This is a genomic window from Paenibacillus sp. JZ16 (genome assembly GCF_015326965.1).
Taxonomy (GTDB): Bacteria; Bacillota; Bacilli; order Paenibacillales; family Paenibacillaceae; genus Paenibacillus_AQ.
In genome coordinates this window covers 4,703,015-4,933,700 of record NZ_CP017659.1, presented here as the reverse complement: position 1 = coordinate 4,933,700, position 230,686 = coordinate 4,703,015, and the positions used below count along the sequence as shown (strand labels likewise).

175 protein-coding genes, 1 pseudogene and 1 riboswitch (1 of these 177 only partly in view) are annotated in these 230,686 nt (G+C 47.5%); of the genes and pseudogenes, 49 read left to right on the top strand and 127 right to left on the bottom strand.

Annotated elements, in window-relative coordinates; genetic code table 11:
- The 4 genes from kdpB to BJP58_RS22225 form a co-directional block, all read right to left on the bottom strand.
- Nucleotides 1–1,382: the 5' portion of a potassium-transporting ATPase subunit KdpB gene (gene kdpB / locus BJP58_RS22240; RefSeq protein ID WP_194540600.1), read on the bottom strand. Its footprint begins 652 nt before the window's first position; the window shows 1,382 of its 2,034 coding nt (coding positions 1–1,382); it begins with the start codon at nucleotides 1,380–1,382; the stop codon falls past the left edge of the window.
- A 21-nt stretch (nucleotides 1,383–1,403) separates the two neighbouring features.
- The gene (gene kdpA, locus BJP58_RS22235; RefSeq protein WP_194540599.1) at nucleotides 1,404–3,083 is read right to left on the bottom strand and encodes a potassium-transporting ATPase subunit KdpA; all 1,680 of its coding nucleotides are present in this window, start codon (nucleotides 3,081–3,083) and stop codon (nucleotides 1,404–1,406) included.
- Nucleotides 3,084–3,113: 30 nt separating this feature from the next.
- Entirely contained in the window at nucleotides 3,114–3,188 is a 75-nt protein-coding gene (locus BJP58_RS34275) for a potassium-transporting ATPase subunit F (protein ID WP_074961812.1), read from the bottom strand.
- 154 nt (nucleotides 3,189–3,342) lie between these two features.
- The gene (locus tag BJP58_RS22225; protein WP_194540597.1) at nucleotides 3,343–3,753 is read right to left on the bottom strand and encodes a hypothetical protein; all 411 of its coding nucleotides are present in this window, start codon (nucleotides 3,751–3,753) and stop codon (nucleotides 3,343–3,345) included.
- Between the two features lie 134 nt (nucleotides 3,754–3,887).
- Nucleotides 3,888–4,056: riboswitch (cyclic di-AMP (ydaO/yuaA leader) on the bottom strand.
- 745 nt (nucleotides 4,057–4,801) lie between these two features.
- On the opposite strand from BJP58_RS22225, the gene BJP58_RS22220 reads away from it, so the two are divergent.
- Entirely contained in the window at nucleotides 4,802–5,203 is a 402-nt protein-coding gene (locus BJP58_RS22220; protein ID WP_233354724.1) for a hypothetical protein, read from the top strand.
- Between the two features lie 60 nt (nucleotides 5,204–5,263).
- Here the strand turns inward: BJP58_RS22220 and BJP58_RS22215 are convergent, their stop codons facing one another.
- On the bottom strand, nucleotides 5,264–6,184 hold the full coding sequence (locus tag BJP58_RS22215; protein ID WP_194540596.1) for a proline dehydrogenase family protein: 921 nt from the start codon (nucleotides 6,182–6,184) through the stop codon (nucleotides 5,264–5,266).
- A 201-nt stretch (nucleotides 6,185–6,385) separates the two neighbouring features.
- Between BJP58_RS22215 and pruA the strand changes: the two genes are divergently transcribed.
- Entirely contained in the window at nucleotides 6,386–7,933 is a 1,548-nt protein-coding gene (pruA, locus tag BJP58_RS22210) for an L-glutamate gamma-semialdehyde dehydrogenase (RefSeq protein ID WP_194540595.1), read from the top strand.
- 72 nt (nucleotides 7,934–8,005) lie between these two features.
- Here pruA and BJP58_RS22205 read toward each other — a convergent pair whose 3' ends face one another.
- The 11 genes from BJP58_RS22205 to BJP58_RS22155 all read right to left on the bottom strand — a co-directional run bounded on the left by BJP58_RS22205 (nucleotide 8,006) and on the right by BJP58_RS22155 (nucleotide 18,697).
- Entirely contained in the window at nucleotides 8,006–9,433 is a 1,428-nt protein-coding gene (locus BJP58_RS22205; RefSeq protein WP_233354723.1) for a serine hydrolase domain-containing protein, read from the bottom strand.
- 59 nt (nucleotides 9,434–9,492) lie between these two features.
- Complete coding sequence (locus BJP58_RS22200) at nucleotides 9,493–10,254, bottom strand: polysaccharide deacetylase family protein (RefSeq protein ID WP_194540593.1); 762 nt, start codon at nucleotides 10,252–10,254, stop codon at nucleotides 9,493–9,495.
- The gene (locus BJP58_RS22195) at nucleotides 10,251–11,087 is read right to left on the bottom strand and encodes a carbohydrate ABC transporter permease (protein ID WP_194540592.1); all 837 of its coding nucleotides are present in this window, start codon (nucleotides 11,085–11,087) and stop codon (nucleotides 10,251–10,253) included. The genes BJP58_RS22200 and BJP58_RS22195 overlap by 4 nt, the downstream gene beginning before the upstream one ends.
- Complete coding sequence (locus BJP58_RS22190; protein WP_194540591.1) at nucleotides 11,087–11,962, bottom strand: carbohydrate ABC transporter permease; 876 nt, start codon at nucleotides 11,960–11,962, stop codon at nucleotides 11,087–11,089. Before BJP58_RS22190 ends, BJP58_RS22195 begins: the two co-directional genes overlap by 1 nt.
- Before the next feature lie 163 nt (nucleotides 11,963–12,125).
- On the bottom strand, nucleotides 12,126–13,388 hold the full coding sequence (locus tag BJP58_RS22185) for an ABC transporter substrate-binding protein (RefSeq protein WP_194540590.1): 1,263 nt from the start codon (nucleotides 13,386–13,388) through the stop codon (nucleotides 12,126–12,128).
- 164 nt (nucleotides 13,389–13,552) lie between these two features.
- Nucleotides 13,553–14,512 (bottom strand): LacI family DNA-binding transcriptional regulator, encoded by a 960-nt coding sequence (locus BJP58_RS22180; RefSeq protein WP_071219137.1) that lies wholly within the window; start codon nucleotides 14,510–14,512, stop codon nucleotides 13,553–13,555.
- A gap of 202 nt (nucleotides 14,513–14,714) precedes the next feature.
- Complete coding sequence (locus BJP58_RS22175) at nucleotides 14,715–14,915, bottom strand: hypothetical protein (RefSeq protein WP_194540589.1); 201 nt, start codon at nucleotides 14,913–14,915, stop codon at nucleotides 14,715–14,717.
- A gap of 97 nt (nucleotides 14,916–15,012) precedes the next feature.
- Complete coding sequence (locus BJP58_RS22170) at nucleotides 15,013–15,837, bottom strand: alpha/beta fold hydrolase (RefSeq protein WP_194540588.1); 825 nt, start codon at nucleotides 15,835–15,837, stop codon at nucleotides 15,013–15,015.
- Between the two features lie 14 nt (nucleotides 15,838–15,851).
- Nucleotides 15,852–16,361: an SRPBCC family protein gene (locus BJP58_RS22165; RefSeq protein WP_194540587.1), complete on the bottom strand. Its 510-nt coding sequence runs from the start codon at nucleotides 16,359–16,361 to the stop codon at nucleotides 15,852–15,854.
- 74 nt (nucleotides 16,362–16,435) lie between these two features.
- A complete protein-coding gene (locus BJP58_RS22160; protein WP_233354722.1) occupies nucleotides 16,436–16,768 on the bottom strand; it encodes an ArsR/SmtB family transcription factor in 333 nt (110 codons plus the stop codon).
- A 279-nt stretch (nucleotides 16,769–17,047) separates the two neighbouring features.
- The gene (locus BJP58_RS22155; RefSeq protein WP_194540586.1) at nucleotides 17,048–18,697 is read right to left on the bottom strand and encodes a glutathione ABC transporter substrate-binding protein; all 1,650 of its coding nucleotides are present in this window, start codon (nucleotides 18,695–18,697) and stop codon (nucleotides 17,048–17,050) included.
- Nucleotides 18,698–18,857: 160 nt separating this feature from the next.
- Here BJP58_RS22155 and nikC point away from each other — a divergent pair, with 160 nt between their 5' ends.
- The 4 genes from nikC to BJP58_RS22135 all read left to right on the top strand — a co-directional run bounded on the left by nikC (nucleotide 18,858) and on the right by BJP58_RS22135 (nucleotide 23,342).
- Nucleotides 18,858–19,754, top strand: a complete 897-nt coding sequence (gene nikC / locus BJP58_RS22150) for a nickel transporter permease (RefSeq protein ID WP_194540585.1) — start codon at nucleotides 18,858–18,860, stop codon at nucleotides 19,752–19,754.
- Between the two features lie 19 nt (nucleotides 19,755–19,773).
- Nucleotides 19,774–20,697, top strand: coding sequence for an ABC transporter permease (locus BJP58_RS22145; RefSeq protein WP_194540584.1), 924 nt, complete (start codon nucleotides 19,774–19,776; stop codon nucleotides 20,695–20,697).
- Nucleotides 20,698–21,327: 630 nt separating this feature from the next.
- Nucleotides 21,328–22,341 carry an ABC transporter ATP-binding protein gene (locus BJP58_RS22140; protein ID WP_194540583.1) on the top strand — a complete coding sequence of 338 codons (1,014 nt, stop codon included), beginning with the start codon at nucleotides 21,328–21,330 and terminating at the stop codon, nucleotides 22,339–22,341.
- A complete protein-coding gene (locus BJP58_RS22135; RefSeq protein ID WP_194540582.1) occupies nucleotides 22,338–23,342 on the top strand; it encodes an ABC transporter ATP-binding protein in 1,005 nt (334 codons plus the stop codon). Before BJP58_RS22140 ends, BJP58_RS22135 begins: the two co-directional genes overlap by 4 nt.
- A 429-nt stretch (nucleotides 23,343–23,771) precedes the next feature.
- Here the strand turns inward: BJP58_RS22135 and BJP58_RS22130 are convergent, their stop codons facing one another.
- Nucleotides 23,772–24,308 carry an NAD(P)H-dependent oxidoreductase gene (locus tag BJP58_RS22130; RefSeq protein ID WP_194540581.1) on the bottom strand — a complete coding sequence of 179 codons (537 nt, stop codon included), beginning with the start codon at nucleotides 24,306–24,308 and terminating at the stop codon, nucleotides 23,772–23,774.
- Nucleotides 24,309–24,471: 163 nt separating this feature from the next.
- On the opposite strand from BJP58_RS22130, the gene BJP58_RS22125 reads away from it, so the two are divergent.
- From BJP58_RS22125 to BJP58_RS22080, 10 genes are all read left to right on the top strand, one after another.
- Nucleotides 24,472–25,173 (top strand): dihydroorotate dehydrogenase electron transfer subunit, encoded by a 702-nt coding sequence (locus BJP58_RS22125; protein ID WP_194540580.1) that lies wholly within the window; start codon nucleotides 24,472–24,474, stop codon nucleotides 25,171–25,173.
- Nucleotides 25,154–26,086 carry a dihydroorotate dehydrogenase gene (locus tag BJP58_RS22120; protein ID WP_194540579.1) on the top strand — a complete coding sequence of 311 codons (933 nt, stop codon included), beginning with the start codon at nucleotides 25,154–25,156 and terminating at the stop codon, nucleotides 26,084–26,086. The genes BJP58_RS22125 and BJP58_RS22120 overlap by 20 nt, the downstream gene beginning before the upstream one ends.
- 159 nt (nucleotides 26,087–26,245) lie before the next feature.
- A complete protein-coding gene (locus BJP58_RS22115) occupies nucleotides 26,246–27,154 on the top strand; it encodes an FMN-binding protein (RefSeq protein ID WP_194540578.1) in 909 nt (302 codons plus the stop codon).
- A gap of 49 nt (nucleotides 27,155–27,203) precedes the next feature.
- Nucleotides 27,204–29,078 (top strand): FAD-dependent oxidoreductase, encoded by a 1,875-nt coding sequence (locus BJP58_RS22110; protein WP_194540577.1) that lies wholly within the window; start codon nucleotides 27,204–27,206, stop codon nucleotides 29,076–29,078.
- A 125-nt stretch (nucleotides 29,079–29,203) separates the two neighbouring features.
- Complete coding sequence (locus tag BJP58_RS22105; protein ID WP_194540576.1) at nucleotides 29,204–29,641, top strand: hypothetical protein; 438 nt, start codon at nucleotides 29,204–29,206, stop codon at nucleotides 29,639–29,641.
- Between the two features lie 32 nt (nucleotides 29,642–29,673).
- On the top strand, nucleotides 29,674–30,678 hold the full coding sequence (locus BJP58_RS22100) for a polyprenyl synthetase family protein (protein WP_194540575.1): 1,005 nt from the start codon (nucleotides 29,674–29,676) through the stop codon (nucleotides 30,676–30,678).
- A 91-nt stretch (nucleotides 30,679–30,769) separates the two neighbouring features.
- Nucleotides 30,770–31,951: a PCYCGC motif-containing (lipo)protein gene (locus BJP58_RS22095; RefSeq protein WP_194540574.1), complete on the top strand. Its 1,182-nt coding sequence runs from the start codon at nucleotides 30,770–30,772 to the stop codon at nucleotides 31,949–31,951.
- A gap of 234 nt (nucleotides 31,952–32,185) precedes the next feature.
- Complete coding sequence (locus BJP58_RS22090) at nucleotides 32,186–33,121, top strand: MORN repeat-containing protein (protein ID WP_194540573.1); 936 nt, start codon at nucleotides 32,186–32,188, stop codon at nucleotides 33,119–33,121.
- 311 nt (nucleotides 33,122–33,432) lie between these two features.
- Nucleotides 33,433–34,608, top strand: a complete 1,176-nt coding sequence (locus BJP58_RS22085) for an epoxide hydrolase family protein (protein WP_194540572.1) — start codon at nucleotides 33,433–33,435, stop codon at nucleotides 34,606–34,608.
- A gap of 26 nt (nucleotides 34,609–34,634) precedes the next feature.
- On the top strand, nucleotides 34,635–35,759 hold the full coding sequence (locus tag BJP58_RS22080) for a winged helix DNA-binding domain-containing protein (RefSeq protein WP_194540571.1): 1,125 nt from the start codon (nucleotides 34,635–34,637) through the stop codon (nucleotides 35,757–35,759).
- A gap of 111 nt (nucleotides 35,760–35,870) precedes the next feature.
- Here the strand turns inward: BJP58_RS22080 and BJP58_RS22075 are convergent, their stop codons facing one another.
- The 5 genes from BJP58_RS22075 to BJP58_RS22055 are packed head-to-tail and all read right to left on the bottom strand — an operon-like array spanning nucleotide 35,871 to nucleotide 39,303.
- Entirely contained in the window at nucleotides 35,871–36,662 is a 792-nt protein-coding gene (locus BJP58_RS22075) for an energy-coupling factor transporter transmembrane component T family protein (RefSeq protein WP_194540570.1), read from the bottom strand.
- Nucleotides 36,663–36,698: 36 nt separating this feature from the next.
- The gene (locus tag BJP58_RS22070) at nucleotides 36,699–37,556 is read right to left on the bottom strand and encodes an ATP-binding cassette domain-containing protein (RefSeq protein WP_194540569.1); all 858 of its coding nucleotides are present in this window, start codon (nucleotides 37,554–37,556) and stop codon (nucleotides 36,699–36,701) included.
- The gene (locus tag BJP58_RS22065) at nucleotides 37,505–38,377 is read right to left on the bottom strand and encodes an energy-coupling factor transporter ATPase (RefSeq protein WP_194540568.1); all 873 of its coding nucleotides are present in this window, start codon (nucleotides 38,375–38,377) and stop codon (nucleotides 37,505–37,507) included. The genes BJP58_RS22070 and BJP58_RS22065 overlap by 52 nt, the downstream gene beginning before the upstream one ends.
- 16 nt (nucleotides 38,378–38,393) lie before the next feature.
- Nucleotides 38,394–38,939, bottom strand: coding sequence for a Gx transporter family protein (locus BJP58_RS22060; RefSeq protein ID WP_100539806.1), 546 nt, complete (start codon nucleotides 38,937–38,939; stop codon nucleotides 38,394–38,396).
- On the bottom strand, nucleotides 38,923–39,303 hold the full coding sequence (locus tag BJP58_RS22055) for a NusG domain II-containing protein (RefSeq protein ID WP_194540567.1): 381 nt from the start codon (nucleotides 39,301–39,303) through the stop codon (nucleotides 38,923–38,925). Before BJP58_RS22055 ends, BJP58_RS22060 begins: the two co-directional genes overlap by 17 nt.
- A 159-nt stretch (nucleotides 39,304–39,462) precedes the next feature.
- Here BJP58_RS22055 and BJP58_RS22050 point away from each other — a divergent pair, with 159 nt between their 5' ends.
- Nucleotides 39,463–40,527 carry an FAD:protein FMN transferase gene (locus BJP58_RS22050; RefSeq protein ID WP_194540566.1) on the top strand — a complete coding sequence of 355 codons (1,065 nt, stop codon included), beginning with the start codon at nucleotides 39,463–39,465 and terminating at the stop codon, nucleotides 40,525–40,527.
- 22 nt (nucleotides 40,528–40,549) lie between these two features.
- On the top strand, nucleotides 40,550–41,299 hold the full coding sequence (locus BJP58_RS22045; protein WP_194540565.1) for a Crp/Fnr family transcriptional regulator: 750 nt from the start codon (nucleotides 40,550–40,552) through the stop codon (nucleotides 41,297–41,299).
- Nucleotides 41,300–41,413: 114 nt separating this feature from the next.
- Here BJP58_RS22045 and BJP58_RS22040 read toward each other — a convergent pair whose 3' ends face one another.
- Entirely contained in the window at nucleotides 41,414–41,887 is a 474-nt protein-coding gene (locus tag BJP58_RS22040) for a hypothetical protein (protein ID WP_194540564.1), read from the bottom strand.
- On the opposite strand from BJP58_RS22040, the gene BJP58_RS22035 reads away from it, so the two are divergent.
- From BJP58_RS22035 to BJP58_RS22020, 4 genes are all read left to right on the top strand, one after another.
- Nucleotides 41,886–44,690 (top strand): glycoside hydrolase family 3 protein, encoded by a 2,805-nt coding sequence (locus BJP58_RS22035; protein ID WP_194540563.1) that lies wholly within the window; start codon nucleotides 41,886–41,888, stop codon nucleotides 44,688–44,690. The genes BJP58_RS22040 and BJP58_RS22035 overlap by 2 nt on opposite strands.
- Nucleotides 44,691–44,979: 289 nt before the next feature.
- Nucleotides 44,980–45,513 carry an RNA polymerase sigma factor gene (locus BJP58_RS22030; RefSeq protein WP_194540562.1) on the top strand — a complete coding sequence of 178 codons (534 nt, stop codon included), beginning with the start codon at nucleotides 44,980–44,982 and terminating at the stop codon, nucleotides 45,511–45,513.
- A complete protein-coding gene (locus BJP58_RS22025) occupies nucleotides 45,500–47,149 on the top strand; it encodes a DUF4179 domain-containing protein (protein ID WP_194540561.1) in 1,650 nt (549 codons plus the stop codon). Before BJP58_RS22030 ends, BJP58_RS22025 begins: the two co-directional genes overlap by 14 nt.
- Nucleotides 47,150–47,363: 214 nt before the next feature.
- Nucleotides 47,364–47,810, top strand: a complete 447-nt coding sequence (locus BJP58_RS22020; protein WP_194540560.1) for a carboxymuconolactone decarboxylase family protein — start codon at nucleotides 47,364–47,366, stop codon at nucleotides 47,808–47,810.
- Here BJP58_RS22020 and BJP58_RS22015 read toward each other — a convergent pair.
- Nucleotides 47,779–48,678: a sigma-70 family RNA polymerase sigma factor gene (locus BJP58_RS22015; protein ID WP_194540559.1), complete on the bottom strand. Its 900-nt coding sequence runs from the start codon at nucleotides 48,676–48,678 to the stop codon at nucleotides 47,779–47,781. The genes BJP58_RS22020 and BJP58_RS22015 overlap by 32 nt on opposite strands.
- Nucleotides 48,679–48,981: 303 nt before the next feature.
- On the opposite strand from BJP58_RS22015, the gene BJP58_RS22010 reads away from it, so the two are divergent.
- The 3 genes from BJP58_RS22010 to BJP58_RS22000 are packed head-to-tail and all read left to right on the top strand — an operon-like array spanning nucleotide 48,982 to nucleotide 51,333.
- Nucleotides 48,982–49,857 carry a GGDEF domain-containing protein gene (locus BJP58_RS22010; protein ID WP_194540558.1) on the top strand — a complete coding sequence of 292 codons (876 nt, stop codon included), beginning with the start codon at nucleotides 48,982–48,984 and terminating at the stop codon, nucleotides 49,855–49,857.
- Nucleotides 49,858–49,901: 44 nt separating this feature from the next.
- On the top strand, nucleotides 49,902–50,045 hold the full coding sequence (locus tag BJP58_RS22005; protein ID WP_194540557.1) for a hypothetical protein: 144 nt from the start codon (nucleotides 49,902–49,904) through the stop codon (nucleotides 50,043–50,045).
- Nucleotides 50,038–51,333: a glycosyltransferase family 2 protein gene (locus BJP58_RS22000; RefSeq protein WP_194540556.1), complete on the top strand. Its 1,296-nt coding sequence runs from the start codon at nucleotides 50,038–50,040 to the stop codon at nucleotides 51,331–51,333. Before BJP58_RS22005 ends, BJP58_RS22000 begins: the two co-directional genes overlap by 8 nt.
- A gap of 122 nt (nucleotides 51,334–51,455) precedes the next feature.
- Here the strand turns inward: BJP58_RS22000 and BJP58_RS21995 are convergent, their stop codons facing one another.
- Complete coding sequence (locus tag BJP58_RS21995; RefSeq protein ID WP_194545029.1) at nucleotides 51,456–52,007, bottom strand: sigma-70 family RNA polymerase sigma factor; 552 nt, start codon at nucleotides 52,005–52,007, stop codon at nucleotides 51,456–51,458.
- Nucleotides 52,008–52,287: 280 nt separating this feature from the next.
- Nucleotides 52,288–52,515, bottom strand: a complete 228-nt coding sequence (locus tag BJP58_RS21990; protein WP_194540555.1) for a DUF896 domain-containing protein — start codon at nucleotides 52,513–52,515, stop codon at nucleotides 52,288–52,290.
- 330 nt (nucleotides 52,516–52,845) lie between these two features.
- On the opposite strand from BJP58_RS21990, the gene BJP58_RS21985 reads away from it, so the two are divergent.
- Nucleotides 52,846–54,201, top strand: a complete 1,356-nt coding sequence (locus BJP58_RS21985) for a sodium-dependent transporter (RefSeq protein ID WP_194540554.1) — start codon at nucleotides 52,846–52,848, stop codon at nucleotides 54,199–54,201.
- Between the two features lie 151 nt (nucleotides 54,202–54,352).
- Complete coding sequence (locus BJP58_RS21980) at nucleotides 54,353–55,600, top strand: glycosyltransferase family 2 protein (protein WP_194540553.1); 1,248 nt, start codon at nucleotides 54,353–54,355, stop codon at nucleotides 55,598–55,600.
- Nucleotides 55,601–55,805: 205 nt separating this feature from the next.
- Here the strand turns inward: BJP58_RS21980 and BJP58_RS21975 are convergent, their stop codons facing one another.
- The 6 genes from BJP58_RS21975 to BJP58_RS21950 form a co-directional block, all read right to left on the bottom strand.
- Nucleotides 55,806–56,969 carry a GntR family transcriptional regulator gene (locus BJP58_RS21975; RefSeq protein ID WP_194540552.1) on the bottom strand — a complete coding sequence of 388 codons (1,164 nt, stop codon included), beginning with the start codon at nucleotides 56,967–56,969 and terminating at the stop codon, nucleotides 55,806–55,808.
- Between the two features lie 220 nt (nucleotides 56,970–57,189).
- Nucleotides 57,190–58,077 (bottom strand): carbohydrate ABC transporter permease, encoded by an 888-nt coding sequence (locus BJP58_RS21970; RefSeq protein ID WP_098741533.1) that lies wholly within the window; start codon nucleotides 58,075–58,077, stop codon nucleotides 57,190–57,192.
- A 10-nt stretch (nucleotides 58,078–58,087) separates the two neighbouring features.
- Nucleotides 58,088–59,038 carry an ABC transporter permease gene (locus BJP58_RS21965; protein WP_442953935.1) on the bottom strand — a complete coding sequence of 317 codons (951 nt, stop codon included), beginning with the start codon at nucleotides 59,036–59,038 and terminating at the stop codon, nucleotides 58,088–58,090.
- Between the two features lie 105 nt (nucleotides 59,039–59,143).
- Nucleotides 59,144–60,781 carry an extracellular solute-binding protein gene (locus BJP58_RS21960; RefSeq protein WP_194540551.1) on the bottom strand — a complete coding sequence of 546 codons (1,638 nt, stop codon included), beginning with the start codon at nucleotides 60,779–60,781 and terminating at the stop codon, nucleotides 59,144–59,146.
- A 205-nt stretch (nucleotides 60,782–60,986) separates the two neighbouring features.
- Complete coding sequence (locus BJP58_RS21955; RefSeq protein WP_194540550.1) at nucleotides 60,987–62,636, bottom strand: sensor histidine kinase; 1,650 nt, start codon at nucleotides 62,634–62,636, stop codon at nucleotides 60,987–60,989.
- The gene (locus BJP58_RS21950) at nucleotides 62,605–63,357 is read right to left on the bottom strand and encodes a response regulator transcription factor (RefSeq protein ID WP_194540549.1); all 753 of its coding nucleotides are present in this window, start codon (nucleotides 63,355–63,357) and stop codon (nucleotides 62,605–62,607) included. The genes BJP58_RS21955 and BJP58_RS21950 overlap by 32 nt, the downstream gene beginning before the upstream one ends.
- 118 nt (nucleotides 63,358–63,475) lie before the next feature.
- Here BJP58_RS21950 and BJP58_RS21945 point away from each other — a divergent pair, with 118 nt between their 5' ends.
- Complete coding sequence (locus tag BJP58_RS21945; RefSeq protein ID WP_442953934.1) at nucleotides 63,476–63,814, top strand: spore photoproduct lyase family protein; 339 nt, start codon at nucleotides 63,476–63,478, stop codon at nucleotides 63,812–63,814.
- A 102-nt stretch (nucleotides 63,815–63,916) separates the two neighbouring features.
- Here BJP58_RS21945 and BJP58_RS21940 read toward each other — a convergent pair whose 3' ends face one another.
- Nucleotides 63,917–65,935 carry a bifunctional diguanylate cyclase/phosphodiesterase gene (locus BJP58_RS21940; protein ID WP_194540548.1) on the bottom strand — a complete coding sequence of 673 codons (2,019 nt, stop codon included), beginning with the start codon at nucleotides 65,933–65,935 and terminating at the stop codon, nucleotides 63,917–63,919.
- A 374-nt stretch (nucleotides 65,936–66,309) separates the two neighbouring features.
- A complete protein-coding gene (locus BJP58_RS21935) occupies nucleotides 66,310–66,648 on the bottom strand; it encodes a winged helix-turn-helix transcriptional regulator (protein ID WP_194540547.1) in 339 nt (112 codons plus the stop codon).
- Between the two features lie 179 nt (nucleotides 66,649–66,827).
- On the opposite strand from BJP58_RS21935, the gene BJP58_RS21930 reads away from it, so the two are divergent.
- Nucleotides 66,828–67,832, top strand: a complete 1,005-nt coding sequence (locus tag BJP58_RS21930) for a Rossmann-fold NAD(P)-binding domain-containing protein (protein ID WP_194540546.1) — start codon at nucleotides 66,828–66,830, stop codon at nucleotides 67,830–67,832.
- Entirely contained in the window at nucleotides 67,829–68,410 is a 582-nt protein-coding gene (locus BJP58_RS21925) for an NAD(P)H oxidoreductase (RefSeq protein WP_194540545.1), read from the top strand. Before BJP58_RS21930 ends, BJP58_RS21925 begins: the two co-directional genes overlap by 4 nt.
- Before the next feature lie 104 nt (nucleotides 68,411–68,514).
- On the opposite strand, the gene BJP58_RS21920 is transcribed toward BJP58_RS21925, so the two are convergent.
- The 7 genes from BJP58_RS21920 to BJP58_RS21890 form a co-directional block, all read right to left on the bottom strand.
- Nucleotides 68,515–68,934 (bottom strand): OsmC family protein, encoded by a 420-nt coding sequence (locus tag BJP58_RS21920; RefSeq protein WP_156088564.1) that lies wholly within the window; start codon nucleotides 68,932–68,934, stop codon nucleotides 68,515–68,517.
- A 30-nt stretch (nucleotides 68,935–68,964) separates the two neighbouring features.
- Nucleotides 68,965–69,966 carry an ABC transporter ATP-binding protein gene (locus BJP58_RS21915; protein WP_194540544.1) on the bottom strand — a complete coding sequence of 334 codons (1,002 nt, stop codon included), beginning with the start codon at nucleotides 69,964–69,966 and terminating at the stop codon, nucleotides 68,965–68,967.
- Complete coding sequence (locus BJP58_RS21910) at nucleotides 69,950–70,972, bottom strand: ABC transporter ATP-binding protein (protein ID WP_194540543.1); 1,023 nt, start codon at nucleotides 70,970–70,972, stop codon at nucleotides 69,950–69,952. The genes BJP58_RS21915 and BJP58_RS21910 overlap by 17 nt, the downstream gene beginning before the upstream one ends.
- Nucleotides 70,973–70,993: 21 nt before the next feature.
- On the bottom strand, nucleotides 70,994–71,899 hold the full coding sequence (locus BJP58_RS21905; RefSeq protein ID WP_194540542.1) for an ABC transporter permease: 906 nt from the start codon (nucleotides 71,897–71,899) through the stop codon (nucleotides 70,994–70,996).
- Between the two features lie 15 nt (nucleotides 71,900–71,914).
- Complete coding sequence (locus BJP58_RS21900; RefSeq protein ID WP_194540541.1) at nucleotides 71,915–72,865, bottom strand: ABC transporter permease; 951 nt, start codon at nucleotides 72,863–72,865, stop codon at nucleotides 71,915–71,917.
- Between the two features lie 99 nt (nucleotides 72,866–72,964).
- Nucleotides 72,965–74,563, bottom strand: coding sequence for an ABC transporter substrate-binding protein (locus BJP58_RS21895; protein WP_194540540.1), 1,599 nt, complete (start codon nucleotides 74,561–74,563; stop codon nucleotides 72,965–72,967).
- A 313-nt stretch (nucleotides 74,564–74,876) separates the two neighbouring features.
- Nucleotides 74,877–75,830 carry a phosphotransferase enzyme family protein gene (locus tag BJP58_RS21890; RefSeq protein WP_233354721.1) on the bottom strand — a complete coding sequence of 318 codons (954 nt, stop codon included), beginning with the start codon at nucleotides 75,828–75,830 and terminating at the stop codon, nucleotides 74,877–74,879.
- Nucleotides 75,831–76,001: 171 nt separating this feature from the next.
- Between BJP58_RS21890 and BJP58_RS21885 the strand changes: the two genes are divergently transcribed.
- From BJP58_RS21885 to BJP58_RS21875, 3 genes are all read left to right on the top strand, one after another.
- Nucleotides 76,002–76,265 carry an AbrB/MazE/SpoVT family DNA-binding domain-containing protein gene (locus tag BJP58_RS21885; protein ID WP_194540539.1) on the top strand — a complete coding sequence of 88 codons (264 nt, stop codon included), beginning with the start codon at nucleotides 76,002–76,004 and terminating at the stop codon, nucleotides 76,263–76,265.
- On the top strand, nucleotides 76,262–76,663 hold the full coding sequence (locus BJP58_RS21880; protein WP_194540538.1) for a type II toxin-antitoxin system death-on-curing family toxin: 402 nt from the start codon (nucleotides 76,262–76,264) through the stop codon (nucleotides 76,661–76,663). Before BJP58_RS21885 ends, BJP58_RS21880 begins: the two co-directional genes overlap by 4 nt.
- Before the next feature lie 124 nt (nucleotides 76,664–76,787).
- A complete protein-coding gene (locus tag BJP58_RS21875) occupies nucleotides 76,788–77,411 on the top strand; it encodes a TetR/AcrR family transcriptional regulator (protein WP_194540537.1) in 624 nt (207 codons plus the stop codon).
- 73 nt (nucleotides 77,412–77,484) lie between these two features.
- On the opposite strand, the gene BJP58_RS21870 is transcribed toward BJP58_RS21875, so the two are convergent.
- From BJP58_RS21870 to BJP58_RS21855, 4 genes are all read right to left on the bottom strand, one after another.
- Nucleotides 77,485–78,624 carry a toxic anion resistance protein gene (locus BJP58_RS21870; protein WP_194540536.1) on the bottom strand — a complete coding sequence of 380 codons (1,140 nt, stop codon included), beginning with the start codon at nucleotides 78,622–78,624 and terminating at the stop codon, nucleotides 77,485–77,487.
- A gap of 52 nt (nucleotides 78,625–78,676) precedes the next feature.
- Complete coding sequence (locus tag BJP58_RS21865; RefSeq protein WP_194540535.1) at nucleotides 78,677–80,365, bottom strand: vWA domain-containing protein; 1,689 nt, start codon at nucleotides 80,363–80,365, stop codon at nucleotides 78,677–78,679.
- A gap of 15 nt (nucleotides 80,366–80,380) precedes the next feature.
- The gene (locus tag BJP58_RS21860) at nucleotides 80,381–81,124 is read right to left on the bottom strand and encodes a hypothetical protein (RefSeq protein ID WP_194540534.1); all 744 of its coding nucleotides are present in this window, start codon (nucleotides 81,122–81,124) and stop codon (nucleotides 80,381–80,383) included.
- A 423-nt stretch (nucleotides 81,125–81,547) separates the two neighbouring features.
- On the bottom strand, nucleotides 81,548–82,390 hold the full coding sequence (locus BJP58_RS21855; protein WP_194540533.1) for a MurR/RpiR family transcriptional regulator: 843 nt from the start codon (nucleotides 82,388–82,390) through the stop codon (nucleotides 81,548–81,550).
- A gap of 196 nt (nucleotides 82,391–82,586) precedes the next feature.
- Here BJP58_RS21855 and BJP58_RS21850 point away from each other — a divergent pair, with 196 nt between their 5' ends.
- From BJP58_RS21850 to BJP58_RS21835, 4 genes are read left to right on the top strand one after another with little or no spacing between them, the layout of a single operon-like run.
- The gene (locus tag BJP58_RS21850; protein ID WP_194540532.1) at nucleotides 82,587–83,477 is read left to right on the top strand and encodes a DUF8171 family membrane protein; all 891 of its coding nucleotides are present in this window, start codon (nucleotides 82,587–82,589) and stop codon (nucleotides 83,475–83,477) included.
- Entirely contained in the window at nucleotides 83,470–85,428 is a 1,959-nt protein-coding gene (locus tag BJP58_RS21845) for an ABC transporter ATP-binding protein (protein ID WP_194540531.1), read from the top strand. The genes BJP58_RS21850 and BJP58_RS21845 overlap by 8 nt, the downstream gene beginning before the upstream one ends.
- The gene (locus BJP58_RS21840; RefSeq protein ID WP_194540530.1) at nucleotides 85,403–86,212 is read left to right on the top strand and encodes an energy-coupling factor transporter transmembrane component T family protein; all 810 of its coding nucleotides are present in this window, start codon (nucleotides 85,403–85,405) and stop codon (nucleotides 86,210–86,212) included. Before BJP58_RS21845 ends, BJP58_RS21840 begins: the two co-directional genes overlap by 26 nt.
- A gap of 34 nt (nucleotides 86,213–86,246) precedes the next feature.
- Nucleotides 86,247–87,023 (top strand): PHP domain-containing protein, encoded by a 777-nt coding sequence (locus tag BJP58_RS21835; protein ID WP_194540529.1) that lies wholly within the window; start codon nucleotides 86,247–86,249, stop codon nucleotides 87,021–87,023.
- Between the two features lie 195 nt (nucleotides 87,024–87,218).
- Here BJP58_RS21835 and BJP58_RS21830 read toward each other — a convergent pair whose 3' ends face one another.
- Nucleotides 87,219–92,171, bottom strand: a complete 4,953-nt coding sequence (locus BJP58_RS21830) for a pullulanase (RefSeq protein ID WP_194540528.1) — start codon at nucleotides 92,169–92,171, stop codon at nucleotides 87,219–87,221.
- Nucleotides 92,172–92,559: 388 nt separating this feature from the next.
- Here BJP58_RS21830 and BJP58_RS21825 point away from each other — a divergent pair, with 388 nt between their 5' ends.
- Nucleotides 92,560–94,476: a beta-N-acetylhexosaminidase gene (locus BJP58_RS21825; protein ID WP_194540527.1), complete on the top strand. Its 1,917-nt coding sequence runs from the start codon at nucleotides 92,560–92,562 to the stop codon at nucleotides 94,474–94,476.
- A gap of 113 nt (nucleotides 94,477–94,589) precedes the next feature.
- On the opposite strand, the gene BJP58_RS21820 is transcribed toward BJP58_RS21825, so the two are convergent.
- Nucleotides 94,590–95,909 carry a sulfatase-like hydrolase/transferase gene (locus tag BJP58_RS21820; protein WP_194540526.1) on the bottom strand — a complete coding sequence of 440 codons (1,320 nt, stop codon included), beginning with the start codon at nucleotides 95,907–95,909 and terminating at the stop codon, nucleotides 94,590–94,592.
- Nucleotides 95,910–96,062: 153 nt separating this feature from the next.
- Here BJP58_RS21820 and BJP58_RS21815 point away from each other — a divergent pair, with 153 nt between their 5' ends.
- Nucleotides 96,063–96,929 carry a helix-turn-helix domain-containing protein gene (locus tag BJP58_RS21815; protein ID WP_194540525.1) on the top strand — a complete coding sequence of 289 codons (867 nt, stop codon included), beginning with the start codon at nucleotides 96,063–96,065 and terminating at the stop codon, nucleotides 96,927–96,929.
- 138 nt (nucleotides 96,930–97,067) lie between these two features.
- Here BJP58_RS21815 and BJP58_RS21810 read toward each other — a convergent pair whose 3' ends face one another.
- The 45 genes and pseudogenes from BJP58_RS21810 to BJP58_RS21595 form a co-directional block, all read right to left on the bottom strand.
- On the bottom strand, nucleotides 97,068–97,985 hold the full coding sequence (locus BJP58_RS21810) for a hypothetical protein (protein ID WP_233354720.1): 918 nt from the start codon (nucleotides 97,983–97,985) through the stop codon (nucleotides 97,068–97,070).
- Between the two features lie 68 nt (nucleotides 97,986–98,053).
- On the bottom strand, nucleotides 98,054–98,542 hold the full coding sequence (locus tag BJP58_RS21805; protein WP_156088559.1) for an RNA polymerase sigma factor: 489 nt from the start codon (nucleotides 98,540–98,542) through the stop codon (nucleotides 98,054–98,056).
- 432 nt (nucleotides 98,543–98,974) lie between these two features.
- A complete protein-coding gene (locus BJP58_RS21800; protein ID WP_194540523.1) occupies nucleotides 98,975–105,244 on the bottom strand; it encodes a 5'-nucleotidase C-terminal domain-containing protein in 6,270 nt (2,089 codons plus the stop codon).
- Nucleotides 105,245–105,426: 182 nt separating this feature from the next.
- On the bottom strand, nucleotides 105,427–106,380 hold the full coding sequence (locus tag BJP58_RS21795) for an ABC transporter permease (RefSeq protein WP_192570011.1): 954 nt from the start codon (nucleotides 106,378–106,380) through the stop codon (nucleotides 105,427–105,429).
- A gap of 6 nt (nucleotides 106,381–106,386) precedes the next feature.
- A complete protein-coding gene (locus tag BJP58_RS21790; protein ID WP_194540522.1) occupies nucleotides 106,387–107,442 on the bottom strand; it encodes an ABC transporter permease in 1,056 nt (351 codons plus the stop codon).
- Nucleotides 107,435–108,967 (bottom strand): ABC transporter ATP-binding protein, encoded by a 1,533-nt coding sequence (locus BJP58_RS21785; RefSeq protein ID WP_096774865.1) that lies wholly within the window; start codon nucleotides 108,965–108,967, stop codon nucleotides 107,435–107,437. The genes BJP58_RS21790 and BJP58_RS21785 overlap by 8 nt, the downstream gene beginning before the upstream one ends.
- A gap of 399 nt (nucleotides 108,968–109,366) precedes the next feature.
- Nucleotides 109,367–110,476, bottom strand: a complete 1,110-nt coding sequence (locus BJP58_RS21780; protein ID WP_194540521.1) for a BMP family lipoprotein — start codon at nucleotides 110,474–110,476, stop codon at nucleotides 109,367–109,369.
- A 367-nt stretch (nucleotides 110,477–110,843) separates the two neighbouring features.
- Complete coding sequence (locus BJP58_RS21775; RefSeq protein ID WP_012818556.1) at nucleotides 110,844–111,032, bottom strand: hypothetical protein; 189 nt, start codon at nucleotides 111,030–111,032, stop codon at nucleotides 110,844–110,846.
- Nucleotides 111,033–111,622: 590 nt separating this feature from the next.
- Entirely contained in the window at nucleotides 111,623–112,333 is a 711-nt protein-coding gene (locus BJP58_RS21770; protein WP_194540520.1) for a hypothetical protein, read from the bottom strand.
- Nucleotides 112,334–112,705: 372 nt separating this feature from the next.
- Nucleotides 112,706–113,131, bottom strand: a pseudogene (locus BJP58_RS21765) (SPFH domain-containing protein); the annotation flags it as partial.
- A 525-nt stretch (nucleotides 113,132–113,656) separates the two neighbouring features.
- Nucleotides 113,657–116,557, bottom strand: coding sequence for a DUF4855 domain-containing protein (locus BJP58_RS21760; protein WP_194540519.1), 2,901 nt, complete (start codon nucleotides 116,555–116,557; stop codon nucleotides 113,657–113,659).
- 86 nt (nucleotides 116,558–116,643) lie between these two features.
- A complete protein-coding gene (locus BJP58_RS21755) occupies nucleotides 116,644–116,823 on the bottom strand; it encodes a hypothetical protein (protein WP_194540518.1) in 180 nt (59 codons plus the stop codon).
- Between the two features lie 42 nt (nucleotides 116,824–116,865).
- Nucleotides 116,866–118,410 (bottom strand): extracellular solute-binding protein, encoded by a 1,545-nt coding sequence (locus BJP58_RS21750; RefSeq protein WP_194540517.1) that lies wholly within the window; start codon nucleotides 118,408–118,410, stop codon nucleotides 116,866–116,868.
- Nucleotides 118,411–118,517: 107 nt separating this feature from the next.
- Entirely contained in the window at nucleotides 118,518–119,384 is an 867-nt protein-coding gene (locus BJP58_RS21745) for a carbohydrate ABC transporter permease (RefSeq protein ID WP_194540516.1), read from the bottom strand.
- 184 nt (nucleotides 119,385–119,568) lie between these two features.
- Nucleotides 119,569–120,504, bottom strand: a complete 936-nt coding sequence (locus BJP58_RS21740) for an ABC transporter permease (RefSeq protein ID WP_071219226.1) — start codon at nucleotides 120,502–120,504, stop codon at nucleotides 119,569–119,571.
- Nucleotides 120,505–120,678: 174 nt separating this feature from the next.
- Nucleotides 120,679–122,904 (bottom strand): AraC family transcriptional regulator, encoded by a 2,226-nt coding sequence (locus tag BJP58_RS21735; protein WP_194540515.1) that lies wholly within the window; start codon nucleotides 122,902–122,904, stop codon nucleotides 120,679–120,681.
- A gap of 398 nt (nucleotides 122,905–123,302) precedes the next feature.
- Nucleotides 123,303–124,337, bottom strand: a complete 1,035-nt coding sequence (locus BJP58_RS21730) for an SPFH domain-containing protein (RefSeq protein WP_194540514.1) — start codon at nucleotides 124,335–124,337, stop codon at nucleotides 123,303–123,305.
- A gap of 21 nt (nucleotides 124,338–124,358) precedes the next feature.
- Nucleotides 124,359–125,159 (bottom strand): TPM domain-containing protein, encoded by an 801-nt coding sequence (locus BJP58_RS21725; protein WP_194540513.1) that lies wholly within the window; start codon nucleotides 125,157–125,159, stop codon nucleotides 124,359–124,361.
- Nucleotides 125,156–126,187 carry a TFIIB-type zinc ribbon-containing protein gene (locus BJP58_RS21720; RefSeq protein ID WP_194540512.1) on the bottom strand — a complete coding sequence of 344 codons (1,032 nt, stop codon included), beginning with the start codon at nucleotides 126,185–126,187 and terminating at the stop codon, nucleotides 125,156–125,158. Before BJP58_RS21720 ends, BJP58_RS21725 begins: the two co-directional genes overlap by 4 nt.
- Before the next feature lie 27 nt (nucleotides 126,188–126,214).
- Complete coding sequence (locus tag BJP58_RS21715) at nucleotides 126,215–126,919, bottom strand: PspA/IM30 family protein (protein ID WP_194545026.1); 705 nt, start codon at nucleotides 126,917–126,919, stop codon at nucleotides 126,215–126,217.
- Between the two features lie 157 nt (nucleotides 126,920–127,076).
- Nucleotides 127,077–127,535, bottom strand: coding sequence for an Hsp20/alpha crystallin family protein (locus BJP58_RS21710; protein ID WP_194545025.1), 459 nt, complete (start codon nucleotides 127,533–127,535; stop codon nucleotides 127,077–127,079).
- 346 nt (nucleotides 127,536–127,881) lie between these two features.
- Complete coding sequence (locus BJP58_RS21705) at nucleotides 127,882–128,109, bottom strand: helix-turn-helix domain-containing protein (RefSeq protein WP_113059088.1); 228 nt, start codon at nucleotides 128,107–128,109, stop codon at nucleotides 127,882–127,884.
- A gap of 67 nt (nucleotides 128,110–128,176) precedes the next feature.
- Nucleotides 128,177–128,419 (bottom strand): cold-shock protein, encoded by a 243-nt coding sequence (locus BJP58_RS21700; RefSeq protein ID WP_071219234.1) that lies wholly within the window; start codon nucleotides 128,417–128,419, stop codon nucleotides 128,177–128,179.
- A gap of 100 nt (nucleotides 128,420–128,519) precedes the next feature.
- Nucleotides 128,520–128,720: a cold-shock protein gene (locus BJP58_RS21695; RefSeq protein ID WP_006207692.1), complete on the bottom strand. Its 201-nt coding sequence runs from the start codon at nucleotides 128,718–128,720 to the stop codon at nucleotides 128,520–128,522.
- A 397-nt stretch (nucleotides 128,721–129,117) separates the two neighbouring features.
- Nucleotides 129,118–130,923 carry an ABC transporter ATP-binding protein gene (locus BJP58_RS21690; RefSeq protein WP_194540511.1) on the bottom strand — a complete coding sequence of 602 codons (1,806 nt, stop codon included), beginning with the start codon at nucleotides 130,921–130,923 and terminating at the stop codon, nucleotides 129,118–129,120.
- On the bottom strand, nucleotides 130,920–131,423 hold the full coding sequence (locus BJP58_RS21685; RefSeq protein ID WP_194540510.1) for a lasso peptide biosynthesis B2 protein: 504 nt from the start codon (nucleotides 131,421–131,423) through the stop codon (nucleotides 130,920–130,922). The genes BJP58_RS21690 and BJP58_RS21685 overlap by 4 nt, the downstream gene beginning before the upstream one ends.
- Nucleotides 131,424–131,425: 2 nt before the next feature.
- Complete coding sequence (locus BJP58_RS21680) at nucleotides 131,426–131,716, bottom strand: lasso peptide biosynthesis PqqD family chaperone (protein ID WP_071219237.1); 291 nt, start codon at nucleotides 131,714–131,716, stop codon at nucleotides 131,426–131,428.
- A 107-nt stretch (nucleotides 131,717–131,823) separates the two neighbouring features.
- Nucleotides 131,824–132,996, bottom strand: a complete 1,173-nt coding sequence (locus BJP58_RS21675) for a nucleotidyltransferase domain-containing protein (protein WP_194540509.1) — start codon at nucleotides 132,994–132,996, stop codon at nucleotides 131,824–131,826.
- Nucleotides 132,997–133,045: 49 nt separating this feature from the next.
- Nucleotides 133,046–134,032 carry a GDP-mannose 4,6-dehydratase gene (locus BJP58_RS21670; RefSeq protein WP_194540508.1) on the bottom strand — a complete coding sequence of 329 codons (987 nt, stop codon included), beginning with the start codon at nucleotides 134,030–134,032 and terminating at the stop codon, nucleotides 133,046–133,048.
- Nucleotides 134,029–135,015 carry a GDP-mannose 4,6-dehydratase gene (gene gmd, locus BJP58_RS21665; protein WP_194540507.1) on the bottom strand — a complete coding sequence of 329 codons (987 nt, stop codon included), beginning with the start codon at nucleotides 135,013–135,015 and terminating at the stop codon, nucleotides 134,029–134,031. The genes BJP58_RS21670 and gmd overlap by 4 nt, the downstream gene beginning before the upstream one ends.
- Nucleotides 135,016–135,087: 72 nt before the next feature.
- Nucleotides 135,088–136,425 carry a UDP-glucose dehydrogenase family protein gene (locus BJP58_RS21660; protein WP_194540506.1) on the bottom strand — a complete coding sequence of 446 codons (1,338 nt, stop codon included), beginning with the start codon at nucleotides 136,423–136,425 and terminating at the stop codon, nucleotides 135,088–135,090.
- 34 nt (nucleotides 136,426–136,459) lie between these two features.
- A complete protein-coding gene (locus BJP58_RS21655) occupies nucleotides 136,460–137,836 on the bottom strand; it encodes a sugar phosphate nucleotidyltransferase (protein WP_194540505.1) in 1,377 nt (458 codons plus the stop codon).
- 3 nt (nucleotides 137,837–137,839) lie between these two features.
- Nucleotides 137,840–138,979: a glycosyltransferase gene (locus tag BJP58_RS21650; RefSeq protein WP_194540504.1), complete on the bottom strand. Its 1,140-nt coding sequence runs from the start codon at nucleotides 138,977–138,979 to the stop codon at nucleotides 137,840–137,842.
- On the bottom strand, nucleotides 138,979–140,178 hold the full coding sequence (locus BJP58_RS21645; protein WP_194540503.1) for a glycosyltransferase family 4 protein: 1,200 nt from the start codon (nucleotides 140,176–140,178) through the stop codon (nucleotides 138,979–138,981). The genes BJP58_RS21650 and BJP58_RS21645 overlap by 1 nt, the downstream gene beginning before the upstream one ends.
- Before the next feature lie 157 nt (nucleotides 140,179–140,335).
- Nucleotides 140,336–141,382, bottom strand: coding sequence for a glycosyltransferase family 4 protein (locus tag BJP58_RS21640; protein ID WP_233354719.1), 1,047 nt, complete (start codon nucleotides 141,380–141,382; stop codon nucleotides 140,336–140,338).
- A 45-nt stretch (nucleotides 141,383–141,427) separates the two neighbouring features.
- Nucleotides 141,428–142,699, bottom strand: coding sequence for an oligosaccharide flippase family protein (locus BJP58_RS21635; protein WP_194540502.1), 1,272 nt, complete (start codon nucleotides 142,697–142,699; stop codon nucleotides 141,428–141,430).
- A 28-nt stretch (nucleotides 142,700–142,727) separates the two neighbouring features.
- Entirely contained in the window at nucleotides 142,728–143,948 is a 1,221-nt protein-coding gene (locus BJP58_RS21630; protein WP_194540501.1) for a glycosyltransferase family 4 protein, read from the bottom strand.
- Entirely contained in the window at nucleotides 143,924–144,706 is a 783-nt protein-coding gene (locus tag BJP58_RS21625; protein WP_194540500.1) for an SGNH/GDSL hydrolase family protein, read from the bottom strand. The genes BJP58_RS21630 and BJP58_RS21625 overlap by 25 nt, the downstream gene beginning before the upstream one ends.
- Nucleotide 144,707: 1 nt before the next feature.
- Complete coding sequence (locus BJP58_RS21620) at nucleotides 144,708–146,132, bottom strand: O-antigen ligase family protein (RefSeq protein ID WP_194540499.1); 1,425 nt, start codon at nucleotides 146,130–146,132, stop codon at nucleotides 144,708–144,710.
- A 49-nt stretch (nucleotides 146,133–146,181) separates the two neighbouring features.
- Entirely contained in the window at nucleotides 146,182–146,880 is a 699-nt protein-coding gene (locus tag BJP58_RS21615) for a sugar transferase (RefSeq protein ID WP_113059074.1), read from the bottom strand.
- Nucleotides 146,881–146,902: 22 nt separating this feature from the next.
- Nucleotides 146,903–147,793 carry a UTP--glucose-1-phosphate uridylyltransferase GalU gene (gene galU / locus BJP58_RS21610; RefSeq protein WP_194545024.1) on the bottom strand — a complete coding sequence of 297 codons (891 nt, stop codon included), beginning with the start codon at nucleotides 147,791–147,793 and terminating at the stop codon, nucleotides 146,903–146,905.
- Between the two features lie 307 nt (nucleotides 147,794–148,100).
- The gene (locus BJP58_RS21605; RefSeq protein ID WP_194540498.1) at nucleotides 148,101–148,733 is read right to left on the bottom strand and encodes a CpsD/CapB family tyrosine-protein kinase; all 633 of its coding nucleotides are present in this window, start codon (nucleotides 148,731–148,733) and stop codon (nucleotides 148,101–148,103) included.
- Nucleotides 148,714–149,217: a YveK family protein gene (locus BJP58_RS21600; protein WP_233354718.1), complete on the bottom strand. Its 504-nt coding sequence runs from the start codon at nucleotides 149,215–149,217 to the stop codon at nucleotides 148,714–148,716. The genes BJP58_RS21605 and BJP58_RS21600 overlap by 20 nt, the downstream gene beginning before the upstream one ends.
- A gap of 38 nt (nucleotides 149,218–149,255) precedes the next feature.
- Entirely contained in the window at nucleotides 149,256–149,465 is a 210-nt protein-coding gene (locus BJP58_RS33710) for a Wzz/FepE/Etk N-terminal domain-containing protein (protein ID WP_233354717.1), read from the bottom strand.
- Nucleotides 149,466–149,738: 273 nt separating this feature from the next.
- On the bottom strand, nucleotides 149,739–151,706 hold the full coding sequence (locus tag BJP58_RS21595; protein ID WP_194540497.1) for a glycosyl hydrolase family 28-related protein: 1,968 nt from the start codon (nucleotides 151,704–151,706) through the stop codon (nucleotides 149,739–149,741).
- A gap of 237 nt (nucleotides 151,707–151,943) precedes the next feature.
- On the opposite strand from BJP58_RS21595, the gene BJP58_RS21590 reads away from it, so the two are divergent.
- The 4 genes from BJP58_RS21590 to BJP58_RS21575 all read left to right on the top strand — a co-directional run bounded on the left by BJP58_RS21590 (nucleotide 151,944) and on the right by BJP58_RS21575 (nucleotide 155,628).
- Nucleotides 151,944–152,357 (top strand): VanZ family protein, encoded by a 414-nt coding sequence (locus BJP58_RS21590; RefSeq protein WP_194540496.1) that lies wholly within the window; start codon nucleotides 151,944–151,946, stop codon nucleotides 152,355–152,357.
- Nucleotides 152,358–152,509: 152 nt separating this feature from the next.
- Entirely contained in the window at nucleotides 152,510–154,459 is a 1,950-nt protein-coding gene (locus BJP58_RS21585) for an asparagine synthase-related protein (RefSeq protein WP_194545023.1), read from the top strand.
- Between the two features lie 16 nt (nucleotides 154,460–154,475).
- The gene (locus tag BJP58_RS21580) at nucleotides 154,476–154,601 is read left to right on the top strand and encodes a paeninodin family lasso peptide (protein WP_106426994.1); all 126 of its coding nucleotides are present in this window, start codon (nucleotides 154,476–154,478) and stop codon (nucleotides 154,599–154,601) included.
- A gap of 103 nt (nucleotides 154,602–154,704) precedes the next feature.
- The gene (locus BJP58_RS21575; protein WP_194540495.1) at nucleotides 154,705–155,628 is read left to right on the top strand and encodes a phosphoenolpyruvate carboxykinase (ATP); all 924 of its coding nucleotides are present in this window, start codon (nucleotides 154,705–154,707) and stop codon (nucleotides 155,626–155,628) included.
- Between the two features lie 230 nt (nucleotides 155,629–155,858).
- Here BJP58_RS21575 and BJP58_RS21570 read toward each other — a convergent pair whose 3' ends face one another.
- From BJP58_RS21570 to BJP58_RS21540, 7 genes are all read right to left on the bottom strand, one after another.
- A complete protein-coding gene (locus BJP58_RS21570) occupies nucleotides 155,859–157,412 on the bottom strand; it encodes an AAA family ATPase (protein WP_194540494.1) in 1,554 nt (517 codons plus the stop codon).
- Complete coding sequence (locus tag BJP58_RS21565) at nucleotides 157,413–157,955, bottom strand: hypothetical protein (protein WP_194540493.1); 543 nt, start codon at nucleotides 157,953–157,955, stop codon at nucleotides 157,413–157,415.
- Nucleotides 157,952–158,146, bottom strand: coding sequence for a hypothetical protein (locus BJP58_RS21560; RefSeq protein ID WP_194540492.1), 195 nt, complete (start codon nucleotides 158,144–158,146; stop codon nucleotides 157,952–157,954). The genes BJP58_RS21565 and BJP58_RS21560 overlap by 4 nt, the downstream gene beginning before the upstream one ends.
- Nucleotides 158,147–158,163: 17 nt before the next feature.
- On the bottom strand, nucleotides 158,164–159,870 hold the full coding sequence (locus BJP58_RS21555) for a hypothetical protein (RefSeq protein ID WP_194540491.1): 1,707 nt from the start codon (nucleotides 159,868–159,870) through the stop codon (nucleotides 158,164–158,166).
- 7 nt (nucleotides 159,871–159,877) lie between these two features.
- Nucleotides 159,878–160,210 (bottom strand): hypothetical protein, encoded by a 333-nt coding sequence (locus BJP58_RS21550; RefSeq protein WP_233354716.1) that lies wholly within the window; start codon nucleotides 160,208–160,210, stop codon nucleotides 159,878–159,880.
- A 463-nt stretch (nucleotides 160,211–160,673) separates the two neighbouring features.
- Nucleotides 160,674–160,895 carry a hypothetical protein gene (locus BJP58_RS21545; protein ID WP_194540489.1) on the bottom strand — a complete coding sequence of 74 codons (222 nt, stop codon included), beginning with the start codon at nucleotides 160,893–160,895 and terminating at the stop codon, nucleotides 160,674–160,676.
- Between the two features lie 194 nt (nucleotides 160,896–161,089).
- Nucleotides 161,090–163,876 carry a glycoside hydrolase family 3 C-terminal domain-containing protein gene (locus BJP58_RS21540; RefSeq protein ID WP_194540488.1) on the bottom strand — a complete coding sequence of 929 codons (2,787 nt, stop codon included), beginning with the start codon at nucleotides 163,874–163,876 and terminating at the stop codon, nucleotides 161,090–161,092.
- Between the two features lie 248 nt (nucleotides 163,877–164,124).
- Between BJP58_RS21540 and BJP58_RS21535 the strand changes: the two genes are divergently transcribed.
- The 3 genes from BJP58_RS21535 to BJP58_RS21525 all read left to right on the top strand — a co-directional run bounded on the left by BJP58_RS21535 (nucleotide 164,125) and on the right by BJP58_RS21525 (nucleotide 165,483).
- Entirely contained in the window at nucleotides 164,125–164,301 is a 177-nt protein-coding gene (locus BJP58_RS21535; RefSeq protein ID WP_181469815.1) for a hypothetical protein, read from the top strand.
- A 36-nt stretch (nucleotides 164,302–164,337) separates the two neighbouring features.
- Nucleotides 164,338–164,826: a winged helix-turn-helix transcriptional regulator gene (locus BJP58_RS21530; RefSeq protein WP_233354715.1), complete on the top strand. Its 489-nt coding sequence runs from the start codon at nucleotides 164,338–164,340 to the stop codon at nucleotides 164,824–164,826.
- Nucleotides 164,827–164,934: 108 nt separating this feature from the next.
- Nucleotides 164,935–165,483 (top strand): cysteine hydrolase family protein, encoded by a 549-nt coding sequence (locus BJP58_RS21525; RefSeq protein ID WP_194540487.1) that lies wholly within the window; start codon nucleotides 164,935–164,937, stop codon nucleotides 165,481–165,483.
- Between the two features lie 129 nt (nucleotides 165,484–165,612).
- Here the strand turns inward: BJP58_RS21525 and BJP58_RS21520 are convergent, their stop codons facing one another.
- The 11 genes from BJP58_RS21520 to BJP58_RS21470 form a co-directional block, all read right to left on the bottom strand.
- A complete protein-coding gene (locus tag BJP58_RS21520) occupies nucleotides 165,613–166,866 on the bottom strand; it encodes a mechanosensitive ion channel family protein (protein WP_194540486.1) in 1,254 nt (417 codons plus the stop codon).
- Nucleotides 166,867–167,039: 173 nt separating this feature from the next.
- A complete protein-coding gene (locus BJP58_RS21515; RefSeq protein ID WP_194540485.1) occupies nucleotides 167,040–167,513 on the bottom strand; it encodes a DUF5381 family protein in 474 nt (157 codons plus the stop codon).
- Between the two features lie 335 nt (nucleotides 167,514–167,848).
- Nucleotides 167,849–169,105, bottom strand: a complete 1,257-nt coding sequence (locus tag BJP58_RS21510; protein WP_194540484.1) for a DUF438 domain-containing protein — start codon at nucleotides 169,103–169,105, stop codon at nucleotides 167,849–167,851.
- Between the two features lie 540 nt (nucleotides 169,106–169,645).
- On the bottom strand, nucleotides 169,646–171,001 hold the full coding sequence (locus BJP58_RS21505) for an FAD-dependent oxidoreductase (protein WP_194540483.1): 1,356 nt from the start codon (nucleotides 170,999–171,001) through the stop codon (nucleotides 169,646–169,648).
- Between the two features lie 34 nt (nucleotides 171,002–171,035).
- On the bottom strand, nucleotides 171,036–171,893 hold the full coding sequence (locus BJP58_RS21500; RefSeq protein WP_071219263.1) for a carbohydrate ABC transporter permease: 858 nt from the start codon (nucleotides 171,891–171,893) through the stop codon (nucleotides 171,036–171,038).
- Nucleotides 171,883–172,830: a carbohydrate ABC transporter permease gene (locus BJP58_RS21495; RefSeq protein WP_194540482.1), complete on the bottom strand. Its 948-nt coding sequence runs from the start codon at nucleotides 172,828–172,830 to the stop codon at nucleotides 171,883–171,885. Before BJP58_RS21495 ends, BJP58_RS21500 begins: the two co-directional genes overlap by 11 nt.
- Nucleotides 172,831–172,856: 26 nt before the next feature.
- On the bottom strand, nucleotides 172,857–173,549 hold the full coding sequence (locus tag BJP58_RS21490; RefSeq protein ID WP_194540481.1) for a hypothetical protein: 693 nt from the start codon (nucleotides 173,547–173,549) through the stop codon (nucleotides 172,857–172,859).
- Nucleotides 173,550–173,575: 26 nt separating this feature from the next.
- Nucleotides 173,576–174,868: an ABC transporter substrate-binding protein gene (locus BJP58_RS21485; RefSeq protein WP_194540480.1), complete on the bottom strand. Its 1,293-nt coding sequence runs from the start codon at nucleotides 174,866–174,868 to the stop codon at nucleotides 173,576–173,578.
- A gap of 171 nt (nucleotides 174,869–175,039) precedes the next feature.
- Nucleotides 175,040–175,804, bottom strand: coding sequence for a response regulator transcription factor (locus tag BJP58_RS21480; RefSeq protein ID WP_194540479.1), 765 nt, complete (start codon nucleotides 175,802–175,804; stop codon nucleotides 175,040–175,042).
- Between the two features lie 10 nt (nucleotides 175,805–175,814).
- The gene (locus tag BJP58_RS21475) at nucleotides 175,815–177,647 is read right to left on the bottom strand and encodes a cache domain-containing sensor histidine kinase (protein ID WP_194540478.1); all 1,833 of its coding nucleotides are present in this window, start codon (nucleotides 177,645–177,647) and stop codon (nucleotides 175,815–175,817) included.
- 197 nt (nucleotides 177,648–177,844) lie between these two features.
- Nucleotides 177,845–179,908 (bottom strand): pectate lyase family protein, encoded by a 2,064-nt coding sequence (locus tag BJP58_RS21470; protein WP_194540477.1) that lies wholly within the window; start codon nucleotides 179,906–179,908, stop codon nucleotides 177,845–177,847.
- 917 nt (nucleotides 179,909–180,825) lie between these two features.
- On the opposite strand from BJP58_RS21470, the gene BJP58_RS21465 reads away from it, so the two are divergent.
- Entirely contained in the window at nucleotides 180,826–180,996 is a 171-nt protein-coding gene (locus BJP58_RS21465) for a helix-turn-helix domain-containing protein (RefSeq protein ID WP_233354714.1), read from the top strand.
- Between the two features lie 341 nt (nucleotides 180,997–181,337).
- On the opposite strand, the gene BJP58_RS21460 is transcribed toward BJP58_RS21465, so the two are convergent.
- Complete coding sequence (locus tag BJP58_RS21460) at nucleotides 181,338–182,132, bottom strand: sensor domain-containing protein (RefSeq protein WP_194540476.1); 795 nt, start codon at nucleotides 182,130–182,132, stop codon at nucleotides 181,338–181,340.
- A 269-nt stretch (nucleotides 182,133–182,401) separates the two neighbouring features.
- Between BJP58_RS21460 and BJP58_RS21455 the strand changes: the two genes are divergently transcribed.
- Entirely contained in the window at nucleotides 182,402–182,752 is a 351-nt protein-coding gene (locus BJP58_RS21455; RefSeq protein ID WP_194540475.1) for a hypothetical protein, read from the top strand.
- A 492-nt stretch (nucleotides 182,753–183,244) separates the two neighbouring features.
- Here BJP58_RS21455 and BJP58_RS21450 read toward each other — a convergent pair whose 3' ends face one another.
- The 14 genes from BJP58_RS21450 to BJP58_RS21380 all read right to left on the bottom strand — a co-directional run bounded on the left by BJP58_RS21450 (nucleotide 183,245) and on the right by BJP58_RS21380 (nucleotide 225,348).
- On the bottom strand, nucleotides 183,245–184,255 hold the full coding sequence (locus tag BJP58_RS21450; protein WP_194540474.1) for an AI-2E family transporter: 1,011 nt from the start codon (nucleotides 184,253–184,255) through the stop codon (nucleotides 183,245–183,247).
- A 420-nt stretch (nucleotides 184,256–184,675) separates the two neighbouring features.
- Nucleotides 184,676–185,425 carry a thioesterase II family protein gene (locus BJP58_RS21445; protein WP_233354713.1) on the bottom strand — a complete coding sequence of 250 codons (750 nt, stop codon included), beginning with the start codon at nucleotides 185,423–185,425 and terminating at the stop codon, nucleotides 184,676–184,678.
- Nucleotides 185,426–185,448: 23 nt separating this feature from the next.
- Complete coding sequence (locus BJP58_RS21440; RefSeq protein ID WP_233354712.1) at nucleotides 185,449–186,522, bottom strand: DUF3810 domain-containing protein; 1,074 nt, start codon at nucleotides 186,520–186,522, stop codon at nucleotides 185,449–185,451.
- Nucleotides 186,523–186,601: 79 nt separating this feature from the next.
- On the bottom strand, nucleotides 186,602–187,666 hold the full coding sequence (locus BJP58_RS21435; protein ID WP_194540473.1) for a saccharopine dehydrogenase NADP-binding domain-containing protein: 1,065 nt from the start codon (nucleotides 187,664–187,666) through the stop codon (nucleotides 186,602–186,604).
- Nucleotides 187,667–187,737: 71 nt separating this feature from the next.
- On the bottom strand, nucleotides 187,738–189,480 hold the full coding sequence (locus BJP58_RS21430) for an ABC transporter ATP-binding protein (RefSeq protein WP_194540472.1): 1,743 nt from the start codon (nucleotides 189,478–189,480) through the stop codon (nucleotides 187,738–187,740).
- A 198-nt stretch (nucleotides 189,481–189,678) separates the two neighbouring features.
- On the bottom strand, nucleotides 189,679–200,985 hold the full coding sequence (locus BJP58_RS33960; RefSeq protein ID WP_194540471.1) for a non-ribosomal peptide synthetase: 11,307 nt from the start codon (nucleotides 200,983–200,985) through the stop codon (nucleotides 189,679–189,681).
- An 11-nt stretch (nucleotides 200,986–200,996) separates the two neighbouring features.
- Nucleotides 200,997–218,102, bottom strand: coding sequence for a non-ribosomal peptide synthetase (locus BJP58_RS21420; RefSeq protein ID WP_194540470.1), 17,106 nt, complete (start codon nucleotides 218,100–218,102; stop codon nucleotides 200,997–200,999).
- A 1,213-nt stretch (nucleotides 218,103–219,315) separates the two neighbouring features.
- Nucleotides 219,316–219,921, bottom strand: coding sequence for a response regulator transcription factor (locus tag BJP58_RS21415; RefSeq protein WP_194540469.1), 606 nt, complete (start codon nucleotides 219,919–219,921; stop codon nucleotides 219,316–219,318).
- Nucleotides 219,922–221,094, bottom strand: a complete 1,173-nt coding sequence (locus BJP58_RS21410) for a sensor histidine kinase (RefSeq protein ID WP_194540468.1) — start codon at nucleotides 221,092–221,094, stop codon at nucleotides 219,922–219,924. It lies immediately after the preceding gene.
- A complete protein-coding gene (locus tag BJP58_RS21405) occupies nucleotides 221,095–221,838 on the bottom strand; it encodes an ABC transporter permease (RefSeq protein ID WP_194540467.1) in 744 nt (247 codons plus the stop codon).
- A 26-nt stretch (nucleotides 221,839–221,864) separates the two neighbouring features.
- Entirely contained in the window at nucleotides 221,865–222,770 is a 906-nt protein-coding gene (locus BJP58_RS21400; RefSeq protein WP_194540466.1) for an ABC transporter ATP-binding protein, read from the bottom strand.
- 940 nt (nucleotides 222,771–223,710) lie between these two features.
- Nucleotides 223,711–224,172 carry an HNH endonuclease gene (locus BJP58_RS21390; protein ID WP_194540465.1) on the bottom strand — a complete coding sequence of 154 codons (462 nt, stop codon included), beginning with the start codon at nucleotides 224,170–224,172 and terminating at the stop codon, nucleotides 223,711–223,713.
- Nucleotides 224,173–224,284: 112 nt separating this feature from the next.
- Nucleotides 224,285–224,848, bottom strand: coding sequence for a hypothetical protein (locus tag BJP58_RS21385; RefSeq protein WP_194540464.1), 564 nt, complete (start codon nucleotides 224,846–224,848; stop codon nucleotides 224,285–224,287).
- A gap of 233 nt (nucleotides 224,849–225,081) precedes the next feature.
- Entirely contained in the window at nucleotides 225,082–225,348 is a 267-nt protein-coding gene (locus BJP58_RS21380) for a DUF6809 family protein (RefSeq protein ID WP_194540463.1), read from the bottom strand.
- Nucleotides 225,349–225,500: 152 nt separating this feature from the next.
- Here BJP58_RS21380 and BJP58_RS21375 point away from each other — a divergent pair, with 152 nt between their 5' ends.
- Nucleotides 225,501–225,734, top strand: a complete 234-nt coding sequence (locus tag BJP58_RS21375; protein ID WP_194540462.1) for a helix-turn-helix domain-containing protein — start codon at nucleotides 225,501–225,503, stop codon at nucleotides 225,732–225,734.
- 409 nt (nucleotides 225,735–226,143) lie between these two features.
- On the opposite strand, the gene BJP58_RS21370 is transcribed toward BJP58_RS21375, so the two are convergent.
- Complete coding sequence (locus tag BJP58_RS21370; protein ID WP_194540461.1) at nucleotides 226,144–228,723, bottom strand: AAA family ATPase; 2,580 nt, start codon at nucleotides 228,721–228,723, stop codon at nucleotides 226,144–226,146.
- 543 nt (nucleotides 228,724–229,266) lie between these two features.
- Nucleotides 229,267–230,670, bottom strand: a complete 1,404-nt coding sequence (locus tag BJP58_RS21365; RefSeq protein ID WP_194540460.1) for a restriction endonuclease — start codon at nucleotides 230,668–230,670, stop codon at nucleotides 229,267–229,269.
- Nucleotides 230,671–230,686: the final 16 nt, after the last annotated feature.

Sequence of the window (230,686 nt, the reverse complement as noted above, 5' to 3'; positions counted from 1 at the left end):
CCCATCCGGCGCAGCTGATCAAACCTTTCCTTCATGCCCGGCTTCACGGTATCCTTCAAGTAGATTAGACCATAGATGCGGTTATCCACGGCAACAGCGAGCGGGGTTCCGCCCTCTGTCGCGATGGCATCAGCGCTTGGCGTCAAATCCGAAGGGATGGAGCCTCCTTGCGACAGCACCCAAGCTTTGACGGCATCTACCGCACCTTTGCGGACTTTTCGCCCATCCTTGAGGTCCATCCCACTCATCCGGGTCTCTGCCTTAAATTCGATGAAATCCGCCTCAGCCGTCATGCTTTCATCTGCTTCGAGACTTTCCTGCTTCAGCAGCTCCAGCACGGAACGTCCTTCCGGCGTTTCATCCAGCAGTGAGCTCACGCCCGCCCATTGCGAAAGCGATGCATGCGATTCGCCGCCGACGGGAATCAACCGGCTGGCCATCCGGTTCCCGAACGTAATGGTACCCGTCTTATCCAGAATCATCGTATTGATGTCACCGGCAGCCTCCACCGCCTTGCCCGACATCGCCAGCACATTGAACTGCGTCACCCGGTCCATGCCGGCAATCCCGATCGCCGACAGCAACCCCCCGATCGTGGTCGGAATGAGACATACCAGCAGCGAGATCAGCACCGGAACGGACAGCTCGATGCCAAGATACTTCGCAATCGGAGCGAGCGTAACGACAACGATCAGGAATATCAGCGTTAAGACGATCAACAGCGTATTCAGCGCAATTTCATTCGGCGTCTTCTGGCGAGAGGCTCCTTCCACAAGCGAGATCATCCGGTCGATAAACGATTCCCCGGGATCGCTCGTAATCCGGACGCGGATCGTATCGCTGACAACCCGCGTCCCCCCGGTGACCGAGCTGAAATCGCCGCCGGCTTCTTTAATGACGGGAGCGGACTCGCCGGTAATCGCCGATTCGTCAACGGACGCAAGGCCCGCAATGACTTCCCCGTCCCCGGGAATCATCTCGCCCTGCGTGACGATCACGATATCTCCTTTGCGAAGATCCGTGGACGGCACGGATTGTACCCCTCCGTTCTCCATCACTTTATGTGCCGTCATTTCCTGCTTCGACTGCTTAAGGGAATCGGCCTGCGCCTTTCCGCGTCCTTCGGCAAGCGCCTCTGCGAAGTTTGCAAACAGCAGCGTCAACAGCAGAATGACAAATACCGCCACATTAAATCCGATACTGCCCTCTGTTCCGAAATAGGATGGAAATAACGTCATCAACAGAACAACCAGCGTCCCGGCCTCCACAACAAACATGACCGGATTTCTCATCATCAGGACGGGATTCAGCTTCGTGAAGCTGTCCTTCAGCGCCTGACGGACCATCTCTTGGGACATCGCTTTTTTTCTCGTATTATTCATGGAAATAGGCCACCTTTTCTATTAACGGATCGTCAGATGCTCAGCAATCGGACCGAGCACAAGTACTGGCAGGAAGGTCAATGCACCGATAATCAGAACCGTCGCGATCAGAATGCCGGCAAACAGCTTATTATCTGTCCGGAACGTTCCGAGCGTCTCGGGAACCCATTGCTTCCGCATCAACGAGCCGCCCACTGCCAGCAAGGCGATCATCGAAATGTAACGTCCGAATAGCATGACCAGTCCGGTTGTCACGTTCCAGAACGGCGTGTTATCCGACAGTCCCTCAAATCCGGAACCGTTATTGGCTGCGGAAGACGTGTATTCGTACAATACCTGCGAGATGCCATGAAAGCCCGCATGGGCAATGCCCGCCTGCCCCGCATCCGTCATCAGCGCAAGTGCGGTCGGAGCCAGAATGATCAATGGATGCACCAGGATAACAACCGCAATTAGCTTCATCTCCCGCGCCTCTATTTTTCTCCCTAGAAATTCGGGTGTTCGGCCAACCATAAGACCAGCCAGGAATACTGCCAATATCGCATACATGAGCATGTTCATCAGCCCGACGCCTTTTCCGCCAAAAACGGAGTTCAGCATCATCAGGGATAGCGGCGTAATCCCGCCAAGCGGCGTGAGCGTATCATGCATGTTGTTGACCGACCCGGTCGTGGCCGCAGTCGTCACCGTGGTGAACAGGGAGGACTGGGCGATCCCGAACCGGACCTCCTTGCCCTCCATGCTGCCTTGGGAGGTATCCATACCCAGCCGGTTCAGCGCCGGATTGCCGTTCGTTTCAGCCGCATAGTTCAAGGACAGGAATCCGATAAACAAGGTCATCATTACCGAGAAAATAATCCAGCCCTGCTTACGGCTCTTCGCGAACAAACCAAATGTGTAAGGAAGCGCCGCCCCGAGGCTCCACATGCACAGGATCTCGATCACATTGGTCAGCGGGGACGGGTTCTCGAACGGATGCGCCGAGTTGACCCCCATAAACCCGCCCCCATTGGTGCCCAGATGCTTGATCGATTCCAGCGCAGCCACCGGTCCCACCGCTATTTGCTGCTCGCTTCCTTGAAGCGTCGTGACGCTGAGCGTAGGCTGCAAAGTCTGCGGCACCTGCAGCGCAACCAGTACCATCGCAATGATAAATGCGGCCGGGATAAACACCCGGGTGTGGGCTTTGACGAAATCTTCAAAAAAGTTGCCGACGGTTGTACCCTTGCTGGTCACCGCCCGGATAAACGCAATCGCCACGCATAGCCCGGTCGCCGCGGACGCGAACATCATCATCGTAATGACGGCCATCTGGGCCATATAGGATAATCCCGACTCCCCGCTGTAATGCTGGAGATTCGTATTCGTCATAAAGCTGATGATCGTATTGAACGACAAGGTCGATTCCATATTGTCGATACCGTTCGGGTTGAAGGGCAATACTCTCTGTATCCGCAGAATCAAATACCCCGCCGACACGAGCACGATATTCGTTATCACAAAGCTGACGGCATACCCTTTCCATGTCATTCCCTTGCGTTCTTTCAACCCAATCAGTGCGAAGATCGGTTTCTCCAACCAGGAGAACCATTTATCCGTTCCATTCCCCTCATTGCGAAACACCTGATATAGATAAGTTCCGAGCGGCTTTACCAGCAGCACCAGAACGAGTATAACGATGGCAATTTGTAAAATGCCCATGACGAATGTCTTCCTCCTTCAGCTGTTTCCCTAGAATTTTTCAGGATGAATCAGCGCGTAAATCAAATATAGAAAAATAAAGAGCGTGCATATTAAAATGATCATCACAACTAATCCACCTCCGGTTCCGAAACCACGCGTCCGCACCAGGACATAAACAGCATGAGCAGTCCGTAGGTTCCTCCCAAGATAAGCACCATATATAAATCCTGCATGAATATAACCTCCTAAAACCTCATGGTCACATCAGCCAAGACGCTTAGCTGACAATGGATGAAATCAGGAAGGATACCTGATGATGGTTCGTATGAAGCACCACATCGGCCCCCAGTCCCTTATATATCAATCGCGGATTGCTGGAATGGGTAATCACATAAATCGACTCCGTCGTCCATGTCCGGCAGATCCGTAAATAGCGGCAGCACAGGTTCAAGCTGCTCTCGAACAAATACACCTTGCTGACGGGAAACTCGGGAATGATCCAGGTTTGTTCATCCCTTGTATCGATAACAATCATGTTGGTGCAGCCTAGTTCCCGCAGCCTCTCCTGCTCAACCCGGTTGTTGGCTATGGCCGCAAACGAAATGTCCATATAGATCAACTGGCGGATAAATTCTTCCCCGGCCTTGTTCGGCGCGGATACCAGGATAAACTCCTGCGGTTTCTCCATCTTTATTTCTCCTCCTAAAAAGTTCAGAAAGAGAAGACAACAACAAAGAAGCCTGGGGAAAGAGAAGAACTCTTCCCGCAGGCTTCTTCATCAGAACACGGTGAAATACACCGTGGCCCAAGTCCACGACAATCGTTGCCTCTCTCGATACGCTTACGAGGTTAGCTGACGGATTCGGGCGTGAGAGTCGCCCTACCCATAGACCGTTATCTTGTCCATGGGATTCACCCCTGAGAGATCAAGTTCATCTCCCGACTGGTTCCCCCGTTCCTTTTCCATTCAAGGACTCAGCGAAAATTAAAAACGAGTAGCATGTTATTCTATTAGCGATTGACTAACATTCAGGCCCGGCAAAACCGCACAGCATCAGGTTCGAGCGGTGAGAGTCGCATCATCCTGCATTTCCAGCGAAGGCCCATGGTGCCCTCGCCCGAGATTCGATCCATAAAGAGCCCGGCAGCTCTCACACAGCCTTTAGGTCTTCATGGAACGGCTGCCCGTATGCCTGCTGCCGATGTCCGTCAATTCATAGTTCGTATCATACGTCCGGCCTTACAGGAAGTAAATGTGAGCAGAAACACGTGGGGCGTTATGTCGAACAGGATCTATCCGGTTTCGCTCCGTTATCTCTCGAATCCTGATCTATACTATGTATTTCTCTTGTTTTCTTGTATTTATCGCAATCTATCGAGATACCGAGATTTTGCCATGATAATAGATGACACAACCGAATGTACGCGTTTTCTTTTACGGTTTTCATCGATTTTCGGAATGTATCCGTCCAATATGGCCATTTACTTTTAGATTCCTCCGGCGTATGATTCATCCATCATTCGAAACACTCGTTTACGCTGAGCTCCCGAGCCTTAAGCGAAGCGGCCACTGTAGCAGGGCCACTAACGATAAATAGGCCTGGAGAGCGGGGGTTACTCTGCTCACCAGGCCTTTTTGCCGTGCATATAACATTCCTAAAAAGGAGCGCAGATCATGACGAAACTCATCGAGGCCGCACTGGCCCCCGTCATCAAAACCGCATCGCCTGCATTAAATGCAGAGCTCATCCGCTGCATGGAGATATTTCGTTTCGACCGGGGCTCGGCTGAACGCTTTATCCCCTGGAGCGACCGAGATTGGAACTGCGGGTTGTTCAAAATCAGCTGCAAAGGCGGCCGGGTATGCCGAATATGCCCTGCCAAGCACAAGAGAATTCGCGGATCTGATCCGCTGGGCATCCGTCTTTACGAGGCTGAGAGGTATGCCCGTGACCGAGGCCATTCGCTATGCCCAGAAGCAGCAGCAGTGGGGATCCGCACGAATGCAGCTCGCCGTATCGGCCCTCGCCGATCTGGAGGCCAATCTGCAACAGCACATCACCCGTATGCGGTTAGGCAGCCTGCCGCTGGAGCGTTCCTTCCTGATGGACTGCTCGGAGGCATATTATTCCTTCTAGGACAGCTGCTAGAAAGAGCTACCGTTCTCTCTCCATTGCAATTGGTTGTTTTCCCCCCGCTCACTTGAACATATTCTTGAGCACCATCATCAGGTTGGCCGGCTTCTCTGCCAGCCGCCGGGTGAAATACGGGTACCACATCGTTCCGTAGGGCATATAACACCTGATACGGTAGCCGTCCTGTGCCAGGGCAGCCTGATCGTTCATCCTCAGTCCGTACAGCATCTGAAATTCATAGTCCTGTTTGTCTATGCGGCTCTGCTCGGCAAACACCTTCACCCAGTCGATGATGTTGTCGTCGTGCGAAGCAATCGCGACGTAGGCTCCCTGATCAAAATGCATTTTGATCAACTTCTTATAGTTGTCAATGACCTCCCGCTTCTGCTGAAAGGCGATGGTTCCCGGCTCTTTGTACGCCCCCTTGACCAACCGCAGATTTACGCCGGCATGCATCAAATTCTTGACGTCCTCCTCCGTACGGAACAAGTAGGCTTGCATTACGGTCCCCACGTTGGTCAGCCCCTCCTTATGGAGCCGCAGCGTCATATCAATCGTCGCCTGGGTGTACGGCGAATCCTCCATATCCAGACGAACGAAATTGCGGTGCTCTTTCGCCTTTTTCACCACCATTTTGATGTTCTCGTACGCCTTCTCCAGATCCAGCGCCATGCCCATCTGCGTCGGTTTCAGCGATACGTTCGACTGCACTCCACGCCTCGCGATCCCTTCCACCAGCTTCAAATATTCCTCCCGATACCCGGCTGCTTCGTCCAGCGTCCGGATGCCCTCCCCCAGATGGTCCAGCGTGACAAGAATGCCCTTCGCGTTCAGCCTCTCGATTTCATCCAGCGCCTCATCCAAGGTATCGCCGGCAATGAATCGGCCCGCCAATTTCCGGCCGTACTTGATCGACAACCATTTCACGAGTTTATTGCTGGACACCGTCAGGATCACTTTGCGGTAAAGCTCGGTTCCGTCCATGCGCGCGCCCCCTCTGCAAGGTAAACCAAAAATGCACTCTATCTAACTCATATGCAAAAATCATGACGGCATGCAGGAAGACATACATATCTTACATAGAGGTTTTCACCAGGAGTTCCTAACCATGCCACCATGACGCATTCGCAGCTGGACCATTGGCCAGAAGCTTCGATTCATATCATGTTAAGGAGGGGCCTCCCCATGCGAGCATCTTTTCGGAACGAACCATTTATGGACTTCAACAACGAATGGAACAACAAGTTATACGACGCGGCGTTATCCGGGGTCGAAGCCGAGCTTGGCCAATCGTACCCGCTGGTCATCGGCGGTGCCAAAATCCATACGGAGCGCACCGCAAATTCGGTCAATCCGGCGCGCAAACGCCAAGTCATCGGCGTCGTGTCCCAGGCGGATACCGAGCTTGCCGAACAAGCCATTCAGACGGCAGCGCGTACCTTTGAGACGTGGAAGCACACCAAGCCGAGCGAACGGGCACGCTATCTGTTCAAAGCTGCGGCGATCATGCGGCGGCGCAAGCTCGAGTTCTCTGCGCTCATGACTCTCGAAGCCGGCAAGACGCGCGCCGAAGCCGACGCGGATACGGCCGAGGCGATCGATTTCATGGAATTCTATGCACGCGAAATGCAGCGCCTGAGCGCGCCCCAGCCGCTGACGGTCCACGAAGAGGAAGAGAATCATCTTTATTACATCCCACTTGGCGTCGGCATCGTCATTCCGCCGTGGAACTTCCCGCTCGCGATTATGGCTGGCATGACAACGGCTGCCATCGTCTCCGGCAACACCGTTGTGCTGAAGCCTGCCAGCACCACCCCGGTCATAGCCGCTAAATTCGTAGAGCTACTGGAAGAGGTCAGCCTGCCTCCGGGCGTCGTTAATTTCCTGCCTGGCCCGGGTCAGGAAGTGGGTGACTATTTGGTGGATCACCCACTGACCAGGTTCATCAGCTTTACGGGGTCACGCGACGTCGGACTGCGGATTCAGGAGCGTGCGGCCAAGACGCAGCCGGGGCAACGCTGGATCAAGCGCGTCATCGCCGAAATGGGCGGGAAAGACGCAATCATCGTGGACAACGAAGCCGATTTGGAGCTCGCGGCGGACGCGATTGCCGCTTCCGCATTCGGCTTCTCCGGGCAGAAATGCTCCGCCTGCTCCAGAGCCATCGTGCACGAGGACGTCTATGATATCGTGCTGCAGAAGGTGATCGACCGCTCCAAGAAGCTGGTGATCGGAAGCCCCTCCAATGCCGAGGCTCAGGTAGGACCCGTCATCGACGATAAGGCGTACCGTAAAATTCTCGACTATATCGAAATCGGGAAAAGCGAAGGTAGGCTGGTGCTTGGCGGTTTTCCCGGCGATCCGGAGGGGTATTTCATACAGCCGACGATCTTCGCGGACGTCGCCAGCACCGCCCGTATTTCCCAGGAGGAAATCTTTGGTCCGGTCGTGTCCTTCACGAAGGCAGCCTCCTTCGACGAAGCGATCCGATTCGCCAACAATACCGATTATGGGCTGACCGGCGCGGTGATCTCGAACAACCGCGCGCACCTGGAGCAAGCCCGGCGCGACTTCCATGTCGGCAACCTGTATTTGAACCGGAAATGCACCGGCGCCTTGGTGGGCATCCACCCGTTCGGCGGCTTCAATATGTCCGGGACCGACTCCAAAGCCGGCGGGCGTGACTACCTGCTCCTGTTTACACAGGCGAAGGCGGTGTCGGAGCGATTCTGATTACGACATGTAAAGAAACCTCTCCATGACAATGGAGAGGTTTCTTTATGTACAGCGATTCTTTTACCGGCTTTACGCCTTAACCTTGCCCTTAATCTCCCGAACCACCTTGCCCTCGAACGATTGATTCATCCAGTACGCAAGATGAATGCCTTCCTCACCAAAGGTGCATTCCGTGGTTAAGTAGAATGGCGTCTCTGTCAGTCGGATGGTCAGCTTCAACGTCCGCTCATCCTTCCAGGTCATGGAGGCAGCATATTCATTATCCCCCATCATCATCAGCTTCGTGGTTCCCGTCTTCCACGCTTTGCGACCACAGACAACCGAATTGACGCCGTGTTCCCCCTCAAGCTCCATTACCGCGCCGTCTTCTTCAAACCGGAAGGAGAACGAACGCAGCTTCGCCTCATTCTCTTCGAGATCATAGATGATCCCGGTGACGTCCTTCTCGACCGGGGATGCCGCTTCTTCGCTTGGCGGATCCAGCTTCAGCTCTTGCAGCGTTTCGGTAAGAGAAGCCTCCGCTCCGGTGTCGATCGGCAGCGCATCAGGCCTCATCGAAGGTTGCAGATGCTCCCATGCTTCATCTAGCACAGCCTGCATGTCCCCAAGGCCGGAGGTAATCGCTATGACCGCATCCTGCTCCGGCAGCACGACGCAGAATTGTCCGAATGCGCCGTCGCCGCGGTAAGCCCCGTGTCGGCACATCCAGAATTGATAGCCGTACCCTTCGGTCCAATCCGAAGAGGAATCCGCAGGTCCGTTGGATATCTGTTTGGAGGTCGACTCCTCGATCCACGCCTCCGGGATCAGCCGCTGGCCTTCCCATACGCCCTTCTGAAGATAAAGCTGGCCGAACTTGGCAATGTCCTCGGTCTTCAGCTTAAGTCCCCATCCGCCGGTGTTGATTCCCTGCGGACAGCTTTCCCATGTGGCTCCATGAATGCCAAGCGGGTCGAACAGGCGAGGCTGCAAATAATCCAGCAGCGTGATGCCGGTAACCTTCTGCAGAATGGCCGAAAGCATGTACGTCGCTGCGCTGTTATATACAAAGTGGGTACCGGGCTCATGCTCTACCGCTTGTTTAAGAAAGTCGGCCGCCCAAATATCGGATGGCATGGCAGGCTCCTGCGCGTGTCCAGTCCCCATGATAAGCAAGTCGCGTATCGTCATCGCGGACAGATTCGGGGAGGGATCTTCAGGAGCGTATTCCGGAAAGAAGCCGATCACCCGGTCCTCCAGCGCAATCTGTCCCTCTTGGGCGAGCAGTCCGATCGCCGTAGAAGTAAAGCTCTTGCTTAACGAGAACAGCATATGCGGTTTGTCCGCCTGATACGGCTTCCACCAGCCTTCCGCCACGACATGTCCATGCCGTACCAGCATGAAGCTGTGGAGTTCAAGCTCCTTTTCCTGAATCGATCGGATAAAGCGTTCGATTGACTGAGATGAGATTCCTTGATTTTCGGGGGTGCTTCTTGGCAATAATTGAACCGTTTTCATGTTCATCTTCCTTTCGCCTCTCCCTGTATCAATAAAATAATTTCATTATGACCCTTCCATTATACACCAGGTAATGGCACCGCTTCATCATAACGTATGGCACGAAAACCAAGCCGCTCACTAATCTCATTCAAGTCCTCCCGTGCAAGAAAAGAAGCCTCCTGATCGCGTCCGCGCGCCAGCTCCTCCCCATCCACTCGAGCATTGCCGCACTGCACCATTTCCTCCGAATACAATGCCGGATGGGACAGGAAGAAATACTGATCATCCGTTAAGCTGCCAAGCACCCTTTCAAACGACTCAACCCCGTCCGGCACGCCGCCCGGGAAAAAATTGTAGTAATGGCGATGGTTGATTAGCCCCTTCGCTTCAATCCAGCGGTCCAGCTCTTCCTGCAGCCCGGGTATGAAGCGCTCCGGCAGCATATGAGAATCGGCATAAGAAATGCTGAAGCCTGCTGCGGTCAGTTTATCAAGCTGGGCTTCGCATTTCAGGAGGATCTCCTGCAGCAAAGGCGGATGATCCTGAAACAGGAACGGATCCTGATAGAAATAACCGGACTCATCGACAAGCGAAGGAACCTGTTCCTTCGCGGTAACAGGTCCCCAGCGTACGTTATCCCACTCCGCGTTCAGCGTCATATGGAAACCGAAGCAGATGTCCTTGCGATGCGCCAACAGCTGCGCGGCCTCACCAAGATAAGGACCGGGCGCCATGATGGACACGTTTTTAATGAATCCGGCCTCAACGGCCTTGGCAATCGCAGCATTGGCGGAACGGCTGGAAGCATAATCGTCGGCCCTCGTAATGATCCGCCTCATTTTACCGCACCTGCCGCAATCCCTTTGATGATGTATTTCTGGGCGAAAATATAGAAAATGACAACCGGGATGATCGTCAGCGTCAAACCGGCCATCGCCTGGTTCCACACAATCGTGAACTCCCCGAAGAAATAGAAGGTCGACAGCGGGATTGTGCGCAGCCCTTTATCCGACAGCGTCAGCGATGGAAGCAGGTAGTCGTTCCACAGCGCAATGACGTTCAGGATCGCGATGGTCACGCTGATGTTCTTCAGCAGCGGGAACACGATTCGCCAGAACACGCCCAGCTTGGAGCAGCCGTCCAGCGTAGCTGCCTCCTCCAGCGCAATCGGTACCGATTTGATGAACCCGTGGTACAGGAAGACCGCCATACTGGACGTAAAGCCGACGTTCATATAGATCAAGCCCTCATGAGTGTTGAGCATCGGAATGTGCAGATTGGTGCGAATCCAGTCCATCACCTGCATCAGCGGCATCATCAGCGTCTGGAAGGGAATCAGCATGGTCGCCACGAAGGTGAAGAAAATAATTTTGCTCAGCTTATTATCCGTCCGCACCAGCATCCATGCCGTCATGGAGGCAAGCACGATGACGATAATCACCGAGATGACGGTGACATACAGCGAGTTGCCCAGAGCGGTGAAGAAATTCATCTTCTCCATCGCGGATTTATAGTACTCAAAGCTGAAGGAGGAAGGCAGCGCGAGCGCATTCTCATACAGCTCCGCACGATCCTTAAAAGAGTTAATCAGCATGATGAAGACCGGAGACAAGAAGACCAGCGAGGCGAGGAACAGCAGGATGTCGAGCAGCCATTTCCCTGATTTCTTCATTACATCTGCACCTCTCTTCTCTTCGTGATGATAACTTGCGTCAGCGTAAGTCCGGCCACAATCAAGAAGAAGATGATCGCTTTTGCCTGACCTAAACCATAATTACCGTAAGCAAAAATCTCGTTGAAAATATTCATCGCAAACATCTCCGTCGCATTGCTCGGTCCGCCCTTGGTCAACGACAGGTTCACGTCATAGATTTTGAACGCCCCGGACAGCGTCAGGAACAGACAGATCGTGAACGAAGGCATTAACAGCGGGAACACAATGCTCTTGAGTCGCTGCCACAGGTTGGCGCCGTCGACCTTCGCTGCCTCCATCAATTCATCCGGAATCCCCTGGATGCCCGCGATGTAGATGATCATCGTATAACCCGCCAGCTGCCAGGTGAATACGGCGACGATGGCGTACAGCGCAAACTGCGGATGCAGCAGCCAGTTAAAGAACACGCTGTCAAATCCGGTCTTCTCGCCCAGGAAGCTGAAGGCATCCGTAAAAATAAACTGCCAGATGTATCCCAAAATCAGGCCGCCGATGAGGTTCGGCATAAAGAACATCGTTCGCGCCGCATTTCTCGAGCGGAGCTTCGTCGTTACCAGCAGGGCAAAGGCCAGACCCAGAATGTTGACGCATACCAGCGCGAGCAGCGTGAATTGAACCGTATGCCAAGCCGATGACAGGAATCGTTCGTCCTGGAACAGCTGAACGTAATTATCAAATCCTACGAATACTTTGGGATTTGCCGGAATGCCATCCCAATTTACGAAAGAGTACACAATCCCGATAATAAACGGGATGAGAACCACGGTCGTGAAAATAAACAGAAGCGGCACCGTAAACAGGGCAAACCAGGCTTTATCCTTACTTTTGCTCATAATCCATACCTTCTTTCCGTTCCGGATGATTCCCGCAAGGCGGCATCAAACCTTGAATTCGTGTTAGAAAAAACAAAAGCCTAACGCTCATCATCGGAACGTCTGAGGCTAGGCTTTCATTTTCATGGAATTGTTATTTCAGGTGATTATCGTTTTGCCTCGATTATTTCGATGCTTTCGCCCACACTTCATCCAGCTTCTGCAGGAACTGCTCTCCTGTCATGCCCGGATTCATGAAGTACTCCTGCGTAGCCGGAGCCAGGTCATTGGTGATGATTCCCGATGGGAAGTAGTTCAACGCCCAAGTGATCGTCTCACCCTTCGTGGTTGCTTCGTGCACCGCTTGAGACAATGGATCCAGATCGCCTGCTTCAATATTCGTTAGAGCCGGGATGAATTTGAAATCGTCCACGATGGCTTTCTTGCCGCTGTCGCTAGTAAAGAGCCAGTTCAGGAATGCGTTCGCGGCTTTAACTTCCTCAGCGTCCGCCTGATTGTTCACGACCCAGTAGCTGGCCACGCCGACGGCGATTTTATCGTTGCCGGCAAGCGGGAACGGCATCATGCCCACCTTGGAGCCGAAATCGCCGAAGTCCGCAAGCATGGAATAACTCCAGTTGCCTTGGTGCACCATAGCCGTTTTTTCCGTAGCGAAGTCGCCCATTTGGCTATCGTATTTCACTTCCAGCGGATTCTTGGTGTTGGCCTTGATCACGTCCATGAATTTCGCCCACTCTTGGAACTCCTTCGTATCGGCCATCTTCACTTCGCCTTTGTTCAGCTGGTCGATAAAGGCCAGCGGATCGGATTGAAGCGCAAACGGCGTGTTGATGATATGTCCGATCAGGAAGTATGCCTCTTGGGACAGGCTCAAACCGTTCTTCCCGTCAGCCTTCAGCTGCTCCAGCGTCTTGGTGAAGGAATCCAGGTCCTTCATGTTAGCCGGATCCACCAGATCCTTGTTATACACGAGGCCGAAGCCCTCTACGCCGTATGGAACGCCGACCGTTTTATCATCGACCTTCAATTCCATGTCAGGCGCGATGTTCTTCACATACTCTTCGCCGCTCAAATCGGAGAAATAAGATTTCAGCTTCTCGGACTCGGGCCCTGGAGCCACGCTGAATATCGTCGGTCCCTGGTTGCTGCTGAGCTTCGCTACCAGCTGCTGCGAATAAGCGTCTCCTGCGGCACCCCATACTTCAACCTCATTGCCGGTTTCTTCTTTATAGGTTTTAACCAAAGCTTCAAGAGGTTCTGTAATTTCAACTTTCGATTGGAAGAGCGTAATTTTCTTCAGCTTATCTCCCCCATCACCACCGGATGCTGCTCCAGAATCTTTGTCAGATGTACCACCGCAGGCTGCAAGTGTTGCAACCAAAGCCGTTGCTGTAAGTATGCTAAATACCCTTTTTACTTTTTTCAAGTGACACGCCTCCCCCTTAAGGACTCTATAAAGTAAAACGTTTACAAACCCATCATAGGGCGGTTTACCTAGATTGTCAATAAAAATTGTACGCGTTTTCATAAAAATACTAAGTAAAAAAACTAGTAAAATTATTGATATTTTACTAGTTGCAATCATAAAGTTTATCTCACCGTTTTTCTCCACTGGATGGTGGCATTCAGCTTAAAGGGCTCCCTGCCCGTTGTGCCCTTGATCATCTCGAGCAGCTCCTTCGCCGCCAAATAACCGCTTTCATAACGCGGGATCGCAATCGTGGTCAAACCGGCCATCGCCGCCGCATCCGAGTTATCGAATCCGGTGATCGAGATATCCTCCGGGACCCGTATTCCGTTCTCTTCCAAAGCTTTAATCGCGCCGAGAGCCATATTATCATTCGCACAGACCAGCACTTCAGGCAAGGCATTACTCAGGATCAGAATTTTGGCGGCCTGATATCCGCTTTCCTCGCTGTAATCGCCATGGAAGTAATTGCGGCGGTCAAACACGATGCCATTCTTCGCAAGCGTATCCATAAATCCGGCGAACCGCTCCTTGTGATCCAGGGTAAACTCCAAACCGCCAATGTATCCGAAATTCGTAAACTGTTTATCCACCAAGGCCTGGACCATTTCACACATGACGGGGTAATTGTCCACGATCACGCTTTTGGTGTTGGCGTACTCATTATCAATAATCCGATCCATGAGAACGACAGGGAATTGCGGCGTGGCTACCGAGACTAAATATTCGTCCGTCATATTCCGATCCAAACTTATGGTACCGCTTGCAAATTTGCTGCGCATAAAATTGGTGCTGGATTTATTCGTACAGATGATAAGGTCGTATCCATTCTCCGTCAGGCAATGGCTGATCCCCTTAATGATCTTTAAATAATAATCGCGATCAAAGTCGCTGAAGACGAATATAATCGTGTTGCTTTTATCGGATTTGGTTGACTTATGCGGAAAATAGCCGTGCTCCGAGCATAATCTCAGCACTCGCTCCCTCGTCTCCCGCCCCACGTTCTTGCGCCCGTTCAGCACGTTGGACACTGTAGACACTGAGACATCCGCGAGCTTTGCAATTTCCTTCAAACCACTCATGAATCCTATCCCCTCTCCAAAGGCGTTAGTAAATTTAATATAACATGGATTTATTTTTAATAAAATTTACTTATTTTGCTTGGATGAGATTTTCCTTGCATTATCATCCTTATCATTGTTTTTCATGATACGCTGCTCAGGCCAGAAGCCCTTTGTTCGTCACAGCAAAAAGCAGGCCACGGGAATCCATCGCCGTGACCTGCTAAATCAGGTAGATGCCACTAATCACCATCATGGGCGGTGTTGCCGCCGGGCTGGGTATCTCGCTGCTAACGCGTTCTTCCGTTAAGGACTGGGTCGATGCCGGGAAATTGCAGGCCTTCCAAATCCCAAGCGGTATCGCAGCTCCAAGGTCCATTTTGTATTCCGGCGCAGCCTGTTTCGCACCAGCGCCTTTAATCATTTTATTGAGCAATTTGAGAAGACCGAATAAATACTTCGACCGGAACGGGAAAAACCGTGACCCTAAGGGTCACGGTTTCTTGACGAGCCAATCACACTTATCTCGGTATTTGATCTGCCGAAGGCTGCAGAAAACCCGACACCTCGGGAGCCAGCACTTCCGGCGCCATCACGACGGCAGAATGGTCCTGACCAGACAGCATCCGATGCTCGCACTGAGGGAGCAAGTCAACCAATGCGCTCGCGGCCCCATGGAACATAGGTCCGCTGTTCTCGCCCGTCATCACCATGACCGGAACGTCGACATCCCAGCGAGCCGTTGGCAGCGGTTGACCGGATTGCGTGCTCCCCATGATCATGCCGTCATAGGCCAATGTATGCGCCATGCCCTCCATGACCTGCCAAGAAGGATCTGCCTTCATGAATTCTATATATTCCGCGGGGATTCCCAGCGCTGCCGTCATGAAATATTCTACGGCATCGCTGCGTCGATGTTCGGCCATCAGCGCATTCAAATGCTGCACGTATTCCGCCGGTACAGGTTCACGGCTATCGTCAATGATAAACGGCGGCTCATATAAAAACAGTTTTCTAACTTTACTGCCTCCGAGTCTGCTCGCCGCATCCAGCGCCAGAACAGCGCCCGAAGAACTTCCGAATACATACGCGCTGCCGCCCGCCTCCCGAATAAGGGAATCGATATCTTCGATCTCACGTTCAACGGCATACGGAGCCGTATCCGTACTGCTGCCTCGTCCCCGTCGATCATAATTGTAGACGGTAAAATGTTCAGATAGAAGCTCACCAAGGCGCTTTGTATCGTTGTGATCCGAAGCTGCAGCAGCTACAAGGATAACAGCCGGACCAGCCCCTTTCTTTTCATAAAAAATTCGGGTACCGTCATTCGATATCACGTAGTTCATGATCATCTCCCCTTTTATTGTCCTTTTATGTACAAACTTATTTCGTCCTCAAACCGTTCCAGCGTATCCGTGTATCCTTCCACCATTCCCATGACTTCCGCAGCTTCCAGTTCCTTCGCACTTGCAAAATGGGTTATGATGCTTAGCCTCGTTCCGTCTCCGTCCTCTTCAAACGCAACCGAGGTCAACATATCGCTGCCTGCTACGGAATTCCAGTTCTGATCCGTGAATGTGTCTGTAAATACGAGCCTCGATAACTCCACCACTTCGGAGTAGGTCGCCTTGCAAAAGGCTTCTTCCCCTTCTCCCACCGCATCGGGAGCCAGTTTGTAGCGCCATACGCCGCCCGGTCTGACATCCATCTCGTATACCGTGGCACTCCAATTCTTTGGCCCCCACCAGCGTTCGATGTGTTCCGGCTTAGTCCATCCCAGCCAGGACATCTTCAGCGGTATCGATACGACACGCTCCACGATCAGCTTCCGCTGCTCCCGGTCTTTCGTGACAATGGTCTTTCTACCCATATGAATTCCTCCTCTCTGTGAAATCGGCTCTGCGCGCAGAGCCGTAATTTCCTGTGGATCTACTAAAAAATTGATTAACTCTCCTTTCCGTTGAAGTCGCTCATATAGTCCTCGAACTTGTCGAGTCTTTCTTCCCATAGTCGACTGAACGAATCGAACCAGACGTCCAGCTCCTGAAACGGCTGGGCTTCAAGACTATAGATGCGCTGCTGTGCCTTCTTACGGACTTTTACCAGCCCGGCCTCGCTCAGTATCCGCAGATGGCGGGATACTTGGGGCTGGCCGATGCCCAGAATCTCTACGATGTCGCTGACCGATCTCGAGCCTTGCTTTAAGAGCTCAACGATGTTGAAGCGGTTCGGCTCTGAGATCGTAAACAGGGTTAATTGCATAGCTGATGTATTCATGATTTAAATATACACTTAAGCGTATATACATGTCAATGAATGTATAGAATTTTTTCACATCATTTTTTGACATCAAAAAACATGGCAACCGTTCACTCTGCATGCTGCAGGGTTTATCCAGATACCCAGATGAGCACGCTAATGATCCAGTGGCTAGGCCCTGCTCACCTGTCCAGGGGCTCTAAAAACATTAAAAAAGAGGCCCACTATAGCGGCCTCTTTGCTATAAACTACTCTATAAATTACGATCATTCAAAGCTATAAAGCTTTCAGACATCCTTATGGCTGAATGGACACCTGATGCAGCTGCATGATGCCGTTCGGATGCCGCCAGAAGCCCTCCACCTTGCTGCTGACTCCGTTTAAATACTCCTGATGATGGATATACAGCATCGGCGCTAACTCAACCAGCTTCTCCTGCGCCTGTTTATAGATGAGCTTGCGCTTCTCCGGATCATTCTCTTTGCGCCCGTCATCCAGCAGTTTATCCAGTTCCGGATCCTTCGTAAAGGTACGGTTGCCCGGCTCCCCTACATTTTTGGAATGGAACAATTCATACATGCCATAGTCGGCATCAGCCGTTACCGTGGACCATCCGAGAACAAACATATCATGCTTGCCTTCCGCGGTTTGGGCCAGATATGCTCCCCACTCCACCACTTCGATTTTGACTTCGACGTTCAATTCCTTCAGCTTGGATTGTACGTACTCGGCGATCTTAATCCGTTCCGGATTGTCATTGGTCCAGATGGTCGTCGAGAAGCCACCCTCGTAGCCGGCCTCTTTCATTAGCTCTTTCGCTTTGTCGATGTTATGTTCAATCGGCTTGACGGTAGCATCATACCCGTTCACGTCCGGTGCCAGCGGACCGACGGCAGGGATGCCCGTGCCTTCGTAGATGCCCGAGATGATCTCATCCTTATTGATGGCCATCGATAGGGCTTGCCGCACCCGCACATCGTTGAACGGCTCTTTGTTATTGTTAAACCCAATATAAGACAGACTCAGCGATGCCTGACGGTTCAGGGACATGCCGTCCGTGCTCTCAATGCGGCTGATGCTGCTCGGCGACACCGGATCGATAATATGCGCATAGCCGGTTTCCAGCTCCGCGATCCGCGTTCCCTCTTCGCTTACGACCTTGAACGTGACCCGTTCAACCTTCGCTTTATCTCCCCAATAATCGGCATTCGCAACCAGCTTCACTTCCTGTCCCGGGTTCCAGCTCTCTAATTTGAATACGCCCGTGCCTACAGGGTTCTGTGCCAGATACGCGCCTGCTTTCTCTCCTGCCTTCAGCTTCTCGTAATCCAGCTTGATGGCTTCCGCACTAATCATGCTCACCGCAGAATGGGCCAGATGGGCAAGCAGCGGCGAGAAGGCATACTCGGTCACGAGCTGCACCGTGTATTCGTCAACAACTTTAACCTCTTTAATCATGCCGACAAGCGATGCGCGGGGAGAAGCAACCTCCGGATCCTGCATACGATCAATGTTGGCTTTGACTACCTCTGCATTGAATGGAGAGCCGTCGGTAAACTTCACGCCTTCTCTCAGCTTGAACTCCCAGGTCAATTCATCGATTGCTTTCCAGCTCTCGGCAAGCCCCGGTTGAATATTCAGATCCTTATCATGAATCACCAGCGTGTTATAGATATGCGTTGTCATTACGCTCGTTTGCTGGTCCGTCGACATATGAGGGTCCATGGATGGCGGATCAGAAAGCCAGGCAATCACAAGCTCATTCGCACCGGTATTGGCCGTTCCTTCGGGAGGATCTTTGGCCCCCGGCTCAGGAGCTGGCGTATTGGTGCCGCTTGGCGGCGTTTCGGGGTTACTGCTCTTGCTTGGACTGCCGCACGCCGACATCATTACGGTAAGTATGAACAGGATGCAGACAAGCCATTTGAATCTTCTATTACCTGTCATGTGAAACAAACTCCCCCTTCTCAATCAAAATAGGAAAATATTTCATACACAATTAACATATATTTTACTATTTGATATTTATACCAGTAGAAGCCAGATTTACCTCACGTTTCTACGACACCAATTCTGACATCCATACTTGGAGAAAGGATGATTTCACGTGCCTAACATGACCGCTGATGCCAGAGCACAAGAATCGCTCCCTAGTGGAACCCGCCTTGCACAATGGAAATCTTTCTACCACCGTCTGAAGAAGAACAAAGCAGCCTTATTCGGGGGCTATTTTCTCCTGCTGATGATTCTTATCGCGATTTTCGGCCCCCTGCTCACCCAGTATGATCCGACCAAAGTGGATTATTCTACGAAACTGCTAAAGCCGTCCTCTGCCCACTGGTTTGGTACGGACCACAACGGAAGAGATATTTTTACAAGGATTATCCATGGCATGCGTCTCACGCTCTCGGTCGGTTTTATCTCGGTCATCATCGGAGCAGCCTTTGGTGTCTTGCTCGGAATCATCTCCGGCTATTACGGAGGTAAATGGGATGCACTCATTATGAGAATTACCGATGTTATGCTGGCGTTCCCCGGCATTCTGCTGGCTTTGGCGGTTGTCAGCGTCCTTGGAAAAAATCTGTTCAACGTGATCATCGCCGTCAGCATCTTCTCGATCCCCACCTTTGCCAGAGTCGTGCGCGGCTCGACGCTGGCCGTCCGCAAGCTCGAATATATTGATGCCATGCGTTCGCTGGGCGCGAGCGATGGACGAATCATCTTCGGGCATATATTGCCGAATATCACATCCCCTATCATCGTGCAGGCTACGCTGCGGATTGCCGTCGCTATCCTGACCGCCAGCGGCCTGTCCTTCCTCGGTCTTGGCGCACAGCCGCCGACGCCGGAGTGGGGAGCGATGCTGAATGATGGGCGCAACTATATTATGGATCACCCCCATGTTGCCCTGTTCCCCGGTTTATCGATCGTGTTCGTTGTCATCGCGTTTAATCTGCTGGGCGACGGCTTGCGAGATGTTCTTGACCCGAAAATGAAAAAATAATGAAAGGAGCTGCCGGGCCATGCTCATCTATTCCATTCGAAGGCTGATTCAGACGATACCCGTTGTCATTGGCGTAACCATCGTTGTCTTCCTGCTGATGCATCTCATTCCGGGAGACGCGGCGCAGGTCATTATCGGGGAAGGGGCACCCAAGGAGCAGGTCGAGAAGATCCGCGAGAACCTGGGATTGAACGATCCGCTGCCGCTTCAGTATTGGAACTATGTCAGCGGCTTGCTGCAGGGGGATTTGGGAGATTCGATCCGCAGCAGCCGCCCCATCGCCGATGAAATATTCAAAAGCCGGTTCTGGATCACCGTCGAGCTTGCCGTGTACTCTACGATCCTGGCCGCATTCCTCGGCATTCTGGCCGGCATCATCTCCGCCGTCAAAAAAAGCTCGCCTGCCGATATTGGCGTCATGTTCATCGCCCTGTTCGGACTGTCGATGCCAAATTTCTGGCTGGGGCTGATGTTAATCCAATATTTTGCCGTCGATTTGGGCTGGTTCCGTCCCTCCGGCTGGGGCACGTGGTCGCAAACCGTCCTTCCCGTGATCACGCTCGGGACCGGCGGCGCCGCCATTATTGCCCGAATGACCCGGTCCAGCATGCTGGAGGTCATCGGCCAGGATTATATCCGAACCGCCCAAGCCAAGGGCGTCCGGGAGCGCGTCATCATCTACCGGCATGCCTTGAAAAACGCCATGATTCCCGTCATTACCGTCATCGGCCTGGAATTTGGCGGCCTGCTGGGCGGGGCGGTGCTGACCGAGTCCGTATTCGCCGTGAACGGCATGGGGCGCTACGTCATCGACTCGATCCGGGCAAGGGATTTTCCGGTCGTACAGGCAACCGTGCTGGTGCTCTCGATCATGTTCGTGCTCGTAAACCTGCTCGTGGACATCTCCTACCGCTACTTCAACAAACGCATAGATTTCGATTGATTGGCGATTTTCCGTCTATCGCGGTTTGAGTGTAGATGGACACGGCGGGATTCACTATCTGGCGAAAACCGAGCTATTTTGCGGACTTATAACCCACTGATTACTGTAGTCAAGCCGTTTGGGGGCCCATACGGACACACGATCCGCTATTTACCGAAAACCATCCATTTGCGAGTCCATTCGGACACACGATCCGCTAATCGAACATTTGGGGCCTATCAGGACACACGACCTGGGAGTCCATTCGGACACACGATCCGCTATTTGCCCATAATTGGGCCATTTTCGAATCCACGCGGACACACGATTCGTTAATGCATCCAAAATCACGGATTACTCCTGGAATTTCTCACAATAACGGATCTGGTGTCCTCAACCTGCTGCTAAAAGGCGAAGAATTAAGAAATAGCGGAACTACAGTCCTCTAATAGCATCAAATATCGCTAAACCAGACCAATCGAGCTGTTGGTGAGTATCATACGGATGCATGATCGGCTATTTACCGAAAACCGATCCATTTGCGAGTCCACGGACACACGATCCGCTATTTTCCGAAAACCGATCCATTTGTGAGTCCACACGGACACACGATTTCCAAAGCCAATTGAAAGCGAAGGGAGCTTAGACAAGATGGAACAGCACGCATCAAGCTTGCTTACGATCAAGAACCTGCGAACCTCTTTTTTCACCGAGCTGGGCGAAGTAAAAGCTGTGGATGATATCAGCCTAACCGTACGCAAGGGGAGGACGCTCGGGATCGTGGGCGAATCCGGTTCAGGCAAAAGCATATTGTCCCTGTCCATCCTGCGGCTAATCTTTCATCCGGGACGAATCGTAGGAGGCCAAATTCTATATAACGGTGTGAATCTGCTCGAACAATCGGACCGGCAGATGCGCAAAATAAGGGGCAATCAGATCTCGATGATCTTCCAGGAGCCGATGACATCGCTCAACCCGGTCTTCACCGTCGGCGATCAGATCGCGGAGGCCTACCAAATCCATGAGAATCTGAGCAAAAAACAAGCGATGGACAAAGCCGTTGAGATGTTGAAACTGGTCGGCATTCCCTCTCCGGAAAAAAGAGTCCGGCAATACCCCTTCCAGTTATCCGGCGGTATGCGCCAACGTGTCATGATTGCCATGGCGCTGGCATGCAATCCAGATCTGCTTATTGCAGACGAGCCGACCACGGCGCTGGACGTGACCATTCAGGCTCAAATTCTGGAGCTGATGAAAGAACTGCAGCGGAAGCTGCAGATGTCGATTATTTTTATCACGCATGATCTGGGCATCGTCGCGGAAACCTGCGATGAAGTAGCCGTCATGTACTGCGGAAAAGTCGTGGAATATACCGATGTACGGACCCTATTCAAACATCCGAAGCACCCCTACACCATTGGCCTGATGAACTCACTGCCACGGCATGATATCGATAAGGAAACGCTGGAGCCGATTAAAGGCTCGGTTCCAAGTCCCTATGACCCACAGGAAGGCTGCCGCTTCGCCCCCCGCTGTCCCCATGCAATCAAGCTGTGCTATGACAAACTGCCGGAGCTTCAGGCGCTGGAGGATAACCAGCAAGTCAGGTGTTGGAAATATACCGATCAATGGGAGCCGGAAAGCGAGGTGAACGTTCTGCCATGAGCAAAGAGCTGTTAACGGTAAAAAATCTCAAGCAGTATTTTCCGATCAAGGGCGGCGTCCTGGGCCGTACCGTCAACTTCGTAAAAGCCGTGGATGATATTTCGTTCTCCGTACGTGAGGGGGAAACTGTCAGTATCGTGGGCGAATCCGGCTGCGGCAAATCAACCACGGGCCGGGCCATCCTGAGGCTGGACGAACCGACCTCCGGCGAGGTGCTGTTCGAAGGAACCGATCTGCTCTCCCTGAATAAAGCCCAGATGAACCGAAGGCGTAAAGACCTGCAAATGATTTTTCAGGACCCCTACGCTTCGCTGAATCCCAGGAAAACAGCGCTGCAAGTCCTGGAAGAAGCGATGGACATTCAGAATGTTGTTCCAAAGAAGGACCGGCGGGGACGGGCCATCGAGCTTCTGGAAACGGTCGGCCTGGCCGCCTATCAAGCCAATCGGTACCCGCATGAATTCAGCGGCGGACAACGGCAGCGAATAGGGATCGCCCGCGCCTTGTCCGTGAATCCCAAGCTGATCATCAGCGATGAAGCGGTCTCTGCGCTTGACGTGTCCATCCAGGCACAGGTGCTCAATCTGATGAAGTCGCTGCAAACCGAATTCAAGCTGACCTATCTGTTTATCTCTCATGATCTCGGAGTTGTCCGGCATATTTCGGACCGGATTATTGTGATGTATCTGGGGAAAATCGTGGAAATCGCAGATAAACACTCCCTCTTCCGGCGCCCGCAGCATCCTTACACCCGCGCTCTGCTGTCGGCCATCCCGACACTGGATCCCGAGCGCAAGAAGGAACGCATCATTCTCAAGGGGGATGTCCCGTCCCCGATCAACCCGCCTTCCGGCTGCCGGTTTCATACCCGCTGCATGTATGCCACGGATCGCTGCCGATCCGAAGCTCCGTTGCTTCGAGAAGTCGATGAGCGCGGAGGCCATCAGGCGGCCTGCCACTATATCCAAGAGATCGCAGCCGGTGCGCTGGAGAAGGTGTAGCTTATACGCCGAACGGATAACGGCACCTCTCTATAAAAGAGAAAAAAGCGAGAGCCCAAGGTCTCGCTTTTTCTTTTGCAAAAGTTTAGCCTGCTAACGGAAATCGAAGGATGATCTCCTACGAGAAAAGCAACCGAGCCTATAAACAGAATCGCGCAGCTCCAGAAGACTTTTATTGCAACCAAAAGTGACAGCCTCCCCTGATCGCTCGGGATATGCCGGAATGTACATAAATTTGCCAATAACACCGAAAAGCCCGGCAGCTTCGGCGCCAGGCTAACTTATCAGCAATTCAGTTCTTCACTTTTCAACGGGCTACCGCCTCCACATTCACCATTTGGAGTTTGGAGCTTACATTCTGTCGTTTTGTCCACCCTCAACCATAAATCGAACCACACTGATAGGGAGCTTGCGCTTTAATAGCAACCTTTACCTGAATCTCACCGCGCCTGTAACATACAACGCAAAATCCTTCGCATGACGCCGCAGCTCTTCATCCGTCAGCTGCATGGCATTATGAACGGTAAATACCGGCAAGTACAGCGCGCCCACCAGGCTCGCCGTCACTTCATAGGGCCGGGTTAGCTCTTCCACCGTGTAGCGGTTGTATCCTTCGCTGCCATAGGCTTCCGCGGCTCCGCCGGTCGTAACGGCTAGGCCCCACTCTTTTCCCTGGAGCTTGCCCCCGCCGGGACCATACGCCCATCCAAAGGTCAGCACCTCGTCGAACCAATGCTTCAGAAGGGGCGGAGAACTGTACCACCAAAAAGGGAATTGAAACACGAGGCGGTCATGCTGGAGCAGCAATTGATGTTCGGCCTCGATATCGATGTGTCCATCCGGATACCGCTGATAGAGGTCATGCACCGTCACCTCATGATGATGTATAACCGTTTCGATTAGTTCGCGATTGATCCTTGATCCCTCATGCAGACCCGGATGTGCAACGATTACCAGTGTTCTCATGTATGGTCCCACCTTTTTTTGTCTCGTATATGTATACAAAAGGTATCAAGCCCGGATAACACCCGAATATGAGAAAAGTCACAGGTAGCGTTATTTGGTCTGTGATACTGTAGCAAGGAACATAGCGGGCGGAAAAAGTACGCCAAGGGAGGAGAATGAGGACGTGGCCCTTGTTATTCAAAATGTCAGACTGGCCCATCGCATCTATCGACTTACCGTTCAAGGCAGCTATTCGGCACGAATGGGACAGTTCTTCATGCTTCGCTGCTGGGATGCCTATCCCGTGCTATCACGACCGATCAGCATCCATAATCTGACGGAGGACTCCGTTTCCTTCTTATATCGCGTGCACGGAACTGGCACATGGCTGCTGTCAGCGCTTCAAGCGGGTGACAAGATTCAGCTGGAGGGGCCCTTCGGGCAAGGATTCCCTAAGCCGCAAGGCCGGACGGCACTGGTAGGAGGCGGCATTGGAGCAGCCCCGCTGCTGCTGGCTGCGAAGGAAATTCCTGAATCCAGCGTCTATCTGGGATATACCGGGGTGCCCTTCGCGGTCAACGGATTTCACGAAATCAGCCGCAATGTCACCGTCAAATCCGGCGGCACCATTGTAGATGCCGTGGACCCGAGCCGCTATGACACGATATTCGCATGCGGACCGGTTGCCATGATGCGCAGTCTGGCCCAAAAAGCGGAAGGTACCAATGCCAAGCTCCACGTCTCCATCGAGAAGCGAATGGGCTGCGGCATCGGGGCATGCAACAGCTGCACGTTAACCTCCGCTGGCTCAAGCCGCAAGGTATGCACCGATGGCCCCGTATTTCCGGCGAAGGAGGTGAACTGGAATGATCTCCATCGATTGTGAACTGGCGGGCGTACCGCTGGTGAACCCGATTTTGGCGGCATCGGGCACGTTTGGATTCGGCAAACCGTATGCGGATCTGTATCCGCTTCGCAAGCTTGGAGGTATAATCTCCAAGGGATTGACCCTGACGCCACGATTCGGCAATTCAGGAACACGGCTTTATGAAACGCCATCCGGCATCATGAACAGCATTGGCCTTGAGAATCCGGGCATCCATGCTTTTCTGGAGCATGAATTATCCGAGATGACCTCGCACGGGACGGCAGTCATCGTCAATCTTGGCGGCGGCACCATACGGGAATACACGGAGGGCGCCGAGCTGCTTACCGAAGCCAGCCTCAAGTTACGGTCATCCGGCAAACGAGCCGTCGACATGATTGAGCTCAACATCTCCTGCCCCAACATCAAGGAAGGCGGGCTGGCCTTCGGCGTTGAGAATGAGCAGGCTCAAGAGGTGGTTCGCGCAGTCCGGAAAGCGACCACGCTGCCGCTGCTCGTCAAGCTCTCTCCCGGTGCGAGGGATTTGAAGGAAATGGCTCGCATGTGTGAAGCCGAAGGCGCTGATGGTCTTTCGCTCATCAATACGATCCAAGCGATGGCGATTGATATTCGGGAACGTCGCAGCGTTTTTGACAGAGCCTACGCCGGATTGTCGGGACCGGCAATTAAGCCGATAGCGCTCCGCATGGTCCATCAGGTAGCACGGTCAGTATCCATCCCGGTTGTTGGAATCGGCGGAATCAGCAGCGCCGAGGACATCCTCGAATTCATCATGGCAGGTGCGGCAGCCGTACAGATCGGAACCTACAACTTCATCAACCTGCGCGCAGGCGATACCCTGGCCGAAGAATTGATGGAATTGATGGAAAGCGAAGGCATCCAATCGCTGGATGACATTCGAGGCATTATCTGACCCATGGTGCTTCATGAGCAATCGACGGGAATCAACTCGAACATGAAGCACCGACACTGTTTGTGATTTTTTTCACCGATAACTATTCCTTTTAAGAATAAAATGAACTCAAGAACAATATTTGTGAAGTAATTCACAAAATTATAGGAGGAAACCAGAATGAAAAGGACACTCTCTCTATCCCTCTCTGTCATGTTGATGTTTGCGCTGCTCGTAGGCTGCGGAGGCAACGGAGACAAAGAGCCTGTCACTACGGACAAACCGGCGGAAAGCCAAAACACGGATACCACAACTAATGCGGAACAGCCTGCACAAGATGGAACCCTGCAGGACGGCTTATATTACGCTGAAGGCGAGTTTGCCGAAGACTCCGGCTGGAAGGAACTTGTTGCCATTAAGGTCGAAGGCGGCAAGATCGTCAGCGCCAACTGGAACGGACTTCATAAGGACGGCGGCTTGGACAAAAAGACATTTTCCGAAAAAGGCTTCTACGGCATGAAGGAAAAAGGCGGCGCTCAAGCGGAATGGCATGAACAGGCAGCCAAAATGGAGGAATACCTGGTGGCTCAGCAGTCGGTTGAAGGCTTGACCTTAAACGACGAAGGCCGCACGGATGCCGTATCCGGGGTATCGATCCATGTCAACGGATTTACCGAACTGGCAGCAAAAGCGCTGGCGGCGGGACCTGTTGAAGCAGGACCGTACAAAGACGGCAGCTATCACGCAGAAGGGGCTGATTTTGACGCTAAGTCCGGCTGGAAGGAAACCGTCGACGTTACCGTTATTAACGGCAAGATCGCCGCTGTCAGCTGGAACGGCATTCATAAAGACGGCGGTACCGATAAAGTTACCCGTTCCAAATCCGGTGAATACGGCATGAAGAACGGCGGAGCTCAATCCGAATGGCATGAACAGGCTTACCAAGCCGAGCAGTATTTGATTGAAAAACAAGATCCGCAAGCCATCGTAACGGCGGAAGACGGTAAAACCGATGCCATCTCCGGTGTGTCGATCCACGTCAACGGATTTGTAGAGCTGGCAACAAAAGCACTCGAAGGCGCCAAATAAGCACAAGAGCGATAGATAGAAGACAACTATTCCTTGAGGGGAGATTCGCATGAAACAGATTATCGTGCTGGGCGGCGGATATGGCGGTATACTTACCGCCAAGAAGCTGGCTAAACGACTGCGCAAACAGAAGGATTTGCGGATAACACTCATCGACCGCAAGCCGTATCATACACTGCTAACCGAGCTGCATGAAGTAGCCGCGAACCGGGTCGAGGAGGATTCCATCAAAATCGACCTAAAGAAAGTGTTTTCCGGGTTTCGCAATGTAGACGTAGTGCTGGATGAAATCGGCGGCATCGACTTTGACGGCCAAACACTCCGTGGAGAGAAACAAACCTATTCCTACGATTATCTGGTCATCGGAACAGGCAGCAAGCCAACCTTCTTCGGCATACCGGGCGCAGATCAACACGCCTTTACCTTATGGTCGTATGACGATGCGGTCCGTTTGAAAGAACACACCCTGAATATGTTCCGAAAAGCCGTGCTGGAGCGCGACCCGCAAGTCCGCAAAGAAATGCTGACCTTCGTCGTGGTCGGCGGCGGATTCACCGGGGTTGAAATGATCGGCGAGTTGGCCGAGTTCACGCAACAATTATGTAAGGAATTCTACGTGGATCCAAGCGAGGTTACGCTGCACGTTGCCGACATGGTCGACAAGATCCTGCCGATCCTGCCCGAGCCATTGATCCGCAAAGCCGAGAAACGGCTGCGCAAAATGAACGTCAACATCATCACAGGCTCCAAGATTACGGAAGTGAAACCGGACGGTGTTACCGTCGGCGGCAGCGACATCAAATCCCGTACCGTGATCTGGACCGCAGGGGTGGAAGGCTCCGATGTGGTCGGCAATATGGATGTCGAGCAAAAAGGCCGCAAGCGTATTTTGACCAACGACAAACTTCAAGTTCCTGCCCATCCGAACGTTTATGTCGTCGGGGACAATATTTTCTACATTCCTGAGGGCGCGGCTGCACCCGTGCCTCAAATGGTAGAAAATGCGGAACTAGCAGCCCCGGTCATTGCACATAACATCGTGGCTGAATTATTAAACAAACCGATGAAATCCTACAAACCGACGTTCCACGGCACGATGGTCTGTATCGGCAGCCGCTACGGAGTAGCTAACGTGGGGGTTCCGGGCCATATGTTCAGGCTCAGCGGCTTCCCGGCCATGCTGGTCAAACATCTGATCAACATGCTCTATCTGTTCCAGGTTTGCGGCTTCAACAAGGTGTATCACTACCTACTGCATGAATTCTTCCATGTCCGGAACAACCGCAGCTTCGTGGGCGGGCATTTTGCCAAGCGCTCGCCGAATTTCTGGCTCGTTCCGCTGCGGATTTTTGCCGGATGGATGTGGCTCTCACAGGGATGGGATAAAATCCACAAGATTATCGATGATCCGGATAAAGTGTTCCTCATTCCTGCCAAAGCAGCCGACGGCGTAAGCGCAGCATCCGCTGCAGGTGCCGATGCTGCCGGGGCTGGAGCCGCAGACGCAGTGTCTGCCGCCTCTGCTTATACTGCCGAAGCGGTATCCGCCCTCCCGGTTCCGGATTTTATGAAATCCATTGTCGATTGGTCGATGGACCTGATGTTCTATACCGGCGACGGCGGCTATACTTCGCTTGCCTATGTATTTCAGACCTCGATGGTATTGGCTGAGCTGATCGTCGGCATCCTGCTGATCGTCGGATTGTTCACGGCACCTGCAGCCGTAGCCAGCGTCGCCATGGGCGCGATGGTATGGGTATCGGGGATGGCACCTAACGAAATGCTGTGGTATCTGGCAGCCGGGATCGCCTTAATCGGCGGATCAGGCAGCACGTTCGGACTGGACTACTATGTATATCCTTGGCTGAAAAAGGTATGGAAACGAATACCGATCGTAAGGCGCTGGTACGTGTATACGGACTAATTCTTCTCTACTCAATAGAACGGGCTGATCGTATCGCGCATTGCCGTATCAAGCTCAAGCCCTAACCGTTCTACTGGCATTCACACTCTTAATCAACACGAGCCTTCCGGAAGGAGTCAATAACGATGGATATGAAGCTATTACAGGATACGATCGACCTGCTTCGGTCGCATATCGATTCCGGAACGGATATCGATTGGATGGAGATGGATAACAGACCGGTGAGGGACATCGCCGATATGCTCAACGCTTATGAGCTTGCCTATTCACGCAAAATGACGGTGCTGGCTTGCTGCATCCTGATTCATACTGCACTAAACAAGCATGGCAAGCTGCAAGCGAAGGATAACGAGAGACTGACGCGTATGCTGCTGGACGGCGATTATTTGACTGGACTCATGTACCGGATTGCCGTCAAACGGAAGGAATGGAAGCTGCTGTCCCGGCTTCTCCCCCTCCATAAGCGCATGCAGCTGAAACTAATGAAGAACGTCACACCCGAACTCCTGCTTAAAGAGCTGAAGCGTGAAATCCGCAGCTATCTGGAGCAGCGGAGTGCGTAAGGAGCTATCTAGGGAAAGGAGCGCTGATACAGATGAACATTCATAACCAGATTGGAGTCGATCTCGCTTCCTTCGACCGCCTGCTCCGGGAGGTAGTCACCTCAGACCGTGACCTCACTCCCCCCTCCGTTGTTCTGAGCAGCGTCATGGATCTCATTAACGCCGGCGGCAAGCGGCTGCGCCCGCTTATGGTCGTGCTCGGCAGCCGTTTCGGAAAAAGCGGTCATGAGCGGGCCGTCATGAAAACCGCTGTACTGCTTGAATACTTACACATGGCCTCGCTGGTGCACGATGACATTATCGATCAATCCGATATGCGGCGCGGCATGCCGACCCTGCATGAAACGACGGATGTCCAGACGGCCGTGCACATCGGCAACTACATGATTGCCCGCGCCATCGAATGGGCCGCGGGTCATCCGAATGACGAGTCCGACAAGAGCAGTGAAGACATCTCCGAAGACGAGGCCTACCGATTAGCCGAGCTTGCGGCGTTGGTGACCGAGCTTTGCATGGGAGAATACGATCAGCTGCATCACCGCTTCGACTTCGGACTGACGATGGAGCAGTATTTAGAGAAAACACGCTGCAAAACCGCCCTGCTGATGGCTCACTGCCTGAAAGCGGGCGCGGAAGCAGCTCATGCGGATGCCGGAACTGCTGAGCGGCTCTTTCAATTCGGGGAGTCGCTCGGCATGGCATTTCAAATCCGGGATGACCTGCTCGATTTCACGAAGCCCAAGGAGGCCATCGGCAAGCCGGCTGGCGCAGACCTGCGAAACGGCAACATTACGCTTCCGGTGCTATACGCCCTCAACGATCCAGCCCTTGCACCTGGAATCAGGCAGCTTGGCCCCCACTCTGCGGAGGCTGACATGGACGAGGTCATCCAGCGTATCGCCGCAAGCGGCGCCATTAAGCAAACCGAGGAGCTTGCCCGATCGTATGCGGAACAGGCTCAGCGGATGATCGGCGACTTCGCGGATCACCCCGCTCAGCGTGATTTGCAGGCATTGCTCCATTATTTCCTGCCCTAAAGACAGACATGAAGCCATATACTCCAAACGAACAGGGATACGTCCATCATGGACGCATCCCTGTTCGATTATGAAAGGATGTTTTATAGACATGAATCGCACACGAATCTGGCGGTGGAGAATTGCGCTGGCGACCTTCCTGATCCTGCTTGGTGCGGGGGGCTTCATGCTGTTCAAGACATCTCCAGTCGAAGAACAGAGGACTGGTGACACGCAAGTGAGCTCCATCGCCATCTTTGCGCTCAAGGGCTGCGGCGGCTGCTCCAAAGCGCTGGGTGTCATGGAACAGATGGAAGCAACCTCGCCAGCCTACCGTTACCAGTATTTCAGCATTTCGGAGGATACGGAAGCCGTTAACCGGTACGGCATTACGGAGCACCCGACCATCCTGTTCCTGAACGCTCAGGATGAAGAACTCGGGAGACTGACCGAGGACATATCAAGCGACAGGATCCTGCGCGAACTGGAAGATATCGCTGCGAACGGTGCACGTCCGCCCAAGGGGACGATTCTTTCCGCCATCCCCAGCACGATGCCCAGCGTAACCCTCCATGCCTATGACCCGTTTTCCGGTTTATTCACGCCCGTATCCCAGTACGTGCAGACAGATACCTCCGTCCGCTATCCCAAGGTCAGTGCCATGACGATGCTGACCCAACTGGGAGATCTGTTGCCACCTGAACTTGAAAGCGCCATCCCTGATGGCGTAACCTTCGTGGAAATCCGAACCGAGCACGGGGTGACCGTGGTAGAGCTCTCCCCATCGTTTCGTGCCTTTACCGGCTCTAAGCAGGGAGAACGGGCGGAAGAAGCCATCGCGCTTACGCTGCAAACCTTTGAAGGCGTGAACGGCGTTCAAGTAGTAAGCGGGGCGTATCGCAGCGACATCCTCTATGCGGAAGCTCTTGCTGGCCGTTCCGACGGAAAAACCGACTACCTGCTGCATCCCGATACGCCTCTTCCGCATATCTCCAGCGTGCAGGAATACAATGCAGCCATCCTCCATGCCAGCCACTTGGCCTACATGCCCTGCTTCTGCGGATGCGGCGATGCTGGCCATAGCAGCAACCTCAATTGCTACTATGCTCAAGAGGAAGACGGCAGACTCACGCCAACCACGCACGCGAAATTCTGCCAAACCTGCCTGGACATCACGAACATGTACCTGGACGGCAGGCAGCAGGGGCTCAGCCTGAAGGAAATCCGGCAGTCCGTGGACCGGGCCTACGAGGGGATCGAGCCGACGGATACGCCGATGCCAATGAATGAATAGGTATGACAAAACACCGTTCCGTCAAGGATCGGTGTTTTTTATATTCGTTCTCTACAAGCTGTGTTTTAAAAAATCACAAAAAAGAAGAGGCGATTACCCAGTTTACTGATGTATTTCCCATATTATACCTTTACGGCGTGTATGAGTGTAATCTATGATTTGACTGGTATATCATCCATCGACGGTATACATCAGAAATTAAAAATCGGCAGATTAGAGGAGACGTATTACAACGTGATCAGAAAATACCTAAGCTTTCTTACACTAGCATTGCTGTTTCTTATGTTCACCCATAAGGAGACCGAAGCTTCGAACCAGAAAGTCAGCTTGACCCTCCCTAACGGGGCCACCTACTACGGAGAAGTGAAGAACAATAAACCCCACGGAAAAGGCACCATGAATTGGGGACCTTCCAAAGTATACAGCGGCGATTGGCACAATGGACAAAGATCCGGCACAGGCAAATACATATCGGACAGGCTTCCAGAGGATATGAAAATCGTGTATGAGGGTGAATGGCGAAACGATCGTCCTAACGGAACGGGAATTCGGAGCGAAAGCAACCCTGATTTTGAATTTTATGTAATCTCGAAGGGCATTTTCAAGGATCATGACTTGCTGTCAGGTTATACCGTGATGCAATCCATAGACTCCCTTTGGTTTGAATATCGGAATGGGAATACTCTCTTGGAGTTTTCTGTATCGGATCGGGAGCAGGCAAATGAACTGATGCAATCCAAATTGGCTCGCGGTCATATTCAACTGCTGAATTATTACAAACGGGATAAGTCCACGCCTGACTACAAAGGGTTCGAATATGCAAGCGAGATGGAGGATTTCGGGAGTTCTATCAGCGAAGGCGTATATCGAACAGGTGACTATGGGGTGATGGAGCTCTATACCGGGGTGAACCAACGTTTCGAGGATGAAGAATCCTATAGAGTAGAGAATTACAAGAACGGGAGACTCGTTTCTGCAAAAGAAGTACCGGAGAACGGACGGTTTGCCGGGATCGTTCAAGGGAAAATCAATAACAAGAAGCATGTCCTTCAGCCTTATCTAGGTGAGTTCTCAAAGCTATTAAAAGACTTTGAAAACGACCCAGAGCCGATAAGCTGCAGCAATTCATCCACGAGTGTTTGTGAAGCCTTCCCTATAAACTTCGAGTAAAAATAACCTGCCGCGCCTGAGCCTTTCACAGCATGTCGTCTATCTTCGATATAAACGGGCGATGGATACGGCCCGTAAAACTATAAACGATCCTAAAAAATGATTAATGCCTAAACTTGTTTATTGAGACAAAAAAAAGCCCCAAAGGGTGGTCTCAAAAATAATGTCGAAACGGTATCTGTAAGTATGACACGCTGCTGTCATACTTTTTTTAATATCCTGATATCAGAAAGGTAAATGCTGCGCGTTATCAGTAGGAACATAGCATTCGCTAGCCATACATTCTAGTAAACGATCAGGAGGAAATTACAATGAATAACTACAACACACGAGTAAAAGAAAGAAATCATACGGAGAACTTGGGGGAGGCGATTCGCCCATTCCGGATCGAGATCCCGCAAGCGGAATTGGACGATTTGGAGCGCCGCCTTGTCCACACACGTTGGCCGGATGAGCTCCCTGGGGTCGAGTGGTCATACGGAACGCCGCTTCAAGTGGTAAAGGAAATGGCCGACTATTGGCTAAACGACTTCGACTGGCGTAAATATGAAGAAAAGTTCAATCAATATCCGCAGTATATGACGGAGATTGATGGAGCGAATATCCACTTCATTCATGTCCGTTCAGAAGAACCGAACGCAATGCCACTAATTCTGACACACGGATGGCCGGGTTCGTTCGCCGAGTTTATCGATATGATCGATCTCTTAACAGATCCTCGCAAGCATGGCGGCGATGCAGCAGATGCCTTCCATGTCGTTATTCCTTCTGTACCCGGGTATACCTTCTCAGGCCCGACCCGCGATAAAGGGTGGAGCTCTCACCGCATTGCCCGCGCATGGGCAACACTCATGAACCGCTTGGGATACGAGCAATATGCCGCTCATGGCGGCGACGGGGGGGCATTGATTACCCGCGCATTGGGAATGGTGGATCCGGAGCATGTTGTCGGTGTGCATATGCTGCAGTTGTTTTCGTTTCCATCGGGGGATCCAGCAGAAATGGCAGATTTAAGCGAGGAGGAGATGCGGCGTCTTCAAGTCCTGTCGAACTTCAGCGAGAAGGCAGGATTTTCAGCCATCCAATCCACCAGGCCCCAGACCTTGGCGTATGCCTTGACGGATTCGCCAGTCGGCCAGCTTGCTTGGAATGAGCTGCTTATGGGAATGGGAGAAAGCAATTTGCTTACGCAAGATCAAGTCTTGACACAAGTGATGATGTATTGGCTGACAGGTACGGCAGGATCCTCCGCGCGGCAGTATTATGAAGACGCCCATTCCGGGGTGCAGCATGAAGTAAGCCACGCACCGACAGGGATCGCGGTATTCGCGAACGATTTTCAATCGATCCGGCGTTTTGCCGAACGGGATAACACCAACATCGTTCACTGGTGCGAATATGAACGCGGCGGGCATTTTGCAGCCATGGAAGTACCGGATATCCTTACGGAAGATTTGCGGAAGTTCTTCCGTCAGTTCCGAGGATGATGCCGTTACCGGGGCGCTCACGCAATATGGGCTTATTGAGCAGGCGTGCCTTGAACCGAAGTTTACTCGATCGGCAGCTGCTGCTTCGCCGATCGAGCCTCACGGTTACTCAGACGCTGGAGCACTTGGTCGGGATGCAGGCGCAAGTCCCGGAAGCTGCATATATTGGTCTTTGGACGAGGCTTGAGAACTTTATGCATGACGATTTGGCACAAATGCTCCTGGATCGACGGGCAGTTCGCATGGCTTTAATGCGGTCAACCATCCATCTGACCACGGAACAAGATGCTTTGAGATTGCGTCCTCTGGTTCAGCCTGTACTTGATCGTGACTTGTATAAGAACAGTACGCATGCCAAAGGGATCACAGGATTAGATATGGGAGATGTTGTTGCCTATGGACGGGCGCTTCTGGAGGAAGCCCCCCGTACCATCAAAGAGATAGGAGAGCTTATGAATCATCGGTGGCCGGAGCATCCCCCTTCATCGCTGGCCTATTCACTGCGAAACCTATTGCCGCTCGTTCAAGTTCCGCCTCGGGGAATTTGGGGAGTGGGCGGACAAACCAGATGCACAACGGCAACACATTGGATAGGACGTTCGCTGAACGACAATACAACGCTCGGGGAAATGATCGTGCGGTATCTGGAGGCGTTCGGTCCTGCCACTACCCAAGACATGCAGACTTGGTCTGGACTTACCAAGCTTAAGGAAGTCGTCGAGGGTCTTCGGCCGAACCTGTTAGTCTATCGGGATGAAGATGGCCAAGAGTTATTCGACGTCCCGGAAGCCCCTCAACCAGATTCTGATACACCTGCCCCGCCGCGCTTTCTGCCGAAGTACGACAACGTGCTTGCTTCGCATGCTAATCGTACTCGCATTATTGCGGATCAGCATCGTAAGCTAGTTATGATGAAGAACGGTATGAAAGCTACCTTCCTCCTGGATGGTTTCGTTTGCGGCACGTGGAAAATTGTCCCCGAACGCAGCTCAGCCACATTGGTTGTTGAACCTTTTGGAAAGCTAAACTTGGAGGAAAAAAACGCACTGACGGAGGAGGGAATGAAGCTTCTTCAGTTTGCAGCTGTGGAAGCAGCGGTGCACGACATACAATTCGCCAGTGAAACCGAGGGACGGCAAACCATAGCTTAGTTGGGAAGAGACGCAGCTGATCACGATGATCGGCTGCTTTTTTGTAACGTGCAAAGGTTGTTACACCGCAGTCCTGAAAGACTGCGGTTTTCATTTCCTTCAAGCCACAAACTACAGCAGCGCGGCCGCGGCCACGGGCAGCAGGAACAAAGCAACAAACAGCGTGTCCGCCCGCTTCCATACAAAGGCCCTGAACCTGCTTCGCCGAGCACCCAGCCGGTAGCCTCTGGCTTCCATGGAATCGGCAAGCCCGATGGCGCGCCGGAACGCGCCTGTGGTTACTGGCACCAGCAGGGCAATGATCAGCCGTGCCTTCTCCTTCAGCGGCCGCGATGACAAGTCAAGTCCCCTGGACTGCTGTGCCTTCCACAGCCGCTCCGCTTCCTCGAAGATGGTCGGAATGAACCGGAGGGCAATGCCGAGCATCAGCACCAGCCGATCGGTCGGCACGCCGATATAGGTCAGAGGCCGCAGGAGGCTACCAAGACCCTGGGCCAACTGCTCCGGCTGGGTCGTGAAGGTCAGCACCGCCGCCAACATGATGAAGAGCGCCATCCGGGAGGCGGACACGATACCTTTTTCCAATCCGCCTGCATACACCTTGAACGCGCCCATATCCAGAAGTTTCCCGCCTCCCGCATCATATACAATGTGAAATACCAGGATAAACAATAGCAGGAACATCAGCGGCTTCATGGCTCTGATGAAATAGCGGTACGGGATACCCGTAGCCCGGATCACCGCCGCAGTGAACAGCAGCAGCGCGAGCACCCCCATATATCCGTCTACCAGGAACACAGACACCATAAAGAGCGGCATGGCAGCCGTTTTGGCACGCGGATCCAGGCGGTGAACCCATGAATCGCCTTCCATATACCGGCCCAGGATGATTTTTCGTTTCATCCATGCTTCCTCCTTTCGCCTCTGCTTCGCTCTGCCCTACATTTCAAGCTGCCCTGCGTACCAGTCCGCCAGCGCAGCCGCATCCGGTGGCATCTCCGGAGGCTGTACTCCAAGCTGCGATGCCAGCTTGCCCGCCATCCGCACAGACGACGGAGCCATCAATCCTGCCTGCTCCAGCACCTCCTGCCGGTGTACCAGTTCCTTGGCCGTTCCTTGAAATACGACTCGGCCATCTTTAATGACAACGAATTCGTCCGCATAGGCCGCGACTTCCTCTAACCGGTGGGAGACGAGGAGAACCGTCTTGCCCTGGGTCCTCGTTAATCCATGCAGCCGTTCCAGCAAATCCTCGCGGCTGGCAGGATCAAGGGAGGCGGTAGGCTCATCCAAAGCCAAAATGTCGGGGTCAGCCGCCAGTACGGCAGCTACGGCCGCTTTTCGCATCTGACCCGAGCTTAACTTGAAGGGACTCTGTGCCAGCAGCTCCTCGTCCAATCCGACGAAGGATGCCGCTCTGCGGACCGCCTCGGCGGCTTCGGCTGGGCTCATCCCGAAATTAAGCGGCCCGAACAGCAAATCCTTCTCCACCGTTTCTTCAAACAGCTGCTGTTCCGGGTATTGAAAAACAAGGCCGACGCGCTGCCGCAGACCGGCAGGGACCTTCTTGCTGTCACCCGGTTCAAGGCGGAAATCCATTATGCGAATCAAGCCCTCATCAGCCCGTATCAATCCGTTCATATGCTGGAGAAGCGTTGATTTTCCCGAACCCGGCGCACCGAGAACGGCAATCATTCTGCCTTTCTCCAGCTCCAGATGAAGGCCGTCGAGTCCAAGAATCGGGCTCATCCCCCGGTCCCGGTAGCGGTAAGAAACCTCTTCGAATGATATGACCATAACGCCTCCAGCACCTCCTTCTCCCTAACCAGCTCGCCGATATCAATTCCCCGCGCTTTGAGCTCCCTGCACAGCTGGAGGGCAAAAGGCACCTTTAGCCTGCAACGCTGGAGCAGCTCTTCCTGCAGCAGCAGCTCCCTTGGACTTCCGTCCGCCGTCACCATTCCGCCATCCAGCACGATCATTCGGTCTGCTTCGGCCATCTCCTCTACATCATGGGTGATGGAGATGATGGTGTATCGGCCTTCGGCATGCATCGTTCGCATGAAATCCAGCAGCTCATGCTTAGCCTTCTCATCCAGCATGGAAGCTGCCTCGTCCAAGACAATGATAGAAGGCTCCATGGCCAGCACGGCAGCAATAGCAGCGCGCTGCTTCTGTCCGCCGGACAGGGTTGCCGGATGTCGGTCTAACAGATGGACAATGTCCAGCCGCTCCGCGTATACCCGAATCCGCCGCAGCATCTCTTCCCGGCTCAAGCACAGATTCTCCAAACCGAACGCAATGTCATCCTCTACGGTCAAGCCGACAAACTGATCATCGGGATTGGCAAACACCATGCCTATATGCCGGCGAATCTCCCCCAGCGTACAGCCGTTCTGTTCTATGCCATCGATAAGGATGCGCCCCCGGCTCATGAGGAGCAAACCGTTTAACAGCCGAATCAGCGTAGACTTGCCTGCCCCGTTCTTTCCGGCGATGCATACCCACTGCCCATGGGGAATCGTTAGCGAGATGTCCTTGAGCACGTTCGTGCAGCCCTGGCCGTAATATACATGCTTGAGCTTTACTGCATGCTCTGACTTATCCATTGTGCCCATGCCTAACGCCTCCTCCCTAAGTTTCCGTATGAAACATGCCAAACGGATCGATACGTCGCAGGGATTCGATCAGATGTTTTGCAGCCCATCCCACAAAGATCCCTGTCACGACACCCGCCCCGAGCAGAAATGGCAGGTAATAATAAATTTTGGTTGTTCCCAATACCAGCGAGGCTGCCGTTAATTGACCAATATTATGAGCGATGCCGCCCGCAATGCTCACACCCGTTAAGCTGAAATTATGGCCCCCGAGCCTAAGCATGACATACATCACCAGATAACTTGCCAGCGCCCCGAACATACTGAACAGGAAGGTCGAGAAGCTTCCGAGTATAAAGGCTGTCAGCAGTGTCTTTAAAACAATAAGCCATAGGGCATCCCTGCCCCCCAGGCAAACTAAACAGGTCAGCACCAAAATATTGCCAAGTCCCAGCTTGGCACCGGGTATCGTGACCGCGAATGGAATCAGGGCCTCCACAATGCCAAGCACCACCGATAAGGAGGCGCAGATGGCAATCACGACCAGCTTGCGGAGAGCATAGGGATCAGGAGACAACGGCATCCGGCTCACTTCCTTCATCTTGATCTCCGGTCACTTCGACGAACACGCGATTAGGCAAACATACGATGGTGTCATGAATGTCGTGAACGTGGCCGAACCCCACGCAGAGCTGATCCGGACAATCCGACTCCACCATCTCGATACCCTCGCGGGAGACCCGCAAGAGGTTATATCCCCGCTCCGTCCGGATTTCTATATCTCGGGGCTCTTCCGTAAGCGCCACCGTATCATAATGCTTTCCATTCACCTCGATCATGGCATAGGTTCCCTCCGTCGCTCCGTCTTCTCCCATAAACTTGGATATTCCAAACCAGGCGACAACCGCAATCAGCACGAGCGCTATTCCAATATCTCCGCGTTTCATCAGCATCTCTCCACTTCGCTTTGCTTATCTTCATTATCAGGGCTGCACCAAGTGCCAGAAATGATTTTTCTCACATTCAGCAAGGTACGGGTCTGATACGCTGGGATCATCGGAAGTCGATTTAGAACAGCACCAGAACTGAAAAGAGGAGGCACTGTCATGTATAGGAAGCTTCTTTCCTACAGCAGCCTGTTGATCATGCTCACCCTGTTGATGACGGGATCGATTGGCTGCACAACCACAGCAGATCAGAAGGTAGCCGCCAGTAACGAGCCGGCAACCGAACGTTACTTTATATTCGATACCATTGTAAGTCTCCGCGTTTACGATGAACGGATGACGTCCCAGCATTTCGATGAGATAGGCGCACTGCTAGAGCGTATCGACCAACGCATGAACCGGAAGCTGGCGGGCAGCGAGATCGATCGGGTCAATCAAGCGGCGGGCCAATCCGAAGTGAGCGTATCCGAGGAAACCTTCAAGGTTGTCCAAACCGCCATCGATTACGCAGCGGCTTCAGGTGGACATTTCGAACCGACCATAGGTCCGCTTGTAGACCTCTGGGGCATTGGCGGTGAACACCCCATTGTGCCGGAAGAGGATGAACTGGATGCTGCCATGAAGCGAATGAACTATAAGGATGTCATTTTAAATCCGGCATCCCATGCCATCCTGCTGAAGAAAGGAGGAATGTCGCTGGATCTGGGGGCCATCGCCAAAGGGTATGCGGCGGACGTCATCGCAGATTATTTGCAGCAGCAGGAGTTTCATTCGGCCATCATCGACCTTGGGGGTAACATCCTTGCCATGGGATCAAAACCGAACGGTTCGCCGTGGAATATCGGCATCCAGGATCCTGGTAAAGATCGCGGGCAATCCCTAGGTACGCTTGAAGTCATCAATAAGACCATCGTGACCTCCGGCGTGTACGAGCGTTTCTTTGAAGCAGAGGGAAAAGTGTATCATCATATCCTGAGCCCTTTCACCGGTTATCCGGTCGACAATGACCTACTCAGCGTTACCATAGTGACCGACACGTCCATGGATGCTGACGCCATGTCGACCTCCGTCTTCTCGCTTGGACTAACGGAAGGGCGGAAACTGGTAGAGAGCCGCGGCGATGCCGAGGCTATTTTCGTCACCACCGATCATCAAATCTATCTCACCTCAGGTCTGACCCAAACATTTAAACTGACCAATGGCGATTACCAGCTTGCCAAATAAACTTATGGAAGGAGAAGATGGTATGAAACAGAATCGTGCTGTAAGATCCGATGCATGGGATGGAGGGCTGTTTCCAGCAGGCACTTCCTCCGTCTATTCACAACCGCATCTCGCTCTGATCCGGGAATTGGCCGAGCCTGTCCGTTTGTTTGCAGGTGATTATCTATACCAGGAGAATGATCCTGCAGACCGGCTGTACTTTGTAAATCGTGGAAGCCTGAAGGTATCCAAGCTGCTGGAAGACGGATCGTCGGCCACCTTATCGCTTCACATTCCCGGCGATCTGTTTGGTGAACCCGATCCGTTCGGACGAGCCGTTCATCAATTCGAATCCAAAGCCTTGGAGGATAGTGAAGTCGGAATTGTGCCGCAGGCCGAACTGGATAAAGTCATCCGAACCAACGGTGACTTTGCCGTGGAGTATATGGGCTGGATGGCACTCATGCAGCGCACCGCGCAAAGCAAATTACGCGATCTGCTGCTGCATGGTAAATCCGGCGCCCTGTGCTCTCTGCTGCTGCGGCTGTACAATATGTACGGGACGAGCGGGACAAACAAGGAAACACGAGCCATCATCGGCAAGCGGATTACGAATCTGGAAATGGCGGAGATGATTGGTTCTACCCGTGAAAGCGTTAACCGGATATTGAACGAGCTTAAGGATCTTGGCGTCATTTCTACCGAACGGGGACGCATCGTTCTCAATGATCCCGACTATTTAAGGAATATTTGCCACTGTGAGGACTGTCCCCGAGAGATTTGCCGAATGTAACGGACAAATGAGAAGAAACCTCTCACGAAGAAACGAAAGGCGCATAAGCATCCCTTTTCATCGGAGAGGTTTCATATTTCATGCGTTCATTCCGCGGTTCATTTTTTTCAGCTTCTAGGTTACAGGCATTCTAACCGCTTTTTCAAAAAGCCATGTAGATAGCTGATCAAAAACCTCCTTTTCCCTATCGACCATCTTATACATTTTCTTTCCTCCCCTTAAAACATAGCCCCCTTGATTCATATCCAAAAAATAATCATTCATTTCTCCGTCACGATCACGGTAAAAAATAATGAATGCAAACGTAGGACCTCCATCATTTCTTATGTTTCTGTTGAAAAACGATCGCGGCGATCTCGTATACGAAACGGAATCTAAAATGCTCATTAATTGGTCGAGCTCTTCATTTTTGTCTTCGAATTCGAAATTTCCACATGAAAACTGCGCTAATTCTCGGTGTATTACAACTCCGCTGTGCGCGCTATGATGATATTGGACTAACCGAAATAAGAGAAGCAAGAATTTATCGCATGTATAACTGAGAGCGTTTCCATTCCAACTATGCATAGAAATGAGGTTTTGCTCCATGAAATATCCATTCCAGAATCCGGATCTTCCGCTGGAAGAACGGGTTAACGATCTTGTATCCCGATTTACCTTGGACGAGAAAATCGAATTAATGTGCCAATACCAGGCGGAAATCCCCCGTCTCGGCGTGCAAAAATATAAACATGGCACCGAAGGCGCTCACGGCGTGGCATGGCTTGGCGAAGCAACCGTGTTCCCGCAAAATACCGGGCTTGCGTGCACCTGGAATCCCGAGCTAATGCGGGAGATCGGATCCGTCATCGCGGAGGAAGCCCGCGTCTATTACCAGCGCGACCGGGCCATCAACGGATTGACCATCTGGGCGCCCACGGTGGATCTGGAACGCGACCCTCGCTGGGGACGCACGGAAGAAGCCTACGGGGAAGACCCGCATCTGACCGGGAAACTCGCCACCGAGCTTGTGAAGGGCATGCAGGGAGACCATCCCTTCTACTATAAAACCGTAGCTACGCTGAAACACTTCTACGGCAATAACAACGAAGTTGACCGCGGCAGCGCCTCGGTAAGCATCGATCCGAGAAACAAGCGCGAGTATTATCTGAAGGCTTTCGAGGCACCGTTCCGGGAAGGGAAAGCCGGTTCCATGATGACCGCGTATAACGGCATCAACGGCACGCCGTGCAACCTGAACCATGAAGTAAACGACATCGTCAAACAGGAATGGGGCATGGACGGATTCGTGGTTGGAGACGCGGGTGACGTTCTGGGCACCGTTATGGACCATCATTATGTCTCTTCCTATGCAGAGGCCGTTGCCGGCTCCGTTAAAGCCGGAATCGACAGCATCACCGACGACCAGGACATCTCCTTCCGCGCGCTCCGTGACGCATTGGAGCAAGGGTTATTGGAAGAGCAGGATCTCGATCATGCCATCCGCAATTCCTTCCGTGTCCGGTTCCGCCTCGGCGAGTTCGATCCGGAAGAACGGAATCCTTACAGCCATGTTCCGGAGTCAAAGCTCTGCACGTCCGAGCATGCCGAACTATCTCTGCGGGCCGCCCGGGAATCGATCGTGCTGCTGAAAAACGACGGATTGCTGCCCCTTCAGCGCGATCAGTTGAAATCCGCTGCTGTCATCGGGCCCCTGGCTAACGAAGCATTTACGGATTGGTACAGCGGCACGCCTCCATACCGGATTAAGCCGCTTCAGGGCGTGCAGGAGAAAATGCAGGACCGCAGCGTCCATTTTCATACGGGATTAGATCAGGTACGTCTTCGTTCTGCTGTTAGCGGCCAATATGTAGCCCTATCTTCGGAAGAGAATGGCCGGCTGCTTGCAAACACGGCTGAATCTACCAATGCAGCGGTGTTCGAGCGGAACGACTGGGGCTGGGGTTCCGTCACGCTCCGGCTCGCCAGCAGCGGCAAATTCGTAACCGAAACCGAAACGGGACTGCACGCAACGGCCGACGAAGCTCGTGGCTGGTTCGTAAAAGAGGCTTTCAGCTTTGAGGCGTTACTGGATGGAAGCTTTATGATGAAGAATTGGGAAGGCAAACCGATCCTGCTGGATGAGCATGGACGGCTTGTCGTTGGCGGTACCGAGGATACGGGAACGCCATTTGTCATCGAGACGGTTCAGGACGGCATCGCTGAAGCCGTCGCAGCGGCAGCATCGGCTGAAACCGCCCTGGTATTCGTGGGGAACAGTCCGTTCATTAACGGCAAGGAAACGATCGACCGTCCCGACATTACGCTCCCGCCCGCCCAGCAAGCCTTAATTCAGGCGGTGTACGAAGCTAATCCCAATACGGTGGTTGTCATCGTAGGCGGGTATCCGTTCTCCGTGAACTGGGAACAGGAGCATGTGCCATCCATCCTCTTCACATCTCACGCCGGGCAGGAGCTGGGCCATGCAGTTGCCGACGTTCTGTACGGAGATTACAATCCGGGCGGCCGCTTAAACATGACGTGGTACAAGTCGACCGAACAGCTTCCGGATCTGATGGATTACGACATCATCAAAGGGAAGCGGACCTATCAATATTTCGACGGGGATGTGCTGTACCCGTTCGGTCATGGTCTCAGCTATTCCCGCTTCCATTACAGCGGTCTGTCGCTAAGCCAGCCGAAAATCACGGCTGAAGGCAGCGTAACCGTCACCGTTGCCGTCAAGAATGAGGGCCAGTTGGCTGGGGATGAGGTGGTTCAGCTGTATGTGAAGGCTGGTTCCTCCCGCGTCATCCGTCCTCTCAAATCGTTGAAAGGCTTCCGTCGCATCCATCTGGCCCCGGGCGCTTCGGAAACGGTAAGCTTTGAGCTCAAAGCGGAGGATCTGGCCTTCTGGGATGTCACCCGGGATCGCTATTGCGTTGAAAAGGGAACCTATACGCTCATGGCTGGACCGTCCTCCAGCCAATTGCCGGTCACCGCAGCCCTTCAAGTCGAAGGGGAGACGATCCCACCACGCACGCTGCGCGAGCCTGCTCGAGCGGTGAATTATGACGACTACCAGGGTGTCTTCCTGGATGAATGCCGTGAAGGCGGCGAAAGCATCCGTTTAACCGGTGAAACGGGCTGGATCGCTTTCCATGACGTGGATCTCGGCGACGCTTCGGTAACGTTCCAAGCTAGGGTGAGCGGACATATCAAGGGCGGCGAAATCGTCATTACGACCGGCAGCCCGGATGGTCCTGCAGCTGGAAGCTGCAAGGTTCTGCCGACTGGGGGTCGCCAAGCCTGGACGACAGTCCAGTCCGAATTGACGGGATTAACAGGACGGTCTGACGTCTTCCTCATCATGCAAGGCGAAGTGCAAATCAGCTGGTTCCGCATAGCTTAGCGATAACTCATATCTTAGCGATGACTCATATATAAGTTTGCTTAGTCGCCAGATTCCATTGCGCCTTTCTGTCAGCGTCTTCTAAACTTACCGATGTTCCATAGAACATCTGCCCTTCTTTTTATACTGAGGGCAGATGTTCTTTTTTTGTTAGAATGAAATCAATTAAATCATGAACCGTTACAGAGAAGGACTCAGGCCTTCGTTGCTTAAGAGAGCAAAAAAAGATGAACCCTTTCCTAGAGTCATTTGTTTATTAGACATAACGCGAAGAAAGGAGTGCCTCGGATTGACGGAACGCGAGTTATTCGATTCTTATAACAAGGATGTGTACCGCACCTGCTACTATATGCTGCGGAACGCCCAAGATGCGGAAGACCTCTGCCACGATGTATTCGTCACTGTATTTCGCCAGGATTGGAGAAACGTTGAACATACGCGCGCCTGGATCATGCGCATCGCGATGAATCATTGCTTGAACCTGCTTAGAAGGAATCAGACCCAGCGAGACAAGCAAAGCCAGGTCGAGTGGCTCCACGAGCAGACCACGGCATCGGTTAAATCCGTAGATACCATCGTATTGGAAAAGGCAGCAGCGGCGGAATGGGAGAAACTGCTGCGGCAGCTTCCGGACAAGCTGATGGCGGTTGTCACGCTCCGCTATATCGGTGAACTGTCGTTGGCGGAAATCGCCGAAACGCTGAAGATTCCCGTCGGGACGGTTAAATCAAGGCTTCACAAAGCATTGAAAATCATGCGCAAAAAACTTGAACACCATAACGGCTTCTGGCTGAAGGGAGAGAACCAATTTGGAACGTTTTGAGGGCAATTTGAAAAACCAGATGAAAACGGCGAATAACGTGTCTTATCCTGATTTTGACCGGATGTGGAGCAGTATCCAGCACAATGAACTGAAGGTGGCCGGAGGTGAATCGATTCCGCTTCGTCCGCGAAAACGAAAGCGGATTGCAATCATTACCGGGATATCCGTCGCCTTGATGGCAACGCCGGTCTATGCAGCCCTGAACTATGATTGGTCCAATCTCCTGTCTTACAGGGCCGGTATCCAGACTGCATTGGAGCAGGGGCTTGGCCAGACGATTGAGCAATCCGTTACAAAGGATGGCATAACCTTAACAGTGCACACGGCGTTTATCGATGAGAACCGAACGTTCCTGCTCTACAGTCTGGATCCAGGTTCATCACGAGCTGGCGAGCAAGTAGCCTTTGATCATATTGGACTTAAAGATAAGGAAGGGAACTCTATCGAGGGCCATTATTCCCATCAGTGGAACGCGGATGCAGGCGTATTCCAGGGGTATTTTGAGACCGATTGGGTGGCTGACGGCCAATCGGCGGATATTGAGTTTGCCATGGAGAATATCCACTTTACCGGCGATGGAATACAGTCCATCAACTACGACCCTAACGATCAAAATACACAGGTATTCCCTATTCAGAAGGATGGCATCGACAGCGTAACCCTGCAATCTTTCGAACAAGCCGAAGGAAATGTCCTGCTCCAATCGGCCATTACATTTATGGATCCCGAAATGAATAGCAGAAGCTGGGTACGAATTCAGGCGATCGATGACAAGAAAGAGATGATTAAGGAGGTTAAACCCCCTACTTTTGGAACCCCGGCAGCCTCCGGAGAATACCTGAGCCAGCAAGTATTCAAGTCTGACTCCCTACGTTCTGAGGGAACGAGGTTCCAGCTTGCTTACGATCGCACGCTTGAAACCGCAGAGGGTACTTGGAGCTTAAATATGGCCTTGTCCAAGAAGCAAATGGACAACGGCACATTTAAAGAAGCGCTGAATATCCCTGTTGATCAAGTTCCTGGAGGAACAAAAGTCCATGAAATGATTGTTACGCCGACCCAAGTAAGGCTGATCCTGACCCATGAAGAAAAGTATACCCGTGTTCCTTACATGAATTATCAACTGGATGTAGGCGGGACGCTGTTGGACGGAGGTATGTGGTTTGTTCAGGGGCAACCCAGAACAACGGAGCTGCGCTTTGAAATGGCCGGACTGAATGCGGCCTCCCTGGCGAACCAGCCGGTGTCCCTGATCGCCAAGCACCGCGTTGATGAACATGCCGGAGACAAGAATCCAATCCGCTTGACCGGCATCTCAGCTGAGCATCAAAGCTTAACGTCCAACATTGCAGGTTATCCGATCACATGGACCTATTACATGAAGGACAATAATCTCTATGTGGAATCCTTCAGCTCCGACCCGACGTTCGGCGGCGTCAACCAAACCTATTATCTTGACGGTGAAGACCGAAATTATGGCATGCCGGCCATGATCGGCCTGCTCGGCGATGACAACAATAAACATATGGACGTGTATGAGAATTTCGACAAGACCGAGCTCAACATTTACGCTTGGAACTATACCACCCATAAACGGGACGATGTCCTGCGCGTTCCGCTTAAGGCCGGAAAATAACATATACGGAATAAACGATAAAAGAAACCCTCTGGATGGACATAAACAGTACCCGGAATGGCGCTTCTGCCAAGAAGCGCCATTCCTTTTTCTGTCTTCCGTTCTCCACCTTTTGAGGGTTTCTTTCTTTTTTCCGTTTGAACATGTCACAATTCTGCACGGCTAACTGTCATATGGGTGAACATCCAAAATAATACGTAAAGGGGAACTGAACATGGAACTGCGAATGAATTACCGATCAGCCAATCCCGAAGCCTTCAAAACCCTGCTTGCCCTGGAGCAAGCGGCCCAAAAAAGCGGACTCGATCACAAGCTGTACGAGATCATTAAGCTCAGGGCATCCCAGATCAACGGCTGCTCCTTCTGCGTGGATATGCATTCCAAGGATCTGCTCTCCATGGGCGAAAGCGTGGACCGCCTCCTCCTTCTGCCCATGTGGCGCGAAGTCCCGATATATTCAGACGAAGAACGGGCTGTCATCGAACTGACGGAGTGCGTGACCAAGCTGTCCGAGGCTGGCGTTCCTGTAGAGGTATACGAACGCGTCCGCAAGCATTTTGACGAGAAACAATTCGTCGATTTGGTCATGGCGATCACAACGATCAATGCCTGGAACCGGATCGGTGTCGCTACAGGGCTGTTCCCGGGCTGTTTTGATTAAATAGCTGCAATTTATCCGGATTCACCACAAGGAAAATCTGGCTGATGCGGGATAAGTCGGGTTCCCACTCTACCGTTAGCACCATGGAGACCCTGCCGTCCCGCTTCAGCAATAAGCCGGGCTCTCCGTTTACGGAAACAGGCTCAAAGCCTTCTCGGAACGAGCCTTTGGCAGACAACCCCTCGAAAAACGCACGTACCCGTTCCACGCCCAGTATCGGATTAATGGCAGCCTTCGCTTTGCCGCCGCCATCCGATAGCAGCGTAACCTCTTCCTTCAAAAAAGACAGCAGCGGCTTAAAATTGCCCATATCGGACGCCCGCAGGAATGCTTCAACGAAGCGTTCCTGCGTTTCCGTCCGGGCGGTTTCTCCATTAGCCCTTTCCGTGGCCTGGCCCATTTTCTGCTTGGCACGGCTGAAGGTTTTGCGGCAGCTGATCTCCGTCTTTCCAAGCATCTCCGCTATGATCGGGTATTCAAGACCCAGCGTATCCTTGGCGATATAAATGGCACGCTCCAGCGGCGTTAACCGCTGAAGCAGCACGAGGTAGGCGTAACCAATCGTTTCGCGGCGTTCCGCAGGATCGGACCGCGTCAGCATGTCATAATCCGGCATCGGCTCCGGGAGCCAGGGACCGGTATACGTCTCGCGCTGGCGTCTGGACGATTTCAACAGGTTGATGCAGCGGTTCGTTGTCATTTTGGCCAAATACGCTTTCTCGTTCAGCACTTCTCCCCGATCCATCTGCACGAATTGGGAAAAAACATCCTGTACGATGTCCTCCGCATCCGCTGCACTCCCCAGCATCCGGTAAGCCAGGCCGAACATCATCGGCTTGTATTCGGTATAGATTTGATCCAATAACATCAGACACACCTTCTTACTCTGTATATTTTCGGCATGAAAGCTACACCACTTATAAGACAAATGAGCCATACTGCCTGTGACATCTGAAGATGTTATTCTCTACTCTACCCCATATCCCCGGATTCCCGGAAGGGTCAGTTTATCAGAGAGTTTGAAGGTCAACCAACACAGCGTTCGTCATCCAATATGCAGATTATGACAACATTCGATAAATCTATCGACATTTGGGTAATTTTTAAATAACATATGGAATGGCTTAACTACAGCGATAAAAGGTTGAAGAGTTTAGAAAGTAGGTAAAACATGAAAAAATCCACCCCTTTACGTCGCGTCGAATTCGGTTATTTTCTGCTGATTGCCCTCGCCATCGTCCAGCAGTTGTTCATATTTTGGAACATCTATGTAAACCAAAGTTTTACTTTCACGGAATTCCTGTTCAGCGTTGGCACACTAGCCGCCTTATTGATCGGTTTCTTTCTTCCGGTAGGCGTGTCGACGGTGGCGGTTTTTGTGTATCTGGTCACTTATTTCGTATGGTTGTCCACGCTGGCCCCGGTCAATGCACTCACGCTGGCCTGGATTCTGCTGCTGCCCGCCAATACCGCCATTGCCATCTTCATCAAGCTGGCTCTGGTGAGAAGCCGGAGGTTCATCCGGCGTCTCGAGCAATTGAGGAAAACCAACCCGGATATCGACATCGACACCTCGCTTGGCAGCAAGGATGCTTTTGAAAGCACGCTGGTGAAACAAGCCAATCTGGCCAATCGGTATGCGGATCAGTACAGCTTCTGCATCATGATGTTTAAGCTCGATTTTCTCCCCCTGACCAGGGAGTCTGTCGGATCCCACCGTTTTGCCAAGCTGATTATGGAACTGTCGAGCACAATTCAGAAGCAGATTCGTTACGAGGACTATAAATTCTCTATTGGCGAAGGACGCTTTATCATTCTGTGCCCGCTCACCAAGCCGGAGTACCTCAAAAGCCTCATGGACCGCATCAAAGTCGCCATGATGAACGTACCCTTCCGTGACAAGAAAGGCATGTCCCTCAAGCTTGTGGTCCGTGCCGGCGGCCTTGTGTTCCAGAAGGAGCAATTCAGCCGATACGAAAATATCGATGACGTCATCTCTGCATTAGAACGGAATACCGAAACCGATCTCATCGGGGAATACATTTAATCAAGTTAAGTTGCCACCATCAATCAAAAGGAGGCTTGCAGCCGATGTCGTATACCAACTGGTTTATCCCTCTGTGCATCGGGGTCAGCATCATGTTCTCCATAGCCATCGTAATTCTGACGATGGCCACCTTAAGCTTCCGTTCAAAAGTCAAACGAAAATACGATCGGGGGAAGTTCAGTGACTGACTTTTTCCTGGTCGTCTCCATTATCAGTATATGGATTGCCGTGCTGGAATCGATCATTATTATGGCCGGGGCCATCGTGTTCATTCATAAACAAAACCGGCAGAAGCTGGTGAATCCGGGCAATCTGGAGGATTTCCCCACCGTGACGGTCATGGTGCCCGCGCATAACGAGGAATTGGTCATCCAGGCAACGGTAGAACACATTCTGCAGATGAATTACCCGCATCACAAAATGCAGGTGATTGTCATCGCCGACAATTGCAAGGATCATACGGCCGAGCGCTTAAGAGCGCTGCAAGCCAATGAACGCTACCGAGACCGCGACTTTCTTATTCTGGAGAGAACCGGAACCGGCGGCAAATCGGGCGCCCTGAATGATGCGCTCAAACTGGCAACAGGCGAATGGATCTGTGTCTACGACGCGGATGCCGCACCCGAGAAAAATGCGCTGCTATTCCTGACGCAGAAAGCGATGGAGCAGCCCGAACGCTATGGGGCCGTCTTCGGCCGCAACAAGGCCCGGAACCGCGGACAGAATTTTCTGTCCCGCTGTATCAATCTGGAGTTGGTGACCATTCAGCGCGTGCATCATACCGGGTTATGGCAGCTGTTTAAGCTGGGTACCATCCCCGGCACGAACTTTATCGTGAAAACCGCGCTCATTCAGGACATCGGCGGATGGGATGAGCATGCGATCACCGAAGATACCGCAATTTCGTTCGAGATCCTGACAAGAGGCCAGCTGATTGCACTGGCACCCCAAGCTGAAGCTTATCAGCAAGAGCCCGAGGACCTGAAGGTGTACATGAAGCAGCGCGAACGCTGGGCCAAAGGCAACTACAGCGTCGTCACGGATAACATTCATCATCTGTTCGATCGGACAAGCTGGCGGATTAAGCTGCATGTGCTGTATTACGCGGCCAGTTACTTCTGGTTTATGATTGCCATCATCATCTCGGATATTATATTTGTGACCAATATTGTATATCAGATCATCGCGCTGTTTAATCCGGCCGTCGTCTCTCCCTTCAGGTTCGAGGGCGATGTCTATATGTATCTCATTATTGCCTGGGCCTTAATGTATTACATCTACGTCCTGCAGATTAACCTGGCGCTCGCAACGGACATCGGCCAGAGCAACACACGCAATTTCATTCTATCCTGCGTGTCGTACTTCACCTACGCCCAGCTGTTCCTCATCATATCTGTCAAAGCCTTCTACTCCATGATTGTTGATAAGATCACGGGCAGGGAGTCCAAGTGGTACAAGACGGAGCGGTTTGGATAGGAGAGTTGTGCATTTAATTTATGATAATGGAGAAAGAGCGAGATAGGACTGGATGGCCATGCTGCCAACGTCCTCAACTCGCTCTTTTTTCATGCACGTTTGCCTATGACGTGCTTATTTTTCTACAGGCAAATGGAATTCAAGTTCCGGTATATATATTTTATGCTCTGCACTATACACAAAGGGTCTAATCGTGATGGATTTCGGTTTAGTTGGGAACGGCTCATACATGTACGTGTATTTAAGAGTGCTGCCGGAGCCGCTGGCAGGTCACGAAAATAGTGCAGGATAATGATGGTACGGGATACTTCCTCCAACCGGTAAACCGCCTCTCGCAAATCGATATTGACATCAAGGCTTGGTGTAATATGTTCGGCTTGATCCAGGTTGAGCAAAGGGATCACATGGCTTTTTTTACGCAGGATCATGTTGCATTCATTGATCAGGATGCGAAGCAACCAAGTTTTAAATAGGGGCGCTTGTCTTAGACTCGGGAGTGACTTGTATGCTTTTAATATGGCTTCCTGCATGGCATCTGCACAATCCTCGTCGTGTCGGAGTATGGCTTTCGCTATGTTGTACATTTGCAGTTCTAATGGCTTTATAAGCTTGATAAACGCTTCATGGTTTCCCTTCTTGGCGAGTTTGACCTCTAATTCTTGCTCATGCTGCACTTCCAAGGAATAACCTACCTCCCTTCAAGGCATCATCTTAACGCATTTTATGATTGTTGGATTCAATAATTAGATAGTCAGGACTTCCAAAAGGTTACAAATGATGTATGTATTATAACGAAGTAATAAAAAACTCCCGCAAGTTCAGTGAACTCACGGGAGACAATTGGTTAGTTATATTTGATACGTGAAATTCTCGTGGCATGCTGGAGTGCGCACCCCATAGTTAATCCTAAAATCAATCTCTGTGTCTACATTCTTCAAAACTTCGATGTCTTACTTAGTTTTCTCTCAGCTTCTTCTGCTCATTACGAAGTTTCTCAGGTGTCACGTCATTTCCGGCGGGATCCACGATGCTTAATCCCGAGAAGGTGCTTAGCACCTGTCCGCGAATTTCATGCAGATAGTCCGTGCGCAAAACTTGCTGTTCGGCTTTTTCCGCAGCAGTGAGTGTGCCCTCCCGCTGTTTTTTAGCCAATTCATTAATCCGGGTTAAGCTTTGAATCATGATATCCCTCTTTTCCATATGATTTTGATTTATCAATTATCTTAATATAAAGATATAATAAACAAAGATATTTGTCAACCCCTGCCAGCTTTCATGATCAACAGGCGCATTTGTGATTTTTTCCCTACCCAAAGTCTCTTCACTTCCTTAAACTTGGTGTTTAAGGTTTATTTATTTACAAATCGTGGTTAATGTTAGTATTGAAAACTTTGCGTTCGCAGCATAATAAAAATACGGGTTCTGATTCCTTAGGAAAAATTACTTATCCCTTTCTGACAGAACATGAAATATAATAGAGGAACTTAACTTTAATCAACTGGGGGAACATCTATGAAATCTCAGCTCAACAACCCAGCTTCAACAGGAAAAAATGATCGGTTTTCCTCTGCTGGATTTATTCTGGCCGCGATCGGGAGCTCTGTCGGCCTCGGAAACATGTGGAAGTTCCCTTACATTACGGGAGAACATGGCGGTGCAGCATTCTTCCTGCTCTTTATCGTCTGCCTCATCGTGATCGGTTTGCCTGTCCTGCTGGCAGAACTCGCCATTGGACGAGCTGGCCGCGGGAGTGCCGCAACTTCCTTTGTCAAAGCGGGCGGACCGAAAGCCTTCGGGCACCTGGGATTGCTCCAGGTTATTGCACCATTTCTCATTCTGACCTTCTATGTCATTGTGGCAGGCTGGACGCTTCATTATGCGGTCATGTCATTTAGCGGCAATCTGTACAACAACACCGATTTCGGTGGCCAATTTACTGCGTTTACGGAAGGTTACATGCCGATTATATGGCAAATCGTCGCTATTGCGATCTCAGGATGGGTGGTAGCTAAAGGCATCTCCGGAGGAATCGAAAAATTCAACAAGGTTCTGATCCCGGGCCTGATCATTCTGTTGATCGTATTAATGATCCGCGCGGTAACCTTGCCTGGAGCCGGCGAAGGCATATCCTTCTTCTTAAATCCTGATTTCTCGAAGCTGAGCCCGGAAGCGGCGCTGGTCGCGTTGGGACATGCCTTCTTCTCCCTCTCGCTGGGGATGGGGATTCTGTTGACCTACGGCGCTTATGTGGATAAGCGGCAATCGCTAGGTCCGGCAACCCTCGCCATCGGCGCGGGCGACCTGATTTATGCGTTTATTGCCGGGCTTATTATATTCCCGACAACCGCTTCCTTCGGGATCGAGCCCAATGCCGGCCCTTCTCTTGTCTTCATTGCCTTGCCGGCTGCCTTCTCGGCCATGCCGCTGGGTTCTTTTTTCGGGGGATTGTTCTTCATACTTCTAGCCATCGCCGCCTTAACCTCTTCCGTCTCATTGATGGAGGTCCCAACCTCTTATGTCATGGACCGCTGGAATTGGGGACGTACCAAAGCTGTATTGGTCATCTGCGCGCTGGTTATGCTGGTCGGTCTACCCTCCGCGTTGTCATTCGGCATCGTACCCGGGCTTACTGATATCGGCGGCAAAAACTTCTTTGACTGGCTGGATTTCGTCACATCGAACATTCTGCTTCCGCTCGGGGGGCTGATCACCACTATCTTTGCAGGGTACTTCTGGAAGAGAGCGGCAGATGCCGCCGGCCTTAAAGCCGGCTGGTTCCGGGTATGGCTGTTCATGCTCCGTTACATCGCGCCGGTTCTCGTATTACTGGTGCTGCTCCATACCACGGGCGTGATCAAGTTCGATTAATTGGCAGCCAAGGCAATCTCATCGCCACTGGGGGCGAATGGGGTTGCCTTTTTCTATATCCTTGCCCATTCATATTCATCTTCTGTACTACATTCGATTATTCTATCGATATCAATCCAGCAAGGAAATTGTAAAAAGGGTGGGGCTAGTAATGAATTTTGAGTATGCATTTGGTGTTGGATTGACCTTTATTCAATACCTCCTACTGTTCTTCTGGGCATATTGGATGCTGATCAGTCTCTTTGGCTTTGGAAAACCCAAGAAACTGAAAGAACATAAGCCTTTGAAAAGATTTCTTCTGATGATTCCTGCACACAACGAGGAAGCGGTTATCGGACACCTTGTAGAGAATCTTCATAACATGGACTACCCGAAAGAGCTCTATGAAGTGTGCGTTATTGCTGATGGATGTAAGGATAAAACAAGTGAAATCGCTGGAAAACTTGGTGCTACCGTTATTGAACATACATACCTGCCAGGAGAGCAAAAGGGGAAACCATATGGAATCAAATACGCAATTGAGCAGTATGGCGACAGGTTAATCGATGATTTTGACGGTATCGCCTTCTTCGATGCCGACAACCTCGTCTCGTTGAACTATTTAAGGGAAATGAATAACCACTTGTTGAACGGGGATCAATTAATACAATGTTACCTGGATTCCAAGAATCCAGATGACAACTGGGTGACCATAGGTTACTCCGTAAGCTACATTTTCATGAACCGCTCTTGGCAGCTTGCCAAGTCCAGATTGGGGTTAGGAAACGCGATCGGTGGAACCGGGTTCTGCGTAGACACGACTCTATTCAAAACGATCGGTTGGACCGCTCGATCCTTAACGGAAGACCTTGAGTTTACTATGCAGTGTTTGCTTGAAGGGGTACCAGCTAAATGGTGTCACTTTGCGCGCGTGTACGATGAAAAGCCGGAAAGCTTCAAATCTTCCTGCATTCAACGTCTCCGATGGGCAAGAGGGCATTGGGATGTCTGCTTCAAATACGCTCACAAATTAATTTGGAGATTCATTAGCAAGCTGGACTTCAAAGCTTTTGATGGTTTTATGTACCTTATTAATCCTGGCAAAATTGTTTTGAGTGCAACCACTGGTCTCCTTGTTCTCATGTCTATGGCTACCGACTTATTAGATGCTCATCATTTGATTCCTTGGCAAGTTTGGGTGATGTGCTTGTTATTCCAATTCATTTATGTAGGATACGCACAGTTTCTTGACTCGAAAAATAAAGTAAGCCTCTTTCGGAGCTATGCATACCTGTACTTCTTCAATCTAACTTACGTCCCGCTGTTCCTTTGGTCACTCATTACGATGAAGAACGTGAATTGGAATCCTACAAAGCATACAAGAGCTATTCATTTGAGCGATATTGAAGTAGAAAAATAAATGTGAAGCGAATGGCAAAGAAACACCACTTTGAGTAAATATATAAAACAACGAAATGTTATATCATATTAACTGCGATCTCTACTTGAATATCGAAGCAGTTATCCATTCAAAAGAAAAACAACAAACCATGCGCTAGCATTTACGCGCGCGCATGGTTTGTTCTTGTACATCTATAGCGGACAATAATACAAATATATCGCCTTCACCGACTCTTTACAGGACCGGTAGATGCTCCAACCACCAATTCCGCAGGCAATCGCTTCTCAACTGCTACATCATCGTGATTCATGATGCCGAGTACCGTCTCAATCGCCAGCCTCCCCATTTCTTCCTCGTTCTGCCGCATATGGGTAAACAAATAGCCCTCACCGATATTCAGCTGCGGACTGTCAAAGCATACGATGGATAAATCCTCCGGTACCCGCAAACCGAGGCGCTCTGCCGCGACCTTGGCCAGCAAAGCAATGTTATATTCGATCGCAAAAAAGGCAGTAATTGCCGGGTGATCCTGCAAGTGCTGAACGATCCGCTGGATTTCCCGTTCAATATTGCTCTCGTAGAAGGCATTAGGCAAAGTAGCCGTCACGTCACTAATCCAGATCTCCTTATCAAACGCGATGCCCCGAGCGGCATGAGCCTGCACGAACCCTTCAATCCGCTCTTCCACCGCTGTCGTGTCCCTAGGTGGAGGAGACAGCAGGGATATATAACGATGTCCCAAATCAAATAAATGCTCCACTACCTGAACGGCTGCTCCCAGATTATCTGTACTGATGGAAGCGGCTGCGACTCCCTTCAGCTTGCGATCAATCAGGACAAGCGGAAAACGGGCAATGACCAGCTTTAATATTTCGGCATTGAAATATTCCCCCTGAGCGGGAAAAACGATGAGACCGTTCACGCCGAGATTGCGCAGCTTCTGAATGGATAATTCCTCATTATCCTGGTCTCCAAACGTTCTGCGCAGTACCAGAAAACAGTCATTCTCTCTCGAATACTGCTCCATGCTGTAAACAAGGCGTGTTCCGTAGCTTGACGAAAAGTCTGTAATGACAAGACCGATCATCTTCTCTTGGCTAGCTGCTCTGACAACTCCGCCCTCCGAGGAAAATGTTTCCCTCTGTGCCACGGGCTCATCCGGGTCAGCTACGAAGGATCCCTTGCCCGGCTTACGCACAATCACGCCTTCAGCCGCCAGCATATCTAATGCCTTCTTGCTTGTGATTCGACTAACTCCGTATTCGTCCGCGAGTTCCTTCTCCGAAGGGACTTTATCGCCAATGCGGAAAATATGTGTGGAGATCTTTCGCTTCATCTCGTTAAAAATCTGTTCATACATCGGCTTTGCGGAAGCTGCGTCTTTCAAATTGATATCCCTCCAACGGTACTCCAAAACATGCTAATTCATATAACAATATAACATGATATATTTAATTTGTCCATGTTGCGCGGATAACCGGTTTAGAAAAATATCATCCTTCCCTAAACAGTCCCATTCATGACAAAACAGCGCCGCATGATCTTTCGCTCCGAAAGATTCATGCAATAGCGCTGTTCCCTGTCGACTACCTACTCCGTGTATTGAACTATTCCTTCACGGCCCCCAGGACGATTCCGTGGATTAAATAACGCTGCAAAAATGGATAGATGAGCAGAATTGGAATCATGGAGACCAGAATTTTGGCAGAATTTAGGGTCGTGTTGGAGATTTTATTGAACTGCTGAAGCTGTTCGACCGAGAGATTCTGCATCTGGTCGCGCGTCAGGCTGAGCTGCTGCAGATAGGTCTGAAGCGGTATTTTCTCGCTGTCATTGATCAGGATGATCCCGTCAAAGAAATTGTTCCAGTGACCGACGATGACAAATAGCGTAATGGTCGCCAGACTGGGCATGGAGATCGGGATGAAGATCTTGAGCAGGATTTTCAGCGGACCGGCACCGTCAATGAATGCGGCCTCCTCCAGCTCCTTCGGAATTCCCTTGAAGAAGTTCATAAGGAGAATCACGTTGAAGACTGGAACCGCACCTGGAAGAACCAACGCCCAGATGCTGTTGATCAACCCCAGCTTGCTGATCACCATATACCAGGGGACGATCCCTCCACTGAAGAGCATCGTAAACACGATAATCCACATGTATTTGTTTCTCGATCGGAACTGCGTGACGCTCCGTGACAATGGGTAAGCCATAAGGATGGTTAAGATCATGTTGATCGCTCCCCCAAGCAGCACCCGTTCCACGGATATGAGGAACGCTTTCCAAAACTTCGTGTCATTCAGTATCTGTCCGTAGGATGAGAAGTTCAGCTCCACCGGAAAAAAGTAGACCCGGCCGGCATTCACAGCCGTGCTGCTGCTGACGGACACCATAATCGTATTGACGATGGGAGCCAGCGACACAAATGTAATTAGAACGAGCGCGAGCATAATCATCAGGCGGGACAGCCTTGAGCCCAGCGTTTTGGATTGAATCATGCTAACCCTCCTAGAAAATCTTGTACCCCGCATACCTTGAGGCCAGCCTGTAGGATATAACGATCAGAACAAAGCTGATGACCGACTTCATCAGTCCAATGGCCGTTGCGAACGAATACTGCATATTGATCAGACCCATGCGGTACACAAACGTATCGATAATATCACCCGTCTCGTAGACCAGCGGATTATACAGGTTGAACACCTGGTCAAATCCCGCATTGAGCACATTGCCGAGACTCAGCGTGCCCAGCAGGATGATCGTCGGAAACATGCCCGGCAGCGTGATATTCAGGGTCTGCTTCCAGCGGCTTGCGCCGTCCATTGCGGCGGATTCATACAAAGCCGGATTAATCGCCGTCAATGCAGCCAAGTACACAATCGTCCCGTAACCGAATTCCTTCCAGGTATCCGTCACGATGAGCAGCGGCCTGAACCAGTCGTTGCTTGCCAGAAACATGATCCGCTCCAGCCCCAGAAACTCAAGGAAATTGTTAATCATGCCATCAAAGGAAAAGATCATGGTCAGCATCGTGCCCAGGACCACCCATGACATAAAATGCGGCAAATACACAATGGTTTGAATCGTGCTTTTGGAGAGCTTCAGACGCACCTCATTCAGCAGCAGGGCGAATACGATCGGCACAATCAATCCGAGAACAATTTTCCCGACCGCGATGACCAGCGTATTGACGAAGATCTGCTTGGCATCCGGCAATTGAAACATATACGTGAAATTGTCGAGACCTGCCCATGCGGAACCGAGTATTCCTTTCGCGGGGATGAACTTCTGAAAAGCCATGACCACCCCGAACATCGGCACAATCGAGAAAATGAACAGCATGGCCATGCCAGGCAGCAGCATCGCATGATAGGTCATTTCGTCAAAGGTTTTACGTTTCTTTTTCCTCCGGTATCGTACTTCCGGCTCTTGATTGACGGTTGTTTCCACTTGCGCCATCGTCCGCTTCACCTCCATCATGTCCCTGTCAGGACAAGCCTTATGGAATAAAAAAGCCCGCGCGGCTGACCACCATAGCCCTCCGCGCCAAGGCCCATGCTATCTTTATCTGCTGCTCATCTCGTTGACCTCTTCCGTAATCTCATCGCCTCCGGTACGCTTCCATGTGTCCACGAACTTATCGAATTCATCGACGGGAGCTTGTCCCATAATAATTTTCAATATGGTCTCCTCTTCGAGCTTTTGGAGGTTGGCCCACTTCAGCTTCATCGTCTCGGTGGTTCCATAGAAGCCGGCAGGAATCACTTCCAGATTCGGATTGTTCGCTTCGCGCTGGCCTTCAATGCGGGAGAGGTATTCGCCGTATGTGTTCACGTCGATGGCATTTCCTTTTTCCTTGAATTCCTGATACGCCTTGAAGGACACCACCCGATCTTCCTGCACGGAGGAAGCATCACCGGATTCATCCGCCTTCATAAGATCCTCGTAATAACGTTTCAACACATCGTCATAATCCACTTGCATTGGAATTTGTGTCGGATCATTATTCCAGCGGCTTGCGTCTGTCAGCATCTCATCGGGGTGCTCTTTCTTATAATTGACCGCATCATCGGTTAAGGAGTACAGGAAATCCGTTGTTAGATTGACCGATTTCATGATCGCTTCGGGATGGGCGAAATCCTTCTTGACTACGACGATACCGCCGCCCACAGGATCCTGACGGATGGTCTTGAACTTGCCGTTCTCATCCACGGGTGCCGATACAGCAACCCAGACAGCATCGGGATCCTGCTTGATGGAATCCTTGTAGTTGGTGTAGCCGATCCACCATGGGTTAAACAGTATCCCTACCTGCCCGTTGATCACAAGCGCTTCCTTCTCTTCATTCGTTCGGACGGCGAACTGTTTATCAATCAGACCTTCTTTGTACATGGCGCTCAGCTCCGCCAACGCTTGCTTCATCTCGGGCTGAACCGATCCATACACAACCTGGCCATCCTTCTCGATCCAGTTCATTGGAAAAGCACCGCGTGCAGCAAAAACGGGTGTAAAGTTCATGGCATTGGAATCCATCACCATCCCAACCGTTTTGCCTGTTCCCGAGGCGTTTTTCTCTACGAACGTTCTGGCGAGATTCCATACATCCTCAACGGATTCCGGCATCTGTGCGCCGACTTTATCCACCCAGTCCTTCCGTACCCACAGCAGCTGGTGCTGGTTTCCGATATTCGTCATCGGAAGGCCCATGATCTTACCGTCCACCTTGACTTGGTCCAGCAGCAAGTCGCCATAAGAAGCGTAGATATTCTTGACGCCGTCGGATGCGGTCTTCTCGTACACCTCCGTCATATCGGCAATCAGGTCGTTATCCACCAGCTGGTTGAAAATATCGCGGCTGACCAGCATAACATCCGGCAGATCGCCCGTTGTCATCGATAGCGACAGCTTCTGATCCATATCGTCCGTCTCCCAAGCCACCTTAGCTTTTACGTTCACCCGGTCTTCCACATAGCGGGTAGCCAAATTGTCCTCAATCGTATCGCCGGGAGGCAGGTTGTTCACATGATTGGTATTCCGGCCGATCGTAAATTCCACCGGCGTTTCGTATTTCCCGTAAGGTTCATAGTCCTGTTCTGAAATTTGCGGCTGTGCGCTGTCCCTAGCGCTCCCGCCGCAGCCGCTGAATACAGTCAGCATCATGCACCCGAGCAGCAGCGAAGCCATCTTTTTACGCTTGTTCATCCTGTCATCCCCTTTTTCTCGTTTTGGTTGATAACCAAATTGTATGCGGTTTCATAATTGGCGTATATGCAACATTTTTTGGATATGTATCACTTTTTTCATGACCTTCTTCGTTCTCAACTTCAAACCCCAAAAAAGCGGCTGCTTCAGCACACCGCTTTCATTAACAACACGATGGATAATGGATGGGAATAACGCTCGCTGTTCAGGAGGCTGGAATAACCATGGATACTTCCGTTCCGCTGCCTGGTTCGCTATGAATATCGAGTCCGTAATCCAGTCCATAATACAGCTTGATCCGGTCGTTCACGTTCCGAACGCCGCAGCCGCCGCTCTCTCCGGCCAGCAGCCTCGCCGCCTGCGCGGGAGTCATGCCCACCCCGTTATCGCTGACGATAAGTTTCATGCCCCCTTCGACCCGGCTAACCCCAATATGAATGTGGTAATCTGCCCCTCCAGCCTCCACAAAACCGTGCTTGATGGCATTCTCCACGATCGGCTGCAGAATAAAATGAATGATCTCGGTATCTAATACTTCCTCATCGATCTGGTAATCCACGTCAAATCGGCCATCGTTCATGATAAGCTGCAAATCCAGATAAGCCTTGATGTGCTGCACCTCATCCTTGATCGTAGCCATATGCCTCCCCTGATTCAGCGTCGTTCTATAGAACCGGGCCAATGCCGATACCATATAACTCGTTTCGATATCCGCTTTCTTCTCGGCCCTCCACCGTATAAAGGAGAGGGTGTTGTATAGGAAGTGCGGATTAATCTGATTAATCAGCTTGTTATATTCGCTTTCCCTCTTGGCGATTTCCGCTTGATACACCTGGGAGATTAGACTGTTAATCCGTTTCAGCATTTTGCCGATGCCATTGGTCAACTCGCCGAATTCGTCCCGAGATGAGCTCTGGATGATCACCTCGAGGTTGTTCTGCTCCACCTTGTCTACCTTGTTCTTGATATGGATAATTCGGCGTGTAAAGTTGTTGGAGATCACATAAATGAGCAGAAATGTAATGATCAAGCTGAGGATCATGACAAACAACGTAATTTGAAAAATACCCAGCGCATTTGCGTATGCATTCGTATTCAGCAGATTATAGTGAATCGTCCATCCATTATTGGCGAGCGACCGGCTTAGGTTCAGACCGCCCGTCTCCCCACTCTCCAAATCGGCTGAAGCATCGGACTCCTTCCTTTCCTTGAAAATCACACGCTGCTCAGCATCCTCGATATGAACCGCTACATGCTCCGACAGTTTGTCCATATCAGCAAAGATGCTGTCATGCTGAATGGAAATCACCATGAAATTGCTGTCCTTGGGATTGCTGATCAATTCCTGGACGAGATACAGCTTCTCCCCGTCCACAATCCAGCGCCTTCCGCGAAATCCATCGTACCAAGACTTGCTCTTGAGTTCCCCGATGGGCAAAATATTATCGCGAATCCCGAGCAGTTCTCCGGATGTATAAAAGGTAATGGCTTCAATATCATCATCCATTAGCCGAATGTTCGAGATCAACGGCTCCAGAATGTCCCGGAAATCCAGGTACATGTTAAAATAGTTCTCTTCATAGTCCTTAATGAAAATTTGCGATAACTCCCGGTTCAGTACCATGAACTCGCTCAGCGTATTGTACCGGTTGATCTTATAATCCATTATGTTGGCCACCTGTTCCAGGCTGGCTTCCGCTTCGCTCCGTAATTCCTTCATCTGAATGCGGTAGGACTGGATAAAGGAGAGCAGTCCTAGCAATAGAATCGGAATGAGTGCAATGATGAGATGGGACAACAGCAGCTTGTTGCGGAACCGGATATCATTGAACTTGCTCTTTATCCATCCGATCATGGAGCACCCCGCACTCTCTGTATTGTAAGGGACTTACGCCGAACTTGCTCTTGAACAGCTTGGCAAAATAAGAGTGGTTGTCGATACCCACCGCTCCTGCAATATCATTGACTTTCATATTTGAGTGTTTCAGTAGATAGCTTGCCCTCCGCAGGCGGTAGTCGGTCAAATACTTCGAGAAGTTCTCCCCGGTTTCTTTTTTAAATAAAATGCTCAAATACCCCGGAGACAGGTACACATCCTCGGCGGCATCCGACAACGAAATATCCCGCTGGTGATGATCCTTCACATAGTCTTTAACCTGACGGATGACCTTCGATTCGATCGTAACCTGTTCAAGCTCCCCGCCATAAGGACTGATCTGTGTAATATCCTCCATCACCTGCAGAAACTCTTCCCTGACAAGCGGTTTGAGCAAGTAATTTACCACGCCCAATCGGATAGCGCTGCGGGCATACTCAAATTCGTCATACCCGCTGCAGATGACAATTTTTAAATCCTGCTGGGTCTTTCGGGCTTGCTTGCTCAGTTCCAGTCCGTCCATAAGAGGCATTCTGACGTCGGTGATCAGGATGTCAATCGCGTTTTGCAGCAGAATTCGCTTTGCACTCATTCCGTTCTCGGCTTCCAATACCTGAAAGGGGAAGCGGTACTGAAAGATCAAATCCTTAATGCCTTCTCTTTGAATGGACTCATCGTCAACAATAAGAACATTAAACATCAGACAATCTCCTTTGCTGGTGAAAGTATGGGGCTGATATAGGGAAATATAGGTTGTTATAATGGTATACCTGTTTTGTCGTAGTATATCACAGTTTTAAGAAAGGGCTTTCAAATTCATGTTTAAGACTGCGCAGCCGTCAAGCCTTTTGCTTACTTCGACAATGCATGATTGCCGATTAGAGAAGCTTCATGCGCGATTGAGCCATGTGGAGGTCAAGGATCTGACGTTCGAGCTCATTCAGCACCGCTTTACCAAAACGGCCAAAAACATGATTTTAAAACGTTACTCCAAAACCAAACTGAATATGGACGAGGAAGATCGGCAGTTAAAATGGGGGAGCTACGGGAAGTTCAAATATGTCTATAAGGCCGAAACCGTCGAGGAGTTTCAGCAGTTGTTCGAGAAGGGGATCAGGGAATATTTTCCTTTTGCGAAAATTGCCTATTTTGTTTAATGGCAGAAACTTGAGGGACCCGAAGCAGGGTTTATAATGTTCCTTCAACAACATAACGGACACCTCACGGTGCCCGTTATTCGTATGATCTGTATCTATTTTTCATCGCAGGGTCACAATCTCTTCGTTCTTGTGATCTTGCTCGTACATCCAAACCTTAATCTCATTGATATCCATCGGCTTTCCGTAATAATAACCTTGCATGACATGGCAGCCAAGTCCGGTCAAAAAGTCGATATGCTCCTTGTTCTCTACACCTTCCGCAATGACATCCAGATTCAAATTCTCCGCCATAAGAACGATGGCGTTAACGATGGCACGCTTGCTGGGCGTGTCCAAATCATTGGTAAACTGTCTGTCCAGCTTTAAAGCATCAATTGGAATCCGGTCCAGGAGCCCAATCGAGGAATAGCCGGTTCCGAAATCATCCATGGAGACCTTAACCCCCAAGGACCTGATATTCCCAAGCTGGCGGATAATATCATTGACATCGTGCAGCACCATGGACTCCGCTATCTCAAGCTCTAATAAGCGAGGTTCCAGATTCGCCTTATCCAGCACGTTTTGAATAAGCTCCAGCAGATTGTCGCCATGGAATAAACGAACCGATAAATTCACCGAGACCGGCTGGACAATCCCTCTCTCCTGCCAAATTCTGCACTGTTTGCAAGCTTCCTCAAGCGTCCATCGGGTCATCGGTATAATGAGCCCCGTCTCTTCGGCAATCGGAATGAATTCAAGCGGGGATATCACGCCCAAGCGGGGGTGTTTCCAGCGGAGCAGCGCTTCGAATCCGACCAAGCGATCACTTTGCACATTCCATTTGGGCTGATACACAATGAAGAACTCCTTCAGTTCAAGCGCTCGTTGCAGGTCCTTCTCCAATTCCATTTTGCGAACCTCTTGAAGACCCATCTCCTCGTCATAGAGGCACTGCTGATTCTTGCCGAGTCCCTTCGCTTTATACATGGCGGTATCCGCATTCTTGAGCAGCGTCGTACGGTCAGAGCTATGGACGGAACCGATGCTGATTCCGATACTTGCCGTCACATACAACTCGTTACCGTCAATATAGTACACGTTTTTTATTCGTTGGAGTATATCATCAGCTAAATGCTGGGCGTATACCGGGTCGCTTTGCTTCAGAATAATCAGAAATTCGTCCCCGCCGATCCGGAATACCTGCTGGCCGTTTCCAATGAATTGACGCAGTCGCTTACCTACTTCCTGGACCAGCAAATCCCCAACATTGTGACCCAGCGTATCGTTGATCGCCTTAAATTGGTCCAAATCCAGAAACAGGATCGTAATCTGCTCTGTCTCGGAATTCGTCTCGAAGAATCGGTTCATTTCATTGCGATTAGGCAATCCCGTGATCGTATCCTGATAGGCCAGCTTTTCCAGCACATGCCGATCAAAGAACATCGCCCCCCAGGAGATCAGCAGGATGGCAAAAATCGCGACCGTTACACCATACAGAAGCAGAAAATCGACAGACTGCGGCTGCTGCGTAAGCATAGCGGCATGAGCCTCAAACCGTGCAGCTTTCATTCCTGTATAATGCATTCCGCATACGGCGAAGCCCATGACAACCGCCGAACCCCACTTGAGAAAGCTGGATTTGGGATGATTCCGAAAACGGAGAAACAATAGCAAAGCCGCATAGGAGGCTACCAATGCAATGATGGCGGACAGTACCCAAATGCCGGGATCATAACTAATTTCGGCATGTATGACCATGGCCTCCATTCCCGTGTAATGCATGATAACGATGCCGCTTCCCATAATGAAGCCGCCAATGGCGATTTTGAACCAGTTAATATTTCTGGGCATCGTAATATAAAACGCGATGAAGGAGGAAACCACGCTGACGAGCATCGACATGATGGTCAGAAAGACATCGTATCTCACATTCATATTCATGTGCATCGCCAGCATGCCGACAAAATGCATGGACCAAATGCCGCTTCCCATGACCATGGCCCCGCCGAAAAGCCAAAAAAACTTGGATTTACCGTTCGCATCTGAAATTTTCGACGTAATATTTAAAGCCGAGTATGAAGCAAGTATAGCAATCGCAATTGAGAGCCCAACAATATAATAGTTATAATTGCCGTCCATCTGAGCTGCACACACCCCTTTTGTGAGTAATTCTTAAGCCCTATGAAGATCATACGTTTCCTAGCGGATAACGTTTCTATTAATTCACGGTGACTCGCCCCGGTGCATATCAGAAAAAAGCAATGTTTATTTCCGCGGCTTCACAGCCCTGCACCATATCCATATTATATCTTTAGTAACTATTCAATTTCTCGACAAACAGAGAAATGTTCGAACGCTCCCGAATCGAGATGAGTCTAAAGAACTAAATTATTCTGCAAGTATCTCGACTTATCCTCTGCCCTATGAGAAATGATGAGCGACAACACTCTATTTGGAAAATAAAAAAAGCTGCGGGTCCTTTATTAGGTCAGCAGCTTATATTTTGTCTGTCCTCAAGGTGTGACTACCTTCGCTTTCCCATTCAAGTACATCTCGCCCCATTCACAGATTTGATCAAGGATCGGTTGCAGCGAAACGCCCATTTCACTCAGCTCGTACACGACCTTAGGCGGCACTTGATTAAAGACCGTTCGCGTGATAATCCCGTCCTCCTCCAGCTCACGCAGCGTCTGGGTTAACATTTTCTGCGTAATATCCGGCATCTGCTTCTTAATTTCACTCGTTCGCTTGGGGCCATAACTTAAGTGACACAGCACAATGACCTTCCACTTGCCGCCGATGACGTCCATGGTCGCCTCAGACGGAATATTGTATTCTCGCTCCCCATTCATAAGAACTTCTCTCCTTTTTGAACGTAAGTGGCATATCTCTAACAACAGGCACTTTGGGGTACTAATGATACTTTTAGGTGCTTATAGAACAATTAAGTGCGTACTTCCTTTCCGTCATTATATGTTACATAATCCCCTTATACCAGTACTGCATCATAAAAACATGGGGGTGAAATAACATGCAGCGTATTTACATTGCCGGAGGTTATGGCGTAATCGGGAGTGCCGTTGCCCGGCATATCCGAACGATCAATCAAGAAACCGAGATTATTCTCGCCGGAAGGAATCCCGAGAAGGGGAGCTTATTGGTACAGGAGCTAGGAAACGCCCGCACCGCTTTTTTAGATATCCGCCAGGGTCTGGCTCCAGGGGAGCTGGATCAAGCCGACCTCATCGTTTCTACGATTCAGGATCCGGCCGACTTCCTCATTCAAGAAGCCCTCGCAAAAGGAATTGCACATATCGGAATCACGAAGCTTGCCGACGAGCTGACACCTATGCTATTCGCCATGCAAAGTCATCCCCCTCAAGCACCCATTGTCCCTCTGGGACATTCGCAAGCAGGGATTCTGACCTTGGTCGCATATCAGGAGGCGAACTCTTTCCAAAGCGTCCAATCGATCGACTTGGCGGGTCACTACGATGAACGCGATCCGATGGGCCCTATGACGCTGGAAGATACCGAAGGGTTTATCAACCGTGCCCTTATCCGGGAAAACGGGAGATGGAAATGGGTTGAGGCTGCGAAGTATCCGAGGAGCATAAGTCTTTCTAATGGTCTCCGGGTAGAAGGCCATCCCATGAGTTTATTGGATGTTCCAAGCCTCGCGTCTGTTACGGGAGCGCCTAATATTCGATTCGACTTCGCCATCCATGACTCCATAGGAACACGGGCTGGAGGCAGAGCCTCCCAAGACCTCTACATTGACCTTGAAGGCGTACTTCTTGACGGCCGTTACGCGAAACGGAGAGTCACGTTGACCGATCCGAAGGGACAGGCGCATTTTACGGCCCTCGGTATTCTCCTGTCCATTGAGCGCATTCTGGGCTGGGACGGCTCATCTCCTGCTCCCGGAGGCTTCTATCTACCGGAAACGCTGGTTCCTCTTGAAACCGCAATGGCACGTATTGAACAATTTGGCATTCAAATTCGAAGAGAAGAAAGAGTAGGTGAACCCTCATGAAGGTATTAACAGTTGTTACACATCCACGTGAAAATTCCTTTACATTTGCAGTAACCGAGAAGTTTGTACAAGGGCTTAGGGACGCCGGGCATGAAGCGGAAATTCTGGACCTCCACCGCATCGGTTTCGATCCGGTCCTGTGGGAGGCAGACGAACCCGATTGGTCTGACCCTTCCAAGATCTATTCTCCTGAGGTTGAGGCTGAAATCGCACGGATGAAGGAGCACGACGCGCTGGCCTATATCTTCCCGGTATGGTGGTACGGAGTCCCTGCCATGCTGAAAGGGTATATCGATCGTGTCTGGAATCATGGCTTCGCTTACGGCGGCGGCTCAAAGCTTCATCACCAACAGGTGTTATGGCTTGCGTTAGCAGGGGCTTCGGAGGATCATTTCGCCAAGCGGGGCTATGATCAGATGTTATCCCTTTCCCTCAATGTTGGAATGGCCGACTACTCCGGAATCAAGAATTCCCGTGTGGAATTCTTCTATGATACGCTAGAGGCCAGACCGGAGCATATGGAGAGTTTGCTCGAACGAGCTTATCAGCTGGGATTGCATTATGCCGATTCAAAATAGTGCATTGCACGGTTCCTAAGAACACAACAGCCTTAGTCCACGATGAATCCTGGACAAAGGCTGTTGTCGGATTAGCATAAAAGATGAACACAGAAGCTTACGAGTTACGCATTGCTGCTCGTTTCGATGGATTCATTCACCTCGATCAGTTCAACAACGGCCTCGCTCTTCAGCGTATTGCCGATCGTGCAGGCTCGTTCTACAACAGATTTCAGCTTCTCCTTGTAGGCGGGATCCAGCGTTTGCGGCAGCGTGACATGGACGTTAAAATGCGAGAACTTATTGCTTTTATCTTCTGCCTTTACCGACGACACTTCGATATGAATGGAGGATTTATCATAATCCACGCCGTCGTAAGCCATTATTTTTTGGAGTGATATGGACACGCATAGCGCCAGGGACGCTTCCAGCAGCTCTCTCGGAGACAAGCCGCCCTCCAGATTCGGACCGTGGTTTCCGACGAGCTGAACCCCCGCCTCATTGAATATTCGATCCTGACCCTCTACGATTTTTAACGTTGTCATGTTCTTAGCCTCTTTTCTTTTTGTCTTCGTTCAGGATGAACGGCTCTCATCAACAAGATGGCAAGCTACCTTCTGGTTGGGCCGAACTTCTCTTAAAGCCGGAACTTCTGCCTTGCAGATATCCGTTGCAAAGGGACAGCGCGTATGAAAAACACAGCCGCTCGGCGGAGATAAAGGGGACGGGATTTCCCCCCGCAATATCACCCGGTCCTGTAATCGGCTGCGGGTAAAGTCGGGTACCGCTGAGAACAGCGCCTTCGTATAGGGATGCAACGGCTCATGGAATAGATCATCCGTTAAAGCTTCTTCCACGATTTTCCCGAGATACATAATGCCGATCCGATCGGAAATATACCGAACCACGCTGATATCATGCGTAATAAATAATAGCGTTAATTTCAATTCCCGCTGCAGGCGCTTGAGCATATTCAAAATTTGCGACTGAATGGAGACGTCCAGTGCCGAGACCGGCTCGTCGCATACGATAATCTTCGGATTCATGATAAGCGCGCGCGCCAAGCCCAAACGCTGGCGCTGACCGCCCGAGAATTCATGAGGAAAACGGAAATAATGCTCCGGCTGCAGGCCCACGGTTTTCAGGATGTGAAATACTTTTTCCCGACGCTCTGCCTTGTCTCCCATTTTATGAATAATCAGGGGCTCCTCCAGAATTCGGCCGATTCTTTTCCTCGGGTTAAGCGAAGAGAACGGATCTTGAAAAACAAGCTGTACGTCCTTGCGGAATTTCCGGATTTCCTTCCTCGACATCGCAGCCAAATCCCGGTCCCGGTATAGAACCTGACCTTGGCTTGCCGGGGTTAATCCTAGGATCGTACGCCCCGTGGTAGTTTTACCGGAACCGGATTCTCCGACAAGTCCGTACGTCTCTCCCTCTCTTAATTGAAAAGAAACATCCGTTACGGCTCTTACATATCCCTTGGCGCCCCATAACTTACCGAAGGATCCGTACACCGGGAACTGCTTGTGAAGGGAGCTTACCTTTAAAATCGAATGATCAGCTGTTTGTTCCAACGGTTGTCTCCCTCCCTTTCGACTCGTTTATGGCCTCGTAATGCCAGCACTTCACTCGATGGTCCATATGTGCCGTTTGCATTGGCGGCTCTGAGGCACGGCATAATTCATCGGCATAAGGACATCGCGTAGAAAAGCCGCAGCCCTGCGGAATATCCGTCAGAGAGGGCACCGTTCCCTCAATGACATGAAGCTCATCGTTTCTGTCCCCCTCCAGCTTGGGGATCGATTGGATCAGTCCCTGCGTATAAGGATGGAGCGGTTTATGAAACAGCTGTTCCGTGGGGGCTTCTTCCACGATTTTCCCCAAGTACATCACCTTCACGCCCGTACAAATTTCCGATACGACACCCAGATCATGCGTGATAAACAGCACGCCCATGCCCATTTTGCGGTTCAAATCGGCGATCAGCTCCAGAATCTGCGCCTGAATCGTTACGTCGAGCGCGGTTGTCGGTTCATCCGCAATCAACAGGTTCGGCTCACAGGAGAGTGCCATGGCAATCATCGCCCGCTGCTGCATTCCTCCCGACAGCTGATGGGGATATTCATCCACCCTCACCTCCGGAGATGGAATACCCGTCATCCGCAGAATCTCAATGGCTTGTTGACGAGCTTCCTTCTTGGACTTCCTCTGATGGAGACGAATGGCTTCCCCGATTTGATTACCTATCGTATACACGGGACTTAGGGACGTAAGCGGGTCCTGAAAAACCATGGAGATTTTGTCGCCGCGGACCGCCCGTAATTTAGAAGGCGAAAGAGACAGCAGGTCCTGCTTCTCAAACAGGATCTCCCCCTCGTACTCGATCGCATCCGTATGGTCCAGCAGCCTCATGATCGATTGGGACATGACGCTCTTTCCGCTGCCGGATTCTCCGACAATGCCGATGATGTCGCCTTTATTCATGGAAAAACTGACTCCGTTCACAGCCGTCACTTTCCCCCGCTCGGTATGAAAATGCGTTTTTAGATTTCTCACTTCCAATAGAGGCTCGTTATTCATGAAAATACCTCCAGCTTATATTCATGACTTTCTCAACTTTTGCTTCACGCGGGGATCCAGCAAGTCGCGCAGCCCGTCGCCCAGCAAATTCAGACTGAGTACAGACAAAACGAGCGTGGCCCCGGGGAATACGACCATCCACCATGCCTTATAAATAACTAGTTTGCTTGCTTGCAGAATGTTCCCCCAGCTGGCTTCAGGGGCAGGAATGCCCGCTCCGAGAAAACTTAGCGCGGCCTCGGATATAATGGCTTCAGCAAATACGAATGTCGCCTGTACCAATAGAGGCGACATTACATTCGGCACGATGTGCTGCCATATGATGCGCGTTGCGCTTGCTCCCTGGACATGCATCGCCTCGATGTAGGTTTGCTCGCGTACCACCAGCGCGGCCGAGCGGACGACCCGGGCAATATTCGGCGTGAACACGATGGTTAGCGCCGTGATGACATTGATGGCGGATGCGCCGAGTGCGGCCATTAAGGCAATGGCGAGCAGGATTCCCGGAATCGCGATCAACCCGTCACAGATGCGCATAAGAATATGATCCAGCGTTTTATAATACGTCGCATAGACGCCGATCACGAGCCCCAATGCCGAGGACAGCAGCGCAACCGCCAGTCCTACGCTGATCGATACCCTGGCACCGTAGAGAAGCCTGGTTAACAAATCCCGGCCAAATTCGTCGGTACCCAGCCAATGCTCGGCCCCTGGCGGCGTTAAACGGTCTACAACTTTCATCTCGTACGGGCCGTAGGTAGTCAAGAGCGGTCCGATCAGCGCCAGAATTACCAATAAAACAAAGATGGTCGCTCCGATCAACAGCCCGTAGTTCGACCTCAATCGGCGATATCCTAGTGCACGCTGCTCTTTTTTCAGCTTTTTACTGACTTGAGCGACGTATTCTTTTTCCTGAACAGTTGCCATCCAATCACACCTCTTTTATTTGCGTTCCAAACGAACACGCGGATCAACCGCGCCATACAGCAAGTCGATAATCAAGTTGATGGTGACGTACATGAGTGTGACGACAAGCACCACGCCTTGGATCACTGCAAAATCTCTTCTGGCAATGGAATTTAAGATCAATTGACCCAATCCGGGAATATTGAATATCGCCTCCACGACCACGGCCCCTGTCACCAAAGTGCCGAATGTTTGTCCAATAACGGTCAGAATGGGCAGAAACGCGCTCCGGAACGCATGTTTGAACAGCACCTTCATTTCATGCAGGCCTTTGGATCTGGCTGTCTTGATGAAATTCAAATTCAGCACTTCCAGCATGGACGAACGGGTCATTCGCGTGATCAGGACCGCCTGTATGGTCCCAAGCGAAATACCGGGAAGAATCAGATACTTTATATGTTCCCAGAGCCCGCTGCTCAGCGGTTCATATCCAGCGACCGGCAGCCACTGCAGCTTGACGCCAACAAACAGCATGAGGAACAATCCCAGCAAAAAACTGGGTAAGGCCATGCCCAGCAAGGACATCCCCATCAGCGTATAATCTGCGATGGACCCTCGCTTGTAAGCAGCGATAATCCCGAAGGGAATCGCCAGTATAATTGCGATAACCTGCGCCAGAATGGCTAATGATAGCGTTGGGGTGATATGCTCCGCGATGGCTTCGCTAACCGGCTGATTCATGAAGATCGAATCCCCCAGATCTCCCTTAAATACGTTGGCTACCCAGCTTGTATACTGTTCGAGAATCGGGCGATCTAAGCCCAGATCTTGATTCAGCTTCTGTATTTCCTCCTGCGACGCCTCCATGCCCAATATCGCCGCTGCCGGATCTCCTGGCGTAATGTGGATGATCAGAAAAATAGCGATGGTGACAACGGCCAGCACGGGAATCAGCGACAAAAGTCTTTTCGTAATATAAGCCAGCACTACAAATCCCTCATTTGTACATGGTCTATGAATCCAATTTCAAAAAAGGAAGGTGTTATCGAAGTTACTTCGGTAACTTGTAACACCCTCCATATATGCTTACTTCGCTACTTTGGCATTCCAGACCACCGGCGCTTCAAACAGCTCGAAGCCTTCAAGCTTCTTCGTTGTGGCGACGACGCCATTATAATGTCCGATCACGGTGGAGGAGGCAAATTCGTACAGGAAGCCCTGCAGTTTCTCCCATTCCTGCTTGGCGGCTTCCGGCGTGGCTGCCCCGCGAATATCGATCAGTGCCTGCTTGACCGTTTCATTGTCGAGTCCGGCCCAATCCGGATTGACGGCCAACAGCTGCGGCGGCGTAATTTGATAGCCCGTGCTCGCAACGAAAATGTCCCACTTGGAGCGGTCGTTCTTCGTTTCCAGGAACGTCGGGAAATCGAAGTTCTCCACTTTTACGTTCATGCCGATCTGACGAAGCTGCTCCTGAATGACCAATGTGGCCGTGTACATCTCGTTATAGTCTTTGGTCGTCAGCAGCGTGATTTCTTCGCCGTTATAACCGGCCTCTTGCAGCAGCTGCTTGGCCTTCTCCGGGTTCGACTGGTTGTAATACTCCGCTCCGGCTTCGGTCGACCATTGGACTTGGTTCGTATTCAGGTAACCCGGTGCCAAGGAGTATAAATCCGGCTTGGCAAAGCTCGCCAACATGATCTCCTCATTATTAAACGCGGCGAGAATGGCCTGGCGAATCTTCACGTCCTGTAACAATCCCTCGCTGGTATTGAAAAATGCCGTCAGTGCACCACCAGGGAACGAAAGCAAATTGATATTGTTGTCGGCAGCAAGCTCATCGTAGCTTTCGATCGGAATGCTATCCGCCACATCGTACTGTCCGGTCTTCACGCCTGCAATCCGCGTGGAGTGGTCCGTGACGAAATGGAAGTACAGATTCTGGGTAGGAGCTTCTTTTCGCCCGTCAAATCCGCTCGGCTCCGTATCCGCCACCTGATAATAATCGTCGTTTCGCACCAAATGTATGTACTGATCCTGCTTCCATTCCTGGAATTTATAAGGACCCGTACCGATGTACTCCTTGATCCCGTCAGCCGGCGCTGATTCTACAATCTCTTTCGGCATGATGGAAGGGAACTGCGCTTGCGATGCAATAAGAATCAACACGTCCGACGTAGGCGCCTCTACGGTCAGCTTCACGGTATACGTATCGACGGCTTCGAATTTAGCATTCATCAGCAGCACCTTCGCACGGGACGAAGTCACCAGCCAGCGGTTCATCGATGCTACAACATCCTCGGACGTCATCTCTTTCCCGTTGTGGAACTTCACGCCTTGGCGAAGGGCGAACGTATACGTTAATCCATCCTCGCTTCGTTCGACGGACTCTGCCAGAGCAGGTACAGGCTCATAGTTTGCGTTCAGCGTGTACAACTGCTCGAAGATGTTGCCTGCCGTATCCAGCGCAACCGCCGATACCGTCAAGGCCGTATCCAACGTAGGCGGCTGAGCCGTAAGCGCGATGTTCAGCTCGTCTTTGTACTCTTTCTGCTCGGTTTGCTTTTCACTTCCATTGTCTTCAGCTGCTCCCTCTGCAGCCTGATCGGAACCGCTGCCGCATGCCGCGATCAACAGCATCAGCACGATCGACGATAAGAGTAAACCTAACTTTCTGGCTTTCATTGTAATCCCCCCATGTAGTAGACATTTGCATATGAAATGTATGCATCATGCTCTGTCAAAACTCGTGAAACGAACGCACCCCTAAATTATAAGTTATCTGGTAGGTTTAATAAGTTATGCACATACTAATGGATTCGGAATTTGCTGTCAATGCAATAATTGATCGTGCTAGAATTAATTTCCTGTTCACGAAAATTAATAGATTCAACATGCAAGGATTTCGTTCCTCTCCATGGCATCAACCTTCGCAGCCAGCCCTCCCGCTAAATATAAAAAATCCCTGGTTCCGTCTTTCTAACCAAGGCTGCGTTTATTAAAGTGGCAGATCGCCTTGCAGAATCTTTTCCCTACGCCCTTTCATATACCACTGCCCCCACGGATGGAGTTTGTCGAATGCTCCGCCGCAGGCATGGAATAGCTTGATATACCGACCCATCTCTCTCAGCTTCATGAAATACGGGATTTCTCGAAGCCATTTCTCCTCCAGATGATGCTCCAGACGGTATCCTTCCAGGAACGGGATCAGAAACCTGTCAGGGTCCGAATCGGCTCCTTCGGTTAAACCTGAGAAAAACGCAGCCACCGCAATGTCATCCACGAACCATGAATATCGGCTCGCATCAAAATCAATCAGACACAATGAATCCTCATGCACGAAAAAATTGCCGTAATGGAAATCCGCATGGATCAGTCCATAAGCGTCCTCAGCAACCGGAAGGTCCGATATATAATGGAACAATGCCTGATAACCAAGGGTGATCTCCTTCTCGGATGGCGGTAAATCAATACGCCGGACTTTTTCCGCCTCATCCGACCAATCAGGCCGTCTTGTGACGGGATCCAGATGGATGTACCCCTTGGCGATGCCGTGCATGCGACCCATGAATTGGCCCATTCGCCTGTGTAAGCTCTCATCGGCATCGTTCTCCCCGACCGGACGCCCCTTGGCTTCCTCATAACAGACCGCCGTATAGTCATGATCCTCCGTCCGAATCCGCTCCGCAAGATTTCCTGCCGCCGAGTAGTGCGGCCTCGCAACGCAAACGCCGTTACTCCCGAGAAACTCCACCCACTGCACCTCGCCTGCAATCTTTGCATACGGTTTATGGGACTCGTCGGTCAAGCGTACATACACGGTCTCCGCACCCCTTCGATAAGAACAGACAAGGCTGTGTTCGGAAAAATGCGTCTGAAGTCGATCCCGCTCCAAGAGTCTGAACCTGCTTACAGCGGCGTCCATAAGTTCCCTTCTTCGTTCCAATTGCATCGCCTCCCTTCACCATTCGGGTGATCAAACATTCATTGACCATTGATTTCTGCATATGGATAGCCGGCTCCTTCATTTAACCGCTACTACAAGAATCGAGATTTATCTTATTTCTCAGTCAATGTATAATTGTTATAACAGTTGAATAATATGATAAGGAGGAAACTTTATATGAGCAGGGTGAACGAAATGGAACGGAAAGTAACTAAATTCGGTAACAGTTTGGGAATTACGATGACGGATGCTCTCAAACAGATCGGCTTAGATTTAGGTGATACGGTGCAAATTGATGTTAATCAAACAAATGGAGAGATCATCATTAAAAAAGCTAATAAGGTCTCCCTTCCTGACGGCGTCAGCCCTGATTTCCTAGATACTTTGTCTGAGATCATGAGCGAATACGACCAGACCTTAAAAGGGTTAAAAGATCGATGACCCCTATACGTTATCTAACCTCCCAAGAGGTTATCGCCATTAACGTCGCTATGATACAGAAATATAGTGTCGGCGAGCATATCGGTGTAAAGAATCCGCATTTGCTTGAGTCGGCCCTCCATCGGCCTCAATCGTCAGCTTTTGGAGAGGACGCCTATTTATCTATCTGGGAAAAGTCAGCTGCATTATTTGAATCACTGGGACAAAATCACCCATTTCAAAACGCCAATAAAAGAACCGCCTTCACGGCTCTTCTCCTGTTTTTACGCTATAACGGATATCGATTTATCATGGGTCAAAAACAAGCAGAGAATCTCACGGTCGATATGGTTAATCACAAATTCACCTTTCAAGAACTTACGTCCCTTATTAAAGAATATTCCATTGAAATAACGTAATAAAAAGCGACCATTTACGGGTCGCTTTTTCTGCTAATGTATAAGTTGTTGTGGACCAATTGGCAGGAGGATTATAATACGGTGGAGATAGACTACATTCTCATGTTTGAAAGAAGGCCCGATTATGAATCCCGAAACCCGAAAAGCCCGGACCCAACGCATCGTCGAAGCAGCAGAGTGCGTATTTACCCGTAAAGGCATTGAAACAGCCACGATGCAGGATGTCGCCACCGAGGCCAAAATGGGCATAGCCACCATATTTCGATTTTTTCCGCGGAAGGAGAAACTCGTCGTTGCCGTCGCTACGAAAAACCTGGAAACCGTTCTCGAAACCTTCCGTTCCATCGCGGAACGGCCGATTTCCTGCATGGAGAAGCTGGAGCTGCTGTTCGACCACTTCATTTCCCTCCTGGAGCAGCCGGCCAGCTCAAACGTCAAGCTGCTTGAGAACTTCGAGAGCTATGCTGCCCAGTTCACGGAGCCTCTTGAGGACATCGAGCTATTTAACGCCGTCTATCGGAACATATCCGAGGTGTTCTCGACCATTGTGGAGCAAGGCGTTGAAGACGGATCGGTTCAAGCCGATCTTCCGATTTCCGAGACGCTGTCCACCATCGTGAATACATTCGGCATTTTCGCCAGAAAGCTGTCCCTCCAGAAAAACATCCTGGTGGTCGAGCCGGACCTCGCCCCGGAGAAACAGCTTGCGATTCTCAAGCGGATCCTGCTTAATTATTTGCGAGCCTAAGGCTTTGTCCATATAAAAAGAGTGTGCAGTCTCGTAACCGCACACTCTTTATTTGATGATGTCCCCGCCTACGCTACAGTCCCAGCTTCTGCCCCCGCTCCAAGCGCTGGATCTGCTGCTCGCCCGTTACCGCCAGCTCACTGAACTGGTGGATCGTCTCACGCATCCGCGGGAGAGCCTCCTGCTTATATGTGCTGATGGAATCAAGCGCTGACAGCACATCCGTGAACGCTTGCTTCAAGGTATCGACGGAAATGCTCGTTTCCAGCGATTGCTTGTGAATCGCCGCGCCCTGATCCTTCAGCATTTTGGAAGTGGCGCTGATCAGGTTGTTCGTGGTTTCGTTCAGCAGCTCGATTTTCTTCAGGACAATCTTCTGGTTGTACAGGGCACTAGCCACCGTGACCGAGATTTTCAGCGCCGTTACCGTTACGTTTCTCGCCCGATCCACGCCGCGAATCAATTCTTTGTTGTTCCGGATGACCACTTCAATAGCCATGATCCCCTGCTGGTTCACGACCAGCATCTGCTGCAGGTCCATCACGCGCTGGCGCAGCGGAAACAGCACCTCTTCAGTAATAAACCGGATTTTATCCTCCGACTCCTGCCGTATTTTAGCCGCCTCGACCTGGGATTCGATCTCTGCGTCCATGAGCATGCCCAGCTGAATTTCCTTTTGCAGCTTTTTGGTGAGCTCGCGGAGGGTTTGCTGTTCAATCTCCAGCGTGGTGTTGTCATTCTTTAGTACGGTTTTTCCTTTATCAAGAGAAATGATGATGTCCGAAATGACGGCATCCGCCTTTTGAAATTTGGCAAAATATCGGCGCAGCGGGTTAAATACCATGCCCAGGAGACCGCTTTTCGCAAAATCCACAACGCTCGGATCCAGATCCTTCAGCTGCAGCTGCAGCTCCGTTAACCCTTTAGCCACTTGACCGCCTTCATCCCCGGTTTTCGATAATCTCCCCACCTGAACCTGCAGGAGCGCATTCTTCTCCGAGGAGGATCTCATCGTGCTGATGCCAAAGCTTTCAATGGATTGCAGCACCTGTCTTCGCTTCTCGAGCGATTCAATATCCAGTTCCATGATGGCCTGCACATTGTTAGCCGCCAGCTCCTTCAGCTGCGTGACTTCTTCCGGCTCAGGCTTCACCTGCTCCTCAATCGCCGTCTTGATCTCCTCGGGACTTATGACTTCCATCGTAAATGACAATATAACCCCTCCTCCAAGTTTCTTGTTAACTCTTATATCGCTTGTATTGATGCTACATCTGCACATTCAGCAGCTGGCTGATTTTGTATACGACATCATCGGTATCGGCGTTGATGCTGGCGGCTTCATTGATGCTGGAGATACTTTGAAGCGCCTGGATGTTCGCATTATAGCCAATCGTGTACACCGGGATTTTGTAGGCTTGGATCAGTTCCCGAATATCGTCAAGGGAGTGGCCAACGTTCGTCTCTCCGTCACTCAGCACAAAAATCAGAGGTTTCACGTCCGGATTCGCCGCCATCTCGTCCTGAAGCATCTTCATCGCCACCGCAATGCCGTCAAAGGTGGCGGTATTCCCGCTGGCTTCAAGACTGTTGATCGCCCCGACAAACATCGATTGCTGATTCAAGTCATATTTGCCGATCGGCAGATTAATCGTGACATCCGTGGAGTACGATACAAAGCCGATGCTGTTGTCCCGGCCCAAATATTTCTGTCCCGTCAACAGCGATTGCTTGAGGCGGTTTAACGGCTCACCGTCCATGCTCCCCGACACATCCGCCACAAACACGGCCGCAACCGGCTTGTTGCCGTCCTTCTTCTCCTTCCACAGCTTCTGGGCGGACGGCAGCAGGCTGCTGTCAACAACTTCAAGCTCGGATTGGTAATCATTCAGACCATTGAACCCTTTTTTGTCGGCCATCTTCTGGTATTTGTCCTGCTCGACAAACGCCGCGAATTTCTTAATGATCTCCAGCTTCTCCTGCGGCAATTTCCCGAGCGCATACAAAGGACTGTCATGCCTTACGCCAAACGGGGTAAAGACATAACCGCTCTTCATATCCGCCGCGTTGACATAGGTCTGATACTCCAGAACAAAGGCATCCAGCATACCGGACTTCGCCGCATCGCGCATCTGGATCGTGGTCGAAGCCGTGAAAGGGACGTTCGCCTGGAATTTTTCGAAACCCTGTACCGCTTTTTCACTAAGCAGATCCGAGCTGTCAAACGTTTCAAGGGCCGTGATCAGAAAGTTAAGACCCGTCGAGCTGGCAAAAGGATCCGTATACCCCATCGCCAACTCATTATTCGATATCGCATCCGTCAGCGTCTTGACGTTCAAGGAGCCGTACTTCTCCACCAGCTCGTCGTATTTGGCCTTTCGGGTGACAACGCCGGTCACGTTCCCCGTGAGACGCTTGGATACTAGCTCGGCTTTGACGCCATATTCCTTAACCATCTCCCCCCACAGCTCATTGGAAGGGGTAAAAGCGTCCGGCACGTACTTCCCGGATGTTATGTAATCGGTTGCGGTTCCCGAAGCAATATTGCGGATCTTCACGGATACCGGCTGTCCGTTCACCACCGGCTTGGAGTTGTTGAACTCCGTTGCCACTTCATTCAGCCATCCGTCAATGCCCGGCCCTGCTTTCTCGGGAGAAGAGAATATTTCGACGTATAAGTCCGTTGTATTCTCAACCGAGATCGGGAATTTGGATATATCGGGCAGGGAGTCTGCTACGGCCACCGGGTCCAGATCGACTTGACCTTTTATCGGGTCCGCCGTCGTAACCATAATGTCCTTGTAGATTTTGTTGATTTTCTTAGCCGCGCCTTCCGAATCGACCTCGGCTTCGCTCTTGCCCAGGTTCGAGGTTAACGCGATCCCCGCGTACACCAGAACAAACACGACCACTGCAATGGCCACTAATACAACAAAGGCACTACCCTTGCTTCGCATAATCATCTCCCTCTCTTATTGCTTATATAGTTTGGTTTGTTTGATTAACATATCGATTTCCTTCATGCAGGGCATCTCCTCCACATCCCGGTAATCGGTGCTGCCAAGCAAGGAAATCTCCAGCAGCAGTTTATCGAGTTTGAGCATGATCTCCTCATTCGCCTCCAAATAACCGGTTACGTAAGCCAGATACTCTTGGTACAGAGCTGTTTTTTTCTGCGCCACCTTGCCGGATAGCTGGGAGGCTTTGGGCTGATCGGCCATGCGGGTGAAATCAGATGCGGCGAAGACGCCCAGCTTGTTCAGAATCCCCCGGATATTGAGATAGAATAGCTTCTCCACCTCATCGATGACCGCCATGAATTTCTTGTAACTGAGCTCCGTTTGTTCAAAACGCTGACCCAGGACATTCAGCAGCGCATTTCTCTTTTTCTCGATTCGTTCCAATTGGTCCAGGGCAAGAGCGATATCATTCTTCAGCACTTTCACGTTACGATAATGGTGAAGCGCGTCTATGTAATCCTCACGGGTCTGAATCGTTTGGATCGCCTTCGCAGCCGGAGGCTTGAATAACAAGACATAACTGCCATAAAAGAGTGCAAGAACACTGACAACCCATACGGTGATGACCAATGCCGACTGGAAGGCGCTGTCGCCGCCGATTTGGAATCCAAGCAGCCCGGGCGAGACCAGGACAATATTCACGATCGCGATAACCGCCATAAGCAGGAGCAGCTTCACGGATTTCGAGCCATTCAAGAATTAACACCTCCCCTACTCCTATAGAGCGATGACTGATTCGACCTATAACCGCCTTTTGAAACATCCGTAAAACATAGATACATAAGGATATAACACATACTACGTCTCAAATCGAAGTTAGATGCATTTTCCTCGCGCGATAGACCTGCCGATTTTACAATCCACTCCAACTTTTGTATCCAGAACCTCACCTGGTCAAGATGACGTTCACACTTTCGTCGTGTGCCTTGAACGCCAGGTGCAGACGCAGAGAGTTGCTGGAAGAACAGGAGGCCGAGCTGAGGCAAGCTAGATCAGGGTAACTATAACAAAATCACATAAATAATCCAATGGTTCTGCGACAAAAGACGCAAAAAAAGTCCTTCAGGGATTGCCTGAAAGACTTCTGCTATTAATAGATGGGCAACTATCGAGCAGGCTTTAAGCTTTGCCTCGCGGCAGCTTATCCGCATACCGAGTCCGCAGTTCACCTAAATAATCCAGCTTGCGCAGCACCTTCTCCTTATTCAGCATGCCGATGCTCAGAATGAGCTGCTCGATCAGCAATAGCGGCGTCACCATGGAATGAAACTCGCCCATATCCCCCCGACTGACATAAAACGAGATTCGCGCCGGTGTTCCATAACGAAAGTCCTCCCGGTCAGTGATCATGATCGCCGCATTCTGCACGCGGCTTACGCAGTCCAGAATGACCTCCGTTTCCGGGAGCATCCGGGTGAAGCTGAAGATCAGCACGACATCCTCGCTTTCCAGGTGTGCCAGCGATTCCAGCAGTTCATGGCCGCTCCCAGCCATGATCCGCACCGACATGCCGAACCGGGATAAGCGGTACGATAACAGCTCGCCCAGCGACAGGGATGGACCTGGTGCATAGATATAGACGCGTCTTGCCGAAGCCATCAGCCCGGCTGCTTCCTCCAGCTCATCGGGATGGATCCTCTTTATCGTATCTTGCAGATGATGCTTCGCCTGCTCCAGCATTTTCACCGGCAAGCTGGACGCGTCCAGCCGGGATATCGTCTTTTCCAGTTTCACCGCAGGCGTCGAATCCGAGGACTCCCGCAGCTTGAGCTTAAACGCCTTGGCATTGTCGTAACCGACGGCACGCCAAAACCGGGATACGGTCGCGATGCTGGTGCCAAGCCGATCGGCGATTTCCTGCTCGGTCATGAACAGCATCTCCTCGGGATAACGTTCGATAAAATCGGCAATTTTGAGCTGACTCGGCGAAAATCCGGATTTATCGGGAAACCAATTTTTCAATGCTGCTGCACTCCTTATACGATCAGTCTTCTTCGTTCGGTATGAGTACATCATACGCCGTGATTGTTATGTAAATTTTATTCCATGGTAACATCTATGTAAAAAATATTACAATGCGTTGACATAGTACTCCGTTCATTTTAATAATCGCCTCCTATACTGATAACAAATCCATTTCCAAGGAGGCTTCTTTTTAATGGCAAGCAATTCACGGGTCTATACCCTAACGTCTTCGCAGAAAATGATGATTTTTGTGTTGTCCATGTCGCTGTACGGCCTATCCAACATGTTCACTGAGCTCATCCCCGCGTTCCGCCTGGGTCCGATCGAGCTTTCCGTCGAATACTTCGCGTTCATCCCCTTGACGCTCTGCATGCTGTTCCATCCTTTTTACGCGGCTGTGGGGGCTGCGCTCGGCGAGGTCATCTTCGGCGAACTCATGCTCGGACAATTCGGCGGTCTCGGTGAGCTGGAGAAGTTTCTTACCTTCTCCTTCGCCATGTACGTCGCCGGCCGTATGGTCAAAAATCCCCTCAATCGCGCCCAGGTAGGCATCGCCGCCATGTCGGGCGTCATCATCCATCAGCTGTGCAGCTCTCTGGTAGACATCGGCAAGGTCTGGATCGGCGTCGAGGAATTCGAAGCCGTGCCCGGGCTTGCACAAAGCGTGGTGCTTGTCGAAGGCATCGGTTTCCTGAACGATGTGCTGTTCTCCGGCATTCTCTTCGCTCTTCTGCCTACATTATATCTGGTTCCAAGGTTGTATGGAAAAATCGAGCCACTGCTCGGCATTAAACCCCGCCAGAAGCTTACGAAATACGAAGCCGCCGGCATCATCTCGCCCAAGCTGATCCTGGCTGGAATCGCTTTGGCGCTGGTTGCCTTCGGAGCGGAGTCCCTTTCGGAAACGGACTGGAACTTCGGCGAGTGGGACAGCGGATTTGCAGACCGGTTCGGCATCGGCGCAATCTGGATCAGCATCGGTGCAGCCGCCATCGTTGCCATTGCGGTTCTGACGTTCATGCGGGCCAGAAGAAACCGCGGACTTCAAGAAAAGAAAATGTCGGAGAACCCGCCTTATGTCTAAACCGTTCGTTCATGACAACCCGGCAATCCGAATCGCAGGCGTCACCTTCGTCTATCCCGGTTCGGAGCAGCCCGTACTGAATGAGGCGTCCCTGCATATTCGCCGCGGCAGCTTTACGGCGATCATCGGAGGAAACGGCTGCGGCAAATCCACGCTCTGCAAGCTGTTCAACGGATTGATTCCCCACTATTATTCAGGCGACTTCACAGGAACCGTTGAAATCTGCGGGGTTTCCGCCGAGAACCGGACAGTCTCCGAGCTGTCGCGGATGGTGGGGTATGTCTATCAGGATTTTGATAACCAGCTTGTCCGTCCGACGGTCATGGATGAAGCCAACTTCGCTCCGCTCAATTACGGACTCCCGGACTACCGGGCCTTGGGCGCGAGGGCACTCGATATGTGCGGATTAACCCATCTGAAGGAACGCTATATCTGGGAGCTGAGCGGCGGGCAGAAGCATTTGCTCGCCTTGGCGGGAGCCCTCTCGCTGGAACCGGATATTCTCGTGGTGGATGAGCCGGTATCCCAGCTCGATCCCCAGCACGCCAGGCAGGTGTATGATGTGCTGCGCCAATTGAATCAGGTTCATGGAAAAACCATTATCGTGATTGAGCATCATACGGAGTTTATTGCCGACTACTGCGAGGAAGTGTGCCTGATGGAGCAGGGGAAAGTACTGTGGCAGCGCCCGGTCATCGAAGCGCTGAACAGCCTTCAAGATCTGGAGCGGCTGGGCATCCAGCCTCCCCAGGTGACCAAAGCAGCGGTACAGCTGTCTGCGATTCTGCTGAATGGAGGCATGGCCCCCGACAGTCCGCAGGATGGACACTCGATAACGGTCGGCTCCGGCTCTCAGTCTATGGGATTGTCCGGATATCGGCTGATGCAGCCTTACCCTATTACGGCTGAGGAAGCAGAAGTCTATTTTGGAGAGCTTCTGCACAGGCACACGGATACCCCGTTGCTGCTTGATCATACACCAACCGGCGCGAGAGCTGACGATGCTTCACCGGCTGACACAACCGTGAAGAACCCGGATTCCGACCAGCACAGTCCTCGACAGGAGCATGAAACAGAACGCCAAATGGAGCATAGCACGCTCGTACATTTTAACCGATCCGTACTCCGCTACCGAACGATTCATAAGGCGGAGCATGAGGTGCTCCAGGGCATTAATCTTCGCCTGTATGAAGGGGAGCGCATCGCGCTTGTAGGCAACAACGGCGCGGGCAAATCATCTCTCCTGAAGCTGATTGCCGGCATCGCCAAGCCTTCCGGCGGCTCCGTCTCGATTATGGGTAGGAATACCAAGGATTTATCGATGGAGCAAATATCCGCTAACGTGGCTTACGTCTTCCAGAATCCCGAGGATATGTTCATTGAAGATAATGTGTATAAAGAAGTGGCCTATGGCTTAAAGAGCCGCCGCCACCCGGAGGCTGAGGACAGGGTTCATCGCATGCTGACCCATTTCCGGCTTGAGCCTCTCAAGGAACGGGACGCCCGTCTCCTCAGCGGAGGCCAGCAGCGCCGCGTTTCCCTAGCCATAGGAGCCGCCATGATGCCCCGGCTGATTCTGCTCGATGAGCCAACGGCCAATCTGGACATGTCCACTCGCGAGGAGCTGCTGAATACGCTGCAAGAGCTGGAGGGCCATGTCCGCACCGTTATCATCGCTACCCATGATATGCAGCTGGTTCACGAATGGGCGACAAGAGTCATCGTCTTAAATCAAGGCGTCGTGGCCGGCGACGGCACCGTCTCCGAGATCTTCGCCGATTCGGAGCTTATTTCCCGGGCCGGGCTTGCACCGACCCAAATGATGGATTTATCGACAAGGCTGGGCGTCATGCCCCCAACCAGCTCGCCGGCCGAGTTTGCGCAGTATATGTACCGCATTCTGAGTGGAAAGGAGCTTCACCACCATGCAGTTAGTCCGCAACTGGTTTAACAAGATTACGATTGAACGGATTCAACTCGAGTTGATGAATACCGCCTACGGAAGCGGCCATGCATCCCTTTCCCGGTTGGACCCTCGATGCATGCTGATCTGGTACCTGTTCTTCGCTATCGCACCCTGGTTCATCTCCAGCATCAACGTGCTGGCTGGATTGTTTCTGATGATGGTGGTTACCACCGTTCTGTCGCGGGTAACGCCGTTTATTATCGTTGTGCTATGCCTGGGCTTGATCGGCCAGGTCGGCTGGCTGTTTATTGTGTCCCTCTTTTTCGGTGGGGACATCAGTTCCGCGCTGCCACTGCTGAAGCTGACCTTAAAGCTGTCGGTTGTATCGCTTGCGAGCATTACGGTCTTCTCCGGCATGGATCCCGAGAAAATCAGCGACGGCCTGCTTGCGCTCGGCATGCCTGCCGCCTTCTCGTTCAGCTTGTCATACGGTTATCGGATACTCCCCGTATTATTCGAAGAATTCCGCAATGTAATGCTCTCTTACCGATTGCGGGGAAAAGCGCCGGAACGCACCGGTTTTCTCTACTGGCGGCTCGCAGCCTATTATATAAAGCTGCTGGTGCTATCCTTCTTCCCCTTGATGCTGGCAACTGCTAAACGTTCCCGCACGACGGTAGAAGCGCTGGAGACCCGCGGGTTCTCCTACGGCATGAAGAATCCGACCGCCAAGAAGCTGAAGCTGTCCCACCTGACCCTGTCCGCGAGGGATGTGCTGTTCCTGTCCGGTACGGCAGCATATACCGCATTATTGTTCTGGATCGGCTGACCTTACCACTGACTTATACAAGGAGTGTTTGAATATGAAAATTGATCTTCATACCCATGCCAAATTGTCCAAAGCATCCGATTTCTCTATAAATTATTATGAGGAGATGATCCGGGAGGCGCTGGACAACGGCCTTGATGCGCTCGCTCTGACCGAGCATTTCAATACGCGCCATTTTGAAGAAGTGTACCAGCAGCTTGACCGGATGTTTCCTTACAATGGCGAATACTACGATGCAGACGGATTGAAAATCTTTCCGGGCATGGAAGTGGACATTCGGGAGACCGGTCACATTCTGCTGATTGGCCGGAAGGAGTATATTCTGGAGACCCGCCGCCAGCTGGATGGATATACAGAGAAGGGCTCCTTCATTCCCTTTGATGACCTGATGGACTTAGCCGAAGCCTTCCCGCTGCTCAAGATCGGTGCCCATCCGTTCCGGGAGAGCACACCGCTCCACCATCTCACCCGCAGCCAGTTGAGCCGCCTGGACGCCTTTGATCTCAATGCCAAGGATATGTACCAATACGGCTGCGAAGCCAATCAAGATCAGGTTCAACGGTTCGCTGCCGATCTCGGCAAACCTGTTACGGCGGGAAGCGATACGCATCAATGCCTTCAATTCGGAAGCGTCTATAACGAGCTGCACGTGCCTTGCGTGTCCGCCGACGAGCTTAAAAGTGCCATTATGCAAGGCGCTTACCAGCTTCATGTCTCGGACAGCCTGCCCATTAAGGTCAAAGCCTCCGTCATGCTGAAAAAACTCATGAAGGAGATCATCCGCCTCCAATCCCCCTCTGCCGTCATCTAGGAAAAGATTGAAACTGCTCCAAAGTTAATGTTGGAAACCCGACCATATCGACGAAAAAGAAGCCTGGCCATTATCCATGTCCAGGCTCCTTGCGTTTCCGAGAGATTGCTATATTGCGACTCGATCCCATGTCATTCCCGCCGCAACCGGCTCTATCCCATTCCAGCGTTGCGCGAATCGGCGGGATGGGCGGAATTACTGCAGCCGGTCCAACAGATTCAGCATGGCTTGCGCGCTTTCCGCACGGGTGGTCTTGGCTTGAGGCGTAAACGTGCCATTGGCATGCCCCTTCATTAAGCCAAGGGCCAAAGCTTCATTCACCTCTTGAAGTGCCCATGAAGAAATTTGCTTCCTATCCTTCAGATCCGGTGCTTCCGGTGAAGGAGAGGCGCTCCCCTTGGTTCCATATGCACGGTAGAGCATGACAGCCAGCTCCTCGCGGGTGATCGCCTCGTTCGGTGCGAACGTGCCCTTGCCTCTGCCGTTCACCAGCCCGTGCTGGTAAGCCGCCGCAACCGCCGAAGCATACCATGCATCGCCGTCCACATCCGTGAAGGCCGTGTCTTGCGTGCTTTCAAGGCCCAGGGCACGAACGAGCATTGCGGCAAATTGTGCACGAGTCAGCTGCTGACTCGGACTGAATATTGTATCGCTGGTGCCATTCACAATATGCTTGGCTGCCAGCTCATTTATCGCTTGCTCCGCCCAATGGCCAGCAAGGTCGGCAAACGATTTGTCATATTCCAACACGGCATAATAGCTCAATTGACTGACTTCAGCCGTTAATAACTCGTTTACCAGCTTGCCGCCAGCATATTTCAATTGCCCCTGATCCGAGATGTGGTAGATGCCGGCCAGCTTGCCGTGAATGACGCTGTCGACAGGAAAAGCAATCGTTACAGGTGCTATGAAATACTCCAGCTTATATGCCTTGCCGTCTTTTGTGCGGACGTTAAGATCTAATGCGTACATCTTGCTGCCCTGCTTCAGTTTAGCCTTCTCGACAGCATCTGCTTTGGCTACGAGAGAGGCAGCTGTCTGCGATCCAACCTCCTCGAGCTTAAACGAAATGACTGCATCCTTAGCCTGCTCGGCCGGTACGAGCTGGCGCAGCGCTTTGAGCAGAGCGGACGGAAGCTGTACCATCACGCCGTCCTGCTTCAGTTCCAGCGGCTTCGTCCCCAGGATGTCCCCTGCCGTCAGCGGCAGGAGAACTTCGATATCCTCGGCACCGAGCTGAATTGTCACCTTCTCTTGCCCGCCACGCAGCGACTCTTCGTTAACGATCCGCTGACCCTGATTTGGCTTCGTTCCCGGATCGATTGGCGGATTGCCGCCTGCTCCCCCGCCTCCGTTTCCACTGCCGGGGTTGCTGCCGCTGCCGCCGTCATCGATCTTCGCATTCATTTTAATCACAATGGCCGTCAGAGGCTCAAGCGTCATCGAGCCGGAGGTTAACGTGAAGCCGGACTTCGCTTTGACGCCGGTCGTGCCTGCTTCATCGTTATCGACCACCACCGTGCCGGAAGTCAGATCTTCATTAAGTGTCAACGTTCTCGACTGGTTGTCGGCATTAACGAACACATAATAATCGCCGGTTCCGTCCGTCGCTTTATTCTTATAGGCGATGACCAGATCCTGCGCTTTTACTTCGGGAATCTGCAGCAGCGTCACGTTCGAATTCACCATCGACTGATCGCCAAGGCGGAATGCATCGGACGACTTTCTCAACTGTATCAGTCCGGTCGTATATTCCCGCGTTTTGTTGTTCTCCGGATATTTGGCTTCATCCGTCGCCTTCTCCCAATCGAACATGTTGATGGCATCGGAGGAGTCGTAGGAGTCATGGATGAAATAACCGAAACGGTTTCCTGCCTCATCCTCTAATTCGTGGTATTTCTGCTCGGGTACCCCCGAGCCCAGCCATTGCTTGGTCCGCCCGTACTCCTGTCCTGCATGGAGGAACGCCGTTCCTTGCGAGGTCAAGGTGAGCAGGTTGCCCAGGCGAATGCGCTTATGGATCTCGAGGTCATTCGCTGCAATCGACGGATCCTTTTTGATGGACTGCGCAATGATGTCGTACAGCGGCAGATTATCATGGGCTTCAATGTATTGAACGATGTCACCCGGATCGTCTTCCTTCGTGTTGCTCGGCTGCGCCTTGATATTGTTGAAAATGGTTTGGATGTCGCGCGCGCCGCTCGTAATGAATCGTGGCTCGCCTTCATTGCCGAAGCCGGATTTCAGCTCGTTTCGGAACTCATCGGAGAAAACGCCGACGTTATCCGTTTTATCCATCCAATTCTGGTCTGCGCCCTTGCCTGCCAAGGAAGGATCCGACAGATGACCGCCGAACGTGACCCAGCCCTCGCCGATAAACAAGGCGTTCGGGTTGATGGCGGCAGCCGCATCATAAGCGTTCTGCACGGCTTCGTAGGTGGCGTCGCCCATCATGTCCCAGCGCATGCCGTCGATTTTGTATTCGTCGAACCAGTATTTCACGGAGTCCACCATCAGCTTCTCGGCCATCTTGTGGTTGGTCGCCAGATTGTTGCCGAAGCCGCCGATGAAATTGCCGTTGGCGTCCTGGAACGCATAATAGTTCGGCACGATATCATTCAAGAAATCGGCCTTGGCCATATGGGTGTAGACCACGTCCAATACGACGCCCATGTCCGCCTCGTGAATGGCGTTAATCATCGCCTTCAGTTCTTTGATGCGAAGCTCGGGATCCGTTGGATCTTCGGAGTAAGCACCGTCAGGGGAGAAATAGCTGTGCGGGTCATACCCCCAGTTGTACTCATTGTCTTTGGCCGAATAATCCAGCTCCCTGTTCTTCATGGCCGCTTCGTCACCGTAATACCAAGCCATCACGGGCAGCAGCTGAACATGGGTGACGCCCAGGGACTTGATGTATTCGAGCTTCTCTTTGAATGCATCGTAGGATCCCCAAGTCGCGTTATGCAGGTCGTTCTCAATCGTCGGATCGGATGTGAAATCCCGGACGTGAATCTCCCAGATGATGGCGTCTTCCCGCTGCTCGTAGTCCGGAATGTCCGCAAAATCATATCCGACGGGATCCGTTTGACTCAAATCGACAATCGCGGCTTTGCCGACGGCATCGCCGTCCGGTTCAACTTCGCCCTTGGTGTTCACTCTGAATTGCGCCATGGATTTGGCATATGGATCCAGCACGGTTTTCGTCACGCCGTTGTTGGTCACTTCGTATTGATAAAAATATCCTCTAAAATCTTGGATACCGAGGTCTCCTGGATTCAACTGAACCGACCATACCCCTTTGTCTCCCTTTTGGAGGGCGACGTTGCCGATAAACTGCGTGGCATCATCCTTGCCGTACACATTTGCGGTGACGTCGGTCGCCGTCGGTGCCCACAGCTTAAGCTCGGTTCCTCCAGCCTGATAAGTCGCCCCGAGGTCATCGCCGTCGTAAGCGTACATCTCATCCAGCATTCTCCAGCCGGTGGAGGCGGATACGGTTTTTCCGGCGTAAGTTACGCTTAGCGGTATCTGATCCAGCTGAAATGATGCCGACACTTCGATGGTCGTGTTTCCGGTAATCTTCACGTTTTGAATGGCAACCGTATGGCCGTCCTTATCCTTAATCTGCAGCTCATTCTTCAGCGTATCCGCTTCCAAACCATCGGTCATTGTAAATCCGAGCTGGAGCTTTCCGGGAGCCCATACCTCGGCAGAGACCAACCCGGTAGGCACTTCCCCATACGGAGATGTGTAGACGGTGTTGTCGCCTTCTTGAATGAACAGATGCTGGTATCGGTCTACCAGGGTGAAGCCTTTGTCGCCTCCGTCTTTGCCGACGTCTCCTTTGGCCGGATCCAGCACGAGGAAGTTAATCTTCTGGGCCCCCGGCTTCATCGGAACGTCCACGTATGCGCCATATCGGTCGGTTTGGCCTGATGGGAACATGGTAGCCCCCGTCGGCCAATCCTTCGAAGGCGCAGCGACATCGTCGCCCCATATCCACAAACCGTACGGATCGTAGTTCTGATCCTGCCGTTGATAGTGGATGCGCACGGTATCCGCCGGCAGGTCAACAGGCTCAAAGCTGTATACCGTATCGGAGCCTTCCTTGAGCCATACTTCGTTCATGTCCGGCGAGGCTAGGGTGAATTTCTTGTCGCCGCCGTCTTTATTGCCGTTGAAACGATCGACAACGACGATGCCGACTTTTTGGGCGCCGTCCTTGAGCGGAATGTCGACGAAGGCCCCGTAGCCGTCCTGCTGCCCGCCAGGGAATGGCGTTGCGCCAGTCGGCCAATTGGCGGACGGGGATGCGACGTCATCGAATATCCACAGTCCGATGCTGCCATAATTCGCGTCAGCCCGGTTGTAATGGACGCGCAGATGGTTAGCCGGCACCGGCGTTTCCGGATCAGCGGGTACCGTGAAATGAGTGGCAACGCCGTGATTGGCCGCATCGTAGCTGAACGTAACCTTAACATCCTGTGGCAGCTGAAGCTTTTCCCGATTAGCGGGGTGAACCGGGCTTGCCGCTTCGCTGCCCAAAACGATTTGGTACTCATGATCCCCTTCGTAGACGTCGGCCGTCACCGTGTATACATGGTCATAATCAGAATCCTGCATGATTAATCTCGCATCCGCAGGCGACCAGTTAGCCGCTTCGCCGATGCCCGATTGGAAGCTGCCAATCACTCGGGGTAGCTTATCCGCCTCGATCGGAGCATAGTATGTAGAATCCGCGATCCGGTGCGTCCCATGATTGTAATAAAAGGTAACCTGGGAATCTTGAGCGAGCGTTATGAGGATGTTGCCATCCTTGTTTGCTCCGCTGGGATTGGAATAATGGGCGGAGCCGTAATTCTCGTCCCACTTTCCGTCGATCGCGATCTTGTATTCGTACGATCCCGCGGGCAAGCTGCCGGTGAACCTGTATTCTCCGTTCCCCATATCGTGCATGGTTGTCGCGGCAGCAGCCGGATCCCAATCCCCGCTATGGCCTAATTCGGATTGCAGAGTCCCCACCAGCGTAACCTGGCTTGGCGCGCTATTGGCATTGGCCGTTGATGGCGGAATGCTGAGCATGGAGAAAATCAGCGAAACAATCATGAAGATGGACCACGTTCGTTTGCTTGAAACCGTCATTCTCATGAAACAAATAGCCTCCTTCTGTTCTTGGATTAGGTACAGCTGATACGATGTTGATGCCACTCATTGCGCAAACGCTTGCATAAACAGGTTTGAGCTTCCATCAAGTAAAGTACGACAATTACTGACAATGGTTAGAGAATATGTTCGAAATATAGAATGAAACAAATATAAACGAAAGCGATTACAATGGAAACGTTTGCATCAATTATTGTAGTATCACGACTCCTTCTCGTCAACTACATTTTGACCTGTTTTCATCATGAATTTTTCGGCTCAAGCGGGGATCGCAAACTTAGGATTGATTTCCCGCGAGGATTCCCATAACATTAAACATTATAATGATATAATGTTTAATGTTCGTAAAATCATGAATGCAGGGGGATTTCATATGGAATTTCGTTTTGAGGGCGCTGTTACGGATGTCATGCCAGGCATTGAGCTGCTGCTGGATGAGCTTGGCGTCGAACTTGGGGAAAACGGCTTCCCCGTTGAGGTAGCCTTGTCCGATGGCGATCTGGAGGTCGGCAAGGACCGAGACCACGCCTATATTCGTTATGGACGAAAACATCAATTTTTCAGGGGACTCGGCTTGCTGGTTCAACATAGCCGCCAAAACGATACGTTCCACCTTCACGAACGCCAGCAATTTGACCAAATTGGCCCGATGTTCGACTTGTCCCGCAACGCCGTGCTGACCTTGGACAGCTTCAAGCTCATGCTGAACAAGATGGCCCTGATGGGGATGAACAGCGTGATGTTATACATGGAGGACACCTACCAGATCGAAGGCGAACCGTATTTCGGTTATATGCGCGGTCGCTACACGCAGGCGGAGCTGAAAGAGATAGACGATTATGCCGATCAATTCGGCATCGAGGCTTTTCCGAGCATCCAAACCTTGGCGCACCTGGAGGAGTTTCTGAAGTGGGAGCCCATCAAGCATTACCGCGATACGAAGGGTGCCCTGCTCGTCGGCAGCGAGCAGACCGATTCCCTGATTGAACGGATGATCGAGGCTGCCAGCGCTCCGTTCCGCAGCAACAAGATTCATATCGGGATGGACGAAGCGGAGGAGCTCGGACGTGGTAAATATTTGGATCACAACGGTTATGTGAGCCGTTTCGACATTATGATCGCCCATCTGGACAAAGTCCTGGCTGCCGCCCGCAAGCGCGGCCTGAAGCCGATGATGTGGAGCGACATGTTCCTGAAGCTCGCTGCCGGCGGAGGCGGCGATGCGGCGTATTACGACAAGGACACCTCGATTCCGGAGGATATGGCCCGCCGCATCCCGAAGGATGTGGACATGGTGTACTGGGATTACACCCACATGGAGCCGGAGGACTATGAGAAGCTCATCGCCAATCACCGCCCGCTGGGCTGCAACCTCGTGTTTGCCGGAGCCGTCTGGATCTTTAACACATTCGGCGTCAACTACGGGTTGTCCCTGAACGCTTCGAATGTTGCGCTTCAAGTGTGCAAGCGGGAAGGAATCCGCGAGGTATACGCCACGATGTGGGGCGACGACGGCAACGAAGGAAATCCGTTCGCGGCGCTGCTCGGTCTGCAGCTTTATGCCGAGCATGCCTACTCGGAACAGGAGCCTTCCCCGGCGCAGTTGGCGGAACGGGTGAAATTCTGTACGGGCATCGACATGGAGGCGTTCCTCCTGCTGAAGGATCTGGACGAGATTCCCGGCCAGGAGCCAAACAACGCCAAGCAGAGCAACCCGTCCAAATTTTTGTTGTATCAGGATGTGCTCCTCGGGATGTTCGACAAACAGATCGAAGGCCTGGACCTATCGAACCACTATGCCGAGCTGGAGCAAAACCTGCGCGCGAAGCGCGATAGCACGGCCGAGCTGGACTATCTGTTCGAGATGCCGGAGAAGCTGAGCGCCGTCCTCAAACGCAAGAGCGAAATCGGCATTCTGCTGAAGCAAGCCTATGATGCCAAGGACGCCGATACCTTAAGGCATATGGCCAAGAACGTGCTCCCTGCCATCTCCAAAGCCGTTCAAGAGCTGCGCATTGCCCACCGCACGCAGTGGCACCGGATGTTCAAGCCCTTTGGCTGGGAGGTCATCGACATCCGTTATGGCGGCGTCATCACCCGCCTGGACACAGCATCGTTCCGCATTCTGGAATACGTGGAAGGACGGACGGCACGGATCGAGGAGCTTGAGCAGGAACGGCTGGTGTTCAGCACGACCAACCGCGACAATCACAAGGGAGTCGGCTGGTGCAGCCATTATTACCGCATGGCTTCGCCAAACGTGTTCTACCATGTGCTGAATCCTTTTTAAGGATCAAAGCTGCTTTTCAGCTCATACCATTCATCCCAAACAAAAAGAGCCCCGGTTGCCGGGACTCTTTTTACATTTATCGCTGAGGCATAGATGATATGCTCTATTCACGCTCAGGATTCATGACGCTGCACTTCCTCATACCAGTCTCGCACATCCCGGCTAAGCCGTTCCACGATCTCGGGGTAACGGTCCGCCAGGTTGGTGCGCTCCCCGGGATCCCTGGACAGATCGGACAGGTGAACCTGATCGGGAATCACGTGGTCGAAATCGAGCTTCCCGTTCAGCACCAGCTTCCAATCCCCTTCCCGAACAGCCAGTTGGCCTTGATACTCCCAGAACAATTGCTTATGCGGCGACGGCTCGTGCATTTGCAGCATCTCCTTCAGGCTGCTTCCGTCCAGTGCAACGCCTTGAAGCGGTCCTGCCGCCGGATCGACGCCGGCCAGATCCAAAAAGGTCGGTGCGATGTCCATCATGGCCGCCACCTCATCGCGCACTTGTCCGCCTTTCCAACCGTTCGGCCAGCTCAATATGGCAGGTTCGCGGATGCCGCCTTCGAACAGGCTTGCTTTATGCCCCCGGAAGATCCCCGCGCTTCCCCCGTAATACACGTCTTCCGTTCCGTCCAGCCAGTTCCGGCTCTCGGAGGACGGTCCGTTATCGCTGGAGAAAAAAATGACCGTATCCTCGTAACAGCCGGCTTCCTTCAAGGCCTTCACGATCTCCCCGACGCCGTCGTCCACCGCGGCAATCATGGCGGCCATGACCTGCCGATCCCAAGGCCAATGCGCAAACCGGTCCATATATTCCTGCGGCGCATGCATCGGGTAGTGCGGCGCATTGTACGACGCAAACAAAAAGAACGGAGCTTCCTGCTCCCGCGACCGCTGAATGAAATCAACCGATCGTTCCGTGATCAGCTCGGTCATGTACCGGCCGTTCGCCCAAACCTCCGTTTCGTTCTCCCACAGATCATGCAGGGGGTTGACGCCATGGGCTTGGCCCCAATAAAAAATGTGCGAGTAAAAATCGACGCAGCCTGCCTTGAATCCGAAAAACTCATCAAATCCATGCGCATTCGGGCTGGTTTCCTCGGACAAGCCCAGATGCCATTTTCCATACAGCCCCGTCCTGTACCCGGCAGGCTTGAGCGCCTTGGCCAACGTCACCTCGTCGGCAGGCAGTCCATGCGAACCGCGCTTCGCCCCCAGAATCTCGCCGACTCCCGCTCGGGCCGGGTACTTGCCCGTCAATAAAGAGGCTCGTGACGGAGAGCAGACCGGAGAATTCGAATACCAATTCGTAAAACGAATGCCTTCATCAGCCAACCCGTCCAGATGTGGGGTTCTCACCGTGTCCGAACCGTAACATCCAAGATCTCCATACCCTAAGTCATCGCAATAAATCACGATAAAATTCGGTTGTTTCATATCTCCATTCACCTCTACTATGCTCAACTTGTTCCTCATCATCGTACCTTTTGGCGGACGAATACGGAATGTTCCAGCCTTGCAATCGTTATACAATATGTTGCATCATAGCAGTAACAAAAGAAATGATCGGTATAGGTGGAAGGAGGACACATGAGTTTAACAGTGAATCAGCGGCCATCCCGGGAAGAATACTTTAATAACCCGGCTCACTTTGAGACACAACTGGGATTATGGATATTCAAATCCGGATCCCACCCCTTTTTCACCGATAAAGTCGGTCCCCGGTCCGTCGAATTTTATAGTATACATTTCGTTGCCAGCGGCAAAGTGCGGTTCGGCTGGGACGGCAGCAGTGTCTCCCTCTCGGAAGGCGACCTCTTCTGCCTCTTCCCCGGCTCGGTCTATACATATGTCAAGGACTGCGACGAGCCGTCTACCATGATCACCTGGACGGCCTTTATGGGCGAGTTGATGCCGTCCATATTGAAGCATGTCGATTTAGGTCCGGAGCGGCCCTATCGACGAAATGCCTTCAGGGACGATGCCTTGGCTGTCATCAAGGACATCCAGCGTTTGCTCCAGCAGCCCCAGCAGGACCATAGCCTTCAGCTGATGTCGCTGGGATTCCAGTTGATCCACAGCATCGATCCCAACCGGGACCAGCACCTCCCGGCTGCTTCGGACTGGCTCGAATCCGCCCCCGGGTATATGGGGCTTCATTGCACGGAGAATCTGTCCGTGGAGGACCTTGCCGCCTGGGCCGGCGTGCATCGCAGTCACTTCACCCGCGCCTTTACCCGCCGATACGGCATCTCTCCGTCCCGCTACATGCAGCAGTTGATCATGGAGAAAGCGACCCGCCTGTTAACCGCCGAGGGAACCAGCATCACGCAGACCGCTTTATCCCTGGGGTATTCGGATTTGTTCACCTTCTCCCGCGCCTTTACCCGGTATTACGGAATGACGCCGAGCACATTCGTGAAAGCGAACCGCCCGTCATCGAGAACAAGCGAATAACACGGATCCGCCAATACGATAAACAATAAAGGAATCGCCCTTATCGATCCTACAGCAACGAAAAGAGGCCATCCGATTAGGGATAGCCTCTAGCTTTTTACATTATCTTTTTTACGCTGCTACAAACGGCAGGACAACCTATTCCTCCATCAGCCCCCACAGCGTGGTAAATGCCTCGCCTTCCAATTGAAAGAACACAGGCGCATTGGCATATCGCACATATTGGCCGCCTTTAAACAGCCTTAACTGGACTTCCGTCCCGTCCTGCAGCTCAATATACAGAAATTTCTGCTCGCTAGGCCCGGTCTCGTAGATCCCTTGCTCAAACAGAGGCTCTGCCGCTACCGGCTTTGCCTCATATAAAGCCTCAACAAAGGCTTGCACCGCCGTATCGTCGGCAAGCTCGCGCAGCTTATTCTCGCCCATGTTCCAGCTGTCGAAATCCTGCCATTGAACCGAAGTCATGTTCCCCACCAGATTCAGCTTGCCGATGATATCCTCGCCCTTGGCCACCGTAATCCCGTTGAGGTGCTCATACAATTCGGCGTAGACTTCCCCGTCATGCTCCATGTAGGACATGATTCTAAAATCGGCATCATATCCCTTCACCGTGAAAATATCCATTTCGCCAATCGTCGAAGCAAGCTCCGTGTAATCGTCGGCGGAGCTCCATTCCGTAATTCCCGATTTCGACCGTCCAAGCTTATCCCCACGCAGCTGCTTGGCGATGTCCGACGTGATTTGCGTACCGGTTTGGGTGTAGATATTGCCCTGGTATACAACCAAACCGATCATGTCGGCTTTGATGTTGCTGTCCTTCGGAAGCTCGATTTTCGGAATGGTTACCGGATCGTGACCAACCTTCGCGGTCGGCGGGGTATTCTCCCCCGTCCCCTGTTGAACGACCGGGATATCGCTGTTCGCTGGCTCGTTCTCAAGATTCAATACCAGCGAAGCTACTACCACCAGCCCCAACATAACGGCCGCGGTGACGCCGGCGACCCCCATTCGGCTCATTCTGGTCGTTTGACGCTGATTTTGTTTCATTCCTTTCATAATCCGCTCCTCCAGTCCTTTGTCAGGTTCTATTCGATCTATCAATGATTTGTAGTCATTCCGATTCATCAATCGTCCTCTCCTTCCAAGTCCATGCGCAGCAGCTTCCTGCCGCGCTGAAGACGCATCTTGACCGCAGACTCGTTAATCTGCAAAATCCCGGCGATTTCCTTAACGGAATAATCCTCGTAATAAAACAGATGGATGACCGACTTATACTTGAACGGCAAACTCATGACGTTATCCATCAATGTCCGTTCCGACGGTTCGACAAAATAATTGTTCATATGCTCCATTTTGGTTACCCGCTTGCGCCACAGACTCCCTTGCATGTTCTTGCAATGGTTCGTAATCACCCGAATGAGCCAGGCTTTCTTATGCTCCTGGTCGCTGAAGTCAGGCGCTTTATATATCAATTTAATAAACGTCTCCTGAATGGCTTCTTCGACATCCTGTTTGTTCCCAAGGTACACCATCGCTATTTTAAAAAGCATATCGCCATATAATTCATAGGTTTCCGTAATATCTCCGCCCGGCCGGAGCGAATCGATCTGCATCGCCTAGACCTCCTTTTACCATTAACACAGTTATGGACGTATATCGGTCACATTTTGTTTTTAAGTTTTTCGGATTAAAAAAGAAGGTGTCCCCAAGATCTTAGATCTGGCGGGCCCCCTCTTTCTGTTTGGAGACGCTCCGTGTACGCATCGTTCCTTCCATCGCTGTTGTCTCCAAATTTCTTGGAATGAATTAAGCAAGGGAAAACCACATCTTCACAAAATGGATGTGCGACCCATTTACGAAAGAAGCGGTGCAACGAAACAAAAAAGCAAAAAATGGCGGTGCAAGGATCGCATCCTTAGCACCGCCATTTCTATATTTTCAGCTTTTTGATCGATTGGAGTGTTCTTCAGCAGATTTGCTGTTGGCCCCCATCGTATATCACAAAATGCAAATCCATTAAACCTTCCAGCCGCTGTACAGCATGTTTATTTTACGTACGTCAAATCCTGCATCAAACGACGGAGCACTGCGGCGCTTTCGCCTCGGGTGGCATTCGATTTAGGATTGAAGCGCTGCTTCGGATCTCCGTTCAGAATATCAAGACCCGCCAATTCATATACCGCTGCCTGAGACCAAGCGCCGATCGAGGACGCATCGGCAAAATGGGCTTTTGCCGCGTCGACTGAGTTGTATCCGGCATACTCCAGCGCGTTGTAGGCCATCACGGCCATCTCTTCGCGCGTGATCGTCCGGTTCGGCTTAAAAGTGCCGTCCGTGTAGCCGTCAATGATATCGGCATCGACTGCTGCCTGGATCGCTCCCGCGTACCAGTCGGATGAAACCACGTCCTGGAAGCTGCCTGACGCAGCGTCTGCAGAAAGTCCCAGTGCCCGGACGACAAGCGCTGCGAACTCGGCCCGAGTGACTGGAGCGTTCGGAACAAAGGTCTGCTCCGTGCGCCCGGTCACGATCATTTTGGCCGCAAGCGATTCAACGCTGTCCTTCGACCAATGCGACGCGATGTCCTGGAACGTTACCGGGTTCTGCAACACCAGGTATGTGCTGTTCGTGCGGCTGTAGATATCGATTCGTTGACCATTCACCTTAAATGGAATCGGCGTGTATATCCCGTTTCCGTCCACCCGAACGACCGCGATATCAGTCAACGCATGCGACTTGTCGACATTCAGAGACCGCTTTACATACGATTGGAATGCTTCCAACGTGGCAGTCTTGCCATTACCGGACTTCACCGTCACGGTATAGCTCACAGCTTGTATTGCATTATATCCTCTGGACGCCGCTGATTTAAGGGCATCCGCATCTACAGCAAGTTGAATGACCAATTGAAGTCCGCTAATGTCCGAGCCAGTTTGTGCAGCTAGAGCTTTGAGATTGATCTCCGTTTTCGGAAGCTCATAGCTTCCGTAAGGAGTCACTACAACCAGTACTTGTGCGTTTGTTTGATCAAGCCATGCCCGGAGCGCTTCATTCTCGATGGTAACGGAAGCAGACACGATTGGCTGTGTGCTTGCTACCTCTGCGGTGACTTTTCCGCCCGAAGACTGTTTCAAGGCTTCCTTCATAACCGCTCCAGTCACGCTGCCTGCAGCTGCGCCGTTCTCCACTTTAACCGGAACCTTGATCTTGCCTGGTTCGGCTGGTGGTGTCGTTCCAGGGTTCGATGGATTTACGGGAGGTGTTGTCGGTCCTGGAGTTCCAGGTGTACCCGGGTTCCCAGGGTTCCCCGGTCCAGGCTCTCCCGACCCTCCTGGATTAGGCCCTCCCGGAAGCGGCGCTCCCTTCAAGTCCGTAATCCGTCCTTCGACGGCGGAGGTCTTGGCCGTAATGGTACCTACTTTTTTCACATAGTTCGAGAATACTTCATAGTCAGGCTTGTAAAGCAGATTCACGCGACCTTCCAGATAAGCCTTCTCGAGCGATGCATAAAAGTCGCCGCCCTTAGCGGTAAATGCGTTTGTCGCCACCTCATACGATTTATTCATGTCGATCGGCTCATATCCGTTCTTGCCTTTGACCTCGATGCGAAGGACACGTGATCCAACCGGTTTGGTCGAATCATAATAGAACTTCATACCCGCGATATGCGGGAAGCGGCCATCCGCAGCAGGCATCTTGGAAACCCCGTTCTCCATGGCTTCTTTAATCTCGGCGCCCGTCAGCGTGATCGTAACGAGATCATTGTTAAACGGAAGGACCGTCATGACGTCACCCATCGTGATTTTGCCCGCTTCAATAGATTCGCGAATGCCGCCGCCGTTCTGCAGGGCGATGACCGCATTCGTTCCGGCTGCTTGCGCCGCGTCCAGCATGCCATCGGCAATCAGATTGCCGAGATTCGTTTCCTTCGTGCGGACATCGGCGCGAACGCCGTTCAGCTTCACTTCCGTCGTACCAACCTCCGTTTGTTTTAACTGCTCCACACCCGGCTTATATTTGGTATTCAGGATTTGCAGCGCCTCTTGATCCGGCTTTACCACGTATTGACCAGCGCTATCTTTCTCGTCAACCGAAATGAGGTTACTGTTCCACTCCTGCAGGACACCCTCGTCGTCAAATACGACCTCAAGCTGACCTAAGAATTGGCCTTTTTCACCCGTCTGCACGATCAGCTTCGGTTCGCTGTCCGAACGGTCCACAACCGCCTCATCCAGCTTGGTATGACTGTGACCGCCCACGATGATGTCGATGCCTTCGACTTCCTTGGCAAGGTTGACGTCCACATCATAACCGAGGTGCGACAGTACAACGATTTTGTTGATGCCTTCCTTCTGCAGCATCGCTACGGTGTCTTTTGCCTTTTGCACCGCATTCTCAAAAGTTACGTCACCAGGCGAAGCGATGTTGGCCGTGTCTTCGGTTGTAAGTCCAATGAGGCCAACCTGCTCCCCGTCTACCTCCATGATGATGGCCGGATAGATGGTTGCATCCCTGGCATCCCGGGTCGCTTCATTCTTGAATTTCTGGGTCAATAAAGCATCGGCCGAAAAATTCACGTTCGAGGAAACAAACGGGAATTCCGCATGCTCGATGAAATCGTTCAGCACCTCGGATCCTTTATCGAACTCATGGTTACCGAAGGTCATGGCATCATATTGAACCAAATTCATGAACTCCAGATCGGCGAGTCCCAAATATTGATTAAAATACAGCGTGCCGGAGAATACGTCCCCTGCATCCACGAGCAGAGGGTTGACCGCATTCGCTTTGGCTTCCTTGATTGCCGTAACCCGTCGTGCAATGTTATCCGGCGAGCTTACGGTATCCAGATTGGCATGCGTGTCATTGGTATGCAAAATGGTCAGCGGGAAGCCGTCCACGGCTTCTTCCTTCAGATCGATCTGCGCGACGATCGGATCATGATCCGATACGCGGCCCTTGGAGGCCGGGAAATCGGCGTTCAGATGCACGATGTCGACTTGCGTAGAACGGGTCAGGTTCTTGCTGACGAGAATATGGTCCAGCACCTGCGAGTTTCCGTCATACGTGTATGTGTACTGCTCCTTGAGCGGAAGCGTATCGATCAGATTGTCCAATTCGTTGCCTTTCAAAATGTTCGCCGTCTCGGTAAATTGGAAATCATTCAAATCTCCCAGAACAACGACGTTAGCGTCAGGGTTAGCAGACACAACGCTTTTCACGAATCTGTTCACAACCGCTGCAATCTGATGGCGCTGCGTTTCGCTGGAGAGAACCGGCGGCTGGGTATTGCCGAAAGGTCCTTGGTCTCCGGATTTCGAGTTAAAATGATTCGCAATGACAATCACTTTTTCCCCTTGGAATTCGAACTGCGCGGCCAGAGGTTTACGCGATGCGTTGAATGCAGGGTTCAGCGGTTCGATTCGGCCCGGATTCATAGTCAGCTGATCCTTTGCCGCGTCATACGCCACCGATTCAATCGGTGATCCCTTCTTGCCGTTTACACTGTCCGATAACTGGACACGATCGGTGTTATAGAGGAATCCGACCCGAATGTTCGCTCCCGGCGCTCCCCCGTCATTATTATTCACCGGATCGATATCGGTAAAGCTGTAGGTTGGTCCGCCGGCTGCCTTGATGGCGTTAATCAAGGTCTGGTAGCTTTGATCTGCCGCGGTAGTTCCGTTGTTCTGCTCCCCGTTGTTATCCTGTACTTCGACAAGACCAATAATATCCGGAGACTTGATGTTGTTTACGATTGACTCCGCCAGCTTGTTGATTTTGGCGGAACTTACGCCCGGATTGAAATTTTCGATATTATACGTCGCTACTCTGAGCTGTTCGTCTTTCACGTCGATCGTGGATACCTCTTGTTTAAAAGAGCTGCTGTGGATTGCAGGCAATTCGCCTTTAGCCGGAATCACCTTGAAATTGCCACTGTTATAACCGATTACGCCGATCACATCATCGGCAAATGTATCGCCGGTGCCCACTTCTTGTCCCGGATTGCTGTAAGCAATCAGGAGACGCTGCGGATTGAAATTGCCGTTCTCTTTCAGAACCAGCCCGCCGGCTGGCGTAATGACATCCGCGATATCGTTCTCGACACGAGTCGCAATGTTGTAGGTACCACCGCTTGTCCAATACGGACTAATGATCGTTGGCTGCGGAAGTCTGACCAGCATGCCCTCCAGGGACTCATAGAAGTCGATGGCATCTTCGTCCGGATCGAACGTGGTCATGCCGTCGTTATCGATAATGGCAGCCGGAATCGGTCGTCCGCCTTTACCTAAGGTAACAGGGTCCGGCAGTTGTTGACCCTGACCCAGATTCTTGATGGATTGCAGCTCGATTTGAGTGGAGGTCAGGTTACTGGAGCTTCCCTCATTAAACTCGGCCACTTTTCCGGTTACACTCACCAGATCTCCGATTTGAGGCCGGTTTGGATCCGTGGAATACACAAAAATCGCATCCGAGGTATCTGGGTTGGAATCCGGCTTCGGATCCTGGATATAGAATCCCTTGATATTGCCGTTAGAGAACGTGTAACCGTATTGGGTTACAACGCCTTCAATATCGGTTACCGTCTGTCCGGTATACGGCGAAGTATGGTCCTCGCCTTGGATATCCGCGATACGCGGCTGCTGTGTCGCCTTGTAAGCAAATTCGTATACCTTGCTCTCATCCGCCCCCGAGACAACGATCGCCTTGATGGTCGTATCACGGTCAATCTGTATCGGTGCGCTGTACAACGTGCTTGCTGTCGTAGGAACCGATCCATCAAGCGTATAATAAATGCTTGCCCCTTGCGTAGGGCTGGACAGCGTCACCGTCCCTCCAATGATTATCGGTCCTGCACCCGGACTTGCAATCACGGAGAACATCTCTTCGATTAAGGCATTCTCGCCTAAAGGAATCAGCTCATAGATGTTGCCGAACTGCTTCACCACACCCGTGACGCGGCTGAAGGTTTTCACCGTCTTCAGCTTGGACAATCCGGAATAGATAATGAATTCATGACCGCCTTGCTCGGCCGTATATTCCCCAGGTCTGTTTTCGGACTTGATGGTGACATCGTCCAGGTAGACAAGTCGCGCTTCATAAGTCTCTCCCGAAGCTGCAGATAGATCAGCTCCGGTGATTTGAAGAGCGTTCGGCACTCCGACTTGGTTCCCTGTCACATCATGCGGCAGCAGGGCGTGCGGTTTGATCTCCTGAAGATTGTTGTAAATCTCCATCACGCCGGCCACGCTCACCCGGTCGCCAACGCTGGCATTAAGCGGGTAGTCATAGAGCACGATACCAGCCGTGTCATCTTGAATGTAGGTTTCTCTGCCTTCGATATGCGTGATGATGCCTTCCGTCCAGACATGCTCGCCTTTTGCCTTGCTGCGGGCATCAGCGACGGACGTTTGCGTTAAAATATCGTATTGAAAAGAGGAGACCGGCCCATCCGGCTGGCCATCCTGGGCTGCATAGGCATCCACCCGCGTAGGCTCGTTAAGGATGATCGGGCCGGTGACGAGCTGGAAGCCGGACCCGTTGCCACCGGACCGATATACATCCGCATAAACGGAAGCGCCCACCGTAGGCGGATTCAGCGTGATCTCCGTTCCGGCTGGCCAGGCATTAGGCTCCGGATTGGCCGTTACCGCTCCCAGGCCCGAGCCAGGCGTGACCGGCGTAACGGGACTCGCGCTGTTCCGGGTATCCGGGGTCATAACGATAAAATCGGCCGCATTGTTATCCGTGTCGCGGCCGCGATCATTTTGACCAACGGTCAATTCCTTGCGGATCGCAGCCGTACTGTTGGAGAGAGCTGCGGTCGGATTCGTCTCCGATAGCGTTGCATTTCCATAGCCAATAAGATCGATGCGGTCGCCAGCGGCGTTCACCAGATCTACTTTTCCGTTAGAGCCGCTTAAGTTCAGTGTTCCTGCATCATCAGCTGTCGGCAAAGAAGCGCCTGCCGAGCCGTTACTCTGCTGTTGGATTAAATAATAAGCAAAAGGTTCTATTTTACCAGATAAAGGGGTTTCATTGTTAAAATTTCCTGTTGCGCTTGCATAACGTACCTTCCAGCCTGTCAGGTCGACCGGACTGCTGGTCGGATTGAACAATTCGATAAAATCATGTGTAAAAGATGCCCCGCTATTCCCGCCCCCACCGTACACCTGGCTGATCACAACCTGGTCATGTCGGGGAGAAGCCTCCGCCACCTTCACGGGACTGAAAGGAACGATGATACTCAGAAGCATCACGATAACCAAAAGCACACTTAACGGCCTTTGGCACCTATGTAATCGAATGCGCATTCAGGTGTTCACTCCTCTATTCTATTAAATTTTCTTACCTTATTTACTATATATACCAGATATGTTTTGGGAGTTCTAACCTAAAGTATGCTGGATGTAAAAAAACCTCCGATAGACCTAAACCCAAAGCTGGATAGGCATATCAGAGGTTCTATTTGTCTTACATCGACTTGCGCAATGCGTTACCGTTTACCTGAATCGAACGGCTCCCCTACGGCTTTCGGCGCATTCGAGGATTTGGAGAAAATTACGAGCGCGATCAGCGTGACGATATAAGGGAAAATCTTGAGAATGACCGGCGGGATCACCGCCAAGGACGGAATGACCTGCGATACGTTGGCTACCGTCGTGGCAAATCCGAAGAACAAGGTCGCCAGCAGGATGCCGAGCGGCTTCCATTGTCCGAAGATGAGGGATGCCAGAGCCAGGAACCCGAGTCCCGCAACGTTCCCCGTAAATTCGCCGGAATACGTCAACAGAATGACAGCCCCACCGAGTCCGGAAAAAGCACCCGAGATCATGACGCCCACATACCGCATGGACTGCACCTTAATACCGGCTGCTTCGGCCGCGTGCGGATGCTCGCCGCAGGAGCGGAGCCGCAGACCGAAAGGTGTTCTGTACAATATGAGCGCGCTTAGCACTAATACTAATAGAACAAGCCAGGTTGTTGCATAGGTTTTGGTGAAGAATAAATCCCCGATAACCGGTATCTTAGACAGCAAGGGCACATCAAACGGTGCGAAACCATTCGTGATCGTAATCTTGCCGCTGCCCGTAATGTTACGGGCAAGGAAAATCGTCAAGGCACCCGCAATCATGTTGATCGCCGTACCGCTTATGATCTGATTGGCACTAAGGTTAATGCTGGCAAAGGCATGCAGCAGCGAGAATAGCGCGCTCGCTGCCGCCGCCGCCAACAGGCCTACCCATAATACCCATGATTGGCCAGGCCATTGGGCCTGCATTTTGAAAATGACAAAGGCACCGATGAAAGAACCGACAATCATTAACCCGTCAAGGCCGATATTCACGACCCCGCTTCGTTCACTGAACAGTGCGCCTAACGCGGTAATCAAAAGCGGGATCGTGTAAGCGATGGCATACGGAAAAATCTGTTCAATCGTTGTCCACATATGTCCTTACTCCCCCTGCTTTTTATTTGCCGCGCGTCGCAGCTTCAATTTACGGTATAATCGTTCGATCAAGATGCTGGTTGCCGCAAAATAGATAATGATGGCGATAATCGAATCGGCGATTTCCGGCGGGATCTCCGTCATGGCATTCATAAACCCTCTGCCCGAGTAGAGAATTCCGAAGAACAGGGCCGATACCAAAACACCGATAGGTGCGTTGATTCCGAGCAGAGCGACGGCAATGCCGTCAAAGCCTTGGCTCGGCAGCACGCCGATCTGCATGCTGGAGGCATTCCCCGCATACTGTGCAACACCCGCGAGGCCCGCGAGGCCGCCGGAGATGAACATAGACAGCACGATGCTGCGTTTAACAGCGATCCCCGCATATTCGGAAGCGTGCCGGTTGAATCCAACCGCTTTCAATTCGTATCCGAGCGTTGTTTTGTTAATAAGGAAAGCGACGACCAGAACAGCAATGACCGCGATAAAAAAGCCCAGATTGACATAGGAGCCTTGAAACATATCGCTAAGCCACTGCTGATGCAGCATGGCTTCCGGCGGAAGCTGGCGCGATTCCGTCTCCAGGCTCGCCCCTTTGAAGTAACCCGGAATGACATAATAAACGGTCCAGTAGGCCGTCCAGTTCATCATGATCGTGGACACGACCTCATGCACGTTATATTTAGCCTTCAGGAAACCTGGGACAACCGCCCATAGCGCGCCGCCGATGAACCCGACCAGCACCATGACCAACAGGAGCAGAGCCCGCGGCAGATCAAGTGAAAGGCCAACAGCCGTTGCGCAGAACCCGCCGATTAGCATTTGGCCCGCAGCACCGATATTGAACAGCCCGGTACGGAAGGCAAAAGCCACGGACAAACCGGTCAAAATAAGCGGAGTCGCCGTCGCCAGCGTATTACCGATCCGCTCCGGATTTTTGAGCCCGCCTTGGAGGAGATACTTATATCCTTCCACCGGATTATGCCCGGTCAGCGCCATAAGCAATGCCCCCGCGATGAGTCCGAACAGGACGGCAAGCAACGATTTTACGCTGTTATTCATGTGGTGCCTCCTCTTTTTGATACCCGGCCATCATCAGTCCGAGCTCTCTTTCGTTCGTTTCGGAGGTTTTTACGATACCTACCAGTTCACCGTTATTAATAACGGCAATGCGGTCCGACAGATTCAGCACTTCATCAAGCTCCAGGGAAACCAGCAGAACGGCCTTCCCCTTGTCCCGCTGTTCGATCAGACGACGGTGAATATATTCAATCGAGCCTACGTCAAGGCCCCGGGTCGGCTGAACGGCAATAAGCAGATCCGGATCGCGTTCTACCTCGCGGCCGATGATTGCTTTTTGCTGGTTACCGCCGGACATCGAACGCACGATCGACCGGCCGCCCGTTCCGGAACGCACATCAAAGCTCTGAATGATATGCTCCGCATGCTTGCGGATCGCTGCCGGCTGCAGCAGCCCGTTCTTGGAATACGGTGGGCGGTTATATACCTCAAGGATCAAATTCTCTTCAATCGTATAATCCAGCACGAGGCCCCTCTTCTGGCGGTCCTCCGGAATGTGGCCGATTCCGCTCTCGTTCCGCTGACGGACGGAAAGTCCGTTAAGCGTCTTACCATTCAGGCTCACCGTCCCGCTCTCCGCTTGACGCAAGCCGGTAATGGCTTCCACCAGTTCCGTTTGACCGTTGCCGTCCACGCCGGCAATGCCCACGATCTCGCCGGCATGCAGATCCAAGCTAAATCCTTTGAGTGCTTCGACTTTTTTACTGTTTTTCACCGTAAGTGACTGGATCTGAAGAACGGCTTTACCAGGGTTACTCTCCTGCTTGTCCACCTTAAAGGAAACGCTGCGGCCTACCATCATTTCGGCCATCGCTTCGCGGCTCGTGTCGGCTACGTCAACGGTGCCGATTGTTTTACCCCGGCGGATGACGGTACAGCGGTCCGCAACCGCTTTAATTTCTTTCAATTTATGCGTGATCAGAATGATGGATTTGCCTTCGTTGACCAAGTTCTTCATAATGCCCTGCAAATCTTCGATTTCCTGAGGGGTCAGCACCGCCGTGGGCTCGTCAAATATGAGCACTTCCGCATCGCGGTACAGCATTTTTAGAATTTCCACGCGCTGCTGCATCCCTACCGAGATATCCTCGATTTTGGCATAGGGGTCTACGTTGAGCCCGTATCGTTTGGACAGCTCCTCGACCCGCTTGGCTGCGGATCTCACGTCTAAACCAAAGTAATACTTGCGCGTCTCGCTGCCGAGAATAATATTCTCGGTCACGGTAAACGGCTCCACCAATTTGAAATGCTGATGCACCATCCCGATTCCGAGTTTGTTCGCGACGTTCGGATTCGAAATCCGCACGTCCTTGCCGTTGACTTTGATCACGCCACGGTCAGGCTGGTACATGCCAAACAGGATGCTCATCAGGGTCGACTTGCCGGCACCGTTCTCGCCGAGCAGCGCGTGAATCTCGCCTTTCTTCAGTTGAATCGTGATATCGTCATTGGCCACGATCCCCGGAAATTCCTTGCGGATGCCCACCATCTCGACAACATAGTCCATGGTTTTGGGTCCTCTCCTTCTTTTTTGTTGGATATCTTCCTGTTCATTATTAACCGCTAAAAGACGCAGAGCGACTCACTTCCAAACAGCAGAACGCAGTTCCATAGAGGATCATTCTCCATTCAATATCAGGATGCAATCGCTTGCGCCGGTGATACGGTCTGATACCTAAAATAGCCCCACAAAGTGGAGCCTATGCTTCGATGCTTGTTGCAAATACTTTGCAGGGGCCCCAAAACATATACATGCGATTACAGAATTTGCTTACGCTTCGCTGAAATAACTTATAAATTCTAATACCTTAAAAAAAGACGGAAGGGAATCCGTCTTTTTTTCATGCGGTATCGCTGCTTTTAAAAGTAAGCCTATCCACTCCGTAGATAACCTTGGTGTCTTGAATTACTTAATCAAATCGCCTTGCTCTGCGGCTACTTTAATTTCGCCGGCTTTGATCTTGGCAAACACTTCGTCTACTTGCTTCAGAACGTCCTCGCTCAGGTTCGGGTTATTCTCAGGAAGTCCGACGCCATCATTGGTCGCATCCAGTGTAAGCGTCTGTCCGCCCGGGAATTTGCCTTCCAATTCAGCTTTGATCATATCGTAAGCCGCATGGTCGATTTTCTTGACAGCCGAAGTCAGTACAACCGACTTGTCGCCTTCGTATACGCCGTCTTGGTATTGGTCAACGTCGACGCCGACGATCCAAACTTCGGATCCCTGCTGCACGCGAGTCTTCGCTTCGTTAATCGCACCGACGCCAACGCCGCCTGCTGCTGCAAAAATAACATTTACGCCGCGGTCATACATCTGTGCCGCCAATTGGCTGCCTGCTGCAGTATCGTCAAAGGTTCCTTGGTATACCACGTTTTCTTTGTTAATTACTAGTTTCGTGCCAAGATTCTCGTTAGCATAAGCTACACCCTGCTGAAAGCCCCAGTTGAACTTCTGTACAGGTGGAATTTCCATGCCGCCGATAAAGCCTGCTTGTCCATCCTTCACATGAAGCGCAGTAGCTACACCAGCGAGGAAGCCGGACTCCTGCTCTGCGAAGAAGATGGATACGGTATTTTCCTTAACAACTGGATCGGCGTCAGCTGTAGGGCGTGGTGATCCATCGATAATAACGAATTTAGCGTCTGTGTACTTTTCCTGTGCTTTAAACACAGCTGTCTCGAATTTGAAGCCTGGCGTTACGATGAATTTAAATCCGGCATCGTAAAGGTTTACAATTTCCTTCGAATAGTCAGCCTCTGTCTGTCCAGCTGGCTTCAGGTATTTATGCTCCATTTTGAAGTCCTCATTGGCCTTCACGATTCCTTCGTATGTGCCTTGGTTAAACGACTTGTCATCGATGGTTCCCGCATCCGTAACCATCCCTACCTTGAAGTTTGCCTTAGGTGCGTCGCCGCCTGCGCCGCCGCTTGGCTCTGACGCCGGTTTATCGCCGCAGCCCGCCAGCATTGTGACAGATAACGCCAAACTGATTAATGATATGACCCCTTTTTTCATTAAGGATAACCCTCCTAGGTATATATGCCCGAATACTAGATTCGCGCTATTTACAATATATTAATAAAATAGACCCTTTTCAACATAAATTTGGGGGAATCTGTCAAACTGCATCTGTGCCGCGGTGAAACGTTTAAGACATGTTTTATTCCAATTCTAGTAGAGATAGGGAGGCGTAATTTTCGTATCGTTGATTTAACGGTTTTTATAGATAACACGGGGGTTACAGTCGGTGTGATACGCAGCGTGCGCAAGGTTTTGGACCCTTTGATTTGGTAAAAAATAAATGCGCTTTACGAAAAGAAAGCACCTCGGCAAGGTGCTTATAAACATGCGGTTCATTCGATGAATGGCTTTGAATGATTATTCACTTGCGACGGATTTTCATCATGCGGTTGTATGTAATGAATGCGGCAATAATCATCGCGATAAAACCCAGATTGCTCGCCGACTCCGGCGACATGCCAAACACGCCCGCCAAACTCGTAACCAAGTTATTCGTAAGCAGCGCCACCGCAATCAGCATGACCGGACGCCACACGCTGTACCTTTTCATCCTCGCAACACCCCCAGGCCAGATTTGCAGCATTATAAGAACCCCAAACCACTAAATCGCTTAATCTATTAGATGCATTATACCATGAATAAGTATGCGTTTACATTAATGAATAGATTTTCAGAAATATAAACAATCACGTGATTCATGAGAAAACAAACCTAACAGAAAAATTTGATTATTTACTGCATGCTTACCGAAGATCTTGGATTTTGGAAGAGGGATCCACATAGAATGTTTGAACAACTTCCAAACTCTGGCAGTCGCTCCTAAATCCAGGTATAATGAAAAGTGAATCCATTTAAAATACTGATCGAAAAAAGCCAGCTTGTTCATCCTTCTATATGAAGTACAAGCACTACACCAGCCAAGAATCCAGACTTCTTGTTGAACGTAGCCAACTATTAGGTATTTTCTTCAAATTCACTGTTGCACGCTCTCCCCGTAACGAGGCATTGCAATAATAGCCATTTAGCATCTGTATACTTTTTCTTTGTGTAGGTTAACAAACCAAAAGAGTAAATTAAAAAAATGTAGAACTACCCTTTTAAAAGGAAGTTCTACATTTTAAAAGTTTTTATATACTTATACTAATAACTATATGGGGTAGAATATGTACCTTTACCTACCACAAGTTTTAAATAGCAATTTGTACCTCCGGCCCAAGCATTTGCAACAAAGCTTAATTTTGCTTCTGCATCATAATTAAGATTTTCCCTATCCCTTACAAGTTGTAAGCTCACATCACCTATAGAACCACCCAATGTTAATGCATGTACTTTTTCATCATAAACTCTAGATATATAACTCATTCCACCATTTACCTGTGTAAAATCAGCATAAAATTGAGCGCCTATAAATGCTGTGTTTTTATATACTTTTGCGCCTCTATAGCTCGTATATCCAGAACCCGAACTTATACTACCTGGATCTAAATCATAGGGTGTGACTATGATATCAGTTGAAACTTCTGCAGTAGATAAATCTACTCCTGATATAGCTATTGAACCATCTGGAAATGTTTCAACTATTTCCTCAGTGCCATTATTTTTAACAATTGTATGGGTAGACACAGGTTCAATCCCTTTTTCTGAATCCCACTTTTCACCATTTTCAAGCTTATTCATCAGATATGTTTGAGTTTCAATACTGACGTCGTATTCTGATAGTAACGATTTAATACGAGTAATTTCATTGCTTGAAAGAGTAATTTCATCACCATAACTTTCCGATGCAAACATATAGCTATTACCAACAATAAAAAGTGTCAAAATCGTAATAATTGATAATACTTTTTTCATTGAAATCTCTCCTTATTTAAAATTTTATATTCATTAAAGAAGGAACACCCTACCTCCTTTCGTCAATATTTAGGAGTTACAACCTTATTATACCATAATTGATATTTAAATGTAATATATTTCAAAAACTTATGATATTTTAATGGTAAATATATTTATATTTCAACTTTTGAAACGAATAAATAATTTCTTTCTTCACTAAGATAATAAAACTACCGATCATGAAACATAACAGCACCCTTCGCTTTATGAGCGAGGGGTGCTGTTATGAGGGTAAACTCATTTCCACTAGAAGAAAACCGCCATTTGTTTCGTTCCAATCATTGAACACGCTGCCCATGTTCCTCAACGATTCATGGTACTAGCATCAGTTCAACTCAGCTTCTGCCCACAATTCGGGCAGAAGTTCGCCCCTTCATTCTTCGCGCCGCAGTTCGGTTGGCTTTGATTCGGGTTGTTCCGGTTCTGATTGTTCTGGTTTGGATTATTCTGATTCTGGTTCTGATTCATATTTTTCATCATTTCATTGGCCATGTTCATCCCCATCATCATGCCGGCCATATCCGAAGCTGCACCGCCGCCTTTCACCTTGCCGGACGCGATCCCGTCCGTCATGCTGACCTGCTGGTACTTTTGCAGATTGCCGATCATTTCATGGGAAGCCGTCTTCGTGATCATGTCCTGAATTTCCTTCGGATAATTGAAACTCATCACCTGAAAACCGGTAATTGTCATTCCGTTATCCATCACTTCCATGTTCAGGTCTTCCCGAATCCCTCTGGCGATATCGGAGGCGTTTGGTTAGATCAACTTTCTGGCCTTTTACTAGAGTAATTGCCACGATTATCACCTCCTCTCGAAATAGTCCTTTGTAACTAGATTTTAGAGTTTAATCCAACTTAAAACCCAATTTAAAGACATCTATTTATATTATCGGTATTAATACGTAAAAGATTTCTAAAAGATTAAGATATTAGGAAAAAAATATTAATTTTCTCTAGAAATCGGCAATATTTTCTAAAAATCATTCCTTAATTTGGATATTTAGTCATCTTAAGTGTTTACTATCCACTGCGTTTTGTCAATCTTTTAGTGTTTATGCGTATAAACAAAAAAATCCCCATGACTTCAATCATGGGGATTAAGACTCAATCAATAAATTAATATGGTGTTGGTATTTTTCTTCCCTACTTTCGTAGCAATCTCAGGATTGCAATCAGTCTGTGCCGCGACAGAATTTTGTCATGGAATGCCCTCATCCTAAATCAACATCATGGAAATCAGCCCATATGCGGAATCTGAACTCGTGCTGGACATAACTCATCAGTCCTTTTTATTGTACTCGAATGAAATCTTAACGGGATCCGACATTCCTTCCATAGACAGATAGGCGTCGCAGGTTCCCTTTAAATTGCCGGTAAGCTTGATCGTGAATTCGAAACTTCCCGTTTCCGTACTGGTCGTCTGACCTTCGTACCGGACTTTCCCTTTTGAATCGAGTATTTTTAAATTCACTTGGGACTGGCTGCCGTTCACGACCAGACCGTCGATCGTCAATTTCTTCGCAGCGGCATCCACCACGGCTCTTGCGCCGTCGATTGAAGTGCCGCCCCCCGCCGGGCCGTCAATGCCGAGAACTTCGATTTCATCCAGGAAGACCCAGACGTTGACCGGGAATTCGACTTTAACATAGCGGGCAGACACTTTATCGGCTCCCGCGTTCCCCGGCACGCCGTCTGTTATTCCGTACCAACCCACGAACTCGGCCGAGGCAGCCTCCTGTGCCGGTGGCGGAGTAACGGTTGCCAGTGTGCTCCAGGACTCGCCGTCAGATGAAACGGAAAAAGTGACGTTCTGAGGGAAATAGATGCCGGGTCCTTTATCCTGAAGAAAATGGGCTCTAATTTCCCCGATCGATTTGTTGCCGCCCAAATCAAACGTGATGGTGCGGCTTCGTTCGTCAGGGTAGTCGCTTCCCGCATGGGCCTGCCACTGCTCGGTGCGGTAATCCGTCCCGCCGAATCGGCCGTCCGTAAGTGCGTTCCCGGAATCGGGATAGTTGCTGTTAGGCTGCTGTGAAATTGTATAGCTTTGGCCAAGAACCAGATTGCTGGGTCCCCCTCCGTCAGACCAGGTTTGAATGAGAACTTGGGCGTAGGAATCAAGCACCGTTGCGGCCGGGACCGAAATCAAACCTTGCGCTTGGACGGCCGGGTCGTGAATGTGCGCGAGAAGATCCTGCATATACGTCACGGCTTCCTTCGGCTTGTTATCGTCCAGAAGAAGTTTGATGGTCTGCAATCGATACGTCAAATCATTACCAAAAGCCGGCTTGATTTCGTTCGATGCGACATAACGCTGTACAACCTCCGCCATCGTCTCCGGCGCCGGGCTGCTATCGATGGCGTACGTTCCGTTCAAATACTGGTACAGCCAGTCATACATTAAACGCAAACTTGGATCCTTGCTTACCCCTAAGTTGTATACTGCATTATTGCCTTGATAGTGAGCTCTGAAGCCATTTTGCATCAGACCGGATCTGACGCCGCTGTCCAAGTATTCGACAAAACGCTGACGAAGTACGGGATCTGTCAGCATTCCGTCATCAAATTCAACTTCGTTCCCCATTCCGTAACGCTTTGCAGTATCCGTAGCATCGTCCAGACGGTCGGAATCCATTCCGCCAAAGAAATAGTTAGGCTGAAGCGCCGCGGCATCGAACCCTACGTCTTTCCACATAAACATTTTGTAAGCATAGGAGTGTGGAATCCAGAAAACCTTCATGTTCATGGCGTGCACTTTATCCGACACCATGCGAGCGATGTCCGGTCCCGATTCGGATATGTCGATTTGTTCCGGCATCCAGTACATGCCGACAAGCTCAAGATTCGAGTAGTTGGCAGCCTGCCATCTTTGCCGGGCCTGGTCTAGCCACCACTGCACCGCTTTTCCTCTGTTTTCAGCCGCTTTTTCTTTGCCTACGACGGAGTCGTTGAAATTCAAGGAACCGCTACCGTCAATGTCGCCAAAATCAGTTAAGGATTCCCCTGGATTCGGAATCATTAACACAACCTTGACTTGATGATCGGGCTGTTTCAGCTTGGCCCCAACTTCCTTGGCAGCCTCATTCAACTGCTGCATATCGCCCGTGGCTGCAAATGTTTTATCCAAATACCATTTCCAATCGTCCAGGTTCGTTTGTCCCTGACCGAAATCGCGACCGGCAGGCGAAGCAATCCCGAGATATAGAACGCCGTCATAAAGCCAATCGACCGGCTCGCCGTCTTTATTCACATAACTGATATTAGGGATAATCCGTTCCTTATTCCAATCGCCCAAACCATTCGCATATTGTCCGTTATAAAACAGATTCAGATTCCGGATCCCGGCCGTAGCTTCCCCCGGCTCCAAAAAACGAGGCTGCTCGGCAGGAACCTTTACCGCCCCTTCAATCTTGCCGTCCATACCCATAATTTCGATTTCGTCAATATATTCCCACTGTGTAGGATGCATATAAAAGGTCACCTTCACATAACGGGCATAAGCCAGCTTGCCTTCCGTATTCCCGCCTTTGATTCCATCCCGGTTGCCATCCCATTCAAAGGTCTCCTGTCTGGGCGGTCCTTCTCCCCACAGAAGCTGCGTAGCGTTATGGGAAAGCAGCCCCCAATTTTCCTTATCGTCGGAGACATACATCGATACCGACAGCGGCACGAGAATCGAATTCGTAGGAAAATCTTGAAAGAAATTAGCCGTGATCTTTCCAATTGACTTTTCCTCACCGAGATCGAACACGACTTCGCGAGCCTTTCCTCGCAGATGTCCTACCCATGCCGGGTCGTTCATATCCAATGCGCCGTATTTTCCGTCCGTAAGCTTGTATCCCTCATCGGGATGCGAAGCTTCCGGAGCTTCAGACCATTCATACGGAAGGCCTGCCGCGAGATTGCGAAATTGCGTCTCCTGCACTGCCGAAGATGCTGCCGCTTGATTTTCGTCTATTGCTTGTGGTGCCTGTTCCGCTGCCGGTTCACCAGCATCCGTCAGTTGATCTAGTTCGACCTGTGGATGACCTGTATCCTTTCCTGCTTCCATCTGGTCTGCACCTGCCGCCTGCAGGACGGTCACATCCGGAACAAGCGATTTCGCCTGAACCGCAGAGAGCGGAGTCAGTAGTAATACGGCTGCCATTAATCCGGATAGCCATTTTTTATTCAAATTCATCAAGGCCAGCTCCTTTTCTTTATTCTCGAGTACAGAAATATCAAAAACTTTAAACCCTTATTTCTGTTCCGGGTGAACGCTAAATTTTAATCCCCCCTTTCGCGAATTCCGCCATAAGCAAGCAGCAAAGCGTATAAGATCGGCTTCCTCCGGAAGAGGAAGCCGTCACCGCCGCATCCAGTGCCGCCAGCGATGCGGAGGTTCCATTGGCAACAGCAGTAGTACAGCGCAGCCAACACTCCGCACTTCGGGCGGTTCTTAGGCATGGATAAGCAAACTTGGTTTATCCGTGTTCAAGTGATTCTGTTCTATTTCGCCTTCGCCGCCAGGAACTCATCAATCTGCTTTTGCAGCTCCTGCTGAATTTTTTTGAGGGCAGGGCCGGCTTCCGCTTCAAATTTCTTCAATGTCTCGTCCGGATCGATAACCCCGTTGAACAGCGCCGTGTAGTATTGCCCATCGACTGTATTGTACTGGCTGACCTCGTTTTGCACCGGGGTACTGTCAAATTCGAAGCCGGCCAAAATATCGGTCGTGAACATGTCGGCATCCTTAAGCACAGCGTTCAACTCCTCATTTTCGCCCTTCACATCACTCCGCTCATCGACGGGATTCCACAGCCAAACATAGCCGAAAGCAGAGTAGCCGGACGTATCCAGGGTTTTCATTTTGTCGTCGCCTACCGCTTCCCAATGCTTCCCTTCGATTCCGTAAGAAAGCAGGTCGTAGTTTTCCTTCTCATTCGCCCAGTTCAGGAACATAATCGCCCGCTCCTTATTCTTGCTTACCTTCGGAACGGCCAGAAAGTTCCACTGTTTGAAGTCGGTGATGTTCGCGCCCTTCTCCGGATTAAAGAAGGTGACCGTCTCCAGCTCGCTGTCCGGCACATTGTTCTTTAACGTGTTCTTGAGGGAATCGCCGATGCCGAACGCGCCGTTCGTGACGATTGCCACTTTGCCTGCCGAGATCGGCTGATGAAAATCTTTTGTCGTCAAAATGTCCTTGAAAATCAGACCGTCAGTAAACCATTTGCGCGTGTTCGTCAGCCACGTTCCGATCGGCTCCCGATCCTCCAGCAAATTGTAAACTTTGCCGTCATTGTTCTTGTAATAGAGCATCAGGCTGTTGCCCAGGGCGTGGGTTGGTCTGACATGGGTTTCGTAATCGTTCAGCGCATGGTGAGCGACAAATGAATAAGTGCCGGAGCCTGCGGTCATCGGGATGATGCCTTTCTCCTGCTCTTTCACCTTGTAGGCGAAAGCGATCAAATCTTCATAGGTTTTAATCGGCGGTACGCCGAGCTTCTCGCGAATATCTTTGCGCACCATGTAGGAATTGCCGGACATGTAGCTGACGCCGAGCGGAACGGCCATAATTTTGCCGCCGTATTTGTTGTAGTCCCACATTTGCTGCGGCCGTTTCTCCAGCACCGTTTGGCCGTACTGGGCCAACAGGTCATCCAGCGGTTCATAGAATCCGTTAGCGATCATTTGGTTGATATGCAGCCATGGCGCATCGAAGATGAGATCGATGTTTTCGCCGGAAGCAAGCGTCACCTGTGTCTTTTGCGCCAGATCGGACCAGGGTACGAAGACGACGTCGAGTTTGACGTTGATCGTATCCTTCATCCGTTTTTCTGCTTCGGCGATGACCAAATCCATATCCGACGGCCGATCGCCGGGAATCATGATTTTCAGGGTCACCTCTTCAAGTTTGGCGTCACCGCCGGCGCTGTCTCCGGTTTGACCCGACGGCCCAGGCGCCTTCCCTTCCCCTTCGTTCTTCCCCGAACAACCGGCAATCGCGACGAGCGCGATCAATAACACAAGCGCGATGGACAATAATCTTTTCATGGCTCCTTCCCCCTGAATCAATAATAGAGAAAACAGGCGGATGAGCCGGTTCATAAACAGCAGCGATTGAAAGCTCGAACCGGCCAAACGCCTTCACGTTTGCCGCTCTACCCTTTTACCGAACCAAGCGTCAAGCCTTTAATAAAGAAGCGCTGGATGAAGGGATAGACGAACACGATCGGGCCGATGGTAACGCAGACGATCGCCAGCTGCATGCCATAGGTCGGCACGACGACGTTGTACTGCGTCTGGCTCCCGCTCACATAAGCCATAACATTCAAATTGGACATAAGCTGGCGGATCATCATCTGCAGCGGCAGCATTTTGTGATTGTCGATAAACAGCAATGACAAGTACCAATCGTTCCAATATTGCAGCGCGTAAAACAGACTCACCGTGGCGATAACAGGCAGCGAAATCGGCCAGATGATGCGAAAGAAAATAAAGAGATCATTGGCGCCGTCCACAGTCGCAGCTTCATTCAATTCATACGGCAGCGTCCGATAGTAAGAGACAAGAATGAAGGCATAGAACGGATTAAGCAGATAGGGCAAAATGAGCGCCCACACCGAGTCTTTCAGCTGCAGCCAGTTGGCGATCAGCATGTAAAAGCCGACCAGTCCTGCGCCGAACAGCATCGTCAGGAAGGTTAGAAACGATAAAATATGGCGGTACTTCACTTTCCGGTGGCTTAGCGTGTACGCATAGGCAGCTGTCAAGAGGACGCCCAGCACCGTGCCGGCGATCGTCACGATAATCGTAATGCCGTAGCTTAGAAACACCTGCTTGCCGGAAAACAGAAATTTGTACGCATGGAGGCTGAATTTGCTCGGCAGCAACTGGTACCCCGCCGTCTGCAGTAGCGATTCATCGGCGAACGAGTTGATGAACACAATCCAGAACGGAATGAAGCAAAACAGCGCAAAAGCGCCCAGCACTGCGTACATCAAAACAAGAAACAACCGTTCTCTCACTTCGATCACACCTTAACTGGTTGGGACTGAAGCAAAGGGCCGGTTCGGAGCTGGAGAAACGCAAGTGGTCGCCTTGTTCCCGAATCGTATCCGCTTAACGAGCTTATACGATCATAACGATTCGGGAACAACAGCGATCGAAAAGCCCGAATCCGGCCTCATGCCAACTCGCCCAACCTTCCTTTTAGAATAGTCTTGAATCCGCGTCCACCTTGCGCGCGATCGCATTGAAGATCAGAATCGTGACAAGCCCCATGCAGGACTGGTACACGACAACGGCAGCGGACATGCTGAAATTCCCCAGCTGCCTCAGCGCACGAAACGCATACGTGTCGATGACATCTGTCGTTGGAAAGAGTATGCCGTTATCTCCGATGATCGCGTAAATCATGCCGAAATCACCGTAGAAAATACGGCCAATGCCAAGCAGCGCCAATATCATCACGGTCGGCCGCATCAACGGCAGCGTTATGTAGAGCATCTGCTGCATCCGGCTGGCGCCTTCTATTCGGGCGCTCTCGTAATATTCCGAGGAGATGCCCGTAATGACGGCCAAAAAAATAATGGAATTATAGCCAGCAATCTTCCAGGCGCTAATGACGGTTAAGATATACGGCCATACGCCAGGCGTCAAATACCAGTCCACTCCTTCGTAGCCAAGGGCGGCAAGCGCGCGGTTAATGAGCCCCTCGGATGTACTGAATAGTGTCAACGTCATCATGCTGACGACAAGCCAAGAAATGAAATACGGTAAAAAAATAAACGATTGCGTGATTCGCTTGAACAGCCTGTTACGGATTTCATTCAGAAAGATAGCCAGCACGACCGCGCTGCCGAGACCGGTTACGAGAAACAGTGCATTCAGGAAAACGGTATTCAGCGTCACCCGCAGCCAGTCTTTCCCATTGAAGAAAAACTCAAAGTTCTTAAATCCGACCCATTCGCTCCCCCATATTCCATCGGATAGCCGGTAATCCTGGAAGGCGAGCAGATGCCCAGCCATGGGCATATACGCAAATACGACCAGAAACGCAATGCCGGGCAGTGCCAGCAAGTACAAATACCGGTTCCGCGACAGCTCGTGCACAAACGACCCGCCGAACCTTCTACGTCGCTCCAAAGAACGTCCCTCCTTTCTTGTGCGGCTTGCAGGATTCGAACGGAGCCATCGTAGCATTCACGGCTGCTGCCTGCCTAGTTCTCATTGGCCGGATCTGGTTCTCACGCGGCAGATTCGCAAGCGTTCGACCGGTTGTTATTGGTCTGGCCGGTTCTCAATCGCCCGTTGACCTTTCTAATTCGCAGAGTTCCCGGCTATCTGCCGCGTCCGCTCCATCCGCTCGCTCGCCTTGCTATCGCGGTATTGGCTTGGCGTCATACCGGTCGCTTTTTTAAATGCAGTGAAAAAGTGGCTTTTCGTCTGAAAACCGGACTGCTCTGCAATTTCGGTGACCTGCATGCTGGTCTGCTCCAGCAGCTCCTTAACCTTCCCGAGCCGCTCGTTCAAGATGAAATTCGATAGAGGCATGCCATGATGTTCGTGAAACAGCTGCCGGACGTATTTGGCCGACAAAGCGATATGGTCAGCGATATCGTCTACCGACAGCATTGGGTCATGGGTATGGTAGCGGACGTACTCGATGATTTCCCTCACCAGCTTTTCCTTGCGATTAAATCCCTTTTGATCGCTAAGCTGCCGGATAATCCGCCCGATTTCTTCCTTCAACCATCCATGAACATCAGTAAGCGTGGCGAACTGCCTCAAGTGGCGCTCAATCCCTTCAACACTCTGGATAGACATCACTTTGCTGAACGATTTGACGATCGCAAACAGAAGCAGCTTCAGTTGGAATTGACACTCGGTATATTTCATCGTCTTAAGACGCGTGAACACCACGTCCAGCATGGCCAGCACCTTCTCCTCTTTGCCGCTTCGAATCGTCTGGATCAAGCTTTCATGCACGGCGGAGTCGATCGGCGACTGTAAATCGGCATACCGTTCAAAGTCTTGTTCGACGTAGATTTTGTCATCACCGCTGACAAACTTGAATAATGTCAGTTCGTTCATATCGTCGTATACTTTGCGTAAATCGTCATGTACGCGCCGCGCTTCGCTTTCGGCGATCGTCACGTCCAGCTTGACGTAACGGCTGACTTGACGGCTAAGCTCCTTGAGCTCTTGGGTCAACTCGGGATCAGGGAGGGAACTGGCCGTACCAACCAGAACGACCAGATGGTCGGTCCCAAAATCGACCACCTCGATCGGCCGTTCAGCTGTGCCGAGCAGCTCCTCTGCGATATTACCGATTGCATACTTGAGCAGCTTGCGAGATACAAAATCGTACTGCTCGGATATTTCGTAATAGGAATCAATCTTGATCACAGCCAACCGAAGCCACTCATAGTCAAGCAGGCACGATTCGCGCGCAACCGCCGCTCTGGCGCCGTCGGTCAGCCTGCCCTGCAGCAGCCATTGCCGCAAATATTCGGTCTTGATCAGCGGATAATGATCGCGAAGCATAACGACGCCCTGCTCAATGACACCGTAATCGTTCTCCCCCTTCACGCCAAGCTTCCGCTGCAGTTGATCCGCCAACCGGCGAAATGGCCCGACGAAACGGCGCGAATTCCAATAGGCGGCCAGAAGCAGCGCCGCGAGCAGTAAGAGCGAGCAAGCGATGATGACTGTTTTGAACGCCCCGGCCTTTTCGCGGAATTGCTTCATTTCAGTGACAGATATAATGGTCCACTCCGGCGATTCCATCCGCGCATAATTGACGAATGCTTTCCCTCCCGTACGGCTCAGCTCAAATGAACCCCCCTTCCGTCCCGGCTGGATGCTATCCATGGTCTCCTCGAGATGCTCATCCCGTTCCCCCAGAATCAACCTTCCTCGATCATCCACGATCGAAAGCAGCGTATCCGCCCTTCCGTCGCCTGAAATCAAATGCTTCTGCAGCTCTTTCTTGTCAAACAGGACGACAAGATACCCGTCGCGGTTTTTCTGCACAGGAGCCGAAGGAAGCTGAAGCGCCAAATACGTGTCGTTTCCTATCTGATGATCAAAATAACGAAGGAAGGTCCCTGGCGTACGCTCAATCCGCTGCAGCATCGGCTGATCGGCAAATTCCTCGAACGAAAGCAATCCGACTTTGGAGTCGATCACCTCATGTTTACGGAAGCTAAATAAGTAAGCGGTTTCAATATAAGGTTCATTAGATAGATATTTCGTCAACACCCTCATTGTGCTGGCATTTTGCAGCAGATTGTCGGCGGAAGCATACATCCAATTCTGCACGGTTCGGTCTTCGTACATGGTCAGGCTGTACCATTTCAGCTTGGCCAGGATGTACTCGACCCGCTCCGCCATTTCGTCGATGCGGTCCTGATTAAACGTCCCCATCTGCGAGTATGCGAAATGAGAAAACCGGTTGGCCAGAAACAACGAGAACGGTATGATGGTCATTGCAAAAAAGATGCCGCTTATCACAAATATGCGCCAGGATGTCGATCTGAACATAGTATCCCCCTGTCCCCCTTCGTCTTTAGGAGTTCTCTTACGACCAATATGTCCTATCATAATGCACCCCTTTTCCGTTTGCCTAGTTCTCATTTGTCCGTCAAGTTCTATTTCTCCGGATTCGCGCTGCAGCACCTACGTTCCTGCCCAAGGAATAAGTGATCTGATGTCCGCCAACCCGCATAACGGCACTCACGAACTGGGCTTTGAATTGTGGTCCACTCATATGCACACATAGCAGAACAGCACCCTCCGCTTTATGAGCGAGGGGTGCTGTCTTGATGGTCATTCACATTCAATAGAAGAAACCGACCATTTGCATCATTTTAACCGTGACCGTGACATCAATTTGATGTCAAATCCCAAAGTTGCGCATCTATCTATTCATGCTGCTGGATTCAACTCAGCTTCTGCCCACAATTCGGACAGAAGTTCGCCCCCTCATTCTTTGCGCCGCAGTTCGGGCAGAAGTTGGGCTTTTTGTTTCCTTCAGAAGAGGATGCGGTCGCGGGAACGGCTGGCTCCTTCTCGGCCGGAGGTTGTTGGCTTTGATTCGGATTGTTCCGGTTCTGATTGTTCTGATTCTGGTTCTGATTCATGTTTTTCATCATTTCATTAGCCATGTTCATCCCCATCATCATGCCGGCCATATCCGAAGCCGCACCGCCGCCTTGCACCTTACCGGATGCGATTCCATCCGTCATGCTCACCTGCTGGTATTTTTGCAGATTGCCGATCATTTCATGGGAAGCCGTCTTGGTGATCATATCCTGAATTTCCTTCGGATAATTGAAGCTCATCACCTGGAAGCCGGTGATCGTGATCCCGTTGTCCATCACTTCCATGTCAAGGTCTTCTTGAATCCCTCTCGCGATATCGGAGGCGTTCGCCTGCAGATTGAACATGTCCTTGCCTTCGCGGCTGATCCATTTCATCAACAATTGATCGAGCACCGAGGTGATCCGGATCTTAACGTCCTCAACTAAGTAGCTTTCTTTCATCCCGGCTATTTTGTCGATGAGCGTCACATAATCATTCACTTTAAAATTGAACGTGCCGTTGGCACGGATCGGCATTCCGCCCGGAAGCTGAGGCGTCGGAATGAGGATCGGATTCTGCGTCCCCCATCTGACGGTGAATTCCTTCGTGTTAACGAACAGAACTTCCACGCGCATTCCGCTGTTAAATCCGAATTTAAACCCCTTTAAAGTAGAAAGGAACGGAATGATATCCGAGTCGATGTTATATACGCCTTCATCCTCAAAAATCCCCTCGATCTTGCCGTTATTGACAAAAATCGCGTCCTGGCCGGAGCGGATAACCAGCTTACTCCCTTTTTTAATCTCCCGGTTGCTCCATTTCCAGAAAATCATATCGTCCCTAAACTCTTCCCATTCCACGACGTTAGAAAATTGGTTCTTGAAAAATCCCATCGATGTTATCCATCCCTTCCCTTAAAATTTCCCGCTGCTGCTGCTATGCGAATGGCCGCCGCTGCTGACGCCGCCTCCGCCTCCGCCGCCCGAGCCGCTGCTCGTGTTGCGCTCGATCTTCTGCTTCGTTACCGTTGTTCTAATATAACGGTCCTCTTGGTTCAAGATCCCCGATGTGCTGGCATCCTCATAGGTTCGGCTGTTGACCGTCACCCGGCCACCGGAGCGGTAAGCCATGATGCCCACGGCGATCGCGCCGATGGCAGCGGCAGCTCCCAGCTGAAACCAGAGATTAAATATAATATTATCCGGGTTCACGTCCGGCTCAAAGCCCATGTACCGATGAGCGGTTTTGATGTATTTTTCAAAAGCCTGCTTATAATTGCCGCTCGACAAATCTGGTGTGATCTTGCTGCGTATTTTGGTCAGTCTCCCGGGATCGAGATACTTCTCAGCCTTATAATAACCTTCCAAATGCACGTTACGAGAACCGTCACGCGCACTCATTACTATGGTCAAAATGGCGGTATTGCCGTGCCGCTTGTCATACCCGGGTGCGTACTCATCGTAAAAGTTTTCCGTCCATGTCTCATAATCGTCATTCGGAACGCTGTTAACCGTAAGTATCATAAAGTCTGTCTCACGTTCAGCACCGTACTCATTCGCCATCGCATTCAGCTCATTCCGTTCTTCCGGGCTGAGCAGATTGGCTTCATCAAAGATTAATGGCTTATCATCCGCAGCGTTGACCATCAAGGCCGGAACCATCAGGTAGGCAATCAGGAAGAACAGAACAGCCCCTACCACATATCGTCTTCTCACAGGAAACCTCCTCCCATCGCCCAGGAGATCAGCTTCAATGACAGTAACGAAACTCCCGAAATGCCTGCAAACCACGCAGCCACTTTTGCTTTGCTAATCGGCGGTTTGCCGACCACTTTTCCCGTCTGGCCATTCATCGCAAAGGTATGCTCCGATTTATTGTAATCATAGTGCACCATCCATACCGGAAGGAGGACATAATCGGCCTGTTTCAAGGTGGTATCGATTCGCTTGTTGGTATAATTCACGGTTGTATATCCTGACACCGCGGACGAAATATACGAATCAATGTAGGAGCTGATCTTATCCTTGGCACGCGGAAGAAGCTGCTCTTCATCATGGCTGTATTTTTCGGCAATATACCCGGCGAGATAAGGCGTCTTGAATTCCTTCAGCTGCTGATAGGGGAAAGGCTCCAGCTTATCCATCAGTTCATCATTCATTTTCTCCGAAGCATCGATCGGCACCTTCACATAGTTCAAGCGAATCTTCCGGTAGATATCGAAATGCTGGGTCTCCGTGTACTGGTAATCTCCTTGTGTGTAGGTTCTCACCTTGGTGCCGTGGCCATGAACTTCAACCCGATTATGTAACTCATATAGCCAAAAGGGCACATAGATCCCGGTAATTTCCTTGATCCGATTCGCTGTCATAAATCCGTTTGGCGTCAGAAGACCGTTCCTGCACCATTTCTTGAAAGCCTTCATCGCTTCTTCCTTGGTAATCGAGAACGGGATGACCATGACCGGAGCCAACTCACCGCTCAGCCGGTCGCTGAGTACAACGGCGGATCCACAGAAGCTGCAAGTCGTAGCGCTGGTTTCGGGCTCTGTCACGATGACGGCCCCGCAGCTGTTGCAGTGATACTCCTTCACTTCGTTCTCGACGAAAACCTGCTTTTTCAGCGGGTCGGGAATTTCCTCGATATTATCTTTTCTTCCGCAGCTCGAGCAAGACAACATTCCTGTATCGCCGTCAAAAACCATGCTGCTGCCGCAGTTCGGGCATTTGTATTCGATAACCGGCATTTCTTCACCTCGATAACAATGAAATGATTATTCCTTCTTTTTCAGCTTGTCTTTGATTGCTTCCAGTTCATCCTGGGCAGAGGGAGTCTCCATTGGAGCAGCTCCGTCCTTCTTCATATTCTTCTCCAATTCAGCGATCAGATCGTCCAGATCGTCTTCCTTCGCTCCGGCGCGAAGCTCGGCCAGGGCCAGCGCTTCATCCAAGGCACGGTTTGCCTTCTCTTCCATCGTGTTGAATGCCGCATTCGCACCGCCCGAGGATGCATGGCCGGCGTTTATATTCTGCTGGACTTTGGCAGTCGCCATCTTCCCTTTCAACTCCGCATAACGAGCTTCCAGCTGACTCATGTCCGACACCAGTTTATCCTGCATTTGTTTCATCCTGACGGCGTTTGCGGAAGCCGATTCGTAGGCTGCCTGCAGTTCGCTCAGCTTCTCAGCCTGAGCCGCTTTTCGTTCCAGGAACTTCAGGGCATCGCCTTCTTTTCCCGCTTCCACGGCCTTCTCCGCATATCGCTGCAGCTTCTTGATCTCGCTACTACATTCATCAAGCGCCCGCTTCGCTCTTCGCTCATCCGAGAGCACGGAAGCCGTCTCCGCTTTCACCTTACCCAAGTCCGTATTCAAGCTGCGCATATAAGTATCAACTGTTTTCTCCGGATCTTCCGTCCGATCCAACAGCGCGTTCACATTCACCTTCATAACATCCTTAAACCTCGATAAGATTCCCACCATGAGTGTCCCCCTCGAAAAGTTTACATTTAAACTATAATACCCTATATACCGACAAAAGGTTTCAATTGCCGAAATTCGATGGAATATATGTAAATTTATTGCTATGGAAAAACAAAAAAATACCCTCCGACCTAATGATCGGAGGGTGTATATATTAGATATCATCCCGAATCTGGATACGCTTCTTACCGGGATTCGGCTGCTTCGGTATTTCAAGCTTAAGGACTCCATCCTTCAGGGAAGCGACAATTTGATCCTCGGCGATGTTCTGCACGTAAAATCTGCGCACATACTCGCCATAACGGCGTTCCTTCCGGACGATCTGCTGCTTCGTATCCTCTACGCTGTGGTCCTCCTTGCGAACGGCTTTGATCGTTAAGTAAGGGTCAGCGTAGCTGATTTCGATGTCGTCCTTTTGAAAGCCTGGAAGTTCCGCCTCAACCAGATAAGCGTGCTCCGTCTCTTTAACGTCTGTTTTGAAAGACATCATCGAACCTTTGAACGGTGCAAACGCCTCATCTTGAAACGCATCGTTAAAGACATCGTGAAATGACTTCACCAGCTGTCCGAAGGCATCCTCTCTGCGCTTTCCAAATGGCATCAAATCAAACATCATAGATTTCCCCTTTCTTATTTGACCTTGTTTGACCTTACGCCTTTATTATATGCCTTGCACGCATTAATGCCAAAACCGATGATGAAGAAATCAGAGCTAAAATAGCGTATTTTCAGCCGATTTTTTGAATGAAGGGTATCGATCTTTCGATTTGACCTTTTTTGACCTTTAGACTATATTGTATCTACCGTCATCAAGCAGCCCGGATCGTGACGAATCTTGGGACATAAAAAAGGCACCCTAAGGGTGCCTTTCACATTAAATATGGGAGCCTGAGGATAGTCGATACATCATGAAAGATTGCCTCGACACCGTCTTTTGCGAGAGCAGCAAACAGCTGAGGTTATCGTTTATTCACAATACGATCGATTTCACTTTTCAACAAAAGGTATCGATGCACGCTTCTCATGATCGGAACTTTGGTCAGCTTATTCTGATCGACATAGCTTTTCATTTGATCTTTGGACAAACCTAACAATTGACCTGCCTCAGAAACGGTTAATACTTCTTCATTACTGGTTGCATTAAACGTTTTTTTCACCTTTAAATTCCAATCTTCGAACACCTGCATGAGATCTCAACCTTTCTTTAACGCAACGAATGAAACAAAATGGTTAAGGAGCCGAAAAGGCTTCTCCCTACGATTTGGTATCCTTGCGCTGATTCTTACGGTAAAGCTTGATCTGCTGATCCGACGAAACAAGGATCGGTAGAATTTTATTGCTGCTAACCATGGACGACGCGCACTGTGAACAAATGGGAACTTCCTTGAACGAGAAGCTATCTCGAATCCAACCGTTACACCCTTCCTTCGTACAAGACCAGATCGCGGTCATCTCTTCCGGCAGATTTTCCAGTGGTTTATTCCAAGAATAAGACAATGAACTTCCCCCTTTAGCTACATTTTTAACGCCTTCATGCTGCTTGAGCTCTATTATAAAAAAAACCCCAAACGGTACGTTTGGGGATCTTTTCACGAATCTACAGTTTTACAACGTTCTCAGCTTGCTGTCCGCGGTTGCCTTGAACTACGTTAAATTCAACACGTTGTCCTTCATCAAGCGACTTGAAGCCGTCACCAGTGATTGCACTAAAGTGTACGAATACGTCTTCGCCACCTTCAACCTCGATGAAACCAAAGCCTTTTTCTGCGTTAAACCATTTTACTGTTCCTGTTTGCATAGAAACACCTCCTAAATTTATATGATTTTCTCATTTTTGGTTAAAAAACAAAAAATTCACATATTGCACAAGGTTCCTAATCAAAATAATAACCCTCTGCAATATGTGAATCTCAGGTCAAAATCCCAATAAACTTATTATACCCCAACCGATCTAAAATAGCAAACGTCTTATTTCTAAGGGCGCAATCCAAAAAAAGACATGGATAAAATAAACTTAAACGCTACCAAGCTAATGGGGAGATTGATGAGAAGGCCGGTAGTCAGTTTAATCTGCTAGCTAGAGACATGTTTACGCAAAAAAAAGACCATTCCCCGGCAGAATACCGGGAAATGGCCCAAGGCTACAGCATTAAATGTCTCGCGAATACAGCCGTGTTATGTGCTCCCATCAGGGGTTACATCTGAGCACCTGTCTGATAACTGAGCAGCTGCCGGAAAGTGCCTTTATGATCCTGGGACAGCTGCTGATAACCTCCCTGCTGGATAACCCGCCCCTGCTCCATCACGATGACCTGGTCCGCATGGCGAATGGTGGACAGCCGGTGAGCAATCACGATAATCGTCATGCTCCCTTTCAGCTGTTCCAACGCTTCCTGAATCCGCTGCTCATTCTCACTGTCGAGCGCGCTTGTCGCTTCGTCCAATACCAGAATCGAAGGCTTTTTCAAGATAGCTCTGGCCAGCACAATCCGCTGACGTTCTCCCCCGGACAGGCGGATACCCCGGTCACCGATGACGGTATCGAGGCCTAGCGGAAGCCCGTGCACGAATTCGTCGGAGGCTGAAAACCTCAGCGCTTCCCACAGCTCGTTATCCGAGGCATCGGGAGCCACCAGCTTCAGGTTATCCCGTATGCTCTCATTGAACAGAAAAGGATCCTGCGCCACATATCCGATCCCCCCTCGGAGTGACATCAGCTGACGTTCGTCCTCCATGGACACGCCGTCCACAAGAACTTGCCCGCTCTCCGGTTGGATCAGTCCCATTAGAAGATCAATAAGCGTGCTCTTGCCCGCCCCTGATTTCCCGACGATGGCCGTCATGCGATTGGCCGGAATATGTAAGTTGATGTCTCGTAAAGCATAGACGGGGCTAGAGGCATCGTACCGATAGTCCACATGACGACAATCAATTCCATGCTGCAGCTGTAGTCGCTCGCCACCTGCCATCGGAACCGATCCGGCGATCTCCCTGTCTTCCTCGTATTCCGCTTGCAGCTCGCGAATCGCCCGGAAGGCCGGGAAATTCGACACGAGCTGCTCGGTGCTCGATTGAATGCTGATAAATCTAGGCCATAAGCGCGAAAAGATAAGAACGATCATCAGCAGCTGCTCGGCAGGCGTACGCAGCACTTCCAGCGCCAAATACACAAATCCGGCAACCAGCAAGACGGACGAGAGCCGATAAATCAGCTGGGACAAAGAATTGATTTTGCCAAATTGGATGAAGTTATGCTCCATCTTTCGCGACAGCCTGTCAAACCAGTTCATATGAAACGGCTCCAACCGGTTGCTCTTGATATCCTTGATGCCGTTGAAATGTTCGCTGATGCCCGCAAAATAATATTTTGATAACTCTGTCGTCTGCTCGCCGATCCGCTTCGAGCGCCGGATGAATCTGCGTCCGAACAGGGCAAGGAGCCCGCCGCTCAACAGGACGATGAGAGTCAGCAGCGGAGCCAGCCATAGGGCAAGGCCGATCTGAATAACCGTGAACAAGAAAGACGAGACCATCTGCAGGAACAGAAACGTGCCCTGATTCACGCGCCCGAGTTCATTGGTCATGACATGGTTGAAATCCGACCTGCGGTGGCGCAGGAAAAATTCCCATTTGGCATGCAGCAGCCCTTGATACGTTTCCATGCGCAGTTTGCGAATGAATCGCTGCAGGATTTTTGCATTTAACAGGTTCTGGCTTCGCTGCAGCAAGGCCTGCCCGCCCACAATCACAACATAGAGGGCCAGCACCATCGGCAGATTGAGCTGCAATGACCATGAACCCGCAAGGTCCATCAAGGTTGAGACGAGCGGCACCCCGCTCAAATCAGTCTCGAATACGCCAATGACCCCGAGAAGCGGGACGATCAAATAGATGCCGATGCCGTCCAGAACACTGATGACCAGAATCATACTCATATTGAGGTAGAGCTTAAACCCGGCCATCCCATGCATTTTACGGATAAAATATAAGAGATCCTTCAATGTAAAAACTCCTTATCGGATGACCGCTTCAAGTTCAAATCTCCGGCCCTCGTATCCTTACCGAATATACCGACGACGGCATACCGTTCGTGCCCTTCTCTCCCCGTTACAATATAAGAGCCGCAGCGGAGCCAGGCATGGGCCACCATCATTCCTTTATCGTCCCGACCGCTCCCCAAATAAAGCGTACTCGGAATCCCTCTTCGCTCCAGCATCTTCATCGCCGCAACGGCTTTAACCAGGCACTGGCTTTCCCACCATGTGACACGGCTCATGGTATGTACGGCTCTTGAGATTTGGCGGACAAGCGAAAGCTCCTGCTCCGTATAGCCCACATACGGCGTCTCCTTCATATGTTCTCCCAGAGACGAAGATACCTTTTGAAAAGGAAATAGCTTGAATACCCTTCCCCAGGCCAGATAAACATAAGCTTCTGCCAACATCAGCTTCATGCTGACAGGATAAGACATGAATCGGCGTGCTTTCCGGTAAAGGCTCATTGCTATTTATCCACCTGAACAAGGCCTTCCGTGGCTAACTGCTTGAGAAACAATCGGACCTGCTGCTCGCAGAGCTCCGGCTCGATTTCATACTCCATCACCAATTGATCCACCATATTGGAGATCGTAACGGGAGACGAAATAAGTTCCCATATCCGCCCGCCAATCCGCCCCAGATTATAATACTTGCCGTTTTCGATGCTCAGCATCACCTTCTCGCCATCCATATCACTGACCAGGAAACCTTCGGATTGCACAACAAGCGCGTCTGTCGTGATTAATTCCGTACTCATGAATAGAACCCCCTTTTTTCAGCTATATAAGCTCGCTTGAGCAATATTCTGATGCTACTCGCTTATTCCTAATGGATTACGATCCAATGTTACAAGCGATAATACCCTTAAATCGACGGTTGTTTCATACGCCGCCAGAACCAGAGAAATGGCCGCAGCGGATAATACAGAAAATGCAGTGACTTTGGTAATGGCAGCACCGAAGCGTCCCGCGAATTAGGCAGAAACTTATTCAATATATACAAAACTTTCTGTTTTCTCGTCATTAACGAGAAAAGGTAACGGTTATAACGCCATGCTACGCTTTTCTCCGGCACCGGGTTCAATTTGACGATCCTTTTAATATAGTAGAGAGCGCTTTGTGCAAGGCGATGGGCTTTGGAGTTCATCGTCAATACAGTCAAATCGTGCGGAATGTCGACCGAGAACAGTCGTGACAAGAGAACGAAAGCCTGCCCTACATATTGCTGTCCCCCATATCGCTCAAAGTGAGCTCTCATATCGTTGCTGTTTATGATCGGGAGCAGCCTTTCAATATCCATCAGCCAACGCAGGCGGAACCAACCATGCCTGGCGCCATGGTCGGCCAGATAGCTTAGCAAATCCTCATTGCCCAGATAATGATAAATCTGATGCGACAGCATTACATCATTCCTGCGCTCCCACAATAAATCAAAGGAAAACGACTTATTATAATGAGGATTTAGACGCCAGTGAACTTCGATCTGCGTCGAATGTTTCTTATGCTCGTAGGAGAAGTGATGGCTTGTTTTCTTCCAATTTTCCAATATACGTTCATCCTGCAACTCGTACCCAAGCTGCCCCAACACCCGTTCAACCCTCTCCACGTCATCCGCATCCACCAAGATATCCAAATCCTTCGAAGTCCTGTGTGCCAGATCCCCGTAGAGCTGCGTGGCTAATATTGGGCCTTTTAGCAAAAGTGTACGCACCCCATTATCCTTGAGCGCCTCACAAAGCTGGCTCATTTCCCTGCTTAAATGCAGCATTTTCATCACGTTGTTATGATAATGCTGCTGGAGGGATGTCATAACCTCACACGGAATCAATGATGTATCCACCCCTTTAAGCCGCAGATATACAAGGGGATAAACCCGGTGGTGCAGCGCGAGTTTCATGAATAGTTCCCAATCGAGATCCGATGCATATTGCTTTATGAGAATTTCTTCGTGAGTGTTATTGCGGAGAAGATAAAGTAAAAAAGATAGTTCTTTGGAGATATCACTCAAGTCCAGCTTAATGGCATCTTCAATAATCAAGGTATCCACCCCCTATCTTTCTAAATTTGTACGCCGTATAGTCCTCCAATCAGATCTGCTGACTGTCTAGTGTCAGTTGTATTTCATCAGAAGTTATATCTAAGTGCTGTTTCCTCCAGTACATGTAAATATCTCTCAAGCTATTTTCTAATGAGATGGAAGGGGTCCACCCGGTCGTCTCCATCAACTTATGGTTCGAACCATAATACTCAGGTACATTATTCGGTCTTAATTTGTCTTTGTTTACGACAACTTCAATGGATTTTGAAGAAAAAGATACCAGTAACGTAAGGATGTCTTGGATGGAGACACATTTACCGGAGCATACGTTATAGACTTCTCCCGCTTTACCTTTTTCAACAAGCAACCGGTACGCCTCTACGATATCTCTTACATCTGTAAAATCTCGTTTACTACTCAAATCTCCTACAGAGATTACCGGCTCAGCTTTACCCAGCTCTATCTTAATCAACTGGTTAGCAAAGTCACTTGTCACGAAACCAAGCGCTTGGCCTGGACCTATATGATTAAAGGCTCGAGCGTGAATAATCTTCATCTCATACGTGCTGCAATATGAGTGTATCAACTTACTCAAGGTAAGTTTGGACAACCCATAAGGATTACCTGGATTCGTATCTGCGCCCTCCACAATCGGTAAATCTTTAACCCATCCGTACTCCTCCGATGAGCCTATCGATATAATTCTTACTCTGCTTCTTATAGAGGAGTCCTTTACAGCCTCAAATAGCCCAATAGCATCCATCACATTTGATTGAAAGGTTTCATGAATATGACTCCATGAATACTGGACTGAGCTTTGACCCGATAGATGAAAGATGGCATCCGGTCTTACTTCTTCCATAACTTTCGTTATCGTTTCTTTATCAGAAAAATCCATCTTAAGGATATTCACTTCACCTAGCAGGGAAGAGGGTACCTCACGTGATGTTCCCCATACCTCATAACCATGGTCAACTAGGTTTTGCGCTAGGTACTTGCCAACAAAACCACTAACTCCAGTAATTAAGGCTTTCATTGATGTACCAATACATTATTGTTGCTGGAGATCTTCTGCAAATCGTTATCGACCATCATCTTAACCATTTGCTCAAATCCAATCTCCAACTTCCATCCCAGCTTCTCTTTCGCTTTTGAACAATCCCCTAGCAATAAATCCACCTCAGCCGGACGAACAAACTTCTCATCAATTACAACATAATCTCTCCAGTTGAGATCCACATGGCTAAAGGCAATGGAGACAAGCTCCTCTACGGTATGAGTTTCTCCTGTTGAAATAACAAAATCCTCTGCCTTGTCTTGCTGCAGCATAAGCCACATGGCCTTTACATAGTCTCCTGCAAATCCCCAATCACGTTTGGCATCCAGGTTACCCAGTCGTAATTCGGTTTGGAGTCCCAATTTAATTCTTGCAACCGCGTCTGTTACTTTTCTAGTAACGAATTCCACGCCTCTGCGAGGAGACTCATGATTGAACAAGATACCGGAACAAGCATACATATCATAGCTTTCACGATAATTAACTGTTATCCAGTGCCCGTACACCTTCGCTACACCATAAGGGCTGCGCGGATAAAATGGTGTTGTCTCCTTCTGAGGTGTTTCCACCACTTTACCAAACATCTCACTGCTTGATGCCTGATAATATCTTGCTTCTGGCTTCACGTAGCGTACAGCCTCGAGCATATTCGTGACACCAATCGCTGTGGATTGTCCTGTCAGTACAGGCTGAATCCAGGAAGTGCCTACGAAGGATTGGGCCGCCAAATTGTAAACCTCATCCGGATTCGAAATGCGCACCGCATTCATTAGTGAACCCTGATCCAGTAAATCACCATCGATAAATTCAATCTCATGCTTAATATGTTCGATATTCTCCATGATGGGTGTACTGGTTCTTCTACGCAGTCCATAGACCTTATATCCCTTCTCCAGCAATAACTCCGCCAAATAGGAGCCGTCCTGTCCAGTTATTCCAGTAACGAGTGCATTCTTAGTCACGATAAATCTTCCCCTTTATCAATAATTTATAATGCTGATGGTGAATACATGGTATTTCATACAATCATTGACCTACAAAGCAAGGGATGGTGCCTTTTCCTTAATTCCTCCCCGCATATTGGGCCTGCCAACCGAATAATAAACAAGCTGGGTATTGGCCAACTGCTCCTCTGTATATATATTCCTTCCATCAATCAGGTAAGGTGATTTCAACCATGTGGCAATGTCGGTTAACGAGATACGCTCAAATTCCTTCCATTCGGTCAGAATACAAAGTGCGTCTGCCTGCCAAGCCGCTTCCTTCGCTTCCTGACAATAAACGATCTGTTTGAAATCTGAGTGATTCCTGAAATTGTCGGATGCAATAGGATCATAAGCTTTAATTCTAGCTCCCCGTTCCTGCAAGGCAGCAATAATTTCGAATGCGGGAGAGTCGCGAACATCATCCGTCTCCGGTTTGAACGCTAACCCCCAAATGCCGATTGTCGCACCTGATAAATCACCCAGTAAGGTCTCGAGCTTTCGGACCACATTAAATCGTTGATCACGATTAACTTCAACAACGGACTTCAGGAGCTTGAAATCATAATCCATCTGTCCCGCTATTTGAATAAGTGCTTGTGTATCCTTAGGGAAGCAGGAGCCACCGTAACCAATGCCCGCTCTCAAAAATGAAGAGCCGATGCGTCTGTCATAGCCCATACCAGAGGCTACCTTCGTCACATCAGCTCCAACTTTTTCACATATATTCGCAATTTCATTTATAAAAGATATTTTGGTTGCCAGAAAAGCATTCGAGGCGTATTTAATCATCTCGGCACTTCGAATATCGGTTACGATGATATCCGAGGTTAACGTTTTATGAAGCTCAACCAGTTGTCTTCCCGCTCTTTCGCTGTCGGTGCCAATGATGATCCGATCGGGATTCAACGTATCGTAGACCGCTGTTCCTTCACGTAAAAATTCAGGAACAGATGCGATATCAAACGATTCATTCGTGTATTCCGAAATGATCTCCCGAACCTTCTCGTTGGTGCCAACTGGAACCGTGCTTTTCGTTACGATAATTTTGTAACCATTCATGGCTCGACCGATCTCTTTGGCTGCCTGTTCGATGTAACTCAGATTAGCATGACCATTGGGAAGAGAAGGCGTTCCTACTGCGATAATTACAATATCCGAGCTCTTGACCGATTCATTTAGGTCTGTTGTAAAGTTTAATCTGCCTGCTGCTTGGTTCGTAACGATTAATTGTTGAAGCTCTGGTTCATATATGGGTACCTCTCCACGATTAAGCTGCATGATCTTCTGTTCGATTTTATCGACGCATATAACTTCATGCCCAAGCTCAGCGAAGCATACGCCTGAGACCAATCCGACATACCCGGTTCCAACTACTGTTAATTTCATCTCTTATCACTCCAATGCGTAGTGAAAATCCATGTTACACAGAAACAATATGAATGATTTCCTCCCACCTAGTGGCCAGTCTTACAATATCGTCTTCAATGAGCTCACTACCTGACTGAACCTCAATTATCTCAAGCTCTGTTAGGGCTTTTATGCTATGCTTCGCTTCGATCGGAATGACAATGACATCGCCAGCTTTAATATGGCGGACATCATCATTTAGTATCATTTCTCCTTCTCCGGATATTACCGTCCACACTTCTCTGCGCAGCATATGGTACTGATAGCTTAAATTTTGCCCTTCATGAATACAGATACGCTTCGTTAATACCTCGCATCCATTCGGATATTTAGTATAGTCCAGTACCCGATAGCGTCCCCATCTGCGCTCTTCATGCATGGGTCGCTGATCTCCAAATTTGACCACCTCTTTAAGCCGTATACTGGCATTCTTCTCAGAAACAAGAATCCCGTCCGGACTAGCAGCAACAATCAAATTCCGAGCACCTATGACGGTTATTGGAATATCCAGCTCATTAATAACATGTGTATTGGAAGAATCCCCGCTCAATGTGCCCCGCCCCACTAAGGGGTCTTTGATTTCCTCTGTCAGCACATTCCATGTGCCCAAGTCCTTCCACAAGCCGCTATATGGCATAACCACAATATTATTTGCTTTCTCCACTACAGCGTAATCGAAGCTCGTCTTGTGTATTCGGTGATACTGTAGAAGTAATTCATCATATTGAATGGGAAGAGACTGTTCAATAAGATGATTGATGAGATAACCGAGCCGAAAAGCAAACACGCCGCAATTCCAGAGGGCGGATTGCTCCAACAGCTGAAGAGCGTGTTGTTCTTCAGGCTTCTCAACGAAATGGCTAACCTTGTAGAATTCCATCCCATTGCTTAACTTCGATACAGACTGCGGTATGATATAACCAAATTTCGAGGAGGGATGATCTGGCGAAACCCCCATTAATCCAAGATCGGCTTCCGTTTCAAGCATTAATGCTTCCAGTTCCTTTACTTTCTCAAAGAAGTGATCCTCTACAAAAGGATCAACCGGAAGCACAATGACAACGTCATTCAGACTGACACCCTTCACGGAGTACAAATAACCGGCAGTTAAGGCAATTGCCGGGAAAGTATCTCTTCGTTCAGGTTCAACAACGATTTCCACCTCGTGTCCAAGCTGATTTTGAAGCAGTTCAACTTGCGATCTTCCGGTTGCTACAACGGCGGTCTGAGTTAAGTTCATCTTGCCAAGCTGATTCCATACCCTCTGTACCATCGATTCACGTTGGCCAGCTGCGTTATTCAGTATTTTAAGAAACTGCTTGGAGCGTGTCTCATTAGACAACGGCCATAATCGGTTTCCGCTGCCTCCTGACAGTAGAACAATATGCATCTGCTAATAACTCCCCTCCGGTTCTGGAATAGTCGAATTGATCTCTCTTGATTTCAGCGAAGATTCAATGAGGGACTGCATCCGTTCGATAAATATGTGTTCGCTGAATTGTTCTGCATGCTGCCTTATATACTGTGGGTCCCAATCATATTGATCGAACCGGTTAATCGTATTCACTAAAGAGCTTATCGACTGCTCCTCAAAATATAACCCTGTCTGTTCAGCTATAATGGTGTCCAGCGCTCCGCCCCCGTAGTACGCGATAATCGGTCTGCCGCATGCATTGACTTCAAGAGGAGTTAGGCCAAAATCCTCGATACCGGGAAATATCAGCGCCTTGCAATTCTGCATGTAACGGACAACATCTTCGTCACTTCTTCTTCCAAGAAAAGTGACAGTATCCCCTGCAAGCTGCTCCAGCCTTTGCCGATCGGGTCCATCTCCAATTACGATCAGACGCTTACCGGACTGTGAGCATGCCTCAATTGCCAAATCTATTTTTTTGTAGGAAACCAATCGCGAGACAACAAGAAAATAATCCTCCGGCTCCCCTTCCGTGACGCTAAACCGGCTAACTTCTACGGGAGGAAATATGATTGGAGCATTTACTCCGTAACAATGTTTAATTCGCTCCTTCACGATCGTGGAAATAGCGATCAAACGATCCACGCGTTTAGAGTTATTCTTATCCCATCTCTTTAGAGGATAGATTAGCCATTTCGCAATCCTCTTCACGAAACGGGGGACTTGAATACTTTCCATGTACGTCTCAAAATCCCAGACAAAGCGCATGGGCGTATAGCAATAACAGACATGCAGGCTCTGCTTGCCCTTCCGAACCCCTTTCGCATAAGCACTGCTGGAGCTAAGAATAAGATCGTAGTTCTTCACGTTTATAGACCTGATTGAGAATGGGTACAGCCAGAAATAAAGCTTAAATTTATTTAGTATCCCCGGTATTCGCTGCATCCAAGTCGTATGGATAACCGCATCCTGTAATTCAGGGAGTAGTTTATTGCGATCGACTATGGTTGTGTAGATTGGTGCCTCGGGAAACATCTTGTGCAATACAGCCACCACACGTTCGGCTCCCCCCATTTGATTGAGGTAATCATGCACAATGGCTATTTTCAAATCCCGCATTATACCAGCTCCCTTGCATGCTGTTGTTGTTCCACCTGTTTCATTCCCGGCTTAGACAACAGTTGTTGATAGATCAGCTCAATTTTTTGAGATGTCTGCTTAATCGAGAAGTGATCTCGCACACGCTCTTGCCCGTTATCGCTAAGTGTCAACCACATTCGTTTATCCTTTAGCACCTGCCGGATACATTGTGTAAGCTCTTCGATGCTTCCAGTCTCATACAGAAGTCCACTTTCACCGCTCTGGATAATTTCAGGCACGCCGCCTCCACGGGTGCCAACAACCGGCATACCTTGCGACATAGCTTCAATAATAACTCTCCCAAACGGCTCATTCTCTGAGCATAATAAAAGGAGATCTGCTGCACAGCAGATCTCCAGTACATCATGTCTAAATCCAGTAAACCTAACCTTATCTTCGAGCTTTAACGTTCTAGCTCTGGCCTTTAAACGTTCAAGATAGCGTTCATTCTCCTGCCTGAATTTAGCCTCGCCAACGATCCATAGAACCGCATCCGGTTCTTCAACCGCAAACCTTGAAAATGCCTCAATCGCATCTTCCTGCCTCTTCCATGGCGCAATCTGACCAATTATGGTCAGCACTTTCGCATCCAGCGGTGTTTGGAACTCCGACCTTAACCGTGCTCTTATCACGTCTTTTTCCGCCGCATCAAAATGAACCAGTTCTACTCCGTTATGCACAAGATGGCATCTTTCTTGCAAAGAGGGATGATCCATACTATGAATAACGGATTCAGAAATACCGATAAGAGCCTGCGTCGTATGGACGGCTAATTTTTGAATAAGCCTTCCAATGAGTCCCTTAGGCGGCATATCTCGCAAATGCCATACGACAGGAAGCCTATGATACCATCTGAATAATGCTGCCATCATACCAGCACGGATCGAATTGGCATGAATAAGATCTACCTGGCTTCGCTTCATAAGAAGGGCAAGCCTCCAACCTGCCCATAGCATACCGAATACATATATAACAAGAAGGAGAGGATTCTTAGTTAACCTCGCACGAAAGCTTGGTATAACAACAGCTTCAAGCCCTTGGCTGCGGGCTCTCTGAAGAAGCTCCCCCTCTGGTGCAAACAATATCGGATGCGCTTTGGTTAAATGCCTGGCGGTCAACAGCAAGCTAATCTCGCCCCCGCTCACGGTACTCGTATGATTATAGAAGGCAATCCTCATGTTCTAAGTACCTTCCTTTTCTCAATCTCTTCCGTAAATAACCCGGTTACAGCTTCCGCCACCCTGCTCCATGTATACCGATTCAGCACATGTTGTCTGCATGTTTCCCGGGTTGGCAAAAATAAATTGTTATTTAGAACATCAATAATTTTTTCACTCATGGCCTCAGATGTCCCGTCTTTGAACAGTAAGTCATTCGACAATTGCTGCAGAATCTCTTTCGTCCCCCATATGGAGTTCCTAGCACGGGCGTCCCGCACGCAAGAGACTCAACAGTTATAAGCCCAAATCCCTCTAAGGTAAGTGTCGGAACAACACTGATATCCGCAGCTTGATAGTACCGAACAAGCTCTTCGTTAGAAATTCTACCAAGCAATTTAACATGCGAAGCGAGTCCAAGCTGACCGATTAACGCTTCGTATTCCGCACGCATGGGTCCGTCTCCACCGATGAACAGGCGAGATTCAGGATGTATCTTAATCACGTCTACCATGGCGTGAATCAGCCTATCGATTCCCATCCTACGGACTAATCTTCTTATACAGAAGAGCATGGGCTGACCAGTTGAAATAGCCAGCTCTGTTCTCAATTGCTCCCGATTGGGATGAGGACGGAAGCGTTCATGATCTACAGCCGCTGGAATTATATGAACGTCCCGCTCTTTCACATCATAGTTCTCCACGAGCATATCTTTAAAATATTGACTCAGAACAATGAAGCTGTCGGAACGCCGATAGCTAATTTGTTCTACTTGTTTCTTCAGCCAACACTTCACCTCTGTCACGGCTCCGCTCTGCTTCTTCTCCTCAATTTTTGATTCTAACGCCCAAGGTCCTTGAAAATGAGTAACAATTGGGACATGCGGCGGTATTTTCTTCCTTGTAACCATAGCTGAATAGAGTGCAAAATGCGGATTATATACATCGGGCTGAAAGCTGCCAACTGCTTGAAAGGAACGCTTCTGAACAGATCTCATTCGAGACAGGAGATCGTGATGGGTTGCTCCTTCCGTTGTATTGATTATATTAAGATCTGTTTCTATACTAGCCCCCTGAGGACCTACGACCAGTCCAAGCTCGGTATGGCCATACTCCTTCATAGCTTTCATATAATCCGCAAAATAACGGTTTAATCCGCCATGCTGAATATCGATCCAACCCATTCCAGTTGTAAGTATATTCATCATAATCTCTCTTTTCTTCAATAAGATTTAACGGTAAAGCTAGTTCAATTGGCACAGTATGACTCCTTAGCTGCTCAATTGAATACGAATACGCTGAAGCAGCCATACAATATCCATCTTCGTCAAGATAAAGTCCCGTGGTTTAATATGATGCTTCAGCGTATAGAGCAGGAAGATCAGAATAAATTCCACGACGGATGTAATCAACAGCGAGATTGCCGCACCTTCAATTCCCAGTATCGGGATAAGAATATTCAGCAGCACAATATTAATCCCAAGGGTTGATACTCTAATGATGGTAACTACCCCCGGCTTGCCAGTAGACATAAAGCCTTGTGAAAGAATCCACGAAAGACTTGCAATCCCCGTTTGGAAGATTAAAATCCGGAATATCGGAACAGCATCCGTAAATGACTGTCCATACAAGAGAATTAACAGATACGGCGCAATAAGAAATACCGAGGCACCTACAAGAAGAGTCACCAGCATACTAACGCGATAAACTTTGAACGTGAGTCGAATGGCTTCCGCATGTTGAAGTCCGGACGCCTTGGGAAACAACACCGAGGTAATCGCAGTCTGAATCGTATTTAAAATTTTTGACAGGCTCAGCGAAACAACATAAAGGCCAAGGCTGGCCGGTGATAGTAACCCTACTACCAAAATCTGATCAATATAACCGGAGAAGGTCCCTGCCACATCGGTTCCATAGGAACGGACCCCGTAACTGAGCAGCTTTTTAGCGGATTCCAGCTTGTTCCTCTGCTTCATTTTATAATGCAAGACCAGCTTGATTGTTATCCATATGGTTATTGGAATAGCGGGAAAAAGATATACAATCGATGTATAAAATGACGTAACATTCCCGGTTGCAACAAGGACACAGAGCAGAATCAGTATACCCAGGACCGGAATATATCGCATGAAATTATACAAGAAGTATTCTTCCCTAGACTGTAAGGCAGCTATATTAATGGTGCCTAGTATCGCAAGCGGCGAAACTGCCAGTGCCCACACCGCAAATTCAATGACTTCCGGTGAGTATCCCTTCATCCAGAACGGAATGAGGGCAGCACCGATCGCTATGGCCACGCATCCAAGAATCAACGACATAATCAACGCGGTGATATAGAGCGAGCCCTGGTTCCCATCTTTTTTTTTCATATAATAGACCAGCGCCGACGGCATACCTAAAGTTAAACAGTACGCCAAGAATTGCGGCCACATAATCATGGCTGCCTGTTCTCCACGGCCCTCAGGGCCTAAAGTCCTTGCGATAATAATACCTGTTAATACGTTGACACCGAGGATTAACACATTGGATGCAAATGTTTGCATGACATTGCCAAGACTGCCCCAGCTTCTTTTATTTTTGAGTATATGTATTTTCAACATACCGTTCTTTCCCTTCGAGCCTGTCGATCGGCAGGATGCCTGACTGAGCGTTCATCGTCTCTCTGAATATTTCCATGTATTTGATCGCCATGGCCTCCCAGTCGTTTTGGAGCGCATGTTCCCTCGCTCTTCGTGCCATCCTTCTTAATTGTTCCGGATTGGAGGATAGTTCTCTGATTGCATTGGTCAGAGCCTTGGTATCATCCGGATTGTCCAAGATTATGGCTGCATCGTCAGACAGAAGCTCAACCACACCGCAGCGGTTGCTCATGATCACAGGCAGGCCTGATGCCATCGCTTCTAAAATGACAAGCGAGAACGACTCATATCTAGAAGGAAAAACAAACAAGTCGGCAAGCGCCATAAAATCTGCGATATTCTTCCGATACCCAAGGAAATGAACACGGTCCGAAATTCCTAATTGTTCGGCAACTTTCGGATATGGGCTCTTTTCTGCATTTCCTAGAACCAGCAGGTGAACATGCTCCACTTCGGATAACGCACGGAGCACTGTATCCAGATTTTTTATGCCTGAGTTCAAATCTCCTGCAAACAAGGCGTAGACTGTGTGTTCATCCAGTTTATAACCGGCTCTATTGATCTGACGTGGATAGAATTCGCTCGTGTCAACACCATTATGAACAACTGAAATGCGCCGACCGCCGCATTTTGCATCCCGGACGAGTTCCTGCTTCACCTGCTCAGATACGGAAATAATGTGCCGGGTTTTCTTCAGTGCGATTCGCTCCAGAACGGCATTGATCCCGTTGTAGACAAAGTGATAAAACGTCCTTAACGTTTTCTTTTCCCGAAACGGATGATACTTCGACTTCACCCACGCGCTATGAACTAAGTGCACACAATTGATATCAGACCGGGCATAAGTTATGAATCCATTGACCACAACTAGCTGAATGCGGGTCCGACGAAGCCAGATTGAGCATGCGGAAACGATAGCAAACAACTGATTTCGTAATAAGGCGATCGGGATTTTGCTAACATTGATCCTAATCCACTCCACTTGGGAATGATTTCGGAGGTCCTCCGACAGCTCTGAGGATATCACGATCACTTCGTGCCCTTGCTTTAAGGCCTCCACAATAACTTCATAATTGACTCTGCCTTGTCCGTCTCCCTTCTTCACCTTGTGCGTAACAAGACAGATTCTCATCGTTGTACCTCTTTCATCCATGGTTGTGCAGCAAGGGAATCCTCACGAATGGCGCTGAGCAGCGCTTTAGCAATTTTACTGTGTCCCAGTTCATTCGGATGAAACCGGTCTTCCAAGTAATCACTCCATTTATTCAAGGTTTGGGATGTGTCGCACAGAAATATCCGGTTTGAATCTTTGCTGTTCTCGCAAATATCGTGCAATATACCTCTATACCTCTTCATTGATTCTACAGATCCCGGAAAGTACTTCTCCTCGATATCACTGGGAGTAAGCAGCACCACCTTGGTCTTCGGACTGTTATTCAGAATGTTCAGAATAAGTTCCGTCGTATGCTGTTTAAAATCCTCGAGACTCATCCATGGTCTGCCGCCAAACACTTTAATCAGGGTCACCTTCACTCTCCATCGAAGCGCCGATTCCAGCCTTTCCATAAGTCTTCGCGCTTTTCGAGTCGAATAATAAGGTCTTGGGTCCATCCAACCGGGCCTTCGCCACCGTCTGGGCAGCCATTTCAAATACTGCTTCTGTTCCCGTACAATGGATTCCGTAATTCCGTGGGCAAAAACGATGAAATCCGGCTGCAGCTCCATAATACGCTGTTCATACTTCGCCCTTGATTCGTTTACCTGCATGGCGCTGGAGCCGAAATTCATGATTTCAACAGGCTGGGAAAGCAGTGACTTGAGCTGAGCCTGCAACAAGTTGGCATAATTGGTATTGGAGCGAATGACACCTAATCCTTCCGTAATGGAGTCGCCTAAAAAAACGATTAACATGCTACAGTTCCCTCCGATTGGTAGACGCATATGGAAATGCGAGTGAGATAATCAGCAGTAGAATATATCCGCTTAATCCGCTCAATACATTACTTCCTAATAACAGAAATAGAATCGCACTAATAGCTGCAAAGGAAATCGGAGCATAACTCTTCTCTGTTTTGCTGATCTTGAAGAGAATTACGAACAAATATCCTAATAAAAAAATAACGGCCAGTCCCAGGGGTAACCCAAATGAATAAAACAAATTTAAATACCCATTATCAAATACAGCCACTGTATTCGAACTCTGGGTTAGCTTGACCCCCAGTCCCGAACTGCCCAGTCCTCTTCCAATGGGATTGGATATCACATCCGAGATAATATATTTAGCAAAGTCCAACCGCTCATTAAAAGAGTGATCTTCCTCCAATGACTCGAACGTGCTAATACGCGAGGATACCTGATTGGCCCCCGGCAAGAGCGGAAGAATAAAGGTATACGCCAGCACCATAATGACACCTAAGGCTACCAACTGCACTTTGCTCTTTAATCGGGAACGGGCAAAATAGGCAACGATCATTATTACACACGTAATCCATCCAACCCGAACCAGAGTGAGCAGAAGCGCAAACGCGACGATCATAATTCCGACTATGCCAAACGCTCTCCACTTTTTTTGTACAATCATAATGGCTAGTGCAAAACCAAGAAACATACCTGCTGGTCCCGGTGAATTCAGCAGAGAGAACACCCGGAATTTCTGAGGTTCCGGTATTCCGACTGAGTTCATATCCGCGGTTGTCATCCAGAAATGATCCCAAGGAGGCAAAACCAAGTATTGGTATATGCCGTAGACTCCTACAAGGACCGCAAGATAAGCAAAGCTTCTCAGCCATTTGTCCCAAATTCCCTTATCGAACTGACTGGCACTCACGTATAGCAGCACTAAGAATGGAACAAATAAGCTCAGCAAGTCATATACAGAAGACAGTCCATATTTCATGAAACCGAGGATAAACCCATATATCAATGCCACGCTAATGATTTTTATGATCAGTCTTATTCTCGAATCGATCCGATTAAAGTGTTTGATCGTTGTTATCAGTAATATCAATGAAACAGAATACGGAGTCAGCATGATAATCGATGTATCGCTGTACGACTGAAACGACCAGTCGAGCAAGCGTCTTACCTCAGGGCTGATCGTCCATATCAAAAGTGAGTATGGAATAAGAACATGTGGGCTCTTAAACTGGATATACAGCCCGATCAGCATACATAAGACCAGGAATACCAATTCCAGCAGTTTAATATGCAGAGAGTCAACGGAACTGAGCAATCCAATCAAAGTACCGCTCGCTATAATGACCCCGACCTGTATCGACCCACGAATCGTTCGTGCGGCGTTCCTTCTCCAAGAGCTTAATCCAGAGATCCTCTCCATATTTTCCAATCACCCTATCTCCCTCAAAAATTCCAATAGTACGCCTCAGTTAATAGGCTGAATTCGGAAGGATCATGATCTTGACGGTTTGAAGTATCAATTTCAGATCCATCCACAAGCCTCTTCGTTCGATATACTCCAGATCCAGCTCCAACATCTCATCAAAACTTAAATTGTTACGACCGCTCACCTGCCACAATCCGGTGCAGCCAGGGCTTACTCTCAATCGTAACCTGTCGTAATTGCTGTATAATTGTACTTCTCTTGGCAGTGCCGGTCTTGGACCGACCAGAGACATCTCGCCGCAGAGAACATTCCATAGCTGAGGCAGCTCATCAATGCTCGTCTTTCGAATCCATTTCCCAATCTTCGTAATACGAGGATCATTCTTCATTTTGAACATAGCACCGCTGACTTCATTTTGATCCAATAGCTCCTCGAGCAGTTCTTCCGCATTCGATACCATGGAGCGAAATTTGTACATTCGGAATGGCTTCTCATCCTTACCGATGCGTGTCTGGTAGAAAAAAACAGACCCTTTCGGGTCCTCCAGTTTTATAAGAATGGATACAATCACAAAGAGTGGCGACAACAGAACAAGTCCGATGAAAGCCAATACGCAATCCATGACACGTTTTATTGCCAGATACAAAACTCTGGGTTCCGCCTCTAATGCCAAATCGTTTGCATATCGTTTATTTACTTCGAACACAACGTCTACTTCATTACGTTGCGGATTGGGAGACATGGATGATACACCTCTTCAGCTATTAATTTTTATTTGAATTTGAATACTCTCTTTCAAGAATCGTCTCCATACCTTGTAGAAGGGGTTTTCGGAGCTCCTCATTTTGAAGTGCAAAATCAAGAGTGGTCATAATAAATCCAAGCTTTTCGCCTACATCATATCGGGTGCCTTCGAAATCGTAAGCGTATACGCCCTGACTTTCATTCAGCTTCTGGATCGCGTCCGTTAACTGAATTTCTCCACCAGCCCCCTCCTCTTGATGTTCCAGGTAATCAAAAATTTCAGGAGTTAATATGTAGCGGCCCATGATGGCTAGTCTCGACGGTTCTTGACCGGCAGGAGGCTTCTCTACAAAATAATCCACTTCATACAAGCGATTCATCTTACCCAGTGGAGCCACAATTCCATAGCGATGTGTTTGATCATCGGGCACGTTTTGAACACCGATAACCGACTTCTGCAATCGTTCAAACTGCTGGGCCAATTGCCGAGTACAAGGTGTATCGGATTGAACAATATCATCCCCTAATAGGACGGCAAATGGTTCATTTCCTATAAAGTTACGTGCACACCAAACGGCATGACCTAGACCCCGGGCTTCTTTTTGGCGTATGTAATGGATTTCAACATTCGAAGCGCGCCGAACTTCGTTAAGCAATTCATACTTTCCCTTGCTGAGCAAATTATGCTCCAGTTCAAACGCATGATCGAAATGGTCTTCAATTGAACGCTTGCCTTTACCCGTCACGATGATAATATCCTCAATTCCCGATGCCACGGCCTCTTCCACAATGTATTGAATGGTGGGTTTATCCACAATCGGAAGCATTTCCTTTGGCATTGCTTTCGTTGCAGGCAGAAAACGTGTCCCAAGCCCCGCTGCAGGAATAATGGCTTTCTTTACTCTCCTCATCACCCATTCACTCTCCAACTCATATTTTTATGTAGACAACGGGTAGGCTCATTGTCCGTTTAGCAGAAACGCTCAGCTATATACTCTTCTCTGTAGAAAAGAACATAGCTAAGCCTTTCATGAAAAAAGGGCATTAAACCCGTCCTCACATTACACCCTCGACAATCATGTCTAAGGTCGAAACGACCCACAGCGTAACCGAGTGTCTGCAGTGATAGAGGTGCAGTAGACATTACCTTTTCTTACTCATTCCTCTTCTATTATCATTCCTGCCTGAAAGCCGTATCTTTGTGGACGCTCTCTTCGTTTAATTCAGCACAATCCCCAATATCCGGGCATTCACATGGTCCAACTGCTCCTTCGCCTTTCTAAGATGATCCTTCTTTACCTTTCCGGTTGCAGCTACCATAATGACTCCATCGCATAATGCGCTGACAATTACGGAGTCCGATACGGAAAGCACCGATGGCGTATCGACAAGAATGACATCATATTGCAATTTTGAAACCTCGAGCAGTTCCCGCATAGATGGTGAATCGATCAATTCTGATGGATTTACGGGGACCGGTCCGGATGGCAGCAATGATAATCGTTCAACAGCCGTTTCCTGAATCGCTTCCTCAAGACTTATGCCTCCCGCAAGCAAAGTGCTTAAGCCTTGGGAGTTTAACAACGAGAACATCCGGTGCAAGGAGGGCTTTCGCAGGTCTGCATCGATCAGTAGTACACTCTTACCTTCCTGCGCATAAGCTACCGCCAAATTGCCTATCGCGGTACTTTTGCCTTCTCCAGGCTGTGACGATGTCACCATAACGGTCTTCAATTCCTGTTCTTTATAAAAGAATTGGATCTTGGTTCGAAGCAGTCGATAAATCTCTGAAATTGGCGATTTCGGATTGGCGGAAACGATCAGATTATGGTTATTGATGGAGCGACGCATACTGACTCTCACCTGCCTTTTGTTTTGGAATAGCTTTCGATCGTGTGGACCTCTTCAGCTCTTTTCTGCTGATCCTTCCTACGACAGCAAGCACGGGTACTTCCATGATTTCTGCAATCTCCACTTCGGTCTTGAGGGTATCGTCCAAATAATCGAGCAGGAATATAAAGCCGATCGCCAGAAGGAGTGAGATAACAAAACTAATCAACATGTTCATCACCGGATTTATATTGATAGGCGCAGGAGATAGGGTTGGATCCGCTTCGCTCAGAATGGTTATATTGTCCACATTCATAATGTTTGGAATTTGCTCTTTAAATACCGTGGAGACAGCATTTACGACACTAGCGGCCTTGGTGTAAGAGATATCCTCGTAAACCAGATTCATAACTTGTGAATTGTTCGCCGAGGTAACAGATATTTTGGCAGCAATTTGTGAGGGACTTTCACCCAGCTCGGGGTACTGTTCAACCACTTTGTTCATCACGGCCGAGGACCTAATAATTTCCTTGTACGAATTGATCAGAAAAATACTAGTTTGAATTGTGCTTGCATTGAGTGTCGCCGCTCTGTCCCCGAGAATTGGTTTACAATTAACTTAGCGTTCGCTGCGTAGATAGGTGTCGTAAAATAGAAGCTCTTTACAGCGGTTGCTACCATCGCAATGACGACAATAACAGCAATCAACCACCATTTTCTCTGAACAATTCGGAAATATTGTTTAAGTTCCATTCGGCTGTAAACCTCCGCTTATTTTATGGATTAAAAAACATGCCTTGAATGTCCAAGCTCTTCGATACATTCTGTATATTTTACATTCCATAATTTACGATACAATTTGTATCATGTCAAGGTTAATTTTCATGAATTTACATAAAAATGACACAATATGTATCCTAAATACCACCTCCTTTTCGTTCTAACCGCAAAAAAATCAGCCTTGTTGATGTACGAGATCAACAAAGCTGATTTATCGAAGAGAATCATCGATTCACAAAACAGTTTTCATTTTTGCGTAATTTGCAAGCTGCCGTTGACAATAGATAATTGATATCTGGCTCTTGTCACGGAGTCCGTCAATATAATCCCGTTTCCCGGACCCTCAATTTCTAAGGAATCTGTCATATAACTATGTGGATGCGGAGAGTACGACCCGATATGATCCCACGTCACCATTACCCCAGCAATATAGGTTTCACCCACTTTGGGGATGAACGATATGCTGAATTCATGCAATAAACCAGTTTGACTTGCAAGCTCTCTCCCCCGAAGATGCTTCCAACCTTCTTCACGCCAAGTTATGGCATCGTTAAAAATATACTCCGCATTCTGGGCAGCAATTCGGCCCATTGATTTATATAACGTTCCGCTTTCATACTCCGTTTGCAAAATGAAATATTGCATGGCCAAGTTTCTGTTAGCATCTCCCTGATACGGCAATGTCCGGCTATTGAACTTGATCGCCATCATCGGTGATCGCACTCCATCTGGCGTGATTTTTAAAATGACAGGATGCGGACCGATGACCTGCCTCATCTCGTTACTAATCGGGACCGGCACTTGGTCGGCCGTGACAAGACTAATTACGCCTCCATTTAATACCGTCCAATTCGATAGCACTTCCGGATTTCTAAGCAGGTTTGGCGCTGATACCGGCATAAGGGTGCGATGCTCTCTTTCCTTCATTCGTGTTTGTAAGTCGGCACTCTTGTATAAAGGAGTTACCTTTCTACGAATCACCACATTCTCTAGTCCCAATCCAGTCAAATCGGATTCCTTATCACCGGTCAGAATATCAATATATGCCGTTCCAATGGCGCCTTGAGCATTCGATTTTTTTAATATTCCGAGTTCATCGTTAAATGTCGTCGGAGCTGTAACGGTTCCAAACCAAGCTGCATATTTCTGTTTTTCACCAGCAGGTATCAATTCATCTGGCATCGAGTACTCCCACTTTGAAGGATTCCCTGTATAACTTGTTACAGACCAAGTAAAGCCGAAGCCGAATAGTCTTAAATTCGATGTTAAAGATTTACTCAATAGTTTGATTGCCGCTTCTCCGCATTGCTCAAACTGAGCATTCATATAGATGCCGCTTAATCCTAGAACTACAGGAGCTGCCTTATAGTCATCAAGTCCACTGTCAATGCACTGATAAATAGCGTACGGTGAAAATCCAAGATGTGTTCTATGAAGGTTGGCATTGAACCCCCCGCGATGTCCGGCCGCTAATATCGTACCAAACATGATGCCGCAGAATGCTCCTGTTATACTGCCACCTTGATAAAAATAATCCCCTGTGTTGATACGGCAATATACGCCAATTAATCCGTTCCAGGTACATTCGTATGAAGATACATGTCCATTGTTACTGTTAAGAAGCTGCCCAACCTTCACTCCAGATGTAGCAATATTTCTAAATATCGGTGTCGCTGATCCTGCAACTTCAAACGCAGCTGAACCTACAGCAAACATATCGTACAGACTTTGCTCAAATAACTCCTTATTTATCCAGTTGATCAGTTCTCTTGAGTTATATCTTGAAACACCATATATTCCGAAATCCTCAAATACTGCTTTCACTCCAGAATTTCGGATTCTTATGCATGGAAGTAAATCGGTTGTTGTGTCGAGGGGGTCCCAGATAATTCTCGTGCCCATTTGTCCACCATCTACATAGGGACCTGCCCCATAAATTCCTCTGCTATTATTCTCTATCGTTTGTCTGATCCGATAATCACCAGGAGGCACAAATAGCTTGTAACGCTTATCACACTTTGCCATCGCGGCCTGAAAAGCCGCAGTATCATCTGCTCTTCCATCACCTACAGCTCCAAACCACTTAACGTTAATGCCACGGCTCATTAATTCCTCATCTAACAAATCGAAATTGAAGCTTACATCGTTCGGATCCATCGTATCCGAGGATGACCATGCATTCATCTTCATGTATTTCGTTTGTCTCTTGGCCATGCTCATCTCCTCCTTGCTACATAGTAGTGACTACATTACAAATGTGCTTGATGAAAATACCCACCTACGATTAGAGCCAAGCCCAAATATTGAAACAATTCAAACTTCAATCTTGAAAACAACTCATGGATTACTATAATATAGGAACTGGTTGGATACATTTTGTATCAAATAAAAACGCATTGTAATCAGTTATATAAATAGAAGCATCTTCACCACCAAAAGGAGCTATTTTTCATGCGAATCATTCTTACCTTTCTATGGGCAATAGCTCTATTCGTCTTTACTTGTTCAGTTAATTTCCATCTACTGATTAGATATCAAGTCGTGGATTTCCAGTTTAACCCCTCTCCCGACTGGTCCGAGCTTACAAAACTGGATCTTAAGTGGTACAGCAGCGATTGGATTCTGCGAAAAATCGGTCATTTTATCGGATTCTTCATTCTTGCCCTACTCGCATCCGATTTTGGCAGAAGAAGAACCGCCTTTTTCTGGTCTGTCGCCTATGCGGCGCTAACTGAAATTCTCCAGCTTTTCTTCTTCCGAGGCGGTCGAATCTACGATGTGATCAATGATTCACTCGGCATTCTCCTTGCTTACCTACTCTGTATGATCCTATTCCGCAAAAGTTCAAGGCGCACAAGAAGGTGAAGCCATTTAACTTTGAGCTAATGTATTCACCATAAAGTATAAAAAAAGTATTGATACAAAATGTATACTTGTATTATAATGATTACGATACGAAATGTATCATGCATACATGCTTACTATTTCGTAATGAGTTGCAACGAAAGGAAGATCGAATGGGCGCACTTGCGGGTATTTATCGTTTTCATGGAGAGCCGATTCCAACGGATAACAGTGAGCTCATAATGTCAGCATTAAGCAAGTATCCTGCCGATCAAAGCGCCGTTTGGCAACAGGACTATATTATGATGGGGTGTCATGCCCAATGGATTACAGAGCAAGCCGTCCACGAAATACTTCCTTATTACGATCCGCAGCGCGGACTTGCCATCACGGCCGACGCCATCCTAGACAATCGGGATGAGCTTATGGAACAACTGCATGTGCCGAAAGTCCAAAGGTCGCACATGACAGACAGTGAAATCCTGCTGCAGGCTTATGAGAAATGGTCCGAACGGATGCCGGAACGATTGGTCGGAGATTTTGCTTTTGCCATATGGGATGCACGCAAACAGCTGCTGTTCGGGGCAAGGGATTTCTCAGGCGCAAGAACGCTATATTATCATCTCGATGAGCAGCAGTTCTCCTTCTGTACAATGATGACTCCCTTGCTCACTTTACCTTATATACATAAAGAGCTTAACGAGCGTTGGCTAGCCGAGTTTCTGGCGATCCGCGGTGTGTTCGAACCCCCGGATGCTTCAACCACTGTGTACAATCATATTTATCAGATCCCGCCTTCCCACTCCTTCATCGTTAAACAGAACCGGTTATGGATCAGCCGATATGACAGCCTGGCTAATGTGCAGCCTTTGCAGCTCCGTTCATCCGAGGAGTATGAAGAAGCCTTTCGTGAGGTGTTTCATAAAGCCGTAACCTCAAGGCTTCGTCGTTCAAGTCTGCAAATCGGCGCTCATCTTAGTGGTGGTTTGGATTCGGGCTCCGTTGCAAGCTTTGCTGCCAGAGCGCTTCAGCAGGAAAACCGGATGCTTCATACTTTCAGTTACATACCGGAAGACGAATTCAAAGATTGGACGCCAAAACACAGATTCGCTGACGAGAGGCCGCTCATCAGGCAGACCGTACAGTTTGTGGGCAACATCCATGATCATTACTTGGATTTCAAAGGTCACAGTCCCTTTACGGAAATCGACGACTGGATCGACATCCTGGAATCTCCTTACAAGTTCTTTGATAACTCTTTTTGGTTAAGAGGAATTTATGCGCAAGCGCAGCAGCGCGGGATCGGAATTCTGTTGAATGGTGCACGGGGGAATTACAGCATATCTTGGGGACCCGCGATTGAGTATTACACGCGACTTATGAAAAAGTTCAACTGGCTTCATCTATCCCGCGAGATCAATCAGTATAGCAGGAACGTTGGAGTTGGACGTAAGCGGTTATACTCCATCCTTTGTCGTAAAGCATTGCCTTCCCTTACAAGGATAAGGCCATCCGGATCATCAGCTGATTTGCCGCAGCTCATTCATTCCGACTTTGCTGAACGCGCAGGGATCTACGACAAGCTGCAGGATCGCGCGTTTACCGGAATTGGTTCAACAGACGATCTTCCAGATGATCCACTGGAAGCAAGAATTCAGCATTTTAACCGGGTTAACATGTGGAGCGCCACCGGGTCAAGCGGCTGCAAACTGTCCCTTCGTTATTCCGTATGGAGTCACGATCCGACCAATGATCTGCGCGTCATTCGTTTCTGCTTGTCAACGCCCATGGAGCAATTTGTTCATAACGGCATGGATCGGGCTTTAATTAGACGCTCTACTTCAGGCTTGCTCCCTGATTCCATCCGGCTTAACCAGAGAACAAGAGGCATCCAGGCAGCCGATTCTATCCATCGAATGCGAAGCGACTGGCCTGCATTTATCGATGAACTGGATCATCTGAGTCGTGATTCTAGAATGCAGCAGTTCATTAACATGCCTGTTCTCGAAGAAGCTCTATCGGAGGCCCGTCAGGGAATGGATCCAAATCAAGCCTATGGCCCGTCCATTAAACTCCTCATGCGCAGCCTCATTCTGTACCGATTTCTTCAAAAAAACTTTTGAAAGGAGGTGAATCTATATGAAAAAGGAATGGAGCGTACCTGCTTTGGAGGTTCTTGACATCAAAATGACCATGGCTGGTCCTGGTAGTGCAATTCCGGATGGAGTGCAACCGGATCCGGACGAAATGGTTCACACCAGCTAACATATAAAGTCATCATTTATCTGATAAAAAGAGCCCCTATACGCCTGATCGGGTATAAGGGCTATCTTTTTTTATTCGCATATTAATCATTGGAGTGAGGACCATGCTTCAAACGTTTAAGCCAACCACATATAAGGCCTTCGGGTTTTCCATTCATAGTGACATTCCCCTGCCTGAGTTACAGCCCGTCGTCCTCCCGGATGATTATGCCGATATTGTCGTCCGTTATGCTGATCTGACTGAAAGATGGCTTGAAGGATCTGATAAATCGAATAAAACATGGGTATGTACTGAAGATATGGTCATGTTCAGAGTGCCTGAACTCGCTATTTTTGCAATAGAGAACGGGTCGACCATCTCTGTCTCTCCAGAGAAGGGGGCAGCGGAGGATAAAATCCGGCTGTACGTGCTTGGATCTTGTATGGGTGCCCTTTTATTGCAGCGTAAAATACTCCCCCTGCACGGCAGCGCGGTAGTGATTGACCATAAAGCCTATGCCTTCATCGGCCATTCCGGACACGGGAAGTCGACGCTGGCCTCTGCCTTTCTGCAGAAAGGCTACCAATTATTAACGGATGACATTATCGCTGTGACGCTGGACCAACAAAATATTCCTTACGCAACGCCAGCTTATCCTCAACAAAAGCTTTGGCAGGAAAGCCTTGAAGTCTTCGGTATGGATTCCAGGCAATTTCGACCTTTGTTCGAGCGTGAAACCAAGTACGCCGTCCCCGTCACATCCCAATTCTCCAATAATCCCCTGCCGCTGGCTGGCATTTTTGAGCTCGTGAAGACCGATTGCAGTCAACTACATATACGTGAGATTGATAAATTAGAGAAGCTGCCGCTGCTGCATCGTCATACCTATCGAAACCAACTTCTATCCGGCAGCGGATTAACGAAGTGGCATTTTGACATCACGGCGCGTATGTCCGGGAGTATGGCTATGTACCAGATTCAGCGTCCATTAAACGAACATACCGTGCACGAGCTAACGGCCATGGTTGTAGATGCCATAAGTGAATAAACACATGAACTTCATGAGTCTTTTCTTGAATCATATCCCTCAGCCCTCAAACACCCTCGATACCATATGTCCCCTCTATTAAGAATCCCCAAACGACAGGTTTGGGGATTCTTCAATCCTAGACAAATAACAACCCGCTCAATGAGCGGGTTGTTATTTGTGGAGAATACGGCGATATTGCCGTCATTAAACGGGCCCGAGCGCTGATCGGATCAGTTTATATTCGTATACTATACCATTACTTTTCGTCCGCTTGACCGGTGAACGCCATGCCCATTCGGCTCTTCATTTAATTTACCGGCTGGGACTGCTCTTTCTTTACCCCAAGTACGTATCGCTTCAATTTGTTCAGGACTTGTTTGAGATAGCGGCACAACATTGGTAAAAAAGTTTATAAACGTTTCATCTGTAATGGAATCGTCCCCTTTTACAAAGGCTTGCTTCACTACATCTCGAACAGCAGCTTCCAAATCCGCACCGGCAAAGCCCTCCGACAGCCTTACTAACTGTTGCAACAATTCATTCGATACTGTTCTCTTCAATCCCTTTTCAATATAAATCTTTATAATTTCCTCTCGTTCACTCGCCGTTGGCAAATCCACGAAAAACAATTCATCAAAACGGCCTCTGCGCAGCAGTTCAGGGGGCAGCTTCGATACGTCATTGGCGGTTGCCACAACGAAGACTCTAGCGAGGCTCTCCTGTAACCAATACAGGAACTGGCCAACCAGACGGGTCGATGTGCCTCCATCGCCTCCACCTACTGCGCCCGCAAGACCCTTCTCAATTTCATCAATCCATAATACGCATGGCGCCACATGATCGGCTGTTGATAACGCTTCTTTCAAACGATTCTCACTCTGCCCTAAGTACTGTCCATGTATGGTGGATAAATCCAACCGATACAGCGGCAGGTTCCATAAGGATGCGATTGCCTTAGCGGATAAAGACTTCCCACACCCTGGAACACCAACCAACAAAATTCCTCTTGGCGGGCGAATGCCGCGCTCGCGCAAGTCAGCCGTCAATAACTGGCGGTTAGCTTCAAGCCATAATTTAAGACCTTCTAAACCGCCAATTTGATAGTCCTCTCTTACAATAACTCGCTCAATACCAGAAATATCGGCAAAAATCTTATCTTTGGCATGCATTAATTCCTTTAAATTCTCGTTCATAATACTGCCGTTAGCTAATAATGTTGCGATCACATTTTCAGCCTCGATTTGGCTTATGCCCGCAAGTATAGCGGCCGCTTGTCTCTCCTCGGCATCCTGCCACTCAATGAACATTTCACTTCGATAAGGATTGATTTGATCTCGAATAATGATCAGCATTTCATCCTCGTTGGGCTGAGACAGCGTTATCGACATGCCGAGACGCTGCAATGGCCCCCAGACAGGATTATTCGTAATCACAACAATCGACCCGCCTGTTTCCGTAGCAAGCATTACCGCATCTTGCAATTGTCTTGCCATTCGAGTATCGTCTTCAAGCTCTTGTACCTCTGTAAAAACAAACGTTTGATTTTGCAGTTGACCGATTTTTTGTGTCACATAATCTAGTCCACCGATAACCGAACGGTCCTCATTGAGAAGCCGATTGGTTGATATATCTCTCATTCCTTGGGATAACGTATGGTAGCCAATGTTTAAATTTAGCTTTGTTGATAATTGAGCTATAAAGCTAAGCGCACGAGAGCGTTCCGCGGTACGTATAGAAATAAAGGGAATTCTCGCTTTCAAATATTGCTCCATGGTCTTCAAACATGTTTGCAAGTCACTCATTTAAAATAGCACCCTTCTTCTAGACTTAAATGGATCAGAACCAGACTCCTTTGGATCAGACGGCTCACGAGCCGCAGCCGCTGGAGCTTGCGTCTGTTGCTGCGTCAAACTGTTATGTCTAATCGTATACGCAAGTTGACCTGTTCGATCATGCTTTGCACTTTCTAATAATGCTTCCTGAGAATCTCCGACATATTTACTTACAACTTGGATCAAAGTTTCCTTGACATCCTCAGGAAAAATAGAAAGGCGGCATAAACGATACAGCAAATCAAATCGATAACGGGCATTTATAATGGCGGAAATAATGGCTGCTTCCTCGCCGCGTGAATGATCTAATTCCTGCTGAAATAGGCGCGTCGCATATTTTAATTTAAATTCAATTACATCATAGGTACACTTCACAATTTTATCAGCTACACCTGAAGTCCATTCCAACCGGCCTTTTTCCAGAACAGAAATGATCTTCTCATCTTCCTGACCAAGTTCTTTTAGTTGCTGAAACAGCTGTGTCCATTCGGAATAATAGTTCGGAGGATTCATAATATTTTGGAACTCCGTCTACGAACTAGTACAGCCGGCGGATTCAAATCCCATGCAGGAAAACTTTCCGCTAATGATTCGTTAATGGTTTGCCTTTGCAGCTCTTCAATCTTCAGATCCAGCTTCGATTGCATTTGAGCAGCCGGCTCTGTCGAAGTATTCTGAATGATAGGTTTGCTTCTATTTAACATCCGGATTTCACTCCCTCTTAGTTAGACGAAATAACGGCTCTAGCAGAATCATAGGTCGAATATGTATATTGCTCTGGTGTAACTTGATCAAGAAGCTCATCAACTTTACTTGCCTTAGCATCTTCAGTCTCATACTCGCGACGATAATCAACAACGTCACTTAAAGTCGCCACTAAAATTTGCTTATGATTTGCGAAAAGTTCCTCATAATTCTGTTCAATTAGTTGTACATTCTTTTTGACAATCCTCAGACCATTCAAGAAAATAAACAAACAGATGGCAGAAACAATAAATAAAAATAGTGTGCTCATACCTAATACAAAGAACCCAATGCTTGCGGCTAAGGATACCCAATGTTTGGCGCCAAGTTTGTTTTTTTTCAAAGCGTTCTCTTTCTTCAATTGGATATGCTGTTGCAAACTGGAGATCAGCTCTTCCTCATTACTTCCGTCCCTCGAAGCGCCCGTCCAATCATCCAATTTAATCTCAATATCGATAGGGACAGCATTACGATTTTCAGCTGTTAGATCATCATGTGCATGGTTTATCCATTCCTTCGATAGGGCTATGGCGAGCTTTTGGGTAGCAACAGAAGCGTTGGATTCCGTAGGATACATGGAAAAGTTCGTTAGCAGCTGTGTAAAATCAAGTCTTTCCTCAACGACCTTCTCGTTTGCGAACAAGTTCTGGGCCGTATTCTTGTCTCCATCTTCTTTTATGATTAATTCATTTAATCGTTCTTCACGACGCAACGGCAGCTCTTCCTCGTCGAATTCACGAACCAAAATGTCGAGCAGTTGGTCTACTGCAAAAGCCAAGTTTTTAGAAGGGACGATCTCTTGAGTAAGTATAAAATTGAAATATTGAAAAATAATATCATGCAGCTGTGCACCCTCAAGCGCACGCTGGAGCTGTGGCCAAGTCGGACTGTATTTCCTCAAATGAGGAAATTTTGAAGCACTCAGCTTTTCTGTACGCGACAAAAGCGCTTTCTTCCATTGGTCTCGCTGTGCTTCGACAAAACCTGCTTTTTGTGATAGCTCGTCCAACCAGCTTTTTATTAATAAGCCGCATTTCGCTCTAGCTTCCGGACCAAAAATTCCGTTAGAAAAGCCATCAATCAAAATAACGATTTCTCTCTTAAGTTCATTCGGATCTTGCTGACCGAAATATCGTTCCAACCAAGACCGGCTTGATTGATAACGGCCTCCTCGGCGTGTAACCAATGCAAAAAACAAAGATGTCTTCTCATCATCTCTTCGCAAAGCTTCGACAACTGCCTTCTCGGCCAGCTCCTTATTATCACTAAGCCATGCGGATAATGCGATTAAACATGGCGCTAGCCAATACCGTGGAGCAGCCAGCAACTGTTCTTCCGATGCATTCTCGATTGTATCCTTACGGACCAAACTGGTGTCGACCGCTTGCAATATTCCAATCGCTCTTCGACGAACATCCTCATAGTGGCCGAATTTATTCTCAAGCTCTTGCCTAACCTTAACTAATCTCGTCTCTGCTAACTGCACATTTTTGATCAAGCCATCCTGGCGTACATATTCCCGAAACTCTTCTGCAAGCAGCGCAAGATCGCTCTGCGTATCCTCCAGTTGCTGTTCTACTGTAGCTACCTGTTGATATACTCCGTTAATATTGTCATTAATTGCGCTCAATGAATTTTCGATCCGACTCAAGTTAGCCGTTGAGATCGTTTGATGATTTGACATCGTTCATCTACTCCTTAATCATAGATACTTCTCCAGATAGGGATACTGCAGCAATCATATTCATATATACCTCGATGTAGGCATAGCTAGGATGCATAGCCAGTCTTCTAGCCTTTTCCATGCCGTTTGGAACGATTTCTCCTCGTTTATAATGATCGAGAATCTGTAATCTAGTATCTAGCGAATGGACTTCATAAGGATTCCCCAAGTAACACTTACTCACAATACCTAACGGAAGCTGATCCACCGCTAACTCGGGAAATTCACTGGCTATTTGATCTATAAGCTCTTGAACTTTCTCCTTTGTGGCAACCACACCGCTAGCATCAAGCTTGGCCATCGCTTCTATGAAAGCGCTTGAGCGTTTTGAGCGCAACCTTTTCTCTAATGCAACTCCTTCTAAGCGAACTGCAGCTTGCTGCCTGGGTGCGACATTCAGATTGGTTTCAACCCGAGTACTAAGTCCTAATATCGGTCTCCGCATAGTACCTCCAAGAACTATATTTTGGTTTATTTTAGTATATCATGGAACATCATGAAGGAACATGTTGAACTTTGCTGTAGTAGGAACCTCAGATTGTTGAACATTGTAGACTCTAGTCACAATATATACTGAACAAATTGATGATAACACCTTAACCAACGCGCAAAAAATCCATCCTCGTACGGATGGATTTTGATTATCATGCTATTGAAAACGTAAAAAACACGTCCATATGAGAATGTGGTTTAACATAGTGGAGACAAGGGGAGTCGCTCCCCTGTCCGAAGACAACCAAGGAAATAGCACATATCTATACCCTTTAGTCGTCCAGCGGCATGCTCTCAACAGCTGTGAAGAATACGTCCAGCAGCTCTTTGTCAAACGTTTGTTTTACGTATTCCGATATTCGCGCTAGCTCTTCCTCGCCGTTATATTCCAGGCATGCACGCCCTTCACACCATAACACCATGCAATGAAATCGCTGCTTCACATGCTCAATAACATAGTCTTGTTCCACACATTCACGGATCGTTGCTGCCAAACGCTTCACACCCTCTCTTGTTTTTAAGTTCTTGCATCATCCTTATTATTCGAATTTTAAATATTTTTTCGATGACATTCGTCACATTATATTGGATATCAGCAACGTGCAATTGGTGTATTCATATTGTTAAGGAGGAAAAAGGGGCGTCCGAAAGATCTTAGATCCATCGGATACCCCCTGTGTTTCTGGATTTACACCCGCTTAAATTCAATCCAGTCGATCTGCAAGCCGGGCTTGACGAAATCCAGCTTCATCTCATAATAACCTGCTTCCAGTTCCACTTTAACCAGCTTCTGTTTGATCCATCTGCCGTCGGTACCATTCGTTTGAATCGTGATCACCGGTTGACCGTTCAACGTGACGTTGCACGCGCTTTGGGCTAGTTCGGTTTCCGGAGACATAATGCACACAATAATTCGGTACTCGCCGGAATCTTCCACCTTCACATAAGTCGGCCCCGCTGCAGCCGGCTTTACTTGTGTGCTCTCCGATAAGGTTTGGGCATGTTCCGATGCGAGAGAAGGAGCCGCTTTAAAAGCACCGACGGCTTCCTCGATCACCTGTTTTCTTGAAAATACCGGTGCATGCATCAGGAATCGGCAAATGTTCATAGCGCTGCGCTGCAGCTCTCCACGGGTCAGCGTACCATTTGCCAAAGATGCCAAAGTATTGTCTTCCCATGCATTGATTTCCGCACCGTAGTTCATAACCACCATGTACAGATCATTTTGGGCGCGGACCATCCAGTTCGTGTTTTTGCGATCGGCAGGGCCTCCGTTCACCACATCGTTCATAATGGCCCACCAGTCGGTCATCACGATGCCATGGAATCCCCACTCTCCACGCAGAATCGTGGTATTCAAATCATAATTGGAAGCCGCCCAGTGTCCATTGATCGGATTATATGAGGTCATGATCGAGTTCGCTCCGCCCTGCTTCACCGCGATTTCAAAACCTTTCAGGTAAATCTCCCGAAGGGCGCGTTCAGACACAACAGCGTCGACTTTACTGCGATGCTTCTCTTGGTTGTTGCAGGCAAAATGCTTCAGGGTGGCATTGGAGCCGCCCTTCATAATCCCGCGCGTGCATGCCGCAGCAAACGCGCCTGAGATCAGCGGATCTTCCGAGAAATATTCAAAATTGCGTCCGTTCAGTGGGCTGCGCCGAATGTTCAGACCCGGTCCAAGTAAAGTATCGATGTTGTAGCTGAGTAACTCCTGGCCTTCCATCACATAGAGCTCTTCGACTAGCTCGGTGTTCCATGTAGCCGCAAGCAAGGTGCCAATGGCCACCTGCGTTGCTTGCTGCCCGCTGTCCATCCGAATCCCGGACGGTCCATCCGCCGTACAAGCCACCGGAATTCCGTAGTCGAGCAAGCTGTCGCTCACGCCGCCAAAAGCTGAGGCCGTTCCTGCTGTTACCAGCGGACTGCTCATGCCTTCTCCTCTGACGATCACCGCCAGATCTTGATCGCTTAATTGAGCAATAAAAGCTTCCATGCTGACCTTTCCCTCATACACATCCCTTAAGGTATAACCTCGATTACCTGTTTGCTCCAAGGTAAGCGGCAGGTTTTGATGAATGCGTTCCTCCATGGAAACCTTCCGCTGCGGCACCTCTTCAAAAGTGAGTTCATAGGAGCCGTCTTCCTTTCGAGCGCCCGGCTTCATACGTGTGAAGTTCTCCGTTGGCGCCATGGCTTCTTGCAGCTGCTCCACGACTTGCAGCGCTTGTACAACGTAACCATCTTGGCCATCCAAACCGATGGGCTCCACATTTCTCACGCTGGTTCCCACATACAAACGGTATGTTCCAGCCTCTAATACATAAGCGGAAAGCACCCCCGTCACACCTGCATCATCATAGGAAGCCATGATATGAACCGGGAAGCTGATCGTAAGCTGCTGCGAATCGCCCGGTCCAAGCTCCTGCGTCTTCCCGAATGCCGCCAACACCTTGGCAGGCTGACCCAGCACGCCTTGCGGCACTTCGTAATAAACTTGAACAACCTCTTTGCCTGTATAGGTGGTCCCGATATTTTTTACGTTCACACCGATCTCAATATATTGTGTTCCCTCTTTGACCGTTAACTTGGCTTCTTGCGGCTCGATTTCGAACTGCGTATACGACAACCCGAAACCGAATTCATACTGGACAGCAGCGGGTCGAAACGTTTCGAAAAAACGGTAACCCACATAAATGTCTTCTTGATAAACATTCTTTAGTTCATTTCCATAATTACGAGTCGATGGATAATCCTCGATCGAGTAAGCAATCGTGTCGGTTAATTTGCCGCTTGGCGTCACCTCGCCAACCAATACGTCCGCAATGGCGTTGCCGCCTTCCATGCCACCGTGCCAAGCATAGATCACAGCGGAAATCGGGTGTGCATAACTATCATCACGCATCCAGCTCATATCGATAATGTTGGACACATTCAGCACCACAATCGTTTGCTCAAAGTGTGTTGTCACCTGCTGCAGCATGGCTATTTCTTCGGACGTTAACTGGTAACTGCCCGGCTCATTGGCATTGTCCTGGTCTTCACCGGCTGTTCGTCCGATGACAACAATCGCCTTGTCGGATGCCTGTCTTGCTGCGGATACCAGCTCATCGGTCAAAGGCATTTCCTTCTGATGCCACGGCTCGGCCGCCCAGCCGCCTCCGCCATTATCGAAAGGGTTCTGTTCAATCCACTGTTCATAAACAGCTGCCAAATCTTCATTAACAGTGATGTTCTTCTTATCCCGAAGACCGCCGAGCAGATTTGTTGTATGGGATACATGAACGCTCCCGCCTGACCCCGTACCGCTGCGGTAATAATTAATCTGCGTTCTGCCAAAAACGGAAACGGTTTCGTGTGGTTGAAGGGGAAGAACTTGTCCTTCATTCTTTAACAGTACGGCACCTTCGGCGGCGACCTTTCGGCTGAACTCCGCAAAGCCTTCCAAAGGAACTCCCAGTCTCTGTGTACTCAATATATTCCCTCCTGTTTGTTTTCTCCATAGATCCAATCAATATGAAGAAAGGTATGTAAATGCCCAGCTGATTCCAATATCAGGTGTAAGGCATCTTCTACTATCATAGTAACAAATTCTGTATAGGAGTATATAAAAAAAGTCTTCTGGAGATTTTGCTTGTTAAGACGACCTACGAATAGCCCTTCCTAAGCCAGCACATAATAAACTTCATAACCGAAAAAAAGTAAACAAGGAGGTGCTTTCCATTGAGTACGAACCAACCGGACAAGAACCTGATCAACACGGTGGAACAACTGGCAGAAACACCTGTAAACAGCCAAGAGGCCCAGCAACAGCAACAAGCCCGCAACGATCGCCGGAAACAAGCGCTGCATAACAGCGATGACAAATACAAAGAAAATGAATCCAAGAACTATCATTAGGAGCGTCGGTGACAAACCTTACTGATCTCCTTTTCAATGAGAAAACGTAAAAAGGCGACCCGTAGCGGTCGCTTTTCTTATGGTATTACATGCTACTTTTTTTATGTTCAAGTGTCACGATTTTATTACATTTGTTATGATGGCATAGAGGTGAGTTCGATGATAATTCGAGAGAGATGTACCTGCCCATTAGAGATTGCTCATGACATTATAAAAGGCAAATGGAAAACCATGATCATATATCAATTGAAAAATGGGAACACGTCCTTAGCCCAACTGGAGCGAGATATTGATCAGATCACCCAAAAGATGTTGCTACAGCATTTAAGAGAACTTATATCCTGCGGGATCGTTGATAAAATCAAAACGGAAGGGTATCCGCTACACGTAGAATACTATCTTACGGAACGCGGGAGGAAGCTGTTAGAGGCGGTACTGATTATGCAAGAGATCGGCATTGAATATATGGTGGAACGGGGTCAAACCGAGCTTCTCGACCGCAAAGGCATCAGTTATAAGTTATGAAATCATGATCACCATACCCACAAAAAAGTGGGTAATTCACCGTTCACGGGTCCGAAATTATAATACTTGTAGAAATTGATTTTACTACGAGTAAAGGAGCCATGAACCATGAATACAGCGTTACTATTAGTAGACATTCAGAATGATTATTTTCCAGGAGGTAGAAATGAATTATTCAATCCCGATCAAGCGTTAACCCATGCTCAAGAAGCATTGTCGCTATTCCGGGAGAAGAATTTGCCTATTGTCCACGTTCAGTGTATTCTTCTGGAGTATAACGCTACATTTTTCCTCCCCGAAACCGAAGGGATCAACATTCATGAAGGCATAAAACCCCAATCCGACGAACAAGTCATCGTTAAGCACACGCCAGACAGCTTTTTTCAAACGGAACTGCAAGAATATCTCGAATCCATTAAAGTCACGCGGTTGGTCATTGGCGGCATGATGAGCCACATCTGTATCGATTCGACCGTGAGAACGGCAAGTCGCCTGGGCTATGAAGTCCTATTGCTCAGTGATGCGTGCACCACCCGAGATGTAGTATGGAATGATACGGTAATTCCTGCAAAAACCGTCCATGATACATTTATGGCATCGCTACAAGATACCTTTGCTCAAGTAGTCGACACGAGCAGACTTTACGACTTGATCTGACTTTCATTACATAAACTAAAACAACAGACGCTTAAGGGCCTGCCTCATATTAAAAAAGTACCCATGGTCCGAACACTTTAAAAGGTGCGGGCTATGGGTACCTGTTTGTAAATAATTTCGTAAGCCGATCTAATATCCTCGCGAATATTCCGGGCTTTCTTTAAGATGGACGATATCATGACCGGTTGGATTCTGGAAGGCACGAAGCCCGAAGGTTGGCGCAACCGCAAAGATATGATCAAAGATATCCGCTTGAATCGATTCATACACTCCCCAGTTGGTGTCATTGCTGAAAGCGTAGATTTCCAATGGAAGTCCGTTATCTCCCGGCGCTAATTGTCTGACAATCAGCGTCATATCCTTATGGATTTTCGGATGGTTCCGCAGATATTGATGGATATATTCCCTGAATACGCCTACATTCGTAAGCTGCCTGCCGTTCACTTTGCTTTCCGTATTAATCTCGTGTTCGATGTTGTAGGCGTTAATTTCATTTACTCTTGTCGTGACGTAATCGGTAAGGTAGTGAATCTTCTGAAATTCCTCAATCATTTCCCTGGTGCAAAAGCAGATGCTGCTCGTATCGACATAGAAGCTTCGCTTAATTCTTCTGCCTCCGGATACTTGCATGCCTCTCCAATTCTTGAACGAGTCCGAGATGAGGGCGTAGCTTGGAATCATCGTGATCGTTTTATCAAAATTCATTACTTTTACCGTATTCAATGTAATATCGATGACGTCACCGTCCGCATGATATTTCGGCATTTCAATCCAGTCGCCGACGCGCACCATATCATTCGATGATAATTGAACGCCTGCCACCAGACCCAATATGGAATCCTTGAAAACCAACATCAGAACAGCCGATATAGCACCAAGCCCGCTGAGAATGATCAAAGGATTCTGCCCGATGAGGTTGGAGATGACCACGATGCCGCCGATGATGAAGAGAACGATTTTCACCACCTGAATGTATCCCTTAATCGGTCTGATCTTGGAAACCTCAAACGAACGATAAATGTCATCAAACGCATTAAGCAGTGCATTCAACACCGTGATGGCGACGATAATCATGTACGTTGCTGCAGCTTTTTCAATCAAAACTTGATAAGCCGGAAAGATGGACGCCGAAAAATAAATAATGATTGCCGGCACGAGATGCGACAGCTTGTGGAACACTTTTTTCTCAACGATAATATTGTCCCACGTATACCGATTGTTGTTGACGATATGAACAATCGTCTTCAGCACGATTTTTTTGGCTATGAAATTAGCCAGCACGGAGATCACCGCGATAAATACAACCATGATCATATTCGAGAGATATCCAATGGTTTGTTCGCTCATGCCATATCCGTCTAGTTGATTTTTGATAAAGTCCATTGTTTCCTCCTGACGCAGTTTAAGATTAGCCTATTATTATAGAGGAGATTCTAGTACTACGCAAAGTTCAAGATAAGACATCGCTGGGTTGATTTGGAAGATGCTTGGTAAGTCTGTAAGGAAAACGAAAAAGAACACCGATTCGGTGCTCTTTTTGTCTGATTCGATCCGATCTATTTCGTTTCCTTTCCGTTACGGCTGACCAGCCCCCGCAGGCGCTTCATGACAGACTGAATTTCAGTATCGGTTAACAAATAATACGTGTTCACTGTCCAGGTCTCTCTGTTTTTCAAATGAAAAATCAGCACAGGAAATTTCGGAAGCAGCCACTCCCGAATGGAGGGGCCGCTGTAGCTGATGCTTGTAATCTCCGTCCAGGCTACGGTCCGCGTACCATCTGAAATGGAATTTTGATCGTAGGTGATGAGCTGCGTGTCTGATTTCAGTGCCTTTGGCAAGCTGACAACCAAATATCCTCCAAAAAACGGAATCCCTATTATGGCTGATGTGATACAAAAGAACTTACGAATAAAGGAAGTATCCATAAAAAAAGCCGCATACAGCAGAAACAGGCAGGTCAGCACAAACAGTAAACTGCCAAGTGTTTTGCCCCATGCCACGGATTTCCGATAAGATATCTCGTTCATGAATTAACGCCTTTCTGAAATTATTTGAATAGTCCGCGAATCCAGCGAACTCTATTTTTGACCACTTTAGCTGCGCCCTCACCGATAAAGGCTCCAATCGTACAACGGCGCGATGAATGTACCAAGAAACCGTCTCGTTTTGGTTTATGGTTGGATGGTACCTCCATTTTATCAAAGAGCGGTTTCTTTATGTTTGACTAAATGAAAAAAGGGGCCGTGTCTCCGTCATTTACAATGACATTTGGGACAGCCCCTTTAGTATGTATGATGGCGAAGCGTGGCTGCTCGAAACCACAATTCGCCGGATCGCGTTAGTCAGGATGTCCTCTATAAACTTACGGAGAGAGTATCCGTTTTTGACCGGTGAGCTCCTGAATCGGTTTAATGTTTTGAGTGAATTCCAGCGTGCCTAAATAGTTCCCTTCTTCATCCCTTACGGCAAAATAGCGAATGTAGACAAACTTATCTTTAACCGGGATCCAGAAATCTTCTGCATCTTTGACACCTGCTTTGAAATCAGCTAGGAGCTGATTGACGACGTGAACGCTTTGCGGAGGATGGCAGTTCTGAACACTTCGGCCGATCACCGCTTTAGTACGAACGAAGATTCGTTCTTTGCCCTGGGAAAAATATCGAACGATATCATGTTCATCGATAAAGGTTAGGTCGACCGGTAAATGATTTAAAATCGATTCCATCTGTTTGACCGATAAAATGCCTGTACTCATTCGGATATATCCCTCTTGCAGCGGAGAAGACGCCAATCCCTGATCTGCGCCAGGCTCAGCTGCTCTTTCAGGATTCCATTGTTGATCAGGCGCAATTAAGCAATAACCGACCTCTTCGCTTTGGGCAGCAATTTGAAGCCATTCATCCTCCGTCAACTTTTCCAGAGCCATAGGTAATAAGATATGTTCCTCTTTATAGATCATTTCTGTAACTTCGTTTAAGACGCGTCTGGCCAGATCCACTACGATCTCGGCATGCCCATCAAAATGAGTAAGTTTGGATTTCACTTCTTTTATGCCCATTCGGATACCGTCATCTACTGCCCACATCACCTTGGTCGGTCCATAAATTCCGTATTTCTCAAGAAAAGGAAACAGCAAATTTTCTTTGCGGCTGTAGTGTTTGTCTACATCATAGAGGAGACTGAAATCCTCCAGCAATTTGAGGCGATTTGCCTCTCCTTGATCCTTAAGAAACTGATCCAGATGCAGTGCGATTTTGAAGTTTGCCAGTCGATCGATTTCTTGGTTCTCCATCTTAAAGGTAAACACAGGATGTCCAGGCTGCTCTTCAGGCTTATGGGCTCTGTGAATGTCTTGGATGGAACCTTTAAATACCGCAGCATGCACGCTGCACAGTCGCTGTACTTCGGTTACCGGGATTCCTTCCTCCTGCATCAGCACTTGCTCCAGCTCCGATATTTCATCAACCGATATTTCGCCTACAGCTTGGTTGAATTTTGACTTTACTTCCTCCACGCTTTTTCCATGGTGAAGCTCTTTAATGATTTCCTTGAGCAAATGTAGCCGGGCAGTTCGATGAGCAGAAATTCCTTCCTCACGGTTATTAATTAATTCACTCATGTTCATCACCTCTGTTTTGATTCATTATATAAAGATAAAGTTCTATTCTGTTTACTTCTCTAAACTAGCATTCTCATGCACCGTGACTTGTGATTAAAAGCACATAGGGAATGAAGATTCATTGAACATAGAAAAGGTGATACGTCATCTTCGAAAAATCTTTATCCGCTTGACGGAATGGCCGCACGACTGAACGAAGCCCGCTCAGCCATATATACGTAACAACCCTTGTTTCCGAATTGCTACGGGGACCGTAAACAAAAAGCGACCGGTTACGGTCGCTTCATTATTGTATGTATAGAAGGGGGTCGAACCCTATAGTAAAAAATCCGTAACACTCTTTTACCAAGGCTCCACCAACCCGAACACAGGCTATTCGTACTTCTGAATCAGCAATACACTTTTGAATTTCTTCGTCTGAATCAACAAGGAAACCTACAAACGAGCTTTAAGGAGATGCAAAAAAGCAGTCCGCCTCAAACACACTACAAAAATACGGAGCCGCCCCAAGTTATACCGGAGCGGCTAGCCCGCGTCTCTTCACACAATCGCCCCTTGGGCGTACAGCATCTCCCTGAGCTGCGATGCATCGACTTCCGCCGCGGTGATTCCCATCTTGCAGGCCAGGGCCGCCGCCGTGCCCGCCGCTTCTCCCGTAGCCATGCAGCTTGGCGTCAAGCGCGTGGTCGCCAGTGCTTCATGCGTGGTGGAAATGCAGCGCCCTGCCGCGAGCAGATTTACTGGTCCTCGGGCCACCAGGCAGCGGTATGGAATACTGTAGGAACCGTCATTCTCGATGGTAGCCTCCATGATCCCTTTGCCTGACGGATCATGCAAGTCAACCGGATAACCGCTCCTCGCAATGCCGTCTTCAAAATGTCGTCCCGTCACCACGTCCTCCATCGTTAACCGATACAGACCGTCGATTCGGCGCGACTCCCTAATTCCGATCTGGGGGGCAACCGAGGAAATGGAGGCCTCGGCAAATCCAGGCACCCGCGATTTCAAAAATTCCGCCATCATCAGCACCTGTTTGCGCCCTTCCTCCTCCGCCAAAGTCAGTTCCTCGACGTCGGTCGCGCTTAAGCCTTGTACCCGCGTACAGTTAATCAGCACCTCATCCTTCTCCGGCCCGATAAACAGCAGAACCTGATCGCGGTTGATCGGGACCTCGGCAGCCTTCCACTCCTTATAAAAGCCGGAAACCCCCGTGAGCGGAATACGCTCATTCTCTAGTTCGGCAAACGGCGTCTTGTGATAAAAATTGTCGGGATCAGCAAGCATCGCCTTCCGAATCGCCTCCACGTCAACACCCCGCATCCGGAATTTCATCGTCATCGGCTGCGACAGCCCGTCGCTTTCGCGCCCCTGAAGCGTCGGTGCTCCCGCCAGATAAGCGACGTCCGCATCCCCGGACGCATCGACGAACATCTTCCCGTCAACCTTGATTCGCCCCGATTTTCCAGTAAGGGTCACGGACTGGATGTATTCGCCTTCACGTCCGACTTCGTCAACGAAGCTGTGCGAGACGAGCTTCACCCCCGCTTCGCGCAGCATATCGACGGCAAGCACCTTATATATCTCTGGATGGTACGGCGTCAGCGTATTCACGAAACCGACGGTATCGCGAAGATGGCCGGGCGAGCCCCCTCGCTCCATCAGGCGCTCCACAATTTCCTGTGCCATACCGCCGATGACCCGTTCCCCTTGCTGTGTATGAAACGTCATCCAAGGATAAACTCCGGCAGCCGTAGACATCCCGCCGACAAACCCGTACCGTTCAATCAAGATGACGCTTGCCCCCTGCCTGCCGGCGGCAATGGCGGCGGCAATGCCCGCCGGCCCCGCACCTATAACTACCACGTCCGCCTCCATGATCCGTGTCCTGCTGTCCATCTCTTTTTACTCCTCCTTTTAAGCGTTATTTACGCTATTCCTTGAGACCCGTCATGGATACCCCTTCGACAAACTGCTTCTGCGCAAAGAAAAACACAATGAGCAGTGGTAATGTCGCCATAACCGAAGCGCTCATCAGCAGATGCCACGATGTCCCCGACTCGTCGGTAAACAGCGATAATCCCAGCGGCAAAGTCATCAGCTTACGGTCATTAATAAAGATCAGCGGATCAAAAAAATCGTTCCAGCTCGTCAAAAACGTGAAAATGATCAGCGTGGCAATTGCAGGTTTTGCTAACGGCATCATGATTGTGGAATAAATCCGCAGCCTCGAGCAGCCGTCAATCATCGCCGCCTCCTCCAGCTCCTTCGGAATCCCCAGAAAAAATTGCCGCATCACAAACACCCCGAACACACCGCCTGCGCCGAATATAGGCAAAATAATCAGCGGTAAATGCGTATTGATCCAACCCAGCTCACGCATAAACAGAAACATCGGAATGGCAATGACCTCATTCGGAATCATCATCGTGCTCAGCAGCAGCAGAAACACCAGGCTTCTCCCCCAAAAAGGAATTCGTGCGAAGGAATACCCCGCCATGGAAGAGAAAAGCACAGTGCCCACGGTAACCAGAAGGGCGATATAGACGCTGTTGCCATAAAATAGATGGAACGGGATCGTCTCCAGCACTTCCGCATAATTCGCCCATCGTATCGGCGACGGAATCAGCTGCGGCGGAAAAACAAACACATCAGCCGGCTGTTTGAGCGAAGTCGAGACCATCCACACGAACGGGGTCATCATGACCACCGAAACGGCAAGCAGCAGCAGATAATGGAACAGGTTCCCGCCTGCCGGGTTACCCCTTTTAGCAAATAGACTAGCTTTCATTCAGAACCCACCTTTTTCTCATCTGCCATTGTGCCAGCGTAAGCAGCAGGGTGATGACAAACAGCACATAAGCCAGCGCAGAAGCATATCCGAACTCGAACAGCTTAAAGGCTCGTTCCCAAATGTTGTAGACGAGCACCTTCGTGCTTCCAGAAGGCCCCCCTTGTGTCATCACGTAAATTTGTCCGAACACCTTCAACGAACCGATAATGGTCATCATCAGGGTTAAAAAAATCGTCGGCGTGATCATGGGTACGGTAATTCGGAAAAAAATCCGCATTCTCCCCGCGCCATCGATTCTGGCCGCCTCGTAGAGCTGCGCCGGAACCTGCTGCAGCGCCGCAATGAACAAAACCATATTCAAACCGACATTTTTCAGAAGACTGGTCACGATAACAACGGGCATGGCAAGCCGGGTATCGTACAGCCAGGCCGGTCCGGTAATGCCGATCATGCGCAGCAGCTGGTTAATGAACCCGGAGTCCGTGGCAAACATATACTTCCAGACAATCGACCAGACCACCAGCGAGGTCATGACCGGAATAAAGATCAATGTCCGGAAAAAGCCGGCTCCGCGGATATTTTTTGATAACGGGATTGCAAGCAGCAATGCCAAAGTAATGTTCAGCGGAACAAGTCCGACGGCAAAATAAAGCGTATTGCCCAGCACGCGCCAAAATTCCGCGTCCCCCGCAATCGTTCGGTAATTCTCAAATCCGATGAGCTTGGCCTCACCCAGCAGCGGCCAATCAGTAAAACTCATATAAAGCGCCATAATGAGCGGGACAAGCAGCAGCAGAATGAACCCCAGCACCATCGGCAGCACAAACAGCCAGCCCGCCAAATGGTCTCCGCGGTTTAAAGGCCTGGTCTTCCTTGCCTTCCTTCGAAATGAACGGCCGGGCCCTTCAGATTTTATCGTTTCAAGTGTGGTCATGTCGCTTTCCTCCTTGTGGGGCACCTCTACAGACGATCGATGGCATTCCGTAAAGCGGCAACCTCCTTGCGGATGCCTTCCGCTTCATTGCCCGTGACCACCGCTCCGACCAACAGCACCTTAACGCCGCTGTCGGCCAAGGCCGGGATATCCTCCGGCCCGATTTTACGCTGTGTTGGCACAATGACCGGCAAACCGCCGTGTGCCGCAAGCCAGCGGTAATGAAGCAGATCGGCAAGGGTAAGCCTGGTACCATATTCATGGCCGGGAACGATGGAAGCCTCAAGCGCGCTGATGCCGAAGGTCCGGCCTCCTTGCACGATGTCCCGGTCGAACTCGCTATCGATCGCAAACGTTCTTGCCAATCCCGGGGCCTGCAGCAGAAAAGCAGGATGATGAAAGGCATAAATCGAGTAGAAATCGACGCCAAGTTCAGGGAGCCGGATAATTTCCTCCGCGTTTACCTCTTCCACCGAGCCTCCGGGCACAATTCCAAGGGGGCCGCTAAAGCGGGAGCGAATGTCCTTGAAAATGTCGGCATAGCTACCCAGCGTGCCGAAGCGATTGCCGCTGGCCCGGTGCCCTACGTTGATATGAACTTTCAAACCGTCGGCGCCCGAAGCCAAGGCTGCCTCTGCAAGCTTGATGTCATTGGCCGGGAGGCTGACGAACAGCTGCAGCCCCGGCGCTTCGTTTAATGCTTTATCCAAACGATTCATGCCCGTTCCTCCTAATGTAGCTTCCACTATTTGCTCAGCAGAGCATCCACCTTGCTTTTTACCTCGTCCTGAATTTGCTGCGGTTCACCCCGCCCGGCAAATAACTCGTCAAAGCCTGTCAAAATCTCCGTGTCAATGTTTTGCCAGCGGATATGTCCCGGCTGCACAACTGCTTTAGGCATTTCATCGATGACCGCCTGCTTGATGTGCCCGGCATCCGGATTGCCCTCCACGCTCAGGAACTCATCCGAGTTCAACACCGATTGGCGCGGCGGCACGAAGAAGGCCGACGTTTTTTGGACACCCTCTTTGCCGGCAAGGAATTTCAACAGTTCCTTGGCTTCCTCCGGATGTTTTCCCTCTTTAAATAGCACGTAACCCGCCTGACCCATCATTGGAACGCTGCCTTTCGAGCCCGATGGCATTGGCGCAATGCTCCATTTGAAATTTTGGATTTCCCTGGCTTTGGATACAAAGCTATAGTTGTCGAAAATCATGCCGATTTGCCCGGATTCAAAATTAACCTGCTCTCCCGCCTTCGGGTGCGAGCCTTCTGTAAACATCATGCGCTTCAGCATGTCCAAAGTTTCAACCCCGTATTGATCATTCCAAGTGTATTCCGTCATCTCTGGATTAAATGGTCCGCTCCCGTTTGACCAAGAATACGAAGCAAGAATAATCCAAGTCTTCCAGTCACGGAAAAAGTTAGCTCCGTAAACGTTCGGTGAAGAAGCGCTCGTCTTGATCGTTTTTGCGGCTTCTTCGAACTTTTCCCACGTCCATTCTCCTTTTTCCGCAAGCTCATTTGGCGTACTTAAGCCCGCTTGCTTGAACAAATCTTCGTTGTAGAACACCACGCTGGGCGGAGTGGAAAACGGCAGTCCGTATAGCTTGTCGTCCTGGCGAAACAGTTCAAGCGTCGAAGGTATAATGTCATCGATGTCAAAAGCTTCATCCTGAACAATATCCGTGACATCGGCCAGAATGTCGTTGGCCATAAATTGCGGTACCATCCGCTCTGATACCCAGGCAATGTCGGGCAGCTCCTGGCCTGCCGCCAGCACAGACATTTTTTGCTGATAGTCCGCAAACGGGATCGTGTCAATTTGCACCTCAATATTCGGATGCTCCTGCGTGAAAGCGTCGGTCAGCCCTTTGTACAGCTCAAGCTGCGCCGGGTTTCCCCAGGTCGCAAATTTGAGCAGCACCTTCTCGCCACTGGCTTCACCTGGCGTATTATTCGGCTGTTCTTTTCCGGCGCAGCCAATGAGCCCCACACCAAGTGTTAATGCCAACAAACCGGTCAACCATTTTTTCATATACCGCTTCCCCCTCTGTATTGTTCAAGTTAAGGTTGTGATGAGGTTAATTATATTTACATATGGTCATATAAAAAATCACTAAACGTTCAGAAAAGGTACGATTTTTTTAGTTTTTTTCTGTTCTTGTCCACAAAAAAAGAACTACATAACATAATTTGTTATGTAGTGTTACACACCGTATTCCTCCCGGTAGGTTCCCGGCGTTATTCCGATATGCTGTTTAAATACCAGCATAAAATGCTTAGGACTTTGATATCCTGATAAACGGGCGATGTCGTAAACCTTCAGGTTCGTCGTCTCAAGCAGCTTGCAGGCTCGCCGGATGCGCGTTTCGGCGATATAATCGGACAAATTGCCGCCCCCTTCCTGCTTAAAGAGCTGGCTTAGATAGGAGGGATTTAAATGCACCATTTCCGCTAACGTCTGCAGACGCAAATCACCGTCGGGGTTTTCAGCGATATACGCCTTCAGCTTCCGGATCATCCTGCGCCCCTCGCTGGATGGCGGCCCCCCGTCCGCCTCGCTATGCGACTCAGCCCCATCCGCATATCGATTTGAAGAATTCAAGGTTAGCCGAATCTTGTCCAAAGCAACCGTAAAATCCTTACGGTCTATGGGCTTCAGCAGGTAATCGGCGATCCCGAACTGCAGCGCTTTTTTAGCATATACAAAATCTCCATAGCCGCTGATAATGACAATCGGCATCCCATGGCCCGCGGTCCGCAGCTTTTCAACCATCTGAAGTCCGTCCATCTCCCGCATACGAATATCCGTAATGAGCACATCCACCACATTGCGTTCCAGATAAGTCAGCGCTTCCTTGCCGTGAGCGGCTTCGTATACGACCTCAAAATCAGGAGCCACACGGCCGATCAGATCGCGGATGCCTTTACGGATAATGTCCTCATCCTCCACCAACATGAGTTTGATCATTGATGACCTCCTACTTTTCTTGTTTCGCGAACGGCAGCGTCACGGTAAAGGCCGCACCTTGTCCCAAGCTTCCATCGATTTCGAAGTCACAGTCCCCGCCGTAAATCAACCGCAAACGCTGTTTAATATTTTTCAGCGCCACTCCATGACCGCGTAATGGCATCGCCGGCGTATTTGCTGCCACATCATCCCCGGCCTCTTCCAATGAAGCTTGCAAAGCCGCCAATTCATCCTCCGACAAGCCCCGCCCGTCATCCCGAATGGTCAACAGCACCTCATCCTCAAAACGCGCCACCGTAACGTATACCGTTCCCCCTTGCTCGCGGTCTCCAATCCCGTGCATAATCGCATTCTCAATGAGCGGCTGGAGCAGCAGCTTCGGGACCAAACAATCTTCCAACCCTTCTTCGATATCGAACATAGCCTGCAGCCTGGAACCATGGCGCATTTTTTGGATGCGAATATAGGACTCCGCCGTCTCAAGCTCCTCGCCAAGCCGGATGAGGCTTCGGTCCTGCTCCACTGCGCTGCGGATCAGTCGTCCCAAAGCCGTGGCCATTTCTGAGACGTCCTCATTATTGCGCTGCCGGGCAAGCATGCTGATCGACTCCAATGTATTATATATAAAATGGGGTTGGATCTGGCTTTGCAGTGCGGCTAGCTCCGCCTCTCTTTCCCTCATGCCGAGCACGTACACTTCATGGACGAGGCGGTCGATTTCCTCTACCATCCGGTTGAAGCCGGAACCGAGCCGACCGATTTCATCCTCAGTTACCGGCACGCTCTGTTTGAAATCGCCGAGCTCCACAAGTCGCATTTTTCGTACCAGCGTCCCGAGAGGCTTGGTCAGCCGATAAGAGAAGAAGATGGCTAAGGCCCCGGCCATAACGAGACATACCAGGCCGGCTAGGAGGGTAAAGTTGCGAAGTTCCTTGGTCTCCACAAGCAGGGTCGCCACCGGAATATAGCTGACGATATGGATATCGGAATATCGGGAATAGTTGGAGACTACCAAATACTTGCTGCCCTCCATATGCAGAATCTGGCTGGCCGTCTCCGAATGCCCTGAAAGCTCGAGGATCCGGTCCGAAAGCAGCTTGGACGCCTCCGTATCCCCATCTGCGGTCGCCGTGTAGAAAAGCTCTTCCCGGCTATTTTGCACGACGATGCCGCCGTTCTCTTCCAGCCTGACATTTTCGACAAGCTGTTTGAACAAGGTCTGCTTCAAATCGATTTTGACTAATCCGAGCGTCCGGTTGGTATTGGGCTCACGGATCAGCCTGGCTACGGAAAAATAGCTTTGATTGCCGTCCAGATAGTAAGAAGGCCGATGCGGCGGAAGCAGCACCCAGGCCCCTCTCGCTTCCACCACGCCAGGGTACCAGGGCTGTCGCTCCACGTCCGTATATGCAGCGATCGCACTAGGAGCCAGGCTCGAGAAGGTGTAACCGCTTCCGGCAAAAATCTGGATACTGTCAATCTCTGGCCTGTCGAAGGTCATGCTGGCGATATAAAGCTGCATTTTGGAGCGTTCTTCCACCGTAGGCTGCTGATGCAGACTATCCTCCTCCCTGTACTTGCGCAAGATGGACAATACCCCCGAATCATATAAAGGCATCAAGCTCAATCTCTGCATCTCCATCAGGGTCCTGTCCAAATTCCGGTTGATCTGGTCCACCAATTGAGCAGTATAATCGGAGGTTCTTCGTTCAACGGAGTTGGAAAAATCCACGTAAGTAGCCACGCCCTGCAGACTGAGCGGAATCGAAATGAGCAGCAGGAAGATCAGCAAAATTTTAGCACGAAGACTCCAGGACTTAAGCGGTTTGAACCTGAAAGACACGCTGGCCACCCCCTTCCGCCCGTCCCGTTTATTTTCACTTCATTGTACAGGAACATGGTGGGGATGACTACGGGATACGAATACAGTCAGCATGGAAATTAGACCGGACACTGAGAAAATTATAATTAAGAAGTCTTAAAAAGGAAAAATAAAAGCGACCGAATCACGGTCGCTCCACTTTTTAACCGAAGACTGTTCTACTCCAACTCCATATAAAAGAGATTCGTCGTATTATCTTTTGTAATCGTATGCGCCCCTGGAGCAAGTGACACACTAACAATACCATTCGTCATTGTATAACTCGTTCCATCAATCTTGATCTTGGTTCCGTCTGCCGAATTAAACACTAATGTTAATGTAGCGGTTTCCGTAGAGGTAAAGGTAATACGGGTTGAACTCTCGATTTTCAAACATTGGGTTAGCGTTAAGCCGTTATACACCACTGTTCCCTTGGTTGTGGAGAGATTCCCTACAATATTAAAGAAATCGTTTTCCGCTCCGGACGTTGTGAAGTTGTGAACTTGTTCTCCGGTGGACGGCTCTGGTTCTGGTTCTGGTTCCGGCTCCGCCCCGGTTGAATTCCCGCCTACGGATACAAGTTGAGTGGTGTAGCTGCTTATTTTAGCCATAAGAGCTGTATTGAGGGCATAGGATGTGTCGTCAACGGCATCATTGAATTCCCAGGTGAAGTCCCCGTTATTCAGGCGTCCGGCTTGTGCGGTAACGATCTGTTCCACATCGCTCACGTTATCAATGTCGACGCGGTTTACTCCCGTATCGACGGTTGTATCGAAGTTATTATAAGCCGTTCCTCCCACGAATGCTTTGTATGAGCTTGGTACGGTTTCACTTCTTGACGAAGCCAAGAATGCATCGAATGAGGTTGCATTTGCCGGAGTTGTTCCGGTATCGGAATTCGCATAAATTAGACTGTCCGCATCTACGATCCTATTGTTATAGGCCTTAATCACGCCTCCGTCTTCGCCCGAAAATGTCCCTGCCCCTAGAGCATCCGTACCTTGCAAGGAGCTCAACATCGGGTATTTGGCATGTCTAAAGTAATTGGATTCCACAAAGGCCGAAGCTCCCGTTGTCACACCGACCCCATATTTTGAGACTCCGTCATAGAAGTTATTATAGATGTGAACCGATGCCAATCGGATGCGTGGATGCCGCGAGTCCGAGTGATCAAACCAGTTATGGTGGAAGGTGACAAAGAATTCCTCCGATTCACTCAAACCGACCAAAGCCGCTTTTCCCGAATCCCAGTAGTGATTGTAGGAGATGGTAATATAGGTCGATCCTTTTTTCAGATCCGTTGAACCATCACCCTTGGCCTGGTCGGCATCTCCTCCTGCGGTTCCATAAAAAAGATCGTTATTATGCACCCACACGTTGACGTTTCCTGTATCCATGGAAATCCCGTCGTCAGGGAACAACATGAGTCCCAGGTTTCTTACTTCCACATCCCCGACATATCTAAGGAGCAATCCCCATCCATAAGCATAAGCGTCGTCTCCGATCCCTTCGATCGTCATATTCATTTCCGAATATTCGTTTTTGCCTTTTACTTGAAGGTAGCCGCTGCTATTCAGTTGTCCGCTCATGTCGTCATCTGTAACTTTTCCAATAAATCGAATGGCAAGAGGGGTTGTATCATATCCTTTTTGTCTTAGCGTCAAAATCTCGCCGATCCCCACGCCCGTTTGAACCCCGCCTGAGCTATCGATTTTCACATCAAGGGTGACGGTTCGTGCCGTTTCGGAGGTCACATAAATAACTTGTGCACCATCCTTAAGTGTTCCGTCATCATTGTAGGCACCCGAGCCTGTCTGGTATGGCGAGTCTGAGGAAAAAGCAAACCCCGATCGATCATGCGGCGCTACGGACAGGTTATTCGAAACGGCACTTACCGTCGAACCGTCACTCAGCCTGGCTTCAACCCTCATTACATAATTTCCTGCAGCTAAGCCTACGGCGTCCGCTCTCCAATAGGAAGGGTATTGTCGAATCAGCTCATTATCAATTTGTTGATAGCTGGAATCCGGGGCGCCTGCTTGTTTAACATATACATTGTATCCCTCCGCATTACTTAGGGGTGACCATTCTATATACGCCGTTTCATTCCAACCCCCACCACCGATGATCGAAAGACCGGCAGCATGGACCGTACTCTTATTCACCCATCCTCCCGCTATGAGAGATAGCGCCAGAGAAAACAACAACACCATGCCGGTCACCTTTGCAACGCTGTTCTTCATTTCATCTCCTCCTTTTTTTGTTCACTTGCACTTTTGTAATCGTTTTCAATAAATTGGAACTTTCTTATCATCCCCCTCGCTTATGGACCATGTCTGTCAAAACAATGTCATTGTTTAAAATCAACAAATTTTGAAATTCCACCCACAGCTTATCAGCTGCTAAAGAAGTTCCGAAACAATCATTTTCTCACACCCGGTGCATTTCACGATAATCTGAGTTAATGATTATTCGTCAGGGAAATGACACCTACTCTTGGACAACATCCTTGTTGGCATCGTCGTGAACGGCTGAAATCTGCAGATACAAGGCGCAGATTGGGCTATATTTCAGCCTTCTCCGGACGCAAACGAAAAAAGCGCCCGGTTAAGGTCGCTTTGGAGAGAGCTTCTAAAAGCTCTCTATGGGCAGGCTGCATCGAATAGATTTTATGGAGGCGAACCGTGTAGCTTGGCAGGATGTACGGCATACCGCATTAAAGCTTACCCGTTATGTAACGGCGTAAGCTTTTTGTATTACTCTGTTATTCAGTTCGGCAGCGATTAGCAGCGTACAGATTCCCTCATTATGATACCGCCATCCAGTATTGTTAAAGTCCATCGATTTGCGTTATTTGAGGACACTGGTTCCGCTATTTCCTTGTTTTTACCGATTTCGCAGCAATATGCGGACAAGAGATCCGCTATTGCGGGATTTATCGCGGATTAATCCGTGTTTATGGTACAATAGCGGATCCTATGTCCGCGTGAACTCCATAATGGGCCGATTCCCGTAAAATAACGGATCCTCTGTCCTCATGATCTTCTTAATGGGCGAATTTTAGCATATAGCAGGGCCTCTGCTGCCCACATAAGCACGGGAAAGGGCCGTTTCCTGTAAATAACGGATCCTATGTCCTCACGACCTTCTTAATCAACTGGTGAACAAGCTGCGCGTCGAGCGGGCCGAAGAGATGCTCCGCCGCAATCCCGATGTGAAGCTGGCGGATTTGTCCTATCAACTGGGCTTCTCGGACAGCAAATATTTTTCCAAGGTATTCAAGAAAATTACGGGAAGGCCGCCAAGCCAAAGCGTCGAGTCCGAAATGTAGAAAGTGTCACCTCGATCTATGGACCTATGGAGCACCCCTTTTTACTTAAACCGGACACCGTGATCACCTGAGCACGAACGATGGGTAAAGAAACATTTATTCCATTCAACATAAATAGGCAAAAGAACCTTCAACCGACGGGTTCACTTGCCTTTTCAAAAATAAAGAAAACCCGCTGTTGTGAGCGGGTTCTGTGTATGGAGGCGAACCACGGCTGTGTAAAACCACAATACACCGCCGAGTATTCCATTCGTTACCTTTCATACTTGTCTATCCAATTCGATTGTTGAAGCAATGTAGACGATACGGACCAAGTAGTAGATTTTCAAAAAAGAAGAGCTCTAAAGCTCTCTATGGGCTGGCTGCATCATCCCTTGAGCGGGGTGATCCTCTGGGTAGTCGTAATATTGCGACTGAACAGACGCATGTATTGGTGCTTCCATTGGCGGCACTGACGGCTGCTGATAGGGTTCATCCACATACATGATCTTACGCTGAATTTGCATGAGCCCATTCACGATACGCAGCGCGACCCAGAACAGGATAAGGCCAACGCCTACGTACAGCAGATATTGCTGATTATAAGTCCAATCGATATGAAAATAACTAAATACGCTATTCTCCAAAATATCAAGCTGCAGTTCATTCATCAAAATGATATGGACGACGGGAAGAGCAATTAATCCGAGTCCCAGTGAAATCGCCGTCACCATAATAACAAAGAATACGATGCCAGTAACAAATCTTAGTAATACGAGGAGCAGATTTCGAATAAATAACCCTCCGTCAAAACCTCTCACCATTCGTTTCAACCAATTCTGCCCAGATTCAGACTGTTGATTGTAGGTATACGAAGCAGAAGGAGCAGGTAAACCTAAAATTTGTCTAATCATGCTTTGTTCAAAATTGACAATCCCATTCAACAGCTTGGCTACTCCAAAAAACAGCGGTATTCCGATAAATATTGGAGTCAAACCGATGGATAGTGTTAGTCCCGTTATCGCTACTGTAAAATAAATAATCCCTAACGGGAGAGATAGCAAGAAATAGAGGATCGTTGCATAGGTTTTTGGATTAAAAAGCACCCAATTCACCTTGCCTGCCCGCGCCATTCCAGTCGCTTCTGTTGCCTTCATATTCAAACACCCCTTATAGCTTCATAAGTCACGCTCCGAGTTATAAGTCCATTATATCCGCCTTATTTGGCTGACATAACCGTCTTAGGGGGTATCTGAACCTAGACTTTAGACTAGGGACTGACCTGGCTCTGATGAACTTATTGAAGTAAAGTCAACGCAATGAGCCTCCATGTATTTCCTTTTATTATTCCATAATCTGTGTTTTATTAAATATAGAATGAAGCTATCCTATTCACGTTTACTACCTAACTGAAGGAGATCTCTACATGAAACAGCCATTAAGTATCATCCCAGACCAATGGAAAAGAACTGGGATTGTCACGATCGGCGGCCTACTTATAGGAGCAGGATTTGCCGATTGCCTGATTGCCATGAATTCAATCGATTTAAATCAAATCGCTAGAGGGTTAACGATCTTTAGTGCAGGTCTGACCATCTTAGTCGTCATGGATAACTCTAAAACACAAAAGGAGACCGAGAAAATCCAAAAAGAAACACAACTTCGAATGGAAAAAATAGAAGATAAGCTGAACGCCCTTCATCAATCCCAACAAATAACGAATTCACAGTTTCTTGAAATCAAAGAGCTGATGCACCAATCCAATTCGGAGATCTAATACACAATACTTTGTTTCGGTACAACTTGAGTCAATGAACGCGCCTGAGCAGGCTTTAAAAAGCACCATCAGTATTATCAAAGGCCCTCCAGGCACGGGGAAAACCCAGACCAGACGATCTTAAAACATTCTTGCGAAAGTTTTTTGCCAATCTGCCACCTGAAGTGTGGAGGGAATTTAGAGTAAAGATATCTTATGGGGAGCTGTATGAAACCTTCAGTAAGAGAAGCCGCCATTTCCAGCCCTTGGACTTGTCGATCCTCTCCTCATTGTGTTTAGGACTAAAATATACAGTTAGCGTACAAAAAACAACATATGGTACGCTTATGCGTATAATCGAAATCTCAAAGAGAGGAAGCGGATTATTGCCCCCATCTTTTTATCTTGTGTTATGAATGTAACATCGAAGCCATAAGGTCTTACTTATCCATCTAAGTTTAACTTTTCTTATTTGTTTTTAGGGCTGATGGCTACAATTGTCTACTCAAATATTTAGGATAACGCGTTGCTTTGATCGACTTCCAAAATATCGAGCAGGAACATAAAGATCGGAATCCCGATAATAAGCCCCCAAATCCCCATGAAGTGCTGAGAGAAAATAAGAACAATAAAGGTGTAGAACATCGGCAGCTTCGTTTTGTGAGCATACAGCTTCGGATTTAAGAAGTATGTCTCTACTGCATGGATAAGTAAAATCATGACAATCGCCCAAATGACAGTTGAGATACCGCCAATCTGGTAACCGATAATACTGATCGGAATGAAGGAAATCACAACACCGACAACCGGCACAAGGCTTAGTAAAAATACCATAATCGTTAGAGCGAACAAGTAAGGGTAGCCCATAATCCACAACCCGATAGTCGTTAAAATCGTATTGACTAAGGCAATCATCAGTTGAACCTCGATCACTTTACCGAAGGAAGAGGTGAATTTTTGGCCAAAATATTTAAACTCATTGTAAGCCCAGCTTATCTTGCTTTTGCTCAACTTATCTGTAAAGTCATTGACTGTTTTCTTCTGGATTAAGTAGAAGTAACTCAATACAATAACAAAAATGATAACCTCGGCCCATTTGCCTATCTTCAGAATATAATTTAATGCCTGGCTTCCGTATTGCTCTAATTCCAGCTTACCGAGCGCGGAGGAGACAAGCTCAGCGATTTCATCCGACTGAGGTGTATTCACGAATCTGATAATGGAAAAATATAAATCGGAAATTTGACTAATGAGCTTCGGAACATAATTGACAATTCCGTATACAAGCCCAAATATTAAAACCGCATACAATATCGTATTCACGACAATAGGCGATATAGGAAACAGCTTCGATATTTTCTTCGTAATAAAGTGCTCTAGGCGTCCCATGACGAAGGTAACAAGAAACAGCAATAACAGCAGATTGAGCATACCTCTTAAGCTGTACAGCAATAAAATAACAAGTAAGAGGAACAGAATCCTTCTTACTACATTGTTAGAAAAAAACTCCCGCAAAAAATTCATTCGCTTCCCTCATTTAATTATATTTAGTTACCTAAAGATTCACGGATGTGCCTGGAGAGTCACAATACGAAAGACGTGACTTCCGACCGCTGTTGACGGCATAACATGACTTCAGTTCAACTTAGACAGTTCAATTATATATGAAATGGTTACCATTCGAAAATTCTCCTCGACAGCTTAATAACGAATAAGTAAAACACACACACTTTTTACCGCTGTAATAAGCAAAAAGCGACCATATTGGTCGCTTCAGATTGTCGATAAACCCTGTACTTTTTCAAAGGCACAGGGTTTATCGCATTTGAGTTCATTCAAAAAATAGAATTTAAGGAGGAGATTACCCCCGTTTTTCCAGGCGATCCAGGTGGATCGCCTGGAAAAGAGGAGAACCCCCCTCTTTTTTGGGTTTCAAGTACAATATCAGTAAACTTTGCGCTCATTACTACAATAAATATTTTGAGTCTCTGTATCTTTAACAATAGTATTTACAATATCATTAGGATACCGATTCAAAAAAAAGTGTTCTCCTTTAAATTCATGAAATTTCACATTCCCTTCAACAACTTCGCTCCATTTATGAATTTCTTTGATATGAGTCGAAAAATCATTATCCGCATAAAAAACGCTTATTCCACAACTTATTTTTTCTGCTTTGGGCTGAAACTTATAATTGTCCAAAATTATAAAATCTGCTCGCAAAATCGGAAGAAACATATCCATAATCTCTTGGGTATAAAACTCCTCTGGTATGCCCCCATATTGTTCTACCTTTAGCAAGAAAGTTTCATTCGTCATATTTTCAATGTCTTCTCTCTCTTCAAAAATATGTGGAGCATTTCGCCCAGAAAAAAACAGATGCCTTGGTTCCTTAGCTCCCATTTGCTTAAGTTTATAATATATCTCATAAGTCAATAAGGCTCCCATACTGTGTCCAAATATAACATATTCATCGTCATATTCTAATTGTTCAATGATTCTTTTGGCGATATCTTCACTTGCTTCACCAACAGACTGGTAGCAAGGCTCTCTGAATCGAGTTCCTCTCCCAGCCAATTCACTCATAAACAATTCATATCTATCCGGCAGTAGTTTTTTCCATTCATAATATACATTTACCGATGCTCCAGCATATGGAATGGGAAATACTTTTATTTTGTTTATTTCACTCACTCCTAATAGTATCTATACTTTATTTAATTATACTTCTCTATCCCTCGCTGCTCTGCCAGCAACAAATTTACCATACCACTATAGCTATTCAAACCGTCTGTCTGATTATTCGCCTTCAGATATACGTCATTTACATTTCTTGAAATACTTGAAATAACACCCTCATACTTATCCCGGTACTGCTCATTTTGTTCTATATCATGCTGCACCGCCTTGGACAGACTGGACATTATATCAGACGCCTTATCTGGATCAACCTTTTTTAGCTCAGATATAGAATAATCAAATGCTAGGAATAAACCACTGTATAGTATCATTGAATCATCCTGCTGTTTACATGCCAGATAAGCTATAAAATTTGCCTCATCCTCATGCATGAAACCACTCTGATGTGCCAATTCATGCGCCATAGTAGCAGGCACCAAGAAAACTGGCACATTAACATTGATATTGGATTCATAAGTAAAAGGGACAAAAATACCATGTATCCCTGCGTGCGACATTAGTTTTGACATCGCCACTGGTTTTGGTCTTGAATATGAATGCTCCAAAATAGGATATTTCTTTGATAACATTTGCATCGAGAACACTGCGTGTTGTGCATAATAATCAAAAACCTCTGGTACATGAGCCAAAAGATCAGTATCCGCTAACTTTTCCCTTGCCAATTCCATTTCAACGGCAAGCGACTTAGTCAATTTGACCAGTTCCTCTTTGCTGTAGTTCTCCTCTTTATATTCGGTATGAGACAAAAAAGAATATCTGTGATAGTTTATTCCACCCAAAATAGTATAACAAAAATATATTACGCTACAGATCGTAACGATTCCTAGAGTACCACGATAAACTACCATCTTACGTACACCTTTACTCATGATAACCTTGCGCACATAATAAACGATATAAAATAGAAAAAGTAACACAACCAACACTACGAGCCATTCACTAACAGAAAATTTGACCCAAGAAGGTACAAATCCTACTGTTTTTGACAATAACGGATAGACAGACTTACTATATTTTTCCGCCCAATCCTGATGGTTCTGCGCGTATTTTGTCAGTATATAAGCTATAACTCCAAGTGAGATCCACGGCAATCTCTTAAGTAAAAGCTTTTTTATAATGTACTCCTCCTATCCAATAAATATAGGATGTACGCAATGTAACATCGTAATATTATTTCTTTATTTCAATATACTTTTCCTCATAAAAATCATGTTTATTAGAAAAAACATATTGATTCATAAAATCTATAGGGAGTACTTCATAAGCCCAATAGGTACCATTAGGTCTATTACTTGAAATAGCATGTCGGGCGATTTCAGCAGCCACTGTACCCGTTAACTCTGAACTCGTTTCCATTTGTAAATTCAATCTGCACCTAACATTCTTTCCATTTTTCTCTCCTGTAGCATCAATGACTAAAGCTATCCATTCCTCTTTAGGTTGCTCCTCTAAACTAATGTCTAGTTTTTTCATGGCTTCTTCAACCGAAGACTCAAGTTGCATTTGATAAAATTGCATTGCCAAACGAAAAATATAATCATTTGCTGCTATATTGTACCAGTGGAGTTCTTGTACCGAACTAACTTCTAGAATATCAATGATCTCTTGACTTAAATACGGTTTCTTATAGACAGGCACATCCACTTCAGGTACAAATTCTTTCTGCATCATATTTATATTTTCCGTTTTAACACGATGATCACTCCAATAAGAGTCTGTTTTTCCAATTACACTATGCCCACTCATTAATATATCTGAGATAGAAGTTTTCGTATAATGTTCCGCACCACCAATATAACAATTCACATGCTTAGTTTCGTCTAGTAAATGATTTATCACTCGTTTTAATAGCAAACCTGTAATTCCAGGACAAAAACCAGCTCCTATGTAATTTACACCGTTAGCTTTGAGCTCTAGCTCTTGCTCCTGACTCAATAATAAAGCATTGGAAGCATCAACATATTTTGCTCCTACTTTCATAGCTGCCTGAGCAACTCTATCTTTAATTACAAATTCAGGCCCTGCACAATTAATGACAACGGTACAATCAGCACAGAATGCAATCAAGTTCTCCCAGTCAAAAATATCCAAAAAGTGATAGTTAAAATTATTCAGGTTCAATAATGCTGTAGGTTCACGCCGCTGTCCGCCCTTAACTATAAAGTCTTTACATAAGTTCTTACAGATGACTTCACCGATCATTCCGCCACACCCGACAACTGCGATTTGCTCCATCCGTACGACACCCCTTTCATCTTATACAAGCATAAAACAGTCCAAAAACTTATTTCATACATACATTGAGTTTAAAATACAAGACTAGTTATACCTTTCTCTATTAAAAGATCATTATTATGTCTACTCAACATACTCAATGCATAAAATCTTTGTTTGGTTTCCATTAATTCATGATATGTCCCGTGTTCTTCAATTTTTCCATTATTCAATAAAACAATTTCATCATATCCACTAAGAATGGATTCATCCAGCCTATGTGTAATGGAAATTCTCGTAATGCCCTGCATTTCACTTAACATACACTCCAGGTCACTAGCTGTTTGATTGTCCAACGCTGAAGTCGCCTCGTCCATAAGTAATATAGGTGATTTTCTAAGGAGTGCTCTTGCTACAGAAATTCTCTGTTTTTCCCCACCTGAAAAATGGATTCCATTTTCTCCACATAAGACATCAAAGCCGCCTCTGTCATTAATCAATTTCTGTAGCATACTCCTCTTTATGACTTGCTCAAACTCATCTGTGTCACATTCACGAAACAATTTAATATTTTGTTCAATCGTCTCATCAAAGATAAAACAGTCCTGATGAATAAAACTAACATTTTGGAAAATGGACTGATCACTTATTTTCTCAAGTTCAACCCCGTCGTACCTGATACTTCCTTCATACCCATCATAAAACCCAGTCAGCATCTTTAATAAGGTTGTCTTTCCACTCCCGCTTGTTCCTACAATTGCATAAGACTTTCCATGTTCAAATTCAAAATTAATATCATCTAAAATTGTTTTCCCATCTACGCTTAACGAAAGCCCATTTAAAGAAATTTTATTCCTGAATTTAGGAATATCAACTCTTTGAGTTTGTTCCGTTTTTGCCTCTCCTATTTTATTGAAATTCATTAATAAAACCCGACTAGCCTGCCTTTTGGTAAAACCGGTTATGAGTCGATTAATGGGAACTGTTACGCAATTTAGCAATTGAATAAAAGCCATAATCTCCCCTACTGTAATTTGTCCTTTCATGAGCTGCTGAGTTCCCACAATAAATATGACTACAGCAACAAGAAATGTTGAAATATCAGTAAGTGACATAATGAGTGACAGCAGATTTTCGTATACCATTTTTACTTTTTCCTGCTTGTTCGCTTTTGCCTTTGCCCTTTCAAAAATCTCTTTTTCGATGTTAAAACTCTTAACAACCTGATTTCCAGACAATATATCTTTAATGAAAGATACATAACTTTTATTTTGCTCAGCCACTTCGCCTTGTGCTTTTTGCATACGATTATTAAATATACTCGAAACGGCGAGTGGAATGATGCAAGTGAGTAATATACTCAATGCAAGGAATGAATTAATGATAAACATCGCAAGCACTCCGCCTACAAGCATAGCAAGCTGAACAAATATTTCCACGGTCCCTTTTATATAATCGTTTTGAATAATAGTTATATCATTTGACAATCGTGATATGTAAGTTCCATTACTCTCCTTGTTGAAGCTTCTCATATCTAACCGCAAAATGTTTTCAACCAGGGTATTTTTCAGGTTTAACGTTGCCTTTTTTGTATATAAATTTTTAACAGCATACCCCACATACATTCCCACTGCACCTAAAGGCAATAAAATAACGGAAATAGTAGTTAACTTAACGATATTGTCAATATCTTTGTTAATCGAATAATCAATAAACTTTTGTAGTATAAACGCCAATGCAATAAACAGAATAGATGTCACGATACCAAGTAAGCAGGACAAAATAAATAAGCCTATATTCTTTTTGTATATGCTTTTTGAAATTTTTTCATTCATACTATAAGCCCTCTTCTTGTTTCTAATTTCATTTAGAGCATGTCTAATTTATACTTCAATTGTTTATTGCTAGATCATGTGCATTTTTCAGATATTTTGAGTGGAACCGCCACGAGCATATGCACATGACCCAGCATCATATGGCCTTTTATGCCCCCTCCACCTGCATAGCAGGTGGTTTATGGGTAAGATACAACATTAAATATTATTCATGACATCATTAAGGAGCTCTTCTTCAATTGTAATGCCTGTAATGCGAGCAATTAGAGTACTATTGTGAATGTAGAAGTGCATGCTCACTCCAAAATCTTCAGACTCTATAATCTGTGTTTGTAAAAACATCTTCTCTAATGATATGTCATCTCGACTTGCAAACTTATCAAGGACTCCCTGATAATTAAGGATTGGAATGCGATTGGACATTTCATTAAAACCGTACTTTTGTGCGATAAGAAACAACTTTTCTGTAATGGCAGATTGATTAATACTGGATTTTTCTGATGCTGATAAAAGCTGTTCTTGCATTTTACTTTTCCTATCATAAATTGAATAATCTAAATTTAAAGTCAGCCCCAACATTCCCTTATTGAATTCATCTCTGTTATGTGTCAAAACAGAAACAGGAATGTTGTTTAATTCTTCAGATAAGTCACTATACATAAGCCTTGATATAAATTCTGCTGCTGTATTAATGGGTTGCTCACTAAATTTCTGATATTGTAACTCATTTAGTTTCACATGAATTTCTGTAGATCTCTTCGTGTCTCGTCGCGAGACTAAGTTAGCCGATTTTTTAGCAGCTTCAATATACTCCGCCATGTTAGACTCTTGATTATCAGAAATTTCCAGTTCATCAACTTTCTTTTTGATCATTTTGCAATATTCTATGAAAGAATAGTTATAGGGAGTGTTACGTCTGTTGTTCAAAGTTTCATGAAGCATAACCTTAAACAAATCTTGTGAGACTCCATCCCATATTAAATGATGAATTGCACTAAGTACTAAGCAATGATCTGCATCAATTTCTACGATTAAAAATCTAGATAAGAGCTTATCGTCAGTTAGAAAATTCATCTCATTCACAATTTCCTTAAATTGTTCTGCAGATAATGCTAAGGTTCCTTTCACTACTGGAATTTCCCATTCATCCGAATAATCGTACTCTTCTAAATAGGTCATTGTTTGATTTAATTTTGTTCTTAACGCTCCATGCCTGGAGATGATTTCCTTGACTGACAAAGAAGCATTCTCTGCCGTTCCTCCTATTCTTATGATGTCAGTAATAATTTCTGTATCTGGTCGCAAGAAGTCTTCATGTCCTGTCAATACAGGACATTCTAAAGTAGGACGTGTTTTAATATAGTTATCTCCATAATCATTCAACTGTTCTTGTATCATGCACTTTAGATCGCCATCACGGTTATCACCGATAAATGTTACGTCTAATGGCATTTTTACTGTTCCTTTTCTGGTTAAACACGTTTCGACAACATCCTTAATTGCTCTTTCATATGCCAACACCAATGTTTGAGCATCTTCATCGGAATACAATCCAGTATCATATATGATGTCAAATTCAAGTTGCCCATTTAAAACAGCCCCGTTTAGAGACAAACCCATTCCTGATGAATTTTTTTCTGACATACTTCTTCCTAATGGCATTTCCGACATGGATATGCCTTCAATTCTGTCTATCTCATTATCCAATTCTCCAAGATAATTGAATGTTATGGCTGCGCTCATCTCAAGTCCACTATGCTCACCAAGATATCTCAAAACTCCATATCCAATTCCATGATTAGGGACCTGTCTCAATGTTTGTTTTGTCTCCAAAATGCTTTCTTCAACAGTATCTTTTGTCTCCAAAATAATAGGATATACACTTGTAAACCAACCAACTGTACGATCAATGGCGATCTCTCTATCTATTGTCTCTCTACCGTGACCCTCCATTTCTATGGTTAGGTACTTAGAGTTTCTCCATTCTTTGACCGCAATGGTCAGCGATGCCAGTAACAAGTCGTTTATTTCGGTTTTATATGTCTTTCCAGCTTCAAGTAACAACTTTTTCGTCGTTTCAGAGTCCACTTTCACTACTTTATTTTTATATTGACCACTTGCTGTTTGTGTACTCTTGAATGTCTCCGTACTATTTGATTTTTCTGATATATTTTTCCAGTATGCTATTTCATTTGAAAGCACTTCACTCTTAGCATATTGTGTTAAAGCATTCGCCCATTCCTTGTACGAAGCCGTTTTCATTGGCAGCTTGATTTTACCTGTCTCTTGGATTTGTCGATATCCACTAAATAAATCCTCCAGCAGAATTCTCCATGATACACCGTCTATGACCAGATGATGTACACAAATTAGTAAATGATCTCCACTGCCTGAATGGAACAGTCCTATTTTTACCAAGGGTCCTTTGTCTAGGTCTATGCTTGCCTGTAATTGATCGCTGGCATACTCTATCTCTTTCGATGGATCTTGCACTTTTGTATAATCTTTTTCATACCAATCATATAGCTTGCTTTCCTCTGTAGACAGCGTGATTTGACGTTGTTCGTCATATACATTTCTTAAGGCGTCATGATGTTTAATGATTTCAGTAATTGCTGTCTTTAAACTAGGTATGTCAAACGGCTCATCACTTCTTAACATTAAGGCCTGATTAAAATGATTGGGTACGATGTGACGCTTATTGAAAAATTCTAGTTGTATAGGAGTTAGAGAACTTTCCCCATTGATTTCTCCCTGTTCGTATACTTGACTTACTTCTCCCTTTTGAATATTTTCCCCAATCTTTCTTGGTGTCTGCTGATACATTAATGCTGCGAAAGATAGCTTATAACCTTTTTCCCGCAACTTCGAAACTGCCTTAATCGCTTTAATAGAATCTCCACCAAGTTCAAAGAAACTGTCTTCTATTCCAATTGGAGATATGCCTAAGATTTCTTCAAATACTTCCGTAATGACCTTCTCTGTTTTAGTTCTTGGTGGCACATATTCCTGTCCCTCTAATGCATGGGGTTCTGGCAGGGCCTTTGCATCCAGCTTACCATTTGGAGTTAGTGGCAATGCATCGATCTGCATCATAAAGCTAGGCAACATATACTCGGGTAGTTTTTCTCTCAAATCATTTTTAATTTCAGACATATCCAGTTTCTGCTCTTGATTGGTCGGGATCAGATATGCACATATATGCTTGTCACCGCCCACTTCCAATGCAACAACGGTTACATCCAATATACCCGGCTGATTCCTTAGAACGCTCTCGATTTCGGACAACTCGATCCGATATCCTCGGATTTTAACCTGTTCATCTATTCTTCCCAGGTATTCGATCTCCCCGTTAGGCAGCCATCTCGCCAAATCTCCAGAGCGGTATAACTTCCCTCCTCCATAGGGATTGTCGATAAACTTCTGCGCTGTTAATTCAGGCTGGTTTAAATAGCCTTTAGCAACCCCGTCTCCCGCGATGCATAGCTCACCAGGAATGCCTACACCACATAACTCCATCTCATTCAGTATATATAGCTGCATATTGGCAATGGGTTTCCCGATTCCTACACTTAAACCCTTATCTTTTTCTTTGGAATAGACATAGTCACAGCATCCTACGGTAGTCTCTGTAGGGCCATATTCGTTATGAATCTTTACGTTGTCTCCTAATAGCTTCTGCGTTTTCCATGCCGTATCTGTTGTTAACTCTTCTCCACCGACAATCAGCGTTTCTAAATTCGGTACATCTACGCCGTCCGCATAAGTTTCCAGCATCTTTAAATGAGAAGGAGTAAGCTTAAGGAAGGTTACCCTGTTATCTTTTAATGCTGCACGTAACCTTTCCTCCGTGTCCCCTCCCTTTAATAGAAGACATCCACCACTAATCAGCGGTAAATACAAGGACGTTACGGAGAGGTCGAAACTTAAGCTTGTCATTAATACCGTCGTACAAGCTTCTTTCTGGTACTCTTGATCTGCATACGACAAGTAATGATCCAAGTTACCTCGTGTCACCGCCACGCCTTTGGGCTTTCCTGTCGTTCCTGATGTGTAAATCACATAGGCGATGTCGCCCTTTTCAACAGCACACGCTGGATTTGTCTCCTTCTCGCCCAGATCATCAAGATTCATAGAGATGAATGGGACTTCCGTTTCCAGCTTCTTCTCTCTTGTTAAGATGACCTTGGGTGCTGCATCGTTCAGAATATGCTCGATTCGTTCCTTCGGAGTCGCTGGATCAATCGGTACATAGGCGGCTCCACTCTTTAGCACGCCCAAAATGCCAATCATCGTTTCCGCTTCCAGGGTAGTCATGATGGCCACTCGATCATTGGGCTGAACACCTAACGAAATCAGTTCCCATGCCAATGCATTGGCCTTTCGGTTGACTTCTCCATAACGAAGTACTCCCGTTTCGTATTCGATTACCGTCTTCTCAGGTGTCTGTTCCGCATGTTTCTCGAATCGTTCCACTACCGTATGATGCTGTGCATACTCTGTATGGGTATCATTGAAAACCGTTAGTATTCTGTGTTGTTCTACCTCACTGACCATGTGGAGTTCAGACAATTTCATTTCAGGGTTAGCAATCACCCTATCCAGCAATACCTTAAAATGTTCCAGCATGACCTGTGCTGAAGTCTGGGTAAATAAATCACTGCAATAGACCAGATCTAAGGCGTACCCGTCTTCATACGCTGTCGCTTGTAAATCCAAATCGAATTTGGCATCAATGAAAGGAATGCCCAACATGTCGACTTGGGCTTCGCCCATCGCAAGATGGATTTCCTCGTTATTCTGCATGGTAAACATCACGTCAAACAGCGGATTGCGTGACAGATCACGGCGTACTTCTACTTCCTCTACCAATTCTTCAAATGGGTATTCTTGATTCTCATACGCATTCAATGCCAGCTCTTTGATCTCGCTTAAAAATTCCAGGAACGTTTTCTCGTCCCTTGGATATCCTCTCATGGCTAGCGTATTGACAAACATGCCTGCGATCGTCTCGGTATCCGGATGCACCCTGCCGGAGATGGGGGTTCCTACCACGATATCTTGTTGCCTGCTGTATTTATGCAGTTCTATCATAAATACAGCCAGCAAGGTCATGTAATCTGTCGTTCCATGTTGTTTATTTATATTTTGAATGCCAACTTTTTGTTCTTTACTAAGCTGAACCGACACTTGGGCTCCTTTGTAACTTTGGATTTTTGGACGTGGATAGTCCGTCACCAAATCCAAAACCGGTGCCTCTTCTTTAAATACTTCTTTCCAATAGTCTCGCTGACTCTCCAGGTTTCTACCACGCATCCATTCACTATAATCTTTGTATTGGAGTTCAAGTGGTTGTAATCTTTCACCGTTATACAATCGTGAGAAATCTTCGATTAATAGATTTAGCGTCTTGTGATCGGAAATAATATGGTGCATATCAAATAGAAGAATATATTTGTTCCGATTTCTTTCTTTGACTACTTTAAAACGCATAAGTGGAGCTTTTCCGATGTCAAACGGGCGTACAAATTGCTCCATATCTGCTTCGCTGTAGCTGTCGGTCTCTTCATATTCCACTGGGTAGAATACCTCGTCCGCAATGACTTGAAATGTCTCTCCTTCTGTCATGACAAAACTGGTTCGCAGCGACTCATGACGCTCGATCAGGCGATCTATGGCTTGTTGTATTTTTTCCAAATCAAGATTACCTGTTACTTCTAGCGCTGACGCCATGTTATATGCTGTACTACTGCCTTCCATCTGATCCAGAATAAACAATCGTTTCTGTGTAGAGGATGCCGGATAAGTTTGTCTCTTTTCTGCTTTGGGTATTGGACTATATGCACCTTCTCCCGCGGCCTCTATCTTTTTCGCCAAGACGGCAGGAGTTGGTGAACCAAATAGCTCTTTCACTGGCAAACGAATTCCTGTCTTTTTCTCTATGGCATTAATTGCTGTCGTCGCTTTTAACGAATGTCCACCCAGTTCAAAGAAACTGTCTTCTATTCCAATTGGAGATATGCCTAAGATTTCTTCAAATACGTCCGTAATGACCTTCTCTGTTTTAGTTCTTGGTGGCATATATTCCTGTCCCGCTAATGCATGGGGTTCTGGCAGTGCCTTTGTATCCAGCTTCCCATTTGGAGTCAGTGGCAATGCATCGATCTGCATCATAAAGCCAGGTAACATATACTCGGGCAGTTTTTCTCTCAAATCATTTTTAATTTCAGGCATATCCAGTTTCTGCTCTTGATTTGTCGGGATCAGGTAGGCACATATACGCTTGTCACCGCCTACTTCCAATGCTACAACCGCTACATCCAATATACCCGGCTGATTCCTTAGAACGCTCTCGATTTCGGACAACTCGATCCGATATCCTCGGATTTTAACCTGTTCATCTATTCTTCCCAGGTATTCGATCTCCCCGTTAGGCAGCCATCTCGCCAAATCTCCAGAGCGGTATAACTTCCCTTCGCCATAGGGATTATCGATAAACTTCTTCGCTGTTAATTCAGGCTGATTTAAATATCCTTTGGCTACTCCGTCTCCTGCGATGCATAGCTCACCAGGAATGCCTATACCACATAACTCCATCTCATTCAGTATATATAGCTGCATGTTGGCAATGGGTTTCCCGATTCCTACACTTAAACCCTTATCTTTTTCTTTGGAATAGACATAGTCACAGCATCCTACGGTAGTCTCTGTAGGGCCATATTCGTTATGAATCTTGACGTTGTCTCCTAATAGCTTCTGCGTTTTCCATGCCGTATCTGTTGTTAACTCTTCTCCACCGACAATCAGCGCTTCTAAATTCGGTACATCTACGCCGTCCGCATAGGTTTCCAGCATCTTTAAATGAGAAGGAGTAAGCTTAAGGAAGGTTACCCTGTTATCTTTTAATGCTGCACGTAACCTTTCCTCCGTGTCCCCTCCCTTTAATAGAAGACATCCACCACTAATCAGCGGTAAATACAAGGAAGTTACGGAGAGGTCGAAACTTAAGCTTGTCATTAATACCGTCGTACAAGCTTCTTTCTGGTACTCTTGATCTGCATACGACAAGTAATGATCCAAGTTACCTCGTGTAACCGCCACGCCTTTGGGCTTTCCTGTCGTTCCTGATGTGTAAATCACATAGGCGATGTCGTCTTGTTCAACGGCACACGCTGGGTTTTCCGCCTTCTCGCCCAGGTCCTCCAGATTCATAGAGATACATGGGATTTCCGTTTCCAGCTTCTTCTCTCTTGTTAAGATGACTTTGGGTGCTGCATCGTTCAGGATATGCTCGATTCGTTCCTTCGGAGTCGCTGGATCAATCGGTACATAGGCGGCTCCACTCTTTAGCACGCCTAAAATCCCAATCATCGTTTCCGCTTCCAGGGTAGTCATGATGGCCACTCGATCATTGGGCTGAACACCTAACGAAATCAGTTCCCATGCCAATGCATTTGCCTTTCGGTTGACTTCTCCATAACGAAGTACTCCCGTTTCGTATTCGATTACCGTCTTCTCAGGTGTCTGTTCCGCATGTTTCTCGAATCGCTCTACTACCGTATGATGCTGTGCATACTCTGTATGGGTATCATTGAAAACCGTTAGTATTCTGTGTTGTTCTACCTCACTGACCATGTTTAGTTCAGACAATTTCATTTCAGGGTTAGCAATCACCCTATCCAGCAATACCTTAAAATGTTCCAGCATGACCTGTGCTGAAGTCTGGGTAAATAAATCACTGCAATAGACCAGATCTAAAGCGTACCCGTCTTCATACGCTGTCGCTTGTAAATCCAAATCGAATTTGGCATCAATGAAAGGAATGCCCAACATGTCGACTTGGGCTTCGCCCATCGCAAGATGGATGTCTTCGTTATTCTGCATGGTAAACATCACGTCAAACAGCGGATTGCGTGACAGATCACGGCGTACTTCTACTTCCTCTACCAATTCTTCAAATGGGTATTCTTGATTCTCATACGCATTCAATGCCAGCTCTTTGATCTCGCTTAAAAATTCCAAGAACGTTTTCTCATCCCTTGGATATCCTCTCATGGCTAGCGTATTGACAAACATGCCTGCGATCGTCTCAGTATCCTGATGCACCCTGCCTGAGATGGGTGTTCCTACCACGATATCTTGTTGCCTGCTGTATTTATGCAGTTCTATCATAAATACAGCCAGTAAGGTCATGTAATCTGTCGTTCCATGTTGTTTATTTATATTTTGAATGCCAACTTTTTGTTCTTTACTAAGCTGAACCGACACTTGTGCTCCTTTGTAACTTTGGATTTTTGGACGTGGATAGTCCGTCACCAAATCCAGAACCGGTGCCTCTTCTTTAAATACTTCTTTCCAATAGTCCCTCTGACTCTCCAGATTTCTGCCACGCATCCATTCACTATAATCTTTGTATTGGAGTTCAAGTGGTTGTAATCTTTCACCGTTATACAATCGTGAGAAATCTTCGATTAATAGATTTAGCGTCTTGTGATCGGAAATAATATGGTGCATATCAAATAGAAGAATATATTTGTTCCGATTTCTTTCTTTGACTACTTTAAAACGCATAAGTGGGGCTTTTCCGATGTCAAACGGGCGTACAAATTGCTCCATATCTGCTTCGCTGTAGCTGTCGGTTTCTTCATATTCCACTGGGTAGAATACCTCGTCTGCAATGACTTGAAAGGTTTCTCCTTCTGTCATGACAAAACTGGTTCGCAGCGATTCATGACGCTCGATCAGGCGATCTATGGCTTGTTGTATTTTTTCCAAATCAAGATTACCTGTTACTTCTAGCGCTGAAGCCATGTTATATGCTGTACTACTGCCTTCCATCTGATCCAGAATAAACAATCGTTTCTGTGTAGAGGATGCTGGATAAACTTCTCTCTGTTCTGCTTGTGGTATTGGACTATATTCGCCTTCTCCCGCGGCCTCAATCTTTTTCGCCAACATGGCAGGAGTTGGTGAACTAAATATCTCTTTGACTGGCAAACGAATCCCTGTTTTCTTCTCTATTACATTAATTGCTGTCGTTGCTTTTAACGAATGTCCACCCAATTCAAAGAAACTGTCCTCTATTCCGACTGGAGATACTCCTAGAATTTCCTCAAATACATCTACGATTGCTTGCTCCGTCTTATTACTTGGTGGTACGTATTTCAAGCTTTCTAACATATCTGGCTCTGGCAATCTAGTTTTATCCAGCTTTCCATTTATGGTTAGTGGAAATTCATCGATCTGTATCATAAAGGCAGGAATCATATACTCCGTTACTTCTTCTCTTATCGCTTCCTTAATTTCGGGTATAATTAATTCTTGACCCTTCTCTGCAATGAGATATGCACAGAGAATTTCATCGTTTCCAACTTCTTTTACAACAACGACAGCATCAGTGATGTTACTCTGTTTTCTTAATACACTTTCAATTTCCCCTAACTCTATCCTGTAACCACGGACTTTCACTTGTTCATCTATACGACCTAAATACTCTATATTTCCATCTGGCTGCCAACGTGCTAAATCTCCTGTACGGTACAGTTTTCCCTCACCGAAGGGATTTTCAATAAACTTCTTATCAGTCAATTCTGGCTGATTCAAATAACCTCTTGCTAAACCATCTCCTGCAATACACAACTCGCCAGGTATTCCAATACCGCATAGCTCCATTCCATTTAGAAGATATACCTTTGTATTTGCAATCGGACGTCCAATGGTAATGGAAGTAGAGTCTGTGTTCACTCTAAAACTAGTTGCATTTACAGTAGATTCCGTAGGCCCATATGTGTTTAGCACTTCTACTCTTTTCGCCCATTCTTTTAAAGTCTCTAGACGACCTGCCTCTCCACCTGACTCCAGCAAACGAAGTGTCGGTAATGCTTCAACACACAACCCTTCTATTACCTTAGGTGTCAATGATGCTGTTGTTACATTATTTCGATCTATATATTTTTGTAGTTGCTCCATATCATAGGTTAAATTTTTTGGTACAATACATAATGCCGCACCATTGCAAAGTGCAGGGAAGATATCACCAACCGCTTGGTCAAAAGATACATTTGCAAATTGCAGCACCGTATCCTTGTCGTTCAGTGCAAATGTTTCCTTATAGGTGACCCACATATTGACCACATTTCGATGTTCAATTAAAACTCCTTTAGGGTTTCCAGTTGTACCCGAAGTGTAGATACAATACACTAAATCATTAGCTCTGTTAACATGCAGAAGATTGTCCGTTTCATTAGCATAATGATTCTCATCTTCTAAATCCAATACCGGAATCTCTACCTTCCCTGGCAACTTATTCTTATACGTCAATACAATCTTTGGACTACTGTCCTCCAGCATATAGCGAATTCTATGATCTGGATATTCCGGATTGATGGGTACATAAGCTCCCCCTGCCTTGATGATTGCTAATATTCCTACAATCATTTCCATGCTACGCTCTGTAACTAGAGCCACCAAATCGTTTGGAACCACTCCTAAATCCCGAAGAGTACGCGCCAACTGATTTGCTCTCTCATTCAGCTCGGCATATGTCATCTGTTTATCATCAAATTTAAGTGCAATATGTTCTGCTGTTTTCTCTACCTGATTCTCAAATAAGCTGACAACTGTTTGTTCTCGAGCGTATTCTACATTCGTTGCATTGAAATCAACCAATATCTTCTCTTGTTCCCTGATATCAAGCATATGCAAATCTTTAAGCTTTTTTTCTGGATGTGTTACTGCTTCCTCAAGCAGCGTTACATAATGCCTTGCCATATATTCAATCGTTTCTTGTTTGAATAAATCTATGCAATACTCAAAATCAATTTCATACCCTTCTGACACACATTCAACCAGAACGGATAAGTCAAACTTTGAAACATTTCTTTTAATAGATGCACTTTTCCCGCCCAATAGGCCTTGCATTTCCGTCGGTTTTTTCTTTTCTTTTAATCCGAACATAAAATCAAATATCGGATTTCTTGAGAGATCTCTTTTCTTCTCTACGGCTTCAACTAAATCTTCGAATTGGTATTCTTGGTTATCATATGCTTGCAGACACTTCTCCCTCACAGCTAAAATCAAATGCTCAAAAGTATCATCAGGACAAACTTCTCCCTTTATTACCAGAGTATTGACAAACATCCCCAGCATACCTTTAGTATCTGCATGAACTCGGCCTGATACGGTTGTTCCTACAATAATATCTTTTTGGCGACTATATTTGCCTAATAATAAAATGAACACTGATAGAGTAACCATAAATTCAGTAGCACCATACTTTAGGGCTAAATTTTTCACCCCTGAGCTTAATGGCTCTTTTACCTTTGCTACAACATTGGCTCCCCTGAAAGACTGGATTTGAGGACGGAGGAAATCCGTCTTCAAATCCACCCTGGCAATTTCACCAGCGAATTCCCTCCTCCAATATTCTTCCTGTTTTGAGATATCATAAAAATTCTGCCATACGCTGAAATCTTTATACTGGATTCGGTTAGAATTTTTATTCATAAGTTCTCCTCTTATTCATGATCAGTTTCATCATTTTCATAAAATTCGTTCACCTGATGCAGTATAACCGGCAGGCTTTCTCCATCACATATAATGTGATGAATATCAACAAATAGGTAGGAAGCCGTTGTTGTCTTCATTAATTTCACACGCATCAACGGTGCTTCGGATAAATTAAATGGTTGTATAAATTTATCGTATTCTGTTTGTACATCTATTGCGTCCACTTCGCTGTAGTCTAATAAAACCCTTGCGTCTGGAGAAATCGTTTGAATGGGTTCACCGTCCACAACATGGAAACTAGTTCGCAGTATCTCTTCTTGCTGTAACAGCTTATCCAAAGCTTTCTGTAATCTTTCTTTATCCAGCGGTTCTTCGTAGGCATAGACATCCGATACGTTGTAGTTAATGTTAGGTCCGGTCATCTCGTCCAGAAGATAGAGTCGTTTCTGAGCTGAACTTGTAGGGTAGTATTCAGCTGCTGAAGCTTGTTCTATTGCCACAAACATCTCGTTCTCTATCGACCCCATATTTTCCGCTATCTGCTCAGGCGTACCAAAAGTAAAAATATCTCTAATTGACAGTCTTACTCCTATAGCTTTCTCCAATTCATTACACAAGAGCACTGCTTTCAGTGACGATCCCCCTAGATCAAAGAAATTATCAGTTACACTGATATTTTCAATATCCAGGATGTGCTCAAATGCCTGTACGATCAGCGTTTCATATTCATTTCGTGGTGCAATATATTCCTTTGACTTATACTGCGGCTGTGGTAATGAGGCTTTGTCAAGTTTCCCATTACTTGTCAGTGGAATCGCATCAATTGAAATAATATGTGCCGGCACCATGTAATCTGGCAATACTTTATTTAACTTAATCTTTACATTCCTTTCTTCTATTTCTGTCTCAGCTATTATATAGGCACACAAAAATTTCTCTTTCTTTTTGTCTTCTCGCACTACTACTACAGCTTCACTTATCCCTTCAAGCTCCAATAAACGGCTTTCTACTTCTCTTGGTTCAATACGATATCCTCTAATTTTTGCTTGGTCATCCATACGTCCAATATACTCAATGTTTCCGTTAGGTAACCAACGTGCCAAATCACCTGTCCGATACATCTTCCCGGCTCCAAATGGGTTGTGTACAAACTTCTCGTCTGTCAGGTCTTGTCGATTTAAATATCCTTGAGATACACCCTCACCCGTTATACATAACTCACCTGGAACTCCAATTCCACAAAGCTCATTTCCATTTAAGATATAAATCTTTAATGTTGGAAGTGGCTTTCCTATGTCGCTAATTCCTCTCTCAATGGCTTCAGCATCAATATCGCGATAAGTAGCGTATACCGTGGTTTCTGTAGGCCCGTACATATTAACCAGACGACAATGCCTATTGTTCTCATGCCATTTCTTCAAATGTGCTGGATAAAGTGCCTCTCCTGCAAAAATAACATATCGTAAACTATTTATTGTTTGTCCTGTCGTTGCATCGATCAGCGCATAAAATGGCGAAGGTACCTGGCATAAGATTGTTACCGCTTCTTTTTGCAACAGCTCTCCAAATGCATATCCATCTTTTACCGTATCTTCAGAAGGAATTACAAGCTTTGCTCCATTCAATAGGCTTCCGAATATTTCCCAAACCGAAACATCAAAACAATAAGAATGGAATTGAACCCAAATATCATTTTCATATAAATCAAGATTAAACTTGTCATTCTTAAGTAATCGCACTACATTTACATGCTGAACCATAACACCCTTTGGCCTGCCAGTCGTACCAGAGGTATAAATAACATACATCAAATCACTTGATTGATTTACATGGACAAGGTTACTGCATTCCATTGTATAATTTGCCTCATCATGAAGATTCATGATAGGAATGTCAGCTTCAGGTTCTTTTGTACCGCATAATACTACCCTTGGTTTACAGTCATTGATGATATAATTAATTCTTTCCTCTGGATAAGATGGATCAACGGGTACATAAGCTGCTCCAGCCTTTAAAATAGCGTATATGCCCACCACCATCTCCAAACATTTCTCTGTTGAGATAAGCACAAAGTCATTGGGTTGAATGTTATGGTCCTCTCGAAGTTTTCTTGCCAAAGCATTCGCCCGTTCATTTAATTGTGCATAGGTCAGCTGTTGTCCATTAAATGTAATTGCTGTACTATTAGGTATTCTGGCAGCCTGCTCTTCAAGTAACTGCACAATCGTCTTATTATGAGGGTATTCTGCATCCGTCATATTGAACTCATCCAATATTTTTGCTTCTTCGTTCATATCGACCATGGCAATATCCTGCAGCTTCTTTTCCGGAGACATTAAAACTCGTTCAATTAGTGTTAAGAAGTGTTTTGCCATGTACTCGATCGTTTCTGGTTTGAATAAGTCCGTAGAATATTCAAAATCAATCTTATAGCCTTCTGAATCACTTATCATGGTTAAGGTAAGATCAAATTTAGAAATACTCCCTTCAACGGATTCCCTCGTTCCAAATTGAATTCGATCCGAGTAATTCTCTTTCTCATCGTCCTGCAATACAAACATCACATCGAATACTGGGTTTCTTGAGTAATCTCTCTTTACTCCCACGGCTTCAACCAAATCTTCGAACTGATAATCCTTGTTATCGTATGCCTGTAAACATTTCTCTTTTATACCTAATAATACATCCTCAAATGAATCATCGGAGGAGACATTCCCTTTGATTGCCAGAGTGTTTACAAACATGCCCAACATATTTTGGGTATCCGTATGGCTTCGTCCCGATATTGGAGTTCCTACTATAATTTCTTCCTGTCGACTGTATTTTCCTAACATGGAGAAAAAGATGGATAACAAAACCATAAACTCAGTTGCACCATACTTCTTCGCTAACTCTTTTACTTGAATACTCGTGTTTTCTTCTACCTGTGTTCGGAAATTAGCACCTTTAAAGCTTTGTTTATGAGGGCGTGGATAATCCATGATTAAATCCAGGACTGGTATATCACCAGAAAATTCTTTCTTCCAGTACGCTGCCTGTTCTGTTATATCTCTAGCATTTTGCCAAACACAAAAGTCTTTATACTGTACTCGTGGTGTTAACAGTTCTCTTCCTTCATATAACTCTTGTATTTTGTAGAGCATAATCGGCATGCTTTCTGCGTCACATAAAATATGGTGAATATCCAAAAATAAGTATGAATCATTTGGAGTATCCAGTATTTTTGCACGCATTAGTGGTGATTTTGACAGGTCAAATGGTTGGACGAAAGTATTATATTCAGCTTGGATATATTGTGAATCTGCTGTATTTACTTCACTGTGCTCCAGCACAATTCTTGCATCTGAAGAAATTTTTTGAATTGGCTCACCATTAACTATATGGAAACTTGTCCTCAAAATTTCCTCTTGCTCTACTAATTGATCCAATGCTCTCTGAAGTCGCTCATTGTCTGGTTTAACTTTAAGCTTGATGACTAAAGGAATATTATAAGTTGTACCAGGACCTGTTAGTTGGTCTAGAAGATAAAGTCTCTTTTGAGCTGAACTTATAGAATAGCTTTCTGCTTCTGCTATTTCTGGTATTTCTTCATACGTATTTACCTTTGAGTTTTTAATTGTTTCTGCAATATTCTTCGGTGTAACTAAATCAAAAATTTCTCTAAGTTGCAGCCTTACCCCTGTACTCTTCTCTAATTCATTACACAGCCGGATTACATTAAGCGAGTATCCACCCAAATCAAAGAAATTGTCATTTACGCTTACTCTTTCCATACCAAGCACATATTCAAATGCCTCGACTACCAATTTCTCCGTCTGGGTCTCTGGTGCCTCATAACCCCTTATCATCTTACTTTTTTCCATATGCTTTTCTGGATCCGGCAATAATTTACGATCTACTTTACCATTTGCAGATAGTGGAATCTCATCTACCTGTATGAATTGTGCTGGGACCATATAATCAGGTAGATATTTGGTTAACTCGCTTTTTATTTCTGCCAATTCTACTGTCTCATCGGCAACAATATACCCGCACAGCTGCTTCTCTCCATGGGAATCACTATAATCAGCGACTACGGACTGGTGAATATTTGGCAAATGATTGATACAGTGTTCTATTTCTCCTAGCTCGACACGATGTCCACGTATCTTTACCTGACTATCTTTTCTTCCAAGGAAGTCTACATATCCTTCCGCACGCATTACACCATAATCACCTGTTTTGTACAGATACCCGAATCTATGGTTGATAAAGGCAGCCTTCGTCTTCTCTTCTTCATTGAGATAGCCTACGGCGACTCCTTTTCCACCAATATGCAGTTCTCCTGGAACGCCTACTGGACATTCTTCTCCACATTCATCCAGTACGTAAATTTGTTGATTTTTCAACGGATATCCATAAGGGATACTTTTCCACTCTGGCTTCACTTCTGTGATTGGGAAATAGATGGACCATATAGAGCCTTCCGTTGCTCCACCTAACCCGATGACTTGTGCTTTTGGCATTCTTGTTTTGATTTTCTCCGGCAAACCAAGAGAAATCCAGTCTCCACTTAGCATCACAATACGTAATCGTTCTGCTGTAGATCTCTGCAATGTATCTTGTTTTGTATTCTCCAAATACATATCCATAATGGCCGGAACCGAATTCCATATCGTGATTTCTTCTTCGATCATGATCTGATGAATGCTGGCCACATCTAAGAGATCTGGAATTAATACTAACTGGGCTCCGCTAATGAGTGCTCCAAAAATATCATAGACAGATAAATCAAAGCTCATCGATGATAGGGCAATGATTTTATCTTCGCTGCCTACTTTGAATCTCTCATTAATATCTAATAGTGTATTCACGACTGCCTCATGGGTGATCACAACCCCCTTAGGCTGTCCCGTGCTTCCTGACGTATAGATAGCATAGGCTTTATCCTGCTGGCAGTCTTCTACCGATTCCAAGGCGCCATCGTTATAGGTGGACAGGTTCTCTTTTTCATATAAATCCGGATGAATCATGAGCTTGATATCACTATGTTCCACGATATATTCTATTCTTTCCTCAGGATGTTCCGGATTCACAGGAATATAAGCATGGCCGGCTTTTAAAATAGCCACCGTATTTACAATGGTCTCGATTCGTCTCTCTGCCCAAACGCCAATATAAGAATTGTGCGCATAGTTTTGCTCTGCTAAATAGCGAGCGACCTGATTGGATTTTCTCGCCAACTCGCCATAGGTCAATGTATCCTGTCCTAATTTGACTGCAATCGCATCTGGCGTCTTCTGGCATTGCTGGTCTATTAATCTTTGCAGTAAATCCCCTTCATAGTCTCCTTGTGTACGATTGTAATCAAGCAGTAGTTCAGACTGTGTTACAGGCAACGGCATAGTTGAAAGATTATGGTCTATGACTTGCTGTAAGCGAAGTTGATACGTTTCAAACATCGCACTGATCATATCTTCGTCAAACAAATCTTTCACATAATCCCAAGTCATCATTAATTGTCCGTCGCTTTCCGCAACTTGAAAGTCCAAAAATACTTCAGGGGTCTGGCTTATTCCGTATTTCAATTCTCCCCTACTGCCTATATTGGCATTGAAAGAATCCGCTTCGTCACGAAGCATACTCGTAAATATAATTGGCATTATAGCTTGATCTTCTTGACCGCGGTTTTCAGCCAGATCACGCAGGAAATCAACCCCACTGTAAAATCTGTGGTCTAACGCTTCAAATAACCGCTTCTGTATCTCAGTAGTTCTTTCCCAAAATGGTCTGTGAGATGATAAATCGATATCTAATAACAATTTTGATACAAAATCCCTCATCAGAGACATTCCATCTTGGTGAAAAGGCTGATTACTAAACAGATTTAAGCTAAGAGCCATGTTGGATTGATTGCTCCATTTAAATAGAACTTCCGCATATATTGTGCACAATAACGCAGATGGTGCAATTCTGTTATCCAAAGCTTTGTTTCTTACAATCGCCCAGTCTTTCGCAGAAATTTTCGTTTCTAAACGTTTCACTGTCGCGTTGTTTACAGCATTCCCGTTAAAAAGAAGCGGTAACTGTGGCGCATGTGGGAAATTCTCTACTTTGCTCTTCCAATAAGCTTGATCTCTTTGATGCAATGCTTGCATCAAATCTGAAACTTGCTGCGCCAGATGATTGGCACGATTATCAAGCTCTGCTTGGGTCGAATCTTTTTCCTCTTTCTTAACGTCCTCTCTCTTAAGTAGAGTTTGCAAACGATCTTCTGGATGCTTTATAACTTCCGAAAGCAATAAAACATAATCATCCACCATTTGCTTTATCGTTTCTTGTTTAAATAAATCTGTAGAATACTCTAAGTTGACCATATAACCCTCTGATGTGTGTATTACCATTAAATTCAGATCAAACTTAGCTACTTTTCCTTCCATTGGTACCCATGTTCCACTCATAATGCTCTTTGAACCAGACATAATTTCACTCTCTGGCATCATAAACATTACATCAAATAATGGATTTCTTGATAAATCTCTCTTTACATCTACTGCCTCAACCAAGTCTTCATATTGAAAGTCCTGATTATCATACGCACGAAGACATTTTTCTTTTACTCCAAGCAATACTTGTTCAAAACTCTCCTCTTGTTTCACTTTTCCTTTGATCGCCAAGGAGTTTACAAACATCCCCAGCATTTCTTGTGTATCAACGTGGGTTCTGCCTGATACAGGAGTTCCAACTACTATTTCTTCCTGTTGACTGTATTTGCTCATTAGAAGCATAAAGGTTGATAACATAATCATGAATTCCGTAGCACCATGCTTCTTTGCTAATTCTTTTATTTCCATAAAAACTGGTTCTTCAATCTTAGTTTTTACGTCGGCACCATTGAAGCTCTTTTTCTTAGGACGTTGGAAATCTGTATTCAAATTGAGTATTGGAATTTCGCCTGAGAACTCGTTCTTCCAATATGCCGCCTGCTTCGTAATATCCTGAGTCATTTGCCAAGCAGAGAAATCTTTATAATGAACCCTTGGCATTGGTAAAGTATTTCCTTCATATAACTCGCTTATCCAGTTCATCATAATAGGCAGACTTTCTCCATCAGAAACAATATGATGAATATCCAGCATCAAGTATGAAGCTTGTGGCGCCTGTAGTAACTTAACCCGCATCAAAGGTGCTTTGGATAAATCAAATGGGCAAACAAAACGATCATATTCATCTTGAATATCTAGTGTATCTGCTTCTTTGTATTCTAATACTACTCTCGCATCTGGTTGAATTACTTGAACTGGCTCCCCATTAATAAGATGGAAGCTCGTTCTCAATATTTCTTCTCTCTCTAAGAGTTTATCTAATGCTCTCTGTAGCTGCTCTTTATCCAGAGTGTTTTCATATTTTATGACATTCGAAATGTTATAGGAAATACTAGGACCTACTATCTCATTGAGAAGATACAGTCGCTTTTGAACAGAACTCATAGGATAGAACTCTGCTTTAGCTATTTTCGGTATTTCCGAAAAACTATCATATTGCAAACTTCCAATTCTTTCTGCAATACGTTTTGGTGTAGATAAAGCAAATATTTCACTAAGCTGCAGCTTTATACCGATTGTCTTTTCTAATTCATTACACAATAATGTAACTTTCAATGAATGACCACCCAAGTCAAAAAAGCTATCATGGACACTAATTTCTGTTATTCCAAGGATTTTCTCAAATGCTTCAACTACTAACTTCTCTTCTCTATTTGTTGGTGCTGCATATTCCTTAGACTTGTATTCTGGTTCTGGTAGTGCGGCTTTGTCCAGCTTTCCATTATGACTTAATGGAATTTGATCAATTCGAATCATATATAAAGGAACCATATAGTCTGGTAACTTCTTGCGTAATTCACTCTTGATTGTATCTTCGTCTAATTTTTCCACTTCTGTCTGAACGACTACATAAGCACACAGATATTTTTCTCCTTGCTTGTCTTGGCGTACTGCAACGGCTGCTCCACTAACTCCTTCGAGTTCCATCAAAGTACTTTCGATTTCTCCTGGTTCGATTCTGAAACCTCTTATCTTAACCTGATCATCTATACGGCCAAGATACTCGATATTTCCATCCGGCATCCACCGTGCCAGATCACCTGTTTTATACATCATTCCTGAACCAAAAGGATTTTTAATAAATTTCTGTGCTGTTAATTCTTTACGATTTAAGTATCCACGCGACACACTTTCTCCTGCAATACATAATTCCCCTGGTACACCTATTCCAGCTGTTTTTTCATTTGATAATATATAAATTTGTGTATTACTAATAGGCTTACCAATTAATACTTTATCTACATCTAAGCCTGTTGGACATTGATACCCACTGGAATTAACTGTAGTTTCTGCTGGACCATAGAGATTCAGTAGTTCTGCTCTTACTTGTCCTTTTTCCCTTAATTGATTATAATGTCTCACACTTTCTGCATTCAGTTTCTCACCAATATTAATGATATAACGTAGAGTATTGATTTCCTCTTTGCTCATATCTAATTCTTCTAAAAACATATTGAACATTGAAGGAACGAACTGGATTGCATTTACTTGATAATCCTGAATTACCTTGATGATCTTATCACTTTGACTTTCTTCTCCTTGTTGCAAAATAACAAGTTTACCACCTGCTAACATCCACCAAAATACTTCCCAGGCAAAAACATCAAAGGCACAAGTGGTCTTCATTAAAAGGGATTCTCCCTCGTGCAATGGATATTCTCTTTGTGTCCACATCTGCTGATTGACTATATGCTGATGCTCTACCATAACCCCTTTTGGTTTTCCTGTTGTACCCGATGTATAAACCAGATAAATAAGATCATGAGGAGTATTCACATGTTCTAGATTCTCTGCACCTTCCTCATAATTGCTTGCACTATATAAGTCAACAACCTTTTCAGGAGAAATATTATACTTTCCATGACCAATTAAAACCGCTTTCGGCTGGCTATCCTCCAAGATATACGCAATGCGTTCTTCTGGATAAAATGGGTCAATTGGTACATATGCTGCACCCGACTTTAGGATGCCATACAATCCGACCACCAGCTCTAAGCTTCTTTCTGCTATAATCGCAACAAAATCATCAGGCCGGACATGGTATTCCCGTCGTAACCTTAATGCAAGTTTATTGGCACGAGCATTTAATTCAGCGTAACTCAATTGCTCATTCCCGCATACTACTGCTGTATTATGGGGTGTTCTTGCTACTTGTTCTTCAAATAATTGGACAATGGTCTTGTCTCTTGGATAGTCGATGTCCGTTGCGTTAAACTGTACTAATTGAATCTTTTCTTCTGCTTCATTTGTCATGCCCAATTCATTTAATTTCGTCTGTGGTGCTGCAATGGCTTGTTCCATAAGTCTTTGCAAATGGGAACCAATAATATTTATTTCTTCCTTGTTATATAGCTTTGTACTGAACAGAATTCTAAAATGAATACGATTTTCATCACTCTTAAATGCTGTCATTCCCAAGTCATACCCGATTTGTTCGCGGTAATATTCAGACTCCACATTTAATTTGCCATCAATATTTATACTTGTTCCTTGATAGCCTTCAAAGAAGAATAGTGTTCCAATTAGATTCCTTCCTAATAAAGTATGATTCTGTATTTCTGCTAAAGGAAGAAAATCGTGTTCATTTGCAGCAATTGCCTGGCTCTGTAATGATTTCAACAAATCGGCAAATGTGTCTTCGTTTGTTGTCGATATACGTACGGGTATGGTATTGATAAATAAACCAACGATTTCTTCAATACCTTCAATCTCTGCATTTCTACCAGATACAACTTTTCCAAAAACGACATCATTGGTTGAGTTGTATTTTTCCAATAAAACGCCCCAACAAGCTTCTACTAGCGTGTTCAATGTTACATCATACTTGGCACATATCGCTTCTGCTTGTTCGGTTACCTCCAAGCTTAACTTAAACTCTTGACTCTGACTCTCTTCTTCTGTTTCTTCTGGACGACCCATAGGTAAAATTTCAGCCCTTGTCTCATATCCTTGAAGAAGGTCTTCCCAATATTTAAGGCTCGGCTCTTTATCTTTTTCATTGATATAATCTACAAATTTTTCATAGCTCCCAATTTTATTAGAAGCAGCCTGATTAAGTATTTTTAATTGTTCTTCATCTGTTGCCATATACGCACTAAATAATTCTTTACGCAAAATTGGCAAACACCAACCATCTAAAATAATATGATGGTTCGTCATGATCAACCGATAACCACTGTTCTTTATTTTTATCAAATTCATACGAAGTAGTGTATCTTCTTCCAAATCAAATCCACGTTTTACATCTTGTTCTTTTAAATCAAGATAATCAGATTCATTATCTACTTCCATATAATTAAATTCCGGCATTCTTTCTTTCAATACAACTTGTCTTGGTACACTTACTCCCCGATAACAGATCTTTGTACGTAAAATATCATGCTGTGTTGCTAGATATTCAAAAGCCTTGTGCATCTTCTCTACATCTACTTCCGTCAATCGCAACGTCTGCTGAACAACATACTTCGTAGAGGATTCATCCAAAAGCTTCTCATAGAGCATTCCCTCTTGCACAGGAGCCAATGGATAGATACGTTGAATTTCTTCGCCGCGGTTTTTGGCAGCTTCCTGTACATAACAAAATTCGCTATCTTTCCATACCCTCTCACCAAAATCACTTGCCGTTGACTCACTCTTCTGTGCATGGGAGCAATGTTCTGCGACCGCTATCAGTTCTTCTTCATATGCTTTTCCTATTTGCTCAATTCTCTCAGCTAAATAACGACTGCTGTTGCAGGTTACTGTCATAGATAAACTACCATTTTGCACATGACCTATGACGTTAATGGATGGTCCAAATTGATTGCGAGGATCCGTATCCTGTCCATAACCCAGTTGTGAAAACTCAAAATTTGGATCGCCAGATCCTTTCTTTGTTTCTAGTTCTCCAAGATAGTTAAATGATATATCTGGTGCCACTTCCACATCCATTCCTTCTGAATTAACCATGTCTGCATACTTTATGAGGCCATAATCAATTCCATGTGCTGGCACACGTCGTAGGTTCTCTTTCGTATTTCGAATATCCTGAGCAATATTAGTGCCTAACTCTTCTAAAACTACGGGATATATACTAGTGAACCATCCTATTGTCCTACCTAAATCAAAAGACCCTACTGTTTCTTCACGACCATGTCCTTCCATCTGTATAGCAAGCGTTCTCTGACCTGTTACTTTGTTTACCGCACGTCCTAGTGCTGCTACAAGCAAGTCATTAATCTCTGTATTATAAGCATGTGCACTTTCTTTTAATAACTTTTCTGTGATCGTGGCATTAAGACATGCCACGGCTGTCTTTGGTTCGAATTCATGGTCAGTGCTATCTTCTTTTAACTTACCATCAACCAATTTATTTTCTATTTCTGACCAGTAAGCTACCCTTCTCTTTAACTTTTCACTCTGGCTGTAATGAGCTAATCCTTCGCTCCATACTTTAAAGGAAACGGTTTTAGCTGGTAATGTTATCTCTTTCTGATTCAAAGCTTGAGAGTAGCCCTTCTCCAGATCCTCACTTAAAATTCGCCAGGAAATCACATCCATTATCATATGATGAGCTAGCAACATCATATAATCTTGCTCCGGCGTACTAAATACAACAGCCTGCAATAATGGTCCTTCCGCCAAATCCATCTTTACTTTCGTTGACTTAATTTTTTCCTGAATCTCTTCAGATTCACATGCTATTGTTGTAAAGCCGTACCATTTCTTATCTTCTACTTTCCCTATAACCTGTTTCTTATCTTTGTACGTAGCTCTCAACATATCATGATGCTGCACTAACGCAGATAAAGCTTTTTGTAGTGCCAGGGCATTTAGCTTTTCACGAACCTTAAACACTTGGCATACATTAAAATGTTCAGGATCCATCATATTTTGTGCGAAGAAGTAGTTTTGAATTGGTGTCAGTGAAATTTCACCACTTATTTCTCCTTGCTCCGCAGGTATAATTTCTTTTTTTGTGGATAAATTCATGGCTATTAGCTTTGGTGTTCTCTCCATCAAAAGATTTCGCATGGAGATATCGTATCCAGCTTCTCTTATCTTGTTTAGAATATGGATAGCCTTGATGGAGTCCCCACCCAAATCAAAGAAATTGTCGTTTACGCTTACTCTTTCCATACCAAGTACATATTCAAATGCCTCTACTACCAATTTCTCCGTCTGGGTCTTTGGTGCCTCATAATCCCTTATCATCTTACTTTCTTCAATGCACTTTTCTGGATTCGGCAATAATTTACGATCTACTTTACCATTTGCAGATAGTGGAATCTCATCTACCTGTATGAATTGTGCCGGGACCATATAATCAGGTAGATATTTCGCTAACTCTCTTTTTATTTCTGTCGATTCAATTGTCTCATCGGCAACAATGTACCCACACAGCTGCTTCTCTCCATGGGAATCACTATAATCAGCGACTACGGACTGGCGAATTTTGGGCAAATGATGGATACAGTGTTCTATTTCTCCTAGTTCGACACGATGCCCACGTATCTTAACTTGACTATCTTTTCTTCCAAGGAAGTCTACATATCCTTCCGCACGCATTACACCATAATCACCTGTTTTGTACAGATACCCGAATCTATGGTTGATAAAGGCAGCCTTCGTCTTCTCTTCTTCATTGAGATAACCTGCGGCGACTCCTTTTCCACCAATATGCAGTTCTCCTGGAACGCCTACTGGACATTCTTCTCCACATTCATCCAGTACGTAAATTTGTTGATTTTTCAACGGATATCCATAAGGGATACTTTTCCACTCTGGCTTCACTTCTGTGATTGGGAAATAGATGGACCATATAGAGCCTTCCGTTGCTCCACCTAACCCGATGACTTGTACTTTTGGCATTCTTGTTTTGATTTTCTCCGGCAAACCAAGAGAAATCCAGTCTCCACTTAGCATCACAATACGTAAGAGCTCTGCTGAAGTGCTATGCACCGTATCTTGTTTTGTGCTTTCCAGATACATATCCATAATTGCCGGAACCGAATTCCATATCGTGATTTCTTCGTCGATCATGATCTGATGAATGCTACTCATATCTAAAAGATCCGGAATTAATACTAACTGGGCTCCACTGATGAGTGCTCCAAAAATATCATAGACAGATAAATCAAAGCTCATCGATGATAGGGCAATGATTTTATCCTCGCTGCCTACTTTGAATTTCTCATTAATATCTAATAATGTATTCACGACTGCTTCATGGGTGATCACAACACCCTTAGGCTGTCCCGTACTTCCTGAAGTATAGATAGCATAGGCTTTATCCTGCTCACAGCCTTCTAACAGATCTAAGGCTCCATCGTTGTAGGTGGAAAGGTTCTCTTTTTCATATAAATCCGGATGAATCATGAGCTTGATATCACTATGTTCGACGATATATTCTATTCTTTCCTCAGGATGTTCCGGATTCACAGGAATATAAGCATGGCCGGCTTTTAAAATAGCCACCGTATTTACAATGGTCTCGATTCGTCTCTCTGCCCAAACGCCAATATAAGAATTGTGCGCATAGTTTTGTTCTGCTAAATAGCGAGCGACCTGATTGGATTTTCTCGCCAACTCGCCATAGGTCAATGTATCCTGTCCTAATTTGACTGCAATCGCATCTGGAGTCTTTTGGCATTGCCGGTCTATTAATCTTTGCAGTAAATCTCCTTCATAATCTCCTTGTGTACGATTGTAATCAAGCAGTAGTTGATACTGTATTACAGGCAGCGGCATAGATGAAAGATTATGGTCTACAACTTGCTGCAATCGAAGTTGATACGTTTCAAACATAGCACTGATCATATCTTCATCAAACAAATCTTTCGCATAATCCCAAGTCATAATTAATTGTCCGTCTCTTTCCGTGACTTGGAAATCTAAGAATACTTGAGGGGTCTGGCTTATTCCGTATTTTATTTCTCCTAATTTCGGCAAAATATCTGTAAATTCCGATTTATCGAATAACATACTAGTGAATACAATTGGCATAATCGCTTTACTAGTCATTTCTCTCTTACTTGCAATATTTCGTATAACATCAACACCACTATAAAAACGATGATCTACGGCTTCAAATAATATATCTTGAACCATAGATGCTCTCTCCCAAAAAGCACTATGAACAGACAAATCAATATCTAACAGTAAAACTGACGTGAAATCTCCAATCAACTTCATTACGTCTGGATGAAAGGACTGTCGATTAAATAATGTTAAATTAAGTGCCATTCTGGATTGATTGCTCCATTTGCCCAAAACTTCCGCATAAATTGTACATAAGAATACAGATGGTGTTACACCATACTGAGTTGCTAAGCCTTTCACAATATTCCATTTATCAGTTGTCAGACTCTTCTCCATTCGCTGAAATGTTGGTCTCTCTATGGATTCTGGCTCACAAACGAATGGTAGCTGAGGGGCATATGGAAAATCCTCTATTTTGGCTTGCCAATAATCTTGAGCTCTTTGATAGGCGGAAGATTCACGAAAGCTCTCCAATGCCCTTACATAATCTGAAAATTGAAATGTTAAAGGTTCAATCTCCATATTCGGTTTCTCATAATAATCCATGATCTCTTGTATTAAAATTAATAAACTGCCGCCATCAGCAATTAATAAGTCAATATCCAGGAAGAGGTAATTTTTCTTCTCACCAAGAATAAATGCAGACAACTCAAATAATGGCCAATGATCTTGTTGAAAAACAAAATGTGACCTGCGATTTCTTTTTTCCAATATTCGTTTTTGTTGATCCTCTAAAGACAGGTCTTGTAAATCTTCAATACAAATCTCATAAGAAGAAGCAGAACGTCGAACTTTTTGCATTCCTGTATCATCAAAAATAGTACGTAGCATAAGCTGACGCTCTAAAACATGATTCAATGCATCGTTTAAGCGTTTAATATCTAATTCTGTTTCAAACTCATAATAGGCATGTGTGGAGATATTGCCCATTTCCATAATATTTTGTCTTCCAACTAAATAGGCTCCTTGTATTTCTGTTACCGGAAACGGCTCATACCACATGTCTTTATTCCCTGTTAATTCAAAAGTTTGGACATCCTCTACCTGTAGTTGTTCCTCAACAATCGTAATTATTTGTTCCAGGGTAGACATTTTGAAAAGGCTTACGATAGGGATTTCAACTTGAAATCGTTGATTTATTTCATCCTGGAAACGAATCAAAGTTAACGAACTAACTCCCATCCGAGAAATAGTATCGTCTACTTTCAAAGTAGGGATAGAGAATACTTCTTTTGCAATTTCAACGATTTGATTTTCAATCTCCGCTTTGTTCCATGCTGGCTTCTTTGCGGATTCCTTGATACTCTGATAAGAATATGGAGCTATTGCGATAACATCATCAAACTCATGATTCTCAAATCGCTCTATTAAAAGATATCGTTGGACCTTTCCACTTGTTGTTTTCGGTATCGTTTTTATTGGAATTACATAATCTGCAGCTATTCCAATCCGTTCTAATACCATATTCTGCACTTGATGGGCAAGCGGCAAAAATACCTTAGCATCTTGTCGATTATGTACAAATACTATAATTTCATCCCTGATAGATGACGGATTGCGTACACCACACACAACGACTTGAGACAATTGTGGGATCGCCAATGTTAACATATTTTCTATATCACTAGCATAATAATTCTGACCATTTACAAACAGAATATCCTTCTTTCTACCCATTACAATTAGTTCTCCATTGCGTAAAAACCCTAAATCTCCTGTATGGAAGAAGCCCTGCTCACTAAAAGGGGAACTATCATGATTCATATATCCCTCAAATACATTTTTCCCTTTGATCACGATATTGCCTATGTAATTTTCCTTTAAGATGTGATCTTCATCATCTACAATCAATATTTCTAATTCATGTAATGGTTCTCCTACTATGGCAAACTCTGCTGCATTTGGCTCCTTCGTTTCTAAATCTTCCACTTCTTGTCCAATACGAGCTTTATGACGGTTAATACATACACTTCGATTATGTCCTTCTTCAGGAATAGTAACAGCCAAACTAGCTTCTGCCATACCATAGACTTGATGGATCGTATTTTCACGCAAGCCAGAAGACGAAAATTTTTCATAAAATCGTCTAATGGTATCCATTGATATTGGTTCTGCACCACACATTATGTTTCGCACACTAGATAAATCAATATGTTCTAAATGTGAATCCTTTACAGTCTTCATCATCCAGTCTAATCCAAAATTTGGACTTACAAGCACCGTTGCTTTTAATTGCGCACATTTTTGAAGATATAGCCAAGATTTCTTTAAAAATGTACCGGAATTTAGAAGGGAATGAGATATACCCGCAAATATCGGAGTTAAATGATAACCGATCAAGCCCATATCATGTGTCAATGGTAACCAACTAGCCATGACATCATTTTTGTCTAATTTCATACGATCTACTATCTGTGCCAAATTATAAACTAGATTTTCATGTGTTAATTTTACTCCTTTAGGGTTACCTGTGCTGCCAGACGAATATTGTATATACGCTAAGTCCTGACAATCTACTGCAACGCATTGCCCCTCTTCCATATTACTTGCTAAGGTTTCATACTCTAAATATTTCAAATTAATGGCTTCATAACTTTCTCTAAACGTATTTAAATTTCTTTCATCAGTAATTATCCACGCATTCGACAACTGCTCGCTTACTTTCACTAACTTTTTGAAGGCTTCAGTGTCGGGCGATGCAATTAGCGGTATAGACAGAGGGACGGGTATCATGCCTCCTAAAATACAACCCCAAAACAACCTTATAAAGAATAGATTATTGTTTGTCTGAAAGATAATATAAGAGCCCTTCTGAAATCCCTGCTTTTGTAGTGCCCCTAAGATGCATTTGGCATTAAAATAAAGACTTTCATAAGACTCAAACAAATCAGAGCCATCGGATTGAGTAAAGTAAACTCCCCTTGATTTCTCATTAGCATAATTTCCAAGTAATTGGTCGAGTGTTATATTAACTCCATCCTCTAATACTAATTTTGTAAAAGATTTCATGTTTTACCTCCCAAGAAATTATGTTTTATGCTACGACATTATCTTTATTACAATGGATGCAACGTCTTGATCTTGCCTCAATCCATTCATAACTATTTTCGCCAATGACGGCAATCTTGCTATTTATCAAAACATTGGTATAAAAAAAAGAGCCTCAATTAATAATGTCATCTTGAAACTCTTGATAGGTCTTTGTTACATATTCTTTTTTCTGAAAAATCAAATGCCACACTTGGATTATTACTTACCTGATTTCTTACGAAATCCTTTAAATCCGTGGGTATATACGGTTCATACTTTGGACAATTCCCCCCTTTCATGCCCCTTATACACTCTCACTCTCTTAGCTCACATCATACAACCATTATAAAAATCAATGATTTCTCCTTCTGCAACAACACCATATATATCGGTTTAATATACAATTTATGACATATTATCTTCCTGTTTATGACAACAAATCAAATTAATTATTCAAATCACCTTTAATATCAAAATACAACATAATCATCTATAATTCTATTATATTCCATTGAAAGATGATATCAACAATAACTTTAAATTTTTCAATTTCCAAGGGCGTGGTCTAAATCCAACGCCTTTAGCCTTCAGAAAACTGGAAACAATGGTTGTTGTCTTGCCAATACTGTTATTTGACCTTTCTCAAATGATAGATTCATATGATCAACGGCGCAGTAATCGCCAAATTTCTTCACTAGATTTATACATTCAATGGCCTTTGTCATTTTGTACTAACCTCCGCTAATTTCTTCTTCGTTACTTGTTGTCCTCATTATATTGAAAGGCTTTATGGGTCACTATCCATACAATAAGATAGAACTATTATCTCTGTATAAAAGGATATAGCTTTAAGGCGTGCTTATTGTAAAGCTGCAAGTGTCACAAAAGCAAAAATCCACAGCCTTAGTCGGTTGTGGATTTATAATTGTATGTATGGAGGCGAAGGGGTCGAACATTAAAAGGTAACCTGTAACTAATAAAATAAAATCGGTGATGATTAGCTCTATTTAAATCATTCCATCTTATACAACATAGAGCTTAACAGCTCCCTAATCCTCTGTCCTTCCCCGCTCTCGTTGGTACGGAACCTTTCTAATTTCATCCCAAATTTCTTGAAAATCTCTTCTTTGGCCGGCTGCATCATCCCTTGAGTGGGGTGATCCGCTTACCTCCATATACCTAGGAACTCTCCCTAATCCAACCATCCCTTGCTACGTGCGATGTCTATCGCCTCAATCCGTGTATTCGCCCCGAGCTTCCCAATCGCTTCTGACATGTAGTTCCGTACCGTTCCATAGGATAGAAACAGCTGTGCTCCAATATCTTGAAGAACTAAGCCTTGGGCAGCCAACTTCATGACTTCACGCTCCCTGGGTGATAATGGACATGGATCATCCCATACCGCGAGCGACAATTCTGAATTGATGACACGTTTCCCATCATAGACCCGACGAATTGCATCAGCCAGTTCCTCGCTGCCCGTATCTTTAAGAAGGTATCCATAAACTCCTGCCTGCATAGCCCGCTGGAAATATCCAGGACGCGCGAATGTCGTCAAGATGATGACACGACAAGCTGACTTATTTTTTTGAACCCATTCCGCAATATCTAACCCCGTTTTCAGTGGCATCTCAATATCCAGAACGGCTACATCCGGTTCATACTCCTGAATCATGGACATCACTTCTTCCCCATTCTCAGCTTGACCGACGACTTCAATATCATCTTCTAACGAGAGTAACGTTGCCAGTGCTCCCCTTAATAACTTTTGATCTTCTGCCAAAACAATACGAATCATCTAAGCGCTACCTACCTTTTCATTTCGTATTACCCTAGGTATATGTAAGGTGACTTCCGTCCCCTTGCCTGGGGACGAAGACAGCGACATACGTCCGTCGATCATAACCAACCGCTGCCGCAATCCGGCGAGGCCATTACTGCTAGTATAAAGTTGCTCCGGATCTGCCCCAATACCGTCATCACGTACAGATACACGAACTTCCCCTTCCTGAATGTCTAGATGAACTTTGCACTTTGTTGCCCGGCTATGTCGAACCACATTTGTAATCGTCTCGCGAAAACACATCGCCAAAATCGTCTCCTGTAAGGGTGTTAACGGAAGCGAATTGTTCGCTAAAGCGTCTTCCGTCCCAACATTAGAAGGTCTGGGATCGGAAATCGATTGATATTGAAAAATAAGCGGTATACCCGCAGCTGAACATAACGATACAGCATGCTTATATTCGTCAGCGAGATATGTAACTTTCATCTCCGTAACCAATTCTCTCATTTGTTTCAAGGCTGCGCGTGCCGTTTCCCGTATTTCACGAGCCTCTGCTATCGCTCTCTCGGGAGAACGATTGACCAATTTCTCAACGACCTCGCCTTTTAGTGCGATTAATGACAGCGTATGTCCCAATGTATCATGTAATTCACGTGCGATCCGCTGGCGCTCCTCCTGCTGTGCCATTCGTTCAGCAGTTTCTGCCCGCAGCCGCGCTGCCTTCTGTTGAAACCTGGTCGAAGTTCGAATAATATACGGCAGAATACAGATGCCAAACATAGGCACCAGCCCTATCCATACTAGGCTGCCCATCCGGTCCAAGTAAGGAACGGCGATAAATCCCATAGCTACCGTAAAAACGATCGTTATAGAGAGTAATATCGGCAGCTTTTGTTTGCTCAGCGGAGCAGCGATCATAAAACCCATAAACGTATACATAGGGTGAAATACAGCTGCTAAAATTAAAAGTATACCCAACTGAACCATCAATATTGGCGTTGCCCACTTTAAATTAAAGTAGGATTGTCGAAACAATAGAACGAATAGGCCTAACAGAACAAAGCCAAGCCACTGTATACTTGATGGCTCATAGAGTAAAAAGTACAAGGGTATCATTAAATTTGTTAACAAAATATAAGGAGCGACTCCTTCCGATTTTGGAAAGAGACGCCACTTTTCTCTATTCAATTAGACCGCATCCCGTCGATTATATATATAGATTGATAGTAGCATAAAGAGGAGACCGCATCCTGTCAAAATTATGAAATCGATACTTGCTGGATTTTGTCCAGCGATCATATTCCATGCCCCATTGGCGTAACGGTGAGATGGAAGCCATTCCCCGACCGAGCCCATCCAACTTGGCAAAGTACTAAGCGGCATCCAAAGCCCCCCTACAATTGCGAGTCCCATCTGTAATACATTTCCGATGGCAACGGAGGTATTCGCATTTTTAAGCGTTCCTAACAAGGCACCAAGCGCCAGAAAAGATATGCTCCCGATCCATAACCATAGTCCGCATAAAATCCATTGCCCGGCTGTCAATTGTATATCATGAACAAGGCCAGCCGATAAAAATATAACAACAATGACGATTGAGTGAACAGCCATTTGCGATACAATTTTGCTGCCAATCCAGACTGCAGGAGATAGTGGAGTCAACTTCAACAAGCGTACCCACCCGTCTTGATGCTCGAACGATAAACGGATACCGAATTGAGATACGGCTGTACCGATCAAACTGAATGCAGTCATCGACATCAAGGAAAAGACACCCCAAGTTGTCGATTGGATCGATTGACCTACCCCGTTCATACTTGCAAATAAAAAGTAGAAAGCAAGCGGCATCGCAATGGAGAAGAGTAAGAAGAATGGACTGCGGATAATTCGTATACTTTCTGCTTTGGTCTGGGCAACAAACATATGGAACATGGCTATTTTCCTCCTAAAAATGTTTATTATCGTATAATTGTTTGTTTATTTGAGCCTGTAAGACTTCGGAATGTATCTTCTAAGCTGGCGGATTGTATATCAATATCCGATATTCCCCATTCAGACTGCATCAGTGTAAATAACAATACATCGGTCTCTTGAGCATACAGACGAATTCGCTCACCGTTGCATTCTGCCTTTTCAACGCCAGGTAATGTGAGCCATTCCTGCTGGGCTGGCGCATTTGTCGCCCGAAATGAAACCGTTCTAAGTGCTGTTTGTGCCTTTAAACGTGCTGGAGTCCCTTCCGCAACAACCTGTCCCCTGGCGATGACTGCGATGTGATCTGCGACAGCATCAGCTTCATCTAAATGATGTGTAGTTAAGAGCACCGTACGTCCGTCACTTGCCAGTGCTTGGATGGTGTCCCAAAAGCGGCCACGAGCCTCGATATCCATTCCGACCGTTGGTTCATCAAGCAGGAGAAGCTCTGGATTTCCCGCCAAACTCTGGGCGAAGGCTAATCTACGGCGTTGTCCCCCAGACAGCGAGGATGCGCGTCGTTTCTGATCCGCGTGGAGACCCGAAATGTCTAACAATCGCTCTAGCGACATCGGATTACGATAATAACTGCGGAACAATTGAAGCACTTCTTTGACCGTAAGTCCATCTGCTGCTTTAACATCCTGCAAAAGAGCTCCAACGCGTTGCCGCAATTCTTTTGCTCCAGACGGCATCCCCAAGACCCTGACTTCTCCTGATGTTGGCTTGATCATTCCGAGGATCATGGAAATGGTTGTTGTCTTACCTGCCCCATTCGGTCCAAGCAATGCTGTTATTTGACCTTTCTCAAATGATAGATTCATATGATCAACGGCACAGTAGTCGCCGAATTTCTTCACTAGATTTATACATTCAATCGCCTTTGTCATTTTGTACTAACCTCCGCTAATTTCTTCTTTCGTTCCTTGATGTCCTCATTATATTGAGAAAGCGCGAAAACCAATTAGTGTGGGTTGTCACAAGCCGGTTATGACAAATGTCAGAAAAAAAGAAAGCAAAAAAAGAAGGACCTGTAGGTCCTTCTTCAGGATAACGTGCATTTGACACTCTTTGAGTGAGGTGTCTTGCCTGTTGCAACTTATAGCTAAGGATTTTACACTTTTGATTGAACATAGCAAAAAACCACAATCTCATGCGATTGTGGTTTTTATGTATGGAGGCGAGGGGAGTCGAACCCTGTCCGAAGATAACGACAACACAAGCTTCTACGGGTGTAGTGACAGATTTGATGTCACCCTAGAGACTCCCTGTCACCGGATTCCCTTCAGGTCAGCCTGATTGTCTTCTTCAACTAGCCCCAGGCGGAGACTAGACAGCGTATCCCACTAAAGTTGAGCCCTCATCCCGGTACATGGGCTATTGATGACCCTGCGCTACCCACTGGCATAAAGGTAATATCTCCGCTTTCATATCTACCTACATTAGAAAGTTTATACCCTATAGTTTTCCAATTTTATGAATTTATGTTATAACAATTGAATATGATGATAAGAAGGAAATCTAATGAACAGGATGATTGAGATGGAACGGAAAGTGACCAAACTCGGCAACAGCCTCGGTATAACCATGACTGATGCTTTGAAGCAAATTGGACTGGATTAAGGCGACACAGTCCATAACGCAAACAAATGGACTGCTTTTACAGCACTGGTTGTACTCATACGCTTTAATGGCCTGCACTTCAAGATGGATGCAAGAAAGCCGAAAATTTTACAGTGGATATGGTTAACCATCAATTCGATCGTCAACAAACGGCTGCGATCATTGAAGGTCACTGCACCACGATTCCCAAATCATAAATCTAAGCTTTTACTCAAGTGTCCCTTTTTTTATTTGACGATGTCTGTATCTGTATTTAGCTATAAAGATACGCCAGCAAAGCTTCATAAGATTTGGAACAGAGTGTGCGTTTTCTTTGAGATAGGACAATGCAGAACGGTTTCCTCGTTTCGTATTGCATTCGCTGCATGAAGCGATCAGGTTTTGCGGAAGATCCGAGCCGCCTTTGCTTGAGGGGATAATATGGTCCACGGTCGTGGCGTGTCGTCCGCACCACAAACAAGTGTGATGATCTCGTTTCAGTGCAGCTTTTCGATAGTCCCGAAATAAGAACGGATTATAAAGCAATTGGATCGTCTGCTCATCAATCCAGACAGCTCGCGATCGCTCAACTTCCCGCCAAGCCCGATGGGGTAAACATGGTGTTAGTTGTTGACCATCCATATTGAGTACCGTTATCAATGGTTCCTCTCCATCATGACTATGATTCATCGATTTCACTCCATCTGTACGACATGTTCTAGCCTATAGTATTAATATAAAACAAAAACACCATCCTCATGCGGATGGTGTTCATTATGATGGAACCGAGGGGAGTCGAACGTTAAAAGAAAAAACTGTAACTAATAAATTGAAATTGGTGATGATTACCTCCGCTTGTAGCCGGAATATCGATCTTTATAGGTTTTTTCAGAAGATATTGGCTTAAAGCACTATTCGGATCTACATAATGTAGTTTTGTAAATTGCTTTGCCAAAAAGGCTTCCTTGTTCTCCTGTTCATCCTCACTTTTCGCATGTTTTGAAATCGCGCGCCAATAGTCCAGGATCTGACGCCCTTCAGCATTTTGGGTACTACTTCTAACTTGAATACGTCCACTATCGTATGTACGAATACTCCCATTGTTGAAACACACCCGAATTTTTGCACCGAAATCTAGCACCCGTCTTACATTATAAAAAGGATACTCATCGTGAAAAACAGCCATATCCTCCGTTATGTCTTGAACGGTCGGCGTCAGTAACTGTATATCATTGAGTTGATAAGGATAAGCCTTGGTAGAACCTTTATATATAATCCTTACTACTGGAGGATCCATTTCATATGATGATACATCCTGTGTCTTGTCATCACCTTTAACGATGATCATAAATCTCTCTTGGTCCATATAAGCCTCTTTTGTATGTATAGTCGATGTTATATACAGAAATTTCTATAAACTGGGGGGAATATTCCTGCTGTGTGGAGGAATTTAGAGCGAAAATGCCTTATGATGAGCTGTATGCGTGTGAAATTCGTATTTTGTGATACCCGAAGTAGGGGCTGATAGTCAATATTTTACGATATTAAAAAAGACACGGTTCGTGTCTTTATGGTCTATGAGTGTTCTTACTGATCACACTATTCAGAGTATACCTCGATGATCATCATCGCTCCCAGTCTGAAACCATCAGTAAAAGAAGCCGCCATTTCAAGCCCCTGCACTTGTCGATATAAATCTAACAGATCCTCAAGCTCATGAAAATCATCGTCAGAAAGCCTCTTCTTCCAGGCATCCATGGACTCGGATATATGCCGGCTCAATTGTCGATACTGAGGGTTGGTGGAAACAGCCTTCTCTACAGGATTCAACTGCCCGTAATATAGGGATTCCAGGAAGTTTGGCATGGGATTCTCCTTCTTTAACAGATGATATACAGATCGATAAACACTGGCAAAATCCTATTTGTTACGCATACAAGTACCAGTATTGAAATTATTATACGGTACGCTTATGCGTATAGTCAAGTTGAAATCGATCTTTTTAAGAGGTGATTATAATGAGCAAAAAAGTTGTCGTTAAAATCTCGGAATTGACCAAAGCACATAATATTTCTTTGCGGGAATTATCCCGACTATCCGATGTACGGCACGCTGCATTAAGTGAACTTGCCAATGGAAAACGGGAAAGTATCAGCTTTAGTCATATCGAAAGAATTGCTGAGGCTTTAAATATAAGTGATATTCGGGAGATTATTGAGTTGGTGGATGAGAGGGATATTATTTGGAGATAGAGATACCAACGAAAAATAGGAATATCTCTGATGGCTACTGTGCTCCGAGAGTTGCTCCGGAGCTCCATGGGCTCGAAGTATGATCCTTTTTATAATTGCTTATTTTGAAGGTAACTTATGTAAAGGTCCTGTTCATCAATAACATATGAACAGGAATAAATAGGTGATCTAAATATAAACAATTTCCCATGTTTTCTCGCAGAAATGCAAATAAACACACGTTTTCACTACCTCTCCTAAAAAAATCCTTAATTGCTGCCGATATCAGAAAGTCGGTTCCAAAATCCCAATAATTCTGGGGTCAGGTTACCTCACCTACTTGCCTTAGAATATCAGGGGCTTGAGCTAGTACATGGTCGAACCCCTGATATTTGCAAATCGTAATTCGACAGACTCCATACAAGCTACATCATGCAGTAGTCCGGTTTTTAAAATCACCTAACCATATTTTTATTCGTTCCATGTCATCTTTCAGTTCATCTGGTTCCGGTAGCATAACAGGAGTTTCGTATGACTGAGAATGTTCATAGGCAGAGTACTTAGTCATAAATTCTTCAAAAAGTTTGCAATCCTCTATAGAAATGTGTGCCAGCTTATGTATTTTGCCCATAGTGTTGACAGATCTTCTGAAACGTTGCACAACATCTCCAAGCAAATCGTTTTCAATAAAGCGTTCAATTAAAATTCTAAAGTCACTGCATATACCCTTAGCTAATAGATCGTATTCTGTTCTTCCGTGTTCGAGAAGAACCTTACGAGCTCGAGTGAGTCTATCGTTCAAAAGCTGATTTAACGCCTTGTCCGGTTTCTTAGCAAATACAGGCGTATCTCCAGATTCACCAGTTCCCCAAGATTCCGCCCTAAGCCACGTAACATTGCAATCAATGCTTAATTCTTTAGCCGCATCTTCCAGAAGAGTTAGAAATGAGAGGCGATGAGTAAAGACAATCACTTGTCTGGATAAGCTCAATCTAGCAATTCTTTTAACTGTTGCTTCCTCAAACAGTTGATCTAATGACGATATTGGATCGTCAAAAATGAAAGGAGTATTATCCGAACTACCTTCAACATCAGCAAGAAATCCGGCAAGAGATACTATTCGGAATTCTCCTTCGCTCAATACTTCAGAAGTCCGAATATTTGGAGGGCAATTTCTAAGCTTCACCTGATGATAAATATGTCCTCGTTCGGCCCTAGTTTTAGTCAACTCAACATTGATTCTAGAGCCTCCTAGACCTTGCAACTCCTTTTGAAATCTTTCTATATACTCGGCAGTTATTAGCTCGTTCGACAGTGACGATTTCTTGGTGGATAAAGACTGCGTACTAGTCAGTGCAATAGCTGCTTTATATTTTGTTGTTTTTCTAAGCATTTCTACGTTTTCCGTAATGACAGACTTATTCTGGTGAAGCCATCTTCGAGCCTCGAATTCAATTACGCTTTTCTTCAATTCATCCCTGTTTTCTGTTTGAGCTAATTTTTCGTAGTCAGCAGCCTGTTGTTCTTTCGCCGCCGCAGTTTCACCAAAAGACTTTAACAAGTCTTCTGGCGGTAAATTTGAAAGTTGGTCTAGTGAAGTCGCTCCATATAAGCTCTCGCTTCTCTTTTTTAGGATAGCACAGAAGTCAATAATGGCTTGCTTTTCTTCATCTGATGTAATGCCTATTGAGTTAAAATGAAGTGCTAATGTTGAGTCAGACGGTACTTCTTTAATTGCTTTTAACAATGTATTGTAATGTGACTCTGCAGCTTTTGCTTGTTTGTTAAGGGATTCTTTTACAAAGGACTCAAAACTGCTTAGCCTTCCTTGTGCTTCAGGTGAAAGTGGTTGCTGGCAGAGTACACAATTTGAGTCAGTCTCTATGTATGGAAATAACTTATCAGGGTAAGCGAGCTGCTCAGAGTAATTCCTTGCTTGCTCCCATAGCAATTTCCAACTGTCGGATCCTACACCATTAAGAGGCAACCCTTCAAAGACGTTCTTGGCATCTTCTTCAGCAGCTTTCCTTTTAATAGAGTAGTCCAGATGGGCTTCTATAACCTTAGTACACGAATCATCAGTCAGAGAGTCCCTAATATCCGTAAGAATACTTTGTATTTTCTTTATATTTTGCGCAGTAGTCCTAAACTGCTTCATTTTTTCAATAGGGTCTGTCTCGGCCAGTTGTTGTCTCTTAGTGCTTAGCTCAATTTCATCTGTTTCCATCCACGAACAATTATCCTCTATTTCTTTACTTAAAGTTGTATCCTTAATTTTCTTAAGCCATAGAACAGCTTTTGTGTCGGAACTGCCCTCAGGAGGAATAAGCTTTGTCAATGCTATATTCTCCATCTCTTGTTTGAGAGTTTTGCCTACTTTTAAACAGGCGTCTGTCAGTTGGCTGAAAAACAACAATATCCACGGTTCGTAAGCGACTTCGTTTTCATCATTAACGTACACATTAGCGCAATCTGTATCGTATAGTTGTATTGTGCTTAGTTCTTTGAGAGGCCCCTCATCCGGTGTCCAGTTAATTTCATGGCTTGTACCATCTTTTGTAATGACAAAAGAACAGTCTTGAGGCTGTTGTTCTTGAACATAAACATTCCCCATGAGCTTTCCAGGCTTCTTAGCTCCAGATATATGCTTTAGCAAGCGTACATAGCTTGATTTGCCGGAACCGTTTTGGCCATATACAATCGTAAGTGGACTGTGAAATTCCAAAGGATTTCTGGGACTAAGGGCGCTTATGCCCCTGACACTATTTATAGCGTCAAGTCTTAGATGTAAAGAACTTTCCTTTACAGAAATGCTACCCGCTGTAACACATTGGGGTTTGATTTCGGAGCCAATCAGTTGGGCCTCAGCCTTACACAATAATATTAGTTCTCGATAGTTGTCTTCTGTAAGCGTATTGTTATTTTGAATAAGAAGATACGCCGCGTGTTGCAACCAACGAGGTCGTTGTGAGATCCATTGTTCTACTTCCGCTAAAATTGTCCTCATCATCAACCCTCCTATAGCATCAAGTCATAGTACTATTTTACTATAATCTTCTACTGTTCGGAAGAAATTTTTGTAAAATCTGGAGTGTGGCAGAACTTACTCCTACGCTTACATCAAACAAAACTGTTCACTGGGGCATTACCAATGTCGGGACAAAATTCAGGGTAACATTTGATTTTGGCAGAGAAAGTTCGATTGAACGAATCAGACAATACTACTACCTCGCAAGAAGCGGGGAACTAAAAAGCTGCTAAATGAATTCGAATACAACCAGCAACTCTTCGTAAGGGAATATCCTACCTCAAGATTATGATAGCGCCAACCGTATCAAAAGTTATGAACCTCCAATAATTCCAATGGACTACAGAATAGCTCAAAAATGAGGGGGCAAAAAAGTTTGGACTACATTGGGTCTACATTTTCATCACTAAAATGAGAACAACCCGCTCAATGAGCGGGTTTTATATATAGAGGCGAGGGGAGTCGAACCCCTGTCCGAAGATAACGACAACACAAGCTTCTACGGGTATAGTGACAGTTTTGATGTCATCCGATCCGGCTCCCATCGGTTTTTAGTTCATCTTCAATAACAACTGTAAGCTCTTTAATGTAATCATTTAGCTGCACTCGAAATTCCCTTGGATTTGATACCGCCGGTATTATCGAGATGGTTAACTGGTTTACTTCTTCAGGTTGTTCATGGACTTCTAATCCAGGATAATAGACGAATCTTTTAGAGAATGTAAAAGTCCCAGGTAATGGTTGTGGAAATTTCCTTAATAAATTGTCTAACTTTGCCTCATCCTCTGAAATAAATGTAATTCTAGCTGAAAGGAATAAATCCGCTTCATAATTAACAGCCTTCATTATATCTTCCCAACTATTGTATCCACTAAAACAATCAACAAACTCTACTTTGCTATTGGTTGCTCTAAGTATTTTTACATAGTCCAATCTTGATAATGCACCTACTAAATCATTAAAATGCTCCTCAACTTCCAAGTGTTTAGATGATTCTGTAATACTCCGATGTTTGAATTCAAAATCATACCATTCTTTTTTGCGTTCAGTACCAGAATAATATTGTTCTAAATAATTTCTGTAATAATCATAGTGATCCTTATCATAATGATCGCTATACCGATTATACTTATAAATTCTTAAATCAACTGAGTTGCATGCCCCATCAAACACCCAACCATCCCTTAATATTTTCTTCAGTGTTTCAATTGGATATTTTGGCTCCTCATTATCAGGAACAAGATAGTCAATATACCACATATAATTAGCGTTTTTGTCATCATAATGAAGTGCTCTAGGTCTTAACATATGCGATTCAGATAAAGGTACACTCTCTATTTCTTTTATCCTTTCTTGAATAGCTGATAAATGCACGTCACTATAAGAACCAATTCTGTTTGCTAAATGCATATAATAACCTTTGTAATTAATAATCCAACGATTCGGATTTTCAGTCGCATATATATTCCAATCTTCACTAGAGGCGGAAATCGGGAAAAACCGCTGAGCAATTGGCCATGTTTTAGGTGTAGATAGATATCTTTCAATAGTAGTACCATCCCAATAAGCAGTATTTAGTCCATGTTGGGCATTAATAGATTCCAACCGATTAACAACTGCAGATGAAGGAAAAGTAGAACAGATAAGTAAGTACCCACTTGCTCCATGTTGTGAACATGAATCAATAACACTATCTAAATCATTAACTGAGACCGCCCGCTCTGAGTGAGCAAAATGTTTGCACTGAACTAACCAGATTTTCTCCATCTTTTGAAATTTGCTATCCAGCGTCTCTATGCAGAGCAAATCTTTACCACCATCAGGTCCTTTTCCACTCCAATGAACTTTCATTCCTATACTAAATAACAGTTCCCTCACTAATAATTCAAAATCATTCCCATCGGCTTTTAATTCTTTGAAATCTAGCATACTACTTTTTGCCCCC

What these genes read in the sequence shown, in the direction of transcription:
- BJP58_RS21920 (WP_156088564.1), bottom strand. Translation starts at nt 68,934, where the DNA reads ATGACAACGTTAAAAATCGTAGAGGGTCAGGATCGAATATTCAATGAG.
- BJP58_RS21625 (WP_194540500.1), bottom strand. Translation starts at nt 144,706, where the DNA reads ATGTTAATCGTTTTTTTAGGCGACTCCATTACGGAAGGATTAGGTGTC.
- BJP58_RS22200 (WP_194540593.1), bottom strand. Translation starts at nt 10,254, where the DNA reads ATGAGGCGGATCATTACGAGGGCCGACGATTATGCTTCCAGCCGTTCC.
- BJP58_RS21955 (WP_194540550.1), bottom strand. Translation starts at nt 62,636, where the DNA reads ATGATCGGATGGATAAAGAGCAAGTTCAATGATATCCGGTTCCGCAAC.
- BJP58_RS21555 (WP_194540491.1), bottom strand. Translation starts at nt 159,870, where the DNA reads ATGTCAAATCATCAAACGATCTCAACGGCTAACTTGAGTCGGATCGAA.
- BJP58_RS21850 (WP_194540532.1), top strand. Translation starts at nt 82,587, where the DNA reads ATGGCAAGCAATTCACGGGTCTATACCCTAACGTCTTCGCAGAAAATG.
- BJP58_RS21375 (WP_194540462.1), top strand. Translation starts at nt 225,501, where the DNA reads ATGAGCAAAAAAGTTGTCGTTAAAATCTCGGAATTGACCAAAGCACAT.
- BJP58_RS21890 (WP_233354721.1), bottom strand. Translation starts at nt 75,830, where the DNA reads ATGCAATTGGAACGAAGAAGGGAACTTATGGACGCCGCTGTAAGCAGG.
- BJP58_RS21420 (WP_194540470.1), bottom strand. Translation starts at nt 218,102, where the DNA reads ATGAAATCTTTTACAAAATTAGTATTAGAGGATGGAGTTAATATAACA.
- BJP58_RS22120 (WP_194540579.1), top strand. Translation starts at nt 25,154, where the DNA reads ATGATCTCCATCGATTGTGAACTGGCGGGCGTACCGCTGGTGAACCCG.
- BJP58_RS21455 (WP_194540475.1), top strand. Translation starts at nt 182,402, where the DNA reads ATGAAACAGCCATTAAGTATCATCCCAGACCAATGGAAAAGAACTGGG.
- BJP58_RS21930 (WP_194540546.1), top strand. Translation starts at nt 66,828, where the DNA reads ATGCAGCGTATTTACATTGCCGGAGGTTATGGCGTAATCGGGAGTGCC.
- BJP58_RS21960 (WP_194540551.1), bottom strand. Translation starts at nt 60,781, where the DNA reads ATGAACAAGCGTAAAAAGATGGCTTCGCTGCTGCTCGGGTGCATGATG.
- pruA (WP_194540595.1), top strand. Translation starts at nt 6,386, where the DNA reads ATGCGAGCATCTTTTCGGAACGAACCATTTATGGACTTCAACAACGAA.
- BJP58_RS22060 (WP_100539806.1), bottom strand. Translation starts at nt 38,939, where the DNA reads ATGCCGTTGTCTCCTGATCCCTATGCTCTCCGCAAGCTGGTCGTGATT.
- BJP58_RS22205 (WP_233354723.1), bottom strand. Translation starts at nt 9,433, where the DNA reads ATGAAAACGGTTCAATTATTGCCAAGAAGCACCCCCGAAAATCAAGGA.
- BJP58_RS22095 (WP_194540574.1), top strand. Translation starts at nt 30,770, where the DNA reads ATGAATCGCACACGAATCTGGCGGTGGAGAATTGCGCTGGCGACCTTC.
- BJP58_RS21925 (WP_194540545.1), top strand. Translation starts at nt 67,829, where the DNA reads ATGAAGGTATTAACAGTTGTTACACATCCACGTGAAAATTCCTTTACA.
- BJP58_RS21470 (WP_194540477.1), bottom strand. Translation starts at nt 179,908, where the DNA reads ATGAAGAACAGCGTTGCAAAGGTGACCGGCATGGTGTTGTTGTTTTCT.
- BJP58_RS21430 (WP_194540472.1), bottom strand. Translation starts at nt 189,480, where the DNA reads ATGAATGAAAAAATTTCAAAAAGCATATACAAAAAGAATATAGGCTTA.
- BJP58_RS21880 (WP_194540538.1), top strand. Translation starts at nt 76,262, where the DNA reads ATGACCCCTATACGTTATCTAACCTCCCAAGAGGTTATCGCCATTAAC.
- BJP58_RS21825 (WP_194540527.1), top strand. Translation starts at nt 92,560, where the DNA reads ATGGAATTTCGTTTTGAGGGCGCTGTTACGGATGTCATGCCAGGCATT.
- BJP58_RS21385 (WP_194540464.1), bottom strand. Translation starts at nt 224,848, where the DNA reads ATGGACCAAGAGAGATTTATGATCATCGTTAAAGGTGATGACAAGACA.
- BJP58_RS21620 (WP_194540499.1), bottom strand. Translation starts at nt 146,132, where the DNA reads ATGGAGAGGATCTCTGGATTAAGCTCTTGGAGAAGGAACGCCGCACGA.
- BJP58_RS21695 (WP_006207692.1), bottom strand. Translation starts at nt 128,720, where the DNA reads ATGCAAACAGGAACAGTAAAATGGTTTAACGCAGAAAAAGGCTTTGGT.
- BJP58_RS21635 (WP_194540502.1), bottom strand. Translation starts at nt 142,699, where the DNA reads ATGCAAACATTTGCATCCAATGTGTTAATCCTCGGTGTCAACGTATTA.
- BJP58_RS22005 (WP_194540557.1), top strand. Translation starts at nt 49,902, where the DNA reads ATGTCGTATACCAACTGGTTTATCCCTCTGTGCATCGGGGTCAGCATC.
- BJP58_RS22080 (WP_194540571.1), top strand. Translation starts at nt 34,635, where the DNA reads ATGGGCTTATTGAGCAGGCGTGCCTTGAACCGAAGTTTACTCGATCGG.
- BJP58_RS21575 (WP_194540495.1), top strand. Translation starts at nt 154,705, where the DNA reads ATGCTTCAAACGTTTAAGCCAACCACATATAAGGCCTTCGGGTTTTCC.
- BJP58_RS21905 (WP_194540542.1), bottom strand. Translation starts at nt 71,899, where the DNA reads ATGGCAACTGTTCAGGAAAAAGAATACGTCGCTCAAGTCAGTAAAAAG.
- BJP58_RS21415 (WP_194540469.1), bottom strand. Translation starts at nt 219,921, where the DNA reads ATGATTCGTATTGTTTTGGCAGAAGATCAAAAGTTATTAAGGGGAGCA.
- BJP58_RS21660 (WP_194540506.1), bottom strand. Translation starts at nt 136,425, where the DNA reads ATGAAATTAACAGTAGTTGGAACCGGGTATGTCGGATTGGTCTCAGGC.
- BJP58_RS21775 (WP_012818556.1), bottom strand. Translation starts at nt 111,032, where the DNA reads ATGAAAAGGTACAGCGTGTGGCGTCCGGTCATGCTGATTGCGGTGGCG.
- BJP58_RS22100 (WP_194540575.1), top strand. Translation starts at nt 29,674, where the DNA reads ATGAACATTCATAACCAGATTGGAGTCGATCTCGCTTCCTTCGACCGC.
- BJP58_RS22195 (WP_194540592.1), bottom strand. Translation starts at nt 11,087, where the DNA reads ATGAAGAAATCAGGGAAATGGCTGCTCGACATCCTGCTGTTCCTCGCC.
- BJP58_RS22105 (WP_194540576.1), top strand. Translation starts at nt 29,204, where the DNA reads ATGGATATGAAGCTATTACAGGATACGATCGACCTGCTTCGGTCGCAT.
- BJP58_RS21645 (WP_194540503.1), bottom strand. Translation starts at nt 140,178, where the DNA reads ATGAGGATTGCCTTCTATAATCATACGAGTACCGTGAGCGGGGGCGAG.
- BJP58_RS22160 (WP_233354722.1), bottom strand. Translation starts at nt 16,768, where the DNA reads ATGAATACATCAGCTATGCAATTAACCCTGTTTACGATCTCAGAGCCG.
- BJP58_RS22035 (WP_194540563.1), top strand. Translation starts at nt 41,886, where the DNA reads ATGAAATATCCATTCCAGAATCCGGATCTTCCGCTGGAAGAACGGGTT.
- BJP58_RS21720 (WP_194540512.1), bottom strand. Translation starts at nt 126,187, where the DNA reads ATGCCGGTTATCGAATACAAATGCCCGAACTGCGGCAGCAGCATGGTT.
- BJP58_RS21580 (WP_106426994.1), top strand. Translation starts at nt 154,476, where the DNA reads ATGAAAAAGGAATGGAGCGTACCTGCTTTGGAGGTTCTTGACATCAAA.
- BJP58_RS22215 (WP_194540596.1), bottom strand. Translation starts at nt 6,184, where the DNA reads ATGGACGGAACCGAGCTTTACCGCAAAGTGATCCTGACGGTGTCCAGC.
- BJP58_RS22155 (WP_194540586.1), bottom strand. Translation starts at nt 18,697, where the DNA reads ATGACAGGTAATAGAAGATTCAAATGGCTTGTCTGCATCCTGTTCATA.
- BJP58_RS21705 (WP_113059088.1), bottom strand. Translation starts at nt 128,109, where the DNA reads ATGCAGGTGTTCGAAGATTGGAATTTAAAGGTGAAAAAAACGTTTAAT.
- BJP58_RS21520 (WP_194540486.1), bottom strand. Translation starts at nt 166,866, where the DNA reads ATGGACTTTATCAAAAATCAACTAGACGGATATGGCATGAGCGAACAA.
- BJP58_RS22115 (WP_194540578.1), top strand. Translation starts at nt 26,246, where the DNA reads ATGAAAAGGACACTCTCTCTATCCCTCTCTGTCATGTTGATGTTTGCG.
- BJP58_RS21460 (WP_194540476.1), bottom strand. Translation starts at nt 182,132, where the DNA reads ATGAAGGCAACAGAAGCGACTGGAATGGCGCGGGCAGGCAAGGTGAAT.
- BJP58_RS22010 (WP_194540558.1), top strand. Translation starts at nt 48,982, where the DNA reads ATGAAAAAATCCACCCCTTTACGTCGCGTCGAATTCGGTTATTTTCTG.
- BJP58_RS21830 (WP_194540528.1), bottom strand. Translation starts at nt 92,171, where the DNA reads ATGAGAATGACGGTTTCAAGCAAACGAACGTGGTCCATCTTCATGATT.
- BJP58_RS21780 (WP_194540521.1), bottom strand. Translation starts at nt 110,476, where the DNA reads ATGAAAAAAGGGGTCATATCATTAATCAGTTTGGCGTTATCTGTCACA.
- BJP58_RS21630 (WP_194540501.1), bottom strand. Translation starts at nt 143,948, where the DNA reads ATGGATGAAAGAGGTACAACGATGAGAATCTGTCTTGTTACGCACAAG.
- BJP58_RS21865 (WP_194540535.1), bottom strand. Translation starts at nt 80,365, where the DNA reads ATGCGAAGCAAGGGTAGTGCCTTTGTTGTATTAGTGGCCATTGCAGTG.
- BJP58_RS21435 (WP_194540473.1), bottom strand. Translation starts at nt 187,666, where the DNA reads ATGGAGCAAATCGCAGTTGTCGGGTGTGGCGGAATGATCGGTGAAGTC.
- BJP58_RS22140 (WP_194540583.1), top strand. Translation starts at nt 21,328, where the DNA reads ATGGAACAGCACGCATCAAGCTTGCTTACGATCAAGAACCTGCGAACC.
- BJP58_RS21990 (WP_194540555.1), bottom strand. Translation starts at nt 52,515, where the DNA reads ATGATTCAAAGCTTAACCCGGATTAATGAATTGGCTAAAAAACAGCGG.
- BJP58_RS21985 (WP_194540554.1), top strand. Translation starts at nt 52,846, where the DNA reads ATGAAATCTCAGCTCAACAACCCAGCTTCAACAGGAAAAAATGATCGG.
- BJP58_RS22225 (WP_194540597.1), bottom strand. Translation starts at nt 3,753, where the DNA reads ATGGAGAAACCGCAGGAGTTTATCCTGGTATCCGCGCCGAACAAGGCC.
- BJP58_RS22055 (WP_194540567.1), bottom strand. Translation starts at nt 39,303, where the DNA reads ATGAAACGCGGAGATATTGGAATAGCGCTCGTGCTGATTGCGGTTGTC.
- BJP58_RS21585 (WP_194545023.1), top strand. Translation starts at nt 152,510, where the DNA reads ATGGGCGCACTTGCGGGTATTTATCGTTTTCATGGAGAGCCGATTCCA.
- BJP58_RS21950 (WP_194540549.1), bottom strand. Translation starts at nt 63,357, where the DNA reads ATGTTTAATGTTCTTATTGTTGACGATGAGTCCATTCAAAGAGAAGGC.
- BJP58_RS21840 (WP_194540530.1), top strand. Translation starts at nt 85,403, where the DNA reads ATGCAGTTAGTCCGCAACTGGTTTAACAAGATTACGATTGAACGGATT.
- BJP58_RS33710 (WP_233354717.1), bottom strand. Translation starts at nt 149,465, where the DNA reads ATGGAACTTAAACAATATTTCCGAATTGTTCAGAGAAAATGGTGGTTG.
- galU (WP_194545024.1), bottom strand. Translation starts at nt 147,793, where the DNA reads ATGAGGAGAGTAAAGAAAGCCATTATTCCTGCAGCGGGGCTTGGGACA.
- BJP58_RS21680 (WP_071219237.1), bottom strand. Translation starts at nt 131,716, where the DNA reads ATGAGTACGGAATTAATCACGACAGACGCGCTTGTTGTGCAATCCGAA.
- BJP58_RS21940 (WP_194540548.1), bottom strand. Translation starts at nt 65,935, where the DNA reads ATGGACGGCAATTATAACTATTATATTGTTGGGCTCTCAATTGCGATT.
- BJP58_RS21750 (WP_194540517.1), bottom strand. Translation starts at nt 118,410, where the DNA reads ATGAAAAGATTATTGTCCATCGCGCTTGTGTTATTGATCGCGCTCGTC.
- BJP58_RS21835 (WP_194540529.1), top strand. Translation starts at nt 86,247, where the DNA reads ATGAAAATTGATCTTCATACCCATGCCAAATTGTCCAAAGCATCCGAT.
- BJP58_RS21405 (WP_194540467.1), bottom strand. Translation starts at nt 221,838, where the DNA reads ATGTTCCATATGTTTGTTGCCCAGACCAAAGCAGAAAGTATACGAATT.
- BJP58_RS22045 (WP_194540565.1), top strand. Translation starts at nt 40,550, where the DNA reads ATGAAACAGAATCGTGCTGTAAGATCCGATGCATGGGATGGAGGGCTG.
- BJP58_RS22170 (WP_194540588.1), bottom strand. Translation starts at nt 15,837, where the DNA reads ATGAACTACGTGATATCGAATGACGGTACCCGAATTTTTTATGAAAAG.
- BJP58_RS21510 (WP_194540484.1), bottom strand. Translation starts at nt 169,105, where the DNA reads ATGAGTGAATTAATTAATAACCGTGAGGAAGGAATTTCTGCTCATCGA.
- BJP58_RS22145 (WP_194540584.1), top strand. Translation starts at nt 19,774, where the DNA reads ATGCTCATCTATTCCATTCGAAGGCTGATTCAGACGATACCCGTTGTC.
- BJP58_RS21490 (WP_194540481.1), bottom strand. Translation starts at nt 173,549, where the DNA reads ATGAATCGTTTGGATAAAGCATTAAACGAAGCGCCGGGGCTGCAGCTG.
- BJP58_RS22130 (WP_194540581.1), bottom strand. Translation starts at nt 24,308, where the DNA reads ATGAGAACACTGGTAATCGTTGCACATCCGGGTCTGCATGAGGGATCA.
- BJP58_RS21755 (WP_194540518.1), bottom strand. Translation starts at nt 116,823, where the DNA reads ATGCCTAAGAACCGCCCGAAGTGCGGAGTGTTGGCTGCGCTGTACTAC.
- BJP58_RS22015 (WP_194540559.1), bottom strand. Translation starts at nt 48,678, where the DNA reads ATGTTATTGGATCAAATCTATACCGAATACAAGCCGATGATGTTCGGC.
- BJP58_RS21670 (WP_194540508.1), bottom strand. Translation starts at nt 134,032, where the DNA reads ATGAAAGCCTTAATTACTGGAGTTAGTGGTTTTGTTGGCAAGTACCTA.
- BJP58_RS21770 (WP_194540520.1), bottom strand. Translation starts at nt 112,333, where the DNA reads ATGAAAAAAGTATTATCAATTATTACGATTTTGACACTTTTTATTGTT.
- BJP58_RS21550 (WP_233354716.1), bottom strand. Translation starts at nt 160,210, where the DNA reads ATGGCCAAGCTTGATGCTAGCGGTGTGGTTGCCACAAAGGAGAAAGTT.
- BJP58_RS21595 (WP_194540497.1), bottom strand. Translation starts at nt 151,706, where the DNA reads ATGGCCAAGAGACAAACGAAATACATGAAGATGAATGCATGGTCATCC.
- BJP58_RS21800 (WP_194540523.1), bottom strand. Translation starts at nt 105,244, where the DNA reads ATGCGCATTCGATTACATAGGTGCCAAAGGCCGTTAAGTGTGCTTTTG.
- BJP58_RS21970 (WP_098741533.1), bottom strand. Translation starts at nt 58,077, where the DNA reads ATGATTCAATCCAAAACGCTGGGCTCAAGGCTGTCCCGCCTGATGATT.
- BJP58_RS22065 (WP_194540568.1), bottom strand. Translation starts at nt 38,377, where the DNA reads ATGGGCACAATGGATAAGTCAGAGCATGCAGTAAAGCTCAAGCATGTA.
- BJP58_RS22165 (WP_194540587.1), bottom strand. Translation starts at nt 16,361, where the DNA reads ATGGGTAGAAAGACCATTGTCACGAAAGACCGGGAGCAGCGGAAGCTG.
- BJP58_RS22070 (WP_194540569.1), bottom strand. Translation starts at nt 37,556, where the DNA reads ATGGTCATATCATTCGAAGAGGTTTCTTACCGCTACCGGGACCGGGGG.
- BJP58_RS21815 (WP_194540525.1), top strand. Translation starts at nt 96,063, where the DNA reads ATGAGTTTAACAGTGAATCAGCGGCCATCCCGGGAAGAATACTTTAAT.
- BJP58_RS21605 (WP_194540498.1), bottom strand. Translation starts at nt 148,733, where the DNA reads ATGCGTCGCTCCATCAATAACCATAATCTGATCGTTTCCGCCAATCCG.
- kdpA (WP_194540599.1), bottom strand. Translation starts at nt 3,083, where the DNA reads ATGGGCATTTTACAAATTGCCATCGTTATACTCGTTCTGGTGCTGCTG.
- BJP58_RS22190 (WP_194540591.1), bottom strand. Translation starts at nt 11,962, where the DNA reads ATGAGCAAAAGTAAGGATAAAGCCTGGTTTGCCCTGTTTACGGTGCCG.
- BJP58_RS21735 (WP_194540515.1), bottom strand. Translation starts at nt 122,904, where the DNA reads ATGTTCAGATCGACATCCTGGCGCATATTTGTGATAAGCGGCATCTTT.
- BJP58_RS21820 (WP_194540526.1), bottom strand. Translation starts at nt 95,909, where the DNA reads ATGAAACAACCGAATTTTATCGTGATTTATTGCGATGACTTAGGGTAT.
- BJP58_RS22110 (WP_194540577.1), top strand. Translation starts at nt 27,204, where the DNA reads ATGAAACAGATTATCGTGCTGGGCGGCGGATATGGCGGTATACTTACC.
- BJP58_RS21560 (WP_194540492.1), bottom strand. Translation starts at nt 158,146, where the DNA reads ATGTTAAATAGAAGCAAACCTATCATTCAGAATACTTCGACAGAGCCG.
- BJP58_RS21565 (WP_194540493.1), bottom strand. Translation starts at nt 157,955, where the DNA reads ATGAATCCTCCGAACTATTATTCCGAATGGACACAGCTGTTTCAGCAA.
- BJP58_RS21450 (WP_194540474.1), bottom strand. Translation starts at nt 184,255, where the DNA reads ATGAATTTTTTGCGGGAGTTTTTTTCTAACAATGTAGTAAGAAGGATT.
- BJP58_RS21805 (WP_156088559.1), bottom strand. Translation starts at nt 98,542, where the DNA reads ATGCAGATCGATTCGCTCCGGCCGGGCGGAGATATTACGGAAACCTAT.
- BJP58_RS22020 (WP_194540560.1), top strand. Translation starts at nt 47,364, where the DNA reads ATGGAACTGCGAATGAATTACCGATCAGCCAATCCCGAAGCCTTCAAA.
- BJP58_RS21760 (WP_194540519.1), bottom strand. Translation starts at nt 116,557, where the DNA reads ATGAATTTGAATAAAAAATGGCTATCCGGATTAATGGCAGCCGTATTA.
- BJP58_RS21505 (WP_194540483.1), bottom strand. Translation starts at nt 171,001, where the DNA reads ATGGACAGCAGGACACGGATCATGGAGGCGGACGTGGTAGTTATAGGT.
- BJP58_RS21390 (WP_194540465.1), bottom strand. Translation starts at nt 224,172, where the DNA reads ATGAATCATAGTCATGATGGAGAGGAACCATTGATAACGGTACTCAAT.
- BJP58_RS21685 (WP_194540510.1), bottom strand. Translation starts at nt 131,423, where the DNA reads ATGAGCCTTTACCGGAAAGCACGCCGATTCATGTCTTATCCTGTCAGC.
- BJP58_RS22075 (WP_194540570.1), bottom strand. Translation starts at nt 36,662, where the DNA reads ATGAAACGAAAAATCATCCTGGGCCGGTATATGGAAGGCGATTCATGG.
- BJP58_RS22085 (WP_194540572.1), top strand. Translation starts at nt 33,433, where the DNA reads ATGAATAACTACAACACACGAGTAAAAGAAAGAAATCATACGGAGAAC.
- BJP58_RS21570 (WP_194540494.1), bottom strand. Translation starts at nt 157,412, where the DNA reads ATGAGTGACTTGCAAACATGTTTGAAGACCATGGAGCAATATTTGAAA.
- BJP58_RS21935 (WP_194540547.1), bottom strand. Translation starts at nt 66,648, where the DNA reads ATGAATGGGGAGCGAGAATACAATATTCCGTCTGAGGCGACCATGGAC.
- BJP58_RS22180 (WP_071219137.1), bottom strand. Translation starts at nt 14,512, where the DNA reads ATGAGTGGTTTGAAGGAAATTGCAAAGCTCGCGGATGTCTCAGTGTCT.
- BJP58_RS21885 (WP_194540539.1), top strand. Translation starts at nt 76,002, where the DNA reads ATGAGCAGGGTGAACGAAATGGAACGGAAAGTAACTAAATTCGGTAAC.
- BJP58_RS21530 (WP_233354715.1), top strand. Translation starts at nt 164,338, where the DNA reads ATGAGAAAACGTAAAAAGGCGACCCGTAGCGGTCGCTTTTCTTATGGT.
- BJP58_RS21500 (WP_071219263.1), bottom strand. Translation starts at nt 171,893, where the DNA reads ATGAAAGCTAGTCTATTTGCTAAAAGGGGTAACCCGGCAGGCGGGAAC.
- BJP58_RS22175 (WP_194540589.1), bottom strand. Translation starts at nt 14,915, where the DNA reads ATGATTAAAGGCGCTGGTGCGAAACAGGCTGCGCCGGAATACAAAATG.
- BJP58_RS22050 (WP_194540566.1), top strand. Translation starts at nt 39,463, where the DNA reads ATGTATAGGAAGCTTCTTTCCTACAGCAGCCTGTTGATCATGCTCACC.
- BJP58_RS21380 (WP_194540463.1), bottom strand. Translation starts at nt 225,348, where the DNA reads ATGCCAAACTTCCTGGAATCCCTATATTACGGGCAGTTGAATCCTGTA.
- BJP58_RS21480 (WP_194540479.1), bottom strand. Translation starts at nt 175,804, where the DNA reads ATGATCAAACTCATGTTGGTGGAGGATGAGGACATTATCCGTAAAGGC.
- BJP58_RS21965 (WP_442953935.1), bottom strand. Translation starts at nt 59,038, where the DNA reads ATGGCGCAAGTGGAAACAACCGTCAATCAAGAGCCGGAAGTACGATAC.
- BJP58_RS21600 (WP_233354718.1), bottom strand. Translation starts at nt 149,217, where the DNA reads ATGAACAAAGTGGTTGAACAGTACCCCGAGCTGGGTGAAAGTCCCTCA.
- BJP58_RS21525 (WP_194540487.1), top strand. Translation starts at nt 164,935, where the DNA reads ATGAATACAGCGTTACTATTAGTAGACATTCAGAATGATTATTTTCCA.
- BJP58_RS21515 (WP_194540485.1), bottom strand. Translation starts at nt 167,513, where the DNA reads ATGAACGAGATATCTTATCGGAAATCCGTGGCATGGGGCAAAACACTT.
- BJP58_RS21485 (WP_194540480.1), bottom strand. Translation starts at nt 174,868, where the DNA reads ATGAAAAAATGGTTGACCGGTTTGTTGGCATTAACACTTGGTGTGGGG.
- BJP58_RS21810 (WP_233354720.1), bottom strand. Translation starts at nt 97,985, where the DNA reads ATGAAAGGAATGAAACAAAATCAGCGTCAAACGACCAGAATGAGCCGA.
- BJP58_RS21910 (WP_194540543.1), bottom strand. Translation starts at nt 70,972, where the DNA reads ATGAATAACGAGCCTCTATTGGAAGTGAGAAATCTAAAAACGCATTTT.
- BJP58_RS33960 (WP_194540471.1), bottom strand. Translation starts at nt 200,985, where the DNA reads ATGAATAAAAATTCTAACCGAATCCAGTATAAAGATTTCAGCGTATGG.
- BJP58_RS22135 (WP_194540582.1), top strand. Translation starts at nt 22,338, where the DNA reads ATGAGCAAAGAGCTGTTAACGGTAAAAAATCTCAAGCAGTATTTTCCG.
- BJP58_RS21370 (WP_194540461.1), bottom strand. Translation starts at nt 228,723, where the DNA reads ATGATGAGGACAATTTTAGCGGAAGTAGAACAATGGATCTCACAACGA.
- BJP58_RS21895 (WP_194540540.1), bottom strand. Translation starts at nt 74,563, where the DNA reads ATGAAAGCCAGAAAGTTAGGTTTACTCTTATCGTCGATCGTGCTGATG.
- BJP58_RS21655 (WP_194540505.1), bottom strand. Translation starts at nt 137,836, where the DNA reads ATGCATATTGTTCTACTGTCAGGAGGCAGCGGAAACCGATTATGGCCG.
- BJP58_RS21795 (WP_192570011.1), bottom strand. Translation starts at nt 106,380, where the DNA reads ATGTGGACAACGATTGAACAGATTTTTCCGTATGCCATCGCTTACACG.
- BJP58_RS21785 (WP_096774865.1), bottom strand. Translation starts at nt 108,967, where the DNA reads ATGGACTATGTTGTCGAGATGGTGGGCATCCGCAAGGAATTTCCGGGG.
- BJP58_RS21945 (WP_442953934.1), top strand. Translation starts at nt 63,476, where the DNA reads ATGTTTAAGACTGCGCAGCCGTCAAGCCTTTTGCTTACTTCGACAATG.
- BJP58_RS22220 (WP_233354724.1), top strand. Translation starts at nt 4,802, where the DNA reads ATGCAGAGCTCATCCGCTGCATGGAGATATTTCGTTTCGACCGGGGCT.
- BJP58_RS21495 (WP_194540482.1), bottom strand. Translation starts at nt 172,830, where the DNA reads ATGACCACACTTGAAACGATAAAATCTGAAGGGCCCGGCCGTTCATTT.
- BJP58_RS22040 (WP_194540564.1), bottom strand. Translation starts at nt 41,887, where the DNA reads ATGGAGCAAAACCTCATTTCTATGCATAGTTGGAATGGAAACGCTCTC.
- BJP58_RS21710 (WP_194545025.1), bottom strand. Translation starts at nt 127,535, where the DNA reads ATGTTTGATTTGATGCCATTTGGAAAGCGCAGAGAGGATGCCTTCGGA.
- BJP58_RS21845 (WP_194540531.1), top strand. Translation starts at nt 83,470, where the DNA reads ATGTCTAAACCGTTCGTTCATGACAACCCGGCAATCCGAATCGCAGGC.
- BJP58_RS21790 (WP_194540522.1), bottom strand. Translation starts at nt 107,442, where the DNA reads ATGAATAACAGCGTAAAATCGTTGCTTGCCGTCCTGTTCGGACTCATC.
- BJP58_RS21980 (WP_194540553.1), top strand. Translation starts at nt 54,353, where the DNA reads ATGAATTTTGAGTATGCATTTGGTGTTGGATTGACCTTTATTCAATAC.
- BJP58_RS21365 (WP_194540460.1), bottom strand. Translation starts at nt 230,670, where the DNA reads ATGCTAGATTTCAAAGAATTAAAAGCCGATGGGAATGATTTTGAATTA.
- BJP58_RS21400 (WP_194540466.1), bottom strand. Translation starts at nt 222,770, where the DNA reads ATGACAAAGGCGATTGAATGTATAAATCTAGTGAAGAAATTCGGCGAC.
- BJP58_RS21650 (WP_194540504.1), bottom strand. Translation starts at nt 138,979, where the DNA reads ATGCGGGATTTGAAAATAGCCATTGTGCATGATTACCTCAATCAAATG.
- BJP58_RS21615 (WP_113059074.1), bottom strand. Translation starts at nt 146,880, where the DNA reads ATGTCTCCCAATCCGCAACGTAATGAAGTAGACGTTGTGTTCGAAGTA.
- BJP58_RS21730 (WP_194540514.1), bottom strand. Translation starts at nt 124,337, where the DNA reads ATGGGATTTTTCAAGAACCAATTTTCTAACGTCGTGGAATGGGAAGAG.
- BJP58_RS21875 (WP_194540537.1), top strand. Translation starts at nt 76,788, where the DNA reads ATGAATCCCGAAACCCGAAAAGCCCGGACCCAACGCATCGTCGAAGCA.
- BJP58_RS21590 (WP_194540496.1), top strand. Translation starts at nt 151,944, where the DNA reads ATGCGAATCATTCTTACCTTTCTATGGGCAATAGCTCTATTCGTCTTT.